This is a genomic window from Rhizobium arsenicireducens (assembly GCF_964021225.1).
Map to the genome: position 1 here is coordinate 4,040,001 of NZ_CAXHYK020000001.1, position 226,447 is coordinate 4,266,447.

General features: G+C 62.2%; 197 protein-coding genes, 1 tRNA gene, 2 rRNA genes and 6 pseudogenes (1 of these 206 running past the window's edge). 107 read left to right on the forward strand and 99 right to left on the reverse strand.

The genetic code is table 11. From position 1 onward, the window contains the following. Positions 1 to 85 precede the first annotated feature (85 nt). The 3 genes from ACWPVA_RS19760 (at position 86) to ACWPVA_RS19770 (ending at position 3,527) form a co-directional block, all read left to right on the forward strand. Positions 86 to 2,888, forward strand: a 23S ribosomal RNA gene (locus ACWPVA_RS19760). Positions 2,889 to 3,124: 236 nt separating this feature from the next. Next, positions 3,125 to 3,239 (forward strand): 5S ribosomal RNA (rrf, locus tag ACWPVA_RS19765). A 211-nt stretch (positions 3,240 to 3,450) separates the two neighbouring features. Further along, positions 3,451 to 3,527, forward strand: a tRNA-Met gene (locus ACWPVA_RS19770). Between the two features lie 191 nt (positions 3,528 to 3,718). Here ACWPVA_RS19770 and ACWPVA_RS19775 read toward each other — a convergent pair. After that, positions 3,719 to 4,657 carry an IS110 family transposase gene (locus ACWPVA_RS19775; protein WP_454286697.1) on the reverse strand — a complete coding sequence of 313 codons (939 nt, stop codon included), beginning with the start codon at positions 4,655 to 4,657 and terminating at the stop codon, positions 3,719 to 3,721. Between the two features lie 339 nt (positions 4,658 to 4,996). On the opposite strand from ACWPVA_RS19775, the pseudogene ACWPVA_RS19780 reads away from it, so the two are divergent. Beyond that, a pseudogene (locus ACWPVA_RS19780) lies at positions 4,997 to 5,115 on the forward strand (IS5 family transposase); the annotation flags it as partial. A gap of 1 nt (position 5,116) precedes the next feature. Here ACWPVA_RS19780 and ACWPVA_RS19785 read toward each other — a convergent pair. The 9 genes and pseudogenes from ACWPVA_RS19785 to ACWPVA_RS19825 all read right to left on the reverse strand — a co-directional run. After that, positions 5,117 to 5,264: pseudogene (locus ACWPVA_RS19785) on the reverse strand (IS3 family transposase); the annotation flags it as partial. A gap of 37 nt (positions 5,265 to 5,301) precedes the next feature. Beyond that, positions 5,302 to 6,339: an ABC transporter permease gene (locus ACWPVA_RS19790; protein ID WP_454289287.1), complete on the reverse strand. Its 1,038-nt coding sequence runs from the start codon at positions 6,337 to 6,339 to the stop codon at positions 5,302 to 5,304. Then, positions 6,336 to 7,850: a sugar ABC transporter ATP-binding protein gene (locus tag ACWPVA_RS19795; RefSeq protein WP_454289288.1), complete on the reverse strand. Its 1,515-nt coding sequence runs from the start codon at positions 7,848 to 7,850 to the stop codon at positions 6,336 to 6,338. Before ACWPVA_RS19795 ends, ACWPVA_RS19790 begins: the two co-directional genes overlap by 4 nt. A 78-nt stretch (positions 7,851 to 7,928) precedes the next feature. Then, the gene (torT, locus tag ACWPVA_RS19800; RefSeq protein WP_454289289.1) at positions 7,929 to 9,002 is read right to left on the reverse strand and encodes a TMAO reductase system periplasmic protein TorT; all 1,074 of its coding nucleotides are present in this window, start codon (positions 9,000 to 9,002) and stop codon (positions 7,929 to 7,931) included. 35 nt (positions 9,003 to 9,037) lie between these two features. After that, a complete protein-coding gene (locus ACWPVA_RS19805) occupies positions 9,038 to 10,006 on the reverse strand; it encodes a 5-oxoprolinase subunit C family protein (protein ID WP_454289290.1) in 969 nt (322 codons plus the stop codon). After that, complete coding sequence (locus ACWPVA_RS19810; protein WP_454289291.1) at positions 9,996 to 10,871, reverse strand: 5-oxoprolinase subunit B family protein; 876 nt, start codon at positions 10,869 to 10,871, stop codon at positions 9,996 to 9,998. Before ACWPVA_RS19810 ends, ACWPVA_RS19805 begins: the two co-directional genes overlap by 11 nt. After that, the gene (locus ACWPVA_RS19815) at positions 10,871 to 12,253 is read right to left on the reverse strand and encodes an acetyl-CoA carboxylase biotin carboxylase subunit (RefSeq protein ID WP_454289292.1); all 1,383 of its coding nucleotides are present in this window, start codon (positions 12,251 to 12,253) and stop codon (positions 10,871 to 10,873) included. The genes ACWPVA_RS19810 and ACWPVA_RS19815 overlap by 1 nt, the downstream gene beginning before the upstream one ends. Then, complete coding sequence (locus ACWPVA_RS19820; protein ID WP_454289293.1) at positions 12,250 to 12,489, reverse strand: acetyl-CoA carboxylase; 240 nt, start codon at positions 12,487 to 12,489, stop codon at positions 12,250 to 12,252. Before ACWPVA_RS19820 ends, ACWPVA_RS19815 begins: the two co-directional genes overlap by 4 nt. 12 nt (positions 12,490 to 12,501) lie before the next feature. Continuing rightward, positions 12,502 to 13,302, reverse strand: a complete 801-nt coding sequence (locus tag ACWPVA_RS19825) for a 5-oxoprolinase subunit PxpA (protein WP_454289294.1) — start codon at positions 13,300 to 13,302, stop codon at positions 12,502 to 12,504. A gap of 256 nt (positions 13,303 to 13,558) precedes the next feature. Here ACWPVA_RS19825 and ACWPVA_RS19830 point away from each other — a divergent pair, with 256 nt between their 5' ends. Further along, complete coding sequence (locus ACWPVA_RS19830) at positions 13,559 to 14,458, forward strand: LysR family transcriptional regulator (RefSeq protein ID WP_454289295.1); 900 nt, start codon at positions 13,559 to 13,561, stop codon at positions 14,456 to 14,458. 138 nt (positions 14,459 to 14,596) lie between these two features. On the opposite strand, the gene ACWPVA_RS19835 is transcribed toward ACWPVA_RS19830, so the two are convergent. From ACWPVA_RS19835 to ACWPVA_RS19865, 7 genes and pseudogenes are all read right to left on the reverse strand, one after another. Next, positions 14,597 to 16,438: an ABC transporter ATP-binding protein gene (locus ACWPVA_RS19835; RefSeq protein WP_454289296.1), complete on the reverse strand. Its 1,842-nt coding sequence runs from the start codon at positions 16,436 to 16,438 to the stop codon at positions 14,597 to 14,599. A gap of 35 nt (positions 16,439 to 16,473) precedes the next feature. After that, positions 16,474 to 17,232 carry a DUF1028 domain-containing protein gene (locus ACWPVA_RS19840; RefSeq protein WP_454289297.1) on the reverse strand — a complete coding sequence of 253 codons (759 nt, stop codon included), beginning with the start codon at positions 17,230 to 17,232 and terminating at the stop codon, positions 16,474 to 16,476. A gap of 2 nt (positions 17,233 to 17,234) precedes the next feature. Beyond that, entirely contained in the window at positions 17,235 to 19,019 is a 1,785-nt protein-coding gene (locus tag ACWPVA_RS19845) for a gamma-glutamyltransferase family protein (protein ID WP_454289298.1), read from the reverse strand. Between the two features lie 22 nt (positions 19,020 to 19,041). Further along, complete coding sequence (locus ACWPVA_RS19850; RefSeq protein WP_454289299.1) at positions 19,042 to 19,920, reverse strand: ABC transporter permease; 879 nt, start codon at positions 19,918 to 19,920, stop codon at positions 19,042 to 19,044. Further along, a complete protein-coding gene (locus ACWPVA_RS19855) occupies positions 19,917 to 20,864 on the reverse strand; it encodes an ABC transporter permease (RefSeq protein WP_454289300.1) in 948 nt (315 codons plus the stop codon). The genes ACWPVA_RS19850 and ACWPVA_RS19855 overlap by 4 nt, the downstream gene beginning before the upstream one ends. A 68-nt stretch (positions 20,865 to 20,932) precedes the next feature. Beyond that, positions 20,933 to 22,442: pseudogene (locus ACWPVA_RS19860) on the reverse strand (ABC transporter substrate-binding protein). A gap of 99 nt (positions 22,443 to 22,541) precedes the next feature. Then, positions 22,542 to 23,274 (reverse strand): annotated as a pseudogene (locus ACWPVA_RS19865) (FadR/GntR family transcriptional regulator). A gap of 572 nt (positions 23,275 to 23,846) precedes the next feature. On the opposite strand from ACWPVA_RS19865, the gene arcD reads away from it, so the two are divergent. The 4 genes from arcD to arcC are packed head-to-tail and all read left to right on the forward strand — an operon-like array spanning position 23,847 to position 28,516. Beyond that, positions 23,847 to 25,316, forward strand: a complete 1,470-nt coding sequence (gene arcD, locus ACWPVA_RS19870; RefSeq protein ID WP_454289301.1) for an arginine-ornithine antiporter — start codon at positions 23,847 to 23,849, stop codon at positions 25,314 to 25,316. A 25-nt stretch (positions 25,317 to 25,341) separates the two neighbouring features. Beyond that, entirely contained in the window at positions 25,342 to 26,574 is a 1,233-nt protein-coding gene (locus tag ACWPVA_RS19875; protein ID WP_454289302.1) for an arginine deiminase, read from the forward strand. Positions 26,575 to 26,592: 18 nt separating this feature from the next. Then, positions 26,593 to 27,594: an ornithine carbamoyltransferase gene (gene argF, locus ACWPVA_RS19880; RefSeq protein ID WP_454289303.1), complete on the forward strand. Its 1,002-nt coding sequence runs from the start codon at positions 26,593 to 26,595 to the stop codon at positions 27,592 to 27,594. 1 nt (position 27,595) lies between these two features. After that, on the forward strand, positions 27,596 to 28,516 hold the full coding sequence (gene arcC, locus ACWPVA_RS19885; protein ID WP_454289304.1) for a carbamate kinase: 921 nt from the start codon (positions 27,596 to 27,598) through the stop codon (positions 28,514 to 28,516). 124 nt (positions 28,517 to 28,640) lie between these two features. On the opposite strand, the gene ACWPVA_RS19890 is transcribed toward arcC, so the two are convergent. After that, a complete protein-coding gene (locus ACWPVA_RS19890; protein WP_454289305.1) occupies positions 28,641 to 29,570 on the reverse strand; it encodes a LysR substrate-binding domain-containing protein in 930 nt (309 codons plus the stop codon). Positions 29,571 to 29,690: 120 nt separating this feature from the next. Here ACWPVA_RS19890 and ACWPVA_RS19895 point away from each other — a divergent pair, with 120 nt between their 5' ends. From ACWPVA_RS19895 to ACWPVA_RS19910, 4 genes are all read left to right on the forward strand, one after another. Beyond that, positions 29,691 to 29,918: a hypothetical protein gene (locus tag ACWPVA_RS19895; RefSeq protein WP_454289306.1), complete on the forward strand. Its 228-nt coding sequence runs from the start codon at positions 29,691 to 29,693 to the stop codon at positions 29,916 to 29,918. Positions 29,919 to 29,926: 8 nt separating this feature from the next. After that, positions 29,927 to 30,742 carry an alpha/beta hydrolase fold domain-containing protein gene (locus ACWPVA_RS19900; protein ID WP_454289307.1) on the forward strand — a complete coding sequence of 272 codons (816 nt, stop codon included), beginning with the start codon at positions 29,927 to 29,929 and terminating at the stop codon, positions 30,740 to 30,742. Between the two features lie 37 nt (positions 30,743 to 30,779). Beyond that, entirely contained in the window at positions 30,780 to 31,982 is a 1,203-nt protein-coding gene (locus ACWPVA_RS19905) for an efflux RND transporter periplasmic adaptor subunit (protein WP_454289308.1), read from the forward strand. A gap of 120 nt (positions 31,983 to 32,102) precedes the next feature. Further along, positions 32,103 to 35,303, forward strand: coding sequence for an efflux RND transporter permease subunit (locus ACWPVA_RS19910; protein WP_454289309.1), 3,201 nt, complete (start codon positions 32,103 to 32,105; stop codon positions 35,301 to 35,303). A 236-nt stretch (positions 35,304 to 35,539) separates the two neighbouring features. On the opposite strand, the gene ACWPVA_RS19915 is transcribed toward ACWPVA_RS19910, so the two are convergent. From ACWPVA_RS19915 to ACWPVA_RS19935, 5 genes are all read right to left on the reverse strand, one after another. After that, positions 35,540 to 36,502, reverse strand: a complete 963-nt coding sequence (locus tag ACWPVA_RS19915) for an FAD:protein FMN transferase (RefSeq protein WP_454289310.1) — start codon at positions 36,500 to 36,502, stop codon at positions 35,540 to 35,542. Further along, the gene (locus tag ACWPVA_RS19920; RefSeq protein WP_454289311.1) at positions 36,483 to 38,681 is read right to left on the reverse strand and encodes a PepSY domain-containing protein; all 2,199 of its coding nucleotides are present in this window, start codon (positions 38,679 to 38,681) and stop codon (positions 36,483 to 36,485) included. Before ACWPVA_RS19920 ends, ACWPVA_RS19915 begins: the two co-directional genes overlap by 20 nt. 18 nt (positions 38,682 to 38,699) lie before the next feature. Further along, positions 38,700 to 39,170, reverse strand: coding sequence for a DUF2271 domain-containing protein (locus ACWPVA_RS19925; RefSeq protein ID WP_454289312.1), 471 nt, complete (start codon positions 39,168 to 39,170; stop codon positions 38,700 to 38,702). A gap of 30 nt (positions 39,171 to 39,200) precedes the next feature. Beyond that, positions 39,201 to 39,569 (reverse strand): hypothetical protein, encoded by a 369-nt coding sequence (locus ACWPVA_RS19930; RefSeq protein WP_454289313.1) that lies wholly within the window; start codon positions 39,567 to 39,569, stop codon positions 39,201 to 39,203. A 114-nt stretch (positions 39,570 to 39,683) separates the two neighbouring features. After that, positions 39,684 to 39,962, reverse strand: a complete 279-nt coding sequence (locus tag ACWPVA_RS19935; protein ID WP_454289314.1) for a PepSY domain-containing protein — start codon at positions 39,960 to 39,962, stop codon at positions 39,684 to 39,686. 138 nt (positions 39,963 to 40,100) lie between these two features. Between ACWPVA_RS19935 and ACWPVA_RS19940 the strand changes: the two genes are divergently transcribed. Both ACWPVA_RS19940 and ACWPVA_RS19945 read left to right on the forward strand, forming a co-directional pair. Continuing rightward, entirely contained in the window at positions 40,101 to 40,760 is a 660-nt protein-coding gene (locus ACWPVA_RS19940; RefSeq protein ID WP_454289315.1) for a response regulator transcription factor, read from the forward strand. Further along, positions 40,757 to 42,130, forward strand: a complete 1,374-nt coding sequence (locus ACWPVA_RS19945) for a HAMP domain-containing sensor histidine kinase (RefSeq protein WP_454289316.1) — start codon at positions 40,757 to 40,759, stop codon at positions 42,128 to 42,130. Before ACWPVA_RS19940 ends, ACWPVA_RS19945 begins: the two co-directional genes overlap by 4 nt. A gap of 164 nt (positions 42,131 to 42,294) precedes the next feature. Here ACWPVA_RS19945 and ACWPVA_RS19950 read toward each other — a convergent pair whose 3' ends face one another. Then, positions 42,295 to 43,551 (reverse strand): AGE family epimerase/isomerase, encoded by a 1,257-nt coding sequence (locus tag ACWPVA_RS19950; protein ID WP_454289317.1) that lies wholly within the window; start codon positions 43,549 to 43,551, stop codon positions 42,295 to 42,297. 502 nt (positions 43,552 to 44,053) lie between these two features. On the opposite strand from ACWPVA_RS19950, the gene ACWPVA_RS19955 reads away from it, so the two are divergent. Beyond that, positions 44,054 to 46,327: a glycosyltransferase gene (locus ACWPVA_RS19955; RefSeq protein WP_454289318.1), complete on the forward strand. Its 2,274-nt coding sequence runs from the start codon at positions 44,054 to 44,056 to the stop codon at positions 46,325 to 46,327. A 46-nt stretch (positions 46,328 to 46,373) separates the two neighbouring features. Then, positions 46,374 to 47,675, forward strand: coding sequence for a glycoside hydrolase family 130 protein (locus ACWPVA_RS19960; protein WP_454289653.1), 1,302 nt, complete (start codon positions 46,374 to 46,376; stop codon positions 47,673 to 47,675). 87 nt (positions 47,676 to 47,762) lie between these two features. Here the strand turns inward: ACWPVA_RS19960 and ACWPVA_RS19965 are convergent, their stop codons facing one another. The 7 genes from ACWPVA_RS19965 to ACWPVA_RS19995 all read right to left on the reverse strand — a co-directional run bounded on the left by ACWPVA_RS19965 (position 47,763) and on the right by ACWPVA_RS19995 (position 57,321). Then, positions 47,763 to 50,066 (reverse strand): EAL domain-containing protein, encoded by a 2,304-nt coding sequence (locus tag ACWPVA_RS19965; RefSeq protein ID WP_454289319.1) that lies wholly within the window; start codon positions 50,064 to 50,066, stop codon positions 47,763 to 47,765. A 214-nt stretch (positions 50,067 to 50,280) separates the two neighbouring features. Beyond that, positions 50,281 to 51,051, reverse strand: coding sequence for an enoyl-CoA hydratase-related protein (locus ACWPVA_RS19970; protein WP_454289320.1), 771 nt, complete (start codon positions 51,049 to 51,051; stop codon positions 50,281 to 50,283). Between the two features lie 3 nt (positions 51,052 to 51,054). Continuing rightward, positions 51,055 to 51,969, reverse strand: coding sequence for a hydroxymethylglutaryl-CoA lyase (locus ACWPVA_RS19975; protein ID WP_454289321.1), 915 nt, complete (start codon positions 51,967 to 51,969; stop codon positions 51,055 to 51,057). A 1-nt stretch (position 51,970) separates the two neighbouring features. Then, positions 51,971 to 53,968 (reverse strand): acetyl-CoA carboxylase biotin carboxylase subunit, encoded by a 1,998-nt coding sequence (locus ACWPVA_RS19980; protein WP_454289322.1) that lies wholly within the window; start codon positions 53,966 to 53,968, stop codon positions 51,971 to 51,973. Positions 53,969 to 53,975: 7 nt separating this feature from the next. Further along, on the reverse strand, positions 53,976 to 55,577 hold the full coding sequence (locus tag ACWPVA_RS19985) for a carboxyl transferase domain-containing protein (RefSeq protein WP_454289323.1): 1,602 nt from the start codon (positions 55,575 to 55,577) through the stop codon (positions 53,976 to 53,978). Between the two features lie 7 nt (positions 55,578 to 55,584). Then, complete coding sequence (locus tag ACWPVA_RS19990) at positions 55,585 to 56,757, reverse strand: isovaleryl-CoA dehydrogenase (protein WP_454289324.1); 1,173 nt, start codon at positions 56,755 to 56,757, stop codon at positions 55,585 to 55,587. Between the two features lie 90 nt (positions 56,758 to 56,847). Next, a complete protein-coding gene (locus ACWPVA_RS19995; RefSeq protein WP_454289325.1) occupies positions 56,848 to 57,321 on the reverse strand; it encodes an Lrp/AsnC family transcriptional regulator in 474 nt (157 codons plus the stop codon). Between the two features lie 214 nt (positions 57,322 to 57,535). Here ACWPVA_RS19995 and ACWPVA_RS20000 point away from each other — a divergent pair, with 214 nt between their 5' ends. The 4 genes from ACWPVA_RS20000 (at position 57,536) to ACWPVA_RS20015 (ending at position 62,288) form a co-directional block, all read left to right on the forward strand. After that, the gene (locus tag ACWPVA_RS20000) at positions 57,536 to 58,723 is read left to right on the forward strand and encodes an acetyl-CoA C-acyltransferase (RefSeq protein WP_454289326.1); all 1,188 of its coding nucleotides are present in this window, start codon (positions 57,536 to 57,538) and stop codon (positions 58,721 to 58,723) included. Positions 58,724 to 58,786: 63 nt separating this feature from the next. Next, a complete protein-coding gene (locus ACWPVA_RS20005) occupies positions 58,787 to 60,019 on the forward strand; it encodes a thiamine pyrophosphate-dependent enzyme (RefSeq protein ID WP_454289327.1) in 1,233 nt (410 codons plus the stop codon). 1 nt (position 60,020) lies between these two features. Next, a complete protein-coding gene (locus ACWPVA_RS20010; RefSeq protein ID WP_454289328.1) occupies positions 60,021 to 61,034 on the forward strand; it encodes an alpha-ketoacid dehydrogenase subunit beta in 1,014 nt (337 codons plus the stop codon). Between the two features lie 3 nt (positions 61,035 to 61,037). Beyond that, positions 61,038 to 62,288 (forward strand): dihydrolipoamide acetyltransferase family protein, encoded by a 1,251-nt coding sequence (locus ACWPVA_RS20015; protein ID WP_454289329.1) that lies wholly within the window; start codon positions 61,038 to 61,040, stop codon positions 62,286 to 62,288. Between the two features lie 21 nt (positions 62,289 to 62,309). On the opposite strand, the gene ACWPVA_RS20020 is transcribed toward ACWPVA_RS20015, so the two are convergent. Together ACWPVA_RS20020 and ACWPVA_RS20025 are read right to left on the reverse strand one after the other, a co-directional pair. Further along, the gene (locus ACWPVA_RS20020; protein ID WP_454289330.1) at positions 62,310 to 63,674 is read right to left on the reverse strand and encodes an ATP-binding protein; all 1,365 of its coding nucleotides are present in this window, start codon (positions 63,672 to 63,674) and stop codon (positions 62,310 to 62,312) included. Beyond that, a complete protein-coding gene (locus ACWPVA_RS20025) occupies positions 63,671 to 64,333 on the reverse strand; it encodes a response regulator (RefSeq protein WP_454289331.1) in 663 nt (220 codons plus the stop codon). The genes ACWPVA_RS20020 and ACWPVA_RS20025 overlap by 4 nt, the downstream gene beginning before the upstream one ends. Before the next feature lie 123 nt (positions 64,334 to 64,456). On the opposite strand from ACWPVA_RS20025, the gene dsbD reads away from it, so the two are divergent. The 12 genes from dsbD (at position 64,457) to paaZ (ending at position 76,806) form a co-directional block, all read left to right on the forward strand. Then, entirely contained in the window at positions 64,457 to 66,313 is a 1,857-nt protein-coding gene (gene dsbD / locus ACWPVA_RS20030) for a protein-disulfide reductase DsbD (protein ID WP_454289332.1), read from the forward strand. Continuing rightward, positions 66,310 to 67,131, forward strand: coding sequence for a prolipoprotein diacylglyceryl transferase family protein (locus ACWPVA_RS20035; RefSeq protein WP_454289333.1), 822 nt, complete (start codon positions 66,310 to 66,312; stop codon positions 67,129 to 67,131). The genes dsbD and ACWPVA_RS20035 overlap by 4 nt, the downstream gene beginning before the upstream one ends. After that, positions 67,132 to 67,836, forward strand: coding sequence for a L,D-transpeptidase (locus ACWPVA_RS20040; protein ID WP_454289334.1), 705 nt, complete (start codon positions 67,132 to 67,134; stop codon positions 67,834 to 67,836). Beyond that, positions 67,836 to 68,444 (forward strand): DsbA family protein, encoded by a 609-nt coding sequence (locus ACWPVA_RS20045; protein ID WP_454289335.1) that lies wholly within the window; start codon positions 67,836 to 67,838, stop codon positions 68,442 to 68,444. The genes ACWPVA_RS20040 and ACWPVA_RS20045 overlap by 1 nt, the downstream gene beginning before the upstream one ends. Positions 68,445 to 68,648: 204 nt before the next feature. Further along, positions 68,649 to 69,524 (forward strand): PaaX family transcriptional regulator C-terminal domain-containing protein, encoded by an 876-nt coding sequence (locus ACWPVA_RS20050; RefSeq protein WP_454289336.1) that lies wholly within the window; start codon positions 68,649 to 68,651, stop codon positions 69,522 to 69,524. 171 nt (positions 69,525 to 69,695) lie between these two features. Next, positions 69,696 to 70,901, forward strand: a complete 1,206-nt coding sequence (gene pcaF / locus ACWPVA_RS20055; protein WP_454289337.1) for a 3-oxoadipyl-CoA thiolase — start codon at positions 69,696 to 69,698, stop codon at positions 70,899 to 70,901. Between the two features lie 17 nt (positions 70,902 to 70,918). Further along, positions 70,919 to 71,917 carry a 1,2-phenylacetyl-CoA epoxidase subunit PaaA gene (gene paaA, locus ACWPVA_RS20060; RefSeq protein ID WP_454289338.1) on the forward strand — a complete coding sequence of 333 codons (999 nt, stop codon included), beginning with the start codon at positions 70,919 to 70,921 and terminating at the stop codon, positions 71,915 to 71,917. A 63-nt stretch (positions 71,918 to 71,980) separates the two neighbouring features. Next, positions 71,981 to 72,265 carry a 1,2-phenylacetyl-CoA epoxidase subunit PaaB gene (paaB, locus tag ACWPVA_RS20065; RefSeq protein ID WP_028737551.1) on the forward strand — a complete coding sequence of 95 codons (285 nt, stop codon included), beginning with the start codon at positions 71,981 to 71,983 and terminating at the stop codon, positions 72,263 to 72,265. Then, positions 72,265 to 73,041 carry a 1,2-phenylacetyl-CoA epoxidase subunit PaaC gene (gene paaC / locus ACWPVA_RS20070; RefSeq protein WP_454289339.1) on the forward strand — a complete coding sequence of 259 codons (777 nt, stop codon included), beginning with the start codon at positions 72,265 to 72,267 and terminating at the stop codon, positions 73,039 to 73,041. The genes paaB and paaC overlap by 1 nt, the downstream gene beginning before the upstream one ends. Positions 73,042 to 73,052: 11 nt before the next feature. Next, a complete protein-coding gene (gene paaD / locus ACWPVA_RS20075; protein WP_454289340.1) occupies positions 73,053 to 73,574 on the forward strand; it encodes a 1,2-phenylacetyl-CoA epoxidase subunit PaaD in 522 nt (173 codons plus the stop codon). 20 nt (positions 73,575 to 73,594) lie between these two features. Next, the gene (gene paaE / locus ACWPVA_RS20080; protein WP_454289341.1) at positions 73,595 to 74,671 is read left to right on the forward strand and encodes a 1,2-phenylacetyl-CoA epoxidase subunit PaaE; all 1,077 of its coding nucleotides are present in this window, start codon (positions 73,595 to 73,597) and stop codon (positions 74,669 to 74,671) included. 71 nt (positions 74,672 to 74,742) lie between these two features. Further along, a complete protein-coding gene (gene paaZ, locus ACWPVA_RS20085) occupies positions 74,743 to 76,806 on the forward strand; it encodes a phenylacetic acid degradation bifunctional protein PaaZ (protein ID WP_454289342.1) in 2,064 nt (687 codons plus the stop codon). Between the two features lie 98 nt (positions 76,807 to 76,904). Here the strand turns inward: paaZ and ACWPVA_RS20090 are convergent, their stop codons facing one another. The 4 genes from ACWPVA_RS20090 to paaG form a co-directional block, all read right to left on the reverse strand. Continuing rightward, entirely contained in the window at positions 76,905 to 77,504 is a 600-nt protein-coding gene (locus tag ACWPVA_RS20090) for a TetR family transcriptional regulator (RefSeq protein WP_454289343.1), read from the reverse strand. A gap of 94 nt (positions 77,505 to 77,598) precedes the next feature. After that, positions 77,599 to 78,909, reverse strand: coding sequence for a phenylacetate--CoA ligase PaaK (gene paaK / locus ACWPVA_RS20095; RefSeq protein ID WP_454289344.1), 1,311 nt, complete (start codon positions 78,907 to 78,909; stop codon positions 77,599 to 77,601). A gap of 27 nt (positions 78,910 to 78,936) precedes the next feature. Next, the gene (gene paaI / locus ACWPVA_RS20100) at positions 78,937 to 79,374 is read right to left on the reverse strand and encodes a hydroxyphenylacetyl-CoA thioesterase PaaI (RefSeq protein WP_454289345.1); all 438 of its coding nucleotides are present in this window, start codon (positions 79,372 to 79,374) and stop codon (positions 78,937 to 78,939) included. Further along, complete coding sequence (gene paaG, locus ACWPVA_RS20105; protein ID WP_454289346.1) at positions 79,371 to 80,165, reverse strand: 2-(1,2-epoxy-1,2-dihydrophenyl)acetyl-CoA isomerase PaaG; 795 nt, start codon at positions 80,163 to 80,165, stop codon at positions 79,371 to 79,373. The genes paaI and paaG overlap by 4 nt, the downstream gene beginning before the upstream one ends. 106 nt (positions 80,166 to 80,271) lie before the next feature. On the opposite strand from paaG, the gene paaN reads away from it, so the two are divergent. The 7 genes from paaN to ACWPVA_RS20140 all read left to right on the forward strand — a co-directional run bounded on the left by paaN (position 80,272) and on the right by ACWPVA_RS20140 (position 88,468). Continuing rightward, positions 80,272 to 81,924 carry a phenylacetic acid degradation protein PaaN gene (gene paaN / locus ACWPVA_RS20110; RefSeq protein ID WP_454289347.1) on the forward strand — a complete coding sequence of 551 codons (1,653 nt, stop codon included), beginning with the start codon at positions 80,272 to 80,274 and terminating at the stop codon, positions 81,922 to 81,924. A 37-nt stretch (positions 81,925 to 81,961) separates the two neighbouring features. Beyond that, on the forward strand, positions 81,962 to 83,104 hold the full coding sequence (locus tag ACWPVA_RS20115) for an ABC transporter substrate-binding protein (protein WP_454289348.1): 1,143 nt from the start codon (positions 81,962 to 81,964) through the stop codon (positions 83,102 to 83,104). A gap of 103 nt (positions 83,105 to 83,207) precedes the next feature. Further along, positions 83,208 to 84,080, forward strand: a complete 873-nt coding sequence (locus ACWPVA_RS20120) for a branched-chain amino acid ABC transporter permease (RefSeq protein WP_454289349.1) — start codon at positions 83,208 to 83,210, stop codon at positions 84,078 to 84,080. 2 nt (positions 84,081 to 84,082) lie between these two features. Continuing rightward, positions 84,083 to 85,039: a branched-chain amino acid ABC transporter permease gene (locus ACWPVA_RS20125; RefSeq protein WP_454289350.1), complete on the forward strand. Its 957-nt coding sequence runs from the start codon at positions 84,083 to 84,085 to the stop codon at positions 85,037 to 85,039. Beyond that, complete coding sequence (locus tag ACWPVA_RS20130; protein ID WP_454289351.1) at positions 85,036 to 85,821, forward strand: ABC transporter ATP-binding protein; 786 nt, start codon at positions 85,036 to 85,038, stop codon at positions 85,819 to 85,821. The genes ACWPVA_RS20125 and ACWPVA_RS20130 overlap by 4 nt, the downstream gene beginning before the upstream one ends. After that, positions 85,808 to 86,509, forward strand: coding sequence for an ABC transporter ATP-binding protein (locus tag ACWPVA_RS20135; protein WP_454289352.1), 702 nt, complete (start codon positions 85,808 to 85,810; stop codon positions 86,507 to 86,509). The genes ACWPVA_RS20130 and ACWPVA_RS20135 overlap by 14 nt, the downstream gene beginning before the upstream one ends. Positions 86,510 to 86,515: 6 nt before the next feature. Beyond that, positions 86,516 to 88,468 carry a 3-hydroxyacyl-CoA dehydrogenase NAD-binding domain-containing protein gene (locus tag ACWPVA_RS20140; RefSeq protein ID WP_454289353.1) on the forward strand — a complete coding sequence of 651 codons (1,953 nt, stop codon included), beginning with the start codon at positions 86,516 to 86,518 and terminating at the stop codon, positions 88,466 to 88,468. Positions 88,469 to 88,592: 124 nt separating this feature from the next. Here ACWPVA_RS20140 and ACWPVA_RS20145 read toward each other — a convergent pair whose 3' ends face one another. Both ACWPVA_RS20145 and ACWPVA_RS20150 read right to left on the reverse strand, forming a co-directional pair. Continuing rightward, positions 88,593 to 88,799, reverse strand: a complete 207-nt coding sequence (locus tag ACWPVA_RS20145) for a hypothetical protein (RefSeq protein WP_454289354.1) — start codon at positions 88,797 to 88,799, stop codon at positions 88,593 to 88,595. 274 nt (positions 88,800 to 89,073) lie between these two features. After that, on the reverse strand, positions 89,074 to 89,532 hold the full coding sequence (locus ACWPVA_RS20150) for a DUF302 domain-containing protein (RefSeq protein ID WP_454289355.1): 459 nt from the start codon (positions 89,530 to 89,532) through the stop codon (positions 89,074 to 89,076). A gap of 100 nt (positions 89,533 to 89,632) precedes the next feature. On the opposite strand from ACWPVA_RS20150, the gene ACWPVA_RS20155 reads away from it, so the two are divergent. Next, complete coding sequence (locus tag ACWPVA_RS20155) at positions 89,633 to 90,583, forward strand: MBL fold metallo-hydrolase (protein ID WP_454289356.1); 951 nt, start codon at positions 89,633 to 89,635, stop codon at positions 90,581 to 90,583. A 52-nt stretch (positions 90,584 to 90,635) separates the two neighbouring features. Here the strand turns inward: ACWPVA_RS20155 and ACWPVA_RS20160 are convergent, their stop codons facing one another. The 3 genes from ACWPVA_RS20160 to ACWPVA_RS20170 form a co-directional block, all read right to left on the reverse strand. After that, positions 90,636 to 91,718, reverse strand: a complete 1,083-nt coding sequence (locus tag ACWPVA_RS20160; RefSeq protein WP_454289357.1) for a YeeE/YedE family protein — start codon at positions 91,716 to 91,718, stop codon at positions 90,636 to 90,638. 70 nt (positions 91,719 to 91,788) lie between these two features. Further along, positions 91,789 to 92,136, reverse strand: coding sequence for an ArsR/SmtB family transcription factor (locus ACWPVA_RS20165; protein WP_454289358.1), 348 nt, complete (start codon positions 92,134 to 92,136; stop codon positions 91,789 to 91,791). 43 nt (positions 92,137 to 92,179) lie between these two features. Next, positions 92,180 to 92,533, reverse strand: coding sequence for a transcriptional regulator (locus ACWPVA_RS20170; protein ID WP_454289359.1), 354 nt, complete (start codon positions 92,531 to 92,533; stop codon positions 92,180 to 92,182). A gap of 97 nt (positions 92,534 to 92,630) precedes the next feature. Between ACWPVA_RS20170 and ACWPVA_RS20175 the strand changes: the two genes are divergently transcribed. From ACWPVA_RS20175 to ACWPVA_RS20215, 9 genes and pseudogenes are all read left to right on the forward strand, one after another. Next, on the forward strand, positions 92,631 to 93,365 hold the full coding sequence (locus ACWPVA_RS20175) for a cytochrome c biogenesis CcdA family protein (RefSeq protein ID WP_454289360.1): 735 nt from the start codon (positions 92,631 to 92,633) through the stop codon (positions 93,363 to 93,365). Between the two features lie 9 nt (positions 93,366 to 93,374). Further along, entirely contained in the window at positions 93,375 to 93,959 is a 585-nt protein-coding gene (locus ACWPVA_RS20180) for a SoxW family protein (protein ID WP_454289361.1), read from the forward strand. 132 nt (positions 93,960 to 94,091) lie between these two features. Beyond that, entirely contained in the window at positions 94,092 to 94,559 is a 468-nt protein-coding gene (gene soxX / locus ACWPVA_RS20185) for a sulfur oxidation c-type cytochrome SoxX (RefSeq protein WP_454289362.1), read from the forward strand. A 23-nt stretch (positions 94,560 to 94,582) separates the two neighbouring features. Further along, positions 94,583 to 95,032: a thiosulfate oxidation carrier protein SoxY gene (soxY, locus tag ACWPVA_RS20190; protein ID WP_454289363.1), complete on the forward strand. Its 450-nt coding sequence runs from the start codon at positions 94,583 to 94,585 to the stop codon at positions 95,030 to 95,032. Positions 95,033 to 95,059: 27 nt separating this feature from the next. Continuing rightward, positions 95,060 to 95,389 (forward strand): thiosulfate oxidation carrier complex protein SoxZ, encoded by a 330-nt coding sequence (gene soxZ / locus ACWPVA_RS20195; RefSeq protein ID WP_454289364.1) that lies wholly within the window; start codon positions 95,060 to 95,062, stop codon positions 95,387 to 95,389. A 174-nt stretch (positions 95,390 to 95,563) separates the two neighbouring features. Then, entirely contained in the window at positions 95,564 to 96,376 is an 813-nt protein-coding gene (gene soxA, locus ACWPVA_RS20200; protein ID WP_454289654.1) for a sulfur oxidation c-type cytochrome SoxA, read from the forward strand. Between the two features lie 90 nt (positions 96,377 to 96,466). Beyond that, positions 96,467 to 98,155, forward strand: a complete 1,689-nt coding sequence (soxB, locus tag ACWPVA_RS20205) for a thiosulfohydrolase SoxB (RefSeq protein WP_454289365.1) — start codon at positions 96,467 to 96,469, stop codon at positions 98,153 to 98,155. Positions 98,156 to 98,251: 96 nt separating this feature from the next. Next, positions 98,252 to 99,530, forward strand: a pseudogene (soxC, locus tag ACWPVA_RS20210) (sulfite dehydrogenase). Next, complete coding sequence (locus tag ACWPVA_RS20215) at positions 99,514 to 100,680, forward strand: c-type cytochrome (protein WP_454289366.1); 1,167 nt, start codon at positions 99,514 to 99,516, stop codon at positions 100,678 to 100,680. The pseudogene soxC and the gene ACWPVA_RS20215 overlap by 17 nt, the downstream one beginning before the upstream one ends. A gap of 110 nt (positions 100,681 to 100,790) precedes the next feature. On the opposite strand, the gene ACWPVA_RS20220 is transcribed toward ACWPVA_RS20215, so the two are convergent. The 5 genes and pseudogenes from ACWPVA_RS20220 to ACWPVA_RS20240 form a co-directional block, all read right to left on the reverse strand. Continuing rightward, the gene (locus tag ACWPVA_RS20220) at positions 100,791 to 102,146 is read right to left on the reverse strand and encodes a sigma-54-dependent transcriptional regulator (RefSeq protein WP_454289367.1); all 1,356 of its coding nucleotides are present in this window, start codon (positions 102,144 to 102,146) and stop codon (positions 100,791 to 100,793) included. Continuing rightward, on the reverse strand, positions 102,143 to 103,966 hold the full coding sequence (locus ACWPVA_RS20225) for a sensor histidine kinase (RefSeq protein ID WP_454289368.1): 1,824 nt from the start codon (positions 103,964 to 103,966) through the stop codon (positions 102,143 to 102,145). Before ACWPVA_RS20225 ends, ACWPVA_RS20220 begins: the two co-directional genes overlap by 4 nt. Positions 103,967 to 104,091: 125 nt before the next feature. Continuing rightward, positions 104,092 to 104,914: pseudogene (locus ACWPVA_RS20230) on the reverse strand (ABC transporter permease). After that, positions 104,911 to 105,699 (reverse strand): ABC transporter ATP-binding protein, encoded by a 789-nt coding sequence (locus tag ACWPVA_RS20235; protein ID WP_454289369.1) that lies wholly within the window; start codon positions 105,697 to 105,699, stop codon positions 104,911 to 104,913. The pseudogene ACWPVA_RS20230 and the gene ACWPVA_RS20235 overlap by 4 nt, the downstream one beginning before the upstream one ends. 200 nt (positions 105,700 to 105,899) lie before the next feature. Further along, positions 105,900 to 106,940 (reverse strand): ABC transporter substrate-binding protein, encoded by a 1,041-nt coding sequence (locus ACWPVA_RS20240; RefSeq protein WP_454289370.1) that lies wholly within the window; start codon positions 106,938 to 106,940, stop codon positions 105,900 to 105,902. 311 nt (positions 106,941 to 107,251) lie between these two features. Between ACWPVA_RS20240 and ACWPVA_RS20245 the strand changes: the two genes are divergently transcribed. Then, entirely contained in the window at positions 107,252 to 108,874 is a 1,623-nt protein-coding gene (locus ACWPVA_RS20245) for an ABC-F family ATP-binding cassette domain-containing protein (protein WP_454289371.1), read from the forward strand. 46 nt (positions 108,875 to 108,920) lie between these two features. Here ACWPVA_RS20245 and ubiV read toward each other — a convergent pair whose 3' ends face one another. Genes ubiV through ubiT form a run of 3 tightly spaced genes read right to left on the reverse strand, consistent with a single transcriptional unit; the run spans position 108,921 to position 111,339 of the window. Continuing rightward, positions 108,921 to 109,859 carry a ubiquinone anaerobic biosynthesis protein UbiV gene (gene ubiV / locus ACWPVA_RS20250; RefSeq protein ID WP_454289372.1) on the reverse strand — a complete coding sequence of 313 codons (939 nt, stop codon included), beginning with the start codon at positions 109,857 to 109,859 and terminating at the stop codon, positions 108,921 to 108,923. A gap of 2 nt (positions 109,860 to 109,861) precedes the next feature. Continuing rightward, on the reverse strand, positions 109,862 to 110,839 hold the full coding sequence (gene ubiU / locus ACWPVA_RS20255; RefSeq protein ID WP_454289373.1) for a ubiquinone anaerobic biosynthesis protein UbiU: 978 nt from the start codon (positions 110,837 to 110,839) through the stop codon (positions 109,862 to 109,864). Continuing rightward, on the reverse strand, positions 110,830 to 111,339 hold the full coding sequence (gene ubiT / locus ACWPVA_RS20260; RefSeq protein ID WP_454289374.1) for a ubiquinone anaerobic biosynthesis accessory factor UbiT: 510 nt from the start codon (positions 111,337 to 111,339) through the stop codon (positions 110,830 to 110,832). Before ubiT ends, ubiU begins: the two co-directional genes overlap by 10 nt. 110 nt (positions 111,340 to 111,449) lie before the next feature. Here ubiT and ACWPVA_RS20265 point away from each other — a divergent pair, with 110 nt between their 5' ends. Both ACWPVA_RS20265 and ACWPVA_RS20270 read left to right on the forward strand, forming a co-directional pair. Then, positions 111,450 to 112,958 (forward strand): UbiD family decarboxylase, encoded by a 1,509-nt coding sequence (locus ACWPVA_RS20265; RefSeq protein WP_454289375.1) that lies wholly within the window; start codon positions 111,450 to 111,452, stop codon positions 112,956 to 112,958. Continuing rightward, positions 112,955 to 113,539: a UbiX family flavin prenyltransferase gene (locus ACWPVA_RS20270; protein ID WP_454289376.1), complete on the forward strand. Its 585-nt coding sequence runs from the start codon at positions 112,955 to 112,957 to the stop codon at positions 113,537 to 113,539. The genes ACWPVA_RS20265 and ACWPVA_RS20270 overlap by 4 nt, the downstream gene beginning before the upstream one ends. Here the strand turns inward: ACWPVA_RS20270 and ACWPVA_RS20275 are convergent. From ACWPVA_RS20275 to ACWPVA_RS20285, 3 genes are read right to left on the reverse strand one after another with little or no spacing between them, the layout of a single operon-like run. Further along, positions 113,536 to 114,219, reverse strand: a complete 684-nt coding sequence (locus ACWPVA_RS20275; RefSeq protein ID WP_454289377.1) for an NnrU family protein — start codon at positions 114,217 to 114,219, stop codon at positions 113,536 to 113,538. The two genes, ACWPVA_RS20270 and ACWPVA_RS20275, sit on opposite strands and share 4 nt — an antisense overlap. Further along, positions 114,216 to 114,689, reverse strand: coding sequence for a hemerythrin domain-containing protein (locus ACWPVA_RS20280; protein WP_454289378.1), 474 nt, complete (start codon positions 114,687 to 114,689; stop codon positions 114,216 to 114,218). Before ACWPVA_RS20280 ends, ACWPVA_RS20275 begins: the two co-directional genes overlap by 4 nt. 16 nt (positions 114,690 to 114,705) lie before the next feature. Continuing rightward, complete coding sequence (locus tag ACWPVA_RS20285; protein WP_454289379.1) at positions 114,706 to 114,858, reverse strand: hypothetical protein; 153 nt, start codon at positions 114,856 to 114,858, stop codon at positions 114,706 to 114,708. A gap of 106 nt (positions 114,859 to 114,964) precedes the next feature. On the opposite strand from ACWPVA_RS20285, the gene ACWPVA_RS20290 reads away from it, so the two are divergent. The 6 genes from ACWPVA_RS20290 to ACWPVA_RS20315 all read left to right on the forward strand — a co-directional run bounded on the left by ACWPVA_RS20290 (position 114,965) and on the right by ACWPVA_RS20315 (position 120,719). Then, a complete protein-coding gene (locus ACWPVA_RS20290) occupies positions 114,965 to 115,531 on the forward strand; it encodes a cytochrome c oxidase subunit 3 (protein ID WP_454289655.1) in 567 nt (188 codons plus the stop codon). A gap of 4 nt (positions 115,532 to 115,535) precedes the next feature. After that, positions 115,536 to 115,817 (forward strand): cytochrome C oxidase subunit IV family protein, encoded by a 282-nt coding sequence (locus tag ACWPVA_RS20295; protein ID WP_454289380.1) that lies wholly within the window; start codon positions 115,536 to 115,538, stop codon positions 115,815 to 115,817. A 177-nt stretch (positions 115,818 to 115,994) separates the two neighbouring features. Beyond that, on the forward strand, positions 115,995 to 116,447 hold the full coding sequence (locus tag ACWPVA_RS20300; protein WP_454289381.1) for a c-type cytochrome: 453 nt from the start codon (positions 115,995 to 115,997) through the stop codon (positions 116,445 to 116,447). A gap of 28 nt (positions 116,448 to 116,475) precedes the next feature. Continuing rightward, on the forward strand, positions 116,476 to 117,822 hold the full coding sequence (locus ACWPVA_RS20305) for a cbb3-type cytochrome c oxidase subunit I (protein ID WP_454289382.1): 1,347 nt from the start codon (positions 116,476 to 116,478) through the stop codon (positions 117,820 to 117,822). Between the two features lie 181 nt (positions 117,823 to 118,003). Then, positions 118,004 to 118,810, forward strand: a complete 807-nt coding sequence (locus ACWPVA_RS20310; protein ID WP_454289383.1) for an AAA family ATPase — start codon at positions 118,004 to 118,006, stop codon at positions 118,808 to 118,810. A 10-nt stretch (positions 118,811 to 118,820) separates the two neighbouring features. Then, positions 118,821 to 120,719 (forward strand): VWA domain-containing protein, encoded by a 1,899-nt coding sequence (locus ACWPVA_RS20315; RefSeq protein WP_454289384.1) that lies wholly within the window; start codon positions 118,821 to 118,823, stop codon positions 120,717 to 120,719. Between the two features lie 82 nt (positions 120,720 to 120,801). On the opposite strand, the gene hemN is transcribed toward ACWPVA_RS20315, so the two are convergent. Then, complete coding sequence (gene hemN / locus ACWPVA_RS20320) at positions 120,802 to 122,154, reverse strand: oxygen-independent coproporphyrinogen III oxidase (RefSeq protein WP_454289385.1); 1,353 nt, start codon at positions 122,152 to 122,154, stop codon at positions 120,802 to 120,804. 218 nt (positions 122,155 to 122,372) lie between these two features. On the opposite strand from hemN, the gene ACWPVA_RS20325 reads away from it, so the two are divergent. From ACWPVA_RS20325 to ACWPVA_RS20340, 4 genes are read left to right on the forward strand one after another with little or no spacing between them, the layout of a single operon-like run. After that, positions 122,373 to 122,681 carry a DUF2249 domain-containing protein gene (locus tag ACWPVA_RS20325; protein WP_454289386.1) on the forward strand — a complete coding sequence of 103 codons (309 nt, stop codon included), beginning with the start codon at positions 122,373 to 122,375 and terminating at the stop codon, positions 122,679 to 122,681. A 39-nt stretch (positions 122,682 to 122,720) separates the two neighbouring features. Then, entirely contained in the window at positions 122,721 to 124,079 is a 1,359-nt protein-coding gene (locus ACWPVA_RS20330) for a hypothetical protein (protein ID WP_454289656.1), read from the forward strand. Then, positions 124,079 to 124,600 (forward strand): DUF2249 domain-containing protein, encoded by a 522-nt coding sequence (locus ACWPVA_RS20335; protein ID WP_454289387.1) that lies wholly within the window; start codon positions 124,079 to 124,081, stop codon positions 124,598 to 124,600. Before ACWPVA_RS20330 ends, ACWPVA_RS20335 begins: the two co-directional genes overlap by 1 nt. Positions 124,601 to 124,604: 4 nt before the next feature. Beyond that, positions 124,605 to 124,925, forward strand: coding sequence for a metal-sulfur cluster assembly factor (locus ACWPVA_RS20340; RefSeq protein ID WP_454289388.1), 321 nt, complete (start codon positions 124,605 to 124,607; stop codon positions 124,923 to 124,925). Between the two features lie 66 nt (positions 124,926 to 124,991). Here ACWPVA_RS20340 and ACWPVA_RS20345 read toward each other — a convergent pair whose 3' ends face one another. Beyond that, positions 124,992 to 126,203, reverse strand: coding sequence for an NnrS family protein (locus ACWPVA_RS20345; RefSeq protein WP_454289389.1), 1,212 nt, complete (start codon positions 126,201 to 126,203; stop codon positions 124,992 to 124,994). Between the two features lie 257 nt (positions 126,204 to 126,460). Here ACWPVA_RS20345 and nirK point away from each other — a divergent pair, with 257 nt between their 5' ends. The 5 genes from nirK to ACWPVA_RS20370 all read left to right on the forward strand — a co-directional run bounded on the left by nirK (position 126,461) and on the right by ACWPVA_RS20370 (position 130,699). After that, complete coding sequence (gene nirK / locus ACWPVA_RS20350) at positions 126,461 to 127,603, forward strand: copper-containing nitrite reductase (RefSeq protein WP_454289390.1); 1,143 nt, start codon at positions 126,461 to 126,463, stop codon at positions 127,601 to 127,603. Between the two features lie 82 nt (positions 127,604 to 127,685). After that, positions 127,686 to 128,582: an SUMF1/EgtB/PvdO family nonheme iron enzyme gene (locus ACWPVA_RS20355; protein ID WP_454289391.1), complete on the forward strand. Its 897-nt coding sequence runs from the start codon at positions 127,686 to 127,688 to the stop codon at positions 128,580 to 128,582. Between the two features lie 87 nt (positions 128,583 to 128,669). Then, entirely contained in the window at positions 128,670 to 129,371 is a 702-nt protein-coding gene (locus tag ACWPVA_RS20360) for a Crp/Fnr family transcriptional regulator (protein WP_454289392.1), read from the forward strand. 126 nt (positions 129,372 to 129,497) lie between these two features. Beyond that, a complete protein-coding gene (locus ACWPVA_RS20365; RefSeq protein WP_454289393.1) occupies positions 129,498 to 129,941 on the forward strand; it encodes a pseudoazurin in 444 nt (147 codons plus the stop codon). 188 nt (positions 129,942 to 130,129) lie between these two features. After that, positions 130,130 to 130,699, forward strand: coding sequence for a DUF922 domain-containing Zn-dependent protease (locus tag ACWPVA_RS20370; RefSeq protein WP_454289657.1), 570 nt, complete (start codon positions 130,130 to 130,132; stop codon positions 130,697 to 130,699). A 34-nt stretch (positions 130,700 to 130,733) separates the two neighbouring features. Here the strand turns inward: ACWPVA_RS20370 and ACWPVA_RS20375 are convergent, their stop codons facing one another. Continuing rightward, on the reverse strand, positions 130,734 to 132,353 hold the full coding sequence (locus ACWPVA_RS20375) for a thiamine pyrophosphate-dependent enzyme (protein WP_454289394.1): 1,620 nt from the start codon (positions 132,351 to 132,353) through the stop codon (positions 130,734 to 130,736). A gap of 437 nt (positions 132,354 to 132,790) precedes the next feature. On the opposite strand from ACWPVA_RS20375, the gene ACWPVA_RS20380 reads away from it, so the two are divergent. From ACWPVA_RS20380 to ACWPVA_RS20400, 5 genes are all read left to right on the forward strand, one after another. After that, positions 132,791 to 133,480, forward strand: a complete 690-nt coding sequence (locus ACWPVA_RS20380) for a response regulator (RefSeq protein ID WP_454289395.1) — start codon at positions 132,791 to 132,793, stop codon at positions 133,478 to 133,480. Positions 133,481 to 133,491: 11 nt separating this feature from the next. Beyond that, the gene (locus tag ACWPVA_RS20385) at positions 133,492 to 134,697 is read left to right on the forward strand and encodes an FIST N-terminal domain-containing protein (RefSeq protein WP_454289396.1); all 1,206 of its coding nucleotides are present in this window, start codon (positions 133,492 to 133,494) and stop codon (positions 134,695 to 134,697) included. Next, the gene (locus ACWPVA_RS20390; protein ID WP_454289397.1) at positions 134,694 to 136,940 is read left to right on the forward strand and encodes a PAS-domain containing protein; all 2,247 of its coding nucleotides are present in this window, start codon (positions 134,694 to 134,696) and stop codon (positions 136,938 to 136,940) included. The genes ACWPVA_RS20385 and ACWPVA_RS20390 overlap by 4 nt, the downstream gene beginning before the upstream one ends. Before the next feature lie 74 nt (positions 136,941 to 137,014). After that, on the forward strand, positions 137,015 to 137,695 hold the full coding sequence (locus ACWPVA_RS20395; protein WP_454289398.1) for a hypothetical protein: 681 nt from the start codon (positions 137,015 to 137,017) through the stop codon (positions 137,693 to 137,695). Continuing rightward, the gene (locus ACWPVA_RS20400; RefSeq protein WP_454289399.1) at positions 137,692 to 138,042 is read left to right on the forward strand and encodes a hypothetical protein; all 351 of its coding nucleotides are present in this window, start codon (positions 137,692 to 137,694) and stop codon (positions 138,040 to 138,042) included. Before ACWPVA_RS20395 ends, ACWPVA_RS20400 begins: the two co-directional genes overlap by 4 nt. Before the next feature lie 14 nt (positions 138,043 to 138,056). Here the strand turns inward: ACWPVA_RS20400 and ACWPVA_RS20405 are convergent, their stop codons facing one another. Further along, positions 138,057 to 138,869: a quinoprotein dehydrogenase-associated SoxYZ-like carrier gene (locus ACWPVA_RS20405; RefSeq protein WP_454289400.1), complete on the reverse strand. Its 813-nt coding sequence runs from the start codon at positions 138,867 to 138,869 to the stop codon at positions 138,057 to 138,059. 169 nt (positions 138,870 to 139,038) lie between these two features. On the opposite strand from ACWPVA_RS20405, the gene ACWPVA_RS20410 reads away from it, so the two are divergent. Beyond that, positions 139,039 to 140,103, forward strand: a complete 1,065-nt coding sequence (locus ACWPVA_RS20410) for a quinoprotein relay system zinc metallohydrolase 2 (protein ID WP_454289401.1) — start codon at positions 139,039 to 139,041, stop codon at positions 140,101 to 140,103. A 10-nt stretch (positions 140,104 to 140,113) separates the two neighbouring features. Here ACWPVA_RS20410 and ACWPVA_RS20415 read toward each other — a convergent pair whose 3' ends face one another. Beyond that, complete coding sequence (locus tag ACWPVA_RS20415; protein WP_454289402.1) at positions 140,114 to 140,707, reverse strand: hypothetical protein; 594 nt, start codon at positions 140,705 to 140,707, stop codon at positions 140,114 to 140,116. A gap of 167 nt (positions 140,708 to 140,874) precedes the next feature. On the opposite strand from ACWPVA_RS20415, the gene ACWPVA_RS20420 reads away from it, so the two are divergent. The 6 genes from ACWPVA_RS20420 (at position 140,875) to ACWPVA_RS20445 (ending at position 146,934) form a co-directional block, all read left to right on the forward strand. Further along, entirely contained in the window at positions 140,875 to 142,002 is a 1,128-nt protein-coding gene (locus tag ACWPVA_RS20420) for an S-(hydroxymethyl)glutathione dehydrogenase/class III alcohol dehydrogenase (protein WP_454289403.1), read from the forward strand. 8 nt (positions 142,003 to 142,010) lie between these two features. Beyond that, positions 142,011 to 142,841: an S-formylglutathione hydrolase gene (fghA, locus tag ACWPVA_RS20425; RefSeq protein ID WP_454289404.1), complete on the forward strand. Its 831-nt coding sequence runs from the start codon at positions 142,011 to 142,013 to the stop codon at positions 142,839 to 142,841. A gap of 267 nt (positions 142,842 to 143,108) precedes the next feature. Then, positions 143,109 to 144,911: a lanthanide-dependent methanol dehydrogenase XoxF5 gene (gene xoxF5 / locus ACWPVA_RS20430; protein WP_454289405.1), complete on the forward strand. Its 1,803-nt coding sequence runs from the start codon at positions 143,109 to 143,111 to the stop codon at positions 144,909 to 144,911. A 79-nt stretch (positions 144,912 to 144,990) separates the two neighbouring features. Further along, positions 144,991 to 145,521, forward strand: a complete 531-nt coding sequence (locus ACWPVA_RS20435; protein ID WP_454289406.1) for a c-type cytochrome, methanol metabolism-related — start codon at positions 144,991 to 144,993, stop codon at positions 145,519 to 145,521. Continuing rightward, the gene (locus tag ACWPVA_RS20440; RefSeq protein WP_454289407.1) at positions 145,478 to 146,347 is read left to right on the forward strand and encodes a substrate-binding domain-containing protein; all 870 of its coding nucleotides are present in this window, start codon (positions 145,478 to 145,480) and stop codon (positions 146,345 to 146,347) included. The genes ACWPVA_RS20435 and ACWPVA_RS20440 overlap by 44 nt, the downstream gene beginning before the upstream one ends. Beyond that, entirely contained in the window at positions 146,344 to 146,934 is a 591-nt protein-coding gene (locus ACWPVA_RS20445; RefSeq protein WP_454289408.1) for a PQQ-dependent catabolism-associated CXXCW motif protein, read from the forward strand. The genes ACWPVA_RS20440 and ACWPVA_RS20445 overlap by 4 nt, the downstream gene beginning before the upstream one ends. Here ACWPVA_RS20445 and ACWPVA_RS20450 read toward each other — a convergent pair. The 4 genes from ACWPVA_RS20450 to ACWPVA_RS20465 are packed head-to-tail and all read right to left on the reverse strand — an operon-like array spanning position 146,928 to position 149,784. Beyond that, positions 146,928 to 147,782, reverse strand: coding sequence for a quinoprotein dehydrogenase-associated SoxYZ-like carrier (locus ACWPVA_RS20450; protein WP_454289409.1), 855 nt, complete (start codon positions 147,780 to 147,782; stop codon positions 146,928 to 146,930). The genes ACWPVA_RS20445 and ACWPVA_RS20450 overlap by 7 nt on opposite strands. 4 nt (positions 147,783 to 147,786) lie before the next feature. Continuing rightward, positions 147,787 to 148,722 carry a YncE family protein gene (locus ACWPVA_RS20455; RefSeq protein ID WP_454289410.1) on the reverse strand — a complete coding sequence of 312 codons (936 nt, stop codon included), beginning with the start codon at positions 148,720 to 148,722 and terminating at the stop codon, positions 147,787 to 147,789. Between the two features lie 10 nt (positions 148,723 to 148,732). After that, positions 148,733 to 149,266, reverse strand: coding sequence for an SRPBCC family protein (locus ACWPVA_RS20460; protein WP_454289411.1), 534 nt, complete (start codon positions 149,264 to 149,266; stop codon positions 148,733 to 148,735). Positions 149,267 to 149,274: 8 nt separating this feature from the next. Beyond that, positions 149,275 to 149,784 (reverse strand): DUF3280 domain-containing protein, encoded by a 510-nt coding sequence (locus ACWPVA_RS20465; protein ID WP_454289412.1) that lies wholly within the window; start codon positions 149,782 to 149,784, stop codon positions 149,275 to 149,277. 125 nt (positions 149,785 to 149,909) lie between these two features. On the opposite strand from ACWPVA_RS20465, the gene ACWPVA_RS20470 reads away from it, so the two are divergent. The 10 genes from ACWPVA_RS20470 to gfa all read left to right on the forward strand — a co-directional run bounded on the left by ACWPVA_RS20470 (position 149,910) and on the right by gfa (position 157,538). Further along, positions 149,910 to 151,097, forward strand: coding sequence for an ABC transporter substrate-binding protein (locus tag ACWPVA_RS20470; RefSeq protein ID WP_454289413.1), 1,188 nt, complete (start codon positions 149,910 to 149,912; stop codon positions 151,095 to 151,097). Between the two features lies 1 nt (position 151,098). Beyond that, on the forward strand, positions 151,099 to 152,073 hold the full coding sequence (locus tag ACWPVA_RS20475; RefSeq protein ID WP_454289414.1) for a YVTN family beta-propeller repeat protein: 975 nt from the start codon (positions 151,099 to 151,101) through the stop codon (positions 152,071 to 152,073). A gap of 38 nt (positions 152,074 to 152,111) precedes the next feature. After that, a complete protein-coding gene (locus ACWPVA_RS20480) occupies positions 152,112 to 152,579 on the forward strand; it encodes a hypothetical protein (protein WP_454289415.1) in 468 nt (155 codons plus the stop codon). A 60-nt stretch (positions 152,580 to 152,639) separates the two neighbouring features. Then, positions 152,640 to 152,873: a hypothetical protein gene (locus tag ACWPVA_RS20485; RefSeq protein ID WP_454289416.1), complete on the forward strand. Its 234-nt coding sequence runs from the start codon at positions 152,640 to 152,642 to the stop codon at positions 152,871 to 152,873. An 89-nt stretch (positions 152,874 to 152,962) separates the two neighbouring features. Next, positions 152,963 to 153,934 carry an ABC transporter substrate-binding protein gene (locus ACWPVA_RS20490; RefSeq protein WP_454289417.1) on the forward strand — a complete coding sequence of 324 codons (972 nt, stop codon included), beginning with the start codon at positions 152,963 to 152,965 and terminating at the stop codon, positions 153,932 to 153,934. Continuing rightward, a complete protein-coding gene (locus ACWPVA_RS20495; RefSeq protein ID WP_454289418.1) occupies positions 153,927 to 154,688 on the forward strand; it encodes an ABC transporter permease in 762 nt (253 codons plus the stop codon). The genes ACWPVA_RS20490 and ACWPVA_RS20495 overlap by 8 nt, the downstream gene beginning before the upstream one ends. Beyond that, positions 154,685 to 155,317 (forward strand): ABC transporter ATP-binding protein, encoded by a 633-nt coding sequence (locus ACWPVA_RS20500; protein WP_454289419.1) that lies wholly within the window; start codon positions 154,685 to 154,687, stop codon positions 155,315 to 155,317. The genes ACWPVA_RS20495 and ACWPVA_RS20500 overlap by 4 nt, the downstream gene beginning before the upstream one ends. Further along, on the forward strand, positions 155,314 to 156,042 hold the full coding sequence (locus tag ACWPVA_RS20505) for an ABC transporter ATP-binding protein (RefSeq protein ID WP_454289420.1): 729 nt from the start codon (positions 155,314 to 155,316) through the stop codon (positions 156,040 to 156,042). The genes ACWPVA_RS20500 and ACWPVA_RS20505 overlap by 4 nt, the downstream gene beginning before the upstream one ends. After that, complete coding sequence (locus ACWPVA_RS20510) at positions 156,039 to 156,833, forward strand: ABC transporter permease (protein ID WP_454289421.1); 795 nt, start codon at positions 156,039 to 156,041, stop codon at positions 156,831 to 156,833. Before ACWPVA_RS20505 ends, ACWPVA_RS20510 begins: the two co-directional genes overlap by 4 nt. Positions 156,834 to 156,968: 135 nt before the next feature. Further along, positions 156,969 to 157,538: an S-(hydroxymethyl)glutathione synthase gene (gfa, locus tag ACWPVA_RS20515; protein WP_454289422.1), complete on the forward strand. Its 570-nt coding sequence runs from the start codon at positions 156,969 to 156,971 to the stop codon at positions 157,536 to 157,538. A gap of 250 nt (positions 157,539 to 157,788) precedes the next feature. On the opposite strand, the gene ACWPVA_RS20520 is transcribed toward gfa, so the two are convergent. From ACWPVA_RS20520 to ACWPVA_RS20560, 9 genes are read right to left on the reverse strand one after another with little or no spacing between them, the layout of a single operon-like run. Beyond that, positions 157,789 to 158,379 carry a thioredoxin family protein gene (locus ACWPVA_RS20520; protein WP_454289423.1) on the reverse strand — a complete coding sequence of 197 codons (591 nt, stop codon included), beginning with the start codon at positions 158,377 to 158,379 and terminating at the stop codon, positions 157,789 to 157,791. A gap of 4 nt (positions 158,380 to 158,383) precedes the next feature. Beyond that, positions 158,384 to 159,079, reverse strand: a complete 696-nt coding sequence (gene rpe / locus ACWPVA_RS20525) for a ribulose-phosphate 3-epimerase (protein WP_454289424.1) — start codon at positions 159,077 to 159,079, stop codon at positions 158,384 to 158,386. Next, the gene (gene cbbX / locus ACWPVA_RS20530) at positions 159,076 to 160,020 is read right to left on the reverse strand and encodes a CbbX protein (protein ID WP_454289425.1); all 945 of its coding nucleotides are present in this window, start codon (positions 160,018 to 160,020) and stop codon (positions 159,076 to 159,078) included. The genes rpe and cbbX overlap by 4 nt, the downstream gene beginning before the upstream one ends. Before the next feature lie 15 nt (positions 160,021 to 160,035). Beyond that, positions 160,036 to 160,425: a ribulose bisphosphate carboxylase small subunit gene (locus ACWPVA_RS20535; RefSeq protein ID WP_454289426.1), complete on the reverse strand. Its 390-nt coding sequence runs from the start codon at positions 160,423 to 160,425 to the stop codon at positions 160,036 to 160,038. A gap of 27 nt (positions 160,426 to 160,452) precedes the next feature. Next, positions 160,453 to 161,913: a form I ribulose bisphosphate carboxylase large subunit gene (locus ACWPVA_RS20540; RefSeq protein ID WP_454289427.1), complete on the reverse strand. Its 1,461-nt coding sequence runs from the start codon at positions 161,911 to 161,913 to the stop codon at positions 160,453 to 160,455. 31 nt (positions 161,914 to 161,944) lie between these two features. After that, entirely contained in the window at positions 161,945 to 163,024 is a 1,080-nt protein-coding gene (gene fba / locus ACWPVA_RS20545) for a class II fructose-bisphosphate aldolase (RefSeq protein ID WP_454289428.1), read from the reverse strand. A gap of 49 nt (positions 163,025 to 163,073) precedes the next feature. Continuing rightward, complete coding sequence (gene tkt, locus ACWPVA_RS20550) at positions 163,074 to 165,101, reverse strand: transketolase (RefSeq protein WP_454289429.1); 2,028 nt, start codon at positions 165,099 to 165,101, stop codon at positions 163,074 to 163,076. Between the two features lie 11 nt (positions 165,102 to 165,112). Further along, positions 165,113 to 165,982, reverse strand: a complete 870-nt coding sequence (locus ACWPVA_RS20555) for a phosphoribulokinase (RefSeq protein WP_454289430.1) — start codon at positions 165,980 to 165,982, stop codon at positions 165,113 to 165,115. A 10-nt stretch (positions 165,983 to 165,992) separates the two neighbouring features. Beyond that, complete coding sequence (locus ACWPVA_RS20560) at positions 165,993 to 167,042, reverse strand: class 1 fructose-bisphosphatase (protein ID WP_454289431.1); 1,050 nt, start codon at positions 167,040 to 167,042, stop codon at positions 165,993 to 165,995. Positions 167,043 to 167,147: 105 nt separating this feature from the next. Between ACWPVA_RS20560 and ACWPVA_RS20565 the strand changes: the two genes are divergently transcribed. After that, positions 167,148 to 168,089 carry a LysR family transcriptional regulator gene (locus ACWPVA_RS20565; protein WP_454289432.1) on the forward strand — a complete coding sequence of 314 codons (942 nt, stop codon included), beginning with the start codon at positions 167,148 to 167,150 and terminating at the stop codon, positions 168,087 to 168,089. Between the two features lie 19 nt (positions 168,090 to 168,108). Here ACWPVA_RS20565 and ACWPVA_RS20570 read toward each other — a convergent pair whose 3' ends face one another. Further along, positions 168,109 to 169,332 (reverse strand): YeeE/YedE family protein, encoded by a 1,224-nt coding sequence (locus ACWPVA_RS20570; protein WP_454289433.1) that lies wholly within the window; start codon positions 169,330 to 169,332, stop codon positions 168,109 to 168,111. A gap of 305 nt (positions 169,333 to 169,637) precedes the next feature. Between ACWPVA_RS20570 and ACWPVA_RS20575 the strand changes: the two genes are divergently transcribed. Then, on the forward strand, positions 169,638 to 170,798 hold the full coding sequence (locus tag ACWPVA_RS20575) for an iron-containing alcohol dehydrogenase (protein WP_454289434.1): 1,161 nt from the start codon (positions 169,638 to 169,640) through the stop codon (positions 170,796 to 170,798). Positions 170,799 to 170,962: 164 nt separating this feature from the next. Continuing rightward, positions 170,963 to 171,136, forward strand: coding sequence for a hypothetical protein (locus ACWPVA_RS20580; RefSeq protein ID WP_454289435.1), 174 nt, complete (start codon positions 170,963 to 170,965; stop codon positions 171,134 to 171,136). Positions 171,137 to 171,210: 74 nt separating this feature from the next. Here the strand turns inward: ACWPVA_RS20580 and ACWPVA_RS20585 are convergent, their stop codons facing one another. The 8 genes from ACWPVA_RS20585 to ACWPVA_RS20620 form a co-directional block, all read right to left on the reverse strand. Beyond that, entirely contained in the window at positions 171,211 to 172,308 is a 1,098-nt protein-coding gene (locus ACWPVA_RS20585; protein WP_454289436.1) for a DUF475 domain-containing protein, read from the reverse strand. A 360-nt stretch (positions 172,309 to 172,668) separates the two neighbouring features. Next, on the reverse strand, positions 172,669 to 173,088 hold the full coding sequence (locus ACWPVA_RS20590; protein WP_454289437.1) for an OsmC family protein: 420 nt from the start codon (positions 173,086 to 173,088) through the stop codon (positions 172,669 to 172,671). Positions 173,089 to 173,176: 88 nt separating this feature from the next. Further along, the gene (locus ACWPVA_RS20595; protein ID WP_454289438.1) at positions 173,177 to 173,584 is read right to left on the reverse strand and encodes a hypothetical protein; all 408 of its coding nucleotides are present in this window, start codon (positions 173,582 to 173,584) and stop codon (positions 173,177 to 173,179) included. 79 nt (positions 173,585 to 173,663) lie between these two features. After that, on the reverse strand, positions 173,664 to 175,754 hold the full coding sequence (gene pbpC / locus ACWPVA_RS20600) for a penicillin-binding protein 1C (RefSeq protein ID WP_454289439.1): 2,091 nt from the start codon (positions 175,752 to 175,754) through the stop codon (positions 173,664 to 173,666). After that, entirely contained in the window at positions 175,754 to 181,210 is a 5,457-nt protein-coding gene (locus ACWPVA_RS20605; RefSeq protein WP_454289440.1) for an alpha-2-macroglobulin family protein, read from the reverse strand. Before ACWPVA_RS20605 ends, pbpC begins: the two co-directional genes overlap by 1 nt. 109 nt (positions 181,211 to 181,319) lie before the next feature. Continuing rightward, positions 181,320 to 182,597: a CynX/NimT family MFS transporter gene (locus tag ACWPVA_RS20610; RefSeq protein ID WP_454289658.1), complete on the reverse strand. Its 1,278-nt coding sequence runs from the start codon at positions 182,595 to 182,597 to the stop codon at positions 181,320 to 181,322. A 2-nt stretch (positions 182,598 to 182,599) separates the two neighbouring features. Beyond that, a complete protein-coding gene (locus ACWPVA_RS20615; protein WP_454289441.1) occupies positions 182,600 to 183,277 on the reverse strand; it encodes a FadR/GntR family transcriptional regulator in 678 nt (225 codons plus the stop codon). 76 nt (positions 183,278 to 183,353) lie between these two features. After that, positions 183,354 to 184,277, reverse strand: coding sequence for a LysR family transcriptional regulator (locus ACWPVA_RS20620; RefSeq protein ID WP_454289442.1), 924 nt, complete (start codon positions 184,275 to 184,277; stop codon positions 183,354 to 183,356). A gap of 99 nt (positions 184,278 to 184,376) precedes the next feature. Here ACWPVA_RS20620 and ACWPVA_RS20625 point away from each other — a divergent pair, with 99 nt between their 5' ends. Continuing rightward, positions 184,377 to 185,564: an acyl-CoA dehydrogenase gene (locus tag ACWPVA_RS20625; RefSeq protein WP_454289443.1), complete on the forward strand. Its 1,188-nt coding sequence runs from the start codon at positions 184,377 to 184,379 to the stop codon at positions 185,562 to 185,564. Between the two features lie 296 nt (positions 185,565 to 185,860). Continuing rightward, positions 185,861 to 186,985: a PAS domain-containing protein gene (locus tag ACWPVA_RS20630; protein ID WP_454289444.1), complete on the forward strand. Its 1,125-nt coding sequence runs from the start codon at positions 185,861 to 185,863 to the stop codon at positions 186,983 to 186,985. Positions 186,986 to 187,020: 35 nt separating this feature from the next. Here the strand turns inward: ACWPVA_RS20630 and glgX are convergent, their stop codons facing one another. Then, complete coding sequence (gene glgX, locus ACWPVA_RS20635) at positions 187,021 to 189,099, reverse strand: glycogen debranching protein GlgX (RefSeq protein ID WP_454289445.1); 2,079 nt, start codon at positions 189,097 to 189,099, stop codon at positions 187,021 to 187,023. A gap of 160 nt (positions 189,100 to 189,259) precedes the next feature. On the opposite strand from glgX, the gene ACWPVA_RS20640 reads away from it, so the two are divergent. Together ACWPVA_RS20640 and ACWPVA_RS20645 are read left to right on the forward strand one after the other, a co-directional pair. After that, the gene (locus tag ACWPVA_RS20640) at positions 189,260 to 189,460 is read left to right on the forward strand and encodes a DUF3008 family protein (protein WP_454289446.1); all 201 of its coding nucleotides are present in this window, start codon (positions 189,260 to 189,262) and stop codon (positions 189,458 to 189,460) included. 16 nt (positions 189,461 to 189,476) lie between these two features. Continuing rightward, on the forward strand, positions 189,477 to 190,259 hold the full coding sequence (locus tag ACWPVA_RS20645) for an SDR family oxidoreductase (RefSeq protein ID WP_454289447.1): 783 nt from the start codon (positions 189,477 to 189,479) through the stop codon (positions 190,257 to 190,259). A 155-nt stretch (positions 190,260 to 190,414) separates the two neighbouring features. Here ACWPVA_RS20645 and ACWPVA_RS20650 read toward each other — a convergent pair whose 3' ends face one another. Next, positions 190,415 to 190,795: a hypothetical protein gene (locus tag ACWPVA_RS20650; protein WP_454289448.1), complete on the reverse strand. Its 381-nt coding sequence runs from the start codon at positions 190,793 to 190,795 to the stop codon at positions 190,415 to 190,417. Positions 190,796 to 191,020: 225 nt separating this feature from the next. Here ACWPVA_RS20650 and ACWPVA_RS20655 point away from each other — a divergent pair, with 225 nt between their 5' ends. Then, entirely contained in the window at positions 191,021 to 191,419 is a 399-nt protein-coding gene (locus tag ACWPVA_RS20655) for a response regulator (RefSeq protein ID WP_454289449.1), read from the forward strand. A gap of 12 nt (positions 191,420 to 191,431) precedes the next feature. Here ACWPVA_RS20655 and ACWPVA_RS20660 read toward each other — a convergent pair whose 3' ends face one another. Beyond that, a complete protein-coding gene (locus tag ACWPVA_RS20660) occupies positions 191,432 to 192,136 on the reverse strand; it encodes a riboflavin synthase subunit alpha (protein ID WP_454289450.1) in 705 nt (234 codons plus the stop codon). A 157-nt stretch (positions 192,137 to 192,293) separates the two neighbouring features. On the opposite strand from ACWPVA_RS20660, the gene ACWPVA_RS20665 reads away from it, so the two are divergent. Beyond that, positions 192,294 to 193,217 carry a 1-phosphofructokinase family hexose kinase gene (locus ACWPVA_RS20665; RefSeq protein WP_454289451.1) on the forward strand — a complete coding sequence of 308 codons (924 nt, stop codon included), beginning with the start codon at positions 192,294 to 192,296 and terminating at the stop codon, positions 193,215 to 193,217. Positions 193,218 to 193,243: 26 nt separating this feature from the next. On the opposite strand, the gene ACWPVA_RS20670 is transcribed toward ACWPVA_RS20665, so the two are convergent. The 5 genes from ACWPVA_RS20670 to ppsA all read right to left on the reverse strand — a co-directional run bounded on the left by ACWPVA_RS20670 (position 193,244) and on the right by ppsA (position 200,121). Beyond that, complete coding sequence (locus ACWPVA_RS20670) at positions 193,244 to 194,353, reverse strand: ABC transporter ATP-binding protein (protein WP_454289452.1); 1,110 nt, start codon at positions 194,351 to 194,353, stop codon at positions 193,244 to 193,246. A gap of 4 nt (positions 194,354 to 194,357) precedes the next feature. Continuing rightward, positions 194,358 to 195,251, reverse strand: a complete 894-nt coding sequence (locus ACWPVA_RS20675; RefSeq protein WP_454289453.1) for a carbohydrate ABC transporter permease — start codon at positions 195,249 to 195,251, stop codon at positions 194,358 to 194,360. Continuing rightward, positions 195,248 to 196,072 (reverse strand): carbohydrate ABC transporter permease, encoded by an 825-nt coding sequence (locus ACWPVA_RS20680; RefSeq protein ID WP_454289454.1) that lies wholly within the window; start codon positions 196,070 to 196,072, stop codon positions 195,248 to 195,250. The genes ACWPVA_RS20675 and ACWPVA_RS20680 overlap by 4 nt, the downstream gene beginning before the upstream one ends. 191 nt (positions 196,073 to 196,263) lie before the next feature. Continuing rightward, the gene (locus ACWPVA_RS20685) at positions 196,264 to 197,502 is read right to left on the reverse strand and encodes an ABC transporter substrate-binding protein (RefSeq protein ID WP_454289659.1); all 1,239 of its coding nucleotides are present in this window, start codon (positions 197,500 to 197,502) and stop codon (positions 196,264 to 196,266) included. 222 nt (positions 197,503 to 197,724) lie between these two features. Continuing rightward, positions 197,725 to 200,121, reverse strand: coding sequence for a phosphoenolpyruvate synthase (gene ppsA / locus ACWPVA_RS20690; RefSeq protein WP_454289455.1), 2,397 nt, complete (start codon positions 200,119 to 200,121; stop codon positions 197,725 to 197,727). 309 nt (positions 200,122 to 200,430) lie between these two features. On the opposite strand from ppsA, the gene ACWPVA_RS20695 reads away from it, so the two are divergent. The 4 genes from ACWPVA_RS20695 to ACWPVA_RS20710 all read left to right on the forward strand — a co-directional run bounded on the left by ACWPVA_RS20695 (position 200,431) and on the right by ACWPVA_RS20710 (position 203,978). Next, positions 200,431 to 201,366, forward strand: a complete 936-nt coding sequence (locus tag ACWPVA_RS20695) for a LysR substrate-binding domain-containing protein (RefSeq protein WP_454289456.1) — start codon at positions 200,431 to 200,433, stop codon at positions 201,364 to 201,366. 263 nt (positions 201,367 to 201,629) lie between these two features. Further along, entirely contained in the window at positions 201,630 to 202,550 is a 921-nt protein-coding gene (exbB, locus tag ACWPVA_RS20700) for a tonB-system energizer ExbB (RefSeq protein WP_454289660.1), read from the forward strand. A gap of 4 nt (positions 202,551 to 202,554) precedes the next feature. Next, the gene (gene exbD / locus ACWPVA_RS20705) at positions 202,555 to 203,031 is read left to right on the forward strand and encodes a TonB system transport protein ExbD (protein ID WP_454289457.1); all 477 of its coding nucleotides are present in this window, start codon (positions 202,555 to 202,557) and stop codon (positions 203,029 to 203,031) included. After that, positions 203,028 to 203,978: a TonB family protein gene (locus tag ACWPVA_RS20710; protein WP_454289458.1), complete on the forward strand. Its 951-nt coding sequence runs from the start codon at positions 203,028 to 203,030 to the stop codon at positions 203,976 to 203,978. Before exbD ends, ACWPVA_RS20710 begins: the two co-directional genes overlap by 4 nt. Here the strand turns inward: ACWPVA_RS20710 and ACWPVA_RS20715 are convergent. From ACWPVA_RS20715 to ACWPVA_RS20725, 3 genes are all read right to left on the reverse strand, one after another. Further along, positions 203,975 to 205,504, reverse strand: a complete 1,530-nt coding sequence (locus ACWPVA_RS20715; protein ID WP_454289459.1) for a bifunctional aminoglycoside phosphotransferase/ATP-binding protein — start codon at positions 205,502 to 205,504, stop codon at positions 203,975 to 203,977. The genes ACWPVA_RS20710 and ACWPVA_RS20715 overlap by 4 nt on opposite strands. A gap of 177 nt (positions 205,505 to 205,681) precedes the next feature. Beyond that, positions 205,682 to 207,223, reverse strand: coding sequence for an L-piperidine-6-carboxylate dehydrogenase (gene amaB / locus ACWPVA_RS20720; protein WP_454289460.1), 1,542 nt, complete (start codon positions 207,221 to 207,223; stop codon positions 205,682 to 205,684). 59 nt (positions 207,224 to 207,282) lie between these two features. Then, entirely contained in the window at positions 207,283 to 208,566 is a 1,284-nt protein-coding gene (locus ACWPVA_RS20725; protein WP_454289461.1) for an NAD(P)/FAD-dependent oxidoreductase, read from the reverse strand. A 211-nt stretch (positions 208,567 to 208,777) separates the two neighbouring features. On the opposite strand from ACWPVA_RS20725, the gene ACWPVA_RS20730 reads away from it, so the two are divergent. After that, positions 208,778 to 209,710, forward strand: coding sequence for a LysR family transcriptional regulator (locus ACWPVA_RS20730; RefSeq protein ID WP_454289462.1), 933 nt, complete (start codon positions 208,778 to 208,780; stop codon positions 209,708 to 209,710). A 54-nt stretch (positions 209,711 to 209,764) separates the two neighbouring features. On the opposite strand, the gene ACWPVA_RS20735 is transcribed toward ACWPVA_RS20730, so the two are convergent. Both ACWPVA_RS20735 and purU read right to left on the reverse strand, forming a co-directional pair. Further along, the gene (locus ACWPVA_RS20735) at positions 209,765 to 212,692 is read right to left on the reverse strand and encodes an aminotransferase (protein WP_454289463.1); all 2,928 of its coding nucleotides are present in this window, start codon (positions 212,690 to 212,692) and stop codon (positions 209,765 to 209,767) included. Between the two features lie 105 nt (positions 212,693 to 212,797). Beyond that, positions 212,798 to 213,682, reverse strand: a complete 885-nt coding sequence (gene purU, locus ACWPVA_RS20740) for a formyltetrahydrofolate deformylase (protein ID WP_454289464.1) — start codon at positions 213,680 to 213,682, stop codon at positions 212,798 to 212,800. Between the two features lie 269 nt (positions 213,683 to 213,951). Between purU and ACWPVA_RS20745 the strand changes: the two genes are divergently transcribed. Beyond that, complete coding sequence (locus ACWPVA_RS20745; protein ID WP_454289465.1) at positions 213,952 to 215,043, forward strand: glycoside hydrolase family 5 protein; 1,092 nt, start codon at positions 213,952 to 213,954, stop codon at positions 215,041 to 215,043. On the opposite strand, the gene ACWPVA_RS20750 is transcribed toward ACWPVA_RS20745, so the two are convergent. Both ACWPVA_RS20750 and ACWPVA_RS20755 read right to left on the reverse strand, forming a co-directional pair. Continuing rightward, positions 214,991 to 216,361: a UDP-phosphate alpha N-acetylglucosaminyltransferase gene (locus ACWPVA_RS20750; RefSeq protein ID WP_454289466.1), complete on the reverse strand. Its 1,371-nt coding sequence runs from the start codon at positions 216,359 to 216,361 to the stop codon at positions 214,991 to 214,993. The two genes, ACWPVA_RS20745 and ACWPVA_RS20750, sit on opposite strands and share 53 nt — an antisense overlap. Positions 216,362 to 216,403: 42 nt before the next feature. Continuing rightward, positions 216,404 to 218,434, reverse strand: a complete 2,031-nt coding sequence (locus tag ACWPVA_RS20755; protein ID WP_454289467.1) for a GumC family protein — start codon at positions 218,432 to 218,434, stop codon at positions 216,404 to 216,406. A gap of 334 nt (positions 218,435 to 218,768) precedes the next feature. Here ACWPVA_RS20755 and ACWPVA_RS20760 point away from each other — a divergent pair, with 334 nt between their 5' ends. Continuing rightward, entirely contained in the window at positions 218,769 to 219,956 is a 1,188-nt protein-coding gene (locus tag ACWPVA_RS20760; RefSeq protein ID WP_454289468.1) for a glycosyltransferase family 4 protein, read from the forward strand. Continuing rightward, positions 219,953 to 221,104, forward strand: a complete 1,152-nt coding sequence (locus ACWPVA_RS20765; protein WP_454289469.1) for a GumK N-terminal domain-containing glycosyltransferase — start codon at positions 219,953 to 219,955, stop codon at positions 221,102 to 221,104. The genes ACWPVA_RS20760 and ACWPVA_RS20765 overlap by 4 nt, the downstream gene beginning before the upstream one ends. Positions 221,105 to 221,131: 27 nt before the next feature. Here ACWPVA_RS20765 and ACWPVA_RS20770 read toward each other — a convergent pair whose 3' ends face one another. The 4 genes in view from ACWPVA_RS20770 to ACWPVA_RS20785 are tightly spaced (at most 9 nt apart) and all read right to left on the reverse strand, a layout consistent with a single transcriptional unit that may run on beyond the window. Beyond that, positions 221,132 to 223,606, reverse strand: coding sequence for a glycoside hydrolase family 2 protein (locus tag ACWPVA_RS20770; RefSeq protein WP_454289470.1), 2,475 nt, complete (start codon positions 223,604 to 223,606; stop codon positions 221,132 to 221,134). A 9-nt stretch (positions 223,607 to 223,615) separates the two neighbouring features. After that, a complete protein-coding gene (locus ACWPVA_RS20775) occupies positions 223,616 to 224,584 on the reverse strand; it encodes a DUF1839 family protein (RefSeq protein ID WP_454289471.1) in 969 nt (322 codons plus the stop codon). A gap of 4 nt (positions 224,585 to 224,588) precedes the next feature. Further along, positions 224,589 to 225,497, reverse strand: a complete 909-nt coding sequence (locus ACWPVA_RS20780; protein WP_454289472.1) for an amino acid--[acyl-carrier-protein] ligase — start codon at positions 225,495 to 225,497, stop codon at positions 224,589 to 224,591. Between the two features lie 4 nt (positions 225,498 to 225,501). After that, on the reverse strand, positions 225,502 to 226,447 hold the 3' portion of the coding sequence (locus ACWPVA_RS20785) for an acyl-CoA dehydrogenase family protein (protein WP_454289473.1). It continues 236 nt past the right edge of the window; 946 of the gene's 1,182 nt are visible here — the last part of the coding sequence; the start codon falls outside the window, past its right edge — the gene reads right to left on this strand; the stop codon is at positions 225,502 to 225,504.

A 226,447-nucleotide genomic window follows, 5' to 3' on the forward strand; every position in this document is an offset into this window, starting at 1 on the left:
TGGTCAGGTTTGGAACCTCTTCGAGCGCAAGCGAGAAGGATAGGAATTCCAAACCCAATAGATGATGAGCATTGGCAATGAGAACGATTAAGTGTCGTAAGGGCAATTGGTGGATGCCTTGGCATGCACAGGCGATGAAGGACGTGATACGCTGCGAAAAGCCGTGGGGAGCTGCGAATGAGCTTTGATCCATGGATATCCGAATGGGGGAACCCACCTTAAATGCTTGGAAAATCCAAACTGTCAGCGATGACGGCTTGGGTTTCCAAGCATTGTTAATAAGGTATCTTCACCTGAATAAAATAGGGTGTAAGAAGCGAACTCGGGGAACTGAAACATCTAAGTACCCGAAGGAAAGGACATCAACCGAGACTCCGCAAGTAGTGGCGAGCGAACGCGGACCAGGCCAGTGGCAATGTGGAATAAAGCGGAACGCTCTGGAAAGTGCGGCCGTAGTGGGTGACAGCCCCGTACGCGTAGAACACACATTGTCCTTGAGTAGGGCGGGACACGTGAAATCCTGTCTGAACATGGGGAGACCACTCTCCAAGCCTAAGTACTCGTGCATGACCGATAGCGAACAAGTACCGTGAGGGAAAGGTGAAAAGCACCCCGACAAGGGGAGTGAAATAGAACCTGAAACCGGTTGCCTACAAACAGTCGGAGGGCGCAAGCCTGACGGCGTACCTTTTGTATAATGGGTCAACGACTTAGTGTAACTAGCAAGCTTAAGCCGGTAGGTGTAGGCGCAGCGAAAGCGAGTCTGAATAGGGCGTTTTAGTTAGTTGCATTAGACCCGAAACCGAGTGATCTAGCCATGAGCAGGTTGAAGGTTGGGTAACACCAACTGGAGGACCGAACCCTCATCTGTTGCAATAGATTGGGATGACTTGTGGCTAGGGGTGAAAGGCCAATCAAACTCGGAAATAGCTGGTTCTCCGCGAAAACTATTTAGGTAGTGCGTCGACCGAATACCCTCGGGGGTAGAGCACTGGATGGGCTATGGGGACTCACCGTCTTACTGATCCTAACCAAACTCCGAATACCGAGGAGTACTAGTCGGCAGACACACGGCGGGTGCTAACGTCCGTCGTGAAGAGGGCAACAACCCTGACCTCCAGCTAAGGTCCCCAAGTCATGGCTAAGTGGGAAAGGATGTGAGGATCCCAAAACAACCAGGATGTTGGCTTAGAAGCAGCCATCATTTAAAGAAAGCGTAACAGCTCACTGGTCTAAATAAGGGTCTTTGCGCCGAAAATGTAACGGGGCTAAAGCCATGCACCGAAGCTGAGGATACATGAGCAATCATGTGTGGTAGCGGAGCGTTCCGTAAGCCTGTGAAGGGGTACCTGTGAGGGGCCCTGGAGGTATCGGAAGTGCGAATGTTGACATGAGTAACGATAAAGGGAGTGAGAGACTCCCTCGCCGAAAGACCAAGGGTTCCTGCTTAAAGTTAATCTGAGCAGGGTTAGCCGGCCCCTAAGGCGAGGCGGAAACGCGTAGTCGATGGGAACCACGTTAATATTCGTGGGCCTGGTGGTAGTGACGGATCGCACAAATGGTACATTCTTATTGGATTGAATGTGCTGTGGAGCGGTTCCAGGAAATAGCTCCACCCTATAGACCGTACCCGAAACCGACACAGGTGGTCAGGTAGAGTATACCAAGGCGCTTGAGAGAACTATGCTGAAGGAACTCGGCAAATTGCACGCGTAACTTCGGAAGAAGCGTGACCCCATTTTACGCAAGTAAGGTGGGGTGGCACAGACCAGGGGGTAGCGACTGTTTATCAAAAACACAGGGCTCTGCGAAGTCGCAAGACGACGTATAGGGTCTGACGCCTGCCCGGTGCTGGAAGGTTAAGAGGAGAGGTGCAAGCTTTGAATCGAAGCCCCAGTAAACGGCGGCCGTAACTATAACGGTCCTAAGGTAGCGAAATTCCTTGTCGGGTAAGTTCCGACCTGCACGAATGGCGTAACGACTTCCCCGCTGTCTCCAGCATAGACTCAGTGAAATTGAATTCCCCGTGAAGATGCGGGGTTCCTGCGGTCAGACGGAAAGACCCCGTGCACCTTTACTATAGCTTTACACTGGCATTCGTGTCGGCATGTGTAGGATAGGTGGTAGGCTTTGAAGCGGGGACGCCAGTTCTCGTGGAGCCATCCTTGAAATACCACCCTTATCGTCATGGATGTCTAACCGCGGTCCGTTATCCGGATCCGGGACAGTGTATGGTGGGTAGTTTGACTGGGGCGGTCGCCTCCGAAAGAGTAACGGAGGCGCGCGATGGTGGGCTCAGACCGGTCGGAAATCGGTCGTCGAGTGCAATGGCATAAGCCCGCCTGACTGCGAGACTGACAAGTCGAGCAGAGACGAAAGTCGGTCATAGTGATCCGGTGGTCCCGCGTGGAAGGGCCATCGCTCAACGGATAAAAGGTACGCCGGGGATAACAGGCTGATGACCCCCAAGAGTCCATATCGACGGGGTTGTTTGGCACCTCGATGTCGGCTCATCGCATCCTGGGGCTGGAGCAGGTCCCAAGGGTTTGGCTGTTCGCCAATTAAAGCGGTACGTGAGCTGGGTTCAGAACGTCGTGAGACAGTTCGGTCCCTATCTGCCGTGGGTGTAGGAATATTGACAGGATCTGTCCCTAGTACGAGAGGACCGGGATGGACATATCTCTGGTGGACCTGTTGTCGTGCCAACGGCATAGCAGGGTAGCTATATATGGAATGGATAACCGCTGAAGGCATCTAAGCGGGAAACCAACCTGAAAACGAGTGTTCCCTATCAGAGCCGTGGAAGACGACCACGTTGATAGGCCGGGTGTGGAAGTGCAGCAATGCATGAAGCTTACCGGTACTAATAGCTCGATTGGCTTGATCGTTCTCATTGACCATGCTCATCAGCGCGCCTCAAGGCGCGATGATGATGCTGTTCTTCTGTCCTGACGCTGTCGCGGCTTTGCCGCTTCGCTCCGGACGGGCCGCACCATCAGGTGCGACGGCCGCTTGGCCTTGCGGAGCTTCGCTCCGACGCCCGATCAGAAGAAAAAAGACGTGTTCTAAAAGACAAACGAGGCAAACGCCTCTACCAGCTTCTCAATGTTTTGCCCTTAGCCGACCTGGTGGTCATGGCGGGGCGGCCGCACCCGTTCCCATTCCGAACACGGCCGTGAAACGCCCCAGCGCCAATGGTACTTCGTCTCAAGACGCGGGAGAGTAGGTCGCTGCCAGGTCTGCTAAGTGCAAAACAAACATCTTCTCATCCAAAATCTCTACGGCCCATCGCCGACCAAGGGCCGCTCGCAAAGCGGCCCTCTTGCGTTCGAATAGTCGTCGATCAAAGCATAACGTGGGGTGGAGCAGCCCCCGCCGGCCCGCAGAAGGCAAATGCCTTCGAGCACCGGCAAACAAAAAAACGGGCAATGCCCGGCGCTCAAACAATAACGCGGGGTGGAGCAGCCCGGTAGCTCGTCAGGCTCATAACCTGAAGGCCGCAGGTTCAAATCCTGCCCCCGCAACCAAAAATTATCGCGTATCAAACGCTTATCCGCCGCCCTCCGGGGCGGCGTTTGCGTTTGCACGGTTCGTGGAAGCTGACCTGAGCTGACCTGATGACCTGAGACCCTGATCTTCCTCCAGATTTTGGTAGAGTCCGTCACAACTGCTCTGGGACCAAACTTTGGACCGCCGGAAGCTAGAGTATCCGTTTTGATCAAGCGGGTTTTGGGATCCATTTCCTGTTGTTTCGCAGAAGTGCGTTTGCCAGGAGGATGAGCTTTCGCATGATGGCTGTAATGGCGACCTTGGGTGGCTTTCCTGTTTTGACGAGGTCGTCGTATTTTGCCTTGAGATCTGGGTTGAAGCGGCAAGCGACGAGGGCGGGCATGTAGAGCGCGTGGCGGACGATGGCCCTGCCGCCAGCAATGAAAGCGCGTCCGGTCCATCGTCCGGACTGGCGGCTCACCGGCGCAAGACCGGAGAGTGCGGCTGCGGCTTTCTCATCCAGTTCGCCCAGTTCAGGCATCTCGATGAGAAGTGTAAAAGCCGTGACCTGTGACACGCCCGGAATTGAGACGAGGATGTCGAACCTAGCCTTGCGGGATGCGTCCTCGGCAATCAAGGCCATGATGGCTTCGTCCACGGCCTTGATCTGGCGCTCGATCTGCCTGAGCCTTTCGACGTTGTGTTTCTTCAGCAGCGGGCTGGAAAGGTTCTTGGCCCTGTTCTTCGCGGCGGTCCTGTCTTTGACGAGCGCCAGCCGCGCCATATGCAACTCTTTCAGATCATTATGGTCTTGTGTATTGGCCTGCAGGATGCGCGGTTCAAGAAGCGTCCCGTAGCGGGCCAGCAGTTCGGCATCGATCCGGTCCGTCTTGGCAAGCCTGCCGGTGGCTTCGCAAAAGCGCCGGGCAAGGCGGGGATTGACCTTGGAGAGCGGCAAGCCATTTGCGGCCATGAAGCGCTCGAAGGCCTTGTGGTAGGGGCCGGTGGGTTCATAGACGATGCGCTCCACGCTCTTTGCGCCGATCCATTTGAGAATGGCCGCAAAACCCTTGCGGTCATTGCCCACCCTCAAGTTTTGACCGTCTGGCAGGCTGTGCAGGTCGATATGGTCTTTCGAGATGTCCGCGCCGATGGTAATATCCGTCATCTTTTCCGCCTCCTATGCTTGTCATCCGAGCCCGAAACTCGGGTATCCGTTCAGGACGATTGGAAAAGATGGGGGCGATCACACTCTAGCTCGGCCCGGCACTCGATGAATGGCGGCCTGCATTTCCACGATCCGTCCCCCATCGCCGGAAGAGGATGGCCGTCCTCTCCGGCGCTTCCTTATCTCACGAAGAAGCACAAATAGTCATAAGACAAGTTTTCCGGCTCTACCGCAAGTGGAATGCCGTCTATGCGCGCTTACGCCGCTGGGGCTGAGCAAGGGGTTTGGGATGCTCTCCTTGAGACCCTCGTCGAATTGGGGCTGACCGATGACTGGCAGCACATGATCGACAGCACCACCATTCGCGACCACTCTCAGGCTGCGGGCGCTGAAGGGGGACTTATAAGGCCGCTCTTGGTCGATCACGCGGCGGCTTTACAACGAAAATCCACGCCCGTGGCGCTTCACGTGGTCGAGGGGGCATGGAGCGCCCTTGTCACAGATCGTCGTGCGGATCGGCTTCCCGCGGATGATCCCCCCGAAGTCCCATCGTCCTCATAAGCCGCGCGACGGTGCATCGAGCAATATCGAAGCCCTCCCGCTGGGGCTCTCTTGCGTATCTGTGTGCGTTTAGCCATGCCGCCTCAGCGATTGCCGATGAGCATGCGGTAGCGGAACTGGTCGATGACGACGGCGAGGATGAGAAGCGAGCCCAGCAGCACCATCTGCATGTAGGAGCCGATCTGCATGAGGTTCATGCCGTTCTGCACCAGCACGATGAAGAAGGCGCCAAGCACCACGCTCTCCACCCGGCCCATACCGCCGCGCAGCGATACGCCGGCGATGACACAGGCTGCAATCGATTCCAGCGCGATCGTGCCGCCCAGATTGGTCTCGCCGCTCTCGACGCGGGCGGTGAGCAGCACGCCGGCGACCGAGGCCAGCAGGGCGCAAAGGATATACGCGAGGAACAGCGTGCGCTTGGTGTTGATGCCGGAGAGGTTGGCGGCCTTGATATTGCCGCCGATCGCATAGATGCGGGCGCCGCTTCGGGTGCGGTTCATCAGCACCCATATGCCGACGATGGCAACGATCGCGACCAGGACCGGGACGGGCACGCCGAAGACCCGGCCGAAGCCGAAGAAATCGCCGAATTCGTAAGGCAGATTGCCGATCGGTACACCGCCGGTCAGGTAGAGCGCGACGCCCGCTCCAACTGACTGCGCCCCAAGGGTCATGATGAAGGGCGAGACGCCGAACTGGGCGATGCCGAGGCCGTTCAGCGAACCAATCGCTAGCGCAGCGAGGAAGCCCGACAGAACGCCGAGCAGGATGACGAGCCAGACCATGTCGGGAAACTGGGCGGCGAAGTAGACCATGGCCGAGGCAGATACCACGGAGGTAAGCGCGATCGAGGTTCCGACCGCGAGATCGAAGCCGCCGGTAACCAGGACCAGCATCTGCCCGAGCGAAACCAGCACCAGATAGACGGACTGGCGCGCGACGTTGGTGAGGTTGTCGAGCGTCAGGAACTGTTTCGAGGCCAGCGTGAAGAGGATGAGGGCCGCCACGAGGAAGAAGGGCAGCACGCCGAGCTTGATGAAGACGGCCTTGAGCGCCGAAAGAGCGGAGAAGGTTGGCTTGGAGTCGGCGGGCGACGCGGTATCCGGCTGGGTGTTCATGCTGATTTTCTTTCCTGATCGAAGAAGGCGCCGAGAACCGCCTGTTCCTGAATGGCTTCGCCCTCGAATTCCGCCGAGATCCGGCCATTGCGGAAAACGATCAGGCGATGGGCCAGGTGCATGGCCTCGGGAAGGTCGGAGGAGATCACCACGACGGCCTTGCCGGCCTCGGCGATCGCCTTGATGATGCGGTAGAGCGCGGCCCGCGTGCCGACGTCGACGCCGACGGTCGGCTCGTCGAAGATGTAGATGTCATAGTCCTCGCCGAAGCTTTTGCCGAACAGGATCTTCTGCTGGTTGCCGCCGGAGAGCTTGGAGGCGGTGCGTTCGAGGAAGGCCTCGCTGAGATCGACCTTGCGGCCGATCTCGCTGGTCAGGGACTTGACGCCGCCGGGCGAAATCAGGCCGAGGCCGGCATTGGTTTCGCGGCGGTTGAGGACCGAGAGGGCGATGTTGGTGCGAGCGGATGCGCCTAGCAGCAGTCCTTCCTCCTTGCGGTCGGAGGGCAGGAAGAAGACGCCGTCCTGCAGCAGTTTGCGGGTCGGCGCGCCGGTGCGATCATGGCCATGGACGCTCACTGTGCCGCCTTCGACGGGCAGCAGGCCCATGACGGCGCGGAAGGTGCGCGACTTGCCGGAGCCGACGAGACCCGCGACACCCAGCACTTCGCCGCGCCGGACATCGATGTCGACGCCGTCGACGCCCCAGGCCTTGAGGCCACGGATCGACAGCACCGGCTCGGCCTGTGTCTTGCGTTCGATATGCGGATAGATCTCGTCCATCTTGCGACCGGTCATCATTTCGACCAGCACGGTTTCCGACAGGTTCTCGGCGCTGATCGTGCCGATCAGCCGGCCGTCGCGCAGCACGGTGATGCGGTTGGCGATTGCCTTGAATTCCTGGATGCGGTGGGAAATGTAGACGATGCCGACGCCCTTGGCCTTGGCTTGGCCAATGAATTCGAACAGCTTCTCCGTCTCGCGTTCGGTCAGCGACGCGGTCGGCTCGTCGAGGATCAGGATGCGGGCTTCCTGGTGCAGCGCCTTGGCGATCTCCACCATCTGCTGTTCGGCGCGCGATAGCGAGATCACCGAGCGGCGAACATCGATGGCAAAGCCCAGGCCGGCAAAGAGCGCGCGGGCTTCCTCGACCATGCCGCGGCGGTCGACCAGGCCCATCTTGCGCGGCTCCTGGCCGAGGAAGATGTTTTCCGCCACGGTCATGGTCGGGACCAGGGAAAATTCCTGGAACACGGCACCGATGCCGGCTGCCCGCGCGTCCTTGACCGAAGAAAAGTGCTTCTCTTCACCGTCGATGCGGATCACCCCCTCGGTCGGCGTGGTCACGCCAGCGAGGATGGAGATCAGTGTCGACTTCCCGGCGCCGTTCTCGCCGAACAGCACGTGCACTTCGCCGCGTTCGAGCGAGAAGTCCACGCCGTCCAGCGCACGCACGCCCGGATAGGACTTGGCGATGCCGGTCATTTCGACAAGAGGTGAGCTCAAGGCCATCCGCATCGATCCGTGAAGTCATATTGCCTGAAAAAAGGGGTGGAATCCGGCGCATTCGCGCGCCGGCTCCCTGGGGTGTCAGTTGACCGAGAAGACCGGCTTGTAGCCATCCGGCGGCAGGATGTTGGTCTGCGGCACGCTTTCGACGTTCGACGGATCGACGACGAAGATCTTCGGGCCGACATGCTTTACCAGTTCCTTGCCTTCCAGTGCGCGGACGGCCTGGTCGATGGCGATGCGGCCCTGGATGACCATGGAGTCGGCCGGAGCCGCCAGGATGAAGCCGCGTTTGATGCCTTCGTAGACGCCGGGCGTCATGTAGAAGGCGAGCAGGTCGACCTTGCCCTTGAGGCCGCGTTCGCGGATCAACCCTTGAGCCGCTTCGGCGGTCACGGCGGTCCCGGCGACGTAGCGGATGTCAGGCTCGGCCTGGAGCACATCTTCGACCAGCTTCAGCTGCGCTTCCTTGCCGGTGTCGCCATATTTCGGCTCGAGCGCGTTGACGGCAGAACCCTTGATCGCTTCCAGGAAGCCCTTGTTGGCGGCCTCGACCCAGCCGGCGCCGGCCGGGCCCGGGAACCAGCCGACCTTCACTTCTTCCGAACCGGCCGGATGCTTCTTGGCGAGATAGGCGCCGGTCTCGTAGCCCATGGTGTAGAAGGAGACGAGCGACTTGGCGGTCAGGTCCGGCGAGGACATGCCGTTGATGACGTCGATGACCGGAATGTTCTTCTTCTTGATTTCGCTGACGAGGTTGTTCAACCCGTCAAACGAGATCGCGCCGATGACCACGGCCTCAGCACCGCCGGCGACGCAGTCCTCGATCTGGCTGATCTGCTTGTTGAGCTCGGTATAGCCGCCGGCCTCGACGAGGTTCATCTTGACGCCGAGGTCCTTGGCCTGTTCGGCGACGCCGTAGTCGACGCCGAGCCAGTAGGCGTCCTTCATGTGCGGGAAGGAGACGCAGATGTTCCACGGCTTCTCCGCCTTCTCGAGCGGCGAGTAGGATACATCGACCGACTTGCCGTCGGCGGCGAAGGCCGGTTCGATCGCCTGGGCCGGGTAAGGATACCAGGCGTCGGCAAGCGCCGGGCTGGCAACGGCAAGCGCCAGGGCGGAGCTTGCAAGCGTCATTAGGATCTTGTGTTTCATGGTCGTTCCCCTGTTTGAAGTCTTTGGCTGCGTGGTCAGAAAAGCGCGCGGATCTGGTCGACCAGCGCGGCCCGGTCCTTCCGGGCGGTCAGGGCGGTTTCCATGTCCACCTTGACGAAACGGGTTGGCGTATGCGGCTGCAGCTGGCCGATCAGGTCCATGTCGGCGGAGATCACCGTGCCGAGCATGAAATAGCCGCCGCCGGAGACGGCATCGCGGTGCAGGATGATCGGCTCGGTGCCGCCCGGCACCTGGATGGAGCCGTAAGGGTAGCAGGCGTCGACGATGTTCGAGGGATCCGAACCCGCGCCGAAGGGCGGGACGCGATCGACGAAGTCGAGCTTGCGGCCGCCGCGGAAGCGGTAGCCCATGCGGTCGGCTTCCGGGGCCACCTTCCAGGTGTCCTCGAAGAAGTTCTTGCCCGCTTCCTCGGTGAGGCGGTGCCAGTAGAGACCCGGCAGCACGCGCAGTTCGGCCGGCATGCCGGGCCTGCGGCGCAGGTCTTCGGGAATGGACTTGCCCTCGACGGCCATGCCGGCAGTGCCGACCGGCAGCTCGTCGCCGGCGGCGATCGGCCGGCCCTTGAAGCCGCCGAGCGCGCCGATGGCATAGGTCGAGCGCGAACCGAGCGCCAGCGGCACGTCGATGCCCCCGGAGACGGCGATGTAGATGCGGGCGCCGGTCTTGAGGAAGTCGAAGGTCAGGACCTGGCCGGCCTTGACCTTGAAGGCGGTCCAGCCGGGCTTTTCCTCGCCGTCGACCTTGATCGGCATGTCGGCGCCGGTGACGGCGACCATGGCGTCCTCGGTGAATTCCAGCTTCGGGCCGATGAACACGGCTTCGAGGCCGGCGGCCCCCTCGTCATTGCCGACGAGCAGGTTGGCTGCCTTCAGCGCCAGCCGGTCCATGGCGCCGCCAAGCGGGATGCCGAGATGGAAATAACCGGGGCGGCCGAGATCCTGGACGGAGGTGGCAAGACCCTGATGTTGAACCTTAATGGCCATGGAGAACGCCCTCCAGCTTCGCGTTGTAGCCGTCGATGTCTTTCTGGAATTCACGCAGATCGAACTTCACTTCGCGGATCGGCGGGGCGAACCGGCCCTTGTCCACATCCTCGACGGCCTGGTCATAGGCTTCGCGGTTGATCGGCTTGAATTTGACGATGTCGCCCGGACGGAAGAACACCATGAAGTCCTTGAGGTAGGAGGTGGTCTGGGTCGGATCGTAGATCGGCATGGGGGTGATGCCGAACATCTGGTAGCCGCCGGCGCCGCGCACCGAATAGATGCAACCGAAGCAGCCGCCATGGCCAACCGTCAGGCGCGGGGTGTCGGTGCGCGGGCGCAGGTATTTCGGCACCTGGATCTGCCGCTGGCGCTCGACCATCTGGTACATGAAGGGCAGGCCCGAGACGAAGCCGACCATGGAGACGAACCAGGGCGAGCCGGAATGGGCGGCGACGAAGTCGTCGACCGAGCCGTAGTCGTTGACGCGGGCGGCGTATTCGAGGTCGGTGCCGCTCGGCTCCTGGTGACGCTCGCGGAAGCGCATCAGCGTCTCGTGGGTCCACGGGTCATTGTAGAAGACCGGGATCTCGACGATGCGGGTGGTGATCACCGGCTCGGACTTGGCGGCCGCCACTTCTATCGCCTGGACTTCCTTCAGGATGTCGTTCGGATGGATGACATCCGGATCGAACTTGATCTGGAAGGAGGCATTGGCCGGGCAGATCTCGGTTACGCCCTTGATCTTCGATTCCTTGATGCCGGTGGTCATCGACAGCGAGTTGAAGAAGGCCTCGAGCGACATTTCCTCCGAGCATTCGACGAAGAGGTGTTCGTCACCCCCGAATGTATAGCGCATGGGCATCAGGCAACCTCCTTGGATGCGACAAAGGCCGGGAAATCCGTCTCCAGCCAGGGTTCGAGGAACCGGGTATGGACATCGCCCGAGGCAACCGAAGGATCGGCGGCAAGGGCCCGGTGGAGCGGAATGGTGGTGGCAAGCCCGCGGATCTCGAGATTGTCGAGCGCGTCGGCCAGCCTGGCGATGCAGGCGTCGCGGGTCTCGCCCCAGACGATCAGCTTGCCGAGCAGCGAGTCATAGAAGGGCGGAACCGTGTAGCCCTCGTAAAGCATGGTGTCGAAGCGAACACCCTCGCCGGTCGGGACGCCGAGCGCCTCGATCGTGCCGGGGCCGGGCAGGAAGCCGCGCGCGGGGTCCTCGGCATTGATCCGGCACTCGATCGCATGACCGGTGACGCGGATGTCTTCCTGGCGGACCGAGAGCCTGGCACCGCCGGCGACCTTAATCATCTCCTGCACGAGGTCGATGCCGGTGATCATTTCGGTGACGGGATGCTCGACCTGGATGCGGGTGTTGACTTCGATGAAATAGAACTCGCCGCTCACCTCGTCGTAGAGATATTCGACCGTGCCGGCACCCCGGTAGTTGACCTCGCGGGCGAGCGCCACGGCACTGGCGCACAGTTCCTGGCGCACGTTTTCCGGCAGCCGGAAGTAGGGCGCTTCTTCCCAGACCTTCTGGCGCCGCCGCTGCAGCGAGCACTCACGCTCGAAGCAGTGGACGGCATCGGTGCCATCGCCGAGGATCTGCACCTCGACATGCCGGGCCTTGGTGATGACCTTCTCGACATAGAGGCCACCGTCGCCGAAGGCGGCGAGCGCCTCGGCCGAGGCCTGGGGGAAATGGCGTTCGAAATCGGCCATGGTCTCGGCGATGCGGATACCCCGGCCGCCGCCGCCGGCGGCTGCCTTGATCATCACCGGGAAACCGATCTCCTCGACGATGGCGCAAGCCGTGGCGAGGTCTTCGATGCGCCCGTCAGAGCCCGGAACGGTTGGCACGCCGGCGCGCTTGGCGACCTTGCGGGCCTCGACCTTGTCGCCTAGCAGGCTGATCGCCTCCGGCTTCGGGCCGATGAATATCAGGCCGGCATCTTCAACAGCTTGGGCGAAGGCAGCGTTTTCGGAAAGGAAGCCGTAACCCGGGTGGACCGCGTCGACGCCGGTTTCCCTGGCAGCCTTGAGGACGGCCTCTATGTTGAGATAGGACTTGGCGGCAGACGGGGGGCCGATCTCGATCGACTGGTCGGCGAGCCTGACGGCCAGCATGTCACGGTCGGCGGCCGAATGGACCTGCACGGTCCGTATTCCGAGCGCCTGGGCGGCGCGGATGATCCTCACCGCAATCTCGCCTCGATTGGCAATGAGGATCGAGCGGATGGTCATGCCTCGACCTCGGCAACCGGCTGGCCGGCCATGATCGGCTCCTGGTCGTCGGCGACGAAGGTGATCTTGCCAGCTGCATCGGCATGGACCTCGTGGAAGGTCTTCATCACCTCGATCAGGCCGATCACCTCACCGACGGCCACACTGTCGCCGTCGGCCTTGTAAGCAGCGGCATCCGGCGAGGGCTTGCGGTAGAAGGTGCCGGGCAGAGGCGATCTGATCTCGAGCTTGCTCATGGTGGTCTCCGGTTATCTGACGATTTCTGAAACGGGGGCGATGCGGATGCCTTCGGCGATCAGGGCTTCCCGCATATTACGCACGATGTCCAAGGCGCCGAGCGTGTCGGAATGGAAGCAGATCGACTCGAAAGGCACTTCGATGTCCTTGCCGCTGACCGTGGTGACGAGTCCTTCCTTGCAGGCGCGCACCACCTTGCGGGCGATCGCCATCGGGTCCGGACGACCGACATCGCGGGTGAAGACGATCGAGCCGCTCTCGTCGTAGTCGCGGTCGGCGTAGAATTCGCGAACCAGCGGCTGGCCGACCTCAAGCGCCGCAGTCTCCGTCGCCGAGCCGGCCATGCAGAAGACATAGGCGTTCGGAGCGACGGTCCGCATGTACTGGACAAAGAGCTGGGCGAATTCGGGATTGACCGCCATCTCCATGTAAAGCGCGCCGTGCGGCTTCACATGCTGGAGGGTGGCGCCGTGGCGGCGGGCGAATTCGCGGATCGCGCCGACTTGGTAGACGATGTCGTTGACCAGTTCGCGGGCTGTGCCGTTGATCTTGCGGCGGCCGAACCCCTGGAGGTCGTTGTAGCCGGGATGTGCACCGATCCCGACGCCATGCTCGACGGCGACGCGCACGGTTTGGTCCATCAGGTTAGGGTCGCCGGCATGGAAGCCAGCCGCGATGTTGGCGGAACTGATTAGTCCCATCAGCGCGCTGTCTTCGGTGTCGCCGACACGCCAGCGGCCGAAGGCCTCGCCCAGATCACAATTGATGTCTACGACCTCGAGTGCCACTTTTCTTCCCTGTTCTGCCTGCATTTTGTGCACCGCAGCGCGATGCCTGCCTATTCGTCAGAAAACCGTAGGAAGAATTTTTTCATTTGAAAAATTCTATTTTCAGAAGGCCATTATCTGATATTTGTATAATGGCGCATTGTCGTGAATCTGGAATTTTCGTCGGCGAATCAAGCTATTGGTGCGCATCCGAAAAGGAGAATTTTCAGATACTGCAATCTTGGCGCTTTTCGTTCGTATTTTCAGATGCCGGCTATTCTCGATTCAGAATGATGAATGCATGTCCCTAAGCCTCAGACAGATCCGCTATTTCATCGCGACGGCGGAGGCCGGACGGGTCTCGCAGGCCGCCGTGAACCTTTCGATCTCGCAGTCAGCCGTCACGACGGCCATCAAGGATCTGGAGGAGACCGTCGGCGCCGGACTGTTCGAACGCACACCGCACGGCATGGAGCTGACGGCGGCGGGCCGGCGCTTCCTGTCGCAGGCCTACGAGATCCTGCAGAAGGTCGACGAGGCGACCAAGCTCAATCTTGTAACAGACGCGGTAAAGGGCACCCTCAGCATCGCCACGACCTATACCGTCATCGGCTATTTCCTGCCGTTCCACATCGAGCGGTTGAAGCGCCAGTTTCCGGGCATTGACATCCAGTTGTTCGAACTCAACCGGGAATCGGTCGAGGAGGGATTGCTCACCAACCGCTACGACATCGCCGTCATGTTGACGTCGAATATCCTCAACCCGGAACTGATGACAGAAAAACTGCTGAGTTCGCAGCGTCGTCTCTGGTTGCCGGCGCGCCACAGGCTGCTTGAAAAGGACAATGTTGGTCTCAGGGAAGTCTCGGAAGAAGACTATATCATGCTGACCGTGGACGAGGCGTCGCACAGCACACTGAAATACTGGAGCCAGTCGGCCTATCTGCCGAAGATCACGCTTCGCACCTCCTCCGTCGAGGCCGTGCGCTCACTGGTGGCCAATAGTCAGGGGGTCGCGATCCTGTCTGACATGGTGCATCGGCCCTGGTCTCTGGAAGGCCGGCGGATCGAGACCATCTCGCTGGTCGACCCGATCCCCTCCATGGATGTCGGCCTCGCCTGGCGGCGCAATGCGGAATTCACGCCGGCGATGGATGCTGTCCGTTCATATTTCCGCCGATCGTTCAACATTCCCGAATAGATGCGGCGTTGGATCTTGCGCGCCAATCGGCGGCTGATTGAGACGAGCCAGTCAAATCACTGGCTCGGCCTTTGACCGGAGGGCGGTCGCGGGTTTCCCGCGAGGGGATCAGGACGATGTCTGCCCTGACGGCGTCGATCAGACCTGCACAAAATGGCCGGTGGTGACTTCACGGTATTCGCGGCGGGGTGGTTCGTAGCCGGCCGGACGCACAGGGCTTTTCAATTCCTCTATGGCCGCACTGCGCCTCAAGCCACGACGCTCGGGGTCGGGAACCGGCACCGCCGCCATCAGCTTCTTCGTGTAGTCGTGCTGCGGACTGTCGAAGATTGCGGCTCTTGGTCCGATCTCGACGATTTCGCCGAGATACATGACAGCGACCCGGTGGCTGATCCGCTCGACCACGGCCATGTCATGGCTGATGAACAGGAAGGCGAGATTGAACTCTTCCTGCAGGTCCATCAGGAGGTTGCAGACCTGCGCCTTGATCGAGACATCCAGCGCCGAGACGCTTTCGTCGGCGACGATCACCTTCGGATTGAGCGACAGGGCGCGGGCGATGGCGATGCGCTGGCGCTGACCGCCGGAGAATTCATGCGGATAGCGACCCATCATCTCCGGGGCAAGGCCAACCTTGCGCAGCAGATCCGCGACCTTTTCGTTGGCCTCCTGCCGGCTGCCGAGACGGTGTTTCAGAAAGGGCTCGGCGATGGTCGCTCCCACCGTCATGCGTGGGTTGAGACTTGAGAAAGGATCCTGGAAAATCATCTGCACGCTGCGGCGCATGGCCCGCAGGCCTGGTTGATCCAGCGACAGGACATCGTAGCCGTCGAGATGGATCTCGCCGCTCTTCGGCTCGACCAGCCGGGTGATGGAGCGGCCGGTCGTCGATTTGCCGCAACCGGATTCCCCGACGATCGACAGCGTCTCGCCCTGGAAGAGTTCGAACGAGACGTCCTCAACGGCATGCACGGCCCCGGTCTGGCGACCGAACAGGCCGCTGCGGATCGCGAACCGCGTCACCAGATTCTTGACAGACAGCACCGGCGTTTTCCGGGTATCGACCGTATCGGCCACCTCCAATGGAACGCTCGCCTCGCCAGAGCCGATATCGACGATCGGAAATCGCAGGGGCCAGGCATGCGTGTGCATCGAGCCGAGTCTCGGTACGGCGGCCAGCAGCGCGCGCGTGTAGGGATGCTGACCGCGATGGAAGACGTCGGCGGTCGGGCCCTCTTCGACCACGTCCCCACGCAGCATGACGATGGTGCGGTCGGCAATTTCGGCCACGACGCCCATGTCGTGGGTAATGAAGAGAACGGACATGCCTTCCTCTTCCTGCAGTTCCTTGATCAGGTCGAGAATCTGTCCCTGGATTGTCACATCGAGCGCGGTCGTCGGTTCGTCGGCGATCAGCAGATTAGGGCGCGAGGCAAGCGCCATGGCGATCATGACGCGCTGGCGCATGCCGCCGGAATACTGGTGGGGATAGTCGTCGAAGCGCCCGGCGGCGTTGGGAATACGCACCTTTTCCAGCATGCGGATCGTCTCAGCGCGGGCCTGCGTCTTCGACATGCCCTTGTGCCGCGTCAGCACTTCGGAGATCTGCCGCCCGATCGTGAAGATCGGGTTGAGGCTGGTCATCGGCTCCTGGAAGATCATGGCGGCCTCGTTGCCGCGGACTTTCTGCATGTCCTTTTCCGAGAGCGCCAGAATATCCCGGCCGTTCAACAACACGCGGCCTTCGACGCGGCTCGTGTCCGGGGCCAGCAGGCGCATGATCGACAGTGAGGTGACGCTCTTGCCGGATCCGGATTCGCCGACGATGGCAACGGTTTCGCCGGCCTTCACGTCGAAGGAGATGTTGCGCACCACGGAGCGCCATTGGCCGTCGACCAGGAAGGAGGTTGTCAGTCCCTCGACGGAAAGAACGGGGGGCATCTCGGCATGGGTGGCGGCTGCTGTGGTCATGGGGCTCATGGTTTGCCTGCTCCGGTCATGCGTGTGGCTCAGGTTCACACGGGCTTCAGCGGCGTTGCGAAGGAAGGTGAGGGACGCCCTTCAGCAACGCGGGTTGCCTCCAGTGCGGCGATCTTGCGGTCGATCTCCGTGCGGTCCGTCAGTCCGTGGGGGTTCTCGCGGGTCGGCATAGTTTCCGCGACATGCAGGAAGCGCTCCTGTGCCACTGCATAGAGACGGTGCAATTCGCGCAAGGGATCGGCGTGGTCGTCGGCGCGTATGTCGAGCCAGGGATAGTCCTGGTCCCGGTAGATCACGAGCGCAGCCGACTGCTTGCCGCGCTTGTCACCGCCGGCCGCCTCGCCGGCGTCCATGGCCACCAGCAAGCGCTCGGCAAAAGGCGCATCGGCCAGCGCGTTGTAGACGCGAAGCGTCTCGGCGATTACCTGCGGACCGGCCAGCATATTTCCGGCGACTGACACATTTTCGTTGACAATATGCCCGGCCCATTCGACGCACTTGGATCCGGTGAAGGCTGCATTGCGCCCCGCCCTGTCGATCAAATGCAATTGACGCTGCTGGCACCCGTCGTCGCGGGTCGTCAACAATGAAATGATCTCCTCCGGCGAACGGCCTTCGGCGAGCAGCGCAAGTCCATCCGTGCCGTAAAGGGGACTGACGAAGGCCTGGGTGGCGATGGCGCCCACCCGGCCGCGAATGTGTGGAACGGCGGCGCCGACCGCGAAGAAGCGGCTTGCCACCGCCACGCCCAGGTGACCCGTCTGCGGATCGCGTGCGACAATCGACCAGGTCATGACTATCTCCCTATTGCATAGGCTTGCATGAGACGCGGCGTCGCTGCTGCACGCAGCAAACCGTTCGCATCTCTCCTGGCCGCGGTCAGTCGACCGACGGTCCAGGGATCGGCTGCTGTGATCTGATGGCCCATAGCGGCCAGTCTGGAGATCACGTCACTGCCGATATTGCTTTCGATCATCAGGTTTCCGGGCTGGCTTGTGCGCGGGTAGAAGGAGCCCGGGAAATGCGACGTGTGGAACAGCGGCATGTCGATTGCCGCCTGCAGGTTCCGCTTGTGATGAACGTAGCGCAGGAAGAAGGAGAGCTGCCACTGATCCTGCTGGTCGCCGCCGGGCGTGCCGAAGGCGAGCGTCGGACGGTCCTCGAAAAGCGCGATCGACGGCGTCAGCGTCGTGCGCGGGCGCTTGCCGGGTGCCAGCGAGGTTGGCAGTCCGGGCTTCAGCCAGAACATTTGGGCACGCGAATTGAGGCAGAAGCCGAGACCCGGAACGATGGGCGAGGATTGCAGCCAGCCGCCAGACGGAGTCACGGACACCATGTTGCCTTCGCGGTCGATGACGTCGATATGGACGGTATCGCCGCGTTTTTCGGTCAGGTGCGACATGGTCGGCTCGTAGACCGCGCCGGTGCCGGACATGCCGGCCAGCATTTCCATGGTGAGATCGTATTGGGTCTCGTAGCCAGGCAGCTTGCCCGGGCGCAGTGTCATCGACGCCTGCGAGGAGATCAGCTTGCGCCGCTCGTCGTTGTAGCTGTCGGACAACAACCGGTCCATCGGGACGGTGGCGAAAGCCGGATCGCCGTAGTAGACCTCACGGTCGGCATAGGCGAGCTTCATCGCCTCGACGACCGTGTGGACGAAGTCGGCGCCCCCGGGGTCCATGGCGGCGATATCGATGCCCTTCAGGAGCGCCAGCGACTGTAGAAGCACCGGACCCTGGCCCCATGGGCCGGTCTTGGCGATGGTCCAGCCGTGATAGTCATCGGTCTGCGGTTCTTCGACCGTGGCGCTCCAGCCGGCCATGTCGCCGGCTGTCAGCACGCCCTTGTGGCGGCTGCCGCTGGCATCCATGACTTCGGCGGTTTTCAGATAGGTGTCGATCGCCTCGGCCACGAAGCCGCGGTAAAAGGCGTTGCGGGCCGCCTCGATCTGGTTTTCGCGACCCTTGGCGCTTTCGGCCTCGGTGACGATGCGCTGCCAGGTGGCGGCCAGGACCGGATTGCGGAAGAGTGCGTGGGGCTCGGGGGCGGAACCGCCCGGAAGCCAGGTCTCGTACGATGTCGGCCATTCCTTTTCGAAGAACTCACCGAGCCCCTTGATTGTGGCCGAGACGCGCGGCAGGACGGGGTGACCGTGTTCGGCATAGTGGATTGCCGGTTCCAGGATCTCGCGAATCGAAAGCGTGCCGTAGTCGCGCAGCATCAGCATCCAGCCGTCGAAGGAACCGGGGATGACGGTCGCCAGTAGTCCGTCACCGGGAATGATCGACAGGCCTTCGCCGCTGTAGTGTTCGATGGTTGCACCGGCGGGTGCGGTCCCTTGCGCGCAGATGACCTCGACCTTGCCCTTTTTCGCGGAATAGATGACGGCGGGCATGTCGCCGCCGGGGCCGACCAGATGCGGCTCGAGAACCTGGAGCACCATGCCGGTCGCGACGGCGGCATCGAAGGCATTGCCGCCCTTTTCCAGGATGCTCATGCCGACGGCCGAGGCGATCCAGTGGGTGGAAGTCACGACGCCGAAGGTGCCGAGGATCTCCGGGCGGGTGGTAAAGTCACTCATCAACTGTTCCTTCGATATTTCTTTATGATTCCCGGGGGTCGAGCGCATCGCGCAGACCGTCACCGAGCAGATTGAAACCGATCACGACCAGGAAGATCGCCGCCCCTGGCCACATAGCCATCCAGGGTGCCTGGTCGAGGAAATTCTTCGCGACATTGAGCATGGAACCCCAGCTTGGAGCCGGTGGCTGTTGGCCAAGGCCGAGGAAGGAGAGGCTGGCCTCGGCAATGATGGCAGTCGCGACCGTCAGGGTCGCCTGCACGATGATCGGCGCCATGATGTTCGGCAGAATGTATCGCGTCATGATGTCGAAATGGCCAAGGCCGATCGAGCGCGCGCCTTCGACATAGTCTTCGGTCTTGACCGCGAGCACCTGGCCGCGCGTCAGCCGCACGAAGACCGGCATGGCCGACAGACCGATCGCGATCATCGCATTGGTGAGGCTGGGACCGAGAAAGGCGGCAAGGGCAATGGCCATGATCAGAAACGGCAGAGCCAGGAAGGCCTCCGTGACGCGCGATATCACCTGATCGACCCATCCGCCGAAATAGCCGGAGATCAAGCCGAATGGAACGCCGATGGCGATGGCGATGGCGACCGAAAAGATACCGGCCATGAGCGAGGCCTGCGCCCCCCAGATCATGCGGGAGAGGATATCGCGGCCGATCTCGTCGGTGCCCATCCAATGGGCGGCGGATGGCGCCTTGCGAATGGCGGTCCAGCTGGTGGCGAGGGGATCGGCGATCGGCAGAAGCGGGGCGGCGGTCGCAAGCGCGGTGAAGAACACGATGATGGCGAGGCCGACAAGGGCGCTTCTGTTGGCCTTGAGTTTCCGCCAGGCGCGATTGCTGCTCTTGGCCGGTGCCGCAACGGCAAGGGCGGTCTGGTCGAGCGCGGTCATAGGTTGGCCCTCATGCGTGGATTGAGGAGGACATAGAGCACGTCGGCCACGAGGTTCATCAGGATGAAGCCGATGGCAGTGCACAGAACCACGCCCTGGACGACGGCGTAATCGCGGTTGAACACGGCATCGACGATCAGCTTGCCGAATCCGGGAATGGTGAAGATCTGCTCGGTGAGGACAGCGCCGGCCAGAAGCTCGCCGAACAGTAGCGCGCTGAGCGTCACGATCGGCAGCAGCGCGTTGCGGAAGGTATGGCTCAGGATGACGACCCGTTCCGACAGCCCCTTGGCGCGCGCCGTGCGAATGTAGTCCGCCTTCATGACACCCAGCATGGCCGAGCGGGTATGCCGCATCAAGGTGGCGGCAAGCGCCGTGCCAAGGACGAAGGAGGGCATGATCATGGTCTGGATCGAGCGCACGGGGTCGACGAAGATCAATTCGTAACCGGAGGCCGGCAACCAGCCGAGTCTCACCGAGACCAGCAGGATCAGCATGATGCCCAGCCAGAAATTCGGGATGGAAAGGCCTGACAACGCGATGATGTTGGCGACATAGTCGATGACGGTATTCTTCTTGACAGCCGCCAGGATGCCCATCGGCACGCCGATAATGAAGGCGAAGATCATCGACATCACCGCGAGCTGGATGGTGACAGGCAGCTTCTCGCCGATCAGTTCCAGCACCGGCTGGTTGGTGCGCAGCGACATGCCGAAATCGCCCTGCAGCACATTGGCGATCCAGTGGCCGTATTGGTAGATGACGGGATCGTTGAGGCGGTATTTCTCCCGCAGGAATTCTAGGACCTGCGGATCGCGCTCTTCGCCGGCCATGGCAAGGATCGGGTCGCCCGGCAGCAGTTTCTGCAGCGAGAAGACGAAGATCGATACGATCAGCAGCGTCGGTATGGCCACGAGCAGCCGTTTTCCGATGTAGATATGCATGGGCGCACGGTCCTGGATTACGGGATCGCCTGCGGAGCACTGGTGCTCCGCAGGCAAGCTTGGACAAATCAGCCCTTCTTGACGCCGAGCAGGCGGATCATGCCGTCGGGCGACGGAACGAAGCCGGTGACGTCTTTCTTGATGGCCCAGATCCAGGACTGATGGCCGAGATAGATGACCGGCAGATCCTCATCGAGGATCTTGGCGGCAGCATCGTATTTCTCCTTGCGGACCGCTTCGTCGGTCGAAGCGCGTGCGTCGTTGAGGAGTGTGTCGACTTCCGCGTTGCAATACTTGGCGTCGTTGATACCGCCCTTGCAGGTGACGAACTGGTGCAGGTTGCCATCGGGATCGATGCGGCCCGACCAATCCGAGCGGCTGAGCTGAAAATTGCCGGCGGTCTGTTCGGAAAGCAGGGTGGCGAATTCGGTCGCCTTCAGCGAAACCTTGAAGCCGGCTTCGGCGACCATCGACTGCACGACCTGCATCATCTGGGTCACGACCGGGCTGTTCGCGTGCTGCAGTTCGATGTCGAGCGTTTCATGCCCTGCCGCCTTCATCAGTTCCTTGGCCTTGTCAATGTCGCGGACGGGGACGGGGATCTCCTTGTTGAACCAGGGACTTGTCGGCGGATAGGGCTGGTTGCCAGCCATGGCCGTTCCCTCGAAGACCACCTGGCTCAACGCCTCGCGGTCGATGGCGAGCGAGAAAGCCTGGCGCAGGCGCTTGTCCTTGCCAAACGGGTTGTCGGCGCGCGGGCCATTGGCGATGTTGACGTACATGGCCATGTAACCGATGCTGACGGCATCCGCGTAGGTGAGGGCGGCGTCGCTCTTGACCGACGCGGCATCGGTTGCAGCCAACCGCTCGATCATGTCGAGTTCGCCGGAGCGCAGGTTGGCGAGACGCACGGTGGAATCGGGGATCGGCAGATAGGTGACCTTGTCGATGAAGACCTTGTCCTTGTCCCAGTAGTCGGCGAACTTCTCAAGGACGATACGGTCCTGCTGCACGCGCTCGACGAATTTGAACGGGCCGGCGCAGACGGGCTTCGAGCCGAAATCGGCGCCCAGTTCCTTGGCGGCCGTCGGCGAGACGATCATGCCGGCACGGTCGGAAAGCTGCGCGAGAAGCGTGACGTCCGGCGCCTTCAGGGTGAACTTGACTTCGTAATCGCCGGTGGCTTCGACCTTCTCCACCGAGGCTCAGCTCGCTTTTGCGGCGCGATTCCGGAAGCGTCATGTTGCGTTCGATGGTGGCGACGACAGCGGCTGCGTCGAGCGGCGTCTCGTCATGAAACTTCACGCCCTCGCGCAGCTTCATGGTGAGTTCCTTGCCGTCGGCGGACCAATTCCACTCGGTTGCGAGCTGCGGCACGATCTTGAGGTCCGGCGAGACATCGACAAGCTTGTCGCACATGGCGGTGTAGACGATGCGGCCGACAAAGGTGCGGGATTGAGCCGGGTCAAGCACGTCGGCATCGTCCGCGAGGCCGATGCGCAGTTCGGCGGAGAGGGCTGGCGTTGCCAGCAGCGCGCTTGCCAAAAGCAGGGTGGAAAGACGGGACAGTATCTTCATGGTCGAAAAATCCTCTGGTCTGGTTTTCTGTTCTTCATGGGTGCCGCCGGTTATTGCTCCGGCGTTCAGGTCGGTCCGGCCGCGGCCGGAATGCAGGTCTCAGGACACTTCGCCGAGCGGGTCACCCTCCAGATGGTCCATGGAGGTCTGGCGGATCAGCCGCTCCTGCAGCATCAGCAGATGCTGGCGCATGGCTTCGCCAGCTTTTGCCGGATTGCGCGATGCAATGGCATCGATGATCGCTGTGTGTTGGGCGCTGGAGATGTTCATGGTATTGGCGCTGCTGCGGGCGCGCTCGCGGATCGACTGCCAGGCGTCATCCTGACGGACCCGGTTGATGACGTCGAAGATCGACAGGAACAGTTGGTTGCCTGCCGCCTGGGCAATCTGCCGATGCAGCGCTCCATCCCAGAAGCTCCTTGGCATCGGCATCCTCGCTGCCAAGGATCTTCTGGGCGAGTTCCCGCATACGGTCGATATCACTGCCCTTCGCGCGAAGGGCGGCCAATTGCGCAAGCTGCGGCTCGATCCGCAAGCGAACTTCCATGATTTCCATGAAGTTGGTTCCGGCCACGATGGTCTCGAGCTGGTCGTTCCACTCGTGCGGCTTCTGGCCGACATAGGTGCCGGACCCCTGCTTGCGCCAGATCGCGCCCTCCGCCTCCAGAACCTCCAGTGCGCGGCGGATCGCCCGCCGGCTTAGGCCAAGCTTTTCCGACAGCGTGCGCTCGGTCGGGAGTTTCCCATCTGCCGCGACGTCACCGTGCCAAATAAGGTCCCGCAGCTTTTCAAGAGCGTAGTTCGAGTTTTCCTTGGGTGATGAGTCTGGCATGATTGGTCCGAACCAATTTCCGATTGGTTCAATGAATGCCGATTTCCGGCGACCGTCAAGACGAATATTGTGCAAATATTTGAGTGCACAATAATGGGGCAGTTCGAGGCGGATTTGCTCAGAACGGGCGCATCATTGGCCTGTCGAAGCGAACTGTTGGCAGTGCCGCGCTAGTGTGCGGGGATGGCATGCCTGTCATCTGGTTCAGATGACTTGAAGATTGCCCCCTTCAGTGTCTGATCCGCTTCCGAGCGAAATTGCAGGCGATGGTTGTCACCCGCACCACGGCGGCTGGAGTGCTTGTGCCGCCGCCCACAAGGGTCTTTGTGTTTTGGGCCCCTGAAACCGCAGCCGTGAACACGAAACGAAGCATGCCTCTTGCGCGTCGGGTTGTTTCGGGTTCTTGATATGCATCAAGCCTTTCCGGTCGCGTGGTGATTAAGTTCAGATTGGCTGAAGCGATAGTGGCTCCCCTTGGAAGGGTATGACGCTCTATCTTGATGACGCGCCTGTGGCTGCCATGCAAAGCATCGCATACCAGCATTAAATTCTTCAACTGAAGGAACGCCGACATGGTTACTGCGAACGTAGCAACTTCCTCTTCTGCGACCGAGAAAGCATCCGGCAAGCTCGGCCTTGTGCCGCTTGTGGCACTCGTCGTTGGCTCGATGATTGGCGGTGGCGTATTCAGCCTGCCGCAGAACATGGCGAAGGGAGCTTCTCCGGGGGCTGTCATCATCGGCTGGCTGATCACAGGCATCGGCATGCTGGCATTGGCCTTTGTTTACCAGAGCTTGTCGACGCGCAAGCCGAAGCTGGATGCCGGTCCCTACGCCTATGCGCGCGCCGGCTTCGGCGACTTCGTCGGCTTCAACAGCGCCTGGGGATACTGGCTAAGCGCCTGGCTCGGCAACGTGTCCTATGTTGTCCTGATCTTCGGCGCGCTCAGCTATTTCTATCCGGCCTTCGGGGCCGAGGGAAATACTATACAGGCGATTATCGGCGCGTCGATCGTGCTCTGGGCGACCCATGCGCTGATCCTCATGGGCATCCGCCAGGCTGCGATCTTCAACGTCGTGACAACGATCGCGAAGCTGGCGCCGATTGCCCTCTTCATCGTCATTGTCATGGTCGCCTTCAATCTGCCGAAGTTCAATTTCGATCTATGGGGCGCAGCCACGCCCGACCTCGGCAGCGTCATGGCGCAGGTCAAGAGCACGATGCTGGTAACCCTCTGGGTCTTCATCGGCATTGAAGGTGCCAGCGTCGTTTCGGGCCGCGCGGCAAAGCGCTCCGACATCGGCCGTGCCACGATCATCGGCTTTGTCGTGGCGCTCGCCGCCTATCTGCTTGTCTCGCTTCTGTCCTTCGGCATCATGACCCAGCCGGAGCTTGCGGCGTTACCGGCGGCAGCTTCCATGGCGAATGTTCTCGAACAGGTGGTCGGACCCTGGGGCTCGGTGCTGGTGCGGATCGGGCTTGTCGTCTCCGTCGCGGGCGCATTCCTGAGCTGGACCCTGTTTGCCGCCGAAATTCCATACCGCGCGGCGCGTGAAGGCATTCTGCCGGACGTATTCGCAATCGAAAACAAGAATGGTTCCCCGTCCGGGGCGCTGTGGATCACCAATATCCTGGTCCAGCTCTTCCTGATCGTCACCTTCTACGCGAACTCGACCTATCTCGCGCTCTTCTACATCGCCTCGGCGGCCATCCTGGTCCCCTATGTGCTATCCGGCGCCTATGCGTTGAAACTCGCGATCACGGGAGAGGGCTACGGGGCCGGGGAGGGACGGGGCCGCGACATGTTTACCGGGGCACTGGCCACGGTCTATGGCATCTGGCTCATCTATGCGGCCGGTCCCAATTACCTCTTCATGTGCGCGCTGCTCTATGTCGTGGGGGTGCCTGTCTATTGGTGGGCACGGCATGCACGCGGCGAAAAGGCCTTCTCCGTCATCGAAGCCCTGATAGGTCTGGGCATCGTGGTCGCGGCGGCTGCTGCCGGCTATCTGATGTGGACTGGGGCGATCAGCGCCTTGTAACCGTCTCGAGCATGGGAACACCACGATGAACGCAACTTCACAACTCGGCGTGCATTCCGAAACCGGCAAGCTGCGGCAGGTGATCGTCTGCCGCCCGGGGCTCGCCCATCGACGCCTCACGCCCGCCAATTGCCAGGAACTGCTGTTTGACGACGTGTTCTGGGTCAAGCAGGCTCAGAAGGACCATGACGTCTTTTCCGGCCTGATGCGCGACGATGGCGTCGAGGTGCTGGATGTCAACGTGCTTTTGGCCGAAACGCTGGATCTGAAAGACGGCCGGGCCTGGGTGCTGGACCAACGCGTCAACGCGGATCAGGTCGGCGTGGGCATGATGGAGGAACTGCGCGCCTGGATGGACGAACTGCCCGGTGCCAAACTGGCCGAGTATCTGCTCGGCGGGCTTGCGGCGAACGATCTTCCGTTCAAGCCGGCTGGCCTGTTCGGCAGCTATCTCGGCCATCATGGCCTGATCCTGCCGCCCTTGCCCAACGCCCTGTTTACCCGGGACAACTCGTGCTGGATCTACGGCGGTGTGACGGTCAATCCGATGTACTGGCCGGCTCGTCGGCCAGAGACGCTGCTCAACACCGCGATCTACAAGTTCCATCCGAAATTCGCCGGCAAGGTCGAGATCCATTGGGGCGACCCGACCAAGGAGCATGGACTGGCGACGTTGGAAGGCGGCGATGTGATGCCGGTCGGCAACCGCACCGTGCTCGTGGGCATGGGAGAACGATCGTCGCCACAAGGGATCGGGCAACTCGCCGAGGCGCTGTTTGCCAAGGGCGTCGTCGATCGCGTGCTGGCATTCCGCATTCCGAAGTCGCGTGCGGCCATGCATCTGGATACGGTGTTCACCCTGTGCGGCGGCGACGTTGTGACGACCTTCAAGGAGGTCGCCGACGAACTGGTCTGCTATGACATACGGCCGGGCGAAGGTAAGGCGCCGCTGTCCTTCCGCCACGACCCGCGCCCGATCTTCGACATCGTCGCCGAGGTGCTCGGCTACAAGAAGCTTCAGGTCGTGCCCACCGGCGGCAATACTGACGAAGAGCGTGCGCGCGAGCAGTGGAACGACGGCAACAACGTGCTGGCGCTGCGTCCCGGCGTGGTGATCGGATACGACCGCAACGACGACACCAACGCCGCGCTGAAGGCCGTGGGCATTGAGGTTCTGGCTGTTCCTGGCGCCGAGCTTGGCCGTGGCCGCGGCGGCGGACATTGCATGAGCTGCCCGACTATTCGCGACGCGATCTGATCTCAAGGGGTAATCACCATGGCTTTCAATCTCAAGAACCGCAGCTTCCTCACACTTCGCGACTACACGCCGCGCGAGATCGCCTTCCTGCTGAAGCTCGCCGCCGACCTCAAGACCGCCAAATATGCCGGAACCGAGGTTCCCAAGCTTCAGGGCAAGGATATCGCGCTGATCTTCGAAAAGGATTCGACTCGCACCCGCGTCGGCTTCGAGGTGGCGGCCTATGACCAGGGCGCGCGGGTCACCTATCTGGGGCCGACCGGCAGCCATATCGGCCACAAGGAGTCGGTGAAGGACACCGCCCGGGTCCTGGGGCGAATCTACGACGCGATCGAATATCGCGGTTTCGGCCAGGAGATCGTCGAGGAACTGGCCAAGTATTCCGGCGTGCCAGTTTATAACGGCCTGACCAACGAGTTCCACCCCACGCAAATCCTCGCCGACTTCCTGACGATGCAGGAACATGTTGAAAAGCCGCTGCATCAGGTTTCCTACGTCTTCATCGGCGATGCGGGCAACAATATGGGCGATAGCCTGCTGATCGGCGGGGCCAAGATGGGCATGGATGTGCGGCTTTGCGCGCCGAAGGCGTGCTGGCCCTCGCCAGAGATCCAGGACCAGGCCCGGGCGGTCGCCAGCGAGACCGGCGCGCGGATCATGATTACCGAGGATACCGATGCCGCGGTGAAAGGCGTCGATTTCGTCTATACCGACGTCTGGGTTTCGATGGGCGAGGCGAAGGAGAAATGGGCCGAGCGCATCAAGCTACTGACGCCCTACCAGGTGAACGCAGCGCTGATGGCCAAGACGGGCAATCCGCGCGTGCGCTTCATGCATTGCCTGCCGGCCTTCCACAATACCGAGACGAGCGTGGGTGCGGACATCAAGGCCGAGTTCGGCCTCGATGCGATGGAGGTGACCGAGGAGGTTTTCGAAAGCCCGGCATCCATCGTCTTCGATCAGGCCGAAAACCGACTGCACACGATCAAGGCGGTGCTTGTCGCCACACTGGGAGCCTGAGATGCTGGTGGTCGCGGCGCTGGGCGGCAATGCCCTGTTGAAACGGGGCGAACCGCTGACGGCCGAGGCGCAGCGCGAGAACGTTCGGGTGGCAACCCGGTCTCTGGCTGCGGTGGTTCGCGCTGGCCATCGTCTGGTGGTTACCCATGGTAATGGCCCCCAGGTCGGTCTCCTGGCGCTGCAGGGCGCGGCCTACAAGCCCAACGAGGCCTATCCGCTCGACGTGCTCGGCGCGGAAACCGAGGGCATGATCGGCTACATGATCGAACAGGAGCTCGAGAATGCGCTGGATCACGCGCAGCCCGTCGCCACGCTGCTGACGCAGGTGGTCGTGGACGGGCGCGACCCCGCCTTCAAAAAGCCGAGCAAGTTCGTCGGGCCCGTCTATGAGCGGGCCCAAGCGGAGGAGCGGGCGAAGGCGGCGGGATGGACCATCGCCGCCGATGGAGACAAATGGCGCCGGGTCGTGGCTTCGCCCAAGCCCATCGAGATTCCAGACTTCAGGATCATCAAGCTCTTGCTGGATCACGGGGTCATCGTCGTCTGCACCGGCGGCGGCGGCATTCCGGTGGTGCGGCGCGACGACGGCAGCCTGATCGGGATTGAAGCCGTGATAGACAAGGATGCCGCGAGCGCCCTGCTCGCGCGCCAACTCGGCGCCGATGCGCTCCTGTTGCTGACCGATGTTGATGCGGTCTATCGCGACTTTGGCAGTGAAGGGGCAGCGTCGATCCCGGTGCTGACACCGGAAGGGGCCCGTGCGCTTGGCGCGCCGGCGGGATCGATGGGGCCGAAGGTCGTCGCCGGCGCTGATTTTGCCGAGACCCATGGCTTCACCGGGATCGGCCGCCTGGAGGATGCGATCGCTATTCTCGAAGGTCGTGCCGGCACCCGGATCGCAAAGGCCATGGGGTCAAATTGATTGCGCAGTAACTGTTGTGATTGTCACCCCACAACCCTTCGCTTCAGATGCGCATCAATGCATCTTAAACCGCCGGATACGAACTCAAATCTGGATGAAGCTTGGGGCAGGTCACATCAGCGCGTTACTGGCCTGCCTGTCCTGGTGTCAGATTGAGCCGCTTCTCCGCCAACAGGCGCACCAGCCAGTCGACGAAGACCCTGACCTTGTTGCTCAGGTGCCGGTTCGGTGGATAGACGACATAGAGCGGAATCGGCTCGGTTTGCCATTCGGGGAGGACGCGGACGAGGTCGCCCTTTTCGAGCGCGTCGGCGGCCATGAAGTGGGGCAGCAGCGAGATGCCAAGTCCGTTCAACGCCGCCGTCAGATAGCTGCGCGCGTCGTTCACCGCGACGACATAGCGCGCGTTTATTTCGATCTTTTCTCCGGCCCTTTCAAAGTCGAAGGCCATGGTGCGATTGTTCTGGGCCATGAAATAGCTGACACAGTGATGTCTGTCCTCCAGTTCGGAGGGATGGCCGGGGGTTCCATGCGTCTCCAGATAGCCCGGCGCGGCACATGTGATCACCGAAACCTCGGTGACACGGCGCGCGATCAGCGACTGGTCGGCCGGGACGCCGGCGCGGAGCGCGCAGTCCACGTTCTCCGCGAGATAATCGACGGGACGGTCGCCGACGCCGAGATCGACGCGGATGTCGGGGAACCTGGCATGAAAGTCGTGGAGGGCCGGAATGACGATCCAGTCGGCAAAGGCGCCCGCCATCTCGACGCGCAGACGGCCGCTCGGCGCCATGTGCGAGCTCGACAGGCCGGTGTCGAGTTCGTCGATCTGGGCGATGATCTGCGTCGCCCGCTCGTAATAGAGGGCGCCGTCCGTGGTCACCATGACGCGGCGGGTGGTTCGGTTCAACAGCTTGGTATGAAGATGCGCCTCCAGTCCCTGGATGAGATTGGTCACCGTTGCCTTGGGCAGGCTGAGTGCCTCCGCCGCGCGGGTGAAATTGCCCATTTCCACCACGCGGACAAAGGCGCGCATGGCTGATAGCTGATCCATGTGACAATTCCTGTCAGTATGCAGCGCGGTATTGTTCGAGATATGGAACAGTGTGCTCGCATTTGCGCTGCTTGTTCCGATCCACGGATAAAGTAGATTAGTTCCCAGGAAATGCAATCCATGCCGACGAATGGCGACGGTTGCAAGGGTCGCACAAAGGGCGATCAGATCGAAACCCAGCGTTTGACGTTTTTCGGTTCGCGGGGTTGTGCCCGTGCTTCTGCCGAGATTTGTAAAGTGCGGTCCGAGAAACAAGGAGAGGGCCTCCACATGCGCATTCCTCGTTATCTACCGGCGCCGGCGAAGCTCTTCGTGCGTTTCTTCCTGGCGGCATTGCACCCGGAGTGAGCGGCCCGATGTCGGTCGAAATCAAGGACATGACGCTTGACAATCTGGCCGTGGGCCGCGTCGGCGTCCGCGTCTATCAGGGGGCGGACTATGGCAAGGGTCCGCCGGTGCTGATCTATTTTCATGGCGGTGCGTTTCGCCATGCCGGGCTGGGCGACTGTCCGATGGCCGAATGCCTGGCTGGCACTGGCGCGATCGTCGTGGTGCCGGACTACAATGTCCTCGGTTCGGTTTTTCCAAAGCCGCTCGAGGTGGGCTTTAGCGTCTTCTCCTACATGGCGAAGAAGCGGGCCGGGTTCGGCGACCGCAAGTCCTTGCTGCTCGTCGGAGGTTCGGAGGCGGGCGGTAATATCGCCGCCGCGGTCAGCCTCAAGGCACGTGATCACTACGCCGATGAACTGGATGGACAGGTGCTGGTCTCGCCCCTGCTCGATCCTTTCATGGGAACGCCTTCCTTCCGCAAGGCCCGAGCCATCGGCATGTGCGAGCGCTGGGCGGACGGATGGAGCCACTATCTCAGCGGTGGGATGTGTCACCCCTATGCCGCCCCATCCGCCTGTTCGCGGCTTTCGGGACTTGCGCCGGCGCTTCTGCTTTCGGCTGAGGACGATCCGCTTCTCGACGAGACCCTCTCCTATGCCCAGCGACTGAAGAGCGCGGGCGTCGAGGTTCGACAGCATGTCCTTCCCGCCGGGACAGGCTGGCCATCGGTATATGGCGGGAAAACGGAGGAAGCCCCGAGTTGGCAGGAAAGCGCAAGCAGCGAGTTTGCAGGCTTCGTACGCGACATCTGCGCTCGGAGAGCTGATTTAAAGACCATTTGATCTTGAGCGGCGCCTCAGGGCCGCAAGGAGCTAGACCATGACAGAGAAAGCAAGACGCTGGGCCCTCGCGGGCACCGGCCTGGGACTGGCTGCGTCCATTTCGGCAGCCGCACTGTTCCTCGATCTGCCTTACGGCATCGCCGCCGCGAAGACCGACGAAGCGAGTTTGCCCGCGGCCGCCCCGCCGCCGCCGTCGGTCACTGTCGCGGTGGTGAAGAGCCGGGAAGTCACCACTTGGCAGGAGTTCTCAGGCCGGCTGGAAGCCGTCGACCGTGTCGAAATCCGCCCCCGTGTCGGTGGTGCGATCCAGTCCGTCGATTTCCGCGAGGGCGCGTTGGTGAAGGCCGGAGATCTCCTCTTCACCATCGATCCCGCGCCCTATGAGGCGACCCTTGCCCAGGCAGCCGGGCAGGTCGCCTCCGCGGAAGCCAAGGTGGCGCTGGCGAATACCGAACTCGAACGCGGCCGCCGTCTTGCGAGCAATCGCACGATCTCGCAGAGCGATCTGGACCAGCGCCAGAACGCCGTTGCCGAAGCGGAAGCCGCGCTGAAGACGGCCCAGGCCGTTCTTCGTTCCGCCCAGCTCGAGCTTGATTATACCAAGGTGCGCGCACCGGTATCCGGCCGCGCCGGCAAGATCGCGATCACCGCCGGGAACCTCGTCGCCGCGGGCTCGACCTCCTCGGCGCTGACGACCCTGGTGTCGGCCGATCCGATCTATGCAAGCTTCAACGCCAGCGAGGAGATCGTCGCGCGAGCCCTTTCGAGGCTGCCGGCGACCGATGGCGCGCTGCCGCCGATCGATCAGATTCCGGTCGAGATCGGAACGCTTGCCGACGAGGGCACGCCGATCAAGGGCAAGCTGCAACTGATCGGCAATGAGGTGGATGCGTCGAGTGGCACCATCGCGGTTCGCGCCGTGATCGACAACCCGCAAGGGCACCTGATCCCCGGCCAGTTCGTGCGAATCCGCATGGGTGATCCACGGCCGGACAACAAGATCCTCGTTAGCGAAAAGGCGATCGGAACTGACCAGGACAAGAAGTTCGTCTTCGTCGTCGATGCCGAAAACAAGGTGACCTATCGGCCGGTCGAACTTGGCGGCAGTGCTGATGGCGAGCGGATCGTCGTCAGCGGGCTTGCCGATGGCGACAAGGTGATCGTCAACGGGCTGCAGCGCGTGCGTCCTGGCGCATTGGTTGATCCGCAGACCAAAGAGGCGGTTGCGGCCGTCAACTGATTTTATCGGGCGGGGCGTCGCCGCTCCGCCTCTTCGAGCATCGCATCTGATCCGCCGGTGGACATCTCTCCGCCGGCCAGGGTCTCTTTGTCAGAGTTTCACCCTGGAGAGGGCTAGGATATGAGCATTTCACGCTTCTTCGTCGACCGGCCTGTGTTCGCAGGCGTCCTGTCGATCCTCATCGTCGTCGCCGGCCTGATCGGCATGCGTTCGCTGCCGATCTCGGAATATCCGGAGGTCGTGCCGCCGTCCATCGTCGTGCGCGCAGTCTATCCGGGTGCCAACCCCGTGGTCATTTCCGAGACGGTGGCTACCCCGCTCGAGGAGCAGATCAACGGCGTCGACGACATGCTGTACATGAACAGCCAGGCGACTTCCGACGGCGTTTTGACGACGACCGTCACCTTCAAGCTCGGCACGGATCCGGACAAGGCACAACAGCTCGTCCAGAACCGCGTCTCCCAGGCCGAGCCGCGTCTGCCGGCGGAGGTCCGCGCCATCGGCGTCACCACGGTCAAGAGTTCGCCGGACTTCATCATGGTGGTCAACCTGGTCTCGACGACCGACCGCTACGACGTGACCTATCTGCGCAATTACGCGACGCTGAACATCAAGGACCGGTTGGCCCGGATCGAAGGCGCTGGCCAGGTCCAGGTCTTCGGCGCCGGCGACTACGCCATGCGCATCTGGATCGATCCGCAGAAGGCGGCTGAACATGCGCTTGCGGCAAGCGACATTACCAACGCCATCCGCCAGCAGAACGTGCAGGCTGCGGCCGGCATCATCGGCGCGTCCCCCAGCCCGAGCGGTGTCGACCTGCAGCTCAACGTCAATGCGCAGGGGCGTCTGAGCACGCCTGAGGAATTCGGCGAAATCATCGTCAAGACCGGGAATGAAGGCGAGATCACGCGCCTCAAGGACGTTGCCCGCATCGAAATGGGCGCGGCCGATTATACGCTGCGTTCCCTGCTCGACGGTCAGCCGGCGGTCGCCATTGCCGTGCTGCAGGCGCCCGGTTCGAACGCCATCGAGATCGCCGACAATGTGCGCGCCACCATGGACCAGCTTCAGCTCGCCATGCCCGACGGGGTGAAATATGAGATCGTCTACGACACCACGGAGTTCGTGCGGGCCTCGATCGAAAAGGTCGTCGATACGCTTCTGGAGGCGGTGGCCCTCGTGGTCCTCGTCGTCATCCTCTTCCTGCAAACCTGGCGCGCGTCGATCATCCCGCTGATCGCGGTCCCGGTTTCGATCATCGGCACCTTTGCCGTGATGTATGCATTCGGCTTCTCGATCAACGCCCTGACGCTGTTCGGGCTGGTGCTCGCCATCGGTATCGTCGTGGACGACGCGATCGTCGTGGTCGAGAATGTCGAGCGCAATATCGAGAACGGGCTGTCGCCGCGCGAGGCGACCTATCGCGCGATGCGGGAAGTCTCAGGACCGATCATCGCCATCGCGCTGGTGCTCGTTGCTGTCTTCGTACCGCTCGCCTTCATCAGCGGCCTTTCCGGCCAATTCTATCGCCAGTTCGCGCTGACCATCGCCATCTCGACGGTCATCTCCGCCATTAACTCGCTCACCCTGTCTCCGGCCTTGGCTGCCCTCCTGCTGAAGGATCACCATGCGCCGAAGGACTGGCTGACAAGAACGATGGATCGGGTCTTCGGCTGGTTCTTCCGTGGCTTCAACCGGGCCTTCGGCGCGGCATCGAACGGTTACGGGCGCAGCGTCGGCGGTCTCCTGTCGCGCAAGTCGCTGGTCATGGTCGTCTATCTCGCGCTGATCGGCGCCACCTATACCGTCTTCAACGCCGTTCCGGGCGGCTTCGTCCCGGCGCAGGACAAGCAGTATCTGATCGGCTTTGCGCAATTGCCGGACGGTGCGACGCTTGACCGGACGGAAGAGGTGATCAAGCGGATGAGCGACATCGCGCTGGAACAGCCGGGCGTGGCCCATGCCATCGCCTTTCCGGGCCTGTCGATCAATGGTTTCACCATCGGTTCGAACTCGGGTATTGTGTTCGCGGTGCTTGACGACTTTGCCGAGCGAAAGACGCCGGAACTTTCCGGTGGTGCCATCGCCATGCAGCTGAACCAGAAGTTCGCCGGCATCCAGGACGCCTTCATCGCGATGTTCCCGCCGCCGCCGGTTAATGGCCTTGGCTCGACGGGTGGTTTCAAGCTACAGATCGAGGATCGTGCCGGCCTCGGGTACCAGGCGCTGGACGAGGCGACCAAGGCGTTCCTCGGCAAGGCATACCAGACGCCGGAGCTTGCGGGCCTGTTCTCCAGCTTCCAGATCAACGTGCCGCAGCTCTATGCCGATCTCGACCGCTCGAAGGCGGAGCAGCTTGGCGTGTCGGTCACTGACGTGTTCGAGACCCTGCAGATCTATCTCGGCTCGCTCTACGTCAACGACTTCAATGCGTTTGGCCGCACCTACAGTGTCCGGGTCCAGGCCGATGCCGCCTTTCGCGCCCGGCCCGAGGATATCGGCCAGCTCCAGGTCCGCTCGCGCACCGGGCAGATGATCCCGCTTTCGGCCCTGTTGAAGGTCGACAGCACCACGGGGCCGGAGCGCACCACGCGCTATAACGGCTTCCTCGCCGCCGACATCAATGGCGGCCCGGCGCCGGGCTTCTCGTCGGGTCAGGCGCAGGCGGCGATCGAGCGTATCGCCGACGAGACATTGCCGAACGGCATCACCTTTGAATGGACGGACCTGACCTATCAGCAGATTCTGGCCGGCAATTCGAGCATCGTCGTCTTTCCGCTCGCCCTGCTGCTCGTCTATCTGGTGCTGGCGGCCCAATACGAGAGCCTGACGCTGCCGATCGCGATCATCATGATCGTGCCGATGGGTGTGCTGGCCGCCCTGGCGGGGGTCTGGTACACGGGCGGGGACAACAACATCTTCACCCAGATCGGCCTCATGGTGCTCGTGGGGCTCTCGGCAAAGAATGCGATCCTGATCGTCGAATTTGCGCGGGAGCTGGAGTTCGAAGGCAGAAGTCCGGTCCAGGCGGCGATCGAGGCGAGCCGGCTCCGGCTGCGCCCGATCCTGATGACGTCCATGGCCTTCATCATGGGCGTCGTGCCGCTGGTGCTGTCGACCGGTGCGGGCGCGGAGATGCGCGCGGCCATGGGCCTTGCCGTGTTCTCCGGCATGATTGGCGTCACCTTCTTCGGCATTTTCATGACGCCGGTCTTCTACGTGCTCTTGCGTCGACTCACCGGCAATCGTCCGCTGGTGCACCACAATGACGATGTGCGGGAAGAGCATGGAGAGGAAACTCGTCGCATCGCCGCAGAATAGGGGCGTGAGATAATAATAATCGATGTGGAGGCCTTCTCAAGGGGCCTCCATTTACAGGTTTCCGCGTAACCGGCCGACAATCTCCGCGAAACCCTTGTGCCATTGCGCGCAAGGGTTTCTTTGAGTGGGTTGCTAGCTTAAGCCGCTGACGGAAAACCGCTTCTCGCGCGAAACTGGACGGAATGTGAGTCTCAGGTCAGAAATCCCGGGACAGAGGAACGCGCCCAGTTGCACCTTCAGGCGCCGACCGGCGTCTCTTCCGACGCGAAGTAGCCGGTGCCGGTGCTTGCCGCCTTCTCATGGCCAATGAACAGAACCGAAAGGCCGACGGAGCGGGCGAAAGGCAGGCCGCGTTCCTGACCGATCACCATCATGGCCGTTGCCCAGGCGTCGGCGATCATGCAGGTGCCGGCAAGTACCGTCACCGAGGCAGGCGAGGCGGTTAGCGGCATGCCGCGGCGCGGGTCCATCGTGTGGCTGAGACGGCGCTTGCCGACCTCGACCCAGTGGCGATAGTCGCCCGAGGTGGCGACGGCGGTGTCAGTGAGTTCGATAATGGAATGAGGTGCGCGGCGGTCGGGATCCGGCGCCTCGACAGCAACGGTCCAGGCCGAGCCGTCCGGCTGCGTGCCGATGGCGCGCAGTTCCCCGTCGATGGCCAGAAGGGCACCCTCGATACCGAAGGCCTTTGCCGTCTGGGCGAGCCGGTCGACGCCATAGCCCTTGGCGATGCCGCTCAGATCGAAAACCATCGCTTCGCTCTTGCGGGCGCGGCCTTGAGCGCGGTCAAGCTCGAGAACCTCATGGGCCGGTCGGCGTGGTTTGACGCGGGCTGCGCGGATGCGTGCCTCTTCGGCCGGATCCGTGCCAAAACCCCAGGCGGTCACGGCATCGCCCATGCCGATGTCGAAGGCGCCGCCGGTTGCGCGTCCGACCTCCAGTCCGGCGGCCAGGACCTCCATCAACTGGGGAGGCAGCAAGATCCATTCGCCCGGGTTGGCAGCGCTCAGGCGGTTGAGGTCGCTGTCCGGCTTCCACGTCGACATCTGCGCGTCCACCTCCGCCACGGCAGCCGCCATAGCCGTCTCTACGGGGACCGGATCGAAATCCGATGCGGCATGGAAGAGGGCGGACCAGCGGGTGCCCATGGTCGGACCGTTCAGGGTGTGGCGGGTCAGGTCAGTAAACGTCTTCGGCATAACGTCCCTCCGCCTTGAGTGCAGCGAGGGTCGGGCCTCCGCCTGCCAGGATTTCGCTCAGTGCGGCGGCAACGCCTGCTGCCATGTCGCGTCCGCCGCAGACCATGATCTGGGCGCCTTCGGAAACGAGGCGCGCCACGCGGGCGGCATCCCGGCGAAGGGCGTCCTGCACGTAGATGGGCGCCGGGCCACGGGAATAGGCGGTGGTCACTGATGTGAGCCGTCCCTCGTTCTGCCACTCGGCCAGTTCCTTGGCATAGAGCGCGTCGCTCGATGGGTGACGGGCGCCGAAGAACAGGTGCATAGGCTGAACGGCATGGTTGTTTCGGGCAAAGCCGGCGAGCGGCCCGATCCCGGTTCCGGCGCCGATCAACAGGACCGGGTTCTTGCCGCGCTTCGGCCGGAAGCCAAGGTTAGGGCGCAGGAATGCGTGGACGCTTTCCCCGGGCTCCAGCATGGTGAGCTGGGTGGAGCACAGCCCGCCCGGCTGCTTACGCACGCAGATCTCGACGAAGCCGTCGCGACTGCCGGATGCAAGCGAGTAGAAGCGTGGCACGGCCGAGCCTTCCGGCACGATGCCCAGCAGGTCCCCGGGCTCAAAGGCCGCGAAGGTCCGTCGCGTCAGCCGCTGCCACAACGAGGCTTGCGGCAGGGCAAAGCGCAGGATGGCAGTTGGCGCCTGGACTTCCGCGCCATAGTCGCGGCGGGAAACGAGACGGAGTTCACGCGTCAGGGGCGCCTTCGGCTGGTGATTGAGCTCGAAAGCCGATCCGAGCGCTTGCGAAAGCGAGCGGCCCCAGCGGGCGAAATCCTGCGGTGACTGGCGATCGACGGTGTCCATTGGCAGGAACTGGTGCCAGCCCTTGGATTCTACCGCCCGCGCGACTTCCGCGGCAAAACCACAGAAGGCGGGGAAGCTGCGATCGCCGAAGCCGAGGATCGCAACCTGGGCCGCTGGGGCCTTGGGCAAGGCGGCCAAGCGTTCGAGGAAGCCACGCGCCGAAGCCGGCGCTTCTCCCTCGCCATAGGTGGCGGCCAGCAGAATGATGCGGCGGGCCTTGGGCCATTGGTCCGGTGCAAGGGCGGACATCGCCGCGGTATGAACCTGGGCGCCCGTGGCGGTCAGGGTTTCCCGAAGCGTGTCGGCAAATGCCCAGGTGCTGCCGCCTTCGCTGCCAACCAGGATAATCGTGTCGCCCTGATCGGCGGGTGCGGAACTATCCTTTCGCTTGCGCAGGCCGGAGAACCAGAGCCTGATGCCGGACCAGGCCATGACCGGAACGCCAAGGGCCGAGAGCCCGAGAAGAAGCCCGAGGACTGATGCGCCCTGGCCGGTATGAAGCAGGGCGATCACGTCACTGACGCGCTGCCATGCGCTGGCGTCGTTCCAGGCGAGAAGTACACCCGTTCCCTGATCGATATAGCCCTCGCCGGAGGTGGTCTTCAGCGTGAATACGTCGGTCTTGTCGCCGGCCACGGGAAAGGTGAGCGAACGCAGCTCATCAATGGGAGTCTGCTGCAGGACTTGAATGGTTGCCGGCAGCAGGCCGGTTTCACCGCTCACGTTGGCTGGAAAGGCGGGAGCGCCAGCGCCCTCCGGAATGAGCCCGAAGGTTGCGGCCGTCATCCAAAGGGCCGTTACCGAGGAGAGGGTCAGTCCCCAGACCGCAAGGCGGGCAATCGAGGCGTGGCGACGGCCCTCGCCTGACCCGCGAAGGGGGGAAAACAGCCGTCTCCAACCACCGGCACGGCGCGCCAAGAGCGAAAGGCCGGAGATGCAAAGCAAGAGCATCGCCGCGGCACCGGACGCCACCACGATGCGCCCGCTGTCGCCGAGGAACAGCGAACGGTGCAGGTTCGTCAGCCAGCGTTGCAGCGCGGGGGTATCCGCGCTGCCAATTGTCGCGCCGGTCTTGGGGTCGATGGTCGCGGCGGTGGGCTGGTCGCCCTCGTAGAAATAGGCGGTAACCTTGCCGGAGGGTGCCTGCCGGATCTGCTCCACCGTCGGCTTTTGCGCCTGCACGCGGCTGGCGAGTTCGGCCACGCTCATGCCGGCCGAGCCCGGTGCGTTCATGGCCTCATAGGCGGGATAGACCGACAGGACCGCTCCGCTCAAAGCAACGATGCCAAGAAGGATTGCGGCGAACAGGCCTGGCCAACGATGAAGCGACCGGAACATGACAGGTACCCTTTCTGCTTAAAGGCCGTAGGTGAAGTCGGCGATATAGCGACTGCCCCCGACGGGCTTGCCGGCGCCGTCTGTGGTCAGTGGAACCACGATTTCCGCGGGGCTGTCGCGCATGTCCTCGACCGCGGCGTCGATGTGCAGTTTGTAGCCCGCGTCGAACAGCGTGTCGGCCAGGTCTAGCGTGATGGCCAGTGTGCGACCGGCCCCCACGCTGGCACCGGTTATGCCGCTGATGTCACCGGTATTGCCCCCGGAGGCGCGGTACCAACCGCTCAGGTGCTCGTAGTATTTGGCCTTGCCGCCCGCCATCCACAGGCTGCCGACATAGGTTCCATCGGCAGCTGTGACGTAATAGGCAAGATAGGCGCCGTCGCCGCCGTAGTTCTTGAGATTCGTGGTGAGCGTGACCTCGCGGGCGAAAGCCATGCCCGGAAGGGTGAGCGCGGTGGTGACCGCAAGGGCTGCAAGAAGGGATTTCATCGTCTGGTTCCTTTGATCGGAGGTATGGGATCAGTTGACCTGGACCTTGGGCTTCGATCCCTGGAGGAACAGCCCGTTGTTTGGCGGCGCTACGGTGCCGGCGGGCTCTGGTGAACGTTGTGTGCGTCCATACCTGCCGTTATCGTCGTCGTCGTCGTCGTCGTCATCGTCGTCATCGTCGTCATCGTCATCATGCTTGTCGTGATAACGCCCCTGGTACTTCGCCCGTTTGACGTCATCACCATCGTCGGAGTCGACAGTGTGGATGAGCGCTCCTGACGCTGACGCGTCGGGAGCGGGAGACACGAGAACGGAAAGCGGGGCTGCTCCGATGCCGAAGGCTGTGAGCATGGTGCCGGCGGCAAGAGTTGCGAGGAGAAGTTTGCGGTGCGTTTTCATGGTTGTGCTCCTTGGTGTTTGATGGGTGTTGAATGATGGTCCTGGCTGATCGCTTCCTGACGGCTGGCGCCGATCTGCTTCAGCTTGCCGTCAGCTTTTGCGCCGGTGGTCGACCTAGCGACGGCGGTGCTCGTGCTCGATCTCGATGACCCTGAGCGTTTGCGGATCGATCTTTGCCTCGAAGCGCTGGCCGTCAGCGTCCACGGCATGGATCTCGTAGCAGCCGTCATCGATCTTGATGCGCTTCAACTGCCAGCCGCGTGCCTCCACCATGGCGCGGACAGCTTCGCGGGGCTGCCAGTTCGCCATCGGGACATTGCAGTCGTCGTCAGCCTGTACCGAGCCGGCGACAAGGGCGACAAATGCCGCCGTCAGGATTGTTCGAGATGCCATGGTCGTGCCTCCACTCCGGATTTCGAGAGAATGGCGGTCTTAAGCTGACGGGTTCCTGACACGCGGTTCGACCGGTCTTCAGCTTCCCGTAAGGTGGCGGATGGACTAAAGCAGATGAAGGAAACCCGAGGGAGACCGATGAGGGTACTGCTGGTTGAAGATGATACCGTGCTGGGGGCCGCTGTTCGCGACCAGATCGCCGGCGACGGGCATTCGGTCGACTGGGTAACACGCCTGGATCGGGCCGGCGATGCGCTGGCGACCACGGTCTACGACCTGGTGCTCCTCGATCTGATGTTGCCGGACGGGCGCGGCATTCCCTTCCTCAAGACGCTGCGGGGCCGCGGTGATGTCACACCCGTCATCATCCTGACTGCACTCGATCAGGTGTCGGATCGGATTGACGGACTGAACGCGGGCGCCGACGACTATCTGGTGAAACCGTTTGACCTTGCTGAACTCTCGGCGCGCATTGGCTCAGTGGCCCGGCGTTACGTCGGCAATCCCAATCCGCTAATCACGCTTGGCCCGCTGGAGGTCGATCTCGCGGCTCGCAGCATCCTCAGCGGCGGCAGACCGGTGGTTCTAACGGCGCGTGAATGGGTCTTGTTCGAGGCTTTTCTGCAGCGCCCGGGCCAATTGCTGTCCAAGGCCCAGCTTGAGGAGAGGCTCTATTCGTTTGACAAGGAGGTCGAAAGCAATGCGATCGAGGTGCATGTCAGCCGCTTGCGCAAGAAGCTTGGAGCGCATGTGATCGAAACGGAACGCGGTCTCGGCTATCGCCTGGGGCGGCCATGAGGGGCCTGCGTTCGCTTCAGGCCAGGTTGGCGCTGGCCGTCGGATTGTCCGTCACGGTCCTCTGGCTGGCCGCCGCATCCATCACCGCCAATCGGCTCGGACATGAAATGGAAGAGGTCTTCGACAGGGAGTTGGCGGCGACGGCGCAACGTATCCTGCCGCTTGCGCTGCGTGATCTGCGCGTGCGTCGCGATCGGGATAAAGAGGACGATGACGATGACGATGAGCGTGTCAGTCGGCTTCGTCCGTATGACGAGGCTGTGACCTATGTCGTGCGCGACGAGCGTGGCCGCGTCCTCTTGCTATCGCAAGGCGCTGAAGAGGTGAACGTCCCGCCCTTTGAAGGCCGGGGCTTTAGCCAGACGTCAACCCATCGTCTCTATTATGACACGGCGCGCGACGGCGACGTCATTATTGCCGTGGCGGAGCCGCTCGATCACCGGGCCGAGGTGTCGCGCAACATGCTGCTCGGTCTTGCTTTGCCGCTGCTCGTCGTCATCCCGATGAGCCTGGCGGCTATCGCAGTTGCCACTCGAAGCGGGTTTCGGCCTGTGCGCAAGCTGAAGCAGGCTCTGGAGGCACGGGGCAGGCAAGATTTGTCACCCTTGCCCGATACCGGGCTTCCGAGTGAACTTGAGCCAGTTGCGGGTGCGATCAATCAGTTGCTCGATCGGTTGAGGGGGGCCTTCGAAGCGGAGCGCAGCTTTGCAGCAAATGCGGCTCATGAATTGCGTACCCCGGTTGCGGGCGCGATCGCGCAGGCGCAGCGCATAAGGACGGAAACGCAGGATGCCGCCGCTGCACAACGCGCGACGGAGATAGAGACGACGCTTAAACGCCTGATGCGGATGTCCGAAAAACTGATGCAGCTTGCACGAGCCGAGGGAAGCCGCCTGCGGCTCGACGCACCGTCCGACTTGCGGCCGGTTCTTGCATTGATCGTGGCAGATTTTTCGCGCCCCGACGCCGGAGGACAGCAGATCGCCCTGTCAATGCCGCCCGGCCCGGTCCTCTCCGATCTGGATCCCGACGTCTTCGGCATCTTGTGTCGCAATCTGATCGAAAATGCCTTGCGTCATGGGAAGCACGGCTGTCCGATCGACGTCAGGCTCGATGAGAAGGGAACCCTGACCCTGAGTAATGATGGTCCGGTTCTTCCCCCGGAGACCGTAGAAAAGTTGATGCAGCGGTTCGAGCGTGGAACTGCGACCACGGAAGGTAGCGGGCTTGGCCTGGCCATTGTCAAGGCAATCACCGATCGGGCGGGAGGGCACCTCGCCATCACCTCGCCGGTTCCCAGAAAAGACAGTGGCGTCCAGGTGACCGTCCTGCTGCCAGAGAACCAGTCGGATCAGGAGCAAAAGATGTGATCTATGGCTTCGGCGATGTGGTGGAAACCACACGGCCTCTCAACGCCGGTACGAATCCACATTGCGCGACCGGAGTGCCGGGGCAATTGTCTACGTTGACGTCGAAAGAATACTGTCACTATCGATCGCGCGGGCTTGTGGTGAACGGAGCATCCGGGCAGGTTTCATGGGGCAGAGAGATTTCTCGCCAGGGACGTCTGTTGCAAACTGAGCGCCGTTTGCGGCAGGGCGAACGGGCCTGACGCCCGCCCGATCCGTTGCTTGTCCGATGCGGCAAAAGCAGACCGTGTCTCGGTTGCGTTCAAGAGCTCCACCACGGCCGTCCAGAGGTGGTAAAGGGAGCTTGCCGGGATCGTCTTGGCGATCGGGTTGCCCTCGAGATCGAGCGCATCGTGCCAGCAGCCCGCAGGCGCGGCCGACAGGTAGGTCTCCAGGATCACTTTCGCGACGGCTTCCGCTTCCGATCGGTGGGTGATATCGCCGAGCGCATAATACTGCATCAGAAATGCCTTCAACATTTCGACCTGGGGCCACAGCCGGCGATGCGGTGCAAGCGGCGCGCCGTCGAAGGTGGCTTCATCAAGCAGAAGGACCGATCGCTCGAAGCGTCCGACAGTCAAGCCGGTCGTCAGTAGTGTTTCGCAGCGTTCCTGGACATTCCGACCGGTCAGCAGGTCATAGCGCCTTGCCAGCCAGACCCACTCGCACATGTGGCCGGGTTCAAGCCGATTAGAGCGAAACCGGTCGGAAACCTCCCAATGCGGTCCGAAATTCTCGCGTAGCGGTCCCAGCGTGCCAGCATTGAAATGCGTAAGGAACAGGGCAAAGAGCCTATCGACCATTTGCCCGGATCGGGCATTGTCACTGGTCTCGCAAAGCGCCAGGCTTGCCTCCAGATAGTGCATATGCGGATTCTGGCGCCGGGGGAGCGAGCCGATGCTATCTTCGGCCCATCCGCCGAAGGGATCGTTCAGCGTTTGATCAACGGCGGCGATCGTCGCTTCGATGTGCAGCCGGTACTTGGGATCGTTCGTTGCCTTATAGAGCCAGGCAAGAGCCAGCAGCATGCAGGCATTGTCGTAGAGATCGCGCTCAGGATCCAGAACCTCATCGGTGAAACGATTGATTGTTCGTGCATACCCGGGCTTGTCGCCCGCGGTCCAGGCAACGCGATGCAGGTTGTGAAAGGCGCGTTCTGCCTTTTCCAGCGAGCCGGGCGGGCCGACTTTCAGTACGCTCGCATGCGCGTAGACATAGATCAATCGCCCGACCGTCCTTGTACGAACAATGCCTGTGGTCTCCGGCGTCCCATCGAGTTGAAGCGACTCCATGAAGTGGCCATGCTGCTCATCAAAGGCGGTCGCCGCCCACTTTGGCAACGCCTCGTCAACGACGTAACGCTCCAGCTTTTGCAGGCTCATGGATTTCTACCTTTCAGGAAGAGAGTGCGCGCTTCGGTAGCGGTTCAAATGCTCTTCGAAACGCGTTGGGTGCTGCTGCCAGCTCAGTGCCTAAGGGACTCGCGACTGAAGGAAGTGCCGCGGCATTCAGTGTGGAAAGCGTTAATCTTGGGTTGTAAGTCGCGAATTTCTAAAATCTTTCCGGTGACTGCGATTGTACAACTAGGAAATTACTGCATTTTAATTGTGATTTTCAGAAATTATTCTGATGCTATGGAATCATGATTCTGCCTTATTGTGAGATTTATTTGTGGTAACACACAATAACAGCCGACGAATATTAACAAGCCAATCAAATGGAACCTGTCGCATCTGGCGCGAGAGCTGCTTTCGTATCGAGAACACGATGGCGCGCAGGCAAACCGTTTGCGAATTTCGCGTGAAGCATCTGTCGAGGCATTCCTCTGATCCTGCCCAACCTGAATTCCGGCTAGTGCCAACCTTTCGAGAAGGGAATGCCGGAATGCGCTCTTTCAAACGTCTTGCGATCATTGGCAACTCACTGCCGCGGCGTTGTGGCATCGCGACTTTCAGCTGCGATCTGCAGCAGGCCATGTCGACGTCCTACGACCAGATTGAGACGTCCATCGTTGCCATGACCGACAACAAACAGACCTATGACTATCCGGCACAGGTCATGGCCGAAATCCATGACGAGGTCCTGCCGGAGTATGTCGCTGCGGCCCATCAGCTGAACGCCGGTGGCTATGATGTCGTGTCTCTGCAGCACGAATTCGGTATCTTTGGCGGCGAGGCGGGTTCCAACATCATAGCGCTCCTCCTGCGTCTGAAGATGCCGATCGTCACGACATTGCACACGGTGCTCTCGGAACCGACCCCTGCACAACGGGTGGTGCTCCAGCAGATCGCTACCGTTTCGGCGAGAATCGTGGTGATGGCCGAAAAGGGACGAGAACTCCTGCAATCGGTCTATGGCATCCCGGCGACAAAGATCGATGTCGTCGCGCATGGCATCCCCGACGTTGCTTTCAGCGAGCCGGACGCCGCCAAGGAGAAGCTCGGTTTTGCCGGCAAGTCGGTTGTCCTGACGTTCGGTCTGCTGTCGCCCAACAAGGGCATCGAGGTCATGATCGATGCGATGCCGGCCATCCTGCAAACATGTCCCAATGCCGTCTATGTCGTTCTGGGCGCCACACACCCGAACCTCCTGCGCGACGAAGGCGAAGCCTATCGCGAAAGCCTCAAGGCACGTGCGGAGGCGATTGGCGTCGGCAGCAAGGTCGTGTTCCTCGACCAGTTCGTCGATCAGCCAATATTGCTCGACTTTATCTCGATGTGTGACGTCTACGTGACCCCTTACCTCAATGAAGCGCAGATGACTTCGGGAACGCTCGCCTACAGCTTCGGGCTCGGAAAGGCGGTCGTTTCAACCCCCTATTGGCACGCAAGAGAACTGCTGGGCGATGGCCGCGGTTGCCTCGTGCAGTTTAACGCACCACCGGAGACCGCCGACGCCATCGCCCAACTGCTGAGTGACGCACCGCGTCGGCAGGCGATGCGAGAGCGGGCCTATGCCAGCAGCCGGTCCATGACCTGGGATCAGACGGCGCAGAAATACTTCGCAACCTTTATGGACGCCTTGCGCGACCAGCCGGCCAAGCCGGTGGCGTCTCGTGCCCAAAGCGTTGTTCTGGCCAGCCCGGGAGGGCCAAGCATCAATTGCGCACATCTCTTGGCGATGTGCGACGACACCGGAATCGTACAGCATGCCGTCAATTCGGTGCCGGACCGTTTGCACGGCTATTGCGTCGATGACAATGCGCGCGCGCTGATCCTTGCATGCGGTTTGTGGGCGGCGGGTGAAAAGGGATTGCCAGACCCCTTGGTGGCGCGTTTCGCGGCCTTTGTTCAACACGCCTGGAATGTCGACTTGGGGCGCTTCCGCAATTTCATGGGGTTCAGCCGCACATGGCTGGAGGACAGAGGCTCTGAAGACAGTCATGGTCGGACGCTTTGGGCGCTTGGCGTTTGCGCCTCGAGCGACAAGGACCAGGGGCGTCGTGACTGGGCAGCCGCGCTCTTTCCGCAAGCGCTGAAGGTCGTGGAGAGTTTCACCTCCCCGCGCGCCTGGGCGTTTACCTTGCTCGGCCTCGACAGCTATTGCAGCGTCCGGCCGGACGATCGTGGTGCAGTGCACCTCCGAACGCTGCTGGCGGATCGACTAATCGACCTGCTGGCGCTTGCAGAAGCGCCGGACTGGTTCTGGTTCGAGCAGGGCCTCTCCTACGACAATGCGCGTTTGAGCGAGGCTCTGATCCGCACCGGTAGCGCAACGGGGTCAGCCCGATACACAGACGCGGGCGTGCGCACCCTGACCTGGCTGATGACGCGCCAGACCGCGGCAGAGGGCCATTTCAGGCCTGTGGGCACCGAGGGTTTCCACGATGTGCGCAAGCGGCCCCGGCTGTTCGATCAGCAGCCGGTCGAAGCGACAGCGACAATTTCTGCCTGCATCGCCGCATGGCGGGTGACCGGCGACAGCGACTGGCGCGACGCCGCCTGGCGCGTGTTCAGCTGGTTCACCGGCAACAATGATCTCGGCGTACCGTTGATCGATGAAACAACAGGCGCCTGCCTCGACGGTTTGCATGCCGACCGGCCAAACCAGAACCGCGGCGGTAAATCCGCGATCTGTCTGCTGATTAGCATTGTCGAAATGCGCGAGCTGTCGCAACTGGAGGGGCGCCGCCCCGGAACCTTCGAATGGCGTGCCTGACCAGGACGCCATCTCCGTCACAACCGATAGCAACGCCGAGGCGACTTTGTCCCATCCCGCATTCCTGACCCGCCAAGCTCTCCATCTTCGTCCCGATTCATCCCGGGTGATCGTACGTCCCTTCAAACCGGCCACGGAACCGCGTGATCTCAATTCGACCGAGAGGTCGCGGGCAAACAACATCGTCGAGAGGGTTCTCTCCCTGGATGATCAGGCCACGGCAACTCAACTGTCTGATATTCTAGAGAATTTCGAGGGCCGGCATCGCAATCTGCTGAGAATATTCGAGGCCCGGGCAGATGCCATGGAGGAGGCGTTCACCGGACATGTCGCCTTCAGTCAGATGCAGCGCCAGCTGGTCGGTGCCTATTTCCTCAACGAATATTCCTTCGAGGCTGCGGCATTATTCAATCCGAGCATCGTGGCGCATCCCGACCAGAGCGGGGCGTCACCCGGCGGTTTGCGTTTCATCCTCAGCCTACGCGCCGTCGGGGAAGGGCATATCTCGTCCTTGACCTTCAGGTCAGGCGAAGTGGCCGCCAATGGCGCGGTTCTGATTGATCCGCCTGAAAGGCTTGCCTCGCTGCCGCAGGTTCTCGGCACCACGGTGCTCGATGACCACGATGGGGTCGATCTTGCCTTCAAGGACGACAGCGATGTCAGCGAGCGCGTGATCTTTCCGGTGACAGCTGCGCAATCCAACGGCATCGAGGATGCCCGCTTCGTGCAGTTTACGGATGAAGGCAAGTCAACCTATTACGCGACCTATACCGCCTATAGCGGCCAGGGGATCCGCTCGGAATTGATCGAAACGACCGATTTCATCAATTTCCACATGACCGCGCTTCAAGGAGCTGCGGCCCGCAACAAGGGCATGGCGCTCTTTCCCCGCAAGATCGACGGCAGGTTCGCCATGATCGCCCGCCAGGACAATGAGAACCTCTATCTCATCTATTCGGACGATCTGCACTACTGGGACGGGGGCAAGATGCTGATGGAACCGAAGTTCCCCTGGGAGTTCGTGCAGATCGGCAACTGCGGCTCGCCCATCGAATTGGAGGAGGGCTGGCTGCTGCTAACCCACGGTGTGGGCCCGATGCGCCGCTATTCGATCGGCGCCACGCTTCTCGACAAGCGCGATCCCTCGCGGATAATTGCACGCTCGGTCGAGCCGCTCCTGCACCCGGAACCCTCCGAGAGGGAGGGATATGTGCCGAATGTCGTCTATACCTGCGGCGCAATCCGCCATGGCAATCTGATCGTCCTGCCCTACGCGATTTCGGACAGCTATTCGAACTTCGCCACGATGAGCATTGGGGCGCTGTTGGCGGCCATGGCGCTCGTGTAGGATGGCAACCGGCATCCCCGGGCCTTCCATGATGCGATCACCATCGGCGTGCAGGACAACGGCCGACAGCGTTGTCCAAGGAGTGGTCTATTGCCGACCTAGAAGCGGGGCGGAACGGAGAAGCGCCTCGCATTGTTCGGCATCAATCGGCCTGCTGAAATAATAGCCCTGCATGTCTTCGCACCCGCATTGCAGAAGGAAAGCGGCCTGGGTTGCCGTCTCGACGCCTTCGGCGATTACGTTCAAGCCCAGCTTTTGCGCAAGCGAAACAATAGCCGCAGTGATCGCCATATTACCGGCATCTTCCGGAATATCGGCGACAAAGGAGCGATCGATCTTCAACCGGGATACCGGGAAGCTGTTCAGGGCGCTCAGACTCGAATAGCCGGTTCCGAAATCATCAATCGCGAGCTTCACGCCGAGCCCGGTCAGTTGTCGCATGCGGTCGATCGCGCCGTTCATGTCCTGCATGATCAGGCTTTCAGTGACTTCAAGCTCAAGGTATTGAGGATCGAGGCCACTGGTCGCAAGCGCATCTGCCACCTGCGATACCCAGGCTCTTTCCCTGAACTGGCGGGCCGACACATTCACGCTCATGACCAGGGGTGGGAGACCCTGTTCCTGCCAGGCTTTTGCCTGCCTGCACGCCTCGTTCAAGACCCAGTCGCCAATGTTGGCAATAAGTCCCGTCTCTTCAGCCAGCGGAATGAAGTCCGAGGGAAATACCAGGCCGAGCTGAGGATGTTGCCAGCGTATCAGCGCTTCCACACCAGAGACAGCACCGGACTGCTGGTTCCACTGAGGCTGGAAGTGCAGGACGAATTCGTCCTTCCCTAGACCCTGGCGCATCTGTTCGGTCAGCTTGAGCTTCTCGTGAGCCGTCTCTGCCATTTCGGTTGAGAAGATCTGCAAGTTGTCGCGGCCGACTTCCTTTGCCCGATACATCGCAGCGTCGGCGTTCAGCAGCAATTGCGCGACTGACATGCCGTGAACAGGGTAGCATGCGACGCCGATACTGCTCGTGACATGAAAATGCAGACCTTCCAGAAGCATCGGTTCGGCAATCCGCCTGCGCACGTGCTCAAATTTCTCCGAGAGCGAGCTGTCGGCGCCGCGTGCGATGGGGAGAGCGATTATGAACTCGTCGCCCCCGACCCGCGCCACCATTCCGCCGTCCTCAACGCATTCGCGCATTCTGGCCGCCGTAATCTTCAAGAGATCGTCTCCGGCCGCATGACCCAGGCTGTCGTTTACCAGCTTGAAATTGTCCAGGTCCACGAAGGCGACCGCCACGTCTCGGCCAGCTTTTTCAGCGGAAGCCAGCAAATTCTCAAATTCCGCATCCAAGTGCAGTCTATTCGGCAGTCCCGTCAGAGCGTCGTGACGGGCCAGAAAGCTGATGCGCGCTTCCGCACGGCTCCGTTCAATCGCAATGCCGGCAAGATCCGCAGCCAGTCCGATCAGATCATTATGCCTGGGATCCGGAGCGCCAGGCCTTTCCGAATATAGGTCGAGTGTCCCAAGGACCTTGCCTTGAGACCGGATGGGCATTGACCGGCACGACCGCAATCCCAAGCGTCGCGCCATCCTCAGACAATGCTCCGAGGGAGGCGCGTCCATCAAATCGAGCGCGCTCTGCGGCTCGCCGGAAAAAGCCGCTCTGCCTGAAATGCCGGAACCGTGGCTTACCTCGATCAGGTTGACCAACTGGCAGTACTCGGCAGGAAGCGAAGGAGCGGCGCCCAGGGACAGTTGGCGACCGTCGTCGGTCATGACCATAACCGCTGCGCGTGTGTCTCCCATTCGCGCCTCGATCATCAAGACCAGCTCTTCAAGCAACCGATCGAGTGGCATCCCTTTTGCCACCAGTTCCAGAAGTCGCGCCTGGGTCTGCAAAAGATGCTCGGCGGCTTTGCGCGCAGTGATATCGCGGGACATGCCGACAACGCCGATCGATTCCCCTTTGCCGTTGCGTAACGGCACCCGCGACATCATCAGCCACCGCTCGTCGCCGCCTCGAAGCGCACGTTCCTCGATACCGAGATCAGCAAGGCCGCTCGTCATCACCCTGCGCTCGACCTCTGCGATGCTCGTGGCTGCGTCGAAGGAGTGGAGGTCGAAATCCGTCTTGCCGATCAATTCGCTCGCGTGGTCAAAGCCGTTATCGCGAACGACCGCTTCATTGACGAACAGAAAGTGACCATCCGCGTCCTTGGCATAAATGTAGTCCGGGATATGATTGATCATCGCCTCGAGCCAATTGTGGCGCTCGGCGGCCTCTTGTTCAACAGCCCTGAGATAGCTCATCGCGTTTGCCAGGCGATCAGTTTCGGTCTCAGCTCCAGTCACGGGAGCGATCCGACCTTCATTCAAGAGGGGCCTTTTTGTCATCGAATTTTCCGTCACAGGGGTCGAACATGCCCTGTGTGAGGTATGATCCCAGATATGATAACTTCGCGTAAACTCGTGTGCGAAATTCGTCCCCTTCCGAGGAGCTTCTTGCGACTGTTCGTGAGCGCAGCCGCGCCGTCAGGGGGTGGGCATAGGCGAAATGCGCCGGGGGTTGATGCGTTTGTAAATTGGAGGCGTTGGGATCAGAGCACGGTTAGTCGACCCATCGGGGCTTGCGCTTTTCGGCGAAGGCCGCGCGGCCTTCACGGGCTTCGGCGGTGTCTGCGAGATCGGCGATCTTGCGTTCGGCGAAGGCGAGCCTGTCATCGCCCCCCATCTCCCGCATCTCGCGCAGCGCCTTCTTTCCGGCAGCGATCGCCGCAGGGGAGCCTTGGTCGAGCCTCTCCAGAACAGCGGACAGCCTCGCGTCGAGCTCAGCTGACGGCACGCAACGTGTGATCAGTCCGCTCAATTCGGCCAGCGTCGCAGGAATGCCGTCGCCGAGATAGGCCATTTCCTGCAGCCGCCTCAGATCCATTTGCGGCATCAACTTCGCCGTAACCATCATCGGGAACAGGCCGACCCGGACCTCCGGCAGGCCGAATTTCACATGCTCGGCGGCATAGGCGAGGTCGCAGGCAGCGACGAGGCCGATGCCACCGGCAAGGGCGGAGCCGTTGATACGTGCGATAACCAACCTGCTGCAAGTTTCGATGGCACGCAGGATTTCGGCAATCGGATTGGCGCCGCCTTCGAACCGGAACATCCCGCCGGCGCTTTCCTTGAGGTCTGCGCCCGAGCAGAAGCTGCGTTCGCCGGCGCCTGTCAGCACCACCGCCCGTAGCGTCTCGTCAGACGAGGCCATGTGGAATGCTTCGACAAGGCCTTTGGCCAGGGCCGCATTGAGCGCATTGTGCACTTCGGGGCGATTGAGCGTCAGCCACAAGACCTTGCCTCGGCGCTCAATGAGCAGTTCATTGGCCATTTCTCACCCTCCAGCCTGTTGTCTGGCGAGCAGCGCCCGTCCAGCACGCGACATGTTCTGCCGGCCGAGCGTGCTGCTGATCCAGGCTCCCGTTTCGGCAACCGCCGCCAGATCGACCCCTGTCGAAATGCCCAGGCCGTGCAGCAGGTAGAGCACGTCCTCCGTGGCGACATTGCCGGTGGCGCCCGGCGCATAGGGGCAGCCGCCGAGGCCTGCGACCGAACTGTCGAAGACGGAAATGCCCTCTTGGAGGCTCGCCAGCACATTGGCAACGCCCTGGCCGTAAGTGTCATGGAAATGCATGGCGATCCTCTCACGCGGCAGATCGGCCGCAACCCGGCCGATGATGCTGCGGATCTGCGTTGCCGTGCCAACCCCGATCGTGTCGCCGAGCGACAGTTCATAGCAACCCATGGCGATCAGTTCGCTCGCCATGGCCTCGACCTCGGCGGGCGGCACGTCGCCGTCAAAGGGGCAGCCGGCAATGCAGGAGATATAGCCGCGGACCTCGATGCCTTGGGCGATGGCGAGATCGAAGACGTCGCGGAGTCGGGAGAGGCTTTCCGCCCGGGAGCATCCGAGGTTCTTCCGGCTGAAGCCTTCCGATGCGGAAACGAAGACCGCGATCTCCTGCACGTCGGCCGCAATCGCCGCCTCCATCCCCTTGAGGTTGGGCACCAGGGCTGGATAGGAGGTGCCGGATCGCCTCGACAACCTGCGGAATACGTCATCAGACGCCGCCATCTGCGGCACCCATTTCGGTGAGACGAAAGAACCCGCCTCCACGGCGGGCAGTCCGGCGGAGGCCAGTCGTTCAACGAGTTCGACCTTTACGCCGACAGGCACTTGAACGCTCTCGTTTTGCAGCCCGTCACGGGGGCCGACCTCGACGATCTTGACCCTTTGCGGCATCTCCATGTCAGTCGGTCTCCGGCTCAAAATCGACCAGCACGATGCCTGCCTCGACCATCGCGCCTTCCTCGCAATTCAGCGACATGACCAGACCGGCCATCGGCGCGCGGATCGTATGCTCCATCTTCATGGCCTCCATGATGACGAGCGCCTGGCCCGCCACGACCTGGTCACCGGCCCCGGCCAACACGGCGCGGATAACGCCGGGCATTGGTGACGTCAGCCCGCCGACCGATGCTTCGGGACCCTCGGATCCGGCGAGGTCGGGGGGCGACACGCGATAGCGGTTTCCCTCGATGAGGAGATCGAAGGCCTGTCCGTCCGGAAGGAAGTAGCCGGTATGTTTCCTTCCGCCGATCATCGTGGAAAGCCTGCCATCCTGGCCAAGCATGCCCTCGACCAGGATCGTTTCGCCGTCGACACCGATCTCGAAGCCGCGCGCCAGATGGGCAACGTCCAGTTCCATTGGCGTTTTTGCAAGAGAAAACCGCAGCGTCTCACGCGCCGGTTCATTGAGCCGGAAAGCATTCGTCATGCCCCATGGACTGTAAGGATCCGTTACAGCCATGGAGCGGCGCCCTGCCGTTGCCCTGCGCGCCAGCAAAAGGCCAAGTGCGGCCATCGCAACCGTGGTGTCGTCGGCTGTCGGTTCGAGCGTGAGCGCAGCCTCGTTGCGGGTGATGAAGCCGGTATCGAGATTGGCGTCCTTGAAATCCTCAAGTTGCGACAGCTTCGCCAGGAAACCGGCATTGCTGGTCACACCGGCAATCGCCGTGCCCCGCAGGGCGGCGCTGAGGCGCCGCACCGCCGAGGCGCGATCGATGTCCCATACGATCAGCTTTGCGATCATCGGATCGTAATGCACCGTGATTGCGTCGCCGGCACTGACGCCGCTGTCGATGCGGACGTGGGCGTTCGGCCCGGGCAGGACGAGATGGCTGATCCTGCCGATCGACGGGAGGAAGTCATGTTCCGGATCCTCGGCATAGAGGCGTGCCTCGATCGCATGACCGTGGATTTCCAGATCGGCCCAGCCGCTTGGCAGGCGTTCGCCGGCCGCCACCCGCAATTGCCATTCGACCAGATCAAGACCGGTGATGAATTCGGTGACCGGATGCTCGACCTGAAGCCGGGTGTTCATTTCCATGAAGAAGAATTCGCCGTTTTCATCGAGCAGGAATTCCACCGTGCCGGCACCGGAATAGTCGATCGCGCGGGCGCAGGCGACGGCCGCATCGCTCATTCGCTTGCGCAGGCTGTCCGACAGGCCGGGGGCCGGGGCCTCCTCGATGACCTTCTGGTGGCGGCGCTGGATCGAGCAATCGCGCTCGAAAAGTGAATGGCAGTTACCGTGGTTGTCGGCGAAGACCTGCACTTCGACATGGCGGGGGCGGACGAGATATTTCTCGATCAGCATCCGCTGGTCGCCGAAGGCGGCCAGCAACTCGCGCTTTGCGCCCGCCAGTTCGGCGGCAAAATCCTCCGGCTGGGAGACGATGCGCATGCCCTTGCCGCCACCGCCGGCGGACGCCTTTATGAGCACCGGATAGCCGATCTTCTCCGCCTCTGCGGTGAGCCTGTCGGGCGACTGGTCGTCTCCATGATAGCCGGGAACCAGGGGCACGCCGGCTGCCGCCATCAGGGTCTTGGCCGCGCTCTTGCCGCCCATCGCACGGATCGCCTCCGGGGGCGGGCCGATGAAGACGAGACCGGCGGCCGAACAGGCTTCGGCAAAATCAGCGTTTTCCGCCAGGAAGCCGTAACCGGGATGGATCGCATCGGCGCCGCTTGCAAGCGCGGCGGCAATGATCCTCTTGCCGTCGAGATAGGAATCGCGGGCCGGCGCCGGCCCGATCGCGTAGGCTTCGTCGGCCATGGCCACGTGGACTGCATCGCGATCCGCCTCGGAAAACACGGCGACCGTGCCGATGCCCATCCGATGCGCTGTTCGAATGACCCTGCAGGCGATTTCGCCGCGATTGGCGACAAGGATTTTTGAAAACATTGCCGCCTCACATCCTGAATATGCCGAACTGCGTGCGTTCGACGGGTGCGTTGAGCGCCGCGGAAAGACCGAGGCCCAGCACCATGCGTGTGTCCGCAGGATCGATCAGGCCATCGTCCCAGAGTCGCGCGCTGGCGTAGTAGGGATGGCCTTCGGTGTCGTATCGTTTCCGGATCGGTTCCTTGAAAGCCTCTTCTTCCTCGGCAGGCCAGTCTCTGCCTCGTGCCTGCAAGCCGTCGCGCCTGACCTGCGCCAGCACCGAGGCCGCCTGCTCGCCGCCCATGACCGAAATCCGCGCATTCGGCCACATCCAGAGGAAGCGCGGCGAATAGGCCCGGCCGCACATGCCGTAGTTGCCGGCACCGAACGAGCCTCCAATGATGACCGTGAATTTCGGCACTTTGGCGCAGGCCACCGCCGTCACCAGCTTTGCGCCGTCCTTGGCGATGCCTCCCGCCTCATACTTCTTTCCGACCATGAAGCCGGTGATGTTCTGCAGGAAGACGAGCGGAATGCCGCGCTGGCAGCAAAGCTCGATGAAATGCGCGCCCTTCAGCGCCAATTCCGAAAACAGGATGCCGTTGTTGGCGATTATGCCGACGGGATAGCCGAAGATATGGGCAAAACCGCAGACCAGCGTCGTACCATAGAGCGCCTTGAACTCGTCGAATTCGGAGCCATCGACGATGCGGGCGATCACTTCGCGGACATCGAAGGGTTTGCGCGTATCGTCGGGCACGATGCCGTGCAGTTCTTCCGCCGGATAATGTGGTTCGACAGGTCGCCGGATTTCAAGATCGATGTGTTTGGGGCGGTTGAGCGTGTCGACGATACGTCGTGCCAACGCCAGCGCATGGCGGTCATCATTGGCATAATGGTCCGTGACGCCGGAGGTGCGGGAATGGACGTCGGCTCCGCCCAGTTCCTCTGCAGTCACCACTTCACCGGTGGCGGCCTTTACCAGGGGCGGTCCGCCGAGGAAGATCGTACCCTGGTTCTTGACGATGATCGACTGGTCGCTCATCGCCGGCACATAGGCTCCCCCTGCCGTGCAGCTTCCCATGACGACGGCGATCTGCGGAATGCCTTCCGCCGACATGGTCGCCTGATTGTAAAAGATGCGTCCGAAATGATCCCGATCCGGAAAGACCTCGTCCTGCCGGGGCAGGTTCGCTCCGCCGGAATCGACAAGATAGATGCAGGGCAGGCGGTTCTCCCGGGCAATCTCCTGGGCGCGCAGATGCTTCTTCACCGTGAGAGGATAGTAGGTGCCGCCCTTCACAGTTGGATCATTGGCGACGATCATGCATTCGCGGCCGCTCACCCGCCCGATACCAGTGAGGATGCCAGCGGCCGGTACGGCTTCGTCATAGACCCCGTGTGCTGCGAATTGCGACAGTTCCAGAAATGGCGTGCCAGGGTCGAGAAGCGCGTTGATGCGATCGCGGGGCAGAAGCTTGCCACGTGACAGGTGCCGCGCGCGCGCCGTCTCGCCGCCACCCAAGGCGATGTCGGCAACCTTGGATCTCAGATCGTCGACAAGGCCGCGCATGAAGGCGACATTGGCATGATAGGTGGCGTCGCGGCTGAGGGAGGATTTGAGCTGCATCATCCCCTCACGCATTGCTCTTGAAGAGTTCGCGGCCGATCAACATGCGGCGGATCTCGCTGGTGCCGGCACCGATCTCGTAGAGCTTGGCGTCGCGCAAGAGGCGGCCGGCAGAGCTGTCGTTCATGTAACCGGTTCCGCCCAGAAGCTGGATGGCGTCAAGCGCAACCTGCGTCGCCCGTTCGGCCGCAAACAGGATTGCTCCTGCCGCATCCTGTCGGGTGGTTCGGCCGCTGTCACAGGCCCGCGCCACCGCATAGACATAGGCCCGTGACGCGTTCATGGCCGTATACATGTCGGCGATCTTGCCCTGCACCAGCTGGAATTCCCCGATCGGCTTGCCGAACTGGCGGCGTTCGCGGCTGTAGGGCAGGACGAGATCGAAGGCCGCCTGCATGATGCCGATCGGGCCGGCCGCCAGCACGGCCCGCTCATAGTCGAGCCCGCTCATGAGTACGGTGACGCCTTCGTTCACTTTGCCGAGCACGTTTTCCGCGGGCACTTCGCAATCCTCGAAGACCAGTTCGGAGGTCGGCGAGCCACGCATGCCGAGCTTGTCGAGCTTTTGCGCCGGCCGAAAGCCCTTGTATCCCTTTTCGACGATGAAGGCCGTCATGCCGCGTGGACCGGCCGCCATATCGGTCTTGGCATAGACAACCAGCGTATCGGCCTCGTGGCCATTGGTGATCCACATCTTGGTGCCGTTCAGCACGTAGCGATCACCCTTGTGTTCCGCCTTCAGCCGCATCGACACGACGTCGGACCCGGCTTCGGTCTCGCTCATGGCGAGCGAACCGACGTGCTCGCCGGATATGAGTCTGGGCAGATATCGCCGTTTCTGCTCGGGCGTGCCCCAGCGATGGATCTGGTTGATGCAGAGGTTGGAATGTGCCCCGTAGGACAGGCCGACGGAAGCCGATGCGCGGCTTATTTCTTCCATGGCCACGCAATGGGCGAGATAACCCATCTCGGACCCACCATATTCCTCGGCAACAGTGATGCCGTGCAGGCCAAGTGCACCCATCGCCGGCCAAAGGGCGCGCGGAAAGCGGTCCTCCCTGTCGATATCCGCTGCGATCGGCGCAATCCGGTCACGGGCGAACTTGCGAACACTATCACGCAAGGCGGCGATCTCCTCCCCGAGATCGGCATCGAAAATTGCGGCGAGATCCTGGCCCATCGCTTAAACTCCTCCTCCAGACGGATCGTAACGCAGCCGTCGCCTGCGATTAAAGGCAGCCGACGTCTCCTCCACGCCGGCTGCAGTGTCCTATGCCAGTTCGCCTCCGGTGAAAGCCGCCGAACGGCGCACGAATGTCTTGATCGCAAAATTGGACTGGATGCGCGCTACCCCGGGAACCGTGGTCAGGAAGTCGAGTAGCTGCTGGTAATGGGGCAGGTCACGGACCATGGCATGGATCAGATAGTCCGTGCTGCCGCTCGTCTGGTAGCCGCCGACCACTTCCGGGAGGGACGCGACGCTCTGTTCGAATATCGTCAGTACATCCTTGATCTGCCGTTCGAGCGTCACGGAGATAAACACGCCCATGGTGCCGAGCAGTCGGTTCTCGTCGAAAACGGCGGTGTATCCGCGGATGATCTGCGCGTCCTCCAGCTTGCGCACGCGCCTGAGCGTCGGTGTGAAGGAAAGTCCGATGCGGGATGCCAGATCACGCCAACTTATGCGCCCGTCCTCACTGAGGACGTGGAGGATTTTCCGATCGAAGCTGTCGAGATCTTCCATGGGTCAAATGATCTACAGTTCTTGGCACCAGTGGATCAAAGATATGAATCTTGAGTTGTCTGTCAATCAAAATAGCTTTGAAATGAATTCTGCATGGTGATACCGTTTACCAATCGCAGGTCGATGGGGTTATTTAATCTCATAATCCGGCGATGTGCAATTCGGGCTTGGAGGAGCCCGAATTCCAGCAAAGTTCTTTCCAAGGAGGTGGGAAGTGGCCGAGCATGATCCTATCGTTATCGTCGGTTTTGGCCGAACACCCATGGGCGGATTTCAGGGCGATCTGAAATCCGCAACAGCGCCCGCTCTCGGAGCAACGGCGATAAGCGCGGCGGTCGGGCGCGCTGGGATCGCCGCGGCCGAGGTCGACGAAGTCCTGTTCGGTTGCGTGCTGTCGGCCGGTCAAGGGCAGGCGCCGGCGCGACAGGCCTCGATTGGTGCGGGCATTCCGAACACCACCGGCGCCACCACGATCAACAAGATGTGCGGCTCGGGCATGAAGGCCGTGATGCTGGCCCATGACCTGATCGCCGCGGGCAGTTCGTCTGTCGCGGTCGCCGGCGGCATGGAGAGCATGACCAATGCTCCCTACCTGCTGGATCGCGCCCGTGCCGGCTATCGTCTCGGCCATGGCAAGCTGACGGACCACATGTTCCTTGACGGGCTTGAGGATGCCTATGATCGCGGCCGGTTGATGGGGACCTTCGCCGAGGATTGCGCCGACGCCTACCGGTTCACGCGCGAGATGCAAGATGCCTATGCGGTGGCCTCGCTGACCCGTGCCCGCAAGGCGATAGCCGAAGGTCGGTTCGAACACGAGATCGCTCCCGTCACCGTCGTTAGCGGCAGGACCGAGCAGGTGATCGCGATCGACGAGCAGCCCGGCAAGGCCCAGCCTGACAAGATCCCCACTCTCAAACCTGCCTTTCGCGACGGCGGCACTGTGACGGCGGCCAATTCCAGTTCCATTTCCGATGGCGCGGCTGCGCTGACGCTCATGCGCCGGTCTGAAGCGGAACGACGCGGCATCTTACCCCTTGCCACGATCATGGGGTACGCGACGGACGCACGCGCGCCGGCGCAATTCACCACCGCGCCGGTCGGTGCGCTCACTCGACTTGCAGAAAAGACCGGTTGGCAACTCGCAGATGTCGATCTGTTCGAGATCAACGAGGCCTTTGCGGTGGTCGTCATGACGGCGATGCGCGAACTCGACCTGCCGCATGACAAGGTCAACGTCCATGGTGGCGCTTGTGCACTCGGTCACCCGATCGGGGCTTCGGGGGCGCGGATCATCGTGACGCTGCTTTCCGCGCTTCAGCAGTATGACCTCAGGCGGGGGATGGCTGCGGTCTGCATCGGTGGCGGCGAGGCGACAGCAATCGCCATCGAGCGCGGCTGAAGACCATAGCGACTTGGTTCCCCGCCTGGAGGAGGTGGCGACCGTGAGGAGGAGCATAAGGGCATGACCGAGAGCACGCGTTTGAGCTTGCATGTGCCGGAACCGGCCGTCCGCCCGGGCGACCAGCCGGACTTTTCCAATGTTGAAATCTCAAAGGCGGGATCGGTGCCGAGGCCTGAGATCGACGCCGCGCCGGAGACCATGCGCGATCTGGCCTATTCGATCATCCGGGTGCTCAATCGGGAGGGCGAAGCGGTCGGCCCCTGGGCCGGCCTGCTGTCGGACGAGGAACTGCTTGCCGGGCTGAAGCATATGATGCTGCTGCGCGCCTTCGATGCGCGCATGCTGATGGCGCAGCGGCAGGGAAAGACATCCTTCTACATGCAACACCTTGGCGAGGAGGCGGTCAGTTGCGCCTTCCGCAAAGCCCTTTCCAGGGGCGACATGAATTTTCCGACCTATCGCCAGGCCGGATTGCTGATCGCCGACGACTATCCGCTCGTGACCATGATGAACCAGATTTTCTCCAACAAGGAGGATCCCCTGCACGGAAGGCAAATGCCCGTGCTCCATTCGTCCAAGGAGCATGGCTTCTTCACGGTATCGGGCAATCTCGCCACCCAGTTCGTCCAGGCCGTGGGATGGGCGATGGCCTCGGCGATCAAGGGGGACACGAAGATAGCGGCGGCCTGGATCGGCGATGGATCGACTGCGGAATCCGATTTTCATTCCGCGCTGGTCTTTGCCTCGACCTATAAGGCGCCGGTCGTTCTCAACGTCGTCAACAACCAATGGGCCATTTCGACGTTTCAGGGTATTGCGCGAGGCGGTTCCGGTACCTTTGCCGCACGCGGCCTCGGCTTCGGCATTCCGGCATTGCGGGTCGATGGCAACGACTATCTTGCCGTCCATGCCGTGGCGCGCTGGGCGGTGGAACGGGCACGTCGCAACCTCGGCCCGACACTCATCGAACATGTGACCTACCGTGTCGGTGCCCATTCCTCGTCGGATGATCCCAGCGCCTACCGGCCGAAGACCGAGTCGGAGGCATGGCCGCTCGGCGATCCGGTGTTGCGGCTGAAGAATCATCTCATCGTCCGCGGTGTCTGGTCAAAAGAGCGGCACCTGCAGGCTGAAGCCGAAATCATGGACATGGTGATCAGGGCGCAGAAGGAGGCCGAGAGCCACGGCACCTTGCATGCCGGCGGAAAGCCGTCCCTGCGTGACATCTTTGAAGGTGTCTATGCCGAGATGCCGCCTCACCTCCAACGTCAACACCAGATGGCGGGGTGCTGAGATGACCAGAATGACAATGATCGAAGCTGTCCGTAGCGCCATGGACGTCTCGATGGAGCGCGACGACGATGTCGTCGTCTTTGGCGAGGATGTGGGATATTTTGGCGGCGTCTTCCGTGCCACCCAGGGGCTCCAGGCAAAATACGGCACCACGCGTTGCTTCGATGCACCGATCAATGAATCCGGCATCGTCGGCACGGCGATCGGAATGGCGGCCTATGGGTTGAGGCCCTGCGTCGAGATCCAGTTCGCCGATTACATGTTTCCCGCCTACGACCAGATCACCCAGGAGGCGGCGCGGATCCGTTATCGATCCAATGGTGACTTCACCTGTCCGATCGTGCTCAGGATGCCGACGGGCGGCGGGATTTTCGGCGGTCAGACCCACAGCCAGAGTCCGGAGGCGCTCTTCACCCATGTCTGCGGTCTGAAGGTCGTCGTTCCATCAAACCCCTTCGATGCCAAGGGCCTGCTCATCTCGTCGATCGAGGATCCGGATCCGGTGATCTTCCTCGAGCCGAAACGTCTCTACAACGGTCCGTTTGACGGCCATCATGACCGGCCGGTAGTTCCCTGGTCGGCCCATGCGCTCGGCGAGGTTCCCGACGGGCACTACACGGTGCCGATCGGCAAGGCCGAGATCCGGCGGCCGGGCAACGACGTCACCGTGATTGCCTATGGCACAATGGTTCATGTGGCGCTGGCGGCGGCCGAGGAGACGGGCGTGGATGCCGAGGTCATCGACCTTCGAAGCCTGCTGCCGCTCGATCTCGACACGATCGTACAATCCGTTTCGAAGACCGGCCGCTGCGTGATGGTCCATGAAGCGACGTTGACCTCGGGCTTTGGTGCGGAGGTGACAGCGCTCGTGCAGGAGCACTGCTTCTACCATCTGGAAATGCCCGTGGTCCGCGTCGCCGGCTGGGACACACCTTATCCCCATGCCCAGGAGTGGGACTATTTTCCCGGTCCGCTCCGCATCGGCAGGGCGCTTGAAGAAATCATGAAGGGGTAACCCATGAGCGAATTTGTTCTCAATATGCCCGACGTCGGTGAAGGTGTTGCCGAGGCCGAACTTGTCGAATGGCACGTGAAGGTCGGCGATCCTGTCCGCGAAGACACGGTGTTGGCGGCCGTCATGACCGACAAGGCGACGGTCGAGATACCCTCGCCGGTGGCGGGCGTCGTGACCTGGCTTGGCGCAGAAGTGGGTGACACGGTCGCGGTCAAGGCGCCGCTGGTGCGGATCGAAGTCGCGGACGGCGGGGAGGAGCCCGTGTCCGTGCAGGATGAGCAATCGGCAGTGGAAGCGCAAACTCGTTTGCCGGTTGACGAGGCGCCAGAGCCGGTTTCGTCGCAGGCCGGGTCTCTGGCGGCTCCCGTCGCCGAACCTGTCTCCAAGCCGCTGGCGGCCCCAGCCGTTCGCCAACGCGCCAAGGAGGCAGGCATCGATCTTGCGCAGGTAGGGGGAACCGGGCCAGAGGGTCGCGTCACGCATGAGGATCTGGATCTCGTCCTGTCGTCCGGCGCGCATGCTCCGGCAACCACCGGCCTTACCCGAAGGACCTCCGTCGAGGAGATCAGGATTACCGGAATGCGGCGCAAGATCGCCGAGAGGATGGCGCTTTCCGTCTCGCGTATTCCCCATATCACCTATGTCGAGGAAGTCGACGTCACCGCTCTCGAGGAACTTCGCGCAACGATGAACGGCAGGCGAAAGCAGCATCAGCCGAAGCTGACGATCCTGCCCTTCCTGATGCGGGCGCTGGTCAAGGCGGTGGGTGAGCAGCCGTCGATGAACGCCACATTCGACGGGGATGAGGGCGTCATCACCCGCTACGCGGCGGTGCACATCGGCATCGCCACGCAGACGCCGGCCGGCCTCGCCGTTCCGGTCGTTCGCCATGCCGAGGCCCGCGGCCTATGGGATTGCGCTGGCGAACTGGCGCGCGTTGCCGAGGCCGCGCGAGACGGTAGCGCCCAGCGCGAGGAACTGGCCGGTTCAACGATCACAATCAGTTCACTCGGCTCGCTTGGCGGCATCGTCTCGACGCCGATCATCAACCATCCGGAAGTGGCGATCATCGGCGTCAACAAGATCGCCACGCGGCCCGTCTGGGATGGCAGGAGCCAGTTCGTGCCGCGCAAGGTGATGAACCTGTCTTCCAGCTTCGATCATCGCGTGATCGACGGCTGGGACGCCGCGACCTTCATCCAGCGGCTCAGGATCCTGCTGGAAACGCCTGCGCTGCTCTTAATTGAAGACTGAGGCCGTCTCGGCGGGAGGGCGCTACGCTTTGTTTCGCATCAGTGTCACCGCCACCGACAAGCCACCCTCGGTGCGGTTGCGAAAATCCAGGCTCCCGCCGAGGCGTTCGACGGCCATCTGGACGATGGACAGCCCAAGGCCGCTACCGGAGGCCGCCCCTTGGGAGCCCCTGTAGAACCGGTCGACCGCCCGCTTCTGCTCGGTCGGAGACATGCCGGGTCCCGGGTCGTCGATTTCGATCGTCAGGCGATCATCCGAGAAGCGGATGGCGCAGACGGCTTGCGTTCCCTCAGGGGCATGCTGTAGTGCGTTCTCCAGCAGGTTCCGCAGGGCCAACCGTAATAGTGTTCGGTCGGTTGCGATGCACATCGTCTCTTTTCCGGCATCGGGACGGATTGTGATACGTACATTTCGTTGAACCGCTACGGGCGACAGTTCGGTGGAAAGCTCCTCGATCAGCCGCAGCACATCGACCTCATCCTGCGCGACGGCGTTGTCCCGCGCATCCACCCGCGCCATGTCGATCAACTGCCGGACCATGCGACTGGTGCGGTCTACGCTGTGGAGAATCTGGCCGAGGGCCTGGCGCCGGGTGTCGGGATCCTCGCTGCGAATAGCGATCTGTGCTTGTGTCCTCAGACCGGCGAGCGGCGTTTTCAGTTCATGGGCGGCGTAGGCGGTGAAGTCGCTTTCCCTTGCGCGCACGTCTTCGACTCGCCGGAATAGGCTGTTCAAGGCGACGATCATGGGCCGGATCTCGCGGGGAGCCGGCGCCTCGGAGAGGGGGTGAAGCTCGGTTGCGGAACGCGATGAGAGGCTCGCCGCGATCCGGTTGAGCGGGGCAAGTCCGCGACCGACGCTCAGCCAGATCAGCACTGACAACAAGGGCAGGATCACCAGGGCCGGAAGCAGCAGACCCTTGATTACATCACCCACCAACTTTTCGCGGATTTTCAGGCTGTCGCCGACCAGCACCCGAACGCCAAGCGTCGGATTGATCACGGCAAAGACCCGCCACCGCTCTCCGTTGATCTCTGTTTCGGCGAATCCTTCACGGTGATCGGCCAGAGAGATGGCGGGTGCGCTTTCGGAACGGCTGACAAGCGTTCCCTGCAAGGACCAGATCTGACAGGACAGCTGGCGATTGTAGTCACCCTCTACACGCTCGAACTCGCTGCTTGGCTGCCGGGCATTGGCGGCAGCCACATCGATATGGTGGTCGGTGATCAGGGAGCTGACCATGCGCGCGGCTTCGGTCAGGCGCGCATCGAGCACCCGCTCGACCTCAGCCTGGGTGTTGACGTAGGTCCAGATCACCGCGAAGAGCCAGACCGCGCCCGTGGTGGCGAGCAGGATGGCAAAGAGCCTGATTCGGATCGAGGTCATGGCGTATCCCTCAGCCGGTAGCCGACGCCGCGGACGGTTTCGATCAGCCCGGGGCCGAGCTTGGCGCGGATCTTGTGCACATGGACCTCGATCGTATTGCTTTCGACATCCTCCTGCCAGCCGTAGAGCTTCTGCTCCAGCGCCGTCCTGGACTGGATTGTGCCGGGATTGTCCATCAAGGCTTGCAGGATGGTGAATTCGCGTCGGGACAGCGGCACGGTCCGGCCGTCCTGCTCGGCGCTCATGCGCGCCGGATCGAGGGTGACACCACGCCATTGCGGCCGGCTTTCCGCCCGCCCTTGCGCCCGGCGGATGATGGCGCGCAGACGCGCGGCCAGTTCGTCGAGGTCGAAGGGCTTGCCGAGATAGTCGTCGGCGCCGGCGTCCAGCCCCGCAATGCGATCACCCACTTCGTCGCGGGCAGTCAGCAGCAGAACTGGTGTGCGCTCGCCCGAGGTACGCAGTCGGGCAAGCATAACGAGACCGGAGCCGTCCGGCAGCATCAGGTCGAGTACGATGGCATCGAAGCGGTTGACGGCAACGGCTTCCAAGGCGTCCGCAACGCAGCCGACCACATCGACGGTGAAGCCGAGCATTTTCAGCCCGACCTTCAAGCCATCCGATAGAACCTCGTCGTCTTCAACCACCAGTAGACGCATCACACCTCCGTGAACCTGACCTTGATGTCCTCAATGCGATGCTCACCTTAAGCCTGCCTTAAGGTAGCGGGCCGATCCCGTTTCTCGAACAACAAATGGTCCGCCGCCGGAAGTACACAAGGCATGCAATATTCGAAACTCGTCATAGGGCTACTCTTTTCGGCCCTGTTTGCCATCCCGGCCGCGGCGCTCGAGCGGCCGCTCGACATGGACAAGGCATTCGTCTTCAGCGCCGAAAGAAGCGGGGATGGCCGCGTCTCGTTGAATTGGGACATTGGCAAGGGATATTACCTCTATCGCGATTACCTTGCCGCCGTGACGCCGGAGGGCAAACCGGTTGCTCTTGAAACCACGCCGGGCGTCCTCAAGGACGATCCGGGCTTCGGAAAGGTCGAGGTTTACTTCGATCATGCAGTGGCACTCGCATTGGCCGACGCCCCGGTGATCGAAGTCACCTACCAGGGGTGCCAGGACCAGGGGATTTGTTATCCGCCGACGACGCGCAGGATTGACCTTGCGGCGCTGGCGACGGAGCGCGGGAGCGTATGGACGCCGGCCGGCACAACCGGGTCGGCTATTCCCTCCCAAATTGCCGGCGAGACGTCGGCTGCAACAGTCGAAACGCGCCTGGCCGGCAGCGTCACCGGACTTGCAGGCGCTGCCCCACAATCCGGCGGCATGGTCGAGGGCTTCCTCGCCCGCGGCGGCGTGCCGCTACTTCTGGCGGCCTTTCTCGGCCTTGGCATGCTGCTGGCCTTTACGCCTTGCGTTTTCCCGATGTATCCCATTCTCGCCGCGACCCTGGCGCGCGAAGGCGAGCGGCTGACGGCGCGGCGCGGCTTCATGCTCTCGCTGACCTACGGGCTGGGGCTTGCGACCGCCTTCGGCATGCTCGGTTTGTTCGCCGCCTGGTCCGGGCAGAACCTTCAGTTCGCCCTGCAGTCGTCGGTGACGATTGCGCTGACTGCCGCGCTCTTCGTCGTGCTCGGCCTTGCCAGCTTCGGCCTGTTTGAATTGCAACTGCCGGCCGCGATCACCCGGCGGTTCGTGGGGGGCAATAGATCCGGCGCCGGATCGGTCGGTTCGGCGGCGGCGCTTGGCTTTACCTCCGCCCTGATCGTCGGGCCTTGTGTCACCGCGCCGCTTGCCGGCGCACTTCTCTATATCGCGCGTTCCGGCGACATGGTTCTTGGAGCCGCGGCCCTCTTCGCGCTCGGGCTCGGCAAATCTGTTCCGCTCATCGTGATGGCCACGTTCGGTTCGGGCATTTTGCCGCGTGCCGGCGCCTGGATGGAACGCATCCGTCAGTTCTTCGGCTTCCTGTTCATTGCCACGGCCATCTGGCTCGCAGAGCCGCTCCTGCCGGGAGCGGTGGTGCTTGGGCTTTGGTCAGCCCTGCTCGTCACCTTCGGCGTGTTCATCGGCGCTTTCGACAGCCTGCGCCCAGAAACCGGCGCGCTCCCACGTCTCGGCAAGTCGGTGGGGCTGCTGTCGGCCCTTTATGGCGCCGTGCTCGCCGTCGGGCTCGCAGCGGGAGCAACCGATCCCCTGGCGCCGCTTGCGTCGTTCTCGGCGGGCAAGGTCGCCTTGTCCCCGGCTGGTGTATCGAAGAAGGATTTTTCCGAAGTGGGATCCTCTCGCGAGCTCGAAGCCCTGCTTGCCGCCAACCCCGAGCGCAAGAGACCTGCCCTCGTCTATGTCACGGCTGACTGGTGTGTCAGCTGCCGGACGATCGAGAGAAAGGTGTTGTCGCGGCCCGAGGTGGCCGACGCACTGGCCGGTTTCGATCGGCTAAGCGTCGACCTTACTGCAAGCAATGCAGATCTCGCTGCCCTGATGAAATCGCTTGATGTCGTAGGTCCGCCGACCATGCTGTTCTTTGACGGTACGGCGGAAGTTCCGGAGACACGGCTTGTTGGAGAGGTCGACAAGGACAATCTGATTCTGTCCGCCAGTCGGGCGGAGGCGGCCCTCCAATGAATGCGGTTTCGATCGGTCCGTTTGCCTTCGACGTCGAAAGACTGGCCGCCATCCTCGGCATCGGTGTCTTCCTTGCCCTGGCAAGTCTTTTGTCCTCGCGCGCCGACAGCCGTCTGGGGCCGTGGTCGACGATGACGCTCGTGCTGGGCCTGATCGGCGCGCGCGCCGGTCATGTCCTGCCACATCTGGAGAGCTTTCTTGCCGAACCATGGCGCATCCTGGCCTTCTGGCAGGGCGGCTTTTCCGCGTCGGGGGCCTTGGCCGGCGTCCTGATTTCAACTGTGGTCCTGCTCAGAAAATCTCCCCGTCTGCTGCCATGGGCTGGAATCACTCTGGCGGTCGGTGCGGTTGCCTGGCTCTCGACCCTTGCCGTCCTGGGAAGCAGCGGGGAGATCGCTGCCCCCGACACACGGCTGGTGACGCTGGATGGCCGCTCTATCGCTCTTTCCGAGCGCGCCGGCCGCCCGCTTGTCATCAACCTCTGGGCAAGCTGGTGTCCGCCCTGCCGGCGCGAAATGCCGATGATGGCGGAAATGGCGCGCAGCCATCCGCAGATCGACTTCGTCTTCGCCAATCAGGGTGAAGCGACAGACCGCGTCGCAGACTATCTGGCTGATGCCGGCATAGTGATCGAGACAGCAATCGTCGACCAGACCTCGCTTCTGTCGCGGCACTACGCGGCGCCGGGCCTGCCCGCGACGCTCTTCATCCACCCCGACGGCACGCTCGCCGCTTCGCATCTCGGCGAAATCTCGCGCGAGAGCCTGTCGGAACAGATCAGTAGAATTACAACTCCGCTTGCGGAAAAGGACATATGAATGCGAAAATCTAACCAGTTGGGGCTTTTGAGCCGGGTGCGGCTCCTGGCCATGCCTTTGGTCTTGCTGTCCCTGTCGGCTTGTGTCCAGACGACCCGGCCAGCCGTCGAGCCGGACGTGGCGATGGTCGACCCGGCAGTGGCCAGCATGTATTCAGCGATCGACGACGGTGGAAACCTGATACCGGCCGTAGATGTTGCGAAGATCGAGCCGAAGAATGTCCGCCAGGTGGTCGACTACCAGACCAAGGAGCCGCCGGGCACCATCGTCGTCGATCCTTATGCCCGTTTTCTCTATCTCGTCATGGAGAACGGAAAAGCCATGCGCTACGGCGTCGGGGTCGCGAAAGCGGGCCTCGATTTCGTCGGCGAGGCGGATATATCCCGCAAGGCGCAATGGCCCGGCTGGACTCCGACGCCGAACATGATCAAGCGCGAACCGGAGCGCTACGAACCGCTCGCCAAGGGGCTGCCCGGCGGCATCAACAACCCGCTCGGTGCCCGTGCGCTCTATCTCTACAAGGGCGGACAGGACACGCTCTATCGTATCCATGGAACCAACGAGCCCTGGACGATCGGCAGGTCCGTGTCGTCCGGCTGCATCCGCATGTTCAACCAGGACATCATCGATCTGCATCGCCGCGTGCCTAAGGGCTCGCGCGTCGTTGTGCTCGGCCCCGAACAATCTGGAAAGGGAGAAATCTGATGCTCACCCGTAGAATTCTCATCAACGCCACTCTTGGCACCGTAGCCCTGTCGACGCTCATGCCGCGCCTGTCGTTTGCGCAGGACGTCACCAAGGAGGAGATCTATTTCGACAAGGATGCGCCCGTCCTCGGCAATCCGAAAGGCGACGTCACCCTCGTCGAATTCTTCGACTATCAATGCCCTTACTGCAAGAAGTCGCATCCGACGGTGAAGAAGCTCGCCGAAGAGGATGGCAACATCCGGCTCGTGCTGAAGGACTGGCCGGTCTTCGGCGGCGCTTCGATCTTCGCCGCCCAGGCCGTTCTCGGCGCCGCGCAGATCGGCCAGTATGAAAAGGCGATGGAAGCCCTGATGCGCACGTCCGGCAAGCTGACTGAGGAGGTGGTGGAGAAAGCGCTGACGGGTGCCGGCGTGAAGATGCAGGACATCGTCACGGCAGTGAACAAGCATAGTGACAAGATTTCCGGCCTGCTCGACCGCAACTACAACCAGGCACTCGCCTTGAATTTCGTCGGCACGCCATCCTTCGTCATCGGGTCGCATATCTATCCCGGCGTGCTGGACGAAAAGGGGCTGAAGGAAGCCATTGTTACGGCGCGGGGCTGATTCCACAATCCTGGGCCGGAGTTTTTGACAAACTCCGGCTCGAAGCCAGATCACATCGGTTCATTGAGATATTCTCGGGACCGTGCCCCGGGGACGGTCCTGACCCATCTCCATGAAATGTCACGGGCCTACCGTCTGCACGGGAAATGCTGTAGTGTCCGAACGGCGGCCAAAGTTTTGGCCGGACGAATATCGGGAGACAGTATGACCCTTGCAGTGCGCGGTTTCGATGGGCTTTCGGATATCCAGCAGCGCCTCACCGTTCGCGCGCCCGCTATGATCGTCACAATCTACGGCGATATCGTCGTGCCGCGTGGCGGTGTATTGTGGATGGGCACGCTGGTGGAAATCTGCGCGCGGCTCGGGATCAGCGAGACGCTGGTGCGCACCGCGGTCTCGCGTCTCGTCGCGGCCGACCAACTGGTCGGGGAGCGTGATGGTCGGCGGTCCTACTATCGCCTGGCCTCTGGCGCACGGACGGAGTTCGCCGCCGCAGCGAGGCTGCTTTACGGTCCGCAGGCCGCCGCCGACGGTTTCCTCATCCACCATGTGCCGGGCCTTTCCGACGAGGTCGCGCGCCGCTTCCGTCTCGGCCGCATGGGGCCGGATCTCTATCTTCGGCCCCGTCATCCGGAGAATGCTCCGCTTTCCGGGCTTACCTTCCGCGCCGACGCGATAAAGGATGGCGGCTTGCTGGCCGATTATGCGGCAACGCTCTGGAACCTGCAGTCCTTCGCCGACGAATACCGCGCGATGATCGATCTGTTCACGCCGTTGATGACGGCCCTGAAGAGGGGCGAAACACTACTTCCGGCCGATGCGGTGAGCGCACGGCTTCTGCTGGTTCAGGTTTACCGTGCCGTGCTGTTGCGAGATCCACGACTGCCGGCGGACGCTCTTCCCAGGGATTGGCCCGGTCTTGCAGCCCGCCGGCTCTTTGGAGGGCTTTACCGGTCGCTTTCACCCTTGGCCGATGCCTATATCGGCACCTTTTGTGAGGGGCGAGATGGCATTTTACCCGCCGAAACCGACGAGACCCTGGCACGGCTGGAGTCGCTTTCGCTGGAGGCTTGTCTTTAAGTAATTGAATATAAAAGATGAAAATGTCTTCTCGTTGCGGACAATCTAAAACATCACGAAAGAAGCAACAAAATCCTTTTCAGTGTGATGTTTTGGCGCTATAAGTTGACCGATCGGTTGGCTAATTGGAGACGTGCCGGCCGGACCTGATGCTCGGGGAGGAGTAAATCAATGCAGCAAGCCTTTATCTGCGATGCAGTGCGTACGCCCGTCGGCCGCTATGGCGGTGCTCTCGCATCCGTGCGGGCGGACGACCTCGCTGCTTTGCCGCTTGCCGCGCTGATGCAGCGCAATCCGGGCGTCGATTGGTCCAAGGTCGATGACCTGATCTTCGGTTGCGCCAACCAGGCCGGCGAAGACAACCGCAATGTCGCCCGCATGGCCGTGCTCTTGTCCGGCATGCCGATCAATGTGCCGGCGACGACAGTCAATCGCCTCTGCGGTTCCGGCATGGACGCCGTCGGCATGGCCGCGCGGGCGATCCGCGGCGGCGATTGCGATCTGGTGATTGCCGGCGGCGTCGAGAGCATGACGCGGGCGCCCTTCGTCATGCCGAAAGCGGATGCGGCCTTTTCCCGTTCGAACGCCGTCTATGACACGACGATCGGCTGGCGTTTTCCCAATCCGGCGATGAAAAAAATCTACGGAACCCATTCGATGCCGGAAACCGCCGACAACGTTGCGGCCGATTACAACATAAGTCGCGCAGACCAAGACGCATTTGCCGCGCGGTCGCAGGCTCGCTGGGCTGCCGCCCAGGCAGCGGGTGTCTTTGCCGACGAAATCGTCCCGGTGACGATCCCACAGAAGAAGGGTGAGCCGCTGGTCGTCTCCATCGACGAACATCCGCGTCCCGGCACCACGGCTGAACAGTTGTCGAAGCTCAAGGGCGTCAATGGTCCAGATCTCAGCGTCACGGCCGGCAATGCCTCCGGCGTCAACGACGGTGCTGCGGCTCTGGTAATTGCGTCGGAAGCCATGGCCAGGGAGCAGGGCCTTGTGCCGCGGGCCAGGATTGTCGCCATGGCGGCGGCCGGCGTTGAGCCGCGCATCATGGGGGTCGGCCCGGCGCCGGCGGTCCGCAAGGTGCTGGCGCGCGCCGGGATGACGCTTGAGCAGATGGATGTCATCGAACTGAACGAGGCCTTCGCGGCCCAGTCATTGGCGGTATTGCGCGACTTGGGCCTGCCGGACGACGCTGCACATGTGAACCCCAATGGTGGTGCAATCGCGATTGGTCATCCGCTCGGCATGTCCGGCGCGCGCCTTGTCATGACGGCCATGTACCAGCTGCACCGCACCGGCGGGCGCTACGCGCTCTGCACCATGTGCATTGGAGTGGGCCAGGGCATCGCCATCATCATTGAACGGATCTGAACAGGGAGGAAGCCGCCATGTACGCACAAATGGTCAAGACCGACAGCGATCGGGTGAAATCGCTGAACGAGATGTCGCCGGAGGAGCGGGCCTTTCAGGATCGCATCGATCGCGGTGAGAAGATCGAGCCCAAGGAGTGGATGCCGGAAAGCTATCGTAAGACGCTGATCCGCCAGGTCGGCCAGCACGCCCATTCCGAGATCGTCGGCCAGCTGCCGGAAGGCAACTGGATCACCCGTGCGCCGACGCTTGAGCGCAAGGCGATCCTTCTTGCCAAGGTGCAGGACGAGGCGGGCCACGGCCTCTATCTCTATTCCGCCGCCGAGACCCTCGGCGTCAGCCGCGACGAGCTTCTGGCGCTGCTCCATTCCGGCAAGATGAAGTATTCGTCGATCTTCAACTACCCGACGCTCAACTGGGCGGACATCGGTGCGGTCGGCTGGCTGGTCGACGGCGCGGCGATCATGAACCAGGTGCAGCTGCAGAAGACCTCCTACGGTCCCTACAGCCGCGCGATGATCCGCATCTGCAAGGAAGAGAGCTTCCACCAGCGCCAAGGCTACGACATCATGATGAAGATGGCGGCTGGCTCGCCCGAGCAGAAGGCCATGGCACAGGATGCGCTCAACCGCTTCTGGTATCCGTCGCTGATGATGTTCGGTCCGTCCGACAAGGACTCGGTGCACTCCGCGCAGTCGATGCAGTGGAAGATCAAGATCAACACCAATGACGAGCTGCGCCAGAAATTCGTCGATCAGACCGTGCCGCAGGCCAAGTATCTCGGCCTGACCATTCCCGACGAGAACCTGCGCTGGAATGAGGAGAAGGGCGGTCACGACTTCTCCGAGCCGGACTGGGAAGAGTTCTTCAACGTCATCGCCGGCAACGGACCCTGCAATGCCGAGCGCCTTGGCGCCCGCGTCACCGCCTGGGAAGACGGCGCGTGGTTCCGCGACGGCCTTATGGCCCATGCGGAAAAGCAAGAGGCGCGCCGGGCCGGTCGCAAGGCTGCCTGATCAATCCAATTCGGGAGCGGCGCACCCGCTCCCGTCCGTCACCTGAACTTGGGAGGAATAGCAATGTCCAGCGAATGGCCCCTTTGGGAAGTCTTTATCCGCGGTCAACATGGCCTGAACCATCGCCATGTCGGCAGCCTGCACGCCCCGGATGCCGAGATGGCGATCCGCAACGCCCGTGACGTCTACACCCGTCGCAACGAAGGCGTGTCGATCTGGGTGGTGAAGTCGGTCGACATCACCGCGTCGTCGCCGTCGGAAAAAGGCCCGTTGTTCGAGCCGTCGAACTCCAAGGTCTATCGTCACCCGACCTTCTTCGATATCCCGGCTGAAGTGGGGCACATGTGATGGCAACCGCGATCCCAGCGGTCGATCAGGCCGCATTCTTCGAATGGCTCCTGAGAATGGGAGACAACACGCTGATCCTCGGGCACCGCGTGTCCGAATGGTGCGGTCATTCGCCCGTGCTGGAAGAGGACATCGCGCTCGCCAATGTCGCGCTCGACCTGATTGGCCAGACCCAGTTCTGGCTCGGCCTGGCGGGTGAGGTCGAAGGCAAGGGGCGCACCGCCGACAATCTCGCCTATCTGCGCGATGCCGCGGCCTTCCGCAACGTGCTGCTCGTCGAGCGCCCGAACGGCGATTTCGGCAAGACGCTGATGCGGCAGTTCCTGTTCGATGCCTATCACATCGAGATGCTCCGCGCACTGGTCGCCTCGAGCGATCCGCGCGTTGCGGAAATCGCCCAGAAGGCGCTGAAGGAGGTATCCTACCACTTCGAGCGCTCGGCCGACCTCGTCATCCGTCTGGGCGACGGAACCGAGGAAAGCCATCGCCGGATGCAGAAGGCGCTCGATGACCTGTGGCCCTATACGGCCGAGATGTTCCTGGCCGATCCCGCCGATGAGGCGGTCGCGGCAGCGGGGATCGCACCGCTCCCCTCCGCGCTCAAGGCGGCATGGGACAGTTCGGTCGGCGAAGTGCTGGCAGAGGCGACGCTCGTCGCTCCAGAGGGTAGCTATCAGCACAAGGGCGGCAAGCGCGGCATCCATACGGAGCACCTGGGCTACATTCTCGCGGACATGCAGTTCCTGCAGCGGGCCTATCCGAACTCGGTCTGGTGAGGATTGACGCCATGGACGCCAGGACACTGCCCGAACTGGAAGAAGTCTGGCGCTGGCTGGGCGAGGTTCCGGATCCGGAAATCCCGGTGATCAGCCTGACCGATCTCGGCATCATCCGTGATGTCGCATGGGATGGCGATACCCTCGTCGTTGCCGTTACCCCGACCTATTCGGGCTGTCCGGCAACGACGGTGATCAACCTCGATATCGAGACGGCACTCAAGGGCCACGGCATAGAGAAGCTGCGCCTGGAGCGGCGGCTGTCACCGGCCTGGACGACGGACTGGATCAGCGCTGAGGGGCGGGACAAGCTTCGCGCCTACGGCATTGCGCCGCCAATCGACGGTACCGCCGCCGACGGGCGACTGATGGCCCGGGCCAACCGCCTTGCCGGCTCCAACCTTGCCGTCGCCTGCCCGCGATGTGGCTCGACCAAGACAGAGAAAGTCAGCCAGTTCGGCTCAACACCCTGCAAGGCGAGCTACCGATGCCGCGACTGCCTGGAACCCTTCGACTATTTCAAGTGCATCTGAGGATGCGGAGGACATAACGCATGGCACGCTTTCATCCCCTGACCGTGACCGACATCCGCCACGAGACCCGTGATGCGGTCGTCGTGACGCTCAAGCCGCGCGAGGAGGATCGCGCAGCCTTCGACTTCACCCAGGGCCAGTACCTGACCTTCCGCCGCGATTTCGAGGGCGAGGAACTGCGCCGGTCCTATTCGATCTGTGCGGGCAAGGACGAAGGTGTCCTGCGCGTCGGCATCAAGCGCGTCGACGGCGGCGCTTTCAGCAACTGGGCCAATGGCAACCTCGCGCCGGGCGATGTGATCGAGGCCATGCCGCCGATGGGCCGCTTCTACATGGACATCGATCCGACCGCTGAGAAACAGTATCTCGGTTTCGCCGGCGGTTCCGGCATCACGCCGCTGCTGTCGATCATCAAGACGGTTTTGGCGCGTGAGCCGAAGTCGCAATTCACGCTGATCTACGCCAATCGCCAGATCAACTCGATCATGTTCCGAGAGGAGCTGGAGGATCTGAAGAACACCTATCTTGGCCGTTTCTCCGTCCTGCACGTTCTGGAAAGCGAAGTGCAGGAGATCGATCTGTTCACCGGTCGTCTCGACGAGAACAAGCTCTCCGCCCTGTTCAGCAGCTGGATCGATCCGAAGTCGATCGACGCCGCCTTCATCTGCGGCCCCGAGCCGATGATGCTGACCATTGTCGCAAGCCTCAAGGCGCATGGGCTGAAGGACGAGCAGATCAAGTTCGAACTGTTCGCCTCCGGGCAGCCGGGCCGCGTCAAGAACCGTGTCGCCTCGGTCAGCGCCGAGGAAGCAGCGGCTGTGGTGGAGATGACCGTCACGCTCGATGGCACCACGCGGACTTTCAACATGCCCAAGCACGGCGTCAGTATTCTCGAGGCGGCGATCGCCCAGAGCATGGACGCGCCCTTCTCCTGCAAGGCCGGTGTCTGCTCCACCTGTCGGGCGAAGGTGCTGGAAGGCGAGGTCGAAATGGACACCAACCATGCGCTCGAGGACTACGAGGTCGAAGCCGGCTACGTGCTGACCTGCCAGTGTCACCCGCTGACCGAGAAGGTCGTGCTCTCCTACGACGAATAACCTCCCAGGCGGCGGGGCCCTGAGTGCCCCGCCGGCCGCACTGAATAAACCGATCCAGGAAGGATGACTTCATGAATGTTTCGGCTCGCGTTCCGCGCCGTCTCGAAAGCTATGTCTGTGGCCGCTGGACACCCGGCGACAAGCAAGGCGTACCGCTGCTCGATGCCTCGACGGGTGCCGCAATCGCATTCATCGACTCGACCGGCATCGATTTTTCCGCAGCACTCGCCTATGGCCGCGAGGTCGGCGGACCGAACCTGCGCGCCCTGTCGTTCCACGAACGGGCGCAGATGCTGAAAGCCCTCGGCCAGGTCCTGATGGACATGAAAGAGGAATTCTACGCCGAGAGCGCCCTGACCGGTGCGACCCGTGCCGACGGCTGGGTCGACATCGAGGGCGGCATCGGCACGATGCTGTCCTATTCGTCCAAGGCCCGGCGCGAACTGCCGAACACCCGCGTACTGATCGACGGCGACGTGGAGCTACTGTCCAAGGACAACAGCTTCTCCGCCCAGCATATACTCACCCCTCTGCACGGCATCGCCGTCCACATCAACGCCTTCAACTTCCCGGTCTGGGGCATGCTCGAGAAGATCGCCCCGACGCTGATCGCCGGCGTGCCCTCGCTGGTCAAGCCGGCAAGCCAGACCGCCTATCTGACCGAGCTCGTGGTCCGGCGGATCATCGAGACCGGCATCCTGCCGGAGGGTGCGTTACAGCTCGTTTCCGGCTCGGTCGGGGATCTGCTCGACCATGTCGGGGGACAGGACGCCGTGACCTTCACCGGCTCGGCCTGGACCGGTCGCAAGCTCAAGTCTCACCCCGCGGTGGTTGCCAACTCGGTTCGCTTCACCATGGAGGCCGACAGCTTGAACGCGTCTATCCTCGGCCCCGATGCCGGTCCGGGTACGGAGGAGTTCGACCTCTTCGTCAAGGAAGTGGCGCGCGAGATGACCTCGAAGGCCGGCCAGAAGTGCACGGCGATCCGGCGTGTGATTGCGCCCAAGGCCCATGTCCAGGCCCTGGTCGCCGCGCTCGGCGAGCGTCTCTCGAAGACCACGCTCGGCAATCCCTCAGACGAGGGCGTGCGCATGGGGCCGCTGGCAAGCCTTGCCCAGCGCGACGAAGTGCGCGAGCGCATCCGCGACCTGTCCGCCGATGCCGAGATCGTCTCCGGCGATCCTGACAATGTCCGCATCTTCTCCGGCGATGCCGACAAGGGCGCCTTCCTCAATCCGGTGCTGCTCTATTGCGACAAGCCGTTTACGGCTTCTGCGGTCCATGATGTCGAGGCGTTCGGTCCGGTTTCCACCGTGATGCCCTATGAAGGGCTGGAGGAAGCGATCGCGCTTGCCCAGATGGGCAAGGGCTCGCTGGCGGCGTCGGTCTTCACCAACGATCCGAAGGTCGCCGAAGAGATGGTGATCGGCATGGCGCCGTATCACGGCCGTATCCTGATCGGAAACCGCGCCTCGGCCAAGACCTCGACCGGCCATGGATCGCCGCTTGCCGGCCTGGTGCATGGCGGCCCCGGCCGCGCCGGCGGCGGCGAGGAAATGGGCGGCATGCGCGGCGTCAAGCACTACATGCAGCGCACCGCCGTCCAGGGCACCCCGCGCCTTCTCGCAGCCGTCACCGGTCGGTGGCTCGAAGGTGCCGGCGCCGGCGACACGAGCGTCCATCCGTTCCGCAAGTCGCTGGCCGAGCTCAAGATCGGCGACCAGACCATCACGGCCAAGCGCACTGTGACGCTCGACGACATCGAGCATTTCGCCCACTTCACCGGCGACACCTTCTACGCCCACATGGACGAGGTGGCCGCCAAAGCCAATCCGTTCTTCGACGGGCGCGTCGCCCATGGCTATCTGATCGCTTCCTTTGCCGCCGGCCTGTTCGTCGATCCGGATCCGGGTCCGGTGCTTGCCAACTACGGCGTCGACCACCTGCGCTTCCTCACCCCGGTCAATCCGGGGGATACGTTGCAGGTGCGGCTGACCTGCAAGGAGATCAACCCGCGCGCCAATGCCGATCATGGTGAAGTCCGCTGGGACTGTCAGGTGACGAACCAGGACGGCGCGGTCGTCGCGCAATACGATGTCCTGACCATGGTCGCCAAGACCTGGAACGCGACTTGAGGACATGCAAAAAACCGACGGCCAGCATTAACCTGGCCGTCGATTTGAAGAATTCTTGTCAGGAGGAATGGTCGCCGGTTGAAGCTTGCGGGCGGGGGTTAGCGAACCGCCTTGATGCCTTCGAGGATCAGCGTGGTGGCGACGTCCGCATAGTCTTCCCGCGTGATCCGACCGCCGTCCCGAAACCACATATAGACCCAGTTCATCATGCCGAACAGCGACATGGTGACGGGCATCAGCAGGGGCCTTTCCTTGCTGTCGAGGTCTGGATTGATCTCCCGCAGCAGGTTGGAGAAGCGGCGCACGATACGCCGTTCGATCGCGGTGATGCCTGCCTTCTGCTCATCGGACAGGGCGGATGTCGCGTTGAGCTGCACCTTGTGCTGGTTATCGGCGCCGCGATAGTTTTCGAGCACCACGCCCACCAGTCGCCGAAGCCGCTTCTCCGGCGCCTCGTTCGGGTCGTCGGCCGCGTGGATCGCCTCGTCGAGTTCCTCCAGATGAGTAATGATGATCGCATGGATCAGCGCATCCTTGCTGGGGTAATAGTGATACAGCAGCGCCTTGGACACGCTTGAATGGGTGGCGATCTGGGACATGGATGCCTTTTCCATGCCCTGCTCGGCAAACACTGCTGCGGCGTGGTCGAGAATGCCGCGGCGTTTTTCCTCAAAGTCGGTTGCCCGGGTGCGAGCCATATTTTTGCTTTCCTGCCTGCAGTTGCCTGCAAAAGGGGGCATATCTGCCCCGCTTCCTTATAATGAATGCCTTTTACCTGTCCCGGTTGGCCGTTCAGGTCTTCGGGCGGTTATCCACAACACGCTTGGCCTTGCCTTCCGAACGGGCGATGGAGGTCGGGTCCTGAACCTCGATCCTGGTGCTGATGCCGACGACGCTCTTGATGTGATGGGCCAGTTCCTTGGCCGACTGCGCGCGCGCCGCGGCATCGGTGAAATTGGCCGCGCATTCGACGTGGACGATCATATTGTCCATCCTGCCGGCACGGGTCAGCTCGATCTGGAAGTGCGGGGCAAGGCCGCCGCATTTCAGGATCTGTTCCTCGATCTGGGTCGGGAAGACGTTGACGCCGCGCAGGATGATCATGTCGTCGCTGCGGCCGGTGATCTTCTCGATGCGCCGCATCGAACGCGCCGTGCCCGGCAGAAGGCGGGTCAGGTCGCGGGTGCGGTAGCGCACCATCGGCAGGCCTTCCTTGGTCAGCGTGGTGAAGACAAGCTCGCCGAGTTCGCCGTCGGGCAATACGGCACCTGTCACCGGGTCGATGATTTCCGGATAGAAATGGTCTTCCCACACGTGCAGCCCGTCCTTGGTTTCCACGCATTCGTTGGCGACGCCCGGTCCCATGACCTCGGAGAGGCCATAGATATCGACGGCATGCATGTTGAAGGCCTGTTCGATCTCGCTGCGCATGGCATTCGTCCAGGGTTCGGCACCGAAGATACCGACCTCGATCGAGCTTTCACGCGGGTCGATGCCCTGGCGGCGGAACTCGTCGAGAATCGACAGCATATAGGACGGCGTCACCATGATGATGCGCGGCTTGAAATCGTTCATCAGCGTGACCTGGCGCTCGGTCATGCCGCCGGAGATCGGCACGACGGTGCAGCCGAGCCGCTCGGCGCCGTAGTGCGCACCGAGACCGCCGGTGAACAGGCCGTAGCCATAGGCGACATGTACGATGTCGCCGGGACGGCCGCCCGACGCCCGGATCGAGCGGGCGACGACGTCGGCCCAGACATCGATGTCATGCTTGGTGTAGCCGACCACCGTCGGCTTGCCGGTGGTGCCCGACGAGCCGTGGATACGGACCAGCTTTTCCCGGGGAACGGCGAACATGCCGAAGGGATAGGTGTCGCGCAGGTCGGTCTTGGTGGTGAAAGGGAACTTGGCAAGATCCGACAGGGTCTTCAAGTCTTCCGGATGCACGCCATGCTCGTCGAAGCGCTGGCGATAGAACGGCGAGTTCTCGTAGGAATGCTTCAGCGAGCGCTTCATCCGGTGAAACTGCAGCGCCGAGATTTCATCCCGCGAGGCGATCTCGATCGGGTCCAGATCTTGGGGGCGGCTTACAAAGTCGAGCATGATTTCCTCCCTGGAAAGCGTCGTGGTTCAGGCGGGATCGGGCAAGTGGGTGCCCTTCACCGTTCGCGACAGTCCGCGAAACTCGGCGACAAGGTCGCCGCTCTGATTTGAAATGCGAATGTCGTAGATGCCCGACCGGCCCTTGCGCGAAATCTCGCGTGCCTCCGCCGTCAGTCGGTCGCCGATCCTCCCCGGGCTGATATAGGTGATCGAGCAGTTCTGCGCGACGGTCAGCTGATTGTAGCCGTTGCAGGCAAAGGCGAAGGCGCTGTCGGCGAGCGTGAAGATGTAGCCGCCGTGGCAATTGCCGTGGCCGTTGGACATGATTTCGGTGATGTCCATCGACAGGGTCGCCTGTCCCGGCGCGATGTGCTCGATGCGCATGCCGAGATTTTGCGATGCCGTATCGAGGTCCCACATCGCCTTGGCGCAGGATTCGGCCATTTGCTGTGCGGTCATCGTCATTTGCCCGAAAACTCCGGCTTTCGCTTTTCGAGGAAGGCGGTGACGCCCTCGGCATAGTCGGCTGTCCGGCCAGCTTCGCGCTGGCAGTCGCGCTCCATGTCGAGCTGTTCGTCGAGGCTGTTGGTCGCCGCGGCCTGGATGAGCCGCTTGGTGAGGCCGAGGCCGCGCGTTGCGCCTTCGGCCAGCGAGCGAGCCAGCGTCTCGGCCTCGCCGATCAGCTGGTCGTCATCGACCGCTTTCCAGATCAGGCCCCATTCGGCGGCGCGCTCGGCCATCAGCGGCTCGGCGGTCATGGCGAGCGCCTTGGCCCGCGGTTCGCCGAGAATGCGGGCGAGGCTCCAGCTGCCGCTGGCATCGGGGATCAGGCCGATCTTGGCGAAGGCCTGGATGAACTTCGCCGAGCGGGCGGCCAGCACGATGTCGCAGGCAAAGGCGATATTGGCGCCGGCACCGGCCGCGACCCCGTTGACCGCGCAGATCACCGGTTTTTCCAGCGAGCGGATCAGCCGCAGCGTTGGATTGTAGAAGGTCTCGAGCGTGTGGCCGAGATCGGGAGCAGGCCCACCTTTGCGCGGATCGCGGTCGCCCAGATCCTGGCCGGCGGAGAAGCCGCGACCGGCACCGGTCAGCAAGACGGCGCGCACGGAAGCATCGTCGTGGGCGCGCTGAAGCGCTGCCCGCAAGGCGACATGCATCTCTTCATTGAACGAATTGAGTTTGTCCGGACGGTTCAGCGTCAGCCGCAGAACCCCGTGATCCATCGTCACCAGAACGGTGTCGGATTGGTGCATCGCTCTCTCCCTGTCCCCGCTCCGAATTTTCCCGGGGGCGTAAAAAGATCTTGCATAAACCGACCGGACGGTCAATGATAAAGGCAGGAGTAGGGAGGAATTTGCCATGGAAGACCTGTTCGACCGTCATCGCGGTCTGCTGGAGACGGCTGTCAAGGCCCTGTCCGACCGGGGTTTCTGGTCGCCCTTCCCGGAAGTGCCGAGCGGCAAGATCTATGGCGAAACCGCCAAGGACGACGGCGAGGCGTCTTTCAGGGCACAGCTCGGAACGAAGTTCGACTTGCCTGGCCACCCGGAAGATCGGCGCCTCGGTTCCGAAGTGTCGCCCTGGGGGCCCGACCTCAAAATCCTTTATCCGGCAACCGGTGCCGCGACGCTCGTTGCTGCCTCCAAAGCGGCCGGCGATGCCTGGGCCGATGCCTCGCCCGAGCTGCGCGTTGGCGTGTGCCTCGAGATCCTGACGCGCTTGAACCGCATCAGCTTCGAGATGGCCAATGCCGTGATGCACACGACCGGCCAGGCCTTTCCGATGGCTTTCCAGGCCGGTGGTCCGCATGCGCAGGATCGCGGGCTCGAAGCGGTTGCCACGGCCTGGGTGGAAATGACCCGCACCCCGGGACAAGCCACCTGGGAAAAGCCGCAGGGCAAGGCAGCGCCGATCGTTCTGGAAAAGAACTGGCAGGTCGTGCCGCGCGGCGTCGCCCTTGCGATCGGCTGCCAGACTTTCCCGACCTGGAACACCTATCCGGGTCTGTTCGCGAGCCTCGCGACCGGCAATACCGTGATCGTCAAGCCGCATCCCGGCGCCATCCTGCCGCTCGCACTGACCGTCAAAGTGGCGCGCGAAGTCCTGGTCGAGGCAGGCTTCCCGGCTGACGTGGTCCTTCTTGCCGTCGATCAGGCCGGAGCCGAGATCACCAAGGACCTCGTGACCCATCCGGACATCGGCATCATCGACTACACCGGCTCCAGCGTCTTCGGCGAATGGGTGCGAAACAATGCCCGTTCCGCCCAGGTGTTCACCGAGGAAGCCGGCGTGAACTCGATCGTCGTCGCCGCGACCGACGATTTTTCCGGGATGTGCGCCAACATCGCGTTTTCGCTTTCGCTCTATTCCGGCCAGATGTGCACCGCCCCGCAGGACATTTTCGTCCCGCGTACTGGAATTTCGACAGATGAGGGGCACAAGTGCTTCGACGAGGTCGCGACCGCGATCGGCACCGCTGTCGACGCCTTGCTAAGCGATCCTGCGCGCGCCTCGGGTGTCTGCGGTGCAATCGCCAATCCGGCTACCCTTGCGCGAGTCGACAAGGCCCGCAGCTTCGGACGCGTCGTGCGCGATTCGCAGCCGCTTGCTGCCGGCTGCAGTGCGACGCCGTTGATTGTCGCCGTCGACGCGGCCGAAACGAAGGCCCACGAGGAGGAGTGCTTCGGACCTGTTGCCTTTATTGTCGCGGTCGATAGCGCCGAATCCGGCATTGATGCCGCGGCCGACCTTGCGCGCCGCAAGGGCGCCATCACCGCCGCGCTTTACGACACGGACGAGGCACGCATCGCCCATGCGGTCAAAGCCTTTGCCCGTGCCGGCGTCAACCTGTCGATCAACCTGACCGGCAACATCTTCGTCAACCAGTCCGCTGCGTTTTCCGACTTTCACGTCACAGGTGGCAATCCCGCCGGAAATGCCAGCCTGACCGACACAGCCTTCGTCGCCAACCGATTCCGGTTGGCGATGTGGCGCCGCCCAAAGGCGGCGTAATCCACTTTCATTTCAACGTTCTCAGGGAGGAGACAGAATGAAAATGACGACAACAACCGCACTCGCTACGATCATGGCACTGGGTATTGCGACCGCGGCCCAGGCCGAAATCAAGATCGGCGCCACCTTGTCAGCAACGGGCCCGGCCTCATTCCTCGGCGACCCGGAAGCCAAGACGCTGGAAATGCTGGTCGAGGAAATCAATGCCGCTGGCGGCGTGAACGGGGAACAGCTCAAGCTCGTTCTCTATGACGACGGCGGCGACCCGAACAAGGCGCGCACCTTTGCGACCCGCCTGGTCGAGGACGACGAAGTCGTGGCGATCATCGGCGGCACGACCACCGGCACGACCATGTCGATCATTCCGGTCGCCGAAGACGCCGAAGTTCCGTTCATCTCGCTCGCCGGCGCAATCGAGATCATCGATCCGGTCAAGCACTGGGTCTTCAAGACCCCGCACACCGACCGCATGGCCTGCCAGAAGATCTTCGAGGACATGAAGAAGAACGCCATCAGCAAGATCGGCGTGATTTCCGGCACCGACGGCTTCGGCGCCTCGATGTACAAGCAGTGCGTCGCCGTTGCCGGTGACTACGGCATCGAGATCGTTGCCGACGAGACCTATGGACCGCAGGATGCGGACATGACGCCCCAGCTAACCAACATCAAGGGTGCAGCCGGCGTGCAGGCCGTACTCAATCCCGGGTTCGGCCAGGGGCCGTCGATCGTGACTCGCAACTATTCGCAGCTCGCTGTCGGACTCCCGCTCTATCAGTCCCATGGCGTCGCATCTGACGGCTTCATCGAGCTCGCCGGTGCAAAGGCTGCCGAAGGCGTTCGCCTGCCTGGTACCGCGCTACTGGTTGCCGGCATCCTCGCGGATGATGATCCCCAGAAGGCCGTCGTTACAGCCTACAAGACGGCCTACGAGGGGAAGACCGGCGCTGCCGTCTCGACGTTCGGTGGTTATGCCCACGACGCATTGCGCATTCTCGTCGATGCGATTGGTCGTGCCGGCTCCACTGAGCCCGAAGCAATCCGCGATGCGATTAAATCGACGTCCGGCCTGGTTGGCACCACCGGTGTCGTGACGATGTCAGCGGAGGATCACCTCGGCCTCGATCTCTCGGCATTCCGCATGCTGGAGATCAAGGACGGTGGCTGGACCATTATCGAGTAATCACTAGAGCCGTCCCGTTCGCGGGGCGACGGTATTTGGTGTGGAGCCTGCATGCGACATGCGGGCTCCACCTCAAGAGTAATCGGCCACAGTGGGGTCCTCGATGCCTGAACTGATGCAGTTCCTTCTTTCCGGCCTGACGGTCGGCGCGGTCTATGCGCTCGTCGCGCTGGGCTTCACGATCATCTACAACGCCTCGGACGTGGTCAATTTCGCCCAGGGCGAATTCGTCATGCTGGGCGGTATGATCACGGTGTTTGCCTTCGACGCCGGCCTGCCGCTGCCGCTTGCAGCCGTGATTGCGATCATGGTGACCGCCGCGATCGGCGTCGCCTTGAACAAGCTCGCCATCGCCCCTGCGCGGGGTGCGCCCGTGGTGTCGCTGATCATTATCACGATCGGCGCGTCGATCTTCATTCGCGGCGTGACGCAGCTGGTCTTCGACAAACAGCTGCATCGTTTACCGGCCTTTAGCGGCGACGAGCCGATCCGGATCCTGGGCGCGACGATCCTGCCGCAGAGCCTGTGGGTGATTGCCGGCGCTATCTTGGTGTTTGTGGCTCTCTGGCTCTTTTTCACCCGGACCCTGACCGGCAAGGCGGTTCTCGCCACCTCGAACAATCGCCTTGCCGCACAGCTCGTCGGCATCAACACTAACTGGGTCATGACGCTGTCCTTTGCCTTGTCGGCCGCCATTGGCGCCCTGGCTGGCGTGCTCGTCACGCCCATCACGCTGACCAGCTACGACCTTGGCATCGCGCTTGCTCTCAAAGGGTTTGCCGCAGCAATGCTGGGTGGCATGGGCAATCCGAAGGGTGCGCTGGTCGGCGGCATTCTGCTCGGCCTTTTCGAGGCGCTGACGGCGGGGTTCCTCAGCTCGCAATACAAGGATGCCGTTGCCTTCATCGTCATCCTCGCGGTCCTGTTCGCCATGCCGCAAGGCTTGTTCGGGCGTAACTCGGTCAATCGGGTGTAATGATGCGGCTCACGACAAAACAGACCACCTTGCTGGTGCTTGCGCTGCTCATTGCGGCAACTCCGTTCTTTTTTCCGTCTGCGTATTATTTCCGTGTCGGCTCGCTGCTGTTCGTGAACGGCGTGGCGGTGCTCGGCATCGTCATCCTGACGGGCTATGCGGGACAGATCAGTCTTGGTCACGCGGGTTTTGCCGGCCTCGGCGCTTATGCCTCGGCGCTTGCGCCTGTCCATCTCGGCATTCATCCTGCGTTTGCCGCAGTCCTTGGTGCCGTGCTCTCCGCACTGATCGCCTATGTCGTCGGCAGGCCGATCCTGCGCCTCAGGGGCTATTATCTTGCGGTTGCGTCGCTCGGCTTCGGCATCCTGGTCTCCATGGTGCTTTCCAATGAGGCCTGGCTCACGGGTGGGCCGGACGGCATTGCGGTTCCCGATCTCGGCCTGCGGCAAGTACTCGGTGACATAGGGCTCAAGCTCTCGGCGCCCCAGTTTTGGTATTTCTTCTGCGGGCTTTGCCTGCTGATCGGTGCCTGGCTAGCACTCAATCTCCATAACAGTCCGACGGGCCGTGCCTTGCGGGCGCTCCATGGTTCCGAGATCGCTGCGAGCACCGTCGGCGTGGATGTATCCCGGCTGAAGCTGCAGGCCTTCGTGATCTCGGCGGTCTATGCTTCGGTATCCGGCTCGTTGCTGGCCTTGCAGAACAAGTTCATCACGCCGGATGTTGCGGGCTACATGCATTCGATCGAACTGGTCACCATGGCCGTGCTGGGCGGTGCCGGATCGGTGCTGGGCGCGATCCTGGGGGCTGGCATTCTCACCCTTTTGCCACAAGTGCTCACCGTGTTTGCCGAATACGAGCAGGTCATGCTCGGGCTGGTGATGATGCTGGTCATGATCTTCCTGCGCGAGGGCCTGTTGCCGTCGCTGCTGCGTCAATTTACGGGGAGGGGAGCATGAGCCTTCTCAGTGTCGAGGGATTGGGAATTTCATTCGGTGGCCTGCGTGCCGTGGATGATGTGAGCTTTTCCGTCAATTCAGGCGAAATCGTTTCCATAATCGGGCCGAACGGTGCGGGAAAGACCACCCTGTTCAATATGATCTCGGGCATCTACATGCCGAGATCCGGCAAGGTAAGTCTAAACGGGGAGGACGTGACGGGGTTTGCTCCGCATCTGCTGGCCCGTCGCGGCATGTCGCGCACATTCCAGAACCTGCAGATCTTCCAGAACATGACCGTGCTGGAAAACGCCATCGCCGGCTTTCACCTGAAAGAAAAGGGCTCTGTCTTCGCGGACCTGCTCGGGCTTCCGGGCTCGCGCCGGCGTTCCAGGGAGGCCGAAGCGGGGGCACGAGAATTGCTGGCGCGTGTCGGGCTTGCCAATGCCGCCGAACTCGAGGCTGGCAATCTCTCCTATGGGGCGTTGAAGCGGCTGGAGATCGCGCGTGCGCTTGCCCTCGACACCAAGGTTCTGCTGCTCGACGAGCCGGCCGCCGGCTGCAACGCGGTCGAAACGGAGGAGATCGACCACCTGATCGCCGATGTCGCCGCCTCGGGGGTCTCGATCCTGCTGGTCGAGCACGACATGAAGATGGTGATGCGCATCTCCAACCACATCGTCGTCCTCGATCATGGGGTGAAGATCGCCGAAGGCGACCCCGAAGCCGTCGCGCGCAATCCGGATGTCATCGCGGCCTATCTCGGAACCCAGGCACAGGAGGCATCCCATGCTCACAGTTGAGGGACTGCGGTCGCGCTATGGCCGCATCGAAGCGCTGCATGGCATCGACCTGCATATCGATTCCGGCGAAATCGTCACCATCGTCGGCGCCAATGGTGCGGGAAAGACGACGCTGTTGCGCTGCCTGTCGGGCTTGCAGCCGATCAGTGCCGGACAGATCATATTCCGCGGCGAAGCGCTTGCTACCACGCCGGCCTACAAACGGCTGAAGCGAGGTCTTGCCCAGTCTCCCGAGGGCCGCCAGATCTTCACCAACCTGACGGTGGAGGAAAACCTGCGTCTTGGCGCATTTCTCTTTACCGACGATCGGGTCGAGCGGGACATGGACAATGCCTTCCAGATGTTCCCGATTCTCAAGGAGAAGCGCAATCTGGCCGCCGGGGGCCTGTCGGGCGGCCAGCAGCAGATGCTGGCGATCGCCCGCGCATTGATGGGTCGTCCCTCCTGCCTCTTGCTCGATGAGCCTTCGATGGGGCTGGCTCCCATTCTGGTCCAGCAGATATTCGACGTGGTCAAGAGCATGCGGGACCTCAAGGTCACCGTGCTTCTGGTCGAGCAGAATGCCTTCGGCGCCCTGTCCGTCGCCGACCGCGGCTATGTCATGGAAACCGGCAAGATCACCATGGAGGGACCGGCCGGCGAATTGCTCGCCGATCCCCGCATTCGAGAAGCCTATCTGGGAATCTGAATACTCATGTCCGTCGTCACCATTGCCCGTGAGGGTAACATCGCCGTCGTCACGATCGACAATCCGCCCGTCAACGCATTGAGCCAAGCCGTGCGCCAGGGTCTTGTCGATGCAGTCGCCGAACTCGACAATGATCACGATGTCGCAGCGGTGGTGCTCATCTGTGCGGGGCGGACCTTCATTGCCGGCGCTGATGTCAGCGAATTCGACAAGCCGCCCCAGCCGCCCCATCTGCCGGATGTCGTTTTGGGCATTGAGCTGGCGGCCAAACCGTGGATCGCGGCGATCCATGGCTCGGCGCTCGGGGGAGGCTTCGAGGTCGCGCTTGGCTGCCGCTTCCGGATTGCCACTGCAGAGGCTTCGGTTGGCCTGCCGGAAGTGACGCTCGGGATTGTGCCCGGTGCCGGCGGAACGGTGCGCTCGGTGCGGCTTGCCGGCGTCGAGGCTGCGGTTGATCTGGTGACCACTGGCAAGCCGGTGCGCGCGCCGCAGGCGCTGGAGCTTGGCCTGATCGACAGCATCATCGAAGGCGACCTTCACGTCGCCGCCATCGCCTTTGCTCGCGACGCGCTTTCGCATCCGCTTCCCCAGCCGGTGTCGCATCGTCTTGCGCCGACAGCAGCGGATACCTTCTGGGCGGAGAGCGAAGCGGCGATTGCCAAGCGTGCAAGGGGCGAGGTTGCGCCGCTGAAAGCCCTTGCCTGCCTGCGCCGGGCAACGGGAACGGATTTTGCCGCCGCGATGCAGTTCGAGCGCGCCACTTTTCTTGAACTGCGTGCCTCCCGCCAGGCGGCGGCGCTCCGCCACGTCTTTTTCGCCGAGCGCGCAGCACCGCGGCCGGCGGCGCTGTCCGGCGTTCAGCCCCTGCCGCTGAGGAATGCTGCCGTCATCGGCGGCGGTACGATGGGGGCGGGCATTGCCGCTGCCTTGCGCGACGCGGGGCTGCCGGTCATCCTGATCGAGCGGGACGAAGCGGCCGTCGAGCGTGGCATCGCCAATCTCAAGGATATCTTCGCCGGAGCGGTCAAGCGGGGACGTCTCACCGAGGATGCCGCCGAAGCGCGGCTTGCCGGTGTCACGGGCTCGACGGACTATGCAGCTCTTGCCGATACCGATCTCGTGATTGAGGCTGTCTTTGAGGAGCTTTCTGTCAAGCGCCAGGTGTTTGAGCAACTCGGTCGCGTCTGTCGCCCCGATGCGGTGCTGGCGACCAACACGTCCTATCTCGATCCGCGGGCGATCGCCGAGGACCTGGCCAATCCCGGCCGTTTCATCGGCCTGCATTTCTTCAGCCCGGCCAATGTCATGAAATTGCTGGAAATCGTTCCGACGCCGCAGACCGCTGACGCGACGCTGGCGACGGGCTTTACACTTGCCCGCGTGCTCGGCAAGGTTCCGGTTCGCGCCGGCATCTGCGAAGGCTTCATTGGCAACCGGATACTGAAGCGCTACCGCGCCGAGGCGGAAATGCTGGTTCGGCAGGGCATGACGATGGCGGCCATTGATGCGGCCATGCGTGGCTACGGTTTCGCCATGGGCCCCTTCGAAGCGCAGGATCTCGGCGGTCTCGACATCGCCTTCCTGCAACGCGAAGGCGCGCGTGCGGCGGGCCAGAATGTGCCCGAAACGCTGGGCGATATTCTGGTCAGGGCCGGCCGCAAGGGCCAGAAAACCGGCGGCGGCTGGTATGATTATAAGTCCGGCAATCGCCGTCCGCTTCCTTCAGACGAGGTCAGCCACCTTCTCGCTCCCCTGGTCCGGCCCGGTCCCGCATTGGATGCCGAGGCGATCGCCGATCATCTGGTTGGAGCCATGGCTCGTGAGGGCGATGCAATCCTGTCGGAAGGCATCGCCGAAAAGGCCTCCGACATCGATCTCGTCGAAATCCACGGCTATGGCTTCCCGCGCTGGCGCGGCGGCCCGATGTTCGGGACATCGCCGAGAGCTTCGGCAAAATAGCGTTCGGGGTCAAGACAATGGAGCATGCGGTCGCACCCTCGCAGAGGCAATTGCGGCGCGACGGACAGCAGCGCTGCCAAACTAGCAAAGCTGCCAAATCACCGACCCAGACGCTTTGAGGCGTTCAGTCCGCAAGCAGGCCGTCGAATACTTCCAGCATGGAATCGGCTATGGCCTTGCCGAGTTCGGCGGCGCTCGACGCTATTGCTTCCTCGTCCATGTCGCGCGCGGCGAGCGCGAAGGTTGCGCCTTCGTTCGTGACGATCTCCTGGGCGCGCTGGATCGCCCACAGCGCAAATTCGGCACGATTGCCGATCTCAGTCGTTTCCATCGTACAACTCCAATGTCTTCCCGCTGTGTCGCTTATAGCGGATGTCAGTGCTGGTGACAGCCGTTGCGCGGCGAATTTGACAGGCGGGCAAGTGCCGGTTCCTCGGAACGGACACCGGCCGTCGTGGTGAAGTTTTGTCGCTTCTGCCGAAGGGGCCTTGGACTGGCCAAGCGCGTGGCGATCGCAGGGGCGCTTGCCAGTGAAATTGCCAAAAAAGCGAACGCGCCGCGCATGTGCGCGACGCGTTCCGAAAACACGAGGCGCTTCGCCAGTGCTATTGGCCGGCAGCCTCGCGGGCAATTTCTTCCAACAGTGTGTTCACCGCGTCGCGACCGCCGCCGTCTGGCAAGCGGCGGAAGCCGAGGGTGACCTTTCCTGGATCTTCGACCGGTTCGTAGGCGAATAGGACGTAGGGGCAATAGGCTATGTTGCCGATGTCCGCCTCCATTGCCGTGCGCGATATCGTGGCAGAGCAGAACTGCAGGATTTCCGCCCCCTTGTAGAGGGGCTTGGAGCCGGCAATGTCACCGGCCGTGCGGTCCAGCATGTCGCCGATATGGCCGTGATAGTCGACCACAAATCCGCGGTTCACCACCGCATCTTCAAGGTCGGCGATAACCTCGGAAAAGGGGGCGTCCGTCGTATAGGTCGTGACGTCGTCCTGTGCCCAAGCCAGCGATGCGCCGAGCAATAGGGTTGACGCTGCAATGGTGGCGGATCTGATCAGGTGCATGCGATTTCCTCCAAAAAATCAAAAGCGAGAATGGACCTTAGCCTGTGTTGTAGAAATATGCAAAAAAAGATATGTGTTTTCGCCTTACGGGAGGAAGACCATGACATATTATCACGGCAGGACAAAAATCATGCGCGGCAGTGTCGAGCGCCGCGGCTTCTTGTACGGCGGGTTGGGACTGCTTGCCGTCGCGGCACTACCGCGACCCGCCCTCTCGCTGGGCCGAATCGCGGCAGGAGAGGGGGAGATCCTGACCATCAGCGACGGCAACCTCACACTACCGATGGCTTTTCTCTATCCGGACGTTCCGAAGGGCGAACTTGAGCCTTTCCTCGTCGCGAACGGCCTGCCGACTGATGCGCTCTCGCCGGACTGCAATGTCACGGCGCTGAAGCGCGGCGACCATGTCGTGCTGTTTGATGCGGGATCCGGTTCGAATTTCATGTCGAGCGCCGGGCGGCTCCTCGAAAACTTGGGCGAAGCCGGTATTGATCCGGCATCGGTCACCGATGTGGTGTTCACCCATGCTCATCCGGACCACCTCTGGGGCGTGACGGACGACTTCGATGAACTGGTCTTCCCCGAAGCGACCTATCATATGAGCCAGACGGAATGGGACTTCTGGTCTTCCGCTGAAACGCTGGCAAGAATGCCGGAGGAGCGACAGAGCTTCGTTGTTGGCGCGCAGGCCCGGTTCAAATTCATCGAAGACAAGGTGAACTTCATCAAGCCGGGCCAGGAAGTGCTTTCTGGCGTCGAGGCGGTGGATACAGCCGGCCATACGCCCGGCCATCTTTCCTTTCTCGTGCACGGTGGTAGCGAACCGACATTGATCGGCGGCGATGCCCTCAGCAATACGGCGATCTCGTTTGCCCATCCGGAATGGCGCACGGGAAGCGATCACGACCAGGAGAAGGGGGCCGCGACCCGGGCAGCCCTTCTCGACCGTCTGGTCGCCGACAAGGCGACGATCATAGGCTACCATTTCGACCATGCCGGCATAGGCCACGTCGAGCGCAAGGAAACCGCCTACGTCTTTGTTCCGGCCTGATCGAGTTGGTCCGGCATTGTCCGGCCTGAGACGCCACGCTCGGCGCGGTGTCTCAGGCCCTGGATGTCGAGAAGACCGCGAGCGGTGAACCCTCGATTAGATAGGACAGTCCCATCCGGGCGCCGATCATGATCGAGGCGAGGACGATTGGAGCTGAAATCGCCAGTGTAGAGACGGCGGTGACGCCCTGGCCGATGGTGCAGCCCATCGATAGGACGCCGCCAACTCCCATGAGAAACCCGCCGAACAGGTGACGGCTGAGTTCGCGGGCGTCGTCGCAGGCTTCCCACCGCACCTGGCGCCGGAAAAGGGCGTTGAGGCTCGAGCCGATCACCACTCCGACTACCAGGCCGACGCCGTAATCAGGGATGGAACCGGTGAAAGTCACGAGATGCAGGAGCGTGTCGGCGACCGGCACGACGAACGAACCGGCTTCGAGCTGAACCACTTCGAAGGAGGTTTCTGCGGCCCATGCCGTCATAAACCAACCGAAGGCGATCACACCGCCGATGACGGAGCCCGTGGCGATGGCCCGGTAATGTCTGCGATAACGGGCATCGGCGAAGATCCACCAGAGCATTCCGCCGGCCACGAGTGCTGCCACGAGGAACTGGACATCGAAGCCGGTGAGATGGGAAAGGATAAGACCGAGCGACTGACCGCCGGCAAAGTTCATGTCGATCGCCATAGCATCGACGAGGGGCACGCGAGCCTGGGCGATCAGCCCTTTCTGCGCCGAAAGTGCGCTCAGGGCCAATACGATCAGCACGACCAGCGATCGCAGACTACCGCCTCCAAGCCGCACCAGTGCACCGAAGCCGCAGGTTCCGACGAGCGCCATGCCGAAACCAAACAGGATGCCGCCGACAATGGCGCCGGTCCAGGCAAAGCCCGAGCGGACATAGAAGCTCTCATTCGGCGTGGCCCAGCCGAAGGCGTGCAGGACCTGGGTGAAGACAAGCGCCATGGCTGCCGCCAGCATCCAGGTGCGCACGCCTGTGCTATCTCCGGCATACCAGAGCCGTTCGAGCGAGGACATCGTACAGAAACGCTGGCCCCGGGCGACGTAACCCATCAACACGCCGGCCAGCAGGCCAGCGACGGGCAGAAGCCACGGCGATGCGGAAAAATCCATTCGTTCCTCCCTTGGCCTTGCGGCCCGCGTGTATCGCAGGCCGGCGCTCCCCCGCCGGCCTACGGGGCTTTCATTCGTCGCGCCGCACCTCGGCGCAGAAGAGGTCGTACAAGTTTTCGATGACAGACGAGACTTCCTTGCCTGCGAGCGAATAGTAGATCGTCCGGCCGTCGCGCCTAGTATTGACCAACCGGTCAAATCGCAGGCGGGCCAGCTGCTGCGACACCGCCGCCTGCGGCATGTCCATGATCTCTTCCAGTTCGGAAACGGATCTTTCACCCTCTGTCAGCAGGCACAGAATCAGAAGCCTGTCTTCGTGAGACAGTGCCTTGAGCAGTTCGCTCGCCTTGCGCGCCTGGACGACAAGCTGCCCCCGGGTTTCCAACGACCGCAATGCGCTAACCTTTGGCAGGCTCATTACCGAAATCCTCTTTTCATGCCACTTTAAATGCCGGCTATCGCTACTGCGGCAGCTTGGCAATCAGTTCCCCAATCCTGAACCAGAAAAACTCATCGCCGACATAGCCGCGCAGCCTACCGACTTCTTTGCCTTCATGCATCAGAATAAAGCTCGGCGTAAACCGCTCGCGCTGCACATCCGCCAGATCTTTCGGCCATGGCTCGGTGATGTCGACGCGCCGTAGGGGGGCGATCCGGCCTTCCGGGGTGTTTGGCCAGGCCTGCGCGATTTCCGCATTGAACTGTCTGCACCAGGGGCATCCGGGTTGCTCCAGTACGACAAGCTCGGTTGCGCGCGCCTGAAGCGCGGCAGAAAGGATCCCGAAGACAAGCATCAGCCGAAAAAAATAGCTCAACGAAAATCCCTCGATTTGTCGTTTGCAATATATAGATTAATTTGCATACATTGGAAGTGCATTCGTTGACGCGTGCGTGGATCTTGGGAGGGATCGAATGCTTGATGTCAGTCTGGGCGGGGCTTTTCTTGCAGGCTTGCTGTCCTTCGTTTCCCCATGCGTTCTGCCGATCGTGCCGCCCTATCTGGCGTGGCTTGCCGGTGTCAGCTTCGACCGGCTGAAGGACGCTTCGCCAGGTCCGGCTGAGCGCCGGCAGATCGTCTTCTCGGCAATCTTCTTCGTGCTCGGCTTTACCACCGTCTTCGTCGCGCTCGGCGCCACTGCCAGCCTGGTTGGGAAGACCATCGCCCAATATTTTGATGTCCTGTCGGTCATCGCCGGCGTCATCATCATCATCATGGGGCTGCATTTTCTAGGCGTTTTCCGCATCGGCTTCCTCTACCGGGAAGCGCGCGTACAGGTGGACAAGAAGCCGGCGGGGCTGGCCGGGGCCTATGTGCTTGGTCTCGCCTTCGCCTTCGGCTGGACCCCGTGCGTCGGGCCGATTCTTGCCGCAATCCTGTTTATCGCCGGTAGCGAAGGCTCTGCTGTCCAGGGGGCGCTCCTGCTCGCAGTCTATTCGCTTGGTATCGGTATCCCCTTCGTTCTGGCCGCAGTTTTCGCCAGCCGCTTCCTGGACTGGGCGATGCGGTTTCGCCGCCACCTGCGCAAGGTCGAGATTGCGCTCGGTCTGTTCCTGATTGCGACCGGGCTGCTGTTCATCACCGGTCAGATGTCCCGGATCTCCTTCTGGTTGCTCGAGACATTCCCGGTATTCCAATCGATTGGTTAGGAGGAAATCATGTTGAGAATGTTAGGCCTGTCATTTGCCATGCTCGCCTTCCTGCTGACGCCGGCCATGGCCGTCGAGGTCGGCGACGACGGGTTGCACAAGGAGCCATGGTTCTCCATGACATTCCGCGATATCGCGGAGGATATCGAAGCGGCGCAGGCCGAGGGAAAGCGGCTGGCCATCATCTTCGAACAGCGCGGCTGCATCTACTGTCGGGAGATGCACGAGAAGATCCTCTCCGATCCTGAAGTTCGCGACTACATCAAGGCTAACTTCATGGTCGTTCAATACAACATGTTCGGCGACGAGGAGGTCACGGACACGGACGGCGAGACACTCACCGAGAAGTCGGCAGCGCGAAAGTGGGGTTTTATCTTCACTCCGACGATCGTCTTCCTTCCAGAGTCTCTCGATGAACAGGTTCCGGTCAGCAAGGCTGCAATCGCGACCATGCCCGGCGCCTTTGGAAAACTGACATTCCTCAACATGTTTCGTTGGGTGCAGGAAAAGGGTTACGAGAGTGGCGAACACTTTCAAGTTTACCACGCCCGGATCATTAACGAGCTGCGCGCGGCGGGAAAACTGGAGGAATAGGTCATGAAATCAATGGCGTGTAATATATGCAAGAATTTATATTTTTCTATTGATCTGAATCAAGCGCAGGGATATCGTTTGAGCGGAGGAGCGGATCGCTAGCCGGTTCGGGAGTTTGGGAGGACTCTAGGAATGAAGTTAGTCGCAGCTTACCTTGTCGTCTTTTCGGCGCTGGTGCCCGTCCCAATGGCCTTAGCCGGGGAAATCGCGCCAGCCGACGTCAAATACGACGGCACCACGATCACCACCTCGCTCACCGGGGTTCCCGGCAACCCGGAAGACGGGGCGAAAGTGCTCGCCGACCGTGGTCTGGGCAACTGTCTTGCCTGCCATGTGGTGACGCCCCTGGCCAAGGAGCAGTTCCATGGCGACGTGGCCCCGGCCCTGGACGGCGTCGCCGACCGGTGGTCACCGGAAGAGCTGCGCGGCATCGTGGTCAACGCCAAGCATTCGCTGAACCCGGATTCGGTCATGCCTGGCTTTTACAGCCTCGAAGCGGGTGTGAATGTGCGCAAGGACCTCGTCGGCAAGACGATCCTGACCGCTCAACAGGTTGAAGACGTGGTGGCCTATCTGGTCACCTTGAAGGACGCCAATTAGGCGCGGTCATGGAGGAGAAAATCATGAAACTGACAAGGCGACAGGTCCTGGCCATGACGGCGGGTGTCGCGGCCGTCTCGGCGGCCGGCGGGCGTTTGGCCTTCGCGGACATTCCGTCGACAGATAAGCGGATCGCCGATTTTGCCGGCGGCAAGACGCCGGAGGCCGGTAAGATCACGCTGACCGCGCCCGAGATTGCCGAGAACGGCAATACCGTGCCGATATCCTTCGATGTCGAGAGCGCCATGAAGGACGGCGACATGGTCGAGTCGGTCATGATCGTGGCGGACGGCAATCCGAATCCTGAAGTGGTGACGTTCCACTTTACCGCGCTCAGCGGTTCGGCATCGGCGACCACGCGCATTCGCCTGGCCAAAACGCAGAATGTCATTGCCGTCGCCAAGATGGCGGACGGCTCGGTTTACATGGACAAGAAGGAAGTAAAGGTCACCATCGGCGGCTGCGGCGGCTGATCGGCTTTTACAGAGGAGATTGATGAAATGGCAGCAGCACCCAAGCCGCGGATCAAGGTCCCGAAAACGGCAAAGGCCGGCGAAATCGTGCTGATCAAGACACTGATCAGCCACGAGATGGAATCCGGTCAGCGCAAGGACAAGGACGGCAACCCGATCCCGCGCAAGATCATCAACAAGTTCGCCTGCGAGTTCAACGGCAAGCCGGTGTTCTCCTGCGACATCGATCCGGCGGTTTCCGCGAACCCGTATTTCGAGTTCAGTGCGCTCGTCAGCGAGACGGGCACGTTCAAGTTCACCTGGACCGATGACGACGGCTCCGCCTATGTCGACGAGCAGCCCATCACCGTGAACTGAGGCGCTTTTGCGCCCGGCGGCGCCCTTTCCGGCGCAGCCAACTATCCGCCTTCGCGCATGGCCGCGAAGGCGCCGCAGTCGATCCGTCGCGGGCGATGAGGAACGTTCGCCGTTATCTTGGGAGGGGTAACCATGAGAAGACTTTCGTTGGCGCTTGCCGCCGGCCTTTTGGGAATGAGCTGTCCCCTGGGTGCCGCGTTTGCGGACCCGGTGGATGAGACGCTGGTTATCGACGACAAGGAAATGATCACCCGCACCAAGGCGCCGGAAGGTCATCCGTTCGATGAAGTGCTTTCGGGCTGGTTGTTCCGCGAAGCAGAGACCCGGGCAACGCAAGCGGATTCCTTCGCCAATCCCGGCATGCTCTCGGTCGAACGCGGCGAGGAGATCTGGAACACCGTGGACGGAACCGCCGGCAAGTCATGCGCTTCCTGTCATGACGACGCCTCGGTGTCGATGAAGGACATCGGCGCGCGTTATCCCAAGTGGGATGCCGCGGCCAACAAGCCGCTCAACATCGAATTGCAGATCGACAAGTGCCGCACCGAGAATATGGGCGCCGAAGCCTACAAGTTCGATGCCGAGGACCAGAAATCGCTGACGACTTATATCAAGTACCAGTCGCTTGGCACGCCGGTCTCGGTTGATCTCACACAGGGAGAGATGCAGAGCTGGTGGGACAAGGGCAAGGATCTCTACTACACCCGCATGGGCCAGCTGAATCTGTCGTGTTCCAACTGTCACGAGAACAGCATGGGCAAGTTCATCCGCGCGGACCATCTCAGTCAGGGGCAGGTCAACGGCTTCCCGACATATCGCTTCAACACTGCCGGCATGGTCTCCCTGCACAACCGCTTCCGCGGTTGCATCCGCGATACGCGCGCCGAAATGCCCAAGGCTTTCTCGGATGAGTTGATGGCGCTCGAGGTCTATGTCACCTGGCGCGGTCTCGGCCTGTCGGTCGAGACGCCGGCTGTCCGCCAATAAAACCGGCGGCGGGGTAGCCGCCGTCCCTAAACGAAGATGACGGTAGCGCGAGATTTGCCGCGAGGGCACTCGTGTTCATGGGAGAAGTGTATGTTCTCAAGACGTGAATTGCTCATGGCGGGTGCCGCCTTGTCTGCGATCGCCGGTTCCGGGCTTTCCGGCCGCTGGTCACAGGCTGTTGCCCAGCAGGCGCTGACCGAGGACGGCCTTCTTGACTTTGAGTCAACCGGCAACGTCACAATCATCCACGTCACCGATCTGCATGCCCAGCTCGTACCGGTTTATTTCCGCGAGCCATCGATCAACCTTGGGGTAGGCGATGTCGCCGGTCTGCCGCCGCATGTGACCGGTGCCGATTTCCTCAAGCTCTACAATATCGAGCCGGGCTCGCCGGAAGCCTACGCAATGACTTCCGAAGACTATGTCGCGCTTGCAAAGAGCTACGGCAAGATGGGCGGGCTCGATCGCATCGCCACCATCGTCAAGCGGATCAGGGCCGAGCGCGGCGACAATGTTCTGCTGCTCGACGGTGGCGATACCTGGCAGGGCAGCTATACGTCCCTGCAGAGCAAGGGGCAGGACATGGTCGACGCCATGAATGCGCTCCAGCCCGACGCCATGACCGGACACTGGGAATTCACCTACGGCACGGACCGGGTTCAAGAGATCATCGACGGGCTGCCGTTCTCCTTCCTCGGCGGCAATATCTTCGACGCGGAATGGAACGAGCCTGCCTTCGAGGCCTACAAGATGTTCGAGAAGGGGGGCGCGAAGATCGCCGTGCTTGGACAGGCCTTCCCCTATACGCCGATCGCCAATCCGCGCTGGATGTTTCCCAACTGGTCGTTCGGCATCCGCGAGGACGAGGTGGCCAAGAACGTCGCGGCGGCGCGGGCCGAAGGGGCGGATCTGGTCGTGCTTCTGTCTCACAACGGCTTCGACGTCGACCGCGCCATGGCCGCGCGCGTCCCGGGTATCGATATCATTCTGGCGGGCCACACCCACGACGCCCTGCCGGAACCGGTGATCGTTGGCAAGACACTGGTGATCGCTTCCGGATCGCACGGCAAGTTCATCACACGGCTTGATCTCGACGTTCAGGACGGCGCGCTGAAATCCTATCGGCACCGACTTATCCCAGTCTTTTCGGACGTGATTTCGCCGGATGCCGAGATGGCCAAAATGATAGAGGACATTCGCGCACCCCATCTGGGCGAACTGACGCGCGAACTGGCGACCGCGGAGGGCCTTCTTTATCGACGTGGCAATTTCAACGGCACCTTCGACGACTTGATCTGCGAGGCATTGCTCGAGGTGCGCGAGGCTGACATCGCCCTGTCCCCAGGCTTCCGCTGGGGGACATCAGTCCTTCCCGGCCAAAAGATTACGGTCGAGGACGTGCACAATGCCTGCTCGATGACCTATCCGAGCGCCTATCGCTCGAACATGAGCGGCCAGATGCTCAAAGACATCCTCGAGGATGTCGCCGACAACCTGTTCAACAAGGATCCTTACTATCAGCAAGGCGGGGATATGGTTCGCGTCGGCGGCATGGGCTACACGATCGACCCCAACGGCAGCATGGGAAGCCGCATCTCGCAGATGACCATGCTGAAAACCGGCGAGGCCATTGAGCCTGCAAAAGAATATGTGGTTGCCGGGTGGGCCTCGATCAATGAGGCGACCGAAGGTCCGCCGATCTGGGATGTCGTTGAGGACTATCTGACGAAAAATCCGGTCGTCAATCTGCAGGAAAACCGTTCCGTGAAGGTCATCTGACGGTAAAGATGGAGGCTGCGCTGGCGGCGCAGAAGTGCGGCATGATATATAGAAATAATAGAATATTTGCATACAATGGAGGCAAAGGAGGAGCCGATGGAAAATCCTGAAAACCCGAAGTCGGCCGGGCGCCGCAGCTTCCTGAAGGGCGGCCTGATGGGGGGCGTTGCGCTTGCCGGTGCCGCAACGGCCGGAAGGGCGCTTGCCGCCGGCGATCCGCTCATTACCGAAGTCCAGGACTGGAATTGCCTGCTTGGCGACGGTGTCGATGCCAAGCCCTATGGCATGCCCTCGGAGTTCGAGGCGCATGTGGTGCGCAAGGACGTGCCGTGGCTGACGTCTGACTCCATCTCGTCGATCAATTTCACGCCGCTGCATGAACTCGACGGGATCATCACGCCGAGCGGGCTGTGCTTCGAGCGCCATCATGGTGGGGTCGCAGTGATCGAGCCGACCGCCCACCGTCTGATGATTAACGGCCTGGTCGACAAGCCGCTGGTGTTCACGATGGAGGAACTCAAACGGTTCCCACGCGAGAACAGGGTCTACTTCCTCGAATGCGCGGCCAATTCCGGTATGGAATGGCGCGGCGCCCAGCTCAATGGCTGCCAGTTCACCCACGGAATGCTGCATTGCGTGATGTACACGGGCGTGCCGCTGAAGACGTTGCTGGCGGAAGCCGGGGTCAAGCCAGAAGGCAAGTGGCTGCTCGCCGAAGGCGCAGATGCCTCCGCCATGACCCGTTCGATCCCGATGGAAAAGGCGCTCGATGACTGTCTGGTCGCCTTCGGCATGAACGGGGAGGCACTGCGTGCCGAGCAGGGCTATCCGCTGCGACTCGTCGTTCCCGGCTGGGAAGGCAATATGTGGATCAAGTGGCTGCGAAGGCTCGAAGTCGGCGACGAGCCCTGGCAGCAGCGCGAGGAAACCTCGAAATACACCGACCTTTTGCCGGACGGCAAATCGCGGCGGTTCACCTGGGCGATGGATGTCAAATCCGTCATCACCAGTCCAAGCCCACAGGCTCCGATTAAGCATGGCAGAGGACCGCTGGTCCTCAGTGGTCTGGCTTGGTCAGGTCACGGAACGATCAAGCGTGTCGATGTGACGATCGACGGGGGACGCAACTGGCATACGGCGCGTATCGACGGACCGAGCCTGCCGAAGGCTCTGCATCGCTTCTACTACGAGTTCGACTGGGACGGTTCGGAAGCTCTTCCTGCAGTCACGGGCGATCGACGAACAAGGCCTGATTCAGCCCACCAAGGACCAGTTGCGCAGCGTCCGAGGCACCAACTCCATCTACCACAATAATGGCATCCAGACCTGGTACGTCAACAAGGACGGAGGCATCGAGAATGTCGAAATTTCGTAAATCGCTGCTTCTGTCCGTTGGACTGTTGCTGGCCTCGACACCCCATGCCTTCGGTGGCGATGCCGATGCGGGCAAGAAGATTTTCGGCAAATGCGCCGCCTGCCACACCGTCGGTGAGAATGCCAAGCACAAGGTCGGACCGATGCTGAATGATATCATCGGACGCAAGGCTGGCACGGTTGACGGGTTCAAATACTCCCCCGCGATGATGAAGGCCGGGGAAGGCGGGCTCGTCTGGGACGACCCTACACTGCACGCCTACCTGACCAATCCCAAAGACGTCGTCAAGGGCACCAAGATGACCTTTGCGGGGCTGAAGAAGGAAAAGGAGATCAACGATGTGATCGCCTATCTTGAAACCTTCTCTGCTGCCCCAGCCGCCGTCCCGGCATCCGCAGAGATCGAAGTCCAAGAAGCCCCGAAGGCTGAGCAAGGCGCGGCAAATCTGGCGGAAAAGCCGGTTGAGACCGCCGAAGCGCCAGCTGCGGTGGGAGATAGCGAGGCAAGTGCAGAGCGGAAGGCCGCCGGCCCGGGCGTTGGCGCGCATTTCAAGCTCGGCCGCGAGGCAACGCCTGAGGAAATCGCCGCCTGGGACATCGATGTCCGTGCCGACGGTCTCGGATTGCCGGAAGGCAGCGGCACGGTTGCCGAAGGCATGGAAATCTATGACGAGCAATGCGCTTCCTGTCACGGAGATTTCGGCGAAGCGGTCGGGCGTCGGCCGGTTCTGGCTGGCGGCCATGGGACATTGCAGGCCGATCGGCCGGAGAAGACAATAGGCTCCTTCTGGCCTTACCTGTCGACCGTCTATGACTATGTGCGTCGCGCGATGCCGTTCGGGGATGCCCGCTCGCTGTCCGATGACGATGTCTATGCGCTCACGGCCTATTTGCTCTATCTCAACGATGAAGTGTCGGATGAGGACTTCGAACTGTCGAAGGAGAATTTCACCTCGATCAGGCTGCCGAACGAGGCAAACTTCATCGACGACGACCGCCTGCAGGAGCCGCATTATGTCGACAAGTCGGAGCCCTGCATGACCGATTGCGTGCCCGGCAAGGCAACGATCAAGATGCATGCGGCTGTTCTTGACGTTACCCCGGAATCTTCCGGAGACGGTGAAGAACCCACAGGCGGCGGCATCGACTGACCGTCCTCAAGGCCTCCTCCCCTTGGAGAACTGATAATCTTGGCTGGGGCGATCCCGCGCCCCAGCCAAGGTGTTTTCGGGAATGGATCATCGTCTACCCGTTGCACCCATCAGGCGTCGAATTCCTCGCGTGGGATAGCGGGCTTTCGCGCCAGTCCGTATTTCTGCATCTTTTCGTAGAGGGTCTTGCGGGAAATGCCCAGCTGCTCGTAGACGGGCTTCAGGTGGCCGCCATGGGCGGAGATCGCGCTGGCGAGAACGCCGCGCTCATAGGCAGCGACCTTGTCGGCGAGGCGTTGCCGGACGGCAGCCGGCGCGCTTTCCTCCGGAACGGGATCCAGACCCAGCACGAGCCGGTCGGCGGCGTTGCGCAGTTCGCGGACATTGCCGGGCCAGGGACGGGCAGCGATCTCGGCCAGAAGGTCGGGAGGGACTTCGATGTCGTCGCGCAGGTAGCGGGCTGCGGCCTCGCGCACGAGCTGAAGGAAGAGGATGGGAATGTCTGCCGATCGGTCTGCCAGGGCGGGTACATGGAGGGTTGCGACATTCAGGCGATAGAAGAGATCCGCGCGGAAGCGCCCCGCGGCGACCTCGGCTTCGAGATCTGCCTTGCTGGTGGCGATGAAGCGCACATCGAGGGGAACGACCTCGTTCGAGCCGAGACGGGTGATGACGCGTTCCTGCAGGACGCGGAGAAATTTCGCCTGCAGGTCGAAGGGCATGGAGCCGATTTCGTCGAGCAGGATCGTGCCACCCCGGGCATGTTCGAACTTGCCGTAGCGGGGCCTGAGCGCGCCGGGGAAGGCGCCGGCCTCGTGGCCGAACAATTCGCTCTCGATCAGGTTTTCCGGCAGGGCCGCGCAATTGATGGCGATCAGCGGCCGGTTCGCCCGGGCGCTAATGTCATGGAGGGCGCGGGCAACCACTTCCTTGCCGACGCCAGTGTCGCCGATGATCATTGTATCCGCGTCGGTCGCGCCGATGGCACGCAGCCGGTAGCGTAGGTCGACCATGACCTGGGTGCGCCCCGGCAGGCGCGTTTCGATGTCGTCGCGCTTGCCGGCGACGGCGCGCAGCCGCCGGTTTTCCATGACGAGGCTACGCCGGTCCATCGCCCGGCGGATGATGCCGGCGAGATGCTGCGCGGTGAAGGGCTTTTCGAGGAAGTCATAGACGCCGGCACGCATGGCGCTGACGGCAAGCTGGACATCGGCATGGCCGGTCACGAGGATGACGGGGATCTCGGCGTCAACCTCCCGGATACGCTGCAGGAGCGTCATCCCATCCATGCCGGGCATGCGAATGTCGCTGACCACGACGCCGTCGAAACCGTAGCCGATCAGTTCAAGGACCGGCTCAGCGCTGGAAAATGTCGTGACCGGCAGGCCGAACAGTTCGAGTGCCTGCGCCGAGGAACGGCGCATGTCCTCCTCGTCGTCGATCAGCAGAATGCGCTGGTCGCTCATTCTGCTGCCTCCGTCACCTTCTCGGCAGCATCTAGCTCAATGCGGAACACCGCACCGCCTTCGGCATGGTTGGTGACGGAAAGGCTGCCGCCGAAATCCTTGATGATGTTGTAGGAAATCGATAGCCCGAGGCCGAGGCCCTTGCCGACCCCCTTGGTGGTGAAGAACGGGTCGAAAATGCGCTCGACGATAGCGGCCGGGACCCCCGGCCCGTGATCACGCACCGCGATGACGATCTTGCCAGCTTTGCGGCGGGCCGTGAACTCGATGTTGCGATTGGTCTGACCTTCCACCGCATCGGCGGCATTGGTGATGATATTGACGAGGACCTGCTGTAGTCGGATGGGTCCGGCCAGCACGGCGAGGTGACCACGGCCGAGGTCGACATCGAGCGTCGCATTCGCCACCTTGAGCCGGGCAGCGACAATCTCCAGCGTGTCGTCGATTACTTCGTCCAGCGCGACGGGACCCAGCTTCTCATTCGGCTTGCGGGCGAAGTTCCTCAAGTGCCTGCTGATCGAGGCCATACGGTCGACGAGGCCGGAAATGCGCAGAAGATTGTCGCGCGCCTCGCCGCTCCGACCCCGGTCGATCAGCAGGGCGGCGCTGTCGGCATAGGTCTTGGCAGCGGCGAGAGGCTGGTTGAACTCATGAGACAGGGCGGCCGACATCTGGCCGAGGCCGGCGAGCTTGCCAGCCTGGATGAGATCGGCCTGGGTCTTGCGCAGTTCCTGTTCGGTCAGGCGCCGCTCGGCGATCTCCAGCTCGATCTGCTCATTGACGCGAGCGAGGTCGGCGGTGCGCTCGGCGACGCGGTGCTCGAGATCGTTGCGGGCTTTCTCCTCGAGGCGCAGCCGTTCGGTGGTGCGGGCCCGCCGCTGCAGGAGAATGGCGATCGCCAGTGCGGCGAGGCAGACGAAGAGGACAACGGCGATCACCACAGTGCGGGCTTGGCCGCGCACCGATGCGGTATCCATCAGTACATTCACCGTCCAGTCAGCCTCGGCCATGTATCGCGACAGCACGAGATATTCGCGGGAGGCGCCATCGTCCGTGACCGTCATCAGGCGATGTCCGCCTTCGTCACTCTTGCGAAGGGGCAGTTCCTTCAGTGGCGCATCGGCATAGCGGCGCGATGCCTGGGTGCGGGCGAGCCGTGTGGCGTCCAGCGGCAGGATGCTGTTGTAGAGCCATTCCGGGCTGCCGGTCATAAAGATGATGCCTTCCGGATCGGCGACAAAGATCTTGTATTCGCCTCCCTTCCACGATGCTTCGATCGAATCAATGTCGACCTTGAAGACGATGACCCCTCGGATTTCATCATCGACGCTGACGGGCGAGGCGAAATAGTAGCCGCGCTTGAGGGACGTGGTGCCGAGTGCGTAGAAGCGCGATTGCCGGCCTTTGGCGGCATCCTGGAAATAGGGACGGTAGCTGAAATTCTGGCCCACGAAGCTCGCCGGTCCGTCGTAATTGCTGGCTGAGATCGTCTCGCCGTCCATGGTCATGACATAGATGTCGGAGGATCGGAGCAGCGTGTTGATCTCTTTAAGATAGGCGTTCACCGTCTTTCTTAAGGCCGGGTCAGAGCGCGCGCGCAGCAACGCCTTGATGCCGTCGTGATCGGCAATCAGGGCCGGCAGCGGTTCATAGCGGCTCAGGTGGCCGCCAAGTGCGGAGACGGCAAGGCGCAGCGCGGAACTTGCCTGGAGCGAGGCCTCTTCCATATAGGCCCGCGTGGCGACAGCGCCGCCCTGGAACGCTGCCAGAACGACGAGGACGGGAAGTATGGCAAAGACCAGAACATGCCGGAGCTTCACGGTACAACGGCCTCCTCTTCCGTTCCTCGCGGCCGCTATGGCCGTGAGGGGGAAGTCTAGAGAGACGGGCGAGCGTTTCCTAGAGGCGATCTGCGCGGAACTGCTTTCCCGCCATAGGGCGTTCTTCAGTTCGCCATGGTCGAGCGGTGCGCCCAGCCCGTCATGCGCCGCTCGATCCAGGCCATGAGCGCATACATGGCGATTCCCTCGACCGCCAGCATGAGCAGGCCGGCAAAGACCAGCGGCACATTGAACTGGCTCTGGGCGAAGCTGCATCATGTTGCCGAGGCCATAGTTCGAGGCGACCGTTTCGGACACGACGGAGCCGACGAAGGCCAGCGTGATGGCGATCTTCAGCGAGCCGAAGAAATAGGGCATGGAGCGGGGAATGCCGACCTTCAGCATGATGTCCATCTTTTTCGCGCCGAGCGCCCTCAAGACGTCCTCGGTCTCCGGCTCGATGGTGGCAAGCCCGGTCGCGACGTTGACGACGATCGGGAAGAAGGAAATGAGGAAGGCGGTCAGCACCGCCGGCACCGTGCCGATGCCGAACCAGATGACGAGGATGGGGACGAGTGCCACCTTCGGGATGGCGTTGAAGCCGATCATCAGCGGATAGAGGCCGGCATAGATGGTCTTCGACCAGCCGATGAAGAGGCCGATCCCGAGGCCGGCGACGACGGCGATGATGAAGCCGAGGGTCGTGGTGTAGAGCGTCTGCAGCGAGTTCTTCCAGATCGGCGACCAGTATTGCACGATCGCCTGGAAGACGCGCGTCGGCGAGGGCAGGATGGTCGGCGGCATGTCAAGACCGAGGACGAGCAGTTCCCAGGCGGCGAACAGGGCGAGCGTATAGAGCCACGGGGCGGCGCGCACCCAGTTGACGCGGGCGATCAGCGGTGTGCGGGCAGGCGCTGCCATGGCGGGTTTCTCCACGATCTCGCTCATGCCGCCACCCGCGCGTTGCCGATCTCGCCGTGGAGGGCGTGAACCATGTCGTTGAAAGGCGTCTCGTACATGATTTCAAGGTCACGCGGGCGGGCAAAGGGAACCTTGTGTTCGGCAAGCACGCGGCCGGGCCGGCTGCTCATGACGAAGATCTTGTCGGCGAGAAAGGTTGCCTCGCGCAGGTCATGGGTGACGAGAATGATGGTGACGCCCTGGGCTGCATGCAGGTCGCGGATGACGCACCAGAGTTCTTCGCGGGTAAAAGCGTCGAGGGCGCCGAACGGCTCGTCCAGCATCAGCAGTTCCGGTTCGTGGATCAGCGCGCGGCAGAGATTGGCGCGCTGCTGCATGCCGCCCGACAGCTGCCAGGGAAATTTCGATCCGAAACCCTTGAGGCCGACGATCTCGAGCAGGTTCTCGGCCTTCTCGATGTATTCTCGTCTGTGCGCGCGCAGCCGGTGGCGGTGCCTTTCGACGATCTCGAGCGGCAGGAGGATGTTCTCCAGCGTCGTGCGCCAGGGCAGCATGGTCGGGTTCTGGAAGGCCATGCCGACGATCGAGACGGGCTCAGTTACCTGTCGCCCCGCCACGATGACGTCGCCGGCCTGGGGGATATGCAGCCCGGTGACCAGCTTCATCAGCGTCGATTTTCCGCAACCGGACGGGCCGACGACAGCGGCAAACTCGCCCTTGTCGACGCGCAGGGTCAGGCCGGACACGGCAAGCGTGCCCTCCGCGCCGCCATAGCGCATGTCGACGTTGTCAATGGAAACGAGGTGGGACAATGGGGTCTCCGTGTTGGGTCTGAATGCAATTTCGCAAGACACCCCCTCTGGCCTGCCGGCCATCTCCCCCACAAGGGGGGAGAGAAGCCGTGGCAACGTCCTGGTACATCCTGTCAAATATATCGGCGTTGTCTTGCCTGTGCGGCAAGTTAAGCCCCTCCCTCTGTGGGGAGGGGTTGGGGAGGGGCTCCTGCTCCCAATCAGGGCAGCATCCGCTCTTCCTTGGCCGGCAGGTAGCTCGCGTCGAACACGCGCTCGGCCGTGACATTGCCCTTGAGGCCCATGGAAAGCTTGAGCGTTTCGATCGAGGCAGACAAGCGGGTCATGTCCACGCCGCCCATGCCGTTCTCGACGACATAAGGCGTCTTGATGTTCATCGCATTGGCCATACCGAGACGTTCCAGTTCGATGTCGGAATTCAGCGTCTCGTTGCGTTTCAGGACGGCGGTGACGCCCTCTTCCGGATTGGCAACGGCATCGGCGAAGCCCTTGGCGAGCGCTTTCAGGAAGCCCTTGACGACATCCGGATTGGCCTCGGCGAAGTCGGTGTTGACCAGGACAGAGTTGCCGTAAAGGTTCAGGCCGTGCTCGGCCATCAGGATCGTGGCGATGTCATCGGCCGGAACCCCTTGAGCCTTGAGGTTAAGGATGACGGAGAAGGCGAAGCCGAAGACGGCGTCGACGTCGCCCTTGGCGAGCATGGGCTCGCGGACCGGGAAGCCGATCGATTCGATGGTGATCTTGCTATCGTCGATGCCGACGACCTGCTTGAAGGCTGGCCACTGGGCAAAGGCGCCGTCCGGCGGCGGGGCGCCGAGCTTCTTGCCTTCGAGCGACTTCGGATCTTCGGTGATGCCGAGCGCCTTGCGGCCGACCACGGCGAAGGTCGGGCGTTCATAGACCATGTAGACGGCCTTGACCTTCTGCGAGGCGTCTTCGTCGAGGAACTTGATCACCGAGTTGATGTCGCCGAAGCCCATCTGGTAGGCGCCGGTCGCCACACGCGGGATCGCCTCGACCGAGCCATTGCCGCTGTCGATCGTGACGTCGAGGCCCTCGGCCTTGAAGTAGCCCTTGTCGAGCGCCAGCAGGAAGCCGGCGGCCGGGCCTTCGAATTTCCAGTCGAGCGTGAACTTGATCGGCGTTTCGGCGCGGGCCGGGGCTGCCGGCATGGAAAGGCCTAAGCTGAAGGTAATGGCTGCGGTTGCGGCCAGACCGGAAAACAGTCGTCTCGAAAGCATGGTCAGAATTTCCCTCTGGTGGTTTTGTTGCGGCGATTGAAGCCAATGTTCGCTCCTCGCGCAAGCAAATAATGCACATAAAGAGTGCAATACTTTAGACTGAACAAAAGATAGGCACGTCATTGGGCGTTTGCCGCTTTTGGTGGCGCATCCTGCGGTTCGGGCGCTCTCGCCCGCCGAAGCGAGGCGTGCACAGGCTTATCTCGACCAGGATCGCCCAAAACCGGCCGCTGCATTGCGATAAAATTTCGACAGATCGCGCGACCCGTGACATAAGGCGCCCCGGAACCCCTCAAGCCTCACGTCCGGTCATGATTCGTATCGAGAACATCAGCAAGCAGCTCAGCCACCGCATTCTTTTCATCGAGAGTTCCGCCGCGCTCAACAAGGGCGAAAAAATCGGCCTGGTCGGTCCGAACGGGGCGGGCAAGACGACGGTCTTCCGCATGATCACCGGCGAGGAACAGCCTGACGAGGGTCAGATCTCGGTCGAGAAGGGCATGACGATCGGCTATTTCAACCAGGATGTGGGCGAAATGTCCGGCCGCAGCGCCGTCGCCGAGGTGATGGACGGTGCCGGTCCGGTCAGCGTGGTCGCCGCCGAAATGCGCGATCTCGAGGCTGCCATGGTCGATCCCGACCGGCTCGACGAGATGGACGCGATCATCGAGCGCTACGGCGAAGTGCAGGCGCGCTACGAGGAACTCGACGGCTATGCGCTGGAGGGGCGCGCCCGCGAGGTGCTGGCGGGCCTGAGCTTCAGCCAGGAAATGATGGATGGCGACGTCGGCAAGCTGTCGGGCGGCTGGAAGATGCGCGTGGCGCTCGGCCGCATCCTGCTCATGCGCCCCGATGTCATGCTGCTCGACGAACCGTCGAACCATCTCGATCTCGAGAGCCTGATCTGGCTGGAGCAGTTCCTCAAAGGTTATGAAGGCGCGTTGTTGATGACCTCGCACGACCGCGAGTTCATGAACCGCATCGTCAACAAGATCATCGAGATCGATGCGGGTTCGCTCAACACCTATTCGGGCAATTACGAGTTCTACGAACAGCAGCGGGCGCAGAACGAGAAGCAGCAGCAGGCGCAGTTCGAGCGCCAGCAGGCGATGCTCGCCAAGGAAATCAAGTTCATCGAGCGCTTCAAGGCGCGCGCCAGCCATGCCTCGCAGGTGCAGAGCCGCGTGAAGAAGCTCGAAAAGATCGATCGCGTCGAACCGCCGAAGCGCCGCCAGATCGTTGCCTTCGAATTCCAGCCGGCGCCGCGGTCGGGCGAAGACGTGGTCAATCTGAAGAACGTGCATAAGAAGTACGGCCAGCGGGTCATTTACGAGGGCTTCGACTTCATGGTCCGGCGCCGCGAGCGCTGGTGCATCATGGGCGTCAACGGCGCCGGAAAGTCGACATTGCTGAAGCTGGTGGCGGGTGATTCCACACCCGATCAGGGCACGGTCAGCGTCGGCGCCAGCGTCAAGATGGGCTATTTCGCCCAGCATGCAATGGATATTCTCGATGGCGAGATGACCATATTCGAGACGCTGGAAAGCACCTTCCCGCGGGCAGGCCAGGCGCCGCTACGTGCCCTTGCCGGTTGCTTCGGCTTTTCCGGCGACGACATCGAAAAGCGCTGTCGCGTTCTTTCCGGCGGGGAGAAGGCGCGCCTGGTGATGGCGATCATGCTTTTCGATCCACCGAACCTCCTGGTGCTCGACGAGCCGACCAACCACCTCGATCTCGACACCAAGGAAATGCTGATCAAGGCGCTGTCGCAGTATGAAGGCACGATGCTGTTCGTCAGCCACGACCGCCACTTCCTGGCGGAGCTTTCCAATCGCGTGCTGGAACTGACGCCGGACGGCGCGTTCCAGTATGGCGGCGGCTACACCGAATATGTGGCGCGGACCGGCCACGAGGCGCCAGGTCTGCGGAGCTGAGGTCAGGACAAGCCCGGCCGATCCTGTTGATCGGCCAGCTTGATCGTCAGGCCATGGCGCCGCTTGCCACATCGCGGGCGCGGGCCACCCAGGCAGCACCCTCGCGGGCATGGTGGAAACCGTTCGACAGGGGCGCTGCCGGATAGATGTCCCGCAGCCGCCCGATCGCCTCCTCGGCCTCCAGCGTGCCGTCGAGCACGTCGCGATAGAGCCCTGCGACCGCCACCATGTCGCAGTCCTGCGGCGACAGTCGTATGGCCGAGACGCCACAAGCGGCCATATCGGCCAGTTCGCCGAGCAGTGCCTGGCAGGTGTGGGACACGGTCTGCACCCCGTTCAGCGCCAGGAAGGACTGGCGGTCCAGCGTCTTGACCGGCAGGCCGTCCGGCTCGTCGCCGCAGACGAAAAGGCAGTTGTCCTTGATCTTGCCCTTGGAACGGGCATGGGCGCAGCGCGCCGAAATGGCGAGCGGCATGCGGCCAAAGGCGAAGACCTCAAAATCGATGCCGGGGCTGTCGGCGACGATCCGCTCGACCGAGGTGAAGGGCAGTTCGGGCGGCAGGCAGATGGTCCTGGCGCCCCGACCGGCCAGCAGCCTGGCGGTCGCCGCATTGTAGACGTTGACCAGCGGGCCGACATTGTGCGGCTTGCCGTTCAACAGCCCGAGCGCGGAGAGGTCGTTGGCCTCGATCAGATGATCGCTCTCTTCGACCAGTTCGCGCACCTGCCGGCTTTCCCGCTCCAGCGTGACGAGCGCCAGCGTCGAGAACACTACGGTCTTGCCGGCCGCCTCGAGCCGTTCGGTCACTTCGGCGAGGTGCGGTTCGATGAAATGCTGGCGCTTGGAGCACACGGTTTCGCCGATCACCACCGTGTCGAAGGGCGATTCGTCGGCGATGCGGAAATGGAAGTCGCGCCATTTGGGGGCGTCCCACAGATAGTAGACGGGACCCATGGTGAGCGACGGGGGAAGGGTTTCGGTCATGCTCATCTCCAGCGCTTCTCGTAGGCGCCCGATGTGGTCTTCTGCCCCTCGCTCAAGCCACGCAGGCCGGCGAGAAGCGCAGTGCGCTGTTCGGGTTTGGCCGAAAGCGCCTTCTTCAGCGTCGAGACGACTTCGGCGACATAGGCCTTGCCGCGCTGGCGGCCCTCGATCTTCAGCGCGCTGACGCCGGCGGCGGTCAAGGCGTCGATCTCGCTCATCACGTCGAGCGAGACAGGATCCTCGAAGGCGTAGGCCCGGTCGTCGGCGATGTCGAAGCGGCCCTTGCACAGCGTCGGATAGCCGGCGGCCTCGCCGGCGGGGAAGCGGTTTATGGTGTAGTCGCCGAGTTCCGAGACCAGCTCATTGCCCTCTTTGCGGTAGTGGACATGGCTTGCCGGCGAGCAGACGCCGTTCATGTTCGGCGACTTGCCGGTCGTATAGGAAGAGAGCGAGCAGCGTCCCTCGGCCATGACGCAGAGTCCGCCGAAGACGAAGACCTCGATCTCGCAGCGGATTTTTGGCGCGATGCGGGCGATGTCGGCGATGGTGAGCGTTCGTGGCAGAACGACGCGCTTGGCGTTGAAGGCGTCGACGAGAAAATTGATCGCGTCGACATTGGAGGCGGACGCCTGGACCGAGACGTGCAGACGTTGTTCGGGATAGTTTACCGTCACATGCGCCATCAGGCCGAAGTCGGCGAGGATCAGGGCGTCGGCGCCAAGCGCCACGGCATCGGCTGCAGCGCGATACCAGATCTCCTCGTCACCGGCGCGCATGAAGGTGTTAAGCGCGACGAAGGTCTGCGTCTTGTGGCGGCGGGCATAGGCGATCGCCTCGCGCAACTCGTCGCGGCTGAAGTTGAGGCCGGGAAAATTGCGGGCATTGGTCTCGTCGCGGAAGCCGCAATAGACGGCATCCGCGCCGGCATCGACGGCTTCGCGGAAGGCGGCGGGGGTGCCGGCGGGGCAGATCAGTTCCATGCGGATCCCTCCCGGGTGAGCGCGCGGCGGCGGATGCCTTCGGCCATGCGGCCGAACATTGGTGCGAACGGGCCGGCTAGGGTCGAGAGGTCGCGCGGCAGGTCGATGTCGCAGTCGTCGAGGGCGTTGCGCATGGCGAGCATGGCCTCCATGTCGCCGGTGACGTTGAGGTCGCGCGAGAAGAACAAGGCGTCGGCGTCGCAGCGTCCTTCGAGAAGTGCGAGCAGCATGAAGAGCGGACCTTCGACCGTTGCATCGGCGCTGAGCGGCGAACCGCTCTTGCGCAGCACGCGGATCGATGCGCGGCCCGGCTCGACGACGAAAGCAAGCGGCACATCGCTCGGCAGGAAGGCGAAACGCTTTGCCTTGTGCTCGCCCAGGCGCTCGAACAGGCCGGGATGCTCCTTCATCATCCGGGCAAACAGGAGGCCCGTCGCTCGCTCGATTACCGCTATGGGAACGTAGTTCAGGGGCGTCGCGAGCGTCTTGGGAAATTCCATGAGAATCAGGCCTTTGCAGGAAACCAGTGGCGGCATGCTAGCGGCTCGGTCGCTGCAAGGGTTTGAGCTAGCGCAAAGACTTGATGATTTTTACCGGCCACATAGACACAATGATAAATGCATCCTCCGCCGTCCGGCGCTATGCCGACCTTCAGGATTTCGCCGCCGAACTGGAACGCCGGGGCAGCCTCAGGCGCATCACAAAGCCCGTATCGCTGGTGCATGAGGTGACGGAGATCCATCGGCGCGTGCTTGCCTCCAGCGGGCCGGCGCTTTTGTTCGAAAAGCCGGTCAATGCCGCCGGCGAGATCCTGCCGATTCCGCTTCTTGCCAATCTGTTCGGCACGCGCGAGCGCATCGAATGGGGCTTCGGGCTCCAGAGCGGTGGGATCGGCGAACTGGCGGACCTGCTCGGCGAATTGCGCGAGCCGCGACCGCCGCGGTCCCTGAAGGAGGCGATGGGGAAGCTGCCGCTCCTGCAGTCGGCCCTTTCGCTCCGGGTCAAGCAGGTTTCCGGCGCGGCCTGCCAGGACGTCATTTGGCGCGATGATCAAATCGACCTTGGTCGCCTGCCGATCCAGTGGTGCTGGCCGGGGGAGCCGGCGCCGCTGGTCAGCTGGCCGCTGGTCATCACCCGCTCGCCGGACGATCCTGGCGATGTGAATGTCGGCATCTACCGCATGCAGGTGCTCGGCCGCGACAGGCTGATCATGCGGTGGCTCGCCCATCGCGGCGGGGCGAAGCATCATCGCCAGTGGCAGAAGCTGGGGCAGGACATGCCGGTCGCCGTGGTGATCGGCGCCGATCCGGCCACCATCCTGGCGGCCGTCATGCCGTTGCCTGAGGGCATGAGCGAGCTCGGTTTTGCCGGCGTGCTCAAGCGGCGCCGCAGCCGGGTGGTAAAGGCGGTGAGCCAGCCGCTCTGCGTGCCCGCCAATGCGGAAATCGTGATCGAGGGCACGGTTTCGATGCGGGAGGTGGCCGAGGAGGGGCCATATGGCGACCACACCGGCTACTACAATTCGGTCGATCGTTTTCCGGTGATGACGCTGTCGGCGATCACTATGCGGAAAAAGCCGTTCTATCTCTCGACCTATACCGGCCGGCCGCCGGACGAGCCGTCGATACTCGGCGAGGCGATGAACGAGCTGTTCCTGCCGCTGGTGAAGAAGCAGTTCCCCGAGATATCCGACCTCTGGCTGCCGCCGGAGGCCTGCTCCTATCGCGCCATCGTCGTGTCGATCGACAAGCGCTATCCGGGCCAGGCGAAGCGGATCATGATGGGGCTGTGGTCGATGCTGCCGCAGTTCAGCTATACCAAGCTGATCATCGCCGTCGATCCGGATATCGACGTCCGCAACTGGCACGACGTGATCTGGGCGCTGTCGACCCGCTTCGACGCCAGCCGCGACGTCACGATAATCCCCGACACGCCGATCGACTATCTCGACTTTGCCTCGCCGAAGCCGGGGCTCGGCGGCAAACTCGGACTGGACGCCACGACCAAGATCGGACCGGAAACGGATCGTGAGTGGGGGCGGGTGCTGGCCATGGCGCCGGAGGTTTCCGCGAAGGTCGATGCCATGTGGAGCGAGCTAGGTCTGGGGGATCTGCCATGAGTGTCAAGCGCGTCGTGCTGGGCGTTTCCGGTGCATCCGGCGCGCCGATTGCCATGAGGATTGCCGAGCGGTTGGCCGCGCTTGCCGGTGTCGAGACGCATCTGGTCGTGTCGATGGCGGCGGAGCGGAGCGTTGCCCATGAACTGGGAGAGGGCGCGCTGGCGCGGCTCGAAGCATTGTCTTTTCGACGCTATGCCATCGGCGATATCGGTGCGGCGATCGCCAGCGGCTCGTTCCGCACGGCCGGCATGATCGTCGCGCCGTGTTCGATGCGCAGTCTCTCCGGAATCGCGACAGGGCTTGCCGACACGCTGCTGATCCGGGCTGCGGACGTGCACCTGAAGGAGCGCCGGCCGCTCGTGCTCCTTGCCCGCGAAACGCCGCTGCATCTCGGGCATTTGCGCAACATGGTGTCGGTGACCGAGATGGGGGCAATCGTCATGCCGCCGGTGCCTGCCTTTTATCGACGACCGGAGACGGTTGCGGCGATCGTCGACCATATCGCCGCGCGCGCCATCGATCTGTTGCGGATCACGGACGAGCCGCTGGCGAGCGAATGGGGCGGCGACGTCTCAGGCTAGAAAGTGGTGGCAAGCAGCGGATCGGCGCCGAACAGAAGCGCGTGGCCGCCCAGGAGCAGCCAGGCTGTGATGGCGGCCGAGGCAAGCGCCGAGAGCAAGAGCGGCCCGTCGACGCGCAGCCGGTTGCGGCCGGACAGAACGGCTGCGAAGGGCACGAGCGAGGACGCCCTTGCCATCTGCTCGAAGCGTCCGCCAAGCCGCTTGCGGGCGCGACGATCCAGCAGGGCGAAACCCGACCCGGTGAAGAGCGCCAGCCCGCCGAACAGGATCAGCGAGCGCAGGTCACCGTTCGGCACGAGGTGGCCCAGCGACCAGAACAGGAAGCCCCAGAGCACCGGATGGCGGGTGATCGTGGTGATGGCGCCGGGGGCCATTTCCTGCCGCATGGTAATCGACAGGGGGTTGATGCTCGCAAGGCCGGCCAGGACGAGGAAGATGCCGATCGGCGCGGTGACCAGCGTCACCTTGGCCTGCCAGCCGGCCGGCTCCCAGAGGGGGATGTAGTCGGTGGTGAGCGCTGCCTGGAACACCCAGGCGAGGACCAGCACGGATACGAGCGAATAGAGCCCGAGATAGGTGCGCCGGCCAAGCACGGCAATCGCGCCAGCGCGGATCGGCGGAATGGCCGGCACGGAGTGAAGCGCCAGGAAGGCGCCGAGCGCGATTAACAGGTTGGTCATGCCACGGCCATCCGCTGTTCCGACTCCGTCTGCATCAACTGGTCGATCATCGCCTTCTCTGCGGCGACGTGGCGACGGACGCATTCGAAGAATCCGCGCAGCATGTAGCCGATGGTCTCGAAGGTCAGGCCACAATGGCCGCGCAGCATGGCTTTCAGCGTCAGAGAAATCTCCTCGGCGGCCAAACGGTCGCAGCGGTGTTCGTTCTTCAGCCGCTCGATCATCATCGCCGTGAAGCAGGAGCCGGCGCTGCGGTCGAGATTGGGGAAAAGCAGTCGCTCCTCGAATTTCTGCGTCCGGGCGAGGAGCGGCACGACCGTGTCCGACACAGCGCGGCACAGCTTTTCATTGATATCGAACGGCAAGCTGTCCGCCAGCTCTTCGATATTGCGGCAAAGGCCGAGCAGTTCCTCATGGTTCTGCCTGAGCGTCGTCAGTTGCTGTTCGTCGAGGATGCGATCGGTGCGCATGTCGAACTCCTCTTCACTAACTGACGAAAAGCACGGTGGCGATGGCGACTGAGGCGAGGACGGCCGAGATGGTTCCCCCGCGCTGCAGGACACCCATGCGGTAGAGCAGGATCGCAAAGCCGATGATGATGGGCGTGGCGACGGCAAGGCCGATCTGGGCGTCAGTCATGGAAGCAATCTCCTTTGATGTTGCGACCTTAACTTGGCGCCTGCCATTTTTCTTTGTGCTGCCGCAAAGACGCGCCGATCGGCTCTCCTTAAGAAAAAAGCCCATGATGATGCGAACCAATATTGCAGCGGTCGCCTTGGCGGCCCCGGTCGAGGATGAGGAGAGCGACGTTCTCTTGCTCTGGGTGCTCGTGTGGAGCGAACTTGTCGCCTTCGGGATTCTGATCGGCGCGTTTCTGGTGATGTCGGCCTTCGAACCCGAGCGGTTCGCGCTGGCACGGCTTCACCTCAGCCCCGGGCTCGCCGCGATCAATACAGTCGTGCTTCTCACCAGTGGTTGGCAGGCGGCGGTGGCGGCACGTCCCACCGCCTCGGCCCGGCAGGTCCGTCGCTCGCTGATCGCGGCGGCCCTGCTGGGCTTCGTTTTCCTCGCCGTCAAGCTCTTCGAGTACTCAGGAGAGATCCGCTATGCCGGAGAAGAGACGTTCAACGGCTTCTTCGAACTCTATTTCATCATCACCGGTTTCCATCTGCTGCACGTGGTGTTCGGTGCGCTCGTCATGCTGCTGATCGCCTGGCGGCCGTCGCGCGGCAATGTCGCGCTGATCACCACCCTGTGGCACGCGATCGACCTGGTGTGGATCGTCATGTTCCCGATCATCTACCTGGCCTGATCCGATGGACCGCTTTTCCCAAGAACGCCTTCACTGGGCTTTCGTCACCGCAGGCGTCCTGGCGGCCGGCGGGGCGATCACCGCCGCGCTCAGCGGCCACATGCTGGTGCCGATCGGCATCGTGCTTATGGCGGCACTTGCCAAGGCGCGCATCATCATCCTCGACTTCATGGGCCTGCGCCACGCCAGTGGCGTGCTGCGTTTCGCGCTGGTCGCCTGGCCGTTGACCTTCATCCTGCTGGCGCTTTCCCGCGCCGTTTTTGTGGCGATCGCCGCTCCGGTCTGAGCGATCGGACCATCGCCCGTTTATTTGCCAAATAGCAAAGAAGGCTTTTCGTCCGCCGCTAGAAAGGGACCGTCCCGCAGAACGGCATGAGGGGCGGACGGTCCGCCGACCGCTGCAGGGGGAATTCACCAGGCCGGCGGCGGAATGAAAGCTGCGGCTAACGAAAGGACCATGGGGATGGCAGAACGCCTAACCAAGACAGGGGCCCGCAACGTCTTCTATGGCGGGTCCATCTTCTTCTTCACGATCTTCGTGGGCCTGACCGCCCACAGCCACTACTACATCAGGACGACCTCTACCGACGAGTCTACGCTGACCGACGGCGTGGCGCGCGGCAAGCACGTCTGGGAAAAGAATTCCTGCATCAATTGTCACACCCTTCTCGGCGAAGGCGCCTATTTCGCGCCGGAAGTGGGCAATGTCTGGGTACGCTGGGGCGGCAAGGAAGATCCGGAGGGCGCTCGCGAGACGCTGAAATCCTGGATGGCCGCACAGCCGTCGGGCGTCGAAGGTCGCCGGCAGATGCCGCAGTTCAACCTGAGTGAACAGGAACTGAACGATCTGGCCGATTTCCTCGAATGGACGAGCCGGATCAAGACCCAGAACTGGCCGCCGAACGAAGCCGGTTGAGCAAGTGCCGCGACAAGGAGAAACAACTATGAAATACCAAACCCAGAAGGTCGCGATGCTGTATTTCTACGGCGCGCTCGGCCTTTTCCTCGCCCAGGTGTTGTTCGGCGTGCTCGCCGGCACGGTCTATGTGCTGCCCAACACGCTGTCCGAGCTTCTGCCGTTCAACATCGTGCGCATGGTCCACACCAACGCGCTGATCGTCTGGCTGCTCATCGGCTTCATGGGCGCCACCTACTATCTTCTACCGGAAGAGGCGGAGACGGAACTCTATAGCCCCAAGATGGCGATCGCCCAGTTCTGGATTTTCCTGATAGCCGCCGCAGTCGCCGTGGTCGGCTATTTGTTCGGGATCCACGAAGGTCGCGAATTCCTCGAGCAGCCCTTCATCATCAAGGTCGGCATCGTCCTCGTCATGCTGATGTTCCTGTTCAACATCACCATGACCGTGCTGAAGGGCCGCAAGACGGTCGTCACCAATATCCTGATCTTCGGGCTCTGGGGCGTCGCGATCTTTTTCCTCTTCGCCTTCTACAACCCGGCCAACCTGGCGCTTGACAAGATGTACTGGTGGTATGTCGTTCATCTTTGGGTCGAGGGCGTCTGGGAACTGATCATGGCATCGGTGCTCGCCTTCCTGATGATCAAGCTCAACGGCATCGACCGCGAAGTGGTCGAGAAGTGGCTCTACGTCATCGTCGGGCTGGCGCTGTTCTCCGGCATTCTCGGCACCGGCCACCACTATTACTGGATCGGCGCTCCGGGCTACTGGCAGTGGATCGGTTCGCTGTTCTCGACGCTCGAGGTCGCCCCGTTCTTCACCATGGTGATCTTCACCTTCGTGATGACCTGGAAGGCCGGCCGCAAGCATCCGAACAAGGCAGCGCTTCTGTGGTCGATCGGCTGCTCGGTCATGGCCTTTTTCGGCGCCGGCGTCTGGGGCTTCCTCCATACGCTGTCCTCGATCAACTACTACACCCACGGCACCCAGGTCACCGCCGCCCATGGCCACCTCGCCTTCTTCGGCGCCTATGTCATGCTGAACCTGGCCATCATGGCCTATGCCATCCCGGAAATCCGTGGCCGCCAGCCCTATAATCAATGGCTGTCGATCGCCAGCTTCTGGATGATGTGCACGGCGATGTCGGTGATGACCTTCGCGCTCACCTTCGCCGGTGTGCTCCAGGTCCACCTGCAGCGCGTGCTCGGCGAAAGCTACATGGCCGTCCAGGAGCAGCTCGCGCTGTTCTATTGGGTGCGTCTCGGCTCCGGCGCCGTGGTGCTGGTATCGGCGCTGATGTTCGCCTGGTCCGTGCTGATGCCCGGCAAGGAAAAGGCACCGGCCTTCGGCGGCGTCGCCGAACCGGCCGAGTGAACTTTCCTCCTCCCCGACGGGAACGAGGTGGCCCGTCAGGGCCGAATGAGGGGGCGTTCGGCAGTCCCCTCATCACCCGCCTAGCCTGCCGAAGGGCTCTCACAGCCTCTCCCGATGAGGAGAGGAGATCGACCACCCCATGCCTCGTGTCGATATCGCCTGTTTTTGAAGGAAACACCCCATGAACCTCATGCTCACCAATCCGCCCATGCCCGATATCCCGGCCTATTCGCCGGCCGGCAATGAATGCGCCCTGTTCGAAACCGCCTGGACGCGCCAGCTGCCGCTTCTCCTCAAAGGGCCGACCGGCTGCGGCAAGACCCGCTTTGTCGGGCATATGGCCGCCAAGCTCGGCCTGCCGCTGTCGACCGTTTCCTGCCATGACGACCTGGCGGCTGCCGATCTCACCGGCCGCTATCTGCTGAAGGGCGGGGATACGGTCTGGGTCGACGGGCCGCTGACGCGGGCCGTGCGCGAAGGCGGCATCTGCTATCTCGACGAGGTCGTCGAGGCGCGCAAGGACGTGGCGGTCGTGCTGCATCCGCTGACCGACGACCGGCGCATCCTTCCGCTCGAACGCACCGGAGAAGTGCTGAACGCACCGCCCGGCTTCATGCTGGTGGTGTCCTATAATCCCGGCTACCAGAATCTTTTGAAGACCCTGAAGCCGTCCACCCGGCAGCGCTTCGTCGCCATCGAGTTCGACTTCCTGCCGAAGGACCGCGAGATCGCCGTGGTCGCGGCCGAAAGCGGGCTGGACCAGACGCAGGTCGTGCCGCTGGTCGAACTTGCCCGGCGTTTGCGCGCGCTGAAAGGTCATGATCTCGAGGAAGGGGTTTCGACCCGTCTTCTGGTCTATTGTGCCAGCCTGATCGACGCCGGCCTCGCGCCGAAGGATGCGGTCAGGTGCGCCATGATCGAGCCGCTGACCGACGAGCCGGACGTGCGCGCCGCCCTTCTTGAACTGGCAAGCGCGGTCATCCGCTGAAAGGTGCATCATGCTGGACTTCCTGGAACTGGAAGAGACGGTCGGGCGCGCCTGGCACAATATCGCCGGGAATACCCGCACATGGCCGCGCTATCCCGAGGCCGCCGTTCTGCTCGAGGACGTCCAGCCGGTGCTCTCCGTCTGCTTCCGCGGCTTCGGCGGCGAACGGGCGGTGCAACTCGCGCCGGCGCGTGGGCGCCTCTCCGGCCACCGGCTGAAATTCCGCCAGCGGATGGGTCTCGGTGAAGAGAAGCTGGTGCAGCCGGGCCGCGACCATGCGACCGTCATGCTGCCGCCGGTTCTGGATCTCCTGCCCACGGCCGAACTCAACCGCGATCTCTATGTCTGGCTGGCCGCGTCCATGGCGGTGATGCCCCTCGACCCAGTTTCGGCAGATGATCCACTGGCCCGCGATCTGGCGCTGCTCGACCGGGCTGCCGAAACGGCTCAAGCGGTGCTTTTGCATTTTCCCGGTCTCGGATCTCGCTACCGTGCGCTTTGCACCGCTGTCCTGATCGAGCGGCAGCGCGGCAAGCTGCCGCGCGTCGAGCGGCTTGTCGAGGACCACATCATCGACCTGCTGCGCGAGGGGGCGGGACTTGCGCCGCTTTCGCTTCCACAACCGTTGTCGGCCAAGGCGCCGCCCGGCTATCTGCCGATGATGCCCGTGCCGCTCTGGCCCGACGCCCTAGTGCGCGAGGAGAGTGCTCCGCGCACGGAAGAGGACCGGCCTGCCGCCGGCGGGGACCGCCAGGCTGCTACCACCGGCCGCCAGATCGCCATGCGCGAAAAGAGCGATGGCCGCGAAAAGGACCGCAGCCCGTTCATTCTCAACCGTTTCGAAAAGATCCTTGCGATGGCGGAGATGGTCAATGTCGACCGCCCTGGCGACGACAGCGACGATCATGATGCCGCCGCTGCCGAGGAATTGGACGACATGACGCTCGGCGAGCGGAAAGGTCGGCCGTCGGCCCGTTTCCGCTTTGATCTGGACCTGCCGCCCGAGGCGCTCGATCGTTCCGCCCTGACTGTAGATTTGAGCTATCCGGAGTGGGACTATCGGCGGAATGCCTATCTCAAGGATTATTGCCGGGTGCTGGCGGGACCAGCGCCCGAGGAGGTCCAAGGTCCGGAAGCAAGTGCGGCGATGAAAAGCCTGATTCGCCGGGTGCGCCGGCAGTTCGAAGTGCTGCGGCCAAAGCACGAGATGTTGAGAGCCCAGCTAGATGGCGCGGATCTCGATCTCGATGCAGTGGTGCGCAGCCGGACCGACCTGAAGGCCGGCGGGGAGGGCAGCGACCGCATCCATCTGATGAGCCGGCCGCAGGCGCACGATCTTGCCGTTACCCTGCTCGTCGACGTGTCGCTGTCGACCGATGCCTGGTTCGATGACCTGCGGGTGCTGGACGTCGAGAAGGAGGCGCTGCTGGTGCTGGCCAACGGGCTTGCCGCCTGCGGCGACAATCACTCGATCCTGACATTCACGTCGCGCCGCCGCTCCTGGGTGCGCATCGAGACCGTCAAGGATTTCGGCGAGAAGATGGGGCCGGTGGTGGAGAACCGCATCGCCGCGCTCAAGCCGGGCTACTATACCCGCATCGGCGCGGCGATCCGCCATGCGACGGCCAAGCTCGTCGAGCAGCCGAACAGGCGTCAGTTGCTGCTGGTGCTGACCGACGGCAAGCCGAACGACGTCGATCACTACGAGGGGCGCTTCGCCCTGGAAGACAGCCGCCGCGCGGTCATCGAGGCGCGGCGCAAGGGTGTGCGCGTATTCGGCGTGACGGTCGACCGCGATGCGAAATCCTATGTGCCGGCGATCTTTGGCCAGCACGGCTACGCCGTGGTGTCGAACATTGCCCGGCTGCCGGCGGCTCTGCCGGCTATCTATCGCGGCCTTGCCGGCTGAGGCGGACGGCGGAGGTGCGGAAAGGAAAGGCCCGGCGCTAGGGGTGGCGCCGGGCCTTTCTCTGTCTACTCTGTTTTCAGGTTCAGGCCGCTTTGGAATGGGTGCGGGCCGACTGGTCGAGATAGGCGTCGAAGCTTGCCGCCACGGCGCGGATGACAAAGCGGTAGTCGCTCCGTACCGTGACCACGCCGCCGGTCATTTCCGTTATCCCGTCTTCCAGCAGGCGCTGGAACATGGCATTGCCGGCCAATAACTGGTCCAGGTCGAAGCCGTGCGCCTCGCAGAGCGATGCGAGATCGACGCGGAAATCGCACATCAGCCGTTCGATCACGGCAGCCCGCAGCCGGTCTTCCGCTGTCAGCCGATAGCCCTTGACCGTGGCGAGCTTGCCCGACGCGATGCGCTGCGCATACTGGCCGATTGCCACGTCGTTCTGGATGTGGCCGTCGACCGTCCGGCCGATCGCCGAGGCGCCAAGGCCGATCAACGTCTTGCACGGATCCGTCGTATAGCCCTGGAAATTGCGGTGCAGCCTGCCGGTGTCGGCGGCGAGCGAAAGGTCGTCTTGCGGAAGGGCGAAATGGTCTAGGCCGATGCGGCGATAGCCGGCGGAAACAAGGGTTTCGGCAATCGCTTCGGCCTGGGCGTGGCGCTCCGCTGCATCCGGCAGCGCGTTTTCGTCGATCAGCCGCTGGTGCTTCTTGAACGAGGGAATATGGGCATAGCCGAACACGGCGAAACGGTCTGGCCGCATGGCGATCGCGGTCCTGGCAGTCTCGATGCAGGAGGCGACGGTCTGGTGCGGCAGGCCGTAGATCAGGTCGAAGTTGACGCTGTCAATGCCGGCTTCGCGCAGGCCCAGCGTCGCATCGGCGGTCTGTTCGGCGGTCTGGATGCGGTTGATGGCTTTCTGCACAATGGGATCGAAGCTCTGTACGCCGAGGCTGGCGCGGGTCACGCCCGACTGGCCAAGCGCTGCGATCATGGAACTGGCGAGGGTGCGTGGGTCGATCTCGACGGCGATGCCGGCGTCCGGCGTGATGTCGAATTCCCGTTGCAGGAAGGCGGAGAGATCAAGGAATTCCTCCGGCGTCATGATGGTCGGGGTGCCGCCGCCGAAGTGGATCTGGCAGACCTTGAGCGGCTTGCCGGCAGCCTTCGCGACGAGGCGGATCTCGCGCTTCAGCACGTCGAGATAGTCGAGGATCGGCTGGTCCTTCTGGGTGATCGAGGTGTGACAGCCGCAATACCAGCACATCGAACGGCAAAACGGGATGTGCAGGTAGAGCGAAATCGACTCGCTCGCCGGAATGGCGGCCAGCCAGTCGCCATAGGTACCGGCGGCGATGCCCGGGGCGAAGCGCGGCGCGGTTGGATAACTGGTGTAGCGGGGCAGGCGGGCCTCGCCGTATTTATCGATCAGTTCGCGGGACATGGGGCTACTCCGGTTCAACGTTTCCCTGAAGTAGAACGGTTCGCGTTCTTGCTCTTTGCCAAATCCCAATGAGCGCGGCGAAAGGCAAATCCGCCTTCGCCGTTTTGTTTGCGCGGCGACAAGGTTCAATTCCTTGGCTTGAGTTTAGATCCAAAGCATCGGCGGGGCCCGGGCCGCCCATGATGATTTGCGGGCTGAAGAGAGACAAGGACGAACCCATGACTGATATTGCAGAGACGAGGCCCCACATCGACGTGCGTCTTGTTCCGCCACCGGAGCGCCATCCGCGGATTTTCGGAATGCTGAATGCACTGCCCCAAGGTGCGGCAATGTTGATCACCAGCGACCATGACCCCCGTCCGCTGCACTATCATCTGCAATCGCATTTCTCCGGCCTGTTCGGCTGGGAATATCTCGAGCAAGGCCCCGAGGTTTGGCGGGTCGCGATCGAACGCCTGAACGAGTCTGTCGCGTCCGGCTCCGAGACCGGCTCCAACTGCGGTTGCGGCTGCGGCGGAGCGCATTGAGCGGATAGCCGAAAACGGAGCCGCAGCGAGGTGACTGACATGCCGGGTGCGAGCCTTTCCCACTGGACGATGACGTTTTTCGCCGCCGCTTGCCTCTTCCTGCTTGTGGGCGAGGGACTGCTGACGGCGGGCTACGGCTATCCCGGTGCGGCAATCGAGGCGCCGGCGACGTTGGCGGTCGTTCACCTCGTCACGGCCGGCTGGTTCGGCCTGCTGATGTCCGGCGCGCTGCTGCAGTTCGTGCCGGTGCTGGTGGCGAAACCGCTGAAGGGCGGGGGTGCGGCCTTGCCGGCCCTCGTCGCGGTCGTCATCGGGGAAATCGGCCTCGTGCTCGGCTTCATCCTCATGGACAGGGGCGGGGCTTTCGCGGCCCCGTTGCTTTCGTTCGGTGCGCTATTTCTTTCCCTGGGCTACCTCATGGTCGCCGGGATTATCGGCATCACGCTTTCGAGCGCATGGCCGCTGGCCTTGCCGGCCCGTTTCGTCGCGCTTGGGCTGATTGCCCTCGTCGCGACCCTAGGGCTCGGTCTGACATTTGCGCTGGTCCTTTCCGGATACCTGCCCTCATCGTGGACCCGTTTCCTGCCGCCGGGGCTGCCGCTGCATGCGGCGCTCGGCCTTGGCGGCTGGCTGACCGTCTCGGCGGTGGGCGTCAGCTACAAGCTGCTACCGATGTTCCTGCTTGCTTCAGAAAGTGCGTCCGGTGGCGGCCGAGAGGTTTGGCTGAACGCAGCTCTGGCGGTCGCGCTCCTGCTGCTCGCTGTCATTCTTTCCGTGGCCGGTATTGCGGGGAGCGCCGTCGTCCTCACGCTGGCCCTGCTGTCCTCGCTGGTCGGTCTGGGTCTCTATGGGGTTGATCTCCTTGCCACCTATCAGGCGCGGCGGCGGCCGAAGCTGGAGCTCAACAGCCTTGCCAGCATTGCCGCCTTTGCCGCACTCTTCGCCGGTGCAGCCTGGCTCGCAGTGGCTGCGGCGGCCGGGCGTGTGGCAAGCGACATCGCCCCAATCGTCTACCTGCTTGGCTTCGGATGGCTAACCGGTCTCGGTCTCGCAAAGCTTTACAAGATCGTTCCTTTCCTCACCTGGCTCGAGTGTTATGGTCCGGTGCTCGGCCGTGTACCAACGCCGCGCGTGCAGGATCTCGTCAGCGAACCGCGCGCCCGAACGTGGTTTGTGCTCTTCCATGCCGGTGTGCTGCTTGCCACCCTTGCGTTGGCGTTTGACCGTGATCTGCTCTTTCGTGCGGCGGCAGGGCTGCAGCTCGGGGCGAGCCTCGCGCTGATCGCGGAATTCCTACGCACGCGCCGCCTGATGGAAATCGCGCCCGATCAGCGCTTGCCTGGCGGCGCCATCCGCCCCAATTTCTTCCTGCCGTCCCTTCAGCCCACGAGGTCATGATGACAAACGCTTACAAAGAACTCGACGTCCGGCCGATCCTGCGCAATGGCGGCGAACCCTTCCAGGCGATCATGGAAGCCGTGCAGTCGCTCAAGCCCGGCGAGGGGCTGCGGCTCATCGCAACCTTCAAGCCGGCCCCGCTGTTCAACGTCATGGCCAAGCGGGGCTTTTCGCACGAGGCGTCCGAAATCGGCGGTGGCGAATGGGAGGTGCTGTTCACGCCTGAAGCGGGCGGGCCGGCCGATGTCGCGGCGTCCGACGGCGCGGTTTCGGCTGTGCTGTGGGCCGAACCGGTGTTCCACCTCGACCTGACCGAACTCGATCCGCCCGAGCCGATGGCCCGCATTCTCTCGAAGACCGAACTCATGGACCTCGGCGAGGTTTTGTTCGCATTGCTGTCGCGCGAGCCGGTGTTCTTGATGCCGGAACTCGAAAAGCGCGGCCATCAGTGGGTGGGCAATTACGACGAGGCCGGAACCGCCTATCGCATGCTCATCCGCATCGGCGAGGCACGGGAGTGACGTGATGGATATCGACAGCGTATCGGGGCATGCCGCCGAAATCGTCGCGGCGCTCACCACCATCACGGACCCGGAAATCGGCGGCAATATCGTCGATCTCGGCCTGATCTACGACGTGACCGTCGATGCGGATGGCGCGGCGCGCATCGTCATGACGACCACGTCGCGTGGCTGTCCTGCGGCCGGCTTCCTGCAGCAGGCTGTGCAGGCGACCGTCGAGGCGGTTGCCGGGGTGACGGCGGCCGTGGTGGATCTCACCTATGAACCGCTCTGGACGCCTGACCGTATCCGCGCGGGCGCCTTGGCTGTCGCCGCCCGGCACTGAGGCCTCTGCGGTCAGGATATTTTCGAGGGGCCCAGCGCCAGAAACGCCGGGCTCTTTTGCAGGCGATCAACCGATCGCCACGCGCCGGACGCGAGCCAGCATCGGCCCATATTCGAAGACGAACAATGTGAAGGCGGCGATCCAGAAAAATCCGGCGCCCGAGTAGAACTCCATTGTGTAGTCTGGCAGGAGGTCGGCGGCAGGGCGAAGCAGCGCGGCCAGCAGGATTGTTACATAAGACAGCGTCGTCGTGCGGGAAGCGGCCAGCACCCGGCCGGTGTGGCCCCGGGTGGCACGCGTCATGACCGCCAGCATCATGGCCGAGATTGCACCGACCGTCATGACGTGCAGCACCGAATTGGTGGCCAGATAGCCTACCGAGCCCAGGGCAATGGCGAGGAAGCCGAGAGGCACGAAACCATAGGCGAGATGCAGGATGAAGAGCAGTTTCTCTGCGAAGACGGCATGGCCGCGCCAGCGCACGAGGCGGGCGACATGCAGGCCGAAGGCGACAAGAGCGAGCAGCCCGGTCAAGTGGCTCTCGGGAAGGAGTGTCCAGCCGCCGAGCGCCACGGCTCCGGCGACGATCGCCACCGTGTCGAAGCTATTGAATGGAATGGGGAAGCGTGTCGCGCCGTGTTGGTTCAGCCAGTTGCGGGAAAAACTCGGGATGATCCGGCCGCCGATGATCATGATCAGGATGACATAGGCCGATACGGCCAGTCTCTGCGTGAGACCCCCATGCTCGCCGATCAATGTCGTCACATGGAAGCCGACATTGGCGACGGAAAGGAAGGTTAGCACCATCAGTACCTTGAGGTCCTTCCATTTCCGACCGGCGACGATCTCGCGTGCGCAGATAATGAGCAGTGCAGGCAGGAACAGGCTGTCGATCACAGTGGCGATCTCGACGCCGATCAGGTCCGGTTGGAGAAGCACGAGGCGGCCGGCGAGCCACAAGCCGAACAGCATCATCAGCGGACGGCCGGACACGGGCAACCGGCCAGTCCAGTTGGGCACCGCGGTGAGAAGGAAGCCGGCCACGACCGCGGGCGCGAAGCCGAACAGCATTTCATGGGCGTGCCAATGAAGTGCGCCATAGGACCCCCCGATTTCCAGCCCCATGGTCAGCGCCAGGATCCACAAAACCATGGCGGCGATCGCCATGAGGCCTGCACCGAGGAAGAAAGGTCTGAATCCGTAGGAGAACAGGACCGGTCCTGTCTTTGACAGACCGCGGGGGATGCCACCGCTTCGGACTGTGTTCTGGCTGTTCATCGGAATCTCCATGTTTTTGATAAATCGCAAGCATAACTATGGCCGCGGTTGGCCTTGATCTTTGATCAGGCGCAAGCAAAACCCTGCTTCTGCAATGGATTCAGCGCGTTCCAACTCTCCTCCTCTGCCAAAATGACGCAGGAGACCCCTCCGCGGGGGAAGTTTGTCCTGGCACAAATTGCAGGTTTCGGTCCGGGCGTAAAACCATTCTCGACCGGACGATATTCGCTCCGTTCCACCCTAAAGGAGATAATCCGATGACCGAGAAGTTTCAGGTAACTCGCCGCACGATCCTGGCCGGTGCGGCCTTCGCCGGCGCACTGGCGCCGATCATCAAGACGTCCGAAGCCCGCGCCGAAGGCGGCGAGATCAAGACCAATGTCAAGGCAACCGCAGCCCAGATCGCTGCCCTGCCGCGTCAGAAGATTGAACTGGTGAGGCCGCCCTTTGTCCATGCCCATACCCAGAAGGCCGAGGGCGGACCGAAGGTCGTCGAGTTCACCATGACGATCGAGGAAAAGAAGATCATCGTCGACGACGAGGGTACCGAGGTTCACGCCATGACCTTCAACGGTTCCGTCCCCGGCCCGCTGATGGTCGTACACCAGGGCGACTATGTCGAGCTAACGCTGATCAATCCCGACACCAATATGCTCCAGCATAATATCGATTTCCATTCGGCCACGGGGGCGCTGGGCGGCGGAGCGTTGACAGTTGTCAACCCGGGCGAGACGACGGTGCTGCGTTTCAAGGCCACAAAGGCCGGGGTTTTCGTCTACCACTGCGCACCTCCCGGCATGGTGCCGTGGCATGTCACCTCGGGCATGAACGGTGCCATCATGGTGCTGCCGCGCGATGGCCTGAAGGACGGCAAGGGCAACGAACTGGTCTACGACAAGATCTACTATGTCGGTGAACAGGACTTCTATGTTCCCAAGGACGAGAAGGGCACCTACAAGAAGTACGAGAGTGCTGGCGATGCCTATCAGGATGTCCTGCAGGTCATGCGGAGCCTGACGCCCAGCCACATCGTCTTCAACGGCGCCGTCGGCGCGCTGACCGGCGAGAACGCCATGACGGCCGAGGTCGGCGACCGCGTTCTGATCATCCATTCCCAGGCCAACCGCGACACCCGTCCGCATCTGATCGGTGGTCACGGCGACTATGTCTGGGCGACCGGCAAGTTCCACAACCCGCCGGAGATCGATCAGGAAACCTGGTTCATTCCGGGTGGGACGGCGGGAGCCGCCTACTATACCTTCGAGCAGCCAGGCATCTACGCCTATGTCAACCACAACCTGATCGAGGCCTTCGAACTCGGTGCTGCCGCCCACTTCACCGTCACCGGTGAATGGAACGACGACCTGATGACGTCGGTCCTGGCGCCGTCGGCCAGCTGACCAACCCCGTGCCCATGCCCGCAATGCGCGGGCATGGGCTCCCCTTCCTTCGCTGCCCATCGACTGCCTCCGGGAGGTCGCCATGTTCGCTCTCAGTCACTCCCATCTCGTTTCCGGCACCTCGATCGCCTTGCCAGCCCTGCTGATGGTGGCTTTCGTCGGCGGCCTCGCCGTCCAGACCGGCCTTTTCACGGCGACATCCGCCGATATTCCCGTGCCGGCGACCATCCGGATCGAGCCACGCAACTTCACCTACCGGCCGGCCGGCGAATTCTATAAGAACGGCTTTGCGGTCGATGCGCCGAAGGTGGAGGTCAACCGGACGCAATCGCTCGAAATCATGAAATACCAGGTGACGACCGCCGAATACGATGCCTGCGTCGCGCAGGGCGCCTGCCCGGCCCGCGAGACCATGACCCCGTCTTCGTTCAACTTGCCTGCGACGTCGATCAGCTACGACGATGCGACCGCTTATGCCGATTGGCTGAGCAGACGAACCGGCACGGTGTGGGCCCTGCCGAGCGACGAGGATCTCGCGTTCGCGGCCGGTGGCAAATTTCCCGACGACGCGCTCGGTGTCGATCCCGACAGCAACAATCCGGCGCTGCGCTGGCTTGCCGACTATCAGCGGGAAGCCGCACGCAAGTCATCGCGGGATCCGACGCCACAGCCGCTCGGTGGCTTCGGTGAAGGCGAGTACGGCCTGGCCGACTTCGCCGGCAACATCTGGGAATGGACCACGACCTGCAACCGCAAAGTCACGCTCGGACAGGACGGTGCGGCAGCGAGTTCAAGCGAAAGCTGTGGCATCTATATCGCGTCCGGCAAGCATCGGTCCCCCCTCAGTGCCTTCATCCGCGACCCTAAAGGAGGAGGATGTTCGGTCGGCACGCCTCCGGACAATGTTGGCTTCCGGCTGGTGAGGAATAGTACCTGGTATGCAAGGCTAGTTTTTGCCTTTCGCCGTGCGGCAACCTAGTTTAGAAGAACAATCCAATGTGTTGCCCATGAATGATTTCGCTCGGTGCCATTCCTTGGGCGCCGTGCGCAGAAAGGACAAGCGGCGGTGAAGATCGATCGGACCGTCGTCAAGGCTCTTCCGCTGTTCGACCGGATGAGCGACGAGGACCTCGACAGGTTGCTTGGCCATGCCACTGCGCGACGCGTTCCGCAGGGGGAGTCAGTGTTCGAGCAAGGCCAGCCGGCCATCAGCTTCTATCTTCTCCTGCATGGGCGGCTGAAGGTGACGCAGGTTACAGCCGATGGCCAGCAGATCATCGTACGAGTCGTTCATCCGGGAGATCTCTTCGGCTTTGCCAAGGCGCTGCAGCGCATCGATTATCCAGGAACCGCAATCGCCGCCGCCGAAAGCCTGACGCTTGGCTGGCCTACCGATCTTTGGCCCAGTTTCGTCGAGCACAATCCACGGCTCGCCGTCACTGCCATGCAGACGATCGGCCAGAGGCTTGAAGAGGCCCATACCCGAATCCGTGAAATGTCCACCCAGGAGGTTGAGCGACGTGTAGCCCATGCAGTCCTGCGCCTGGCGCGCAACGCCGGAAAGAAGGAAGCCGGTGGCATCCGGATCGATTTCCCGATCTCCCGCCAGGACATCGCCGAAATGACCGGCACAACACTACATACGGTATCGCGCATCCTTAGTGCCTGGGAGGGCGTAGGTCTGGTCGAGGGCGGACGGCAGAAGCTGCTGGTACGAAATGTCGCGGGTCTCTCTGAGCTCGCGGATGGGCCCAAAGACCGCTCCTGAACCTGAAGCTGCGTGTTTAGGGAATTGCGCTTTGTTAGTTGCGCAAGCACAAAGAAAAGCCCCCACGGACGGCGTATCTCCTGTCCCAACGGATCCGAAGGGTCCTGATTTCAAGGAGATAAAGAAATGTCCATGATGTTGAAGCACCTTGCCGCCGCCGTTGTCGTGCTCGCCGCCTTTGCGGGTTCCGCCACCGCTGCCGACCACGAGGTCCACATGCTGAACAAGGGCAAGGACGGCGTTATGGTCTTTGAACCCGCCGGCGTGAAGATCGCTGTAGGTGACACCGTTACCTTCATCCCGACCGAGAAGGGACATAATGCCGAGATCATCAAGGGCATGCATCCAGAAGGCGCTGACGGGTTCAAGGGCAAGATCAACGAGAAGATCACGGTGACATTCGACGTGGCGGGTGCTTATGGCATCAAGTGTGCACCCCATCTCAGCATGGGCATGGTCGCGCTGGTCGTCGTCGGAGATGCGCCGGCCAATCTCGATGCCTACCAGGACGTCAAGGTGCCGAAGAAGGCCCAGGAACGTTTCGGGGCAGCGCTTGCATCCATCCAGTAGGCATCGCGTCCCAAGCGATGAGAGGCCCGCGCCGTTGGCAATCGGCGCGGGCCTTCCTGTTTTGCATGCACTATTCCGTGTTATTGGAGGCGGGCCGATTGCGTGAAATCTGCTTCGGTTCTAGTCTCGCTGCGAGACAAAAAACACAGGACCATCGCTTGAAAACAGGCATTGCAATCAGGTTCATCATGGCCGGTCTTGCGGCGACGCCATCGGTTGCTGCGGCTGAGTGGAAGCCGGTCGAGAAGGTTCAGACCTATTCGATCGTTGGCACGAGCGGTCCCGAACTCTACCAATCCATCGGTGCACGCGGTCCGCAAGTCGGGGGAGAGGTCCGGGCGATCGCGCATACGAGTTTTGCGCTGACCTGGAGCCGGAAATACGAGACGCGCGGCGACGCCTGTGTGTTGGCAACGGCCAAGCCGAAGCTCATCATCACCTATGTCCTGCCGAAGCCGACCAACGTGCTGCCGCCGCCGGTCAAGGCAAACTGGGACAGTTTCATCACCGGCGTGGGCATCCATGAACGGGTCCACGGCGATTTCATCGTCGATATGGTGAGGCAGATCGAGGCGGCAACCGTCGGGCTGACGGTGCCCGACGATCCCAAGTGTCGCAAGATCAGGGAAGAGATGACAAAGCGGCTGGGCGCGCTCTCCAACGAACAGCGCCAGCGCAGCCGAGATTTCGACCGTGACGAGCTCAGCCCTGGTGGCAATGTCCATTCGCTCATTCTCCAACTGGTAAACGGCGGGTAGCCGTCATCTGTTCGAGAGCGGGTCGCTGGCTCCCTCACGTATGCGGGGCTGGGTGGAGGAAGGTCCAGGGGCTGGTTTCCGAGCCGGTCTCTACCGGCACCTCGATGAGGTATGGTCGTCCCGACGCCAGTGCACGTGTGAGCGCCTTTTCCAAAGCCGCCGGGTTTTCCACTCGTTCCGAGGTGACACCGAAGCTCTTTCCAAGCGCGACGAAATCAGGATTGATAAGGTCAGAACCGATCAGTCGTCCATCGTATGCAGTCGCTTGGTCGCGACGGACATTGCCGAAGGCGTTGTTGTTGAAGACGACTGCGACGACAGCAATATTGTGCTGTACGGCTGTTGCCAACTCCTGAACGCCGAACATGAAGCCGCCATCACCGGACACCGAAACGACCGCCCTGTCGGGATGGGCGACCTTGACGCCGAGCGCAGTGTTGAAGCCGAAGCCGAGCGTTTCCTGGTAGCCGCAGGTGACGTAGTGGCGCGGGCCGTAGACCGGAAAGCCGAAGCGGGCGGTGAAGCCCATCTGGCTGACCTCCTCGACGAAAAATCCGTCGCGGGGCAGTGCCCGGCGGATGGCATCGAGGTATACCAGTTGCGGCTGCACGCTTTCCATTCGGAGACGAGCCTCCGCACGGCGGGTAGAAAACTCAGCACTGCGGTCGGCTGCGGCGTGGTCGCCAAGTGCGGCAAGCAGCGCGCATGTCCCTTCGGCCGCGTCGGCCACAATGGCGAGATCGGGCTTCAGCCGCACCATCTCGGTCGGGTCTATGTCGATACGGATCACCTTCAGCCCAGGTGGTTGCCAGCGCCAGCGCATGAACTGCAATTCCAGCCGCGAGCCGATGCCGATCAAGAGGTCGCATCCCTTCCACCAGTCATAGCCGGCAACGAGGTCGAATGCGTAGGGCTCGCCGTCCGAAACGATACCCTTGCCGGAGCGGTGCGATACAACCGGGGCGCCGAGCGCCTTGGCAAGGTCCAGCACTTCCGCGCCCGCCTCCGCGGCGCCGCTACCGACCATGATCATCGGACGTTTCGCCAGACGGGCAAGGTTTGCCGCCTCGGCGATCAAGGCCGGATCAGGGATCGGGCGGCTGGGAGGCGTGGTCTCGGCGGGCGCGACGGGGCCGGCCTGGCCAAAGACGTCCCATGGAGTCTCGACCGCGACCGGCCGCTGCCGGCCGCTCATCATCTTGTGGAAGGCTTCGGCCATGACCATCGGCGCTTCTGAGACGTGGTCGATGCGGCCGGACCATTTGGTCAGGCCCCGCATCAAAGCCAGTTGATCGGGCAGTTCGTGTAGTTGGCCCCGTCCCTGTCCGATCAGGTGGGACATGATGTTGCCAGTCAGGCACATGACCGGTGCATTGGCGCCGTAGGCGGTGCATAGTGCCGCGCTGGCATTCAGAAGGCCGGGGCCGGGCACGACGGTGAAAACGCCGGGCCGCCCCGTCGATTTGGCATAGCCATAGGCCATGTAGCCGGCCGCCTGCTCGTGGCGGGTATGGATCATCCGGATCCGGTTGCGTGCCTTGTAGAGCGCATCGGAAAACTCATAGGTATGGGCGCCGGGAATGCCGAATACAGTGTCTACTCCTTGGGCGATCAACGCATCGACCATCGCCTGGGCCGTGTTTCTTGTCTCCATCGTCTGGCTCCCCGCAGAGTCGTTCCTGCACCGATCCTTAACGCGTTAAGTTTATTTGTCCAGCCGACATGTTCCATCGCCGCCGCGGCGCTTGGCAATCTTCATCCTCCGCAGCCGTGGCGCAGCAGCGTTGGCGCGCCTTTTCGCCACAAACAGCGTCAATACGTAAGTTTTATCTAACCTAACAGTTTTAATTGGTCGAGATAATAACGATTTATTACAATGTGTTATCTGCGTCGGACAGGCGGGTGTGAGTGGCAGATCAGCCCGGAAACTCGGCAATTGCGCTACCATCGAATCTGTGCGACAAATTACAGGTGGTTGGGTTTGGGAGAGCCTCACCACGCTTGGGAGCGGGAATATTATCAATGGTCTACGGGGCGGTTTGGAGGCCGTCCTGCTGATAACGATCAGAAAATATTTTTGGGAGGAGAGCTATGTCGCGGGCCGAAATGTCCGACCACTTGCTTTCGATAAAGTCGGCGCTGGTGATCGATGATCATCCCCTCTATTGCGATGCTCTCGCGACGACGATGGAGAGCATCTTCAATACCCGACGGATTCGAACGGCGACTTCATTGGGCGAGGCGCTGCAGCAATTGCGGATGCGCTTCTCGCCTGATCTCATCATGCTTGACCTCAATCTGCCGGATGCCTCCGGATTGAGCGGCTTCCTGAAGATCAAGGAGAAAATGCCGGATATACCGGTCATCGTCATCTCCGCGATCACGACGGAAGGTATCGTGCAGTCGGTGCTGGCTGCAGGGGCTGCGGGCTTCATTCCGAAGGATACCGGCCGGCAGACCTTCCAGGACGCGATGCGCGACATCTGGAATGGCAAGACCTATGTGCCGCCGGGTTACACGCTGCGCACACGGGCGCAGGCCAAGGACCGCTCTGCGGAGTCCATATCCCTCAAGATCGCCCATCTGTCCCAGCAGCAGACCCGCATTCTTGGCCTGATCTGCGAGGGCATGCCGAACAAGCTGATCGCCTATGAGATGCAGCTGGCGGAGGCTACCGTCAAGGCGCACATCACCGCTTTGCTGCGTCGACTCGGCGTGCATAACCGGACGCAGGCGGCGATGCTCGTGCGGGAAGTTTCCATCCGCCACAGCCTGCAATGATGGAGTCTCAGGTGTTGTCGGGTCTTGCCCATGCGGGCAGCAGCGCGGCGGCGGCCCTGGAAGACCTGGACCACCGCCCGGCGAAGGCGGTACGGATCGCCGTTTCCCACGCGGAGGATCCGGCCGTGGCGCTTGCCGACATCCGGCGCCAGCTCGAGAATGCCCGCCCGAGCTTCGTTCTGCTCTTCGTGCCGAACCGGCTTTCCCCCGAAGGCCTCGCCGACGCGTTGCCTGCTGCTCTTCCGGATGCCGTCGTCTTCGGCTGCACGACCGCGGGACAGATCACGCCACGCGGCTATGAAGACGACGCCCTGGTAGCGCTTGCCTTCGAGCGGAACCACTTCCGCGTCGCCTCCACATTGTTCGTCCCCATTTCGCCAGTGTCGATTGCCGAGGTGGTGCAGCAGACCGAAAAACTCGCTGAGCAGTTTCGAGCGACGCCCGGGCGCAAGAGACTGGCCCTGATTTTCGCTGACGGGCTTTCCAAGCAGGAGGACATCCTGGTTGCTGCTCTGGAAGCTGGATTGAAGGACATTCCGGTATTCGGCGGCTCCGCCGGTGACGGCCTGCGGTTCGAGCGGACACAGGTCCTGCGCAATGGGGAATTCCACAGCAACGCGGCGCTGCTGCTCCTGCTCGAGACGGATCTCGCCTTTTGCGGTCTGGGCTTCGACCATTTCCAGCCGACCGAGAGCCGGATGGTCGTCACCAAGGCCATACCCGAGGAACGGCTGGTTCTGGAGATCAACGGTTCTCCCGCGGCGGACGAATACGCTCGGCTGGTCAAGGTTCCCGTCGATGCACTTTCGCCGACGATTTTTGCCGAAAATCCGGTTCTCGTGCGCAATGGCAATATCTATCACGTGAGAGCGATCCAGCAGATCCATGGCGAGAATGGCCTGACCTTTCTGTCGGCGATCGATGATGGACTGCTGCTGACGCTCGGCCGGGGCAAGGAGATCATCCGCACCCTCGACACCGGTCTGACCGTCACCGACAGGCAGGGGGAGGCGCCGGATTTCATTCTTGGCTTCGACTGCTATCTTCGCAAGCTCGAGATCGACCGGAAGGGGCTGGGCGCCGAAGCCTCCGACCGGTTCCGCGAACGCCGCGTCATCGGCTTCAGCACCTATGGTGAGCAGCATCTCGGCGTGCATGTGAACCAGACCTTCGTCGGCGTCGCCTTCTTTCGCCCGAGGGGGAGCGCGCCGCTGTGATCGACCCGAACGACTCCCATGAGATCCAGATCGCCAAGCAGGCGAAGATCATCGAAGCGCTGATCAACCGCGCTGAGCGCGGCCATGAGGTTGGCGGTACCGCCTATTCGCTCTTCCAGTCGGCTATCGCGTTGCAGACGGAAGTCTGGGAAAAGACCAAGGATCTGGAGAAGGCACTCGATACGCTCGGACGGGCGTCCAGCGAACTTGAGATCGCCTATCAGGCGCAGGAGCGCATTCAGCGCAATCTGGCCGACGCAATGGTTGCCATGGAAGGCGGCTTTGCGCTTTTTTCCGAGGACAAGCTGCAGGTCTGCAATGCCCAGTTTCGCCAGCTTCTGCCGGATGTCGAGCCGCTAATCAAGCCAGGCCTGGGCTTCGACGACTATCTCGCGGCGGTCAATGCCAGCCGGTATTTGGCCCGGGAGGAGGGCGATGGATTGAACGCCCAAGCGCGTCCGACCTTGACTGCGCAGGGGCCTTCCGGCCAGCGTTTTTCCTCCTTCGTCATGGCGCTGCGCAACGATCGCTGGTTCCAGATTTCTTACCGCCAAACCAGTTCCGACAATATGGCCGTGCTGCAGACCGAGATCACCGATCTGGTCAGAGAGAATCGGCGCGAGAAAAATCGCCTGATTGACCAGCAGGCGCATCTGCTGCAGGCGGCCTTCGACCACATGTCGCTCGGTGTCTGCACCTTTTCTCTTAGCGGTGAACTGCTGGTTCGCAACGGGCGGTTCGGGGAATTGCTGGGCATTCCCCTTCCGTTGCTGAAGAAAGGAACGCGGTTCCAGCGCATCGTCGAGCACATCCAGCGTCATGAGATCCTCGACAGAAGGTCCCAGGGGCCCGAGGTTTCGGGGTGGCTGAAAGCCCTGCGGCGCGGCGAGACGATCCGGCAGCGGCTTCGCCGGCGCGACGGCATGAGCCTCGACATACGCGTCCATTCACTTCCAGACGGCGGCTTCATCGTCTCGATCATGGACGTTACCGCCGAGACAGAAGCGGCGGCTCTTCTCGAACGGCGCGTGCAGGAGCGGACAGCAGAACTGACCGAAGCGAACCGGCTGCTGCAGATGCACGCGGCCGAGCAGACGAAGATCGAGGGTGCGCTGCGGCAGGCCAAGGAGGTGGCGGAGGCGGCCCACGTATCCAAGACCCGCTTCCTCGCCGCCGCCAGCCATGATCTGCTGCAGCCGATCAATGCCGCAAAGCTGTATCTTTCAACCCTCACCGAAACGGTCGAGCAGGACGAAGCCAAGGAGGTGGTGAACCGTCTCAATCGATCCTTCAACTCGATCGAGACGTTGCTACAGGCCCTCCTCGACATCTCGCGTCTCGACAGTTCAGGCGCCGAATTCAACGTGACGTCCTTCAATCTGGGCAGCATGCTCCAGGGGCTGGCGGAAGACCTGGCGCCGCTGGCGGTCGAGAAGGGTATCAAGCTCACCATCCTGCCATCGACGCGATGGGTGACCAGCGACCAGCGCTATTTGATGCGCTGTGTGCAGAACCTGGTGGTCAACGCCATCCAGTATACCGAACGTGGCCGAGTGCTGGTCGGCTGCCGGCTGGCAGAAGACCGGTTGCGCATCGAGGTATGGGACACGGGCATCGGAATTTCGCAGCAGGATCAGGCGCGGGTGTTCAAGGAATTCACCCGCGGTGTCGGCGGCAAGGGTACGGGCATGGGCCTCGGCCTGTCGATCGTCGAACGTGCCTGCCGGCATCTCGATCACGCGGTAACTCTCAAGTCCAGACCGGGATATGGCTCCATGTTTTCCATCGAAGTGCCGCTCGCCGCTGCCGGATATGTCGGTCACGGCGAGAGGTCCGCCTCAGAGGCCGTGCCCGAGGGCAGCCTCGATCTCATCGTTATGGTGGTCGAGAATGATGCCGACGAACTCAACGCCATGACCCAGAAGCTGGAGAACTGGGGTGCGAGCGTGCTTGCGGCAAGTTCGACGGCGGAGGCCGTGGCGCTCATGCAGGAAATCGGTACGCCTCCTGACATCCTGCTCGCAGATTATCAGCTGGACGAGGACGATACGGGCATTGAGACGATCCGCACCTTGAGGGCCATGGCCGGCGAGGAGATACCTGCGGTCATCATATCGGCCAACCGTGAGCGCGAGCTTCTGCAGCTTGCCAGCGACATGTCGTTCACCGTTCTCAACAAGCCCGTGCAGCTTGTGCGGCTCAGGGCATTGATCGACTGGCAGACACGCGGCCGTGCGGCCTGAGCCAATACCGACCAATGTCTGCGGTGACTAAAGTGTTCAGGGGACTAGGCTCGCGAAAAAATGGGAGGTTTGCGATGCGTGTCTTTCTGCTTCTTCTCGTAATGCTCGGCTGGTCAGCGGCGCCGCTTTCGGCCGCCGAAACCTACGATCTGTTGTTCCGCAAGGCAGCACTCTCAAGTCTTTCTGCCTCGCCTCCGCCGGCGCAAGGCGAGAAAGGCATGGATACTCTCGTCTATGATCGGATCGTCTCCCCCCTCAAGACGGGTGAGTCGGGCGACAATGATACGATCGGCTTGCAGGTAACTTCAGACGACAAAGCGGCCCTGATCCTGCATCGCGGGCCTCAGATGCGACTTATCGGTTCCTTTCCCGCCTCCGTCGGCAATCCGCTGATCATGTATTTCCTCGAGAGCGCGGTGTCGGATATCGCCAAGCAGTCCGGCGGGAGCCCCTTCTACATGCGCAACCGCATCAAGGAGGCATTGCTGAAGGATGCCGAGATCGTGCCGGTTTCGGTTCGTGTCGGCAATCGTGACGTTGCCGCGAGCCAAGTGACGCTCCGGCCCTTCGCAAAGGACAAGGCACGCGGCCAGATGGGGCGGTTTGCAGAACTTGCGCTCGCCGTTACGGTTTCGGAGGATGTTCCCGGCTGGTATTATTCATTAAAGGCGACCGTTCCGGAAGGGGCGGGCCCTGCGGAAATCGGCTATTCCAACGCCATCACCTTGACGCAGGGCGGGAAGGAGAAGCCATGAGACGGGTCGCATTCTATTTCGTCGCTATGATGTGGGCTAGCTCAGCCGGAGGGCAGGGTATGCCCGAGCGGTTGAACGACTATCCGACCGAAGCGCGCACCGACTATGTCTTCGGCTGCATGGCAACCAACGGACAGACCCGCGAAGCTCTGCGTAAATGTGCCTGCTCGATCGACCTCATCGCTTCGATCCTGCCTTACGAAAAATATGTCGAGGCTGAAACGGTGCTTTCCTTGCAGCAAGGAAGCGGCGAGCGGCTCTCCATGTTCAAGACGGCGGTCGTCTCGCAGACCATGGTTGCGGAGCTCAGGCGCGCCCAGGCCGAGGCCGAGATGCTCTGCTTCTGATCGCTCAGTGAAGTCTACGCCGGGGGGCGCTTCGGCAGGGTGCGGTCGAAGACATTGCCCTCGGTGTCGACCGCATGCACCACGAAATCGGGCGAGCCGTCGTCGAGATAGCTGAAGCGGAAAACCGGGTTCTCGCTGATTGAGATCCCGCCTTCCAGTGCGAAGAGCAAATTCTCGCCCTGGCGGACTTCGAGTTCGGTGATGAAATGCGCTCCGATGAAGAGCTGAGTTATCTGGTCGCGCTGCAGCCCGGAATAATTCGGGTGGCGGATCATGATCTGCGCTTCGCGCCTCGCGCTCTGGTCCGCGAGAGCTGTGTCGAACAGTTTGAGCCGCATCTCGCCCATGCCGGCGAGTGCCGCTGACGGATCCTTGGTCGCCGGTGCAGAACATCCGCCGGACGCCTTGACGAAACGCCCGGTCATGTAGCTGCCGCTGGCGGTGTCGGCGATCACGCGGACGTTTGAATACTGGTTGACCCGTACCCGGGTTTCAAACTTCAGCGGCATCATCGCCGGGCCGAAGCGGATCTCGGCAGCGAGCGGTGCCGGGTTCTCATCGATCACCAGCTTGATCGCCCGGATTGGATCGGCGCCTGCGTCCTTCTGCTCTATGGTCACGGGCACGGTCGCCGCGTCGTTGGCGCGATAGGGGGCTGTTACGGTCAACAGGGCGGCGCCGTCGCGCAGCGGCGCTTCGCCGGCGATGGCATCCCTGATCGTCTGCCAGGTCGCGCCTTCGATGAGAGGATTGTCGGGGCCAACCTCTTCGGCGACAGCCAGCCCAGCCGCTAGCAAGAAAGACAATCCGGCAAGAACCTGACGCATGATGGTAAGTCCCTTCTTCCAACGGCCGGACGCAGCGTCCGACCGTCTAAGAATAAATTATACGCCTTGTGGCCGGTGCGCAGAACCGAGCCTTTCGGATGTGTTGCGGGGCTGACGCTGCCGCCGCAGGCTGAAGATCGGGTTTGTTCGAGGGCGGCGGAGGCGAGGCGTGTTCGAAGCGTTCGTGGCAATTTGCATGTTGGCATCCGGCGATGCGCAAGGTGGCGCGGCGCCGCAACAGAACTGCCGGACGGCGCTGCTGCCGGGCTATGCATCGAAGGACCCGTCTGAATGCGAGGCTGCGGTGGTCGCCAATCCGCCCCCCTGGCTCACGCGGACCAATGCCGAGGCCCCGTTTTGTGATCTCCGGCCGCGGCCCCATCTCGCTTTCGTCGAAGCGGGGCCAGGCCTTTTCATTCATCGAGGCGCGATCGCGGAACCCGATTCAGAGAACGCTGGCGATGTCTCCAATATCGCCTTCATTATTGGCGAACGCAGCATAGCCGTCATCGATTCCGGTGGCTCACGTCAGGTGGGGGAGCAGGTCTATCTCGCTATCCGGGCTGTGAGCGACCGGCCGATCTCGCATCTGATCCTCACCCACATGCATCCGGACCATGTCTTCGGCGCCGAGCCACTGCGCGAGGCGGGTGCGGAGATTGTCGGGCAGCAGAACCTGCCGCGGGCGCTGGCCGACCGGGCCGGCAGTTATGAGACAAGCTTCGGCCGGCTGATCGGCTCACATAGCTTCCTCGGCAGCCGGATCATCGCGCCGGACCGGACCGTCGCTGCGTTCGAGAGCATCGACCTTGGATCGCGCGTGCTCGCACTTCAGGCCTGGCCGACGGCGCATACCGCAACGGATCTCACGGTGGTCGACCAGTCTACCGGAGTGCTGATTGCCGGCGACCTTCTGTTTCAAGAACATGCTCCGGCATTGGATGGCTCGCTGAAGGGGTGGCGGGCGGTGCTCGACGATCTTTCGCAGATCTCTGCGCACCGGGTCGTGCCCGGTCACGGCGGACCAATATTGGCCTGGCCCCAGGGGCGTGAACCTCTTGGCCGGTATCTCGGCGTGCTCGAGGCGGACACCCGCGCCGCCCTGGAAGCGGGCCTGACGCTGAGCGGAGCTACCGCGGTCATCGGCGCGGGCGAGGCCGGTCATTGGCAATTGTTCGACCTTTACAATCCGCGCAATGCCACGGTCGCCTTTACCGAACTCGAATGGGAATAGCGGGCCGTCGTCATTGAGGCAGGTGCTTCAGCAGGAGCTGCGCGACGGCGTAGACACGCTTTTCGAGCAGCACGGGGGTTTCGCAGACATATGTCAGCGCGCGCGAACGGTCGAGATAGATGCGCTCGTTCCAGTCCATTTCTTCCGCGAGCTTGTCGATGCGATCAAAATCGGGCGCATTTTCCGCGGTCAGTTTCGCCATTTCGATTCGTTCCGCATCTATTTTCTCCGACAGCGCGATCTGGCTGCGCGAGTAGCGGGCAATGCCGCCGAGCAGACGCTGGCGATCGCTGGAGAGCTTGTCGAAGACGGTGTAGAATATGCTGCCAAGAAGCTGTTCATCGGCGGCCTGCTTTTCGAGGAAGGTGCGGACATGGGTCTCCGCTTCTTCCAGGCTCACGCGGCGCAATGCCAGCACCGCCGCAAGCTCCTCCGCCTCTGGGGTCAGATCAACTCTGGTTACGGGGTGGGGCCACATCAAGCCCGCCGACAACTTCTCGACCTTGCGCTGGATACAGGGCCAGTCCGGATCTGAAAAATCCGCCGCGACGCCAAGGGCGGGTGCGAGCGCCAGGCAAAGCGCTATGCTTACCGCTTTCATCATGAATTTCCTCCTCCTGCTTGGATCAGTATAGGGAAACGGAGGATGATGCCAAAGGTGGTGATTTACACACTAAGGTCGCAATTGTCAGTGCGCTTGGCGGGTCTGTAATCTGACCTCAAGGCTGGAAAAGGCCGGCATTCAATAACGCAGATTCCGGGAGGCATTCCATGCGCACACGCGCTGCTCTGGCTGTAGAGGCCGGAAAACCACTTGTTGTGACTGAAGTCGATCTCGAAGGCCCGCGGGCCGGTGAGGTGCTGATCGAGGTCAAGGCGACCGGCATCTGCCATACCGACGATTTCACCCTGTCGGGCGCCGATCCGGAAGGGCTGTTCCCAGCCATTCTCGGCCATGAGGGTGCCGGCATCGTCGTCGACGTCGGAGCGGGCGTCACCTCGGTGAAGAAGGGCGACCATGTCATTCCGCTCTACACGCCGGAATGCCGCGAATGCTATTCCTGCCTGTCGCGCAAGACAAATCTGTGCACCGCCATCCGCTCGACCCAGGGGCAAGGGTTGATGCCGGACGGCACCTCGCGGTTTTCGATCGGCAAGGACAAGATCCACCATTACATGGGCTGCTCGACCTTTTCCAACTTCACCGTGCTGCCGGAAATCGCGGTGGCCAAGGTCAACCCGGACGCACCCTTCGACAAGATCTGCTATATCGGCTGCGGGGTCACCACCGGCATCGGCGCGGTGATCAACACCGCCAAGGTGGAGATCGGCGCGACCGCGATCGTCTTCGGCCTCGGCGGCATCGGTCTCAACGTGCTGCAGGGCCTGCGGCTGGCCGGTGCCGACATGATCATCGGTGTCGACATCAACAACGACCGCAAGGAATGGGGCGAAAAGTTCGGCATGACGCATTTCGTCAATCCGAAGGAGGTCGGCGACGACATCGTGCCCTATCTGGTCAACCTGACCAAGCGCAACGGCGACCTGATCGGTGGCGCCGACTATACCTTCGACTGCACCGGCAATACCAAGGTGATGCGCCAGGCGCTGGAATCCTCGCATCGCGGCTGGGGCAAGTCGATCATCATCGGGGTGGCGGGTGCCGGCCAGGAGATCTCGACGCGTCCGTTCCAGCTGGTCACCGGCCGCAACTGGATGGGCACCGCGTTTGGCGGCGCGCGCGGCCGCACCGACGTGCCGAAGATCGTCGACTGGTACATGGACGGCAAGATCCTGATCGACCCGATGATCACCCACACCATGCCGCTCGACGACATCAACAAGGGCTTCGACATGATGCACAAGGGTGAGAGCATCCGCGGCGTCGTGGTTTATTGAGCGCGCCGATGGAACTCGTCTCGCAAAACAAGTGCTTTGGCGGCACGCAATCGGTCTATCGACACCGCTCCGAGGTTTGCGATAGCGAGATGACCTTTGGCCTCTACCTGCCGCCGCAGGCCGAGAAGGGACCGGTGCCTCTGCTCTGGTACCTTTCGGGCCTGACGTGCACGCACGAGAATGCGATGACGAAGGCGGGGTTGCAGCGCCATGCGGCAGAGCAAGGCCTGGCTCTTGTCTTTCCAGACACCTCGCCGCGCGGCGAGGGGGTTGCCGACGATCAGGCCTATGACCTTGGGCAAGGGGCGGGCTTCTATGTCAATGCGACCCAGAAACCCTGGTCGAGGCACTTCCGCATGTACGACTACATCGTCACGGAACTGCCTGCGTTACTCATGGCCGAGCAACCGCTCAGTGGGGTTCACGGCATTACCGGCCATTCCATGGGCGGACATGGTGCTCTGACCATCGCCTTTCGCAATCCGGGCCTGTTCCGTTCTGTGTCAGCCTTCGCGCCGATCGTCAATCCGACGCGCTCTGACTGGGGACGCAAGCAGTTTTCGGCCTATCTGGGTAACGACGAGGCCCATTGGGTGGACTACGATGCCTGTCTCCTTCTCGCCGAGCGCGGCTGGGCCGGCGAAATCCTGATCGATCAGGGGGCCACCGACCAGTTTCTCGATCTGTTGCGGCCCGAGGCAATGGCCAACCTGATCGTGGAGCGGCGTCAGCCCGGCGTCCTGCGCATGCAGGCCGGCTATGACCACAGCTACTATTTCGTCGCGAGCTTCGGCGAGGACCACGTGCGCTGGCACGCCGAACGGATGAGAGTTGCCTGACCTAAACGCGCGGGGCACCGGCTGGCTTGGCGTCCATGCGATCTGTCCGGAATAGAGCGGCGCGGAATTGCGCCTTCGACAGTCAGTCTTGACGCACTTAAAGGAGGGAGAAAGGGACCAGCAAGGAAATGGGATCGGGGCTACGGATTTCCGTGTCGCGATCTTGGGGGATATTCGCAGAGCCGATTCCGGGAGGAGGAGACCGCAAGGTTTTCCCGGGCGAAGAGGGTGGAAACCCTGATCGGTATCACTTAACGGGAGGATGAAATGAAACGACTTCTCACATTGCTTGCCGTGATGTCCATGGGCGGTGCGCAGGGCGCACTCGCCAATCCGGACCTGCAAAAACTAATTGATGACCCTAACCAGTGGGTCATCCAGACCGGCGACTACGCCAACCAGCGCTATTCCAAGCTCGACCAGATCAACAAGGACAATGTCGGCACGATGCAGGTCGCCTGGACCTTCTCGACCGGTGTTCTGCGTGGTCACGAAGGTTCACCGCTGGTGATCGGGGACATGATGTATGTCCATGCGCCGTTCCCCAACACGGTCTTCGCGCTCGATCTGAGCAAGGAAGGCCAGATCGTCTGGAAGTACGAACCGAAACAGGACGCGGACGTCATCCCGGTGATGTGCTGCGACACCGTCAACCGCGGCGTCGCTTATGCCGATGGCAAGATCTTCCTGCATCAGGCCGACACTACGGTTGTAGCGCTCGATGCCAAGACCGGTAAGGTGGTCTGGAGCGTCAAGAACGGCGATCCCAAGAAGGGCGAGACCAACACCGCGACCGTTCTGCCGGTCAAGGACAAGGTCATCGTCGGGATCTCGGGTGGTGAGTTCGGTGTTCGCGGCTCCGTCACGGCCTATTCCATCGCCGATGGCAAGCTTCTGTGGCGCGGCTATTCGATGGGTCCCGACAGCGATACGCTGATCGATCCCGAGAAGACCACCCATCTCGGCAAGCCTGTCGGTGCCGATTCCGGGCTGAACACCTGGGAGGGTGACCAGTGGAAGATCGGTGGCGGCACGACCTGGGGTTGGTATTCCTACGACGCGGAAGAAAACCTGATCTACTACGGATCCGGCAACCCGTCGACCTGGAACCCGTCACAGCGCCCCGGCGACAACCGCTGGTCCATGACCATCTTCGCCCGTGATGCCGATACCGGTGTGGCCAAGTGGCTCTACCAGATGACGCCGCACGACGAGTGGGACTATGACGGCATCAACGAGATGATCCTGACGGAGCAGGAGTTTGGCGGCCAGGAACGCAAGCTTCTGACGCACTTCGACCGCAACGGCTTCGGTTACACGCTTGACCGCGTCTCGGGCGAACTGCTGGTGGCGGAAAAGTATGACCCGGTCGTCAACTGGGCAACCGAAGTCGTCATGGATCCGAATTCCGACCAGTATGGCCGTCCGCAGGTTGTTGCCGAGTATTCCACCGCACAGAACGGTGAGGACGTCAACACGACCGGAATCTGCCCGGCCGCCCTCGGTACCAAGGACCAGCAGCCTGCGGCCTATTCGCCGAAGACCGAGCTGTTCTATGTGCCGACCAACCACGTCTGCATGGACTATGAACCTTTCCGGGTCAGCTACACGGCCGGGCAGCCCTATGTCGGGGCGACGCTGTCGATGTATCCGCCGGAAGGCAGCCATGGCGGCATGGGCAATTTCATTGCCTGGGATAACAAGGAAGGCAAGATCAAGTGGTCTCTGCCGGAGAAGTTCTCGGTCTGGTCCGGTGCCTTGGCAACTGCAGGTGACGTGGTCTTCTACGGCACGCTCGAAGGGCACCTGAAGGCGGTCGATTCCGAGACGGGCAAGGAGCTCTATCGTTTCAAGACCCCGTCCGGCATCATCGGTAACGTTATGACCTACACCCATGGTGGGAAGCAGTATGTGGCCGTGCTCTCCGGTGTTGGCGGCTGGGCCGGTATCGGTCTCGCAGCCGGCCTCACCAATCCCACCGAAGGCCTCGGTGCGGTCGGCGGCTATGCGGCGCTCAGCGACTATACCGCCCTCGGCGGCACGCTGACCGTCTTCTCGCTGCCGAACTGACGGCAGCCTTCGCTCAGGTGACTGGCGCGGGCGATCAAGACCCGCGCCAGTTCGTTCTCAAGGCCCAAAAGGACGAACTATGACCAGACCAGCATCAGCTTTACCGATCACGCTCGCTATCCTGGCAGCGCTAGCCGGCACCGCCACGGCGCAGGACACGGAGAGTGTCGACAACATTACCGCCGCCTCCAACGAGGACGGGCGCTACTATACCGCCGACGGCATACCGACCTACAATGTTGCGCCTGACGGCACGATTGACTGGCTGTCCTATTCCGGCTTCCGTCGCTATCATTCCGAGTGCCATGTGTGTCACGGGCCGGAAGGCGAGGGGTCGAGCTATGCACCGGCGCTCAAGACATCCGCTATCACCATGGACTACTATGACTTCGTCGATGTGGTCACCAATGGGCGCAGGAAGGTCAATGCCGCCGAAAACTCGGTGATGCCCGCATTTGGCCAGAATGCAAATGTCATGTGCTATCTTGACGATATCTACGTCTATCTGAAGGCACGCGGCACCGAGGCCGTTCCGCGTGGACGGCCGGCCAAGAAGGAGGCGAAGCATGAAGCGATCCGGCAAGCGGAGGCCGATTGCCTTGGCACTTAGGACACTGACGATCCTGACCGGGCTGTTGCTCGCCGCAAGCAGTATAGTGCCTGCGGCAGCCCAGACCTCGGACCTGGTTTCGAAAACTGCATTCAGGGTTTGCGCCGATCCGGCCAACATGCCCCTGTCCGACAAATCCGAGGCGGGCTTTGAAAACAAGATTGCCGAATTGATGGCGGCGGAACTCAAGCTGCCCTTGGAGTATACTTGGTTCCCGATGGCAACCGGCTTTGTCCGCATGACTTTGCAGGCCAACAATTGCGATGTCGTCATCGGTTACGCCCAAGGCGACGAGATGGTGCTCAACACCAACCATTATTACACATCGGGCTATGTCCTGATCGTGCCTATGGACGGCCCGCTTGCGGAGGTTACCACGATCGGCGACCCGGCGTTGAAAGACAAACGGATCGGCGTGGTAGCCGGCAGCCCGCCGGCCACTCATTTGGCCCTCCATGGGCTGCTGCCAAAGGCGAAGGGCTACGACCTAATGGTCGATCGACGCTATGAGGATCCGGCGGGCGATATGTTGGCCGATCTCGAGGCGGGTACAATTGACGCGGCCATCCTCTGGGGGCCGATCGGTGGGCCGTTGGTCAAGCAGAGCCATCCAGGTCTCAAGGTCGTACCGCTGCTTTCCGAGCCTCTGCCGCCGAAGATGTTCTACCGCATCACCATGGGGGTCAGGCAGGGCGAGAAGGTCTGGGAGCGCAAGCTCGATTCGCTGATCCGCCGGAACCAGGCAAAGATCAACACGATCCTGACCGATGCCGGCGTACCGCTTCTCAATGACATGGGGACGGCGCCATTGGAGACGGGAAAATGAATGTTGTGCGGCCGCTCTTGGCTTTGGTGCTGTGGTTTGCTCCGGCGGGCCTTGCGGCAGAGGAGACGGCTGTCAGTAACCAGGGCGGCGCCTTGCTGTCTGTCGAGGAACCCGCCGCCTATCGAGAAGAAGAATACCGTGCCCCTGTGCCGGTAACCCTTTCCGGCGCAACGGTGGTCTCGACCGCTGAAGCGCATGCGTTATGGCAAGGCGACAAGGCCGCTTTCATTGATGTTCTGCCACGGCAGCCGAAGCCGGCCAACCTGCCCGAAGGCACGGTGTGGAACGAAAAGCCGCGCGTCTCGATCGAGGGCGCGATCTGGCTTCCCAATACCGGCTACGGTAAGCTGGCGGACGTCACGCTCTCCTATTTTCGCGCCGGCGTCGAAAAGGCGACTGATGGTGACAAGGAAAAGGCGGTCTTGTTCTTCTGCCTTCCTGACTGCTGGATGTCCTGGAACGCGGCCAAACGGGCGCTGGAACTGGGCTATCTCCATGTCTACTGGTATCCGGAAGGCAGTGAAGGCTGGGCTGCGGCCGGCCATCCGACGGTAGAGTTGCAACCCGAGCCTGAGCCTGGTCAATAACTCGTCAGCCTATGCGACTTGCGGGCGACCGTTCGGTCCGTATCGGTCATTGTCACATCGATTACCTGGGTTGATGCGGGTATCGACAGGTTGATCTCTGGATTTTCGCTGAGAGAGATCGAGCCGGTCACCTCGGCAAATCGGTGTCCATCAAGGTCGATCTCCAGCGTCTCGACATAACGCAAGGGGATGAACAGCAGGCTGATCTGGTCCCTCTGCATGCCGGAATGGCTGGGATGGCTGATCTTCAGGTTCATTGACACCTGCTGGTTTCGTAGCCGTGCAAAGCCGGAAAGCAGGACGTCGTCGCTGGCGCCGCGTTGATCATTGATCGAGATTTCCATGTTACCGAGGGTCTGGAGGGCTGCTTTCGGATCGCTCCCCGGCGGGGCCGAGCAAGCTCCCATGCCCGAGGTTTTTACGAAGCCTTGGACTGCCTGCAGCACACCATTGTCCAGTTCGCCCACGATATGCACGGGTGTCGGCCCGTTGATCCGGAGCGTCGCCTCGAAGGCAAAGCGCGTCATGGGACGAGCCAAACGAAAAACGGCCGAAACAGGCATGGGGTTATCGTCCAGCACCAGGGTCACGGTTCGGATAGATCGGCCCGCAGGGGCGATCAGGGTTGCGCCGATGACGGTCCTTGCGTCGTTGCCGGAGCGATAGGGCACGTCGAGCGTGATCATCCTTTCTCCAGCCTCGATCAGACGTGCGCCATAGAGGTGTTCACGGATGCCGGGCCATTGTTCTTCGGCGCCGGCTACCGCCGGATAAACAAGGCTGATTGTCAATCCCAATGCAAGCGTCAGACGTGGTCCTGTCCGCCGGGCCAACAAACGTGCAAGCATGGCTTTACTCCTTTAGCGCTCTGCCGGCCAGAAACAGTCCGAAGGCGCGCGGGCCATCGCCGGTCGCGACCTCGCCGACGACCATCAGGCTCTTTGCATCGATGATCGATAGGGTATTGGAATCCCAATTGGCGACCACGATCTGCCGCCCATCCGTTGTCGTGTCGATACCCTCTGGATAGCCGCCGACGTCGATCACCGCGACCGCAGCGTAGGTCTTTGCGTCGAAAACGCTTACACTGTCCCCATACTGGTTGGTCACAAATCCGCGCCCCTGCGCGAAAGCAATGCCGTAGGGTCGCTCGCCGGTCTCGATCTTGCCCAAAACGCGCCCATCCTCGGGATCGACGGCGGTCACGGTGTTGCTACCGACGTCGGCGGAAAAGGCGCGACCGTCCGGGGCGAAGGCCAGTCCGAACGGGCGTTCGCCGACGGTGATTCGGTGGGCGAGCGTGAGTGTGGACGCATCGAAGATCGACATCTGATTGGCATCGCGATCCGCTGTGGCCAGCCACCGGCCATTCGGTGAGAGCGCTAGACCGGCCGGCGCACTGCCAGTCTGAAGGGTCGTCGCGAAGGTCAGATCGTCGGCCGACAGGACCCACACCCGCGCATTGTACCAGTCGGAGACAAAGATCCTGCGTCGCCGCTCGTCGATAGCGACGCCGATCGGGCCCCCGTCCAGTTGGCGCTCGATCGTCGGATGCACGGCATCGAGTCCGTAGCGGCGGATCGTTCTGCTGTCGGGACTGACCGTGAAGAAGGCATCCAGCTTCTGCGACACCGCCACGCCCGCCGGCATTCCAGGTACCGAAATACGTCGGATTTCGGTCATCCGCTCGGTGTCTATCACGCTCAGGTCGCTAGAGGACTGGTTCGTCACATAGGCAAAATCCGCCGTGGCGCCGCGCGGTCCCAGGAGAGCCGCGACAACACACATCAGCGCTGTCTTACTTGCCGAACTTTGCTTCCAGGGCATCGAGGCCTGCCTTGTAAACCGCCGTGACGGCGGCAATGGCTGCCGCATCGTTCAGGTTTTCCGGTGGTTCGTTGTTCGGATAACCGCGATAAAACGCGCCGCGCCATTCGATATGCGATCCGCCGCTCGCCGTGGGCGTGACGGTCAGGTGCGACGAATAGTTGGTAACCGGCAGCACGGCGACATCCACCTCGGTAATACGATAGGAATAGGTCATCTTCGTTGCGTCATATTTGTAGAGCTGTTCCGAAATCGTTGGGCCGCCTTCCTTCTCAAGGGTCAGGACGCGCGTGGCATCGACCGTATTGTCACCCTCGCCGGTCGTCGAGAAGACCGCAGGGTGCCAGCTCATGTCCTGAAAATTGCCGATCACCGCCCAAACCTCCGCTGGCGCCGCCTTCACGTCAACTGCCGTTGTCACCTTCTGCCTGGTGGGACCATGGGCGAAGGCTATCGCCGGAACGAAGAGAAAGAATGTCAGCAGGAAATTACGAAGCTGTCGCATGGGTCTCCTCACGATTTGAAGAAGTGGTACTTGAAGATGTAATTGAGTCCGCGCAGCCAGCTCTGGTCCGTGTTCGAGCGAATATCCACGGCGAGCGCGCGCAGGGTCTTCCCGGATTTCACCTCCGTGAGCACCATGTTCATCGACAGGATCAGGTTGGAAACCTTCTGGACCTCGCCGACGAGCACATAGTCGGCGCCGAGGCGCTCGGCCATGCGCAACTCGCAACCATAGCAATCGGCGGGATTTGTGGTGCGGGCGAGTTCCTCGGCGATCGCATCATTGGCGAGAAGGACGAAGCCTTCGTCGCGGAAGCGCTGTCGCGTCGTCTCTTCCAAAAGGCGGGTGCGGGCCGTCTGATCCGGGCGCTCGCCGTCATAGGCGCCCTCTGTCGAGGTATCGATAAAGGTGATGCCGAGAAAAGCAACCTTGGCGGCGGGCATCAGCGGCTTGTCCAGCGCCGCAAGCGCGAGCACGGGCATCAGCAATACCACGAGGAATATCAAAACACGCTGCATGCGGTAAAGCCTAAACACACCGGGACGGTCATGCCACGATCCATAAGTATCGGTTTCGTGCCACAAACCCCGCTGCTACTCTCCACCTTAGGATGTGTCAGGAAGATTGGGAGGTCATTCCGACGATGTCAAACGCGCGGCTTACGCTCGCCTTCTTTTGCGCCGCCTTGATGACAGCCCAGGCTGCGTGGGCCGTCGAGGTCAAGACCGCGGTGCTGCGCGTCGATCGTGTCAAGCTGCCGCCGATTTCCCGGCTCGACGTTGCACCGGCCGATCTCGCTTTTGCCGGTGCCTCGCTCGGCAACGAGGACAATCGCACGACGGGTGCCTTCACTGGCATGGATTATCAGCTGATCACCAGGGCCGTGCCGCCTGAGGAGGCAGAGGCGGCGTTCGACGCGCTGAAGGCCGAGGGTGTTCAGCTGATTGCTGTGCTTTCCGACGGAGAGACTCTGAAAGCGCTGGCGGATCGGGCGGGGCCGGATGTGCTTCTTATCAATGCCGGGGCGCGCGACGAGGCGCTGCGCGACGCCGAGTGCCGGGCGAATGTCCTGCATGTGTCGCCGAGCCGCCAGATGATCACCGACAGCGTTATGCAATTCCTGATGTGGAAGAAATGGTCGCGTCTATTCTTGGTCCACGGGTCGCATCCCGAAGACAAGCTGCTGGCCGAAAGTTACCGGAAGTCGGCGGCGAAATTTGGTGCGAAGATCGTCGAGGAACGCGAATTCGTCGACACCGGCGGCGCGCGGCGCACTGATACCGGCCATGTTCTGGTCCAGAAGCAGATTCCCGTTTTCATGCAGGAGGCCAAGGAGCATGATGTGACCGTCGCTGCCGACGAGACCGACGTGTTCGCGGCTTATCTGCCCTACCATTCCTGGGATCCCCGTCCGGTCGCGGGTTCGGCCGGCCTGATGCCGCTGAGCTGGCACCAGGCACATGAATCCTGGGGCGCCACCCAGTTCCAGCGCCGGTTCGAGAAGCTGACGGGGCGTGGCGCCCGTGACGAGGACTACCAGGCCTGGCTTGCCATGCGGGTTATCGGCGAGGCCGTAACGCGGTCCGGAAAGGCGGATGCCGCCTCGATCCGGTCTTTCCTGCTGTCGAAGGATTTCGAGATCGCTGCCTTCAAGGGGCAGAAACTGACTTTCAGATCCTGGAACGGCCAGCTGCGCCAGCCGATCCTGCTCGGCGACGGTCGTATCACCGTCTCCGTCTCACCGCAGGAGGGCTACCTGCACCAGTATTCGCCGCTCGACACACTGGGCACGGATGCACCCGAAACCGCCTGCCGTGCCTTTGGAGGATAGAATGCTGAAATACGCCTGGATGATCCTGCCCGCCGCCCTTCTCGCGAGCGGTCCCGCCTTAGCGAACAAGGTGTTTGTCAGCAATGAGCGCGGCAACACGGTGACCGTGCTCGACAGCAATACGTGGGAGAAAATCGCCGAGTTTCCCGCCGGCAACCGACCGCGCGGCATCACCATTAGCCCGGACGGCAAGGAACTCTATGTCTGCGCGTCGGATGACGACACCGTGCGTGTCTTCGATCCGGAGACCTACAAGGAAATCCGCACACTGCCGTCGGGCCCGGATCCTGAGCTCTTCGCGCTCCATCCTTCGGGCAATCCGCTCTATGTCGCCAACGAGGACGACAATCTGGTGACGGTTGTTGATGTCAAGACTTATCAGGTTCTGGCGGAAATCCCGGTCGGGGTCGAGCCGGAGGGTGTTGCCGTGAGCCCAGACGGCAAGACACTGATCAACACCTCCGAAACCACCAACATGGCCCATTTCATCGATACCGCGACCTATGAGATCGTCCACAATGTTCTGGTCGACCCAAGGCCGCGATATGCCGAATTTGCCGCCGACGGCAAGAAACTCTATGTCAGCGCCGAGATCGGCGGCACGGTCTCCGTCATCAATCTCGGCACGGACGCACCGAAGGTCGATAAGAAGATCACTTTCGAGGTCCCGGGCGTTCTGCCAGAATGGCTGCAGCCGGTTGGCGTGAAGGCGACCAGCGACGGCTCTCGGGTCTTCGTCGCGCTCGGGCCCGCCAATCGTGTCGCGATGATCGATGGCAAGACTGATGAGGTGCTCGACTATCTGCTGGTCGGTCAGCGCGTCTGGCAGATGGCGTTCACCCCGGGCGAGGAGTTTCTTGTGGTCACCAACGGCAATTCCAACGATGTCAGCATCATCGATGTGAAGGCTGAGAAGGTCATTCGCTCCGTTCCCGTCGGCGAGCAGCCTTGGGGAGTGGTCGTCGCGCCGAACTGACCATTTGCAGATCAAACGATTTTGGGAGGATATTTTCGATGCGCAGAACTCTTATCGCTGCCTTTGCCGCACTGGCGATGGTTCCTTTGACAAATTTCTTCACTGCGGTTCCGGCCGAGGCAGCACCGCTTTGCGACAAGCTTGGCTTTGCCGGGCTTCTGGCCAAATGCAATCGCGGCGAGCCGATCGAGGTCACCCTCGCGTCAGGCCAGCCGCTCGGCAAGGGTGACGTGGCGTTGCAGTCCGGTGCCTATTACGAGATGAAGATCACTGCGGACGGTTCGGCGGAGCTTGGGATCACCGGAGCATCTTTTTTTCGCGCGATCTGGATGAACGAGATCGTCATAAACGGGATCGAAGTGCGCCCGATGGCGATTGACAGCCTTGAATTCGACCAGGCGGGCGTGGCGACCCTGTCGTTCATCGCGATCAAGCCCGGCACCTACGATGTTCGTATTCCGAACACCACGAGCGACAGCCAGAAGATCACGATTTCCATTCAGTAAGCCAACTTTGACAGAGGGATGAGGAAGATGACGACAATGAGAAACAGCATAACGAAGTCCATGCTTTTTGCCGCAATTCTGGCGTTGCCCTTCGCCGCCTCGGCTGAAGAGGTTTCGGCTGATAAGGTAAAGGCGATCCAGGATATGCTGGCGGCCATGCAATGCGAGGTCGACCCATCCAATATTGAGGCCGACGGCGATGGTTTTGAACTCGATGACGTGTTTTGCGCCGATGGCCAGTATGACATGGATTTGAATGCTGACCTGACGGTCGCAGAGAAGCGCAAGGAATAGGCGATCCGTCCGGCGCAAGGCGTCGGAACCGTGTAAAAGTCGGTCGATAAAGGGCGGAAAGGCGGCGGCAAGCCGCGGGAGGACGAGCGATGGGTAAACTGGGACGGTTCTTGGCGGCGAGTTTGTTGGCGCTCGGCCTGGCGCCGGCCATGGCCGAGGATTTGCCGAAGCTACGGGCGGCAATGCTGGCGTCCGGCACAGTTAACTGGGAAATCTCCACGATCAAGGCGAACGCGTTCGATACGACGAACGGGTTCGAGATGACCGTACAGGACTATGCCGACAATGGGGCGACGCGCGTTGCCTTTGAAGGCGGCGAAGCCGATACGATGGTGGCTGACTGGATCTGGGTCGCCTACCAGCGCGCGGCGGGCAAGGACTATGTCTTCATTCCCTATTCGCGCGCCGTCGGCGGCCTCGTCGTCAAGGACGATAGCCCGGTCAAGGCACTTCCAGATCTCAAGGGTCAGAAGATCGGGATTGCCGGTGGGCCACTCGACAAGAGCTGGCTGATCCTTCGTGCTTATGCGACGAAGAAATATGGCATGGACCTCGCCAAGGAAACCGAGCAGGTGTTCGCCGCGCCGCCACTGATTTTCAAGTCGGGACTGTCCGGCGAGATGGCGGGGGTGATCAATTTCTGGCATTTCCTTGCGAAGATGAAGGCCAAGGGTATGCATGATCTGGTGACGGTCTCGGATGCCGCGACCGAGCTCGGTCTCGACCCCGATACGCCGCTGTTGGGCTATGTGCTGAAGGGCGAATTCGTCAAGGCGCATCCGGAAGTTGCGCAGGGGCTCTACAAGGCTTCGGTCGCCGCCAAGGAATTGCTGCGCAGGGATGACAAAGCCTGGGAGGGCTTGCGTGGCATGATGAATGCGGCGGATGACGTCGAATTCGTCGCATTGCGCGATGGCTATCGAGCGGGAATTCCGAGCGGCAAGCCGATCGACGAGGCGGCTGCCGATCGCTTTCTGCGGCTGATGGCCGAACTTGGTGGCGAAGAACTCGTCGGCAAGGCGACGACGCTTCCGGAGGGAGTGTTCCTGCATCTTGAGTAAGTTCGCCCGTCATCCGTCGATCGTTCGCGCGCTATCCCTTGGCGCGCTCCTGCTGGTCTGGATCGGTGCGGCGGCATTGACGGCGGATCCGAGCATCCTGCCGCAGCCATGGGCGCTTGGCGAGCCGTTTGCCCGGGCTGCCGGCTCTGGAGCACTGCCCTATCATCTCGCCATGACGCTTGGGCGTGTGGTGATGGCCTTCGTGCCGGCCATGGCGATCGGCGTGGCGCTCGGCTTCCTCATGGGACGCTTTCCGGCCTTCGACCGCTGGCTCGATCCCTGGCTGGTAGTGTTCCTCAACCTTCCGGCGCTCGTGCTGATCGTGCTGTGCTATCTGTGGATCGGGCTCAACGAGACGGCGGCGATCATCGCGGTGGTACTCAACAAGATCCCGAATGTCGCCACGCTGATCCGCGAGGGTGCGCGCGCGCTCGATCCCAATCTCGATGCGATGGCCAAGGTCTATCGCATGTCGTCGCTGGCGCGCTTGCGTCATGTCGTCGTTCCGCAGCTCGCGCCCTATATCGCCGGCGCGGCCCGAGCCGGTATCGCGGTGATCTGGAAGATTGTTCTGGTGGTCGAATTCCTCGGCCGCTCAAGCGGTATCGGCTTCCAGATCCACTTCTATTTCCAGCTGTTCGATGTTGCCATGGTGCTGGTCTATTCGCTGACCTTCATCATCGTCATGCTGATCGTCGAGGCCCTGATCCTGCAGCCGCTCGAGCGCCGAGCGCGGGCCTGGAGGACGGCATGATCAAGATCGATGTCCGACGCAAGGCATTTGGCCAGACGGAGATCCTGCGCGACATTCGCTTCGAAGTGGCGGATGGTGAGACGGTTGCGATCCTCGGGGCTTCGGGGATCGGCAAGTCGACGCTGCTCCGGCTGGTCGCTGGCATTGACGAGGCTTTTGAGGGTGAGATCGTCCGGCCGCCGAGCATCGCCATGGTGTTCCAGGAACCAGTACTCTTGCCCTGGCGCAGCGTCCTCCAGAACCTGACGCTGGTGCACCCGACGCTTGGGGACCGGGCGGCGCTAGGTGCGCTCGATCGCATAGGCATCGCCGACAAGGCCGGGTTCTTCCCCGGCCAGCTGTCCCTCGGCCAGCAGCGGCGACTGGCGCTGGCGCGCGCCTTTGCCGGGCGTCCCGCGCTTCTTGTCATGGATGAGCCCTATGTCTCGCTCGATCCGCAGACGGCGGAGGAGATGCTGGCACTGACCGAGGCGCTCATTGGGGAAACCGGCCCGACGGTGATCCTGGTCACCCATTCCGAGGCGGAGGCGAAGCGGCTGGCCAGGCGTACTCTCAGGCTTGCCGGCCGACCGGCTACGATCGTTGATGCAGCGAACCCATCGCCCGGCAAGCGGGAGGGCATGGCATGAAGGGTCTCGAAATCAGCCATGTCGGCTTTCGCTACGGGGAACGCAAGGCGCTTGACGATGTCTCGTTCAATGTCGAGCCCGGCCGGTTCTGTGCTTTGCTCGGCCCGAATGGCGCCGGCAAGTCGACGCTCTTTGCCCTGTTGACACGGCTGATCGTTGCTGACGAGGGAGTGATCAATGTCGCAGGCTTCGACATCGCCCGTTCGCCACGCGCGGCGCTCGCCCGGATCGGTGTCGTGTTCCAGCAGCCGACGCTCGATCTGGACATGACGGTGCGGCGCAACCTGCGCTACTTCGCCGGGCTTCACGGTCTGTCCGGCCGTTCCGCCGCCATGGCCATAGACCGCGCACTGGCACAGCTCGGTATGGCCGAGCGCGCCGACGAACTGGTGCGCGCGCTGAACGGTGGACACCGCAGGCGGATGGAGATCGCCCGCGCCCTGGTGCATCAACCGGAAATCCTGCTGCTCGACGAGGCGACGGTAGGGCTCGATGCCGCTTCGCGGCAAGCGATCACCGACCATGTGCATAAGCTTGCCGAGAGCGGGCTTGCCGTGCTCTGGGCAACGCATCTGGTCGACGAGATCGCCATGTCCGATCAGGTCGTGGTCCTGCACCGGGGCCGGGTGTTGAGCAACGGTCCTGCGGCCGAACTGGCCGGCGATCGCAGCCTGGCCAAGGCCTTCCTCGCCATGACCGCCGAAAGTACGGAGGCCGTTGCATGAAAGCATGGCTGACCGCGCTCCTCGCCATCATCACCCGGGAAAACCTGCGGTTCGTAAGGCAGCGCGGACGCTTCCTTGCCGCGCTGGTGCGCCCGCTCGTCTGGCTCATCGTGTTTGCCGCCGGCTTTCGCGCCGCGCTCGGCGTGTCGATCATTCCGCCCTACCAGACCTACATCACATACGAGGTTTATATCCTGCCTGGGCTTTGCGCCATGATCCAACTGTTCAACGGGATGCAGTCGTCGCTCTCGCTGGTCTACGACCAGGAAATGGGCTCGATGCGGCTGTTGCTGACCTCGCCTCTGCCGCGTTGGTGGCTGCTTTTCTCCAAGCTGCTTGCCGGGGTCATTGTGTCGATCGTGCAGGTCATGGTGTTCCTAGGGCTCGCGGCCCTGACCGGTATCGACTTGCCGCCGCTGGGCTATCTCGCGGTGCTGCCGGCGCTTCTGCTGAGCGGCCTGATGCTGGGTGCGTTTGGCCTGGTAATTTCCTCGACCATTCGCCAGCTGGAGAATTTCGCCGGCGTGATGAACTTCGTCATCTTCCCGATGTTCTTCCTGTCGTCGGCGCTCTATCCGCTGTGGAAGATGGCTGAGAGCTCGCCGCTGCTGCGCGACATCTCGGCCTACAACCCCTTTACCCATGCGGTGGAGCTGATCCGCTTTGCGCTCTATGGCCAACTCAACCTCGAGGCGCTGGCCTGGGTCTCAGGCTGCTTCGTCGTCTTCATGCTGGCGGCGGTGTGGGGCTATGATCCGGCCCGCGCCTTGCTTCGCGCGCGGGGCCGGTAGTCGCCGCTTCCGCTGGAACGCCGCGACCGCGACAAAAACCGCCACTTTCCGCTATGTTGCCGATCGCCTGATTTGCTCCGATCCTGTCACCGACTGAAGACGTTTTAGACGTCCACACTTGAGGAGGAGGGACCCATGATCAAACTGCATCCGGCCATCGACAACGGCTTTCCGCCGGCCACGCCCGGCTTTTCCGGCGGCACACTCAAATGCAAATGCGCGACCAATCCGGTGACCGTCGAAATCAGCTCTCAGACGGCGCACAATCACGCCTGCGGCTGCACCAAGTGCTGGAAGCCGAAGGGCGCGATCTTCGCTCAGATCGCCGTCGTTTCGCGTGACAATGTCAAGGTCACATCCGGCGCCGATAAGCTTCAAGTCGTCGATCCGAGCGCCACCATCCAGCGCCACGCCTGCAAGGACTGCGGCACACACATGTACGGCCGCATCGAGAACACCAAGCATCCCTTCTATGGCCTGGACTTCGTCCATACCGAACTTAGCGACCAGACCGGCTGGTCTCCGCCGGAGTTTGCCGCCTTCGTCTCGTCGGTCATCGAGAGCGGGGTGAGCCCCGACAAGATGGGCGAGATCCGCGCGCGTCTCAACGAACTTGGGCTCCCGCCCTATGATGCGTTGTCGCCGGCGCTGATGGACGCAATTGCTACCCATATTGCCAAGCAATCCGGCGCGCTGCCGGCCTAAGCGAGGTTTCCGCGCTCCTCCCCCCGAGCCCTGTCCGCGCCTCTTCCTTTCGGAAGCGAGAACGGGCGGGGCTTGAGGTCTTCGTGGGCAGGCTGGGATCCTTGAGCTGCACGGGGTCGACAGCATAAAGCAAAGCCGCCGATGGTGGATCATCGGCGGCTTTTGGTCTTTGACGTCATGCCTGCGCGTGACCGGAGTTTGGTAATCAAGGTTCTCGACGTCACCGCGATCCGGGCGAGCGATCGTCTGTTCAGCGGTGCGTCATGATCTCCGCACCGGCACAGGACGGATCCTGCTTCCACTTGATCGCGCAGCCGATCGCCGAATGCTGTTCTTCCGGCCCCTTGCCGGTCTTGGCGATCCCGACCATGGCTTCGAACAGGTCGCGCCTTAGATCCGCTGGGCCGATCTCCTTGCGCGAGGCATCCAGCCTCCCGCGATACTGCAGCTCCATGCGTTTGTTGAAGCCGAAGAAGTCCGGTGTGCAGACCGCGCCATAGGCGCGTGCGACCCACTGGTCGGCGTCGTGCAGATAGGGAAAGGGCAGGGCGTGATCGGCGGCAAACCGCTTCATGTTGTCGAAGCTGTCTTCCCGATAGGCGGTCGCATCATTGGAGTTGATCACGACGAAGCCGATCCCGTGGGCCTCGAGTTCCAGCGCATCGCGCACGATCCGGCCGATCACCGCTTTCACATAGGGGCAATGATTGCAGATGAAGGCGACGACGAGTCCGTTCGGTCCGGCAAGGTCGAGAATGGAGCGTGCGCGTCCCTCGGTGCTCTGAAGTCGGGCGTCGATGGCCTTCCAGCCGAAATGGCAAAGCGGTGCGGTTGCAGCCATGGAGCTACCTTTCGTTCTGGACCAGGGGACGGTTCGCGGAATCCGCGGCGTGGCGCAGGGCGGCGATATTGCCGGCATAGGCATCCGCTCCACCCTTGAAGACCGCCGAGCCGGCGACGAGGATATCGGCGCCGGCCCGGGCGACGAGCGGCGCGGTCTCGGGCGTCACGCCACCGTCGATTTCGATCACGATCGGCCGATTGCCGATCATCGCCTTGATGCGTGCGACCTTGTCCACCACGGCCGGGATGAAGGCCTGGCCGCCGAAGCCGGGATTGACCGTCATCAGCAGGACAAGGTCGAGGCGGTCGAGCACGTATTCGATGACGCTTTCCGGCGTCGAAGGATTGAGTGAGACGCCGGCCTTGCAGCCGAGGTCGCGGATTGCCTGCAGCGACCGGTCGAGATGGGTGGTCGCCTCGGCATGGACGGTGACGATTTCGCAACCAGCATCGGCGAAGGCGGCGAGAAAGGCATCGACGGGCTCGATCATGAGATGGCAGTCGAACACCTTGTCGGTGCGATTGCGGATTGCCTTGATCACCGGCGGGCCGAAGGTGATGTTGGGCACGAAATGCCCGTCCATCACGTCGAGATGGATCCAGTCGGCGCCGGCGCGGCAGACGGCTTCGACCTCCTCGCCAAGGCGCGAGAAATCGGCAGACAGGACCGAGGGCGCAATGATGGTCATATGGCTCATGCTGTCTCCTGACGATGTTCGGGCGGTGCGGCCGGCTTCATGGCAAAGACGCGGCTTGCGGCGATGTCGCGGGCGATGATGGTCGACAACTGCTCGGCATTGACCGGCCCCTTGGCTTCTTCGAACAGGCGGTTCGCCTGGCGCAGGCGCGCCCGGTCGAGCGCGTTGCGGATGGACCGCGCATTGGCGAAATGCGGCTGGCTACGCCGGCGGGCGATGTAGTCGGTCATGACGGCCGTCGCTTCCGCATCGAGGTGGTAGCCCTGCCGCTCCAGCATGGTCTCGGCGATCGACAGCAGTTCGTCGTTTGCATAGTCAGGAAAGTCGATATGATGGGCGATACGCGAGCGGAAGCCCGGATTGCTTTCGAAGAAGCGATCCATGCGGTCGGAATAGCCGGCGAGGATCACCACGAGATCGTCGCGGTTGTTCTCCATCACCTGCAGCAGGATCTCGATCGCTTCCTGGCCGTAGTCGCGCTCGTTGTCGGGCCGGTAGAGGTAGTAGGCCTCGTCAATGAACAGCACGCCGCCCATGGCCTTCTTCAGGATCTCCTTGGTCTTCGGCGCGGTGTGGCCGATATACTGGCCGACCAGATCGTCGCGCGTTACCGAGACGAGGTGGCCCTTACGGATATAGCCGAGGCGGTGGAGCAGGTTCGCCATGCGCAGCGCCACCGTTGTCTTGCCGGTACCGGGATTGCCGGTGAAGCTCATGTGCAGCGACGGTGGTTCATGGGAAAGCCCCATGGCGCGGCGGGCGCGCTCGACCAACAACAGTGCCGCCGTCTCGCGGATCCGCCGCTTCACGGGTTTCAGGCCCACAAGGTCGCGGTCGAGCTCTTCCAGAATCTCGGCGACGCCCGAGGTCCGGTATTCCTCGGCGAGGTCGACGGAAGTCGGCGGGCTCTCCTGCGTCACGGTTGTCTCGGGCATTGCCATTGTCTCGTCCTTTCGTCAGCCGGTCGTCGACCAGGAGTAATGCTGAGAGCGGCCCGGACCGTCGGTCCGGGTCATCCTGAGGTCCGGCTCCTTGTCCGGGCGGTTGACGATGAAGGACATCGTCACCGTCTCGAAACCGCGATTGGAATCGAAGGCATTGAGGCGGATATAGTGCTGGGGATTGGCCTTGCGGCAATCATCCAGCTCCATCATCACGCCCTTGGCGTCCTTCAGGTCGAACATCGGATTGCCCCACATCTCCCAATAGGTGTTGCGGGGGTGGGGATCGTCGGTGTGCTCGACGCCGATCGCCCAGCCCTTGCGCAGGCAATATTCCACCTGCGCGGTGATCTGCTCGTCCGTCAGGTCGGGCAGGAACGAGAAGCAGCCTTGGGTGATACGCATTGTCGTTTCTCCTTTTCTCTCGCCCTGTCAGGCGACGCTGACGCTCGGCACGAAGTCCGAGGTGTCGGTCGAGGTGTAGTTGAAGCTGATATTGCCCCAGGTATCGAGGGCGGCTTCGAGCGGCTTGCACCACTTGGCGGCGGCCCTGAGAATTTCCGGGCCTTCGTTGGCGATGTCGCGGCCCTCGTTGCGGGCGAGCACCATTGCTTCGAGAGCCACGCGGTTGGCGGTGGCACCGGCCTGGATACCCATGGGATGGCCGATCGTGCCGCCGCCGAACTGCAGCACCACGTCGTCGCCGAATAGGTCGAGCAACTGGTGCATCTGGCCGGCATGGATACCGCCCGAGGCGACCGGCATGACCTTCTTGATGTCGCCCCAGTCCTGTTCGAAGAAGATGCCGCGTTGCAGGTCGACTTCGTTCTTCGTCTCGCGCAGCACGTTGTAGTAGCCCTGCACGGTCAGCGGATCGCCTTCCAGCTTGCCGACAGCGGTGCCGGCATGCAGGTGGTCGACGCCGGCGAGACGCAGCCACTTGGCGATGACGCGGAACGAGATGCCGTGGTTCTTCTGGCGCGTGTAGGTGCCGTGGCCGGCGCGGTGCATGTGCAGGATCATGTCGTTTTGCCGGCACCATTCCGAGATCGACTGGATTGCCGTCCAGCCGACGATCAAGTCGACCATGACGATGACCGAGCCGAGCTCCTTGGCGAATTCGGCGCGGCGGTACATTTCCTCCATCGTGCCGGCGGTGATGTTGAGGTAGTGGCCTTTCACCTCACCGGTGACAGCGGAAGCATGGTTCACCGCTTCCATGCAGTAGAGGAATCGGTCGCGCCAATGCATGAAGGGCTGCGAGTTGATGTTCTCGTCGTCCTTCATGAAGTCGAGCCCGCCCTTCAGCCCCTCGTAGACGACGCGGCCGTAGTTCTTGCCCGACAGGCCGAGCTTCGGCTTGGTGGTGGCGCCGAGCAGCGGCTTGCCGAACTTGTCGAGCCGTTCGCGCTCGACGACGATGCCGGTCGGCGGCCCCTTGAAGGTCTTCACATAGGCGACGGGGAAGCGCATGTCCTCGAGCCGTGCTGCCTTCAGCGGCTTGAACGAGAAGACATTGCCGATGATCGAGGCCGTCAGGTTGGCGATCGAGCCTTCCTCGAACAGGATGAGATCATAGGCGACATAGCAGAAGTATTGCCCGGGCGTTCCCGGCACCGGATCCACCCGGTAGGCCTTGGCGCGGTACTGGTCGCAGGCGGTCAGACGGTCCGTCCACACGACCGTCCAGGTGGCGGTGAAGCTCTCGCCGGCAACGGCGGCCGCTGCTTCGATCGGATCGACGCCTTCCTGCGGCGTGATGCGGAAGAGAGCGATCAGATCGGTGTCCTTCGGCTCATAATGGCCGTCCCAATAGCCCATCTGGGCGTATTTCAGGACGCCTGCCCTGTAGCGTTCCTTGCCCTTGATCTCGGTTTTCGCATCGGCGTTCATGGCACTGTCCTTTCCTTGGTCGGATGGGAGTTCAGGCGGCTTCAGACCGCGCGTTTGAGGGTTTCAGGCTGCCGCTCGCATAGCGTTTGGCCATGTCGCTCATCGGGATGACCTTGATGCGCGACGCATTGCCTGCCGTACCGAAGGCCTCGAAGCGGGCCTTGCAGACGGAGGCCATGGCATCCATGGCGGGTTTGAGGAATTTGCGCGGATCGAATTCGTCGCGGTGGGTGTCGGCAACGCGACGGAATTCGGCGGCGGCGGCAAGGCGCAGGTCGGTATCGATATTGACCTTGCGCACCCCGAAGCGAATGCCTCGGACGATCTCCTCGACTGGTACTCCATAGGTCTCGCGCATCTCGCCGCCATGGGCGTTGAAGATCTCCTGCCATTCCTCAGGGACCGAGGAGGAGCCGTGCATGACGATATGGGTGTCGGGCAGGCGCCGGTGGATCTTCTCGATCACGTCCATGGCGAGCACTTCGCCGGTCGGCTTGCGGGTGAACTTGTAGGCGCCGTGCGAGGTGCCGATCGCGACCGCGAGTGCATCGACGCCGGTCTCGGCGACGAAGCGGGCCGCCTCGTCGGGATCGGTCAACAGTTGCGAGCGGTCGAGGGCGCCTTCGAAGCCATGGCCGTCCTCGGCCTCGCCGTGGCCGGTCTCGAGCGAGCCCAGGCAGCCGAGTTCACCCTCGACCGAGACGCCGACCATATGGGCGAGGCGCGCCACTTCTGCGGTGATGCCGGCATTGTAGGCATAGTCGGCTGGTGTCTTGGCGTCTTCCTTCAGCGAGCCGTCCATCATCACGGAGGTAAAGCCGTGCTGAATCGCCGAAAGGCAGGTGGAGACCCGGTCGCCGTGGTCCTGGTGGATGCAGAGCGGGATGTTCGGATACATCAGTTCCAAAGCTTCCATCATCTTGGCGAGCATGATGTCGTTGGCGTAGGTGCGGGCGCCGCGCGAGGCCTGCAGGATGACGGGCGCATCGCAGGCCTTGGCCGCCTGCATGATGGCGAGGCCCTGTTCCATGTTGTTGATGTTGAAGGCAGGCACGCCGTAACCGCGTTCGGCGGCATGGTCGAGCAATTGACGAAGCGTAATGCGGGCCATGGTCAGGCGTCCTCTCTGTGTGCGCTGATGATGTGGATGAGGCTTCGCGTCATCGGCCGCGCCCGCCCTTGTTGTGGCCGGCCAGCCGTTGCGCTTCCGCGACGACATGCTCAGCGGTGATACCGAAATGCTTGTAGAGTTCGCCTGCCGGGGCCGAGGCGCCGAAGCCTTGCATGCCGATGAAGCTGCCGCGCGGCCCCATCCAGCGATCCCAACCGAGCCGGCCGGCGGCTTCAATGGCGATGCGCGGGGCGCTGCCGAGAGTCTTGCTCTGGTAGGACTCGTCCTGCGCCTCGAACTTCTCCCAGCAAGGCATGGAGACGACCGCCGCCGCGATGCCCTTTTCGGAAAGAAGCTTGTCGGCGGCGGCGACCGCAATCTCGACCTCCGAACCGGTGGCAAGCAGCGTCACGTCGCGGGGACCCTTGGCTTCCCGCAAGACATAGGCGCCGCGGGCAGAGAGGTTCTCGTCGCCGGAGACGGTGCGCAGCATCGGCAGGGCCTGGCGGGACAGTGCCAGCACGCTCGGCGTCGCCTTTTCCCTCAATGCGATTTCCCAGCATTCGGCCGTCTCGATGATGTCAGCCGGGCGGAAGACGTTGAGGTTCGGTGTGGCGCGTAGCATGGCGAGGTGCTCGAGCGGCTGATGGGTCGGTCCGTCCTCGCCAAGGCCGATGGAATCATGAGTCAGCACGTAGATGACCGGCAGGCCCATCAGCGCCGAGAGCCGCATCCCGCCCCGGGCATAGTCGGAGAACACCAGGAAAGTGCCGCCATAGGGGATGAAGCCGCCATGCAGCGCAATGCCGTTCATTGCGGCCGCCATGCCGTGCTCGCGGATGCCGTAATGCAGGTAGCGGCCCTTGAAGTTGCCGGCGGCGATCGGGGCGGTTTGCGAGGTCATGGTGAGGTTGGAGCCGGTGAGATCCGCCGAGCCGCCGATCGTCAGCGATGTCGCGCGGTTGATTACCTCAAGCGCCATCTGCGATGCCTGGCGGGTCGCGACCTTGGTGGCCTTGTTGCGATGCTCGGCACGGAATTTCGCGAGCTGCCGTGCGACCTCGGGGCCGAGGTCCCGTTCGATCGTCTGCTCATAACGCTTTCTGGAACGGGACGTGTCGCGGCGGATTTCCCACGCCTCGCGCGCCGTCTGGCCACGGGAGGCCACGCTTTCCCAGGCCGACTTGATGTCGGCCGGAACAAAGAAGGGCGGATGGTGCCAGCCGAGCTTTTCGCGGGTCGCGGCAATTTCCTTGTCGCCAAGGGCTGCGCCATGGGTCTTGTGCGATCCTTCCATGCTGGCGGCACCCTTGCCGATCCTGGTGCGGCAGGCGATCAGCGACGGCTTGCGGCTCTTGCGGGCGCGGTCGATCGCCTTGGCGACGGCTTCCGGATCATGACCGTCGACCGCCTGCGCGTCCCAGCCGGCGGCGCGGAAGCGGGCCAGTTGGTCCATCGAGGTGGAGAGTTCGGTCGCGCCGTCGATCGAGATGTGGTTGTCGTCCCACAGCACGATCATCTTGCGAAGCTTCAGGTGTCCGGCCAGATCGATCGCCTCGTGGCTGATGCCCTCCTGAAGGCAGCCGTCGCCGGCGACGACATAGGTGAAGTGATCTGAGAGCGACGAACCAAAGCGGGCGGCCATCATTTGTTCGGCGATCGCCATGCCCACGGCCGTGGCGATGCCCTGGCCGAGCGGGCCGGTGGTCGTCTCGATGCCGAGCGCATGGCCGTATTCCGGATGGCCGGCGGTCTTCGAGCCCATCTGCCTGAAGGCGGCCAGTTGGGAAATCGGCATGTCGGAAAAACCGACCAGGTGATGGATTGCGTAGAGCAGCATTGAGCCATGGCCGGCGGACAGCACGAAGCGGTCGCGGTCCGGCCAGTCTGGCATCGAGGGATCGATGGTGATGAAGCGGTTGAACAGGACGGTCACCGCATCGGCCATGCCCATCGGCATGCCGGGATGGCCCGAATTGGCTTTCTGTACCGCGTCCATGGCGAGGAAGCGGATGGCATTCGCCATGTCCTGCTCGGACACCGCATTGCGGGTTTCGATCTTCTGCGAAATGTTCATGGGTGTCCTCCTCACGACATGCGGTTCTTGCGTTCGAGCAGCTTGTGGATGAGCGGCGTGAAGATCAGCTGCATGGCGAGGTCGAGCTTGTCGCCGGGCACGACGATCGAATTTGCGCGCGACATGAAGCTGTTCTGCAGCATCGACAGCAGGTAGGGAAAATCGATGCCGCGCGGATTGGCGAAGCGGATCACCAGGATCGATTCTGCGGGTGTCGGGATCCAGCGGGCGACGAACGGGTTCGATGTGTCGACGATCGGGACGCGCTGGAAGTTGATGTCGGTCTGCGAGAATTGCGGGCAAATGTAGTGGACATAGTCCGGCATGCGGCGAAGGATCGTGTCTGTGACGGCTTCCGTCGAGTAGCCGCGGGTTGCCTTGTCGCGATGAATCTTCTGGATCCATTCGAGATTGATCACCGGAACGACGCCGATCTTGAGGTCGCAATGCTGGGCGAGGTTTAGGTCCTCGGTCACCGCGCAGCCGTGGAGCCCCTCGTAGAACAGCAGGTCGCTGCCCTTGAATTCCTCCCATTCGGTGAAGGTGCCAGGGGCAGAACCGTATTTCGCAGCCTCGGCATTGTCATGGATATAGTGCCGGGTTCGACCGACACCGCGGCGGCCATATTCGGAAAACACGCTTTCGAGGATTTCGAGTTCGTTGGCTTCGGCGGCGAAATGGGTGAAGTCTTTGCCCTTGGCCTTCTCGTCGGCAATCTTCTTCTTCATCGCCTCGCGGTCGTAGCGATGAAAGGCATCGCCCTCGATAAAGGATGCGGAGATGTTCTCGCGCTTGAAGATCTTCTCGAAGGTGTCCTTGACGGTCGTCGTGCCGGCGCCGGACGAACCGGTAATCGAGATGATGGGATATTTGGCTGACATCGTATTCTCCTCAGGCCCGGAATAAGCCGCGCTTGCCGAACAGCGGCGCGCGTTCACCGATCATGGTGGGGTCGACATGGTAGCGGGCGACGCGTGCCACCTCGCGTCGCGAACCGAAGACCAGCGGCACGCGCTGGTGCAGGCTCTCCGGCTCGATGTCGAGGATGCGGGTGACGGCATTGGTCGCCGCACCGCCGGCATTCTCGACGAGGAAGGCGATCGGATTGGCCTCGTAGACCAGCCTCAGCCGGCCCTGCGAATAGCCCCGGCGAGTGTCGGCCGGGTAAAGGAAGATGCCGCCGCGCACCAGAATGCGATAGGCGTCGGCCACCAGCGAGGCGATCCAGCGCATGTTGAAGTCGCGCTCGCGCGGGCCGTCGGCGCCGGCCAAGCAGTCATCGACATAAAGGCGGATCGCCTCTTCCCAATGACGGTAGTTCGAGGCGTTGATGGCGAATTCATGGGCGCGGTCGGCGATGTTGACGGATTTGTATCCCTGGACGAAGCATCCGAGCCGGCTTGAGAAGATGAAGATCTCCGTGCCTTTTCCGAGTGACAGCACCAGCGCCGTCTGGGGACCGTAAATGAAAAAGCCTGCCGCCAGTTGGCGATTGCCCGGCTGGAGGAATGTCGGCATCGGGTCATGATCCGTGCTCTTGATAGCGGGAAGGATCGAGAAGACGGTTCCGACCGAGACATTGGTGTCGATGTTCGACGATCCGTCGAGCGGGTCGATGGCGACGGCCAGCCGCGCCTCGGGATTTAGCGAGACCGGGTGCTCCAGTTCTTCCGATGCATAAAAGGCGACCGGTGCGCCCTGCAGCGAGGAGAGGAACAGGTCGTCGCAGATGACGTCCATTTCCTTTTGCATGTCGCCGTCGCTGTTGGCGCCGCCGCGCAGGCCGTGGAGGTGGGCGCTCAGCGCGCCCTGGCCGACCAGCTTGCGGATGTCGAGGGCGGCGGTCGCGAGTCGCTGGATAATGGCGGCCACGTCGCGCGCCGTTTCATCGCGCGTAGCGATGCATGAGACGAGGTAGGCCTCGAGGGTTGCGCCTGACATTACGATGTCTCCTCCCATCCGCTGTCGGGAAGAGAATGGCGGAATGGCCAAATTTGTAAATTTTATTATATTGACTTACTCAGTTAGAAATACTTACTATATAATATGCGTAACGTCTCCCTTCGCCAGCTCCGCACGATCGAAGCCGTCAGCCGGCTCGGTAAGATCAATCTAGCGGCCGCAGAACTCGGTCTGACCGGCCCGGCGCTCACCCTGCAGATCCAGCAGTTGGAACGGGACGCCGGCGTGGTGGTCTTCGACCGGACGCGCGAGGGCATGGTGCCGACCGCCTTCGGTCTCGCCTTTCTCGAGGCTGCCCATGCGGTTGAGGAAAGCCTATCGACACTTGCGGATTCGATCAATTCGATGAAGGGTCTTCGCAGCGGGCGGCTCAGGCTCGGTGTCGTATCGACGGGCAAGTATTTTGCCCCGCAATTGATCGCCGCCTTCCGCAAACAGGTGCCCGATATCGACATCAACCTATTCATCGGCAACCGTGCGGAGATCATCCAAAAGCTTCGCGATCACGAGGTCGACATTGCCCTTATGGGCCGCCCGCCGCGCGATTTCGACGTCCGCTCGCAGGTGTTCGGCGACCATCCGCTGGTTTTCATAGCGCCGGCCGATCACCCGCTGGCGGGAAAGCTCGACATATCGCGGGAGCGGATCGCGGAGGAACAGTTCCTGGTCCGCGAGAGGGGCTCGGGGACGCGGATTTCGCTGGAGATCTTCCTCAGCGAAGTGCCGCGGCGGCTGGAGGAACTGGGCACGGAAATGGGTTCGAACGAGACGATCAAGCAGGCGGTGATCGCCGGGCTCGGGCTCGCCTTCATCTCGGCGCACACGATCGAGCAGGAAGTGAAACTCGGCCGGCTCGTCATTCTGGACGTGATCGACACGCCGATCCGGCGGCAATGGTTCAGCGTATCGCGCACGGATCGCGCGACAAATCCGGCCATGCAGGCCTTCGAGCGGTTTCTGCTGGCGGAAGGGGCTCGCCACCTGCCGGTGGTGACGAAGCCCTATCCCGCCAACGCTTTCGGGTGAGACTGTGCTCGCCGGCGGATCAGCCGTCGGCGCGCGAGAGGATCTTCTTCTCGAAGAAGAAATAAGGGCGGAGCTTCACACCGACCATGTTGCCGGCAAAGGCGAACACGGCCCAGAGCCAGCCGTGCAGGCTGCCCGAGGCGATGCCGGAGAAATAAGCGCCGATGTTGCAGCCATAGGCGATGCGGGCACCATAGCCGAGCAGCAGCCCGCCGATCACGGCGGCAAGCACCGAGCGCAGCGGTATGTCGAGGCTCGGGGCGAACTTGCCAGCAAGGGCTGCGGCAAGCATGGCGCCAGCGATAATGCCGAAGTCCATCACGGAAGTTATGTCTGCGAGCACGCTTTCGCTGAGCGCTTTGGCATTTCCGGGAGCCTGCCAATAAGCCCAAGCTGTGGGATCGATGCCGATCAACTGCGCGCCTTTCGCACCCCAGAGCGCAAATGCCGATGTGACGCCCCAAGGGCGGCCGGCGAGCGCGAGCGTGGCGAAGTTCAGCGCGACCAGCGCGAGCGCCCCGAAAACCAGTGGCCACGGTCCGCGCAACAGGCGGGAGATGCCCTGGCGCTGAGAGGCCGGTTCTGCTTCCAGCGCGCCATGGCGGCGCTTCTCGACCAGGATGGTGACGGCGGCGATTGCGGCAAAGAGCACCAGCGAAACGAGGATACCACCAGCAGCCCCGAAGCTCTCAACCAACGAGACCGGCGGCAGCGACGGCAGGCCAACCCACCAGTCAAAATGGATGGTCGCAAGCACCGAGCCGACAATGAAGAAAAGCAAGGTTACGAGCATACGTGCGTTACCGCCGCCGGCAGTGAAGAGCGTGCCGGAGGCACAGCCGCCGCCGAGCTGCATGCCAATTCCGAACATGAAGGCGCCGGCGAGCACGGATAGGCCGAGCGGCGAGACGAAGCCCTTCACCGGATTGTCGAACAGGGTTCCGCTGGCGAGGAAGGGGAAGAACAGGATGACGGCCAGCGCAAGCAGGATCATCTGCACGCGCAGGCCGCGACCGCGACCGTCCATGATGAAGACGCGCCAGGCCGAGGTGAAGCCGAAGGCTGCATGATAGAGCGCGATGCCGAGGCCACCACCGACGAGGAAGAGGGCACCCTGCTTGACGCCATAGGTATAGCTTAGAAACAGCGTTCCAAGAGCGAGGACAATAAGGGCGCCGAGGCCGGCGGTGCCGAGAATGGGCTGCCGTTCGGGACCGGTCAGTGGAGAGGCGACTGTGGACATTGGAACTCCTTGCGTTTTGCGCCAAGATATTAGGGCGGGCGTTCGCATTCCGCGAGAAACGCCATTCTTCCAACGCTGTCGGAAGGAGATGGCGTTGCTAAATCAACGTTCGTGTGGGGTTGATGTGCGCACTTCACAGCCGTGCGGCCGATGATCGCTGGCGTGACGTAAATGTGCGGTGTCGTCAGACAGGGGCTGCAGACGCCTTGCCTGGCACTTAAGCGTTGCGGCCACTTGCTCCGGTGGTCATTGCATGGGTCTTCAATTAGCATGCCAACCGGAGACAGAGAGCGACAGGGGGAGCAATGCAGCCGTTTCATTTCAACACCACGCCGCAAGTCATCTTCAGGCCGGGCTCTGCGGCCAACCTCGCTTCGGTGCTTGTGGGACGATGCGGAACTCGGCTGCTTCTTGTTACAGACCCAGGGCTTCGCCGGCTCGGGCTTTGCGATCTGGCGCTGCGGTCGCTCGGAGAGGCCGGTTTCTCTGCGACGATCTTCGATGCGGTGGAGGCCGATCCGTCGCTCAATACGGTCATGGCGGCGGTGGAGGCCGGCCGTGCGGCAGGCGTTACAGGCGTGATCGGTTTCGGTGGGGGCTCTTCGCTCGATGTCGCCAAGGTCGTCGCGCTGCTGCTCGGATCCGGTGAGGCGATCGATACCGCCTGGGGCGTCGGCAATGCCCAGGGGCCGCGGCTACCGCTCGTTCTCGTGCCGACGACAGCAGGTACCGGCTCGGAGGTGACGCCCGTGTCGATCATCACCGTCGGGGGCGATGAGAAGCGCGGCGTCTCATCGCCCATCCTCTTGCCGGATGTCGCGTTGCTGGATCTCGACCTGACGCTCGGCCTGCCCGCGCCGATCACGGCGGCGACCGGCGTTGATGCCATGGTGCACGCGATCGAGGCCTACGCCTCGAAGAATGCCAACAATAATCCACTGTCGAAGATGCTTGCGCGCCAGGCGTTACAACTGCTTGGGGCGAATATCGAGGCGGCGGTGTTTGACGGGTTGAACAGGGATGCGCGCGGCGCCATGTTGCTGGGTTCAATGCTTGCAGGCCAAGCCTTTGCCAATTCCCCAGTCGCGGCGGTACATGCGCTCGCCTATCCGATTGGTGGAATATTCCATGTTCCTCATGGGCTCTCCAATGCGCTTATCCTGCCGCATGTGTTGCGGTTCAATGCACCGGATGCGGCCGGTCTCTACGCCGAGATTGCGGTGGACGTTTTCCCCGCTCTTGCGGAGGAACGGGATGTGCAGCGACGTTGCGCGGCCTTCATCGAGGGTCTTTCCGTTCTGTCACAGAGGCTGGGTCTGCAGACGACGCTGAGGGAAGTCGGGATCGGTGAGGCGGACCTGCCGCGGATGGCGAAGGATGCGATGAAACAGACCCGCCTGCTGGTCAACAATCCCCGCGAGGTGACCGAAGCCGATGCGCTGGCGATCTATCGGGCGGCCTGGTGAATCGCATGACGAGGCCACGGTCGCAGTTCGTACCTAATAGAAGGCGTTCCGAGCGCTTGCGAACCGCTGCGCGAACTTCAGCGCCCCCCTGCTATTGGCTGCGAACGGCTGGAACCAGAGGGTGGGTCGGGCGGTTTCTTTGGGATGGAATAGAGGAGACCGAAATGAGCAGCGAGAAGAAGATCGATAAAGCCGAATTGAAACGCGAACGCCGCGAGGAAGAGATGCCGGCGGCGGGACCGCATGGGCGCAAGGAACTGACCGACCCTATGAAGACGCCCGGCACCGGTTCGCTTCCGGAGCCAGGTTCGTCGAAGGCCGATGTCGGTCCGGATTGAACGACGGGATACCCCGGAAACGATCAAAGGCCGGCGGGTGTTCGCCGGCCTTTGTGTTCCAGAGTGCGACAATCTCAGATGTTTTCAGCGACTGCTTCTCGCTGGCGGTGAAGCTCTTCCGCGCGTTCCCTGCGATTGTAGCGGATCGAGGACCATAGGGAGACGCCGATCAGGGCGGCACCGCCCAGGCCGGTGATGACCTCCGGGATATGCACCAGCGTCTGGCAATACATGATGACCGAAAGGATCAGAATCGCATAAAAGGCACCATGTTCAAGATAGCGGTACTCCGCGAGCGTTCCCTTCTCGACCAGCATGATGGTCATCGAGCGCACATACATGGCGCCGATGCCGAGGCCGATGGCGATGACGAAGAGGTTCTGGCTGAGCGCGAAGGCGCCAATGACACCGTCGAAGGAGAAGCTGGCGTCGAGCACTTCGAGATAGATGAAGGCCCCGAGACCACCCTTGGCCGCTTCTGTCATCGTTTTCTGGGACTGATCCAGAAGGCCGCCGAGCACCTCGACGGCGAGGAAGGTCAGGAGGCCGTATATCGCCGAGTAAACGAAAGTGACGGCTTGTTCTCCCTCGATCAGATTCGAGAACAAGAGAACCAGAAGCAGGACAAAGGCAATCTCAATTCCCTTGATCGAGGCCGAGCGGGCCATATGCTTCTCGATCATCTCGATCCAGTGCACATCCTTTTCGCGGTCAAAGAAATAGGTGAGGCCGACCATCATCAGGAAGGTGCCGCCGAAGGCCGCTATCGGTAGGTGGGCATCGTTCATGATGCGGGCATATTCGGCAGGCTCTCGCGCTGCGAGGATCAGGGCATCGACCGGGCCGATGCCGGCGGCGATCACGACGATCAACAGTGGGAAGACAATACGCATGCCGAATACGGCAATCACGATACCCCAGGTCAGGAAGCGATGCTGCCAGACCGGTGTCATGTCCTTGAGCTTGTTGGCATTGACGATGGCGTTGTCGAACGAGAGCGAGATTTCCAGCACCGCGAGCACGGCGCAGATGAAGAATATCGTGGCCATACCTCCGATCGTGCCTGTGGTCTGCCAGCCGAGCCAGGCGCCGAGCAAGAGGCCGCCGATTGTCACGATGAAAGCCCACTTGAAGTAGCTGAGGGTATTCTTTCCGGTGATGGGGGTGCTCATCGACGCGTCTCCCCAGCGAGATTAGTTATCGACGCGAAGAGGCGTGAGGGCGACACTCCGTGCGCTGCCCAGCACGCACGTGGTTGTGGCACGTTCAAACATTTCATTTTCTTAAATCCGCCGGCTCATATTGCTGGCGGTACCGACATCACGAGAGCGCCGTATACTCTCGCCAGAGGGGCCCGGCACCAAAGTTTATCCGTGGGGACCATTGGTCAAGCGGCACGGGACCCGCTCGTATTCGCCGAAGTAGCCCCCTGCGTCAAGGCCTCGGCTGATTCGCACCGCGCGCTAATCGATTTAGGGTGGTGTAATCGCCAGTCTCGTCACGGAGCGCCCCTTATTTGGCGCGCAGAATCATCATGTCGCGATACGCAGGTCAAAAGTCGGGTTTCCTGCAAACGTATTGCCGACCGTGCAGATTTCCTCGGCCGCATGGACCAGTGCCAATTTCATCGTAGCATCGATATCGCCCTCAATGGTGAAGACTATCTCGATGCGGGCGATGCGGGACGGGCCTTCTGTCGCCTTTTCTCCACTCACCTTGGCGTGGATCTCGTGGATGTTCGCATGCACACCCATCCGGTGGGCAGCGATGCGTGCACTCATCGCCATGCAGGATGCGAGCGAAGCATAAAGCAGGTCGAGCGGGTTGAACCCGGGCTGCGACTGGCCGGTGACGATGTCGAGCCTACCCCCGGTGGGTGTGAGGATATGCGGAAAGCCAGTGCGTCCAAGGCTCGCCGTGGCGCCGGTCGGCCGTGTCTTCGATTCTTGCATCTGCCTTACCTTCCGCTTGCCGACTGCTCTGCTTAGCGGCGAGGCACCTGGTCGAAAAGCTGGAAAACCTCGTTTGGCCGGGCCACCGTCAAAGCGTATTGCCGATCCGCGCGGTTCCAGTCTGGCCATTGTTGCGCGTCCACTTCAACCGGCGATCGTCTATCCGCTCGAGCTCGAAGCACATTGGCTCGCCCTTGTACCAACTGGTGAATTTCTGACAGAGGCGATCGCTGTCGATCCACCAGCGGCCCGTATCATTGGGCTTGGCAAAACGGCCAAGGCCGAGCGCCTCGCCTGTTCCGTCGACACGTCCATCCATGCGATAGTTAAGCGGAAACTCGCCGCCGAAGGGAACGGCAAGATAGATGCGCTTGCCGATGATCGATTGCTTGATCTCGGTGGCGTCAAAGCGGTTCTGGTTGGCGGTGGCGGTGTTTGTCAGAAAAAGCGAGGCGGCAAGCGCTGCAAGCACCGTGATCGTTTTTACCGTCGTCATCCGTCTGGTCTCCCTACCGGTTTCCATGCATGTTCTGTTGGAAGATACGGAGCGCATGCGACGGTGGATCAGGTTGACCTCATGGCGAGCGTATAAAAATTCCCACGCTCGCCGCGCGGCCGACGGCGTCGATGACCGTCAGCGTGGAATAGCCCGAGCCCTCCGGCGTCCAATCGCTGGTGCGCCGCCGGGTCGGTTCGGCCAGCGGCTTGCCATTGGCGAGCCAACGGAACGGTGCCCGACCGGCCTGCAGCTTGAGGATCAGCGGCAGGGCCGAACCGTCCGGCGCGGCGCCGAGTTCGACATGCGCGCCTTCGGGCGGATAGACGATCTGGGGTGGTTTTTCCCGCCCCGACGCGGAGACGAGGCCGTTCGGCTGCATGGAGAACCGCCGCTGGCTGATGGGGAGCTCGGCCTGGGTGATGCGGACAGCACCACGGGGAGCGGGCGGCAGAGATGTGCCGGCGACGCCCGACTTCGCGAAGGCCTCGAACAATACAGGGGCGGCCGTGGCATAGCCGGAAATACCGGGGATGGCGGCATTGTCTGGCCGGCCGATCCATACGCCGATCACATAGCGCCCGTCATAACCGACGGACCAGGCATCGCGATAGCCGTAGCTGGTGCCGGTCTTGTAGGCGATGCCGCTCTTTGGACTGCCGAGCGGCGGCAGCACCGCGGAGAGGACGTCCGCGACATTCCAGGCGGCGACGGGTTCGAACAGGGGCGGGCTGTCGATCGCTCCGGGCAGATCGCGGATGCCGTCACCGAGCCTCACCGGCTTCTCGCGGTTGGCAAGACCGGCATAGAGCTGGACCAGATCCTTCAGCGACAGGCCGACCCCGCCGAGCGCAATCGCAAGGCCCGGCGCTTCGGCCGTCGGCAGTCGCGGCGTCACCTCGGCGCGGCGCAGGCGGGCCATGAGCTTGGTCGGGCCGAGTGCATCGAGAAGGCGAACCGCCGGCACGTTGAGCGACAATTGCAGCGCCTGTCGAATCGATACGTCGCCCTGGTAGGTCATGTCGAAATTCTTCGGGCGGTAGCCGAAGAAGTCGGCGGGGCGATCCTCGACAATGGTCTCCTGGGCGACAAGGCCCTCTTCGAAAGCAAGGCCATAGATGAAGGGTTTCAGCGTCGAGCCCGGCGAGCGGCTCTGGCGCGTCATGTCGATCCAGCCGGAACGCGACGCGTCGAAATAGTCGGCGGCGCCGACTTCGGCGAGGATTTCGCCGGTCTCCGCATCGGCCATCATCAGGGCGAGCGAAACCTTGGGGTCGAGCTTGGCCGAGGCATGCAGCGCGACGGTTTCCAGCCTCTGCTGGATGTCGGCATTCAACGTTGTTGCATGGCGCTCGGCCGTCGGGTCCTTCTTGCGGGCGGCTTCCGCCAAATGTGCGGCCAATGCCGGCAGCTGCGCGCGCCGGGTCGGAACGGCACTTGTGTCGGCGCGGGCGATCTCGCTGGTGTCCAGGACACCGGCTGTCTGCATGCGCTCGAGAACGCGGTGACGGGCGGCTTCGGCGGTTGCCGGATGGCGATCGGGCCGGCGACGTTCCGGCAGTTGCGGCAAGGCGACGAGCAGGGCGGCCTCCGCGACCGAAAGCCGGCGCGGCTCCTTGCCGAAATAGGCAAGGCTTGCGGCCCGCACGCCCTCGAGATTGCCGCCATAGGGAGCGAGCGTCAGATAGAGATCGAGGATTTCCGCCTTGCCGAGTCGTCGCTCGATCTGGATCGCCCGGGCGATCTGGATGAGCTTGGCGGTGATCGACCGTTCGCGCCGTGGCTCGATCAGGCGTGCCACCTGCATACTGATGGTCGAGCCGCCGGAGATAATGCGGCCATTGGCGACGAGCTGGAGCGCAGCCCGGCCAAGTGCCACGGGATCGACCCCTGCATGTTCATCGAAGCGCCGGTCCTCATAGGCTATCAGCATTTTGAGGAACTGCGGATCGACATCGGCTGCACGTGTCCGCAACCGCCAAAGCCCGTCCCGCGTGGCAAAGGCGCGCAACAGCCGGCCGTCACGATCGGCCACTTCCGTCGAGACGCTTGCCGCAGCTTGGAGCGGCGGCGGGAACGCCCGGTCGGCCCAGATAAGGCCGGCGACGAGCACCCCCGCTGCCAGAAAGGCGGCAAGGGTGCCGATGCAGATGGTTCGAACCAGCTTCATTATTCCGCTGCCAGGACCTCCATGCGCCCTGTCGCCGTGCGGGCGAAGAACTGCGGGCGATACATGTCCTCGACATGGGCAGCGGGGTGGTCATAGACGCCCGGCGTCACCGCGCGGACCACATAGGCCAGCGTGATCGCACCGTTCTCCCCCGCGTTCCGCGTGATGGCCGCGACGAAGCGGTCGTTGCGGAATTCGAGATGGGCGGTTTCGGTTTCGCCGATCCAGTCGAAATTGGCGAGCTTGGCGCTATCGACGAGGCTCGGATTGTCGATCTCGAAGCCGGCCGGCAGAAGGTCGGTGATCAGCAGTTCGGCCGGCCATTCGTCGGTTTCGGTGACTTCGAGCACGACGACATAGCGCTCGTTCTGGCTCGCCTCGCTGACATTCGCTTCCTCGCCGTCGAGCGTGTAGTAGCTGCGGGCGATGGTGAAGCCTTCCTCGGTTGCCGGCAGCGGTACGCTCGGCGCGGCGACCGTGGTGACCGAGGCCGTCAGCGCATCGCTGCTCTTGTTGGTCAGCGTGACCGCATGTTGGAGCAGCGCGTCCCCGGAAATGCTGGCGCGGTAACCGCCGCTATGATCGGCGCCGTTGACCTCCACATTGATGCCCTCGTCGCCCTGGTCCAGCGCGCGGGCGGCGAGCAGCGCCCAGGTCTGTTCCTGGGTGCTGAGATAACGCTTCTCGCGCAGTTCCGCACTCACCACCTTGGCTAGCATGGGCACGATCGGCGGCACGGGCCGGCTCTCGGCGGCGAGCGCCAGGACGGCGGCGGCGTCGCGCAAGGACGAGCCGTAGTCCGAGCGGTTGAGGCTGACCTTGTGGATGCGGGCTTCCTCCGACATGCCGGCGGCATCGAGGAAGACGGCGCGCGAGCGTTCGGCATCGCCGTAAAGGGCGAGGGCGGCCGCCAGATGCGCCTTGGACAGCGGCGTCGGGAACTCGCCGAGCATCGTGTCTGCATAATAGCGCAGGTCACTGATCGCGGCCTTGCGGTTGCGGGCGAGCACGTAGAGCGAATAGGCGATCTCGTTGCCGCGATCCTTGATGTTGGTGTCGTAGCCGATGCGGTTCTGCAGGTTTTCCAGCGCCTGCACCATGGCTTCGTCCGGCACGTCGAACTTCTGTTCGCGTGCCCGGGTCAGGAAATCGCTGACATAGGCGTCGAGCCAGAGGTCCTCGTAGCCCGGCGCCCAGAGGCCGAAACTGCCGCTCGACGACTGGTAGGACAGCACGCGGTAGACCGCGTCCTGGACACGCTTCTTGATCTCGGCGTCGGCGGGCAGGCCGGAGCCGGACTGCAGCTCGTCGAAATAGACGAGCGGAAGCGCGCGGCTGGTGGTCTGCTCGGCGCAGCCATAGGGGTAGCGGTCGAGGCTCATCATCAGCGCCGGGATATCGAAGCCCTCGGCACGGGAGACGTTCAGGCTGACCGAGGCGTCCTGCAACAGGCTGTCGGCCAGAAGGTCGCCGTCGACGGTCAAGCTGCGGCCGGCGGCAAGGTTGATGATCCGACGCTCGGTGACTGGCAGCGAGGACGGCCTGACCGGGACGATAAGCTGCTGGTCGAGCGAAATCCCGTCGCCACCGGAAAGGGCGATGTCGATGGTGCCCTGGCCCGGCTGCACGCCGGTCAGCGGCAGGGTCACCGTCGTCTTGCCGCCGGCTTCGAGGCTGATCGTCTGCGTGGCATCGTCTGCGTCGACCAAGACCGGATCGCTTGGCGTGACCGCCAGCGTGTAATCGCCGGCCGGAGCGTCGGTGGCGACGATGTCGAGCCTCAGAGCACTGACGTCGCCGGGGGCGAGGAAGCGTGGCAGGCTCGCCGTGACGACGATCGGATCGCGGATGATCACATCGGTCTGGGCATGGCCGAGGCCGGTTTTCGACCAGGCGACCGCCATGATACGGGCCGTGCCGTTGAACTGCGGAATGTCGAAGCTGACGGTTGCCTTGCCTTGCGCATCCAGCTTCACCGGACCGGAGAAGAAGGCGACGAGCTTTTCCTTTGGCGGATTGCCCTGAAGCGGCATTTCGGCGCCGTCACCGCCGGTGCGCAACTTGCCCGTCGCACCGAGCGAGCCGTCGATCAGGCGGCCATAGAGGTCGCGCATTTCGATGCCCAGGCGGCGCTGGCCGAAATACCAGGTTTCCGGATCGGGCGCTTCGTAGCGCGTCAGGTTGAGGATGCCGACGTCGACGGCGGCGACCATGACATAGGCTTCCTCGCCGATGCCGGCTCCGGCCACCTCGATCGGGATCTGCAGCGCCTGGCGCGGCAGTGTCTTTTCCGGGGGCGAGAGCTTGATCGCCAGCTTGTCACTGCCGGGATCGACGGTCAGCCAGGTGACGCCGATTGCGCGCATCGGCATGCGGCTTTCCTGGGCCTCGCCGGGACGGAACAGGGTGGCGGTGACATAGGCGCCGGGGCCAAAATCGGCGGTGATCGGAATTTCGACCTCGCCGCCGCCGACCGGAATGCTGGCGGTCTGGGCGGTCACCAGCGTGTCGGTGCCGACGGTCAGCAAGAGTTCGCCGGCAAAGCGCGGTGAAACCTTCAGCCTGGCGGTGTCGCCGACCGTGTAGTTTTCCTTGTCGAGGCCGATTTCCAGCGCGTCGGGCGTTTCGGTCGAGCTCGCCTCGACGAACCAGCCGGCGTCGAATTCTACGCTGGTCGCAGCACCGTCGCTGCTCGCCTGTTCGATTTCGAGGCGATAGCGGCCCCAGGTGACGGGCACGGCGATTTCCGCGCCGTCGCTCTTTATGTCCACGGTGCCGTCGGCCACCTGCTTGGTGGTGATGATGGGTTCATAGCGCCAGGACGAGCCCTCGCGATACCACTGGTAGTTCCGCTCCAGGCTGACGAGCTTCCACTTGGCGCCGGCAAGCGCCTGCTTTTCACCGTCGGGGCCGACGGCGATGACATGGAATTGGCCGGTGGAGTTCTCGGCGAGGTCGCCAGTAAATTCCGGCTTCACGCCGATCATCGCCCCTTCGGGACGGACTGGCAGGGTGAGCTTGCGCTCCACCGCCCGGCCGCCGCCTTCGACCATGCGCAGCACGATCTCGGCTTCCAGCATCTGCGTGGTCGATGGCAGTTCGCTGATGTCGACGTCGAAGCTTGTCTTGCCGTCGTCGTCGAGCGGTTCGAGTGCCTCAAGCGGGATGCGGGTATCTTCGCTCTGCTCCTCGTCGGCAAGGCCGAAGACATAGCGCTCGAAGGCCGGGCTCGTGCGGGTCGGCCGGATGTTCACCTCGCCCTCAAGCATCAGGCCGGCAGCCGGAGCGCCGTAGAGATAGCGGCCGTCGACGGAAACCGGTACGGGGACGCCCGGCTCGACGCTCGTGGTGTCGCTGGTGATGTCGAATTCCAGCCGGTCCGGCACGAAATCGTCGACCAGGAAGCCCTTCTGGGCGATCGGTTCCTTCTTCGGATCGGTGTGGATGTTGATCGTCCAGGTGCCGCGCATGGCGTCGGCCAGCAGCGGAAGATCGGCGGAATAACCGCCGAGCGTATCGCTGGTTACCACCATGCGGCGGAATTCCACCCCGTCGGGACGGTTGAAGATGAAGGTGAGCGGCAGCTTTTCGATCGCGTCGGCCTCGGTGTCGCGCGACAGGGCGGCGGCATGCACCGTCTCGCCGGGGCGATAGATGCCGCGTTCGGTCCAGGCGAGCACGTCGATGGCGCCGGGCGCCGGACGTCCGGTGACGCCGCGGTCGGAGAGATCGAAGCCGGCGCGGGTCATGTCGAGGAAGACGTTGTCGTCCTCGCCCTTGCGGGCGACGATCACGGCCGGGGCAAGCGCTGCCCCGGCGCGCATCAGGCCTGCGTCGAAGCGGGCGCGGCCGTCTGAATCGGTGCGGGCCGTGGCGAGGATTTCGTTATTCTTGGCGATCAGCTGAAGATCGACATCGGCAAGCGGCGCCGCGCTTGCCAGCGAGCGGGCGAAGACATGCAGGCCGTCAGTGCCGGCAAAGGTCGAGAGCCCGATGTCGGAGACAACGAACCACTGGGTGGCCCGGGTGTCCCAGTCCTCGCTGTTGGCGTTAGCGACGGCGGCGGTCATCACATAGATGCCGGCGCGGCGCTTGGGCAGCGCCTCGTCGACCGGGAAGCTGGTGATCACGTCCTTGTTGAGCTCGCTGGCAATGTAGATCGTGCCCTGCCAGATCAACTCGCCGCTTTCGCTTTCGATGCGGTCGGCGCCGTAGCCGTCGAGCTGGGTGAGGAACTGCGAGGCGGCCAGTAGCGGGGCCACATTACGGTCGCCGATCCGGTAGAGCTCCAGCTTGGCGCTCTCCGTGTTGACCGAGACCATTGGGATGCCTCGCCGGGCGGTCGAAGGCAGAACGAAATTGTCGCCGGTGAAGCGCACGGCGGCCGAGCGATCCTTCACATAGACTTCGAGATCGACCTGGGCTTCGAGGTTTTCCTCGACGGAGGAGGGCAGGCCGGCACGGAGCGCCAGCTTGTAGCGCTGGCCGTGGGTCAGGCCTTCGACGCAGATCTGGTTGTCCTTGGCTTCGACGGCCTTCGGAGCCGAACCGTCGAGGGTGACGAAGGGGGTATAGTCGACGCCGCGCTTGACCAGCGGATCGGAGAATTCGACGCAGGCGCGCGGCGTCAGGCTGTCGGCATCGACCGTGTGGCTGACGACGCGGAAGCCCTTGCGGGCGCGCAGGTCGTTATAGGCGGCCTGCACGGTCTTGGCGGTCACCAGTTCGAGGCTGGCCTTGTAGGCGCTGAGTGCGCCGCGATAGTTCTCCGAGTTCTCCAGCCCCTTGGCGAGCACGGCGAGCGCATCGGCGCGGGCCTGGGTGGAGCGGGTCAGGAGGAAACCGTTGAGAGCGGCAAGCACGCCCTGGCCGGTCATTTCGCTATTGCCCGTGACGGAATTGGCGGTGCGCGCCACTTCGATCCACAGGGCCGGATCTTCGGGGGTCAAGGCGAGCGCGCCCTTGAAGGCGTGAAGGGCACCTTCGTAATTGCTGGTGTACAGCGCCTGCCGACCCTGTTCCAGCAGGGCGTTGTGCCCGAAACCCTGCTGGTCTTCGCCAAGCGCCAGGTTGGCGCGCTGCTGGCGGGCATCTTCCATCAGTTGTTCGGAGACGAAATCCGGGCGCTGCGGTGCGCCGATATCCGGCTCGGCGCCCTGCTCGACAATGCGGCCGGCCACCGCGCCGGCGAAGGTGTTCAACTGGTTGAAGTCTGACTTCAGGAAGCACCACTTGACCTTAGGATTATAGGTGAAGGCCCGGCATTCCTGGTCGGCGATGCAACTCGCCTGACATTGGGTGAGCGACACATTCTGCTCGGTTCTGAGGTCGAACCCAAAATAGTCGCCGTCTCGGGTGGTGACGACGCTGCGTCCTCCGGCCGAAAGCGCGGGTGGCGCAAGCGCCAGAAGGCCAAACAAGAGTGCGGTGAAACCGTTGGACCTGCGCCTGGACATAATGTCCCTCCCCACGCTTGAGCATTTTCGCGGAGAGTACTCTTCGTCCATAACAGGCGCTTGTCAATCGCAGCCGATGACGCGCTGTGAGCGCCGGCACAGCCGCCAGTCAAGGTGTGTTCTGGAGGGTCCTGACATCGACATGCAAGGCGCGCCCCGCGCCCCAGCCGTTGATCGCAGCGCCCAGGCCGAAGGCGACGAAGACGATTGATGCCGCGGCAAAATTGCCGGTCCAGTCGCGGATCAGGCCGACGAGAAGCGGTGCGATCGCGGCCAGCGTGTAGCCGACGAACTGCGCCATGCCCGACAGGTGGGCCGCGACATGCTGGTCGGGCGAGCGCAGCACGACGGCGGTGAGCGCCACGGCGACCAGGCCGCCCTGGCCGATGCCTTGCAGTACGGCAAAGGGCCAGACGGTCCAGAGCGGTGCGAACAGAAGGCCGAGCAAGCCGGTGACGGCGATGGCGGCCAATGCGACGTGAACCACGCGCTGGTCCTTGCCGCGCACGGCGATCTGCGGGGAGGCGATGCAGGAGGCTGCCTGCACCATAACCGAGAGCGAAACAATTGCACCGGCTGTGACGCCATCAACGCCGCGATCGCGAAGGATCGGCACGAGCCAACCGAAGACGCAATAGGCGAGCGCCGATTGCAGGCCCATGAACAGCGTGACCTGCCAGGCCAGCCTGTCGCGCCAGAGGCCCTCGACGCGAAAGCTGGTTTTTGCCGGCTTCGCCCTGCTGCCGAGGGCCTGAGGCAGCCAGATCAGGCCGACCATGACAACCGGAATAGCCCAGATCGCCAAGGCGGCGCCAAGCGAGCCGCCCAAGGCGTTCTCGATTGGCAGGGTGAAGCCCGCGGCGGCAGCGGCCCCGCCGCAGAGCGCCATGGTGTAAAAGCCGGTCATCAGCGCGGCCTTGTCGGGAAAGTCGCGTTTGACCAGTCCAGGTAGAAGGACATTGCCGATGGCGATGCACGCCCCGGCAAGGGCGGTGCCGAGGAAGAGCAGGGGGACGGAATGGAAGCCACGCAGTGCGGTACCGAGGGCCAGCAGGGCAACGGCGGCAAGCAAGGTGCGCTCCGCGCCGAGGCGCCCGGCAAGCCGAGGCGCAAGTGGCGAGAACAGGCCGAGGCAGGCAACCGGGACTGTCGTCAGGAGGCTCGCGCCGGCTGCCGACAGTCCGAGCTCGGTGCGGATTTCCGGCAGCAAGGCCGAGGCGCTGGAGAACAACGGGCGCAGGTTGAAGGCGATCAGTACCAGGCTGATGCCGAGCAGCAGACGTGCGAGCGGGCTCATCGACGCGGTGGGCGGCGCATCGGGTGGCATGTCCTCCGCGTCGATCAGGAGTTCATCGCCTAGATCGAGCGGTTTGGTCTGATCCGTCATGGTCACGTTTTGGTCTTTCCGTCGAGGAAGGCGAAGACCGGCGCCATGAAGCGGCGCACCGCCGCATCGGCATTGTCCGGGTCGCGGGTTTCAATGGCATCGACGATCGCCAGATGGGCGGCCATGTCGGGTTCCGGCAGTTCGCCGCCGGTTGTCGCCTGGATCGTCTCCGCGATCGAGGTCGAGAAGAAATCGAAGAGTTCGATCATGGCGCGGTTACCAGAGGCAGCGACCACTGCCTTGTGGAAGGCGAGGTCGCGGATGATGAAACTCTCCCGGTCGCCCACGTTGGAGTTTCCGCGTTGGGCCAGCAAAGCGCGTAGCCGGGTGATCGTCGCCGGTGTCGCCCTCTTGGCCGCAAGCCGGGCCGCCTCGACATCGAGAGCGCAACGGGCTTCAAAGCGGTCGCGAAGGCTCGCATGGCGGGCGGCGTCCAGTGTGCGGCGGCTGTCTGCTGCGGAGCGGACATAGGTGCCGGATCCCTGCAGCACTTCGAGCAGGCCCTGGGAGGCGAGCACGCGCACGGCCTCGCGGACGGTGCCGCGGCTGACGCCGAGGGTGGCGGACAGTGCGGCCTCGTTTGGAAGACGCGATCCCACGGGGAAGCGGCCGGCAATGATCTCGGCGCGGATCGCTTCAGTCGCTGTGTCAGCGAGGCTGGTTTTCTGAACAGGCTTCATGATGCAATAGATTAAATCATCGGATGACTTTGACAAGTAAGAAAATCGGACGGAGGGGGCTCGACTTTCCTGAAGCTCAGGCGGGGCCGCCGTCGCTCGACGCGTTGAATTCCCGCACCTGCCCCAGCAGCCAATTGGAAAAGGCGGTGGCTGGCTGGTAGGCCATCTTCGACAGTGGGCGGACAAGATAATAGGCGCTGGCGCTCTTCACCTCGTGGTTCCAGGCGCGCACCAACTGCCCGCTCGCCAGTTCCGGCTCGATCAGGAAGGTCGGCACCAGCGCGATGCCGAGGCCGGCAAGGCAGGCCTGGACCACGTTGGAGAATTGTTCGAAGCGCATGCCGCCGCCGCGGCCGTTGGCTATGCCGAGGCTTGCGAACCAATGTTCCCAGGCGCGCGGTCGCGAGGCCATGTCGAACAGCGGCATGGAGAGCATGTCTTCCGGTCGCGCCACGGGGTGGTCGCGCAGAAAGGCCGGGCTGCAGGCCGGCACCACCATTTCCTGCATGAGGAACTGGCAATCGGTGCCGGGCCAGTTGGGCTCGCCGATGTGGATCGCGGCATCGAGGCCGGAGCTTTCGAAGTCGAATTGGCCGATGCGGGTGGCAAAATCGATGATGATCGAAGGGTGCTTCTGCAGGAAGTCGGGTATGCGCGGCATCAGCCAGCGGGTGCCGAAGGTCGGCAGGATGGCGAGGCGCAGGTGGGTGTCCTCCGCCTTGGCCATGGCCTCCAGGGAAAGGGTGCGGATCGTCGCCAGCGCGTCGCCGATGCCTTTGGCATAGTAACGACCGATCGGGGTCAGCTCCACGCCACGGTTGTTGCGATCGAACAGCTTGACCCCGAGCTGGTCTTCGAGGAGGGATATCTGCCGGCTGATCGCGCCTTGCGTGAGGTTCAGCTCGTTGGCGGCGGCGGAGAAACTCCCGAGCTTGGCGACGGAATCGAAGGCGGCGAGCGCGCTGGTCGAAGGCAGAAAACGGCGTTGATGGGTCAGCATTGGCTATGAATAGACCTGATAGCCGCATGAGTAAACATGTCTTGCGTTCGCCTGCCATTTCGTCAATCTATGCACCAGTTTAAAGAGGATATCAGACCAATGAGCGAAATGCGGCCGTTTTCCTGGAGTGATCCATTCCTGATGGCGGAGGCGCTCTCCGAAGACGAGCGCATGATCCAGGCCTCCGCCGAGGCCTTTGCCCAGAGCGAGCTCATGCCGCGCATCAACGAAGCCTATCTCGGTGAGACCGTTGCGCCGGAACTGTTCAAGCTGATGGGCCAGGCCGGCCTGCTGGGTGTCACGCTGCCGGAGAAGTACGGCGCGGCGGATGCGAGCTATGTCTCCTACGGCCTCGTGGCCCGCGAAGTCGAGCGCGTCGATTCCGGCTATCGCTCGATGATGAGCGTGCAGTCCTCGCTGGTCATCTACCCGATCTATGCCTATGGCTCGGAAGAGCAGAAGGACAAGTACCTGCCAGGTCTCGTCTCGGGCGAACTGATCGGCTGCTTCGGCCTGACCGAGCCGGATGCCGGCTCCGATCCGGGCGGCATGAAGACCCGTGCGGAGAAGATCGAAGGCGGCTATCGCCTGCGCGGCTCCAAGATGTGGATCTCCAATGCCCCGATCGCCGACGTCTTCGTCGTCTGGGCGAAGTCGGAAGCCCATGGCGGGGAAATCCGCGGCTTCGTGCTGGAAAAGGGCATGAAGGGCCTCTCGGCACCGAAGATCGGCGGCAAGCTGTCGCTGCGCGCCTCGGTCACCGGCGAAATCGTCATGGACGGCGTCGAGGTGGGCGAAGATGCGATCCTGCCGGGTGTTTCCGGCCTGAAGGGTCCGTTCGGCTGCCTCAACCGCGCCCGCTACGGCATTTCCTGGGGCGTCATGGGGGCGGCCGAGGATTGCTGGCACCGTGCCCGTCAATATGGCCTCGATCGCAAGCAGTTCGGCAAGCCGCTCGCCGGCATGCAGCTCTACCAGAAGAAGCTCGCCGACATGCAGACGGAAATAACGCTCGGCCTGTTTGCCTCGCTGCGCGTCGGCCGGCTGATGGACGAGCACCAGTTCGCTCCGGAAATGATCTCGCTGATCAAGCGCAACAACTGCGGGAAGGCGCTCGACATCGCCCGCCAGGCTCGTGACATGCACGGCGGCAACGGCATTCAGATCGAGTATCACGTCATGCGTCACGCGCAGAACCTGGAGACGGTCAACACCTACGAGGGCACGCATGATGTCCACGCGCTGATCCTCGGACGGGCGCAAACCGGCATTCAGGCGTTCTTCTAAGAGCGCCGGAAACTCCTCATTCTTCCAAGGCGGCCTCCGGCCGCCTTACTTTTTTTGGTATTTCATCTGCCAGTCGTGTCGCCGGAAGGGCTTGCGAGCTCTTCCGTCCGAAAAAACAGCCTGATTTCCGTATTTTCGGGCCTTTTCGTGCCAGATCGTCAGATTTTTGCGATTTATCAAGAGGCATGAGAATTCGATTGGTTGTCCGCCGCGCCGTGGGCTAGCACTGAGCAAACGAATCCCCGTCTGTTAGAGTATTATAAAGGCATCATTGAAACGCAATCATCGCGATTTCTGTGGCGTCCAGCGGCCACACGCTTGGGCGTGGAACTGATCCAAGGGCACTGGCGCGGCGTATCAGACGAGGATGCAATTTAGACCGGAGCCTTCAGCGGCTAGGAGAAGCAGACATGTATGCCGTTACCGTACTGGAGAAGGAGGCGCTTGCCGCATTCAGGCGGGAGCACCCCTGGCTGGAATTTCCCGATGACATTCGAGAAGTATCCGTGTTTTTCGATGATAGCGGCAGTCCGGCCCGCCTCACCGCTGTTGCCGTTGGTGGGGAAGGCCTCGACTCTCCGGCCGATACGAACCGGTTTTCGACTGAAACTGTACTCGCACTTATACGGTTCGCACCGCATGGGAAACCGATGTCTTGGGAATGCCCTGGCGAGGCGCGGGTTTGGCGTATACTTGAAGGCTTGCCGACGTGCGACGAGATGGTCTTGGTGGACGCTACGGTCGAGGCAAGCCGCCGCGCCCTGCTTGAAGAGGCCTACGAACTCGTGCGGCAAATGGCAGCTGACGCCTATCGGGAGCTTGCGGCGTCTGCGCGTTCGCAGCGCGAGTCGAAGCGGCTGCGCGAAGCGGCCCTTGCCATTCCCGACGGTCTCAAAGACGTAAACCCGGAGAACAAACCTCTGTTCCTCGAGGTCGATCTCTGGCGGCTCGTTGCCGTCATCCGGGACGAAGCTCTTATGCCTCCGGATCACGAGATGCCGGCGGCACAGGAACTGGAAGACCTGGATCGGTTGATCGGTGTCGCGGACGACAACGAGGCCGGCTCGAACTCGCTCATCCAAACGCTTTTCGATCTGTCGCCGGTCGCTTTTTCAATCTCGACCACCGGGAAGAACAGTTCGCGCTACGTGCGCGTCAACAAGGCCTATCTGGAGTTGGTCGGCAAGTCCTGGGATGAAATTCGCGGCCAGGAAATGGTCTCGTCGGGTTTGGTAATCGGCAATGGGGCGAGGGAAAGAAGGCTTGCCATGTTGGACACTGTTGGCAGCTATTCCGGTGAAAAGGCGGAGATCCGCAATGCCAAAGGCGAGACTGTTTCGGTCTTGATTTCGGCCCGGCGGCTGCGGCTGGCGGGAGAACTCTACGATTTTGAGGTGATCGCTAACGCCAGCGACACCTGATCGACCGGCGCGCGCCCCCGGCGCATGCCGCTGCGTCAACTGCGACGCAAGAGTACGAGCGAGCGGGCGACGAGAAGCATGTTTTCGCCTTCTGCAATCCGGTCTCCTTGACGTGTTGGATCATTCGTCTCCATTTCGAGTTGCCAATCATCGCCACCGGTTTTCGGCAACCGGAAGTGGGCATCCGCATCGACCGGGTTGAACAGGATCAGAATCTCCGGCCAGATACCTTCGACGCCGCGCAGGTCGTCGCGTTGCATCCTCAAGGCCAACGGATTGTCATCGAGCCAGTGCTCCGGCCGCTGGGCGCCACCTTTAACGTTGTACCAATCGATCACCGTTCCGTCGCGCCAACTGGCGCGCCGCAAGAGCGGCTGCTGTTTGCGCAAGGTGATGAGCCGGTGGGTGAACTGCCGCAGTGCCTCGCAACTTTCCGGCAGGTTCTCCCAATGCAGCCAACTGATCTCGCTATCCTGGCAATAGCCGTTGTTGTTGCCCATTTGTGAGCGGCCGAATTCGTCGCCGGCGAGCAGCATGGGTGTGCCGTGGGAGAAGAACAGCGTTGACAGGAAGTTGCGCTTCTGCCGCTCGCGCAGGGCATTGATGCCAACGTCCTCGGTTGGCCCCTCTATGCCGTAGTTGTGGCTACGGTTGTGGTTATGGCCGTCGTTGTTGTCTTCGCCGTTCGCCTCGTTGTGCTTGCCGTCATAGGAGACGAGGTCGTTCAAGGTAAAGCCGTCATGGGCGGTAATGAAATTGACGCTCGCCCAAGGGCGCCGACCGCGCTGGTCGTAGATGTCGCCGGAACCGAGGAGGCGGGCGGCAAAGTCGGGTGCGCAGTTGTCACCGTTTAGCCAGTATTCCCGCGTCGAGTCGCGATACTTGTCGTTCCACTCCGCCCAACCGGGCGGGAAACCGCCGACGTGGTATCCCCCGGGACCAATGTCCCACGGCTCGCCGATCAGCTTGATTTTCGAGAGGACCGGATCCTGCGCAACTGCGTCGAAGAAACCCCCGCGCTGGTCGAAGCCTTCTGGTTCTCTTCCCAGGATGGTTCCGAGATCGAAGCGGAAGCCGTCGACGTGCATCTCTTCGGCCCAATAACGCAGGCTGTCCATCACCATTTGCAGGACGCGCGGATGGGAGGTGTTGACGGTGTTGCCGGTGCCGGTGTCGTTGATGTAGTAGCGGTGATTGTCGGGCATGGTTCGGTAGTAGGCGAAGTTATCGATCCCTTTGAAGGAGAGGGTTGGCCCGAGTTCGTTGCCTTCGGCTGTGTGGTTGTAGACGACGTCGAGGATCACTTCGATGCCGGCGTCGTGGAAGGCACGGACCATGTCGCGAAAACCCGTCAGACCCTTTTTTCCGTAATAGCGCGACGCCGGGGCAAAGAAACCAAGGCTATTATAGCCCCAGTAGTTCCTGAGGCCCTTCTCAACGAGGTGCCTGTCGTCGGGGAAGGCGTGGACCGGCAGCAGTTCGATCGAGGTTATCCCGAGACTCTTCACATAGTCCACAGCCGCCTTGTGTCCGAGTCCTTCGAACGTGCCGCGTAGTTTCTCCGGGATGGCGGGGTTCAGTTTTGTGAAACCCTTGACATGGGCCTCGTAGACGATCGTGTCCGCCCATGGAATTCGTGGAGAACCTAAATACTCTCGAGCAACCCGCGGATCGACAACGCGGCACTTCGGCATATCCTCCGCGTTGTCGAGGGTGCTGAAGGATAGATCCTTCTCCTCGCTTTCGAGGTCATAGCCGAAATGCGCCTTCGACCAAGCGATCTCCCCGACGATCTCGCGTGCGTAGGGATCGAGCAGGAGCTTGTTCGGATTGAAACGGTGGCCGTTTGCCGGGTCATAGGGGCCGTGGACCCTATAACCGTAGAGCATTCCGGATTTCACACCTGGCAGATAGCCGTGCCAAATTTCATTGGTATACTCGGGCAGTTCGATGCGGGCGATTTCCGTCTTGCCTCCGTCATCGAACAGGCACAGTTCGACACGTTCGGCATGGGCGGAAAACAGGGCGAAATTCGTGCCCTCTCCATTGAAGCGGGCACCGAGCGCCTGCCATTCACCGGGTTCTACAGCGAATTTCGTACTGCGAGCGTCCATCGAGAGAGGTCCTTGAGCGGGAGGTTGCGCATTTCAATTCGGCGCTGGGGTATTTTGTTCCGGAGAGGCTCGAAGTTCCTTCAGCGCCGTGGAACCTTCTTGCAGCCCCGGTGGTTAGCTAGTCGCATGCAGATGGTGTTCAAACCGGAGGAAACATATCATGCCCGCAAAATCCAAGGCACAGCAGAAGGCGGCCGGTGCCGCACTTTCGGCCAAGCGGGGCGAAACCAAGAAGAGTGAACTGAAGGGGGCTTCGAAGAGCATGGTCGAGTCCATGACGGAGAAGGAATTGGAGGCGCTTGCATCCACCAAGCGCAAGGGAAAATCCGAGCATGTGCCGAAGTCAAAGGCTGCATCCTGAGGAGATAGGGACGTCGATGGAATTCCAGGGCATGGTGGCATTGGTCACAGGCGCGGGATCGGGAATAGGCAAGGCGTCAGCGCTCACGCTGGCCGCGCGAGGTGCCTTCGTGGGGCTACTTGGTCGCACCGAGGAGGAACTGCGGGAGGTGCTGGCCGAGATCCAGGTTGCGGGCGGCGATGGCAGTGTCTTGATCGCCGATATCAGCGACACGAATGCCATGCGTGATGCGCTGAAAGAGCTCTGGGGCCGCAAGGGGAGGCTCGATATCGTCGTTGCCAATGCAGGGATTAACGGCACCTGGGCGCCAATCGATGATCTGACACCCGAGGAGTTCGACGAGACTGTATCTGTGAACCTGCGCGGCACCTACTTGACGCTGCACTTTGCGGTGCCGCGCTTGAAGCAGACCGGCGCCGGATCGATTGTTATCGTTTCTTCCATCAATGGCACACGGACCTTCACAACTCCGGGGGGCACGGCTTATTCTGCGACCAAGGCGGCACAGCTTGCCATGGTTCAGCAACTCGCCGTGGAGCTTGGTCAATATAACATTCGCATAAATGCGGTTTGCCCCGGAGCGATCTCGACGAATATAGACGACAATACGACGATCCGTGATCGCAAGACGTCCGAGGTTCCGGTCCATTTTCCGAAGGGCGATATTCCACTGACCGAGGGCCACCCGGGTGAGGTCGAGGACGTCGCCGAGGCTATCGCCTTTCTCGTTTCCGATCGTGCCCGCCAAATCAGTGGAACGCCCATTTGGATTGACGGAGGGCAGAGCTTGCTGCGCTAAGCAGCGCGGGCGAGAGCAAACACGACGACGTAGGGACGGTCCTGTCTGTCCTCGTTTCGCACAAATCAAATGAAGAGAAGACGCGTCAGTTCAGACCGACGCGTCTTGTTGCTGGGCATTGAGCCGCTGGACAATTGCAGTCACATCGACTGTTGTTACTTGGCGCCGGCGGTAGACGAATAGGTGGCAGAAACCGGATCGCTGGCCGGGAAACTGTCAACTAGGCCTTTGTCCACTTGGGACTCGAGTTCGCCTTCGTCATGAGCTTGCCGGGCGCTCAGCACCGCGTCAGATATGCCGTCATTTCCGCCCTCAGACTGGGTCTGGCCATGCCGGCTATCAGCCTCGGCATCAAATGAACCGACCTGCACCAGCAGCGCGCGGGCCTTCTTCAGTGCATTTTTGCGAGTCAAATCGCCGCTCTCGCCTTGTTTCATACGAACGGAAACGATCTCGCCTCCATCGCCAACGAACTCGACGGTAAAGCCGGGCACGCCGCCCATGTCTTCGTGCACCTGTGTATCGACGATCTGCATTTTGATTCTCCCATGGTTGGTCCCGTGATGAACGCCTGTGCTTCCGACTGGTTCCATCGGACAGCGCCAATATGTGGGGGCAGATGGTCGGTACCGGGGCGGCCTACGCTTGCAGGTTGTTTCCTCCTGCCCCTTAAACGCTTTGTTTACCAACTCGATCGGGAATTGACTAAAACTGAAACAAACTTCGAGTTGCAGGCGTTGAGAGGCCAAAGGAGCAATGCCATGCCAATCAAGCCCGCTATTCAAACCGACACGATCCTGATCGTTGAGGACGATGTCTTCATCTCCATGGATGCAGCCGACAGCGTCTCGCGTGCCGGGGTCAACGTCGTGACGGCCGAAACGGTTCGCGACGCGCTGGATATTCTCGAACGAGAGGAGATCTCCGCCGCCATCCTCGACTTCCACGTTCGTGATGGTGCAGTGACGCCAATCGTCGACCAATTGCGCCAGAAGGGCATTCCATTTCGGATCGTGTCTGGATCTCCGCTCGCCGAGATTGCCGCTAAGGGCATTCCTGCCGGATTATGTGCGCAAAAGCCGGCCGATTATCTGAAGGTCCTTGTCTCGCTGATCAGCGATCGTCCCTGGACCTCATTGCGGCCGAGCCATTCGGTTTGATGTCGCTCGGCATCACTGACGCTTGTCGAGCAGCCGCGTCAATGTGCGCTCCACGACGTCGACCATGACCATGGTTTGATGATCGACTTCGATATTGAGCCGGTCGCCAATCTTGTAGTGTGGAAAGGTGGTTTGCCGCAGAGTTTCGGGAATGAGGTTGATCTGAAATACATTGCCCGTGGCCTCCGCCACGGTCAAGCTTGCGCCATTGACGGCGAGAAAGCCGCGCGGAAAGATGTATTTTGCCCACTCATCGGGAACGGAAAATCGGATGAACGCGCCCGGCATGTCGCTTTTGGCGGCGACCAAGGTTGCTGTGGTCGCGATATGGCCGGCAATTGCATGGCCGCCGTTTTCGTCGGTGGGCTTGGCCGACCGTTCGATGTTAACGCTGTCACCGACGGCAAGATTGCCGAGATTGGTCCGCTCGAGTGTTGCATCCATGGCATCGAAGGTCACGACAGCGCCGTTTATCGAGGTGGCCGAGAGGCAAACGCCCTCCACAGAGACGCTGCCACCGATCTGGAGCCCCTCGACCAGCCGTTCGGGAAATCGAATATGGAACTCGGTGTATCCGTCATGACGGACGATGTTGGTGACGGGAGCAACCGCCTGAACGATGCCAGTGTACATGCTTTTTCCTGTGTTGCCCGAGGGAGCAGAAAACCCCGAGGGTCGAATTTGCGACAAAGGTAATGTCGAGTCTGCCAAAGACAACCGCTAAATCGTGACGCTCCGTCAAGATTTCCGCAGCGCGAGGTCTGGCAGGCATGCGGTCTTGCGATTAGCGAAGCATAGCCGCTATTGCTCACAGCAACGGTTGCGGTGCAAAACAATTTCTTGGATCTGTCACGAAGGGACGCTAGGCTCGGGCATGTCGAAAATTCTCTCCATCGCACTCAATCCCGCCATCGATATTTCCAGTGACGCCGATGTGGTTCGTCACACGCACAAGACCCGCACGCGCAACCAGCGTCAGCATGCCGGCGGCGGTGGGATCAATGTCGCGCGCGTCATAGTCGAACTCGGCGGCAATTGCGAATTGCTCTATTTATCCGGGGGTGCCACCGGGACGCTGCTCGAAGCCATGCTGGAACCGCTCGGGGTACGGCAACATACGTTTCCGATTAGCGACCCCGTACGCATCGCGTACAATGTTCGTGAACAGTCGACCAATCACGAATACCGCTTCGTCCCGGAAGGGCCGCAGGTAGCCGAGGAAGAACTGGCGCCTGTTTTTGAGCTGCTGGAGAGAATCGACGCGGACTATGTAGTCGCCAGCGGCAGCCTGCCACGCGGCGTCGGGGGCGATACCTATGCCCGAATGGCTGAGATTTCCGCCCGCAAGGATGCCAAGTTCATCCTCGACACATCCGGCGAGGCGCTGCACAAGACATTGGCGAGGGGGAATGTCTTCCTGGTCAAGCCCAGCCTGGGCGAATTGGCAAGCTTTGTCGGCAAGAAGATCGACCATGAAAGTGCCGGGGCGGCGGCCCAGGCCATCGTCCGCAGTGGGGCCGCCCGGTATATTGCCGTGACGCTCGGGGCCGATGGCGCGATTCTCGTCGGTGACGATATGATCCATAGGGTGCCGGCAATTGAAGTCCCGGTCACCTCGGCTGTTGGGGCTGGCGACAGTTTCGTCGCAGCCATGACCTGGTCCCTGGCCGAGGGCTATAAGATCGAGGAGGCCTTCCGCTTCGGTTTGGCGGCCGGGGCTGCGGCAGTGATGACGTCTGGTACTGAACTCTGCCGGCGTGCCGATGTGCTGTCGCTCTACGAAGCCAGCAAGATCTGACTTTTTCAGCCGAGAGGAGGCCGAGGCTAGAGACGCATACCCGTCTCACCGTCGAAGAGCTTGGCTTTGCTCATGTTGACTTCGAAACGGAAGGCCTCGCCCGGCCTGGCGCGTTCTTCCGGGCGCACGCGCGCGATTGCCTCAATGCCGCCCAGCGTGAAGACCAGCATGGTATCCGGTCCCGTTGGTTCGACCACGTCGATGGCCCGTTCGAAGACAAAAAGGCTGGCGCCGGGCGTGTCATGGGCGCCGACATGCGTGATCGTCTCCGGTCGGAGGCCGAGATAGACATCCTGGCCGACACGCTCACAGACCTTGGCGGCTTGATGAGGAGCGAGGGGAAAGCGGATGGTTCCTTCCTCATCGGACACGGCGATAGCCAGACCACCCTCGTTGATGACCTGTCCCTTGACGATATTCATGGATGGAGAGCCCATGAACCCTGCGACGAACAAGTCGACAGGGTTCTCGTAGACCTCCTCCGGCGTGCCGAATTGACGGACATGACCGTTGTCCATCACGGCAATGCGCGAGGCGAGTGTCATCGCCTCGATCTGGTCATGGGTAACGTAGACGATCGTCTTGCCGAGGCGCTGGTGCAGCTTCTTGACTTCGGTCCGCATCTCGATGCGAAGCTTCGCGTCGAGGTTGGAGAGGGGCTCGTCGAACAGGAAGACGTCGGGATTGCGCACCAGCGCGCGGCCCATGGCGACGCGTTGGCGCTGGCCGCCCGACAATTGGCCCGGCTTGCGGTCCAGTAACTGCTCGATATGCAAAAGTTGGGAGACCTCGGCGAGCGCCTTGTCCTGCAGCGCGCGATCGACGCCACGGGTCTTCATCCCGAAGGTGATGTTTTCCTGTACCGTTTTCGTCGGATAGAGCGCGTAGGATTGGAACACCATGGCGATATTGCGGTCCTTCGGCGGTACGTCATTGACCAGCGTGTCGCCGATACGGATCTCGCCGCTGGTTAGGGTTTCGAGGCCAGCGATCAGGTTGAGCAGGGTGGATTTGCCGCAGCCGGATGGACCGACCAGCACGATGAACTCGCCGTCCTCCAGATCGATGCTCACACCCTTGATAACTTCCACCGGGCCAAACTTTTTCCAGACGTCCCGCAGTTCTACTTTTGCCATTTCATCAACCTTTCACGGCACCTGCGGCCAGACCGCGGACGAAATATTTGCCTGCCACGATGTAGACGAGCAGGGTCGGCAAGGCGGCGATGATCGCCGCCGCCATGTCGACATTGTATTCCTTCACGCCGGTGCTGGACGCGACGATGTTATTGAGCGCAACTGTGACCGGATTGCTGTCGCCAACCGTGAAGGCCACACCGAACAGGAAGTCGTTCCAGATCTGCGTAAACTGCCAGATGACGGCCACGACAATGGTCGGCAGGGACATGGGCAAGAGCAGGGTGAAAAAGATGCCGAAGAAGCCGGCACCGTCGATTTTCGCCGCATGGACGATACCGTCCGACACGCCGACGAAGAAATTGCGGAAAAACAGCGTGGTGAAGGCGAGGCCGTAGACGGTATGGACCAGGATCAGGCCGTAGACGCTTCCCGCCAGGCCGAAATAGCCGAGCATGCGGGCCATGGGCAGCAGCACGACCTGAAAGGGAATGAAGGACCCGAACAGCATCAGTGCGAAGATGATGTCAGCACCCGGAAACTTCCACTTGGTCAGCGCGTAGCCGTTGAGCGCACCGAGCAGGGTGGAAATCGCAACCGCGGGGACAACCATCAGGATCGAGTTCATGAAATAGGGCTGCAGGCCGGTGCAGCGTACGCCGACGCAGGCCGAGCTCCACGCTTTTGCCCAGGCAGCGAAGGTTACGTCCTTGGGCAGGCTGATCAGTGATGACGTACGGATCTCCTCGAGCGATTTCAGCGAGGTCGAGATCATCACGAAGAGCGGCATCAGGTAATAGATGCAGAAAAGCCCGAGGATGGTGAAGAGCAGCAGACGCAATATCGTATTCTTCAAACCCTTGGGGCGGACGATGCCGGAGATGGCGGCTCTGCTCATTTCGCCGGCCTCCTCAGTTCCGAATAGAGATAGGGAATGAAGATCGCTGTGACGGTAACCAGCATCATCACCGCGCTTGCCGCCGCCGTGCCGAGTTCGCTGCGCTGGAAGGCAAAGGAATACATGAAGGTCGCCGGCATGTCGGTGGCATAGCCCGGTCCGCCGCCGGTGAGCGCCATGACCAGGTCGAAGCTCTTGATCGCTAGGTGCGCGAGAATGACGAAGGCGGAGAAGAAGACCGGCCGGACGATCGGCAGGATGATGCTCCAATAGGTGCGGAAGGGGCTCGCGCCGTCGATCGCCGCCGCTTTGATGATCTCGTCGTCTACCGAGCGCAGGCCGGCGAGAAACAGCGCCATGACATAGCCGGAGGATTGCCAGACGCCGGCGATCACGACGGTGTAGATCGCCATGTTCGGATCGACCAGCCAGTCGAAATTGAAATTGGGAAAACCCCAGTCCTGGATGATTTTCTCGATGCCGAGCGTCGGGTTGAGGATCCATTTCCATGCGGTTCCGGTGACGATGAACGACAGCGCCATCGGGTAGAGATAGATCGTGCGGATCATGCCTTCCGCGCGGATTCGCTGGTCGAGCAGGATCGCCAGGATCAAGCCTATCAGCATGCAGCCGATCATGAACAGACTGGTGAAGATGAGCAGGTTCTCAATCGCCACGAACCAGCGCGGCGTACTCCATAGCCGCTCATATTGAGCAAGGCCGACGAGCGTGTAGTTCGGCATAACGCCGGACTTGGTGAAGGAGATATAGATGGTCCAGGCGATAAAGCCGTAGACGAACAACAAGCTTGCGGCAAACATCGGCGAAACGACGATCTGCGGCAGCCATCGCTCTAAAAAACGGTCGAATGCGACCCGTCAACTCCTTGTGCTCATTTCCGGCCCCTCCTCGCACCGTATTCATCCTTCGTCGGGCATGTCGCCACGTCAAAGGAACTGGCCGGGGCACAGCTGTTTGCCATGCCCCGGTGGTTGCCTAGCGAAGAAGAGCCTTACTGAGCGCGCTTCACCGCTTCGCCCAGGGCCTTGGCCCCATCGGCGGAGCTCATGTCCGAATTGAAGAAGTTGGTGACGACATCAAGGATTTCGCCCCGCACCGTACGCGGAACCGCCATTTCATGTGCCATGGACGGGACGAAGGTGTTGTTCTCAACGGCGGCGGTCATGTCCTCGTGGGATTTGAGGGCGCAGCTGTCGAACTTGTCCAGCTTGATATCGGTGCGAGCGGGAATAGAGCCCTTGGCCAGGTTGAAGGTTTCCTGGAACTCGGGCGACATGATCAGGCTCGCCAATACCTTCTGGCCTTCGATCCGGTCATCGCCAGCGACTTTGAAGAAGGCGAAGCTGTCGGTGTTGAAGCTGAAGCCGTTCCCGGGCGTCGGGGCGCAGATGAAGTCCTTGCCCGGCACTTTTCCGGCGGCGAGGAACTCGCCCTTGGCCCAGTCGCCCATGATCTGGAAGCCGGCTTCGCCATTCATCACCATGGCGGTTGCGAGGTTCCAGTCACGGCCGGAGAAGCCCGGATCGACATAGCCGCGCAGCTTGCGGAGTTGGTCGAAGACCTTGACCATGGTTTCGCCGGTCAGGGCTTCCTCGTCGAGCTCAATGAGCGCCTTGCGGTAGAAGTCGGCACCTTCACTCAACACGATTGTCTCGAAAATGGTCGCGTCCTGCCAAGGCTGCCCACCATGAGCGAGCGGAGTAATGCCAGCGGCCTTCAGCTTGTCGGCCACGGCGTTGAATTCGTCCCAGGTCGTCGGCACTTCTGCATCGACCTTGGCCAATACCTCGGGGTTGATCCACATCCAGTCGATGCGGTGGACGTTGACCGGGGCGGCCACGTACTTGCCCTGGTATTTCATGATCTCGGCCATGGACGGCGGCAGGACGTCGTCCCATTTCTCGGCCGTGGCCACTTCCTCGACATCGGCCAGACCACCCTGGTCCGCCCATTCCTGGATGCCGGGGCCTTTCAGCTGGACGGCGGCCGGAGGATTGCCAGCCATTACCCGTGCCCGCAGCGCAGTCATCGCGGCGTCACCGCCGCCGCCAGCGATCGGCGAATCTTCCCATGTTCCGCCCTGCTTTTCAAAGGCCTCTTTCAAGGTTCCGACGGCCTTGGCTTCGCCGCCCGACGTCCACCAGTGGAGAACCTCAACGGTGCCGCCGGCATGGCCTGCGGTTGGCAACATGAACAGAGAAACGACGGTGGCAGACAAAATGGATTTCAAGTTACGCATGGCATCCTCCCGTGTATTGCGGACGCAAGGTCCGATTGCCGAATGGCTTGGAAAAGGTGACTTCGGTCCATAGAAACCCGCTGTCACCACATGGGCGCTTTACGAGCATCCGTACGATATCACGATACAACGATATCGATAGGCTGTTTTGACTCTGATCAATCGGTGCGGGTGAACCCGCCCGCACCGCAGGTGCTTTTTACTACTCAGTGGTCAGGCCCTTCCGGCCTTCGCCTTCTCCGCCTCGGCGACGATCTTCTTCACCGCGATGAAACTGTCCGGGCTCACCGACATCGAGTCGATGCCGCATTCGACCAGGAATTCGGCGAATTCCGGATGGTCGCTGGGCGCCTGGCCGCAAAGGCCGATCTTGGCGCCCGCCTTGTTGGCTTCGGAGATCACCTTCTCGATCATCCATTTGACTGCCTCGTCCTGCTCGTCGAACAGGTCGGCCAGTTCGCCGGAATCACGGTCGACGCCGAGCGTGAGCTGGGTGAGGTCGTTCGAGCCGATCGAGAAGCCGTCGAAACGGTCGGCAAATTTGGCCGCCAGGATGACGTTTGAGGGGATTTCGCACATCACATAGACCTGCAGACCGTTCTCGCCGCGCTTCAGGCCGTTCTCCGCCATGACGCCGAGCACCTTGTCGGCCTCGCCGACCGAGCGGCAGAAGGGGATCATGACGACGACATTGGTGAAGCCCATCTCGTCGCGCAGCCGCTTGATCGCCTGGCATTCGAGCGCAAAACCCTCGCGGTAGCGCGGCGAATAATAACGCGAGGCGCCGCGGAAGCCGATCATCGGGTTTTCCTCGGCCGGCTCGAATTCCGCCCCGCCGATAAGACCGGCATACTCATTGGTCTTGAAGTCGCTCATGCGGATGATGACCGGCTTCGGATAGACGGCGGCGGCAAGACGGCCAAGGCCGCGCGCCAGCTTGTCGACGAAATAGTCCGGCTTGCTGTCGTAGCCCGCGGTCAGCGCGGCGATCTCGGCTTTGGCTTTCTCGTCCTTCAGCCTGTCGAAATGCACGAGCGCCATCGGATGGACGCGGATCGCGTTCGATACGACGAATTCCATGCGGGCAAGGCCGATGCCGTCGGCCGGCAAGCGCCACCAGCGGAATGCCGAACCTGGATTGGCAAGGTTCAGCATGACCTTGGTCTTCGTTTCCGGCAGGTCGGTGACGTCCAGTTCCTCGACCGAGAAATCGGCAATGCCCTCATAGATGAAGCCTTCATCACCCTCCGCGCAGGAGATGGTCACCTCCTGGCCGGTATGCAGGATGTCCGTAGCATTGCCCGTGCCGACGACGGCGGGCAGGCCGAGTTCACGGCTGACGATGGCGGCATGCGATGTGCGTCCGCCATGATCGGTGACGATCGCCGCCGCGCGCTTCATGATCGGCACCCAGTCCGGGTCGGTGGTCTGGGTGACGAGGATCGAGCCGTCGATGAACTTCTCGATGTCCCTGGCCGTTTCGATCAGGCAGACCTGGCCGCTGGCGATCGCATCGCCGATCGACAGGCCTTTTGTCAGCAGCCTTCCCTTGTTGTGGATGGTGTAGGACTTGAATACGCCGACGTCACGCTGCGCCTGAACCGTTTCCGGACGGGCCTGGACAATGTACATGTCGCCGGTCTTTCCGTCTCGGGCCCATTCCATGTCCATCGGGCAGCCGTAATGCTGTTCGATGGTTGCCGCCCAGCGGGCTAGTTCGACGATTTCCGGGTCGCTCAGTACCCAGGCGGCGCGCTCGGCCTTTGAGGTGGGTACGTTGCGGGTCGGCTTGTCGCCGACCGCATAGATCATCTTGATGGCTTTGGCGCCCTTCTTCTTCTCGATGATCGGGGAGAGCGTCCTGTCGTCGAGTAGCGGCTTGAACACTTGGTATTCGTCCGGGTCCACCGTGCCCTGGACGACGTTTTCGCCCAGGCCCCAGGCGGCATTGATCAACACCACCTTGTCGAAACCGGTTTCGGTGTCGATCGAGAACATCACGCCGGAGCCGCCGATGTCAGAGCGAACCATCTGCTGCACGCCGATCGACAGCGCCACTTTCATGTGGTCGAAGCCTTTGGTCTTGCGATAGCTGATCGCGCGATCGGTGAAGAGCGAGGCATAGCAGCGCCGGCAGGCGTCGATCAGTGCCGTCTCGCCCTTGATGTTGAGGAAGGTTTCCTGCTGGCCGGCAAAGCTGGCATCCGGTAGATCCTCGGCGGTGGCGCTGGAGCGCACGGCAACCTCGACTTCGTCCACACCGGCCCGGCTCGAGAGTTCGCGATAGGCGGTGCGGATGTCGGCCTCGATCTCGGCGGGCCAGTCACCCTTGAGGAAGATGTTGCGGATCGCCTGGCCAGTCTCGGCGAGCGTCGCCTTGCCGGCTTCCCACTCGGCGAGGAAGGACGTCATGCGTTCCTGGAGGTTGTTAGCCGAGACGTAGAGCCAGTAGGCGTCCGCGGTCGTGGCGAAGCCCGGGGGAACACGAATGCCTCCGGCAGCCAGGGTCTGTACCATCTCGCCGAGCGAGGCATTCTTGCCACCGACGCGCGGGACATCATGGCGACCCAGAGTTTCGAACCATGCGATGGATTGCTGCGCTGTGGACATGGAAAACCTCCCGGATTGTGTTCTTGATGACGGATCGCTCGGAGCGATTGTAATGTTATTGAGAATAAGCACCGCATTGTCACGGTGCTTTGACAATAATCAAGGAGGCGATCGAATGTGGCTCGGCGCGCGATGCCATCGCACAACGCTCTCCGAACCTCTTGCGTCCTATCGCGATTTCGGTGCGGCTTTGCGTTATCTCCTCAGGCGCCATGTGCGAAGATTGGGCCCGTGTCGTGGTCCGACTTGAATCAAATTCTATTTTCGGCAGTATTCATTCTCCGCATTCACTAAAGGGCTGCCTGCTTCATGAAGGTTGATTTTCTTGGTCTCGAGGCTTTTCTGTGCATCGCCGATCGCGGCAGCTTTCATCGTGCGGCCGCTCATCTCAATCTGTCGCAGACCGCGCTCAGCCACCGGATGAAGAAACTCGAAGACGATCTGGGGCTGAAGCTTTTGGCACGGACGACGCGCCAGGTGACGTTGACGCCGACCGGGGTCGAATTGTTGCCGAAGGCGCGGCGGATCATGGAGGAAATTACTTCGTCGTTCGAGCAATTGCGCCTGCGCGGCAAGGAGCGCCAGGAACATATCTCGATCGCCTGCCTTCCGACCATTGCCTCGATCTATCTGCCGCGCATTCTTCGTGGATTTCTTGAGGACTATCGCGATGTGCGGGTGCGGATCCTCGACCACTCGGCCTCAGAGATCATTGACCACGTGCGCAACGGCGAGGTGGAGTTCGGTATCTCCATCGTGTCGTCCATGGCGATGGATCTCGACATCATCCCGCTCTTCAAGGAATCCTTCGTTCTTGCCTGTCCGAAAGACCATCCACTTGCCGATAGCGATGCCGCGACGTGGCAGGACCTTGAAGGGGAGCCGCTGATCCGCATCGGGACGCTGACTGGTAACCGTATCCTGATTGACGATGCGCTCGGCAGTCGTCGGGACAGTTTGTTGTGGCGATATGAAGTTCGCCATATCGCAACCGCGATCAACATGGTCCAGGCGGGTCTAGGTGTGACAGTTCTGCCGGAATTCGCACTCGGGGCCAGCCGAGCCACCGATATCGTGGCCGTGCCGATCCGCAATCCATCCGTCGTGCGCACGATCGGCATCATCACACGTAAGGGCATTCCGCTTAGCGCTCCCGCTGAAGCGCTTTGCGCCCTAGTCATGCGGGAGTTTCGCCAGGAGAAACCGGCAAAGGGCCCGCGCAAACGGGCGAGCATCGGTGGGTAACGTTGTCTACTCGGACGGCAGGTCGTGCCGCTCCTGATGGGCAATTCCTCGATCACCGACCCGAGCGTCCGCATATCTTGTGTAGAAAATTCAAGTTTTATGTCCTTCGCGCTGCTTATTACTTGTTAATTTCACTCAAGTTTATTATCGAGAAGATACAGGAACGCCAGCATGGCCGAACCGGTCCTGCGGCCTGGCGTCCCAAAACTCTACCTGCTGTCGAAAAGGAGTTCCTTGTGTTTTCTCGCCATTCGGGACCTTCCATCTCGAGCCTTTCCCTGATCGGCTGCCTCGCCCTTGTCCCCGCATCGGCGCTTGCCGAGCAGCCGACGACGGCCGTGGTCCCACATGCAACGCCGGCATTCGGTGCGGACCAACCCGCTTCACCGTCCGGGATAGAACCGATTTTCGCCGCACCGGCCGTCGCAGAGCTGTCGGAGGCCGCAGATGTTAGCCGGGAGGATCGGCCCCACAATCTCTCCCCGCTCGGCATGTTCATGGCTGCCGACTGGGTGGTCAAAGCGGTCATGCTGTCGCTCGCCTTCGCCTCCTTGGTCACCTGGACCGTCTGGCTGGCCAAGACGCTGCAGCTGGTCGGCGCCCGTGTGCGGGCGACGCGTGGACTGAAGGCCATCCTCAAGGCCCATACGCTCGAAGGTGCCATGGCCGAGATGGCGGGCCGTGGCGGCGTCGTGGTCTCGATGCTGCGCAGTGCCGGTGACGAAATTCGGCTCTCCGATGCTGCCTTTGATTGGGCGGGTGGTGCCGGGGTGAAGGAGCGCGTCGCCTCCGCGCTGGCGCGGATCGAGGCTCGGGCCGGCCGTCACATTTCCAAGGGAACCGGTGTCCTCGCGACGATCGGCTCGACGGCACCTTTCGTTGGGTTGTTCGGCACGGTCTGGGGGATCATGAATGCCTTCATCGGCATTTCCGAATCGCAGACGACAAATCTCGCCGTCGTCGCGCCGGGCATTGCCGAGGCTCTGCTCGCCACCGCCATCGGCCTGGTGGCCGCCATCCCGGCCGTTATCATCTACAACGTCTTTGCCCGCTCGGTGACCGGTTATCGCCAGTTGCTGGGCGATGCGGCGGCCGGAATCGAGCGACTGGTCAGCCGTGATCTCGATTACCGCAAGGTGCCCAACGGGGTGAAGAACGCCGCCGTGGCGCTGGCTGCGGAGTAGCGAGATGGCCGGCGGTATTCGGGAAAACCATTCCGGCGACGATCTGGCGGAAAACCACGAGATCAATGTCACGCCCTTTATCGACGTGATGCTGGTTTTGCTCATCATCTTCATGGTGGCCGCACCACTGGCCACTGTCGATGTGAGCATCGACCTGCCCGCATCCACGGCAAAGCCCGCCGAGCGGCCGGATACGCCGGTCTATGTCACTCTGATGGAAGATATGAGCCTGTCGCTCGGCAATGAAATGGCTGTCCGGGAAACCCTTGGCGCCGATCTCGATCGCCTGACCGAGAGCAACAAGGATGCGCGCATCTTCCTGCGGGCCGACAAGGCGGTGGACTATGGCGCGTTCATGGAGGTGATGAACCTGCTGCGCGATGCCGGCTATCTGAAGATCGCGCTGGTCGGGCTCGAGACCCTGCCGTCGTCGCAGCTTTCTCCGGACGAGCCGCCGCCCGCGCAAGCGGTGCAGCCATGACCCGCGACCCGGTGCAGCGCTCCAGAGGCAGGGCGGCCGGTGAGCTTCTGCTGTGGTCGGCGGCCGCCCTCTGCGTGGCGGCCGCTCATGCCGGCGCGGTTGCCCTCCTGCTACAGGAACCGGAGCCTGTCGCGGCCGACGCCGCACCCCCGTCGGCGATCATGATCGAGCTTGCTCCGGTGCCGGTCGCGCAAGAGGTCGAGGAGGAGCAGATCGTTCCCGACCAGGTCGATGCCGAGGAAGTGAAGACGGCGTCGCACGAGCCCGTGCCGGAGCCGGTCGAACAACCCAAAGCCCAACCGATGCCCGATCCGATCGTGGAACGGCCGGTCGATGAGGTCGTGGAGCAGGTCCCAGAGCCGGTCGTCGAACCGCCGCCGCTCGAACCCGAGCCGCTTCCGGACCCGGTCGAGGATTTCGACCCGATCGAGCAGAAGGTGATGGCCCAGCTGGAAAAAGTGGCCGTGCCGATCCCGGTCATGCGTCCGCCGCCGCCATCGTCGGCTGAGGAAAAGCCGAAGATGCAGGAAGCAAAGAAGCCCGTCGCCAAGTCGAAGGCATCGCCGCCGCCTCCGGCGTCGGAGGCGGCGCGCAAGGCCAAGGCCAAGGTCGCGCAGGCCGATCGCACGGCGGCAAAGGCGACCAGCAGCGGGGGTGGGAGCAATTTCAGCCCCGCCAAGTGGCAGTCGCGTTTGATGTCGCATCTCGAGCGGCGCAAGCGCTATCCATCGGAGGCGCGCAGCAATCGGGAAGAGGGGACCGTCTATGTGCGGTTCCGGATCGATGACGGCGGCAATGTCCTGTCGGTTTCCCTGTCGCGATCGTCCGGACATTCGAGCCTGGACCAGGCCGTGCTCGACATGGTGCGCCGCGCCTCGCCCGTTCCGGCCCCGCCGCCGGGCGTGGGCAAGACGATCACCGCTCCGGTGCGCTTCAACATCCGTTAGGCAGGCTGGTCGAGCAACGCCTCGACCGCCGCGAGGACATCATCGATCGGGGCAGCCGCATCGATCATGTGCCAATCCATGGTTCCCAAGTCCTTGGCCAGCTGCATTTCGAGCACGTCGAGCGTGGCGTCGGATTGGCCCTTCGGCCTCGATGCAATGCGGGACTGCAAGGTGTCGGCGCGGGCCTCGAGCCAAAAACCGCTGAACGGCACGCCCAATTGCTCGGCGATGGCGCGCATGTGGCGGCGGTCATCGGGCCGGTCGAAAACGGCGTTGACGATCGCCGTGCCACCGCCTGCAATCACCAGCCGGGCTCGATCGGCCATCTGCGCGTAGACCGTCGCCGAGATGTCCGGACGATAGGCTTCCGGAGGTAGTTGCTCATTGGCGGCGACGCCGAACATCGCCTTGCGAATCCGGTCGCTTTCCAGGATCCGGGCGCCAGGTGGGCCGGCCAGCCGGGGAGCAAGCCGATCGGCGAGCGTCGACTTGCCGGAGCCGCTCAGGCCCCCGATCGCCACCAGCCGTGGCGATTGGCAGGCCAGTAGCGATGCGGCGAGGTCGAAATAGGTCCAGGCACTATGCGTCAGCTTGCCATCAGCATCCGCGCCTGACTCGATCTGGGTGCCGGTCACATGGGCACGGACGGCGGCCCTGACCGCCATGAAGAAAGGCAGAAGGGAAAAGCCCTCGTCGTCATGACTGATGTCGAGATAGCGATTGGCGGCGACGTTCGCCAGATCGGGGAAGCCGCGATGCCACAGGTCCATCAGCAGGAAGGCGAGATCGTAGAGCACGTCGACGGTTGCGATCTGGTCATTGAAGTCGATGCAGTCGAACATGCGTGGTCCGGCCGGGCTCAGGAACAGGTTTCTCAAGTGCAGGTCGCCATGGCAAAGGCGCACCTTGCCCTCGGTCTCGCGGCGATCCATCAGGGCCATACGATCCGTCCATGCGCTTCGGAAGGCCGTGTTCAGTCGGGCGACGGCATCCTCAGGGAAGACATGGCTGGTGGCGAAGCCTGCCGCGTTGATGTCCAGTACTCCGCTGAGATTGGTCGAACCGCTGGCCATATGGACGATCGGGGCTTGCGCATGGACAGCGGCAATCATCCGCGCGGTTGCCTCCATCAGCGAAGCGTCCAGCTTGCCTTCGTCTGCCATGCGGTCGAACAGGTCGTGCTGTGCGAACCGGTTCATCTCGACGACGACGTCCAGCGCCTCACCCGTACCGTCAAAGGCCAGTCGCCCGTCGGCTTCGCGGGTGATGCGGCGGATGCCGAGATAGAGGTCGGGTGTGGCGCGGCTGTTGAGTTCGACTTCTCGCCGGCAATAGTACAGGCGCAGGTCATAGGTCGAGAAGTCGACGTAAGGCAGCTTGACTGCGCGCTTCAGCTTGTAGGCGCGGCCGTCAATCAGGAAGACCATCGAGATGTGGGTCTCGATGATTTTCACCGTGCCGGTCTCGCCGTAGGTCTCAGGCGCGCTCAGGAAGGCGATTGCCGCCGACTGATCGTGAATGTCCATTCGCCCGCCTCGAAATGCGCCAGATCACATCGAGTACCTTGGCCGATTCCAGAGGGGAAGGCCAGTGGAGCCAGTCTAACCTTGGTCTGAGGCGTTCGAATTTCATGCAAACGTCAAAAAGGCCCCGCGGTCCTTTCGAACCGCGGGGCCTCCAATCCGATCAGCAGGATCGACGAATCAGCCCACGTCGAACTTGACGCCCTGGGCCAGCGGCAGGGTCTTGCCGTAGTTGATCGTGTTGGTGGCGCGGCGCATGTAGGCCCTCCAGGCGTCGGAGCCGGATTCGCGACCGCCGCCGGTTTCCTTCTCGCCACCGAAGGCGCCACCGATTTCAGCTCCGGAGGGGCCGATGTTGACATTGGCAATGCCGCAGTCCGAACCACGGTCCGACACGAAGGCTTCCGCCTCACGCAGGTCGTTGGTGAAGATCGACGACGACAGGCCCTGCGGCACGTCATTGTTCAAAGCCAGCGCTTCGTCGAAATCGCTATACTTGATGATGTAGAGGATCGGCGCGAAGGTTTCGTCCTTGACCGGGCCGGTCTGGGCCGGCATTTCGACGATCGCCGGGCGCACGTAGAAGGCGTCAGCCGCTTCGTTCTGCATGAGGCGGTCGCCACCGGAAACCTTGCCGCCGGCCGCCTTGGCTTCGTCGAGCGCCTTCTGCATGCGGCCGAAGGAACCTTCGTCGATCAGTGGGCCGACCAGCGTCGAGGATTGCAGCGGATTGCCGACGGTGACCGAACCATAGGCCTGGATCAGGCGCGGGACGAGCTTGTCGTAGATGCTTTCATGGACGAACAGGCGGCGCAGTGACGTGCAGCGCTGGCCGGCTGTGCCCATGGCGGCGAAGGCGACGCCGCGCAGCGTGAGATCGAGGTCGGCGGTCGGGCAGACGATTGCCGCATTGTTGCCGCCCAGTTCGAGGATCGAACGACCGAAGCGGGTGGCGACGCGCGGACCGACCGCGCGGCCCATGAGCGTCGAGCCGGTCGCCGAAATCAGCGGCACCTTCGGGCTGTCGACGAGGATTTCGCCGATGTCACGGCCGCCGATCAGCAGCGTGGAAAGATTGGCGGGCGCCATGCCGCCGTCGGCGACATAGCGGCTGACGGCCTTTTCGAAGATCGCCTGGGTGGCGATGGCTGTGAGCGGGGTCTTTTCCGACGGCTTCCAGATGGTCGAGTTGCCGCAGACCAGCGCGAGCGCCGAGTTCCACGCCCAGACGGCGACGGGGAAGTTGAAGGCAGAGATGATGCCGGTGATGCCGAGCGGATGCCAGCTTTCCATCATGCGGTGTTCGGCACGCTCGGTGGCGATGGTCAGGCCGTAGAGCTGACGCGACAGGCCGACTGCGAAATCGCAGATGTCGATCATTTCCTGAACCTCGCCGAGACCTTCGGAGACGATCTTGCCGACTTCGATGGAGACGAGGCGGCCGAGATCGGCCTTGGCGGCGCGCAGTTCCTCGCCGAGCAGGCGGATCAATTCGCCACGCTTGGGAGCCGGAACGAGGCGCCATTCGAGGAAAGCCTGATGGGCGGCGTCGATGGCTGCCTTGGTGTCGGCCGCGCTGATCTCGGCAACGGCAGCTATCTTTTCGCCATTGATTGGCGAACGGACCGGAAGACTGCCGCCGGAAAGGCTCGATGCCGGCACGCCGAGGCGGCCCATGATGGCGGCGACCTCGGCCGAGAAGTTCAGGTTCGCAAGGGTCATTGTGTTCCTTCCAGTAATTTCGGATTTTCCGTTGTTGGTTGTCTGCGAGGTGCGACTTCTCAGAAGCGCGCTCCGGCGAAATGGGCGATCTGGGCGCCAGCCTCGTAGTAGGCGCCCTTCAGGTTGCGAAGCGGAGCTTCAACGACGTCTCTGACCGGCAGCGGCAGATCCGCCTCCGAGAGTTCGCCGAGGATATGGCGAGCCAGTGTCTTACCGAAAACCGTTCCCGGCGCAATGCCGCGGCCGTTATAGCCGGAAAAGCCTACGACATTCGGGGCGAACCTGTGGAAGCGTGGGATCGCGTCGTCGGTCATGCCAATGCGGCCATACCATTCGGTTTCGAACTCGACGTTGCCGAGGTTGGGGAAAAGCTTCTTCAGCGCCCGCTTGGCCCAGGAACGGTGAATTGCAAGACCGGTATTGCGAAGCGCACCGCAGCTGCCGAAGACGAGCCGCCCCGCCTGATCCATGCGGAAGGAGGAAAGTACTTCCTTGGTGTCCCAGCAGCCCTCGCGGCCGGGCAGGATCGTCTTCAGCTGTTCGGGTGAGAGCGGCTTGGTGGCGAAATTGAAATAGGGCAGCAGCACCTGTTCATTGCGCACGGCCTCCCAGGGGCCGGTCGAATAATATTCGGAGGCCACGACGATCCAGTCGGCCGACACCGAACCGTTCGCCGTCTTCACCACCCAGCGGCTGCCATTCCGTTCCGTCGAAACGGCGGCACTGCCGGTATGGATCGTCGCCCCGGCAGCGATCGCTGCCCTGGCGAGCCCCCGCACATAGGCCAGCGGCTGAAGCGTTCCGGCGCGCATGTCGAGCAGCGATCCGGCATAGGCCGTCGAACCGATGCGTTTCGCTGTTTCCTCGGCGGACAGGATGCGAACATCCGCGCCGCGCGCCGCCCACTGGCTGCAGCGCTCCTTGATTTCCTTGAGACCCTCTTCACCGACAGCGCAATGGAGGGTGCCGTTCTTTTCGATCTCGCAGGCGATATTGTGTTTCTCAACCAGTGCGCGGACCAGAAGCGGCGCATTGCCGAGAAGGTCGAGAACGCGCTCGCCATAGACAGGACCGAGCACACCGGGAATTTCAGACGGCATGACCCACATGCCGCCGTTGATCAAGCCGACATTACGGCCCGCGCCGCCAAAACCGATTTCGGTCGCCTCAAGCAGAACTACCTTGGTTCCCGCCTGCGCCAGGTGCAGCGCTGCGGAAATGCCGGTATAGCCGCCGCCGACGACGACAACATCGGCTTCAACCTGACCCGAAAGCGGTGGTGTTACCGGTGCGGCCGGTGCGGTCTTTTCCCACAAGCCGTGGGAGCGGGGGTCGTTCAGCATGGGGTCTTCCTTCAGGGGGGCCGCGGGAGACGGCCGAAAAGACGTGTCGTTTGCGGTGGTGGCGTTTGCGACGATCTATTGTATGGCTTCAAGCGGCATGGACGCCGTCCGTTCGCATCATTCCGAAACGGAAAGTCTTGCGAAATCTAGAAGACGAATCTAACCCGTTCCAACGATAATTTCTCAAGAGTTCATTCCGTCGAGGTATAACATGCTGCCGGCCCGGCGCTTCCTTCCATCGCTCTCATTGCTTGCTGCCTTCGAAGCGGCGGCCCGGACCGGCAGCATAACGGCAGCTGCTCGTGAACTCGACTTGACCCAGAGCGCGGTCAGCCGCCAGATCAAGGCGCTTGAGAACCAGCTTGGTGTCGAACTTTTCCTGCGCGAGCGCCAGACCATTCGCCTGACGGTCGCAGGCGACGGTTATGCGCGGGAAATCCGCGAGGCCTTGCGGCGCATTTCCAGTGCCTCGCTCAATCTTCGGGCAAACCCCAATGGCGGTACACTGAATCTGGCTGTACTGCCGACCTTCGGCGCACGGTGGTTGGCGCCTCGCCTTGCTCATTTCCTGGCGGCCAACCCAGGGATCACCGTCAATCTCATCACCCGCCTGTCACCTTTCGATTTCCGTCTGGATTCCATCGATGCGGCGATCCATTTCGGATTGCCGGTATGGCCCGGCGCCGATTTGACCCCGTTGATGGGAGAGACGACGATCCCCGCCTGCAGTCCGGAGTTCAAGGCAATGCACCGGTTGGAGACGCCGGCCGACATTCTAGACGTGCCGCTGCTGCATTTGACGACCCGGCCGGATGCCTGGGAAAAATGGCTTTCCGCCAATGGCGTGGCGTTCGAGTCGGTACACGGCATGCTGTTTGATCAGTTCGCTGCGGCCTCGCAGGCGGCAATCGGTGGACTCGGCGTAGCCTTGCTGCCGGCCTTTCTGTTCCGTGAAGAACTGGTGCGCGGTGATCTCGTGCCGGTGACGGATCAGGAAATGGAAAGCGAGGGGCGCTACTACCTTGCCTTCACGCGGGAACGGGCCAGCTATTTGCCGCTTGTCGCCTTTCGCAACTGGATCCTTGATGAGGTGGCCCGAGAGCAAGCCACAGCTGTGCAATCCCGCCAAGCGAAGCGTGTATGACATCCGAAAACTTGCGCGCTCGCCGTTCTACTGAAGCAAGTAGCTTGCTGTGACTCACCAGCCGTCGGAAAGTACTTTCTCCAGCATTGCAGCAAAGAAATCGGCGCTGTTCCGGGATAGGCAAAGCGGCGGTTTTATTTTCAGAACGTTGAGATGGTCGCCTGTCGGTTGCATGATGACTCCGAGATCGAGCAACCGATCGCAGATCGCCGCCGTCTCCTCGGTCGCAGGTTCCAGCGTTTCGCGGTCGCGGACGAATTCCAGGCCGAGATAGAGCCCCATGCCGTGCACGGCGCCGACGAGCGGAAAGCGCTGGCCGAGTGCCTCCAGACGGGCTTTCAGGTAGTCTCCGGTATCTCTGGCATTCTCCTGCAGACGCTCGTCACGCATGATGTCAAGCACCGACAAGCCGACCACGCAACTCACAGGGCTGCCGCCGGCAGAGGAGAAGAAATAGCCCTCATTCTCCAGCGCGTCGGCGATCTCGCGACTGGTGATGACTGCGCCGAGCGGCTGGCCGTTGCCCATGCCCTTGGCGATGGTGATGATGTCCGGCACGACGCCCTGTTGCTCGAAGCCCCAGAAGTAGTGACCGAGACGGCCATAGCCGACCTGCACCTCGTCGGCGATGCAGACGCCACCGCGCGCGCGGATCATTCCGTAGACCTCGGCGAGGTAGCCGGGTGGCAGCGGTATGCCTCCGGCATTGCCGTAGACGCATTCGCAGATAAAACCAGCGACCTTTTCCCCGGTTTCATCGATGGCGTCGAGCGCCCTGGTCACGCTTGCCACATAGTCCGCGGTCGAAGCGGCGCCGCGGAAGGGGCCGCGATAGGTATTCGGGGCCGCCACCGGATGGACCCAGCCGGGGCGGGTTTCGAGGGCACGGGGATTGTCGGCAATCGACGTAGATACAGCGTCGCTTGCCACCGTCCAGCCGTGATAGGCCTCGAGCAGGCTGACGATATTGTGCGATCCGGTCTTGGCCCAGGCGAGCCGAAGTGCAAGGTCGACCGCTTCTGAGCCGCTGTTGACGAGAAAGACCGTGTCGAGCCCTTCTGGCGCAAGCGAAGCAAGGCGTTCAGAGAACTCCGCTACCGAGGCATAATGGAAGCGTGAATTGGTGTTGAGCAGCGACCATTGACGCCCGGCGGCGTGCGCCAGCCGCGGATGGCCATGGCCGAGAATGGTGACGTTGTTGACCATGTCGAGATAGGAGCGGCCGGTCACGTCGAACATGTGCTCTTTCCAGCCGCGTTCGAATTGCGGCGGGTCGGCATAATAGTGCTTCTGAGGCTTGGCGAAGCTCTTGCGGCGCTTGGCGAGCAATTCTGCGCTATCCGGCGGCGGCGCATCGACACTGATCCCCAGGAGGGCTGTGGGCGGGGGGCAAAGTCTGGCCCAGGTCGCGGCATGGGCTGGGCGGGCGAAGAGCGGCGGGATGAGATCGGCATCGCGGCAGAGTTGGAGCCGCAAGCCTCCGACAGCATTGACCACGCCGGCAACCATACCGATAGGCTCGTCGGCTGCTATGTCGCTGCCGTGCTCAAGTGGGCAGTCGACGCCGGCAATATGCAGAGAGATTTCCGGCGAGGAGAGGATCAGGTGATGACCATCCCTGATCACGCGGGCGTTCATGGGCGCATAAACCGGAGTTGTGGCCGGAAGGCAAACGTCGACATGGAGCGCGAAGGTGGCTGGTGCACGCTCGGACAGCGTGTGGGTGTAGGAAAGGCGGTATTCGCCATAGCGGGTCGAGGCAACGCCGGTCTCAGCCGCTGCGCGCGCGAGGAGTTTCCAGTCGATCTGCGGGTCGGACCAGTTGTCCTCAACGAGTGCCTCACTTGTCACCGACAGATCGGTAAGGCGCACTGTTTCCGGCGCGATGTCGGGGAGCAGCCGGCCAAGGGATTGCGTGTCGAAGGGGGCGGTGCCGTGGCCGACCGCATCGAGAATGGCCGCTTCCATCAGCGTGAAGGGCACGGAAGTGGCGACCTCGAACATTTCCCGTTCGTGAGAGGCATTGCCCAGGACGTAGGCGTTGTCAGGGTCGATGGCGAGTTGCTGCTCGGTACTGGCGACGAGCACGCCGGCGCGCGCGACGATGAGAGGCCAGAGCGCCTTCAGTTCGGCCTGGTTAAGCGGATAGCGCTCCTGGAAGGCCCTGACCGCCGGGAGGACGAAGAAGGGGTCGCCGTCGGCGTGATGCAGAAGGGCTGTGCAAGTGACCGCGAGATCGGCAACGAGCCAGCCAGTGACGACATCGCCGAAATCGATGACGCCGTCCGGCATCATGCGACCTTCCTTGTCGGGCCGCGCAACCACGTTGTCGTCTGTGATGTCGTGATGGATGGCCTGCACCCGAAGCTGTCCCGCAAGTGGCTGGAGCCGCTTGACTGCCGTCACCATAGCTTTGGCAATGCGATCGCGGCGTGCCTGGTCGGTCACGGATTTCAGCAGGTGAAGGGCTACGGGGCCAGCCCGTCGGAGGTCCCATTGCAGCTCGCGGTCAAGGCCGGGATGGGAAAAATCCTTGAGGCCCAAGGCAATACGGGCGGTGAGCCTTCCCAGTTCCGCCACCACCTGCGGCGCCAGGTATTTTCGCTGCGTCAGCGGCTCTCCGTCGAGATAGGTGAGCACTCGGACCTGATAGTCTTCGTCCTCCATCGTCAGAAAGAGAAGGTCTTCGCCACCCACAGCGAGAATGGGGGCAGGAATGCGCGCCATGTCCGGAAGGGTTGCCAGATGTCGCATGGCGGCGTTCTGCGCCGCCAGTTCGATGGTCGCGTATTCCGCGCGGCAGATCTTGAGAACGTAACGCGCCGCGCCGGTGTCAATGCGGAAATTGCGATCCTGCTGGCTGCCGAGTTCCTCGACGCTTCCTTCGAGCCCGTAGTGTTCCTTGAGGATGCCAGCCGCCTGCTGTTCCGACACGTTGGGGCGGGGCAGCTCGGTGCGCTTTAGCAGGACGGAGTCGGGCATGGCGGTTCTCCACGGGAATCACATCGCCGACATTATCAAAGGTATGATCGCCGTCCATACCGCGCACCGGGCACCCGCCCCGTCCGGCGGGCGTTCCGTGGGTTTTCAGCCCATGCGTTCGGAGGCGTAGGAGCCGGGGCTTGCCGGGAAGACCACCGTCCGGTTTCCGTTGATGAAGGTGCGGTGGTGGATATGGGCATGGATAGCGCGCGCCAACACCTGGCTCTCCACGTCGCGGCCGATCGAGACATAGTCCTCGCCGCTCTGGGCGTGGGTGATGCGGGCGACGTCCTGTTCGATGATCGGACCTTCGTCGAGGTCGGCGGTGACATAGTGGGCGGTGGCGCCGATCAGTTTCACACCACGCTCGAACGCCTGTTTGTAGGGGTTTGCCCCCTTGAAGCTCGGCAGGAAGGAGTGGTGGATGTTGATGATTCGGCCCGACATCTTCCTGCAGAGGCTGTCGGAGAGCACCTGCATGTATCGGGCGAGCACGATCAGTTCCGCACCGGTCTGCTCGACGAGTTCAAGAAGCTGCGCTTCGGCCTGCGGCTTGTTCTCCTTCGTTACCTTGATGTGATAAAAGGGGATGTCATGGTTCACGACGACCTTCTGGTAGTCGAAATGGTTCGACACGACGCCGACGATATCGATCGGCAGCGCGCCGATTTTCCAGCGGTAGAGCAGGTCGTTGAGGCAGTGGCCGAAGCGGGAAACCATCAGCAGGACCTTCATGCGGTGCGCGGCATCATGGATTTCGACTTCCATGCCGAATTTTTCCGAGATTGGCTTCAGCGCCTCGATCAGGGCCTCGCGATCTGCACCTTCTTCCGAGATGAAGCTGACACGCATGAAGAACTTGCCGGTACCAAGGTCGTCGAATTGGGAACTGTCGACGATGTTGCAGCCCTTGGCGGCGAGATAGCCGGAGATCGCGGCCACGATGCCGCGGGTGGATTTGCAGGATACCGTCAGTACGTAGCTCGTCATATTCTCAACCTTTTCCTCGTCCCGAGGGTGGACGCACTGTCTTTATCGCAGTCCCGGGGCGCCGGAAAGATCGGCCCTCAACTTGCGATCGGCAGTGCTTGTTTCACCTGTTGGCATGCAGATTAGGGAACGGTCTGGAAAATCCCGTTCCCATTGCGTCTTTCAATCGCAAATCCCCGTCGTTGCGACGCGAGGAGCTGTTGGTCGATCGGGTTGACCCGGGGGCGGCGAAGTCATTAACTTCGCCGTATTGAACCTCCAGGGAATCCATGACCCGTACCCTTCAGACATATTGCTCCACCACGCTCCTTTCGCAGCGACCAAAACGTGCTGCGGTGGCCTTGCTTGTCCTTGGGGTGCTTTCCGAGCCGGTACAAGCCGCCGAACCGTGTTTTCGTGGCATCAATCTTTCCGGTGCCGAATTCGGCAACCCGGACGGTGTCGCGGGTGTGGATTACGTCTACCCCTCGGATGCGACCATCGCATATTTTGCCGGGAAGGGCTTCACGTCGGTACGCTTGCCTTTTCTATGGGAGCGTCTGCAGCCCCGATTGCGTGGCGAGCTCGACGAAGGCGAATTGGGGAGATTGAAGGCCAGCGTCGAGAAACTCCAAGCCGCCGGGCTTCGGGTCGTCCTCGATCCGCACAATTATGCTCGCTATCATGAGGCAGTGATCGGATCGGAAGATGTGAGCAACGCGGACTTCGCCGACTTCTGGGGAAGGCTCGCGCGTCAATTCGCCACTCAGCCGGACATCACCTTCGGCCTGATGAACGAACCGCATGACATGCCGGCCGAGCAATGGCTCGAGGCGGCCAATGCGGCGCTCGCCGGGATCCGTCGGGAGGGAGCAGACAATCTCGTGCTCGTCCCAGGCACGGCTTGGACGGGTGCGCATAGTTGGGAGGGCGGGACTTATGGCAAGCCGAACGGTGCGGTCATGCTGGGGGTCGTCGATCCGGCGGAAAACTACGCCTATGAGGTGCACCAGTATTTCGACGATGATTTCTCCGGGACCAAGGGCAATTGCACCCGTGCCGAGGATGCCGTTGCGGCGATCGAGAATTTTTCCCGTTGGCTCCGAGCCAATGGCAAACGAGGCTATCTCGGCGAATTCGGCGTGCCAAAGGAAGCGGCCTGTGTTTCGGCGCTCGCCGCCATGGTTGCCGTGGTCGAAAGCGATCGCGAACTCTGGGTCGGCTGGGCCTATTGGGTGGCCGGCGACTGGTGGCCGGAAAGCGAGGCGCTCAATATCCAGCCCACCGCCGAGGGCGACCGCCCGCAATTGAAGGGGCTCGCGGTCGCCCTCAAGGATTTCTCAGCACGGGGTTCTTCCTGTCCTGCGCTGCAAGGACGGTGATGCGTGGCGGGGCGATGGCAACTGCGGCCGGCCCCGGTGGGTGCGGCGTTACTGCCTTGAGGTTGTGCCTCGTCAGACCGGTCCAATCCACGCGATGGGCGGTTCCCAGCACGAACCATAGCAATGCTGCGGTCTTGATCGAGAAAAACGAGTTGCTGATGATCATCAGCAGGATGAGATAGATCAGCACCATGGAATGGAAGGACCAGGTCTTCGCATCCTTGAAGGGGGCGACCACCAGCATGGTCCAGAGCGCGATGAAGCCAAATAACCCAAACTTGGTCAACGTATAGGCCAGACCGGAGTCGGCGGTAAACTCATCGGTGGTGGCAATGCCAAGCACGACCGCTAGGTCGAGCTGGGTGAGGATCGCGGCAGTTACCTTGAAACGTCCGGCGATGTCGTTCGCGCCGCCATCGGTGCCGGTCGCCAGCCCATAGACAGCAATCAAAGCCAGCAGGAGAAAGGGGACTACGATCCAGATTGGCCTCGTCACCAGCCGGTAGAAAGGCAACATCAAGGTCATCAGGATGCAGGTGTAGAAGCCAAAACGGGCATCGGCGAGAACCACGGTCGCAAGAGCGGCCGTCATCACGATAAAGCGGTGGCGCATATCTGCGCGAAACAAACCCCAGGCGAAGACGATTGCCCCGAAATTGCCGGCGGAGACAGGTTCCAGGAATACGGACGATACGCGATGCTGGCCGAGAAAGGACATGAGCGTGCGCGGCTCCGGGCGCAGGCCGCTGATGAAAAGGCCGCGGGTCGCGCCGAACGTGTCCTCGAGCGTCAACGAGCCACGGGCGATGAAATAGCCGAGCACGTTGAAGAGATCGAGATAAAGCTCGGTCAGGAAGAATTCGAACAAGCCGAACAGAAGAACGATGGCGATCGATAGGGTCACCAGCCTGTCCGCGAGCTTCGGATCGCGGACCTGGGTGCCCATGAAATAGAAGCCGATCGGGATCAGGACGTCGCGAAGCGCCTTCAGGTCGATCTCGCCGCGCAGGGCGAAGAGAAGCAGCATGTAGCTCAGGAAGAAGGCCGAGACGAGATAGAGGTCGATGCGGCGGCTCAGCGCAGCGAGAAAGGCGCAGCCGATCAAGACCAATTCGAACAGCATGACGTGGCTTTCCCTGATCGCCATCACATTTGTGTTCAGGAAGCAGAGGAAGGCGTTGAACGTCAGGCCACCAAGCACGGCGATGGTGGCGAGCTGGCGGCGCAGGGAGTTAAGAGCCGCGCCCGGAGCTGGTCCGCCGCCGTCGTGCAGGGCTGGGGTCGTGTCGGCTGTGGAGCGTGCTTCAGGCGCATGCATGGTTGTCTGTCCCAAAATCTCGCAGGACTGGGCCGACCTGCATCACGCGGTCTCGACGAGAATTGAGCCGAGAACGAGATCGCGGGCGTAGCCGACCGCATCCAGTGTGGCGTCCATTTCGGCGTTTGTGACCGTTGCCGGTTCCACCAGGACGATGATCGTGTCGGCGCTCTGGATCAGGACCGGCAGATGCTTGGCGGCAGGCGCATGGCAGGCATTGATGATGACCAGGTCGATGTCGGTTTGACGAGCCTTGTTGACATAGCGCGACAGCGTCGGCCGACCGGGCTGCGATGGCGTGGTGATTGCCGGAAAGTGTTCGTATTTCAGAAGATCGGATAGCGGCGCTGCGGCGGTTTCGTCGTGGGCCGGGGCAGTGGCAAAGCTCGTTGATGAGCCTACGCGCGGGCGGGTTCTGGTTTCGGCGGGATTGCCCGGCGCAAATAGGATGGCCGACCCGGCGTCGATGAGCGTTTGGACGATGTCAGCAACGATGCTGCTTGCATGCGGGACATGACCGGCCCCGATGAACAGAACGGTTGCCGGATGCTGCCCGGCGGTTGCTTCACGCAAAGCGCGTGCAGCCTCCAATATGCCGTCTTCCTGTGGCACCGGAGGCGGAGATGCAGGTTTCCGGCCGAAGTCGAACAGCCATCGCAATCCGGAGCGGGGCTTTTCTGCGATTGGAGGTCCGAGCGCGACGCGGGAGATGACAGGCAAGCCAGCACGGATGATGGCGGGTTGTTCTGATCTGCGCCAGTTGGAGAGGATCTCCCCAAGCACCGCAAGGCCGCTGCCGAGCACCGTTCCGAACAGGCCGGCCGCCACCAGGATCATCAGTTTCAATTTCAGGGACGACTTCGGCATGGGCACGGCGGCGGTGATCACGCGCGAATTGTTCATGTTCATCGATTGCTGCTGGGCCAGTTCCTCCGCCCGATTGAGGAACGTCTTGTAGAGGGTTCGCACGGCATCGGCTTCGCTTTCGAGCTGACGCATCTTGATCTGAGCCGCGCTGCTGTCGAAGCTGGTCTTGGTCAGGTTTTCCAGTCGCTCGGTCAGGGCCTTGGTGTTGGCGGCAGCGCGTTCATAGTTCACTCGCATCGACTGGCGCACGCGGTCGAGTTCGATCTGGATCGCCTGCTGCATGTTGGCGACCTGGGAATTGATGGCGCGCAGTTGCGGGTGATTGGCGCCGAGATTGGTGGCAAGCTGTGATCGAGTGTCGAGGAGCTGGGCATAGCGATCCCTGAGGAGTCCGATCGAAGTCGACTGCAAGACTTCGGGAATGGCGCCGGCTTCGATGGCGTTCATCGTTAAATTTCTGGCCTGCTCGTAGATCGTCTGCTGCTGTTCCTCGGTGCCGCGCGCAGCGATCAATTGCTCGTTGATGCCCGCGACCTGCTGATCGATGACGAGGCCTTGGCTTCCGGTGCTGACGAGATCGTTCTCGGCCTTGAATTTTTCGACGGCCAGCTCTGCCTTCAGGACGCGGTCGCGAAGCTCGCTCGCCTGCACCTGGAAGGAGTTGCTTGCCCGGCGCGCGGCGTCGCCGCGCGCTTCGTCCAACTGCTGGAGATAGATGCTGGCAACGGCATTGGCGATGTCCGCAGCCTTGCCGGCATCCGGATGTTCGGCGGAGATGGTGAAGACCAGGGATTGGCCGGCGCGCTGGATCGTCACATGGGATTTGAGGGCTTCGGCCACTGCTACGAGGCGATCGGTGGCGCTCGTAGGCCCGGTGTTCCGTGCTGGTTTCGGGGCGAAGAAGGGATCGTCGACGAGGGCGAGCTTGCGGGCCACGTCGCTCATCACGCCACGCGACTGCATCACATAGATCTGGCTGTCGAGACTAGACTGGTCCTGCTGGGCAGAACTGCCGGTTCCCTTGCTGTCCACGGCTTCGGCAGCGAGCCCGAGAGGGTCGAGAAGGATTTCGGCGGTCGAGGAGAACCTGGGGGTCAGTTGCAGCACATAGATAGAGCCAAGCAGCACGCACAATATGACGGCGATCACGACGTAATGGAGCCGTCGCCTCAAGATTCCCGGTAGTTGAAAAATGTCGATGTCCATTTTCCTGCCCAGAACCGCTGGCCGGCCATGTTTCGTTTTGCGCCGATCGGGAGAATACCCGTAGTGGCGACGGGGTGTCCGCGTGAATGGAAGACTGCCGTCCGAATAGAGAATGGCCGTCGGGCAAGGGCCGACCGGTCAGTTCCCATCGAAAGCAACCTTCGCAGATCGTGGTTAACGAGTTCTGAACGGGAGCATCGAAGGTCGTTAACCTCACGGCTGGACTCTGACGCGGCAAACGGTCCGACATACGCGTTTTTAAGAGTTTGCGGCGACTATCGGCTGTCTCAATTTGCTCTTACGTGCGTCCATTAATGGCGCCGACAGGTGAAGAATGAAGTCCTTCAATGGGCCGGACAGCGTTGCCGGCGGAACGCCACTGATTGTTCAGGTCGTACGCCAGTATGCGCCGGGACGCGGTGGCCTCGAAGATGTCGTCGCCAATCTCAGCCGGCAGCTTCTGCAGCGCGATTATCGGGTGCGCGTCGTCACGCTGGACAGCCTGTTCCGCTCACGCGACCATAAGTTGCCCGAACGGGAAGTCATCGATGGCGTCGAGGTCGTGCGCATCCCGTGGAAGGGCTCGACCCGCTATCCTCTTGCGCCAAGCGTTTTGCGCCACATCGGCGATGCCGATCTGGTTCACGTCCACGGTATCGATTTCTTCTTCGATGCGCTGGCCCTGATGCGCCCGCTGCACGGCAAACCTCTCGTTGCTACGACTCATGGAGGCTTCTTCCACACGCCGAAATTTGCAGCGATCAAGCAGGCCTGGTTCCAGGTAGTGACACGGCTCTCGGCGCTCGCCTATCGTTCGCTGCTCTGCTGCAGCCGATCGGATATGGAACTATTCTCCAAGATCGCGCCGCGTCGCGCCGTGCTGGTTGAAAACGGCGTGGATACCGCAAAATTCGCGGGCTTGTCCTCGACTATACCGCGGCGGCGGATCATCACAATCGGCCGTTTCTCCGTCAACAAGCGGCTCGATCGCCTGTTCGACGTCATGCAGGCATTGAGGGAAATGTCGCCGGAATGGCGGCTCGATGTCGTGGGATCCCCGTCCGATCTCACTGAGGAAGACCTGCGCGGTGAGATCGCCCGGCGCGGCCTCATTGATCAGGTAGTTCTGCACATCGGTGTCGACAATTCGGAAGTGCGCCGCCTGATCGCCGAGGCATCGCTGTTCGCCTCCGCCTCGGACTATGAAGGCTTCGGCCTGGTCGCCGTCGAGGCGATGAGCGCCGGGCTCGTGCCCGTGCTGCATCCCAATGAAGCCTATCAGGCGCTCGGCAAGCAGCATCGGGGTATTTGTCTGGCTGATTTCGCCAGACCGGAGGATTGCGCCGCACGAATCGAGCAGACCTTTCAAGCTCTGCTGGCCGATCCGGCTGCCACGCGCGACGAAATGATGACGGGGGCGTCCGTGCATGCCTGGGAAGGCGTTGCCGATCGCTACATCGACGTCTATCGCGCCATATTGGGTGACAGGGTTCCGCCGCAACCACGGAGCCTGTCGGCATGACATCTGCACATGCGAAGCGCCGGGTGCTGATCGTCACCGGCCATCATTTCGCCGAGGCCCCACGCAAGGTCGACCTGCATTTCATGGCCGACGCCTTGCGCGCGGGCGGTGATCATGTCGATTTTCTCGCCTGCCGCCTGAGCATCCTCAGCCGCTTCCTGAAAGATGGACGTTTCGACTATGCAAGGCTTCGTCCGCTCAACCGGTGGAACCGGATTGCCGAAGGGCTTGAGGAGTTCCTCTGGTACGCCCCCTTTCATCCGATGAACCTCAAATCGCCGCTGCTCAACCGGCTGACGGGGCCGCTCTTTCGCCTCTACGGCAGACTTCTGCCGACGGCGGTCATGGCGCGGCTGGCGAGCTATACGCACATCCTGATCGAGAGCGGACCGCCGCCGCTGCTCGTTCATCGGCTGCGCCACGCTGCGCCGAAAGCCAGGATCATCTATCATGCCGCCGACCGGCTGCAGACCATCCGTGTTCATCCCTGCATCGAGGCGGCTCTTCAAGACGGAATTGGCGACTACGATCTCATTCACATCATGGCCGAGGCAATGCGCCCCGATTTCCCGGCCGATGCCCCGATCCTCTATCTGCCGCACGGGATTGCCAAGGAGACCTTCGATCGGGCGACAGTGAACCCCTATGCCACCCCGCGCAATGCCGTCAGCGTCGGCGACATGTTGTTCGACGCGCAGGTCATCGACACATTGGCCACCGCATATCCCGACTGGACGTTCCACCTGTTCGGCAAGAAGGCAGTGCCGTCCGTGCCGCGTGCCAATATAGTGGTGCATGGCGAAGTCGCGTTCGAGGCGATCGTTCCCTATATCAAGTTTGCCGATGTTGGGCTCGCCCCCTACCGGCAGAGCGAAGGAGCCGACTATCTCAGCCAGTCGAGCCTGAAGATGATCCAGTACAGCTATTGCCGACTGCCGATCGTCGCGCCGGCCTTCGCGGCGGCGGGAAGAAGTCATGTCTGCGCCTACCGGCCCGGCGATGCGGCTTCCACAATTGATGCCTTCCGGAGGGCTCAGGCCTTCGATCGGGGAGCGATCGAGACTGCGGGCATCCTGGGTTGGGAAGAGGCGGTGCGTTTGCTCTTTGATCACGAAGTCCTAGACGAGCGGGATCGGCGACAGCGCTAGTCTGGCAGGCGAGCGATCGGCAGCACCCTAGAAGGAGACCAGCTTGCGCGATCCGAGCTGGGCAACTGCGCCGGTCGGCTTCTGGCCGCTAACCGTTCCTTCCCGAGGGACCAACGCGATGCGGCGTGCCGAGCCCGGCGCAAGATGGAACCAGTCGTTCTGGGGCCGATAGCCCTCGACCTCGATATGTACCGACTGGGCGAAGACAGGTGTAGACAGCTGCAGAAACCAGCGGCCATCCTCCTCTTCGACGACCGCCTCGATCGGGGCGTCGTGCATGGCCTTGTCCCGACCGAGAGGAAAATGGCAGGCCTCGGCGGCAAGGCGGCCGGTTTCGGCATCTGTCAGACGGGCGACTGTCACGTCATGGGACGGTGGACCGAAACGGAAGGCATAGGTCGTATCGAAAAATGCGCCGAACAGGTCGGTTGAGGGAAGGCGAAGCGCGCCACGTGCGGCGACGGCCAAGGAACGCTGCCCGCTGACGACAGGGTGGCGGCCATCACGAAGGCAGGCGAGTTCCAGAACAAGTTCAAGATTGCCGGCCGTCTCGTTGAGCACATGAACGTCCAGACCGTTTGTGCCCTCGTCGGTGAGATTGACCTGGACGGGGCGTAAGGCGCGCTTCAGCGCATACCAGACCGGTTTTGGTTCGCCGGTGGAATCGATCACGCCCCAGCCAGGGCCGGGCGCCAGATCCTGGAGTGTCCAGACGAGCGCTCCCTTGCAGGTCGAGGCTGTGCTGCGCCATTCGGCATAGGTCTCGGCCACGACTTCGCCGGTGACGGCGCGCGAAAGGTCGAGATAGCGGGTCGGGTCTTCGCGCCTCAGCCGGGCGGGGTCGAGCTTGTAGAGATCCTGAAGATAGTGGTCGCGGATGTCCTCGAAGTCCCAGGATGCACCGCGGTCGCGGGGGACGCGGGCCTTCCAGCGCGGATCATGGACGGGGGCGACAGGCAGGTTTGTATCGAGCGTTGCCTGTTGCGGCACATGCGCAAAGGCCAAGCTCTCGGCGGCAAAGCGAACCTCGGCCCGGCGTGCATCCTCCAGCGGCCGACAATAGGCGCCAACGCCGTAATAATGGGTGACGCCTTGATTGGGCGAAAACGGCATGGCGCCGCCCGAGGGCGAGTTTGCCACATAGGGCACGTCGGGGCGCCCTTGGGCGGCGAGCGATGGCAGGGTCTCCTCGTAGAACGATGTCTTCCAGATGCGATCGGGCAGGCCCAGCATGGCGCCCTGCTGGTAGACTTCACTGCCTCCGCATAGAACGACGAGGGATGGAGAGCCCTGGATCGAGCCGAGGAACTGGCGCACCTCCTGCTCGATGTGCCCGGCAAAGGCCTCGTTCCCGGTCGGGTAGTCGAAATTGGCGAACATCAGATCCTGCCAGACCATGAGACCCAACTGGTCGCAGAGGCGGAAGAAGTCGGCGCTCTCGTAGGTCATGGTGCCGCCGATGCGGATCATGTTCATCCCGGCCTCGGCGGCGAGCGTCAGCCAGGGTGCATAGTCTTCCGCTGCGCCGGGCAGGCGCAGGATGTCGGCATTGGTCCAGACAGCGCCCCGACAGAAGACGGGTTCACCGTTGACGATGAGGCCGAAGCCGCGTCCATCCGGGCCCCGCTCGATCTCGATGCGGCGGAAGCCGACGAGGCCGAGCGAATGCGGCTGGCCGTCGATCGTCAGACGCGCATCGTGGAGTTTCGGCTCGCCGTGGGTGCGCGGCCACCACGGCTCGATGGCTGGAATGGCGAGTTCGGCGGTCCATCTGCTGTCGTTCTTCAGTTGAAGCCGGGCGTCCTGACCTGCGCAGGACAGACGTAGATCCTTGGCCTCGCCCTCCAGCGTGAAGGAAACCGAAAGGCGGCCGGTGCCGTCCGGGTCGAGGCCGGCGCGGACGCCAAGATCGGAAATCGCGTGCTTGGATCGGCGGATCAGGCTGATCGGCCGATAAGGGCCGACGGGGTGGATCTCGGGGCACCATCCGGGCATGTGACCGAGCGGCGTGGTCCGGATCAGACGCAGACCCTGATGATCCATCATCTGAGGGCGCCAGCGTGCCCGGGGTCCGCGCTTGTCGAGATGGGGCGCAAGGGCTCTAAAGCAGATGGCAATCTCGTCGTGGCCGGTGAGGACGAGGTCCAGATCATGGGCCTCGAACATGCTGTCCGAGGCGAGGCGCAGCTCGCCGTTGACGTAGATTTCGGCGATGGTCGCAAGTCCGGCAAAACGCAGGATCGCCGGGCCTTCCGCTTCGCCTTCGAGCGAGCGGAAATACCATGCGTCCTTGTCATGCAGCGGTTGCGGTTTTTCCGGATCGAAGAGGCCGGCGGCTGCCAGCGCAGAAGCCACCGTGCCGGGAACCGGTGCGGGGATGCGGGCGGCGGGGCGATGGACCTCGTTTGGGCCGGCATAGCGTCCCGCTTCGGTGACGAGCAGCGTCCAGCCGTGCTCCAGCGGGCGTTCGTCCGCTGCGAGGTAAGTGGTCATGCCCGTCATCATGCCTCCTCAGGCGAGGGTTTTGCCAAGTTCTCCGATCAGCTTGTCCCAAGCCTCGGCCGCCGGGTCCAGAGCGGATTGCAGCGGATCGAACTTTTTCCGCGTCACCGCACGGGCCAGCTGAAACTGTACGGTCTTGGCCGTCTCCGAGATCTTCAGGGCGTGCGCGGCGGAAACCTCGAACTGCGACGGAGAAAGCCAGGCCAGATGGCTGGCGAGAAGCTCGAAGTTCGCGCCGAACTGGCGCAGCGTGTTGAAGGCATATGTGTGGAAATAGCCGAAGGGGCGCTCCGCGATCGCCTCGACCTGGGTCGGGAAGACCTCAGCAAAGGCGGCGATCGGATTGGAGTCGGGCCGACGGGCGAAATGCCGCATCAGCAGGCGGCGGGCGGTTTCGCGCTGGTGCTCTTGCGATGGCAATGCGGCGGGAAATTTGGCGAACTCGGTATAGGGCAGGAAGGGCAGGGCGCGTTCCGGCATATGATGCTGGAATAGCCCGTCGAAGTCTTCCTCCTCGACGCGGAAGAAGCCGGCGTTGTGGAAGTAGTCCATCGTCCTGGCGTCGAGATCGAGACGATTGATGGCGACCGTCGTCTTGCCATGCTCCTGGCGATAGCCGACGCCGCGAGTGTCCGGCAAGAAATAGCTGTCCATCTCGACGAGGCAGAGGCGGCCACGCGCGATCTGCTGGGCGACATGGGCCTCGACGCTGTCGAAGATCGCCAGTTCCGTGACGCGGATGCCGTACAGATCTTCGAGGTCTTCCAGCGGCACCTTGAAGAAGGTCAGCTGGTCGCCCTCGAAGTCCTGGGTCAGCGTGAAGCCGAGCATGGCCTCGGGCGCGAGGCCGAGCGTTGCCAGAACCTCGACCCACAGATCGACATAGCAATTGGTTTCCGGCCACATGCGTTCGCTCGCATGCAGCGCATGGGGCGTATAGGTGGCCGGATCCAGTCCGGGAAAGACCGCAGGCGTCACCGGATCAGCCCCAGAGTGCGGCGCGAACTGAAGCGGGCCACTGGTCGACGTCCAGCCCGTGGTGATGGAACAGCGCCAGCGCAATGCGTTCCAGACCGAAGCCGACGCAGGCTGTGTGTGCCACCGATCCGTCCGCGAGGTTCAGGCCCCATTTCGACCCGAAGGCATCCTGGTGATAGTTGAAGCTCATGCAGGCCGTCGGATTGGACGTGGAGGTGATCGGGATCAGCAGTTCGAACTTGAGGTTCTGGTCGCGCTGGTTGTTGGCGAGCATCTTGCCGGCGCGGCCGAAGAACGGGTCGTTGGCCACGTCGATCTCCACCGGCAGGCCGACCTCGGCCATGATCTGCTGGCCACGATCCATCCAGGTCTGGCGGAAGTCGGTGACGTGGTCCTGACTGCCCATGCAGACATATTCGCGCATGCGGAACAGTTGCTGGCGGGCCGGGTCGTTGGACGGCTCATGACGGAAGCAGTAGGATTGCAGGTCGTAGAGCCCGCCCTTTTCCGGCAGGTTGCCGCGCTTGGCGATCGTCGGATAGAGCGGATAGCACGCCGCCGGCGTCAAAACGATGTCGGTCGCCTTTTGCTCTGTGGTCCAGTCCTCGTCGGCGTCCATGCATTTCAGCAGGCTGACATGGTCGAGCTCGTTGCCGCAGAAGCTGTGCACGGTTCCGGCCAGCTGCGGGAAGCTCTTCATGTAACCGCTCTTTTCGAAATAGGCGCGGTTCATGCCCGGCGGGAAACGGATCGCTTCGGCGCCGTCGGCCGCACCGTAGCGGTCGATCAGTCTTTCGAAGGCGGCGATCACGTCTTCAAAGCGGCCGCTGCGGCCATAGAGGCCATCCACGCCGGTTTCGATCAGGAGGCCGCTTTCGAATAGGCGGTCGAGGAAGCTTACCTGCATATCCATGGTTCTATCCCAGCAATCCGGTTTCCTGCTTGTGAACAAGCAGCATGGTTGAGGTGTTGGCGAGAATGCGATCGTTGGAGATCATCAGTTCGGCCGAATGCGCGTCGCGCAGGTGCCGGCCGAGGCTGTAGGGCGTGCCATTCTTGTAGCCGAGGATGCCGCAGATGCGCATGGCCTGGTTGATGACCGGCAGGATCATCTCGGAGGAGGCGATCTTGACGTTGTTCATCGCCACGGCGAAGCCCATCGAGGAAAGACGGTCCTGATCCTTGCGGGCGGCTTCAAAAGCTTGCAGGCCCTGGACGATATTGGCGCGGATGGCCTGTAACTGGCCCGACATCTCGGCGAGCTGGACGAGGCCGGGCGGCTGCGTACCGGGTGCCTTGCGGGCGGCGGCGCGCACGAAGTTCTGGGCACGCGCGAAAGCGTCGACCGCGATGCCGTACCAGAGCGAACTCCACAGCAGGTGGGCGCTGGCCAGCATGGACTGGGCGGCAATCTCGGCAAAGGGTTTCGGCAGGATCTGTTCAGCCGGCGCCTCGCCCTTGAAGATGAAGCCGTCGGAACAGGTGCCGCGCATGCCGAGCGTGTCCCAGGTCTGGGTGCGCTCGAGCGTGTACTGGTCCTTGAGGAAGACGGTCATCACCTGGTCGGACGAGGCCGCGTCCTTGTGGCTGCGCGAGGTGATCAGGATGGCGTCGCAGTCGACGCCGTATGAGATGACGGTCGCGTCCTTCTCCAGCGTGCAGCGGCCATCCTTCACTTCGATTGCGCAGATGCTGTTGCGCATGTTGCCACCGATGCCGGCTTCGGTCGTCGCCGAGCCGAGGAGCAATTGTTCAGTGGCGATCCGGCGCATGAATTCGCGGTGCCACGTGGCTTCATGACCGTGCGAGACGAGGCTCGAGACCTTGATCTGGTGCATGGCGAAGATCATGGCGCTCGAGGCG

What these genes read in the sequence shown, in the direction of transcription:
- ACWPVA_RS20395 (WP_454289398.1), top strand. Translation starts at nt 137,015, where the DNA reads ATGCGTGTCTTTCTGCTTCTTCTCGTAATGCTCGGCTGGTCAGCGGCG.
- ACWPVA_RS20780 (WP_454289472.1), bottom strand. Translation starts at nt 225,497, where the DNA reads ATGGATATGCAGGTAAGCTTCCTCGACCGCCTATTCGAAAGCGGCCTC.
- ACWPVA_RS19970 (WP_454289320.1), bottom strand. Translation starts at nt 51,051, where the DNA reads ATGGCCAATGAACTGCTCATTGAGCGCCGAGGCAAGGTCTTGTGGCTG.
- ACWPVA_RS20580 (WP_454289435.1), top strand. Translation starts at nt 170,963, where the DNA reads ATGAGCAGCGAGAAGAAGATCGATAAAGCCGAATTGAAACGCGAACGC.
- ACWPVA_RS20725 (WP_454289461.1), bottom strand. Translation starts at nt 208,566, where the DNA reads ATGCTGAACGACCCCCGCTCCCACGGCTTGTGGGAAAAGACCGCACCG.
- ACWPVA_RS20460 (WP_454289411.1), bottom strand. Translation starts at nt 149,266, where the DNA reads ATGCGACAGCTTCGTAATTTCCTGCTGACATTCTTTCTCTTCGTTCCG.
- exbD (WP_454289457.1), top strand. Translation starts at nt 202,555, where the DNA reads ATGGCCGGCGGTATTCGGGAAAACCATTCCGGCGACGATCTGGCGGAA.
- ACWPVA_RS20040 (WP_454289334.1), top strand. Translation starts at nt 67,132, where the DNA reads ATGCGAAAATCTAACCAGTTGGGGCTTTTGAGCCGGGTGCGGCTCCTG.
- gfa (WP_454289422.1), top strand. Translation starts at nt 156,969, where the DNA reads ATGATCAAACTGCATCCGGCCATCGACAACGGCTTTCCGCCGGCCACG.
- ACWPVA_RS20735 (WP_454289463.1), bottom strand. Translation starts at nt 212,692, where the DNA reads ATGCCCGACTCCGTCCTGCTAAAGCGCACCGAGCTGCCCCGCCCCAAC.
- ACWPVA_RS19895 (WP_454289306.1), top strand. Translation starts at nt 29,691, where the DNA reads ATGCCGACGAATGGCGACGGTTGCAAGGGTCGCACAAAGGGCGATCAG.
- ACWPVA_RS19920 (WP_454289311.1), bottom strand. Translation starts at nt 38,681, where the DNA reads ATGTTCCGGTCGCTTCATCGTTGGCCAGGCCTGTTCGCCGCAATCCTT.
- ACWPVA_RS20620 (WP_454289442.1), bottom strand. Translation starts at nt 184,277, where the DNA reads ATGCTGACCCATCAACGCCGTTTTCTGCCTTCGACCAGCGCGCTCGCC.
- ACWPVA_RS20585 (WP_454289436.1), bottom strand. Translation starts at nt 172,308, where the DNA reads ATGAGCACCCCCATCACCGGAAAGAATACCCTCAGCTACTTCAAGTGG.
- ACWPVA_RS20010 (WP_454289328.1), top strand. Translation starts at nt 60,021, where the DNA reads ATGACCAGAATGACAATGATCGAAGCTGTCCGTAGCGCCATGGACGTC.
- ACWPVA_RS19955 (WP_454289318.1), top strand. Translation starts at nt 44,054, where the DNA reads ATGCGCTCTTTCAAACGTCTTGCGATCATTGGCAACTCACTGCCGCGG.
- ACWPVA_RS20280 (WP_454289378.1), bottom strand. Translation starts at nt 114,689, where the DNA reads ATGCGCACCGATCGCATCCTCGACGAACAGCAACTGACGACGCTCAGG.
- ACWPVA_RS20005 (WP_454289327.1), top strand. Translation starts at nt 58,787, where the DNA reads ATGACCGAGAGCACGCGTTTGAGCTTGCATGTGCCGGAACCGGCCGTC.
- rpe (WP_454289424.1), bottom strand. Translation starts at nt 159,079, where the DNA reads ATGAGCCATATGACCATCATTGCGCCCTCGGTCCTGTCTGCCGATTTC.
- fghA (WP_454289404.1), top strand. Translation starts at nt 142,011, where the DNA reads ATGGAACTCGTCTCGCAAAACAAGTGCTTTGGCGGCACGCAATCGGTC.
- ACWPVA_RS20365 (WP_454289393.1), top strand. Translation starts at nt 129,498, where the DNA reads ATGTCCATGATGTTGAAGCACCTTGCCGCCGCCGTTGTCGTGCTCGCC.
- ACWPVA_RS20540 (WP_454289427.1), bottom strand. Translation starts at nt 161,913, where the DNA reads ATGAACGCCGATGCGAAAACCGAGATCAAGGGCAAGGAACGCTACAGG.
- ACWPVA_RS19855 (WP_454289300.1), bottom strand. Translation starts at nt 20,864, where the DNA reads ATGCATATCTACATCGGAAAACGGCTGCTCGTGGCCATACCGACGCTG.
- paaZ (WP_454289342.1), top strand. Translation starts at nt 74,743, where the DNA reads ATGAATGTTTCGGCTCGCGTTCCGCGCCGTCTCGAAAGCTATGTCTGT.
- ACWPVA_RS19825 (WP_454289294.1), bottom strand. Translation starts at nt 13,302, where the DNA reads ATGCAGGCAGAACAGGGAAGAAAAGTGGCACTCGAGGTCGTAGACATC.
- glgX (WP_454289445.1), bottom strand. Translation starts at nt 189,099, where the DNA reads ATGGACGCTCGCAGTACGAAATTCGCTGTAGAACCCGGTGAATGGCAG.
- ACWPVA_RS20420 (WP_454289403.1), top strand. Translation starts at nt 140,875, where the DNA reads ATGCGCACACGCGCTGCTCTGGCTGTAGAGGCCGGAAAACCACTTGTT.
- ACWPVA_RS20505 (WP_454289420.1), top strand. Translation starts at nt 155,314, where the DNA reads ATGAAGGGTCTCGAAATCAGCCATGTCGGCTTTCGCTACGGGGAACGC.
- ACWPVA_RS20375 (WP_454289394.1), bottom strand. Translation starts at nt 132,353, where the DNA reads ATGGAGACAAGAAACACGGCCCAGGCGATGGTCGATGCGTTGATCGCC.
- amaB (WP_454289460.1), bottom strand. Translation starts at nt 207,223, where the DNA reads ATGACCCTTGCGAACCTGAACTTCTCGGCCGAGGTCGCCGCCATCATG.
- ACWPVA_RS19850 (WP_454289299.1), bottom strand. Translation starts at nt 19,920, where the DNA reads ATGACCGCGCTCGACCAGACCGCCCTTGCCGTTGCGGCACCGGCCAAG.
- ACWPVA_RS19945 (WP_454289316.1), top strand. Translation starts at nt 40,757, where the DNA reads ATGAGGGGCCTGCGTTCGCTTCAGGCCAGGTTGGCGCTGGCCGTCGGA.
- ACWPVA_RS20305 (WP_454289382.1), top strand. Translation starts at nt 116,476, where the DNA reads ATGAAATACCAAACCCAGAAGGTCGCGATGCTGTATTTCTACGGCGCG.
- ACWPVA_RS20520 (WP_454289423.1), bottom strand. Translation starts at nt 158,379, where the DNA reads ATGGCTGCAACCGCACCGCTTTGCCATTTCGGCTGGAAGGCCATCGAC.
- ACWPVA_RS20405 (WP_454289400.1), bottom strand. Translation starts at nt 138,869, where the DNA reads ATGCGTCAGGTTCTTGCCGGATTGTCTTTCTTGCTAGCGGCTGGGCTG.
- ACWPVA_RS19820 (WP_454289293.1), bottom strand. Translation starts at nt 12,489, where the DNA reads ATGAGCAAGCTCGAGATCAGATCGCCTCTGCCCGGCACCTTCTACCGC.
- ACWPVA_RS20220 (WP_454289367.1), bottom strand. Translation starts at nt 102,146, where the DNA reads ATGAGCGACCAGCGCATTCTGCTGATCGACGACGAGGAGGACATGCGC.
- ACWPVA_RS19840 (WP_454289297.1), bottom strand. Translation starts at nt 17,232, where the DNA reads ATGACCTGGTCGATTGTCGCACGCGATCCGCAGACGGGTCACCTGGGC.
- ACWPVA_RS20555 (WP_454289430.1), bottom strand. Translation starts at nt 165,982, where the DNA reads ATGTCAGCCAAATATCCCATCATCTCGATTACCGGTTCGTCCGGCGCC.
- ACWPVA_RS20215 (WP_454289366.1), top strand. Translation starts at nt 99,514, where the DNA reads ATGTCGAAATTTCGTAAATCGCTGCTTCTGTCCGTTGGACTGTTGCTG.
- paaI (WP_454289345.1), bottom strand. Translation starts at nt 79,374, where the DNA reads ATGACGATGACCGCACAGCAAATGGCCGAATCCTGCGCCAAGGCGATG.
- ACWPVA_RS20165 (WP_454289358.1), bottom strand. Translation starts at nt 92,136, where the DNA reads ATGAGCCTGCCAAAGGTTAGCGCATTGCGGTCGTTGGAAACCCGGGGG.
- ACWPVA_RS20640 (WP_454289446.1), top strand. Translation starts at nt 189,260, where the DNA reads ATGCCCGCAAAATCCAAGGCACAGCAGAAGGCGGCCGGTGCCGCACTT.
- ACWPVA_RS20265 (WP_454289375.1), top strand. Translation starts at nt 111,450, where the DNA reads ATGATAAATGCATCCTCCGCCGTCCGGCGCTATGCCGACCTTCAGGAT.
- ACWPVA_RS19980 (WP_454289322.1), bottom strand. Translation starts at nt 53,968, where the DNA reads ATGTTTTCAAAAATCCTTGTCGCCAATCGCGGCGAAATCGCCTGCAGG.
- ACWPVA_RS20335 (WP_454289387.1), top strand. Translation starts at nt 124,079, where the DNA reads ATGACAAACGCTTACAAAGAACTCGACGTCCGGCCGATCCTGCGCAAT.
- ACWPVA_RS20275 (WP_454289377.1), bottom strand. Translation starts at nt 114,219, where the DNA reads ATGACCAACCTGTTAATCGCGCTCGGCGCCTTCCTGGCGCTTCACTCC.
- ACWPVA_RS20130 (WP_454289351.1), top strand. Translation starts at nt 85,036, where the DNA reads ATGAGCCTTCTCAGTGTCGAGGGATTGGGAATTTCATTCGGTGGCCTG.
- ACWPVA_RS19810 (WP_454289291.1), bottom strand. Translation starts at nt 10,871, where the DNA reads ATGCCCATGCGCTATACATTCGGGGGTGACGAACACCTCTTCGTCGAA.
- ACWPVA_RS19845 (WP_454289298.1), bottom strand. Translation starts at nt 19,019, where the DNA reads ATGAGTGACTTTACCACCCGCCCGGAGATCCTCGGCACCTTCGGCGTC.
- ACWPVA_RS20160 (WP_454289357.1), bottom strand. Translation starts at nt 91,718, where the DNA reads ATGGATTTTTCCGCATCGCCGTGGCTTCTGCCCGTCGCTGGCCTGCTG.
- ACWPVA_RS20045 (WP_454289335.1), top strand. Translation starts at nt 67,836, where the DNA reads ATGCTCACCCGTAGAATTCTCATCAACGCCACTCTTGGCACCGTAGCC.
- ACWPVA_RS19990 (WP_454289324.1), bottom strand. Translation starts at nt 56,757, where the DNA reads ATGGGCCAGGATCTCGCCGCAATTTTCGATGCCGATCTCGGGGAGGAG.
- xoxF5 (WP_454289405.1), top strand. Translation starts at nt 143,109, where the DNA reads ATGAAACGACTTCTCACATTGCTTGCCGTGATGTCCATGGGCGGTGCG.
- ACWPVA_RS20590 (WP_454289437.1), bottom strand. Translation starts at nt 173,088, where the DNA reads ATGCAAGAATCGAAGACACGGCCGACCGGCGCCACGGCGAGCCTTGGA.
- ACWPVA_RS20760 (WP_454289468.1), top strand. Translation starts at nt 218,769, where the DNA reads ATGAAGTCCTTCAATGGGCCGGACAGCGTTGCCGGCGGAACGCCACTG.
- ACWPVA_RS20300 (WP_454289381.1), top strand. Translation starts at nt 115,995, where the DNA reads ATGGCAGAACGCCTAACCAAGACAGGGGCCCGCAACGTCTTCTATGGC.
- ACWPVA_RS19995 (WP_454289325.1), bottom strand. Translation starts at nt 57,321, where the DNA reads ATGGAAGATCTCGACAGCTTCGATCGGAAAATCCTCCACGTCCTCAGT.
- paaC (WP_454289339.1), top strand. Translation starts at nt 72,265, where the DNA reads ATGGCAACCGCGATCCCAGCGGTCGATCAGGCCGCATTCTTCGAATGG.
- fba (WP_454289428.1), bottom strand. Translation starts at nt 163,024, where the DNA reads ATGGCCCGCATTACGCTTCGTCAATTGCTCGACCATGCCGCCGAACGC.
- argF (WP_454289303.1), top strand. Translation starts at nt 26,593, where the DNA reads ATGGCTTTCAATCTCAAGAACCGCAGCTTCCTCACACTTCGCGACTAC.
- ACWPVA_RS19775 (WP_454286697.1), bottom strand. Translation starts at nt 4,657, where the DNA reads ATGACGGATATTACCATCGGCGCGGACATCTCGAAAGACCATATCGAC.
- ACWPVA_RS20730 (WP_454289462.1), top strand. Translation starts at nt 208,778, where the DNA reads ATGCTGCCGGCCCGGCGCTTCCTTCCATCGCTCTCATTGCTTGCTGCC.
- ACWPVA_RS20570 (WP_454289433.1), bottom strand. Translation starts at nt 169,332, where the DNA reads ATGTCCACAGTCGCCTCTCCACTGACCGGTCCCGAACGGCAGCCCATT.
- dsbD (WP_454289332.1), top strand. Translation starts at nt 64,457, where the DNA reads ATGCAATATTCGAAACTCGTCATAGGGCTACTCTTTTCGGCCCTGTTT.
- ACWPVA_RS20120 (WP_454289349.1), top strand. Translation starts at nt 83,208, where the DNA reads ATGCCTGAACTGATGCAGTTCCTTCTTTCCGGCCTGACGGTCGGCGCG.
- ACWPVA_RS20745 (WP_454289465.1), top strand. Translation starts at nt 213,952, where the DNA reads ATGACCCGTACCCTTCAGACATATTGCTCCACCACGCTCCTTTCGCAG.
- ACWPVA_RS20470 (WP_454289413.1), top strand. Translation starts at nt 149,910, where the DNA reads ATGTCAAACGCGCGGCTTACGCTCGCCTTCTTTTGCGCCGCCTTGATG.
- ubiT (WP_454289374.1), bottom strand. Translation starts at nt 111,339, where the DNA reads ATGGAATTTCCCAAGACGCTCGCGACGCCCCTGAACTACGTTCCCATA.
- ACWPVA_RS19985 (WP_454289323.1), bottom strand. Translation starts at nt 55,577, where the DNA reads ATGCAGCTCAAATCCTCCCTCAGCCGCGACGCCACCTATCATGCCAAT.
- ACWPVA_RS20510 (WP_454289421.1), top strand. Translation starts at nt 156,039, where the DNA reads ATGAAAGCATGGCTGACCGCGCTCCTCGCCATCATCACCCGGGAAAAC.
- ACWPVA_RS20645 (WP_454289447.1), top strand. Translation starts at nt 189,477, where the DNA reads ATGGAATTCCAGGGCATGGTGGCATTGGTCACAGGCGCGGGATCGGGA.
- ACWPVA_RS20610 (WP_454289658.1), bottom strand. Translation starts at nt 182,597, where the DNA reads ATGACGGATCAGACCAAACCGCTCGATCTAGGCGATGAACTCCTGATC.
- ACWPVA_RS19910 (WP_454289309.1), top strand. Translation starts at nt 32,103, where the DNA reads ATGAGCATTTCACGCTTCTTCGTCGACCGGCCTGTGTTCGCAGGCGTC.
- ACWPVA_RS19805 (WP_454289290.1), bottom strand. Translation starts at nt 10,006, where the DNA reads ATGGCCATTAAGGTTCAACATCAGGGTCTTGCCACCTCCGTCCAGGAT.
- ACWPVA_RS20025 (WP_454289331.1), bottom strand. Translation starts at nt 64,333, where the DNA reads ATGCGTCTACTGGTGGTTGAAGACGACGAGGTTCTATCGGATGGCTTG.
- ACWPVA_RS20050 (WP_454289336.1), top strand. Translation starts at nt 68,649, where the DNA reads ATGACCCTTGCAGTGCGCGGTTTCGATGGGCTTTCGGATATCCAGCAG.
- ACWPVA_RS19905 (WP_454289308.1), top strand. Translation starts at nt 30,780, where the DNA reads ATGACAGAGAAAGCAAGACGCTGGGCCCTCGCGGGCACCGGCCTGGGA.
- ACWPVA_RS20315 (WP_454289384.1), top strand. Translation starts at nt 118,821, where the DNA reads ATGCTGGACTTCCTGGAACTGGAAGAGACGGTCGGGCGCGCCTGGCAC.
- ACWPVA_RS19815 (WP_454289292.1), bottom strand. Translation starts at nt 12,253, where the DNA reads ATGACCATCCGCTCGATCCTCATTGCCAATCGAGGCGAGATTGCGGTG.
- ACWPVA_RS20615 (WP_454289441.1), bottom strand. Translation starts at nt 183,277, where the DNA reads ATGAAGCCTGTTCAGAAAACCAGCCTCGCTGACACAGCGACTGAAGCG.
- ACWPVA_RS20695 (WP_454289456.1), top strand. Translation starts at nt 200,431, where the DNA reads ATGAAGGTTGATTTTCTTGGTCTCGAGGCTTTTCTGTGCATCGCCGAT.
- ACWPVA_RS20435 (WP_454289406.1), top strand. Translation starts at nt 144,991, where the DNA reads ATGACCAGACCAGCATCAGCTTTACCGATCACGCTCGCTATCCTGGCA.
- ppsA (WP_454289455.1), bottom strand. Translation starts at nt 200,121, where the DNA reads ATGTCCACAGCGCAGCAATCCATCGCATGGTTCGAAACTCTGGGTCGC.
- ACWPVA_RS20670 (WP_454289452.1), bottom strand. Translation starts at nt 194,353, where the DNA reads ATGGCAAAAGTAGAACTGCGGGACGTCTGGAAAAAGTTTGGCCCGGTG.
- ACWPVA_RS20560 (WP_454289431.1), bottom strand. Translation starts at nt 167,042, where the DNA reads ATGTCAGGCGCAACCCTCGAGGCCTACCTCGTCTCATGCATCGCTACG.
- ACWPVA_RS19915 (WP_454289310.1), bottom strand. Translation starts at nt 36,502, where the DNA reads ATGCCGAAGACGTTTACTGACCTGACCCGCCACACCCTGAACGGTCCG.
- ACWPVA_RS19875 (WP_454289302.1), top strand. Translation starts at nt 25,342, where the DNA reads ATGAACGCAACTTCACAACTCGGCGTGCATTCCGAAACCGGCAAGCTG.
- ACWPVA_RS19950 (WP_454289317.1), bottom strand. Translation starts at nt 43,551, where the DNA reads ATGAGCCTGCAAAAGCTGGAGCGTTACGTCGTTGACGAGGCGTTGCCA.
- paaB (WP_028737551.1), top strand. Translation starts at nt 71,981, where the DNA reads ATGTCCAGCGAATGGCCCCTTTGGGAAGTCTTTATCCGCGGTCAACAT.
- ACWPVA_RS20680 (WP_454289454.1), bottom strand. Translation starts at nt 196,072, where the DNA reads ATGTTTGCCGCAAGCTTGTTGTTCGTCTACGGCTTTATCGCCTGGACC.
- soxX (WP_454289362.1), top strand. Translation starts at nt 94,092, where the DNA reads ATGAAGTTAGTCGCAGCTTACCTTGTCGTCTTTTCGGCGCTGGTGCCC.
- pcaF (WP_454289337.1), top strand. Translation starts at nt 69,696, where the DNA reads ATGCAGCAAGCCTTTATCTGCGATGCAGTGCGTACGCCCGTCGGCCGC.
- ACWPVA_RS20295 (WP_454289380.1), top strand. Translation starts at nt 115,536, where the DNA reads ATGGACCGCTTTTCCCAAGAACGCCTTCACTGGGCTTTCGTCACCGCA.
- ACWPVA_RS19830 (WP_454289295.1), top strand. Translation starts at nt 13,559, where the DNA reads ATGTCCCTAAGCCTCAGACAGATCCGCTATTTCATCGCGACGGCGGAG.
- paaG (WP_454289346.1), bottom strand. Translation starts at nt 80,165, where the DNA reads ATGCACCAATCCGACACCGTTCTGGTGACGATGGATCACGGGGTTCTG.
- ACWPVA_RS20340 (WP_454289388.1), top strand. Translation starts at nt 124,605, where the DNA reads ATGGATATCGACAGCGTATCGGGGCATGCCGCCGAAATCGTCGCGGCG.
- ACWPVA_RS20310 (WP_454289383.1), top strand. Translation starts at nt 118,004, where the DNA reads ATGAACCTCATGCTCACCAATCCGCCCATGCCCGATATCCCGGCCTAT.
- nirK (WP_454289390.1), top strand. Translation starts at nt 126,461, where the DNA reads ATGACCGAGAAGTTTCAGGTAACTCGCCGCACGATCCTGGCCGGTGCG.
- ACWPVA_RS20125 (WP_454289350.1), top strand. Translation starts at nt 84,083, where the DNA reads ATGCGGCTCACGACAAAACAGACCACCTTGCTGGTGCTTGCGCTGCTC.
- ACWPVA_RS20345 (WP_454289389.1), bottom strand. Translation starts at nt 126,203, where the DNA reads ATGAACAGCCAGAACACAGTCCGAAGCGGTGGCATCCCCCGCGGTCTG.
- arcC (WP_454289304.1), top strand. Translation starts at nt 27,596, where the DNA reads ATGCTGGTGGTCGCGGCGCTGGGCGGCAATGCCCTGTTGAAACGGGGC.
- ACWPVA_RS20015 (WP_454289329.1), top strand. Translation starts at nt 61,038, where the DNA reads ATGAGCGAATTTGTTCTCAATATGCCCGACGTCGGTGAAGGTGTTGCC.
- ACWPVA_RS20400 (WP_454289399.1), top strand. Translation starts at nt 137,692, where the DNA reads ATGAGACGGGTCGCATTCTATTTCGTCGCTATGATGTGGGCTAGCTCA.
- ACWPVA_RS20380 (WP_454289395.1), top strand. Translation starts at nt 132,791, where the DNA reads ATGTCGCGGGCCGAAATGTCCGACCACTTGCTTTCGATAAAGTCGGCG.
- ACWPVA_RS20475 (WP_454289414.1), top strand. Translation starts at nt 151,099, where the DNA reads ATGCTGAAATACGCCTGGATGATCCTGCCCGCCGCCCTTCTCGCGAGC.
- ACWPVA_RS20155 (WP_454289356.1), top strand. Translation starts at nt 89,633, where the DNA reads ATGACATATTATCACGGCAGGACAAAAATCATGCGCGGCAGTGTCGAG.
- paaE (WP_454289341.1), top strand. Translation starts at nt 73,595, where the DNA reads ATGGCACGCTTTCATCCCCTGACCGTGACCGACATCCGCCACGAGACC.
- ACWPVA_RS20020 (WP_454289330.1), bottom strand. Translation starts at nt 63,674, where the DNA reads ATGACCTCGATCCGAATCAGGCTCTTTGCCATCCTGCTCGCCACCACG.
- arcD (WP_454289301.1), top strand. Translation starts at nt 23,847, where the DNA reads ATGGTTACTGCGAACGTAGCAACTTCCTCTTCTGCGACCGAGAAAGCA.
- soxY (WP_454289363.1), top strand. Translation starts at nt 94,583, where the DNA reads ATGAAACTGACAAGGCGACAGGTCCTGGCCATGACGGCGGGTGTCGCG.
- ACWPVA_RS20465 (WP_454289412.1), bottom strand. Translation starts at nt 149,784, where the DNA reads ATGCAGCGTGTTTTGATATTCCTCGTGGTATTGCTGATGCCCGTGCTC.
- ACWPVA_RS20655 (WP_454289449.1), top strand. Translation starts at nt 191,021, where the DNA reads ATGCCAATCAAGCCCGCTATTCAAACCGACACGATCCTGATCGTTGAG.
- ACWPVA_RS20090 (WP_454289343.1), bottom strand. Translation starts at nt 77,504, where the DNA reads ATGGCTCGCACCCGGGCAACCGACTTTGAGGAAAAACGCCGCGGCATT.
- ACWPVA_RS19835 (WP_454289296.1), bottom strand. Translation starts at nt 16,438, where the DNA reads ATGAGCCCCATGACCACAGCAGCCGCCACCCATGCCGAGATGCCCCCC.
- ACWPVA_RS20500 (WP_454289419.1), top strand. Translation starts at nt 154,685, where the DNA reads ATGATCAAGATCGATGTCCGACGCAAGGCATTTGGCCAGACGGAGATC.
- ACWPVA_RS19965 (WP_454289319.1), bottom strand. Translation starts at nt 50,066, where the DNA reads ATGACAAAAAGGCCCCTCTTGAATGAAGGTCGGATCGCTCCCGTGACT.
- ACWPVA_RS20415 (WP_454289402.1), bottom strand. Translation starts at nt 140,707, where the DNA reads ATGATGAAAGCGGTAAGCATAGCGCTTTGCCTGGCGCTCGCACCCGCC.
- ACWPVA_RS20750 (WP_454289466.1), bottom strand. Translation starts at nt 216,361, where the DNA reads ATGCATGCGCCTGAAGCACGCTCCACAGCCGACACGACCCCAGCCCTG.
- ACWPVA_RS20675 (WP_454289453.1), bottom strand. Translation starts at nt 195,251, where the DNA reads ATGAGCAGAGCCGCCATCTCCGGCATCGTCCGCCCCAAGGGTTTGAAG.
- ACWPVA_RS20710 (WP_454289458.1), top strand. Translation starts at nt 203,028, where the DNA reads ATGACCCGCGACCCGGTGCAGCGCTCCAGAGGCAGGGCGGCCGGTGAG.
- ACWPVA_RS20450 (WP_454289409.1), bottom strand. Translation starts at nt 147,782, where the DNA reads ATGCTTGCACGTTTGTTGGCCCGGCGGACAGGACCACGTCTGACGCTT.
- ACWPVA_RS19790 (WP_454289287.1), bottom strand. Translation starts at nt 6,339, where the DNA reads ATGAACACCCAGCCGGATACCGCGTCGCCCGCCGACTCCAAGCCAACC.
- ACWPVA_RS19890 (WP_454289305.1), bottom strand. Translation starts at nt 29,570, where the DNA reads ATGGATCAGCTATCAGCCATGCGCGCCTTTGTCCGCGTGGTGGAAATG.
- ACWPVA_RS20755 (WP_454289467.1), bottom strand. Translation starts at nt 218,434, where the DNA reads ATGGACATCGACATTTTTCAACTACCGGGAATCTTGAGGCGACGGCTC.
- ACWPVA_RS20145 (WP_454289354.1), bottom strand. Translation starts at nt 88,799, where the DNA reads ATGGAAACGACTGAGATCGGCAATCGTGCCGAATTTGCGCTGTGGGCG.
- tkt (WP_454289429.1), bottom strand. Translation starts at nt 165,101, where the DNA reads ATGAACATTTCGCAGAAGATCGAAACCCGCAATGCGGTGTCCGAGCAG.
- ACWPVA_RS19795 (WP_454289288.1), bottom strand. Translation starts at nt 7,850, where the DNA reads ATGGCCTTGAGCTCACCTCTTGTCGAAATGACCGGCATCGCCAAGTCC.
- ACWPVA_RS19975 (WP_454289321.1), bottom strand. Translation starts at nt 51,969, where the DNA reads ATGGAGATGCCGCAAAGGGTCAAGATCGTCGAGGTCGGCCCCCGTGAC.
- paaN (WP_454289347.1), top strand. Translation starts at nt 80,272, where the DNA reads ATGGAAGACCTGTTCGACCGTCATCGCGGTCTGCTGGAGACGGCTGTC.
- ACWPVA_RS20650 (WP_454289448.1), bottom strand. Translation starts at nt 190,795, where the DNA reads ATGCAGATCGTCGATACACAGGTGCACGAAGACATGGGCGGCGTGCCC.
- ACWPVA_RS20180 (WP_454289361.1), top strand. Translation starts at nt 93,375, where the DNA reads ATGTTGAGAATGTTAGGCCTGTCATTTGCCATGCTCGCCTTCCTGCTG.
- ACWPVA_RS20240 (WP_454289370.1), bottom strand. Translation starts at nt 106,940, where the DNA reads ATGCTTTCGAGACGACTGTTTTCCGGTCTGGCCGCAACCGCAGCCATT.
- ACWPVA_RS20355 (WP_454289391.1), top strand. Translation starts at nt 127,686, where the DNA reads ATGTTCGCTCTCAGTCACTCCCATCTCGTTTCCGGCACCTCGATCGCC.
- paaK (WP_454289344.1), bottom strand. Translation starts at nt 78,909, where the DNA reads ATGCTCGACTTTGTAAGCCGCCCCCAAGATCTGGACCCGATCGAGATC.
- ACWPVA_RS20770 (WP_454289470.1), bottom strand. Translation starts at nt 223,606, where the DNA reads ATGACGGGCATGACCACTTACCTCGCAGCGGACGAACGCCCGCTGGAG.
- ACWPVA_RS20625 (WP_454289443.1), top strand. Translation starts at nt 184,377, where the DNA reads ATGAGCGAAATGCGGCCGTTTTCCTGGAGTGATCCATTCCTGATGGCG.
- soxB (WP_454289365.1), top strand. Translation starts at nt 96,467, where the DNA reads ATGTTCTCAAGACGTGAATTGCTCATGGCGGGTGCCGCCTTGTCTGCG.
- ACWPVA_RS20715 (WP_454289459.1), bottom strand. Translation starts at nt 205,504, where the DNA reads ATGGACATTCACGATCAGTCGGCGGCAATCGCCTTCCTGAGCGCGCCT.
- ACWPVA_RS20150 (WP_454289355.1), bottom strand. Translation starts at nt 89,532, where the DNA reads ATGCACCTGATCAGATCCGCCACCATTGCAGCGTCAACCCTATTGCTC.
- ACWPVA_RS20115 (WP_454289348.1), top strand. Translation starts at nt 81,962, where the DNA reads ATGAAAATGACGACAACAACCGCACTCGCTACGATCATGGCACTGGGT.
- soxA (WP_454289654.1), top strand. Translation starts at nt 95,564, where the DNA reads ATGAGCTGTCCCCTGGGTGCCGCGTTTGCGGACCCGGTGGATGAGACG.
- purU (WP_454289464.1), bottom strand. Translation starts at nt 213,682, where the DNA reads ATGACGAGCTACGTACTGACGGTATCCTGCAAATCCACCCGCGGCATC.
- torT (WP_454289289.1), bottom strand. Translation starts at nt 9,002, where the DNA reads ATGAAACACAAGATCCTAATGACGCTTGCAAGCTCCGCCCTGGCGCTT.
- ACWPVA_RS20175 (WP_454289360.1), top strand. Translation starts at nt 92,631, where the DNA reads ATGCTTGATGTCAGTCTGGGCGGGGCTTTTCTTGCAGGCTTGCTGTCC.
- ACWPVA_RS20575 (WP_454289434.1), top strand. Translation starts at nt 169,638, where the DNA reads ATGCAGCCGTTTCATTTCAACACCACGCCGCAAGTCATCTTCAGGCCG.
- ubiU (WP_454289373.1), bottom strand. Translation starts at nt 110,839, where the DNA reads ATGGAACTGATCTGCCCCGCCGGCACCCCCGCCGCCTTCCGCGAAGCC.
- ACWPVA_RS20135 (WP_454289352.1), top strand. Translation starts at nt 85,808, where the DNA reads ATGCTCACAGTTGAGGGACTGCGGTCGCGCTATGGCCGCATCGAAGCG.
- ACWPVA_RS20565 (WP_454289432.1), top strand. Translation starts at nt 167,148, where the DNA reads ATGCGTAACGTCTCCCTTCGCCAGCTCCGCACGATCGAAGCCGTCAGC.
- soxZ (WP_454289364.1), top strand. Translation starts at nt 95,060, where the DNA reads ATGGCAGCAGCACCCAAGCCGCGGATCAAGGTCCCGAAAACGGCAAAG.
- ACWPVA_RS20140 (WP_454289353.1), top strand. Translation starts at nt 86,516, where the DNA reads ATGTCCGTCGTCACCATTGCCCGTGAGGGTAACATCGCCGTCGTCACG.
- ACWPVA_RS20290 (WP_454289655.1), top strand. Translation starts at nt 114,965, where the DNA reads ATGATGCGAACCAATATTGCAGCGGTCGCCTTGGCGGCCCCGGTCGAG.
- paaD (WP_454289340.1), top strand. Translation starts at nt 73,053, where the DNA reads ATGGACGCCAGGACACTGCCCGAACTGGAAGAAGTCTGGCGCTGGCTG.
- ACWPVA_RS19925 (WP_454289312.1), bottom strand. Translation starts at nt 39,170, where the DNA reads ATGAAATCCCTTCTTGCAGCCCTTGCGGTCACCACCGCGCTCACCCTT.
- ACWPVA_RS20285 (WP_454289379.1), bottom strand. Translation starts at nt 114,858, where the DNA reads ATGACTGACGCCCAGATCGGCCTTGCCGTCGCCACGCCCATCATCATC.
- ACWPVA_RS20330 (WP_454289656.1), top strand. Translation starts at nt 122,721, where the DNA reads ATGCCGGGTGCGAGCCTTTCCCACTGGACGATGACGTTTTTCGCCGCC.
- ACWPVA_RS20480 (WP_454289415.1), top strand. Translation starts at nt 152,112, where the DNA reads ATGCGCAGAACTCTTATCGCTGCCTTTGCCGCACTGGCGATGGTTCCT.
- ACWPVA_RS20535 (WP_454289426.1), bottom strand. Translation starts at nt 160,425, where the DNA reads ATGCGTATCACCCAAGGCTGCTTCTCGTTCCTGCCCGACCTGACGGAC.
- ACWPVA_RS20490 (WP_454289417.1), top strand. Translation starts at nt 152,963, where the DNA reads ATGGGTAAACTGGGACGGTTCTTGGCGGCGAGTTTGTTGGCGCTCGGC.
- ACWPVA_RS20605 (WP_454289440.1), bottom strand. Translation starts at nt 181,210, where the DNA reads ATGTCCAGGCGCAGGTCCAACGGTTTCACCGCACTCTTGTTTGGCCTT.
- ACWPVA_RS20455 (WP_454289410.1), bottom strand. Translation starts at nt 148,722, where the DNA reads ATGTGTGTTGTCGCGGCTCTCCTGGGACCGCGCGGCGCCACGGCGGAT.
- ACWPVA_RS20370 (WP_454289657.1), top strand. Translation starts at nt 130,130, where the DNA reads ATGGCCGGTCTTGCGGCGACGCCATCGGTTGCTGCGGCTGAGTGGAAG.
- hemN (WP_454289385.1), bottom strand. Translation starts at nt 122,154, where the DNA reads ATGTCCCGCGAACTGATCGATAAATACGGCGAGGCCCGCCTGCCCCGC.
- ACWPVA_RS20445 (WP_454289408.1), top strand. Translation starts at nt 146,344, where the DNA reads ATGAATGTTGTGCGGCCGCTCTTGGCTTTGGTGCTGTGGTTTGCTCCG.
- ACWPVA_RS20245 (WP_454289371.1), top strand. Translation starts at nt 107,252, where the DNA reads ATGATTCGTATCGAGAACATCAGCAAGCAGCTCAGCCACCGCATTCTT.
- cbbX (WP_454289425.1), bottom strand. Translation starts at nt 160,020, where the DNA reads ATGGCAATGCCCGAGACAACCGTGACGCAGGAGAGCCCGCCGACTTCC.
- ACWPVA_RS20485 (WP_454289416.1), top strand. Translation starts at nt 152,640, where the DNA reads ATGCTTTTTGCCGCAATTCTGGCGTTGCCCTTCGCCGCCTCGGCTGAA.
- ACWPVA_RS19930 (WP_454289313.1), bottom strand. Translation starts at nt 39,569, where the DNA reads ATGAAAACGCACCGCAAACTTCTCCTCGCAACTCTTGCCGCCGGCACC.
- ACWPVA_RS20595 (WP_454289438.1), bottom strand. Translation starts at nt 173,584, where the DNA reads ATGACGACGGTAAAAACGATCACGGTGCTTGCAGCGCTTGCCGCCTCG.
- pbpC (WP_454289439.1), bottom strand. Translation starts at nt 175,754, where the DNA reads ATGAAGCTGGTTCGAACCATCTGCATCGGCACCCTTGCCGCCTTTCTG.
- paaA (WP_454289338.1), top strand. Translation starts at nt 70,919, where the DNA reads ATGTACGCACAAATGGTCAAGACCGACAGCGATCGGGTGAAATCGCTG.
- ACWPVA_RS20665 (WP_454289451.1), top strand. Translation starts at nt 192,294, where the DNA reads ATGTCGAAAATTCTCTCCATCGCACTCAATCCCGCCATCGATATTTCC.
- ubiV (WP_454289372.1), bottom strand. Translation starts at nt 109,859, where the DNA reads ATGACCGAAACCCTTCCCCCGTCGCTCACCATGGGTCCCGTCTACTAT.
- ACWPVA_RS20440 (WP_454289407.1), top strand. Translation starts at nt 145,478, where the DNA reads ATGAAGCGATCCGGCAAGCGGAGGCCGATTGCCTTGGCACTTAGGACA.
- ACWPVA_RS20765 (WP_454289469.1), top strand. Translation starts at nt 219,953, where the DNA reads ATGACATCTGCACATGCGAAGCGCCGGGTGCTGATCGTCACCGGCCAT.
- ACWPVA_RS20270 (WP_454289376.1), top strand. Translation starts at nt 112,955, where the DNA reads ATGAGTGTCAAGCGCGTCGTGCTGGGCGTTTCCGGTGCATCCGGCGCG.
- ACWPVA_RS20035 (WP_454289333.1), top strand. Translation starts at nt 66,310, where the DNA reads ATGAATGCGGTTTCGATCGGTCCGTTTGCCTTCGACGTCGAAAGACTG.
- ACWPVA_RS19900 (WP_454289307.1), top strand. Translation starts at nt 29,927, where the DNA reads ATGTCGGTCGAAATCAAGGACATGACGCTTGACAATCTGGCCGTGGGC.
- ACWPVA_RS19935 (WP_454289314.1), bottom strand. Translation starts at nt 39,962, where the DNA reads ATGGCATCTCGAACAATCCTGACGGCGGCATTTGTCGCCCTTGTCGCC.
- ACWPVA_RS20325 (WP_454289386.1), top strand. Translation starts at nt 122,373, where the DNA reads ATGACTGATATTGCAGAGACGAGGCCCCACATCGACGTGCGTCTTGTT.
- ACWPVA_RS19940 (WP_454289315.1), top strand. Translation starts at nt 40,101, where the DNA reads ATGAGGGTACTGCTGGTTGAAGATGATACCGTGCTGGGGGCCGCTGTT.